The sequence below is a fragment of the Flagellimonas aequoris genome, assembly GCF_003584165.1.
Lineage (GTDB): Bacteria > Bacteroidota > Bacteroidia > Flavobacteriales > Flavobacteriaceae > Flagellimonas > Flagellimonas aequoris.
Genome location: NZ_QXFJ01000023.1, coordinates 115,343 through 346,028 on the forward strand (window position 1 = coordinate 115,343; position 230,686 = coordinate 346,028).

The 230,686-nt window shown below is 43.3% G+C and carries 199 protein-coding genes, 1 tRNA gene and 1 pseudogene (2 of these 201 cut by a window edge); 109 read left to right on the top strand and 92 right to left on the bottom strand.

Annotation, left to right across the window (positions count from 1 at the left end):
* The 7 genes from miaB to groL all read left to right on the top strand — a co-directional run.
* Positions 1-1,169 carry the 3' portion of a tRNA (N6-isopentenyl adenosine(37)-C2)-methylthiotransferase MiaB gene (gene miaB / locus D2U88_RS09215; RefSeq protein WP_119640076.1) on the top strand. It extends 295 nt beyond the left edge of the window, so only the last 1,169 of its 1,464 coding nucleotides appear in the window; its start codon lies off the left edge, out of view; its stop codon occupies positions 1,167-1,169.
* A 98-nt stretch (positions 1,170-1,267) separates the two neighbouring features.
* Positions 1,268-2,551, top strand: coding sequence for a sigma-54 interaction domain-containing protein (locus D2U88_RS09220; protein ID WP_119640078.1), 1,284 nt, complete (start codon positions 1,268-1,270; stop codon positions 2,549-2,551).
* A gap of 27 nt (positions 2,552-2,578) precedes the next feature.
* Complete coding sequence (locus tag D2U88_RS09225) at positions 2,579-3,100, top strand: LptE family protein (RefSeq protein WP_119640636.1); 522 nt, start codon at positions 2,579-2,581, stop codon at positions 3,098-3,100.
* A gap of 7 nt (positions 3,101-3,107) precedes the next feature.
* Positions 3,108-3,998 (top strand): hypothetical protein, encoded by an 891-nt coding sequence (locus D2U88_RS09230; RefSeq protein ID WP_119640080.1) that lies wholly within the window; start codon positions 3,108-3,110, stop codon positions 3,996-3,998.
* A gap of 9 nt (positions 3,999-4,007) precedes the next feature.
* Positions 4,008-4,376, top strand: a complete 369-nt coding sequence (gene secG / locus D2U88_RS09235) for a preprotein translocase subunit SecG (protein WP_119640082.1) — start codon at positions 4,008-4,010, stop codon at positions 4,374-4,376.
* 145 nt (positions 4,377-4,521) lie between these two features.
* Positions 4,522-4,800: a co-chaperone GroES gene (locus tag D2U88_RS09240; RefSeq protein ID WP_119640084.1), complete on the top strand. Its 279-nt coding sequence runs from the start codon at positions 4,522-4,524 to the stop codon at positions 4,798-4,800.
* A 24-nt stretch (positions 4,801-4,824) separates the two neighbouring features.
* The gene (gene groL, locus D2U88_RS09245) at positions 4,825-6,453 is read left to right on the top strand and encodes a chaperonin GroEL (protein ID WP_119640086.1); all 1,629 of its coding nucleotides are present in this window, start codon (positions 4,825-4,827) and stop codon (positions 6,451-6,453) included.
* 328 nt (positions 6,454-6,781) lie between these two features.
* On the opposite strand, the gene D2U88_RS09250 is transcribed toward groL, so the two are convergent.
* From D2U88_RS09250 to D2U88_RS09285, 8 genes are all read right to left on the bottom strand, one after another.
* Positions 6,782-8,512 carry an efflux RND transporter periplasmic adaptor subunit gene (locus D2U88_RS09250; RefSeq protein WP_119640637.1) on the bottom strand — a complete coding sequence of 577 codons (1,731 nt, stop codon included), beginning with the start codon at positions 8,510-8,512 and terminating at the stop codon, positions 6,782-6,784.
* Between the two features lie 5 nt (positions 8,513-8,517).
* The gene (locus D2U88_RS09255; RefSeq protein ID WP_119640089.1) at positions 8,518-9,225 is read right to left on the bottom strand and encodes a PepSY domain-containing protein; all 708 of its coding nucleotides are present in this window, start codon (positions 9,223-9,225) and stop codon (positions 8,518-8,520) included.
* Between the two features lie 6 nt (positions 9,226-9,231).
* A complete protein-coding gene (locus tag D2U88_RS09260; RefSeq protein ID WP_119640092.1) occupies positions 9,232-11,733 on the bottom strand; it encodes a heavy metal translocating P-type ATPase in 2,502 nt (833 codons plus the stop codon).
* 65 nt (positions 11,734-11,798) lie between these two features.
* Positions 11,799-12,380 carry a helix-turn-helix domain-containing protein gene (locus D2U88_RS09265; protein WP_235855765.1) on the bottom strand — a complete coding sequence of 194 codons (582 nt, stop codon included), beginning with the start codon at positions 12,378-12,380 and terminating at the stop codon, positions 11,799-11,801.
* On the bottom strand, positions 12,381-12,725 hold the full coding sequence (locus tag D2U88_RS09270) for a heavy metal-binding domain-containing protein (protein WP_119640094.1): 345 nt from the start codon (positions 12,723-12,725) through the stop codon (positions 12,381-12,383).
* Positions 12,726-12,738: 13 nt separating this feature from the next.
* Positions 12,739-13,959, bottom strand: a complete 1,221-nt coding sequence (locus D2U88_RS09275) for a TolC family protein (RefSeq protein ID WP_119640096.1) — start codon at positions 13,957-13,959, stop codon at positions 12,739-12,741.
* On the bottom strand, positions 13,956-17,693 hold the full coding sequence (locus tag D2U88_RS09280) for an efflux RND transporter permease subunit (RefSeq protein ID WP_119640099.1): 3,738 nt from the start codon (positions 17,691-17,693) through the stop codon (positions 13,956-13,958). Before D2U88_RS09280 ends, D2U88_RS09275 begins: the two co-directional genes overlap by 4 nt.
* A gap of 93 nt (positions 17,694-17,786) precedes the next feature.
* Positions 17,787-18,173 (bottom strand): HYC_CC_PP family protein, encoded by a 387-nt coding sequence (locus D2U88_RS09285; RefSeq protein WP_235855766.1) that lies wholly within the window; start codon positions 18,171-18,173, stop codon positions 17,787-17,789.
* A 129-nt stretch (positions 18,174-18,302) separates the two neighbouring features.
* Here D2U88_RS09285 and D2U88_RS09290 point away from each other — a divergent pair, with 129 nt between their 5' ends.
* The 7 genes from D2U88_RS09290 (at position 18,303) to rodA (ending at position 26,039) form a co-directional block, all read left to right on the top strand.
* Entirely contained in the window at positions 18,303-18,755 is a 453-nt protein-coding gene (locus tag D2U88_RS09290) for a GAF domain-containing protein (RefSeq protein ID WP_119640640.1), read from the top strand.
* A gap of 93 nt (positions 18,756-18,848) precedes the next feature.
* A complete protein-coding gene (purH, locus tag D2U88_RS09295; RefSeq protein WP_119640102.1) occupies positions 18,849-20,378 on the top strand; it encodes a bifunctional phosphoribosylaminoimidazolecarboxamide formyltransferase/IMP cyclohydrolase in 1,530 nt (509 codons plus the stop codon).
* Between the two features lie 55 nt (positions 20,379-20,433).
* A complete protein-coding gene (locus tag D2U88_RS09300; protein WP_090291622.1) occupies positions 20,434-21,462 on the top strand; it encodes a rod shape-determining protein in 1,029 nt (342 codons plus the stop codon).
* Between the two features lie 64 nt (positions 21,463-21,526).
* The gene (gene mreC, locus D2U88_RS09305) at positions 21,527-22,342 is read left to right on the top strand and encodes a rod shape-determining protein MreC (RefSeq protein ID WP_119640105.1); all 816 of its coding nucleotides are present in this window, start codon (positions 21,527-21,529) and stop codon (positions 22,340-22,342) included.
* Positions 22,335-22,841, top strand: coding sequence for a rod shape-determining protein MreD (locus D2U88_RS09310; protein WP_119640107.1), 507 nt, complete (start codon positions 22,335-22,337; stop codon positions 22,839-22,841). The genes mreC and D2U88_RS09310 overlap by 8 nt, the downstream gene beginning before the upstream one ends.
* A 56-nt stretch (positions 22,842-22,897) precedes the next feature.
* Positions 22,898-24,766 (top strand): peptidoglycan D,D-transpeptidase FtsI family protein, encoded by a 1,869-nt coding sequence (locus D2U88_RS09315; protein WP_119640109.1) that lies wholly within the window; start codon positions 22,898-22,900, stop codon positions 24,764-24,766.
* Positions 24,756-26,039, top strand: coding sequence for a rod shape-determining protein RodA (gene rodA / locus D2U88_RS09320; protein WP_119640112.1), 1,284 nt, complete (start codon positions 24,756-24,758; stop codon positions 26,037-26,039). The genes D2U88_RS09315 and rodA overlap by 11 nt, the downstream gene beginning before the upstream one ends.
* Here the strand turns inward: rodA and D2U88_RS09325 are convergent.
* A complete protein-coding gene (locus tag D2U88_RS09325) occupies positions 26,036-26,833 on the bottom strand; it encodes a DNA/RNA non-specific endonuclease (RefSeq protein WP_119640115.1) in 798 nt (265 codons plus the stop codon). The genes rodA and D2U88_RS09325 overlap by 4 nt on opposite strands.
* 106 nt (positions 26,834-26,939) lie before the next feature.
* Here D2U88_RS09325 and D2U88_RS09330 point away from each other — a divergent pair, with 106 nt between their 5' ends.
* Positions 26,940-27,833 (top strand): bestrophin family protein, encoded by an 894-nt coding sequence (locus D2U88_RS09330; RefSeq protein WP_119640117.1) that lies wholly within the window; start codon positions 26,940-26,942, stop codon positions 27,831-27,833.
* Positions 27,834-27,895: 62 nt separating this feature from the next.
* Here the strand turns inward: D2U88_RS09330 and D2U88_RS09335 are convergent, their stop codons facing one another.
* Entirely contained in the window at positions 27,896-30,067 is a 2,172-nt protein-coding gene (locus tag D2U88_RS09335; protein ID WP_119640120.1) for a carboxy terminal-processing peptidase, read from the bottom strand.
* A gap of 203 nt (positions 30,068-30,270) precedes the next feature.
* Here D2U88_RS09335 and surE point away from each other — a divergent pair, with 203 nt between their 5' ends.
* From surE to D2U88_RS09360, 5 genes are read left to right on the top strand one after another with little or no spacing between them, the layout of a single operon-like run.
* Complete coding sequence (gene surE / locus D2U88_RS09340; RefSeq protein ID WP_119640122.1) at positions 30,271-31,047, top strand: 5'/3'-nucleotidase SurE; 777 nt, start codon at positions 30,271-30,273, stop codon at positions 31,045-31,047.
* Entirely contained in the window at positions 31,037-31,324 is a 288-nt protein-coding gene (locus D2U88_RS09345; RefSeq protein WP_119640124.1) for a hypothetical protein, read from the top strand. Before surE ends, D2U88_RS09345 begins: the two co-directional genes overlap by 11 nt.
* Positions 31,325-31,351: 27 nt before the next feature.
* Positions 31,352-32,464, top strand: a complete 1,113-nt coding sequence (gene lpxB, locus D2U88_RS09350; RefSeq protein WP_119640127.1) for a lipid-A-disaccharide synthase — start codon at positions 31,352-31,354, stop codon at positions 32,462-32,464.
* Between the two features lie 33 nt (positions 32,465-32,497).
* Positions 32,498-33,040 carry a C40 family peptidase gene (locus tag D2U88_RS09355; RefSeq protein WP_119640130.1) on the top strand — a complete coding sequence of 181 codons (543 nt, stop codon included), beginning with the start codon at positions 32,498-32,500 and terminating at the stop codon, positions 33,038-33,040.
* Positions 33,041-33,058: 18 nt separating this feature from the next.
* Entirely contained in the window at positions 33,059-35,062 is a 2,004-nt protein-coding gene (locus D2U88_RS09360) for a ComEC/Rec2 family competence protein (RefSeq protein WP_119640641.1), read from the top strand.
* On the opposite strand, the gene D2U88_RS09365 is transcribed toward D2U88_RS09360, so the two are convergent.
* Together D2U88_RS09365 and D2U88_RS09370 are read right to left on the bottom strand one after the other, a co-directional pair.
* Positions 35,059-36,453 carry a peptide MFS transporter gene (locus D2U88_RS09365; protein WP_119640132.1) on the bottom strand — a complete coding sequence of 465 codons (1,395 nt, stop codon included), beginning with the start codon at positions 36,451-36,453 and terminating at the stop codon, positions 35,059-35,061. The two genes, D2U88_RS09360 and D2U88_RS09365, sit on opposite strands and share 4 nt — an antisense overlap.
* Positions 36,454-36,469: 16 nt before the next feature.
* A complete protein-coding gene (locus tag D2U88_RS09370; RefSeq protein WP_119640134.1) occupies positions 36,470-38,629 on the bottom strand; it encodes a S9 family peptidase in 2,160 nt (719 codons plus the stop codon).
* Between the two features lie 178 nt (positions 38,630-38,807).
* On the opposite strand from D2U88_RS09370, the gene D2U88_RS09375 reads away from it, so the two are divergent.
* The 8 genes from D2U88_RS09375 to D2U88_RS09410 all read left to right on the top strand — a co-directional run bounded on the left by D2U88_RS09375 (position 38,808) and on the right by D2U88_RS09410 (position 49,099).
* Positions 38,808-40,124, top strand: coding sequence for a hydroxymethylglutaryl-CoA reductase, degradative (locus D2U88_RS09375; RefSeq protein WP_119640136.1), 1,317 nt, complete (start codon positions 38,808-38,810; stop codon positions 40,122-40,124).
* The gene (locus tag D2U88_RS09380; protein WP_313781970.1) at positions 40,121-41,032 is read left to right on the top strand and encodes a GYDIA family GHMP kinase; all 912 of its coding nucleotides are present in this window, start codon (positions 40,121-40,123) and stop codon (positions 41,030-41,032) included. The genes D2U88_RS09375 and D2U88_RS09380 overlap by 4 nt, the downstream gene beginning before the upstream one ends.
* Positions 41,033-41,042: 10 nt before the next feature.
* Positions 41,043-41,771, top strand: a complete 729-nt coding sequence (gene bla, locus D2U88_RS09385) for a subclass B1 metallo-beta-lactamase (RefSeq protein WP_119640139.1) — start codon at positions 41,043-41,045, stop codon at positions 41,769-41,771.
* Positions 41,772-41,890: 119 nt separating this feature from the next.
* Positions 41,891-42,538 carry a helix-turn-helix domain-containing protein gene (locus D2U88_RS09390; protein WP_119640140.1) on the top strand — a complete coding sequence of 216 codons (648 nt, stop codon included), beginning with the start codon at positions 41,891-41,893 and terminating at the stop codon, positions 42,536-42,538.
* Between the two features lie 411 nt (positions 42,539-42,949).
* Positions 42,950-46,048: a SusC/RagA family TonB-linked outer membrane protein gene (locus tag D2U88_RS09395; RefSeq protein WP_119640142.1), complete on the top strand. Its 3,099-nt coding sequence runs from the start codon at positions 42,950-42,952 to the stop codon at positions 46,046-46,048.
* An 11-nt stretch (positions 46,049-46,059) separates the two neighbouring features.
* The gene (locus D2U88_RS09400; RefSeq protein WP_119640144.1) at positions 46,060-47,559 is read left to right on the top strand and encodes a SusD/RagB family nutrient-binding outer membrane lipoprotein; all 1,500 of its coding nucleotides are present in this window, start codon (positions 46,060-46,062) and stop codon (positions 47,557-47,559) included.
* Between the two features lie 9 nt (positions 47,560-47,568).
* A complete protein-coding gene (locus D2U88_RS09405; protein WP_119640146.1) occupies positions 47,569-48,345 on the top strand; it encodes a hypothetical protein in 777 nt (258 codons plus the stop codon).
* A gap of 172 nt (positions 48,346-48,517) precedes the next feature.
* Positions 48,518-49,099, top strand: a complete 582-nt coding sequence (locus D2U88_RS09410) for a hypothetical protein (protein WP_119640149.1) — start codon at positions 48,518-48,520, stop codon at positions 49,097-49,099.
* 93 nt (positions 49,100-49,192) lie between these two features.
* Here D2U88_RS09410 and D2U88_RS09415 read toward each other — a convergent pair whose 3' ends face one another.
* The 7 genes from D2U88_RS09415 to D2U88_RS09445 form a co-directional block, all read right to left on the bottom strand.
* Positions 49,193-51,313 (bottom strand): peptidylprolyl isomerase, encoded by a 2,121-nt coding sequence (locus D2U88_RS09415; protein ID WP_119640152.1) that lies wholly within the window; start codon positions 51,311-51,313, stop codon positions 49,193-49,195.
* 83 nt (positions 51,314-51,396) lie between these two features.
* The gene (locus D2U88_RS09420) at positions 51,397-52,686 is read right to left on the bottom strand and encodes a hemolysin family protein (protein ID WP_119640154.1); all 1,290 of its coding nucleotides are present in this window, start codon (positions 52,684-52,686) and stop codon (positions 51,397-51,399) included.
* A 5-nt stretch (positions 52,687-52,691) separates the two neighbouring features.
* Positions 52,692-52,892, bottom strand: coding sequence for a hypothetical protein (locus tag D2U88_RS09425; protein WP_119640156.1), 201 nt, complete (start codon positions 52,890-52,892; stop codon positions 52,692-52,694).
* Positions 52,889-53,503: an LPS export ABC transporter periplasmic protein LptC gene (lptC, locus tag D2U88_RS09430; protein WP_119640158.1), complete on the bottom strand. Its 615-nt coding sequence runs from the start codon at positions 53,501-53,503 to the stop codon at positions 52,889-52,891. The genes D2U88_RS09425 and lptC overlap by 4 nt, the downstream gene beginning before the upstream one ends.
* 2 nt (positions 53,504-53,505) lie before the next feature.
* Positions 53,506-54,876, bottom strand: coding sequence for a hypothetical protein (locus D2U88_RS09435; RefSeq protein WP_119640161.1), 1,371 nt, complete (start codon positions 54,874-54,876; stop codon positions 53,506-53,508).
* Between the two features lie 103 nt (positions 54,877-54,979).
* Positions 54,980-56,245 (bottom strand): BamG family beta-barrel-assembly machinery protein, encoded by a 1,266-nt coding sequence (locus D2U88_RS09440; RefSeq protein ID WP_119640164.1) that lies wholly within the window; start codon positions 56,243-56,245, stop codon positions 54,980-54,982.
* Positions 56,246-56,974, bottom strand: coding sequence for a type III pantothenate kinase (locus tag D2U88_RS09445; RefSeq protein WP_119640167.1), 729 nt, complete (start codon positions 56,972-56,974; stop codon positions 56,246-56,248). It lies immediately after the preceding gene.
* A 100-nt stretch (positions 56,975-57,074) separates the two neighbouring features.
* On the opposite strand from D2U88_RS09445, the gene D2U88_RS09450 reads away from it, so the two are divergent.
* Positions 57,075-57,150 (top strand) — tRNA-Phe (locus D2U88_RS09450).
* 115 nt (positions 57,151-57,265) lie between these two features.
* On the opposite strand, the gene D2U88_RS09455 is transcribed toward D2U88_RS09450, so the two are convergent.
* On the bottom strand, positions 57,266-57,577 hold the full coding sequence (locus D2U88_RS09455; protein WP_119640169.1) for a hypothetical protein: 312 nt from the start codon (positions 57,575-57,577) through the stop codon (positions 57,266-57,268).
* A 117-nt stretch (positions 57,578-57,694) separates the two neighbouring features.
* Positions 57,695-58,735 carry a helix-turn-helix domain-containing protein gene (locus D2U88_RS09460; RefSeq protein WP_119640171.1) on the bottom strand — a complete coding sequence of 347 codons (1,041 nt, stop codon included), beginning with the start codon at positions 58,733-58,735 and terminating at the stop codon, positions 57,695-57,697.
* 194 nt (positions 58,736-58,929) lie between these two features.
* Between D2U88_RS09460 and D2U88_RS09465 the strand changes: the two genes are divergently transcribed.
* The 6 genes from D2U88_RS09465 to D2U88_RS09490 all read left to right on the top strand — a co-directional run bounded on the left by D2U88_RS09465 (position 58,930) and on the right by D2U88_RS09490 (position 62,953).
* Positions 58,930-59,592, top strand: a complete 663-nt coding sequence (locus tag D2U88_RS09465; RefSeq protein ID WP_119640174.1) for an SOS response-associated peptidase family protein — start codon at positions 58,930-58,932, stop codon at positions 59,590-59,592.
* 138 nt (positions 59,593-59,730) lie between these two features.
* Positions 59,731-59,892, top strand: a complete 162-nt coding sequence (locus D2U88_RS09470; protein WP_119640177.1) for a DUF1328 family protein — start codon at positions 59,731-59,733, stop codon at positions 59,890-59,892.
* Positions 59,893-59,938: 46 nt separating this feature from the next.
* A complete protein-coding gene (locus tag D2U88_RS09475; RefSeq protein WP_119640179.1) occupies positions 59,939-60,148 on the top strand; it encodes a YtxH domain-containing protein in 210 nt (69 codons plus the stop codon).
* A 135-nt stretch (positions 60,149-60,283) separates the two neighbouring features.
* Positions 60,284-61,705, top strand: coding sequence for a cardiolipin synthase (gene cls / locus D2U88_RS09480; RefSeq protein ID WP_119640182.1), 1,422 nt, complete (start codon positions 60,284-60,286; stop codon positions 61,703-61,705).
* Positions 61,706-61,798: 93 nt separating this feature from the next.
* Entirely contained in the window at positions 61,799-62,263 is a 465-nt protein-coding gene (locus tag D2U88_RS09485) for a hypothetical protein (RefSeq protein WP_119640184.1), read from the top strand.
* Positions 62,264-62,371: 108 nt separating this feature from the next.
* On the top strand, positions 62,372-62,953 hold the full coding sequence (locus tag D2U88_RS09490) for a hypothetical protein (protein ID WP_417935282.1): 582 nt from the start codon (positions 62,372-62,374) through the stop codon (positions 62,951-62,953).
* A 2-nt stretch (positions 62,954-62,955) separates the two neighbouring features.
* On the opposite strand, the gene D2U88_RS09495 is transcribed toward D2U88_RS09490, so the two are convergent.
* Positions 62,956-64,479, bottom strand: a complete 1,524-nt coding sequence (locus tag D2U88_RS09495) for a GH3 family acyl-acid amido synthetase (RefSeq protein ID WP_119640643.1) — start codon at positions 64,477-64,479, stop codon at positions 62,956-62,958.
* Positions 64,480-64,722: 243 nt separating this feature from the next.
* On the opposite strand from D2U88_RS09495, the gene D2U88_RS09500 reads away from it, so the two are divergent.
* Positions 64,723-64,950, top strand: a complete 228-nt coding sequence (locus tag D2U88_RS09500; RefSeq protein WP_119640187.1) for a hypothetical protein — start codon at positions 64,723-64,725, stop codon at positions 64,948-64,950.
* A 458-nt stretch (positions 64,951-65,408) separates the two neighbouring features.
* On the opposite strand, the gene D2U88_RS09505 is transcribed toward D2U88_RS09500, so the two are convergent.
* Positions 65,409-67,226, bottom strand: a complete 1,818-nt coding sequence (locus D2U88_RS09505; RefSeq protein ID WP_119640189.1) for a pyruvate kinase — start codon at positions 67,224-67,226, stop codon at positions 65,409-65,411.
* 72 nt (positions 67,227-67,298) lie between these two features.
* Positions 67,299-68,843 carry a glycoside hydrolase family 32 protein gene (locus tag D2U88_RS09510; protein ID WP_119640192.1) on the bottom strand — a complete coding sequence of 515 codons (1,545 nt, stop codon included), beginning with the start codon at positions 68,841-68,843 and terminating at the stop codon, positions 67,299-67,301.
* 167 nt (positions 68,844-69,010) lie between these two features.
* Here D2U88_RS09510 and D2U88_RS09515 point away from each other — a divergent pair, with 167 nt between their 5' ends.
* From D2U88_RS09515 to arsM, 3 genes are read left to right on the top strand one after another with little or no spacing between them, the layout of a single operon-like run.
* Positions 69,011-69,625, top strand: coding sequence for a TIGR04282 family arsenosugar biosynthesis glycosyltransferase (locus D2U88_RS09515; protein WP_119640644.1), 615 nt, complete (start codon positions 69,011-69,013; stop codon positions 69,623-69,625).
* Positions 69,622-70,437: a purine-nucleoside phosphorylase gene (locus tag D2U88_RS09520; RefSeq protein WP_119640194.1), complete on the top strand. Its 816-nt coding sequence runs from the start codon at positions 69,622-69,624 to the stop codon at positions 70,435-70,437. Before D2U88_RS09515 ends, D2U88_RS09520 begins: the two co-directional genes overlap by 4 nt.
* Positions 70,434-71,399 (top strand): arsenosugar biosynthesis arsenite methyltransferase ArsM, encoded by a 966-nt coding sequence (arsM, locus tag D2U88_RS09525; protein WP_119640197.1) that lies wholly within the window; start codon positions 70,434-70,436, stop codon positions 71,397-71,399. The genes D2U88_RS09520 and arsM overlap by 4 nt, the downstream gene beginning before the upstream one ends.
* Here the strand turns inward: arsM and D2U88_RS09530 are convergent, their stop codons facing one another.
* From D2U88_RS09530 to D2U88_RS09540, 3 genes are all read right to left on the bottom strand, one after another.
* Positions 71,400-72,428: an N-acetylmuramoyl-L-alanine amidase family protein gene (locus tag D2U88_RS09530; RefSeq protein WP_119640199.1), complete on the bottom strand. Its 1,029-nt coding sequence runs from the start codon at positions 72,426-72,428 to the stop codon at positions 71,400-71,402.
* Positions 72,429-73,358: an N-acetylmuramoyl-L-alanine amidase gene (locus tag D2U88_RS09535; protein WP_119640202.1), complete on the bottom strand. Its 930-nt coding sequence runs from the start codon at positions 73,356-73,358 to the stop codon at positions 72,429-72,431.
* Between the two features lie 98 nt (positions 73,359-73,456).
* The gene (locus D2U88_RS09540; RefSeq protein ID WP_119640204.1) at positions 73,457-74,470 is read right to left on the bottom strand and encodes a glycoside hydrolase family 113; all 1,014 of its coding nucleotides are present in this window, start codon (positions 74,468-74,470) and stop codon (positions 73,457-73,459) included.
* A 130-nt stretch (positions 74,471-74,600) separates the two neighbouring features.
* On the opposite strand from D2U88_RS09540, the gene D2U88_RS09545 reads away from it, so the two are divergent.
* From D2U88_RS09545 to D2U88_RS09655, 24 genes are all read left to right on the top strand, one after another.
* Positions 74,601-75,950, top strand: coding sequence for an NAD(P)/FAD-dependent oxidoreductase (locus tag D2U88_RS09545; RefSeq protein WP_119640206.1), 1,350 nt, complete (start codon positions 74,601-74,603; stop codon positions 75,948-75,950).
* 12 nt (positions 75,951-75,962) lie between these two features.
* Complete coding sequence (locus tag D2U88_RS09550; protein WP_119640208.1) at positions 75,963-77,567, top strand: 4Fe-4S binding protein; 1,605 nt, start codon at positions 75,963-75,965, stop codon at positions 77,565-77,567.
* A gap of 112 nt (positions 77,568-77,679) precedes the next feature.
* Positions 77,680-78,369: a glycosyltransferase family 2 protein gene (locus D2U88_RS09555; RefSeq protein ID WP_119640210.1), complete on the top strand. Its 690-nt coding sequence runs from the start codon at positions 77,680-77,682 to the stop codon at positions 78,367-78,369.
* A complete protein-coding gene (locus D2U88_RS09560) occupies positions 78,369-79,853 on the top strand; it encodes a cellulose synthase family protein (protein WP_119640213.1) in 1,485 nt (494 codons plus the stop codon). The genes D2U88_RS09555 and D2U88_RS09560 overlap by 1 nt, the downstream gene beginning before the upstream one ends.
* 4 nt (positions 79,854-79,857) lie before the next feature.
* Positions 79,858-81,210, top strand: coding sequence for a polyprenol phosphomannose-dependent alpha 1,6 mannosyltransferase MptB (mptB, locus tag D2U88_RS09565; protein ID WP_119640215.1), 1,353 nt, complete (start codon positions 79,858-79,860; stop codon positions 81,208-81,210).
* A gap of 219 nt (positions 81,211-81,429) precedes the next feature.
* The gene (locus D2U88_RS09570; RefSeq protein ID WP_119640217.1) at positions 81,430-82,044 is read left to right on the top strand and encodes a GNAT family N-acetyltransferase; all 615 of its coding nucleotides are present in this window, start codon (positions 81,430-81,432) and stop codon (positions 82,042-82,044) included.
* Between the two features lie 52 nt (positions 82,045-82,096).
* On the top strand, positions 82,097-83,287 hold the full coding sequence (argG, locus tag D2U88_RS09575) for an argininosuccinate synthase (RefSeq protein ID WP_119640219.1): 1,191 nt from the start codon (positions 82,097-82,099) through the stop codon (positions 83,285-83,287).
* Positions 83,280-84,254, top strand: coding sequence for an N-acetyl-gamma-glutamyl-phosphate reductase (argC, locus tag D2U88_RS09580; protein WP_119640222.1), 975 nt, complete (start codon positions 83,280-83,282; stop codon positions 84,252-84,254). Before argG ends, argC begins: the two co-directional genes overlap by 8 nt.
* Before the next feature lie 106 nt (positions 84,255-84,360).
* On the top strand, positions 84,361-85,155 hold the full coding sequence (gene proC, locus D2U88_RS09585) for a pyrroline-5-carboxylate reductase (protein WP_119640645.1): 795 nt from the start codon (positions 84,361-84,363) through the stop codon (positions 85,153-85,155).
* A 2-nt stretch (positions 85,156-85,157) separates the two neighbouring features.
* Positions 85,158-86,306, top strand: a complete 1,149-nt coding sequence (locus D2U88_RS09590) for an aspartate aminotransferase family protein (RefSeq protein WP_119640224.1) — start codon at positions 85,158-85,160, stop codon at positions 86,304-86,306.
* On the top strand, positions 86,303-87,244 hold the full coding sequence (locus tag D2U88_RS09595; protein WP_119640225.1) for a Rossmann-fold NAD(P)-binding domain-containing protein: 942 nt from the start codon (positions 86,303-86,305) through the stop codon (positions 87,242-87,244). Before D2U88_RS09590 ends, D2U88_RS09595 begins: the two co-directional genes overlap by 4 nt.
* Positions 87,241-87,987 carry an SDR family NAD(P)-dependent oxidoreductase gene (locus tag D2U88_RS09600; protein ID WP_119640227.1) on the top strand — a complete coding sequence of 249 codons (747 nt, stop codon included), beginning with the start codon at positions 87,241-87,243 and terminating at the stop codon, positions 87,985-87,987. Before D2U88_RS09595 ends, D2U88_RS09600 begins: the two co-directional genes overlap by 4 nt.
* A 1-nt stretch (position 87,988) precedes the next feature.
* The gene (gene argB / locus D2U88_RS09605) at positions 87,989-88,768 is read left to right on the top strand and encodes an acetylglutamate kinase (RefSeq protein ID WP_119640229.1); all 780 of its coding nucleotides are present in this window, start codon (positions 87,989-87,991) and stop codon (positions 88,766-88,768) included.
* Positions 88,765-89,835: a M20 family metallo-hydrolase gene (locus tag D2U88_RS09610; protein WP_119640231.1), complete on the top strand. Its 1,071-nt coding sequence runs from the start codon at positions 88,765-88,767 to the stop codon at positions 89,833-89,835. The genes argB and D2U88_RS09610 overlap by 4 nt, the downstream gene beginning before the upstream one ends.
* Before the next feature lie 37 nt (positions 89,836-89,872).
* Positions 89,873-90,031 carry a hypothetical protein gene (locus D2U88_RS19525; protein WP_182859166.1) on the top strand — a complete coding sequence of 53 codons (159 nt, stop codon included), beginning with the start codon at positions 89,873-89,875 and terminating at the stop codon, positions 90,029-90,031.
* A 53-nt stretch (positions 90,032-90,084) separates the two neighbouring features.
* Positions 90,085-91,371 (top strand): argininosuccinate lyase, encoded by a 1,287-nt coding sequence (argH, locus tag D2U88_RS09615; RefSeq protein WP_119640234.1) that lies wholly within the window; start codon positions 90,085-90,087, stop codon positions 91,369-91,371.
* A 348-nt stretch (positions 91,372-91,719) separates the two neighbouring features.
* Positions 91,720-92,199 (top strand): hypothetical protein, encoded by a 480-nt coding sequence (locus tag D2U88_RS09620; RefSeq protein ID WP_119640236.1) that lies wholly within the window; start codon positions 91,720-91,722, stop codon positions 92,197-92,199.
* A gap of 231 nt (positions 92,200-92,430) precedes the next feature.
* Positions 92,431-94,026, top strand: a complete 1,596-nt coding sequence (locus tag D2U88_RS09625; RefSeq protein ID WP_119640238.1) for a M1 family metallopeptidase — start codon at positions 92,431-92,433, stop codon at positions 94,024-94,026.
* A 232-nt stretch (positions 94,027-94,258) separates the two neighbouring features.
* Positions 94,259-94,747 carry a hypothetical protein gene (locus D2U88_RS09630; protein WP_119640240.1) on the top strand — a complete coding sequence of 163 codons (489 nt, stop codon included), beginning with the start codon at positions 94,259-94,261 and terminating at the stop codon, positions 94,745-94,747.
* 167 nt (positions 94,748-94,914) lie between these two features.
* The gene (locus tag D2U88_RS09635; protein ID WP_119640242.1) at positions 94,915-95,535 is read left to right on the top strand and encodes a hypothetical protein; all 621 of its coding nucleotides are present in this window, start codon (positions 94,915-94,917) and stop codon (positions 95,533-95,535) included.
* 243 nt (positions 95,536-95,778) lie between these two features.
* Entirely contained in the window at positions 95,779-97,968 is a 2,190-nt protein-coding gene (locus tag D2U88_RS09640) for a DUF5916 domain-containing protein (protein ID WP_119640244.1), read from the top strand.
* A 158-nt stretch (positions 97,969-98,126) separates the two neighbouring features.
* Entirely contained in the window at positions 98,127-98,606 is a 480-nt protein-coding gene (locus D2U88_RS09645; RefSeq protein ID WP_119640246.1) for a DUF2975 domain-containing protein, read from the top strand.
* A gap of 3 nt (positions 98,607-98,609) precedes the next feature.
* Positions 98,610-98,819: a helix-turn-helix domain-containing protein gene (locus D2U88_RS09650; protein ID WP_119640248.1), complete on the top strand. Its 210-nt coding sequence runs from the start codon at positions 98,610-98,612 to the stop codon at positions 98,817-98,819.
* Positions 98,820-99,074: 255 nt separating this feature from the next.
* Complete coding sequence (locus D2U88_RS09655) at positions 99,075-99,551, top strand: hypothetical protein (protein ID WP_119640250.1); 477 nt, start codon at positions 99,075-99,077, stop codon at positions 99,549-99,551.
* A gap of 49 nt (positions 99,552-99,600) precedes the next feature.
* Here D2U88_RS09655 and D2U88_RS09660 read toward each other — a convergent pair whose 3' ends face one another.
* The 4 genes from D2U88_RS09660 to D2U88_RS09675 form a co-directional block, all read right to left on the bottom strand.
* The gene (locus D2U88_RS09660; RefSeq protein ID WP_119640252.1) at positions 99,601-100,446 is read right to left on the bottom strand and encodes a pseudouridine synthase; all 846 of its coding nucleotides are present in this window, start codon (positions 100,444-100,446) and stop codon (positions 99,601-99,603) included.
* 62 nt (positions 100,447-100,508) lie between these two features.
* Complete coding sequence (locus D2U88_RS09665) at positions 100,509-101,414, bottom strand: geranylgeranylglycerol-phosphate geranylgeranyltransferase (protein ID WP_119640254.1); 906 nt, start codon at positions 101,412-101,414, stop codon at positions 100,509-100,511.
* Positions 101,415-101,424: 10 nt separating this feature from the next.
* The gene (locus D2U88_RS09670) at positions 101,425-102,363 is read right to left on the bottom strand and encodes a mevalonate kinase family protein (RefSeq protein ID WP_119640256.1); all 939 of its coding nucleotides are present in this window, start codon (positions 102,361-102,363) and stop codon (positions 101,425-101,427) included.
* Between the two features lie 137 nt (positions 102,364-102,500).
* Entirely contained in the window at positions 102,501-103,586 is a 1,086-nt protein-coding gene (locus tag D2U88_RS09675; RefSeq protein WP_119640259.1) for a diphosphomevalonate decarboxylase, read from the bottom strand.
* A 90-nt stretch (positions 103,587-103,676) separates the two neighbouring features.
* Between D2U88_RS09675 and D2U88_RS09680 the strand changes: the two genes are divergently transcribed.
* Positions 103,677-104,153, top strand: coding sequence for a TspO/MBR family protein (locus D2U88_RS09680; RefSeq protein ID WP_119640261.1), 477 nt, complete (start codon positions 103,677-103,679; stop codon positions 104,151-104,153).
* On the opposite strand, the gene D2U88_RS09685 is transcribed toward D2U88_RS09680, so the two are convergent.
* Entirely contained in the window at positions 104,143-104,679 is a 537-nt protein-coding gene (locus D2U88_RS09685; protein WP_119640263.1) for a DUF1697 domain-containing protein, read from the bottom strand. The two genes, D2U88_RS09680 and D2U88_RS09685, sit on opposite strands and share 11 nt — an antisense overlap.
* A gap of 62 nt (positions 104,680-104,741) precedes the next feature.
* On the opposite strand from D2U88_RS09685, the gene glpK reads away from it, so the two are divergent.
* Entirely contained in the window at positions 104,742-106,238 is a 1,497-nt protein-coding gene (glpK, locus tag D2U88_RS09690; RefSeq protein WP_119640266.1) for a glycerol kinase GlpK, read from the top strand.
* Positions 106,239-106,268: 30 nt separating this feature from the next.
* Positions 106,269-106,997: an MIP/aquaporin family protein gene (locus D2U88_RS09695; protein ID WP_119640269.1), complete on the top strand. Its 729-nt coding sequence runs from the start codon at positions 106,269-106,271 to the stop codon at positions 106,995-106,997.
* A gap of 8 nt (positions 106,998-107,005) precedes the next feature.
* Here the strand turns inward: D2U88_RS09695 and D2U88_RS09700 are convergent, their stop codons facing one another.
* Genes D2U88_RS09700 through D2U88_RS09710 form a run of 3 tightly spaced genes read right to left on the bottom strand, consistent with a single transcriptional unit; the run spans position 107,006 to position 109,478 of the window.
* Entirely contained in the window at positions 107,006-107,461 is a 456-nt protein-coding gene (locus D2U88_RS09700; protein ID WP_119640272.1) for a hypothetical protein, read from the bottom strand.
* Positions 107,458-108,726, bottom strand: coding sequence for a BaiN/RdsA family NAD(P)/FAD-dependent oxidoreductase (locus tag D2U88_RS09705; protein WP_119640274.1), 1,269 nt, complete (start codon positions 108,724-108,726; stop codon positions 107,458-107,460). Before D2U88_RS09705 ends, D2U88_RS09700 begins: the two co-directional genes overlap by 4 nt.
* The gene (locus tag D2U88_RS09710) at positions 108,726-109,478 is read right to left on the bottom strand and encodes a glycerophosphodiester phosphodiesterase (RefSeq protein ID WP_235855767.1); all 753 of its coding nucleotides are present in this window, start codon (positions 109,476-109,478) and stop codon (positions 108,726-108,728) included. Before D2U88_RS09710 ends, D2U88_RS09705 begins: the two co-directional genes overlap by 1 nt.
* 186 nt (positions 109,479-109,664) lie before the next feature.
* On the opposite strand from D2U88_RS09710, the gene D2U88_RS09715 reads away from it, so the two are divergent.
* Complete coding sequence (locus D2U88_RS09715) at positions 109,665-110,084, top strand: hypothetical protein (RefSeq protein ID WP_119640277.1); 420 nt, start codon at positions 109,665-109,667, stop codon at positions 110,082-110,084.
* Between the two features lie 55 nt (positions 110,085-110,139).
* On the opposite strand, the gene D2U88_RS09720 is transcribed toward D2U88_RS09715, so the two are convergent.
* Genes D2U88_RS09720 through D2U88_RS09730 form a run of 3 tightly spaced genes read right to left on the bottom strand, consistent with a single transcriptional unit; the run spans position 110,140 to position 115,393 of the window.
* The gene (locus D2U88_RS09720) at positions 110,140-112,011 is read right to left on the bottom strand and encodes an alpha-amylase family glycosyl hydrolase (RefSeq protein WP_119640281.1); all 1,872 of its coding nucleotides are present in this window, start codon (positions 112,009-112,011) and stop codon (positions 110,140-110,142) included.
* On the bottom strand, positions 112,008-114,314 hold the full coding sequence (locus D2U88_RS09725; protein ID WP_119640283.1) for a glycoside hydrolase family 65 protein: 2,307 nt from the start codon (positions 114,312-114,314) through the stop codon (positions 112,008-112,010). The genes D2U88_RS09720 and D2U88_RS09725 overlap by 4 nt, the downstream gene beginning before the upstream one ends.
* A gap of 59 nt (positions 114,315-114,373) precedes the next feature.
* A complete protein-coding gene (locus tag D2U88_RS09730; RefSeq protein ID WP_119640285.1) occupies positions 114,374-115,393 on the bottom strand; it encodes a LacI family DNA-binding transcriptional regulator in 1,020 nt (339 codons plus the stop codon).
* Positions 115,394-115,765: 372 nt separating this feature from the next.
* On the opposite strand from D2U88_RS09730, the gene D2U88_RS09735 reads away from it, so the two are divergent.
* From D2U88_RS09735 to D2U88_RS09770, 8 genes are all read left to right on the top strand, one after another.
* On the top strand, positions 115,766-118,852 hold the full coding sequence (locus D2U88_RS09735) for a SusC/RagA family TonB-linked outer membrane protein (protein WP_119640287.1): 3,087 nt from the start codon (positions 115,766-115,768) through the stop codon (positions 118,850-118,852).
* Positions 118,853-118,865: 13 nt separating this feature from the next.
* On the top strand, positions 118,866-120,386 hold the full coding sequence (locus D2U88_RS09740; protein WP_119640290.1) for a RagB/SusD family nutrient uptake outer membrane protein: 1,521 nt from the start codon (positions 118,866-118,868) through the stop codon (positions 120,384-120,386).
* A 257-nt stretch (positions 120,387-120,643) separates the two neighbouring features.
* Positions 120,644-123,865 (top strand): VCBS repeat-containing protein, encoded by a 3,222-nt coding sequence (locus tag D2U88_RS09745; protein WP_235855768.1) that lies wholly within the window; start codon positions 120,644-120,646, stop codon positions 123,863-123,865.
* The gene (locus tag D2U88_RS09750) at positions 123,866-127,213 is read left to right on the top strand and encodes a VCBS repeat-containing protein (protein WP_119640294.1); all 3,348 of its coding nucleotides are present in this window, start codon (positions 123,866-123,868) and stop codon (positions 127,211-127,213) included. It abuts the gene before it with no gap.
* On the top strand, positions 127,206-130,442 hold the full coding sequence (locus tag D2U88_RS09755) for a VCBS repeat-containing protein (RefSeq protein WP_119640296.1): 3,237 nt from the start codon (positions 127,206-127,208) through the stop codon (positions 130,440-130,442). The genes D2U88_RS09750 and D2U88_RS09755 overlap by 8 nt, the downstream gene beginning before the upstream one ends.
* Positions 130,443-130,452: 10 nt before the next feature.
* A complete protein-coding gene (locus D2U88_RS09760; protein ID WP_119640298.1) occupies positions 130,453-131,784 on the top strand; it encodes a vanadium-dependent haloperoxidase in 1,332 nt (443 codons plus the stop codon).
* A gap of 21 nt (positions 131,785-131,805) precedes the next feature.
* On the top strand, positions 131,806-132,705 hold the full coding sequence (locus D2U88_RS09765; RefSeq protein WP_119640301.1) for a GyrI-like domain-containing protein: 900 nt from the start codon (positions 131,806-131,808) through the stop codon (positions 132,703-132,705).
* On the top strand, positions 132,698-133,555 hold the full coding sequence (locus D2U88_RS09770) for a hypothetical protein (protein ID WP_119640303.1): 858 nt from the start codon (positions 132,698-132,700) through the stop codon (positions 133,553-133,555). Before D2U88_RS09765 ends, D2U88_RS09770 begins: the two co-directional genes overlap by 8 nt.
* Here D2U88_RS09770 and D2U88_RS09775 read toward each other — a convergent pair.
* Positions 133,552-137,268 (bottom strand): metallophosphoesterase, encoded by a 3,717-nt coding sequence (locus D2U88_RS09775; protein WP_119640306.1) that lies wholly within the window; start codon positions 137,266-137,268, stop codon positions 133,552-133,554. The genes D2U88_RS09770 and D2U88_RS09775 overlap by 4 nt on opposite strands.
* A 53-nt stretch (positions 137,269-137,321) precedes the next feature.
* Here D2U88_RS09775 and D2U88_RS09780 point away from each other — a divergent pair, with 53 nt between their 5' ends.
* Positions 137,322-138,515, top strand: a complete 1,194-nt coding sequence (locus D2U88_RS09780; RefSeq protein WP_119640308.1) for a Pycsar system effector family protein — start codon at positions 137,322-137,324, stop codon at positions 138,513-138,515.
* Position 138,516: 1 nt separating this feature from the next.
* Here D2U88_RS09780 and D2U88_RS09785 read toward each other — a convergent pair whose 3' ends face one another.
* Positions 138,517-140,892: a GAF domain-containing protein gene (locus D2U88_RS09785; protein ID WP_119640310.1), complete on the bottom strand. Its 2,376-nt coding sequence runs from the start codon at positions 140,890-140,892 to the stop codon at positions 138,517-138,519.
* A gap of 117 nt (positions 140,893-141,009) precedes the next feature.
* Here D2U88_RS09785 and D2U88_RS09790 point away from each other — a divergent pair, with 117 nt between their 5' ends.
* Complete coding sequence (locus tag D2U88_RS09790; protein ID WP_119640647.1) at positions 141,010-141,906, top strand: metallophosphoesterase family protein; 897 nt, start codon at positions 141,010-141,012, stop codon at positions 141,904-141,906.
* Here D2U88_RS09790 and D2U88_RS09795 read toward each other — a convergent pair.
* Positions 141,903-143,168, bottom strand: a complete 1,266-nt coding sequence (locus D2U88_RS09795) for an aminotransferase class V-fold PLP-dependent enzyme (protein ID WP_119640313.1) — start codon at positions 143,166-143,168, stop codon at positions 141,903-141,905. The two genes, D2U88_RS09790 and D2U88_RS09795, sit on opposite strands and share 4 nt — an antisense overlap.
* A 78-nt stretch (positions 143,169-143,246) precedes the next feature.
* Here D2U88_RS09795 and D2U88_RS09800 point away from each other — a divergent pair, with 78 nt between their 5' ends.
* The 3 genes from D2U88_RS09800 to D2U88_RS09810 all read left to right on the top strand — a co-directional run bounded on the left by D2U88_RS09800 (position 143,247) and on the right by D2U88_RS09810 (position 146,372).
* A complete protein-coding gene (locus tag D2U88_RS09800; protein ID WP_119640315.1) occupies positions 143,247-144,422 on the top strand; it encodes a helix-turn-helix domain-containing protein in 1,176 nt (391 codons plus the stop codon).
* Between the two features lie 90 nt (positions 144,423-144,512).
* Entirely contained in the window at positions 144,513-145,655 is a 1,143-nt protein-coding gene (locus D2U88_RS09805; protein ID WP_235855769.1) for an acyltransferase family protein, read from the top strand.
* A 75-nt stretch (positions 145,656-145,730) separates the two neighbouring features.
* Positions 145,731-146,372 (top strand): hypothetical protein, encoded by a 642-nt coding sequence (locus D2U88_RS09810; protein ID WP_119640317.1) that lies wholly within the window; start codon positions 145,731-145,733, stop codon positions 146,370-146,372.
* 19 nt (positions 146,373-146,391) lie between these two features.
* On the opposite strand, the gene D2U88_RS09815 is transcribed toward D2U88_RS09810, so the two are convergent.
* The 8 genes from D2U88_RS09815 to D2U88_RS09850 all read right to left on the bottom strand — a co-directional run bounded on the left by D2U88_RS09815 (position 146,392) and on the right by D2U88_RS09850 (position 154,649).
* Positions 146,392-148,062 (bottom strand): gamma-glutamyltransferase family protein, encoded by a 1,671-nt coding sequence (locus D2U88_RS09815; RefSeq protein ID WP_119640319.1) that lies wholly within the window; start codon positions 148,060-148,062, stop codon positions 146,392-146,394.
* 17 nt (positions 148,063-148,079) lie between these two features.
* Positions 148,080-150,248, bottom strand: a complete 2,169-nt coding sequence (locus D2U88_RS09820; protein ID WP_119640322.1) for an acylase — start codon at positions 150,246-150,248, stop codon at positions 148,080-148,082.
* Between the two features lie 52 nt (positions 150,249-150,300).
* Positions 150,301-151,335, bottom strand: a complete 1,035-nt coding sequence (locus D2U88_RS09825) for a TPM domain-containing protein (protein ID WP_119640325.1) — start codon at positions 151,333-151,335, stop codon at positions 150,301-150,303.
* Positions 151,336-151,398: 63 nt separating this feature from the next.
* Positions 151,399-151,731 (bottom strand): 2Fe-2S iron-sulfur cluster-binding family protein, encoded by a 333-nt coding sequence (locus D2U88_RS09830; protein ID WP_119640327.1) that lies wholly within the window; start codon positions 151,729-151,731, stop codon positions 151,399-151,401.
* Positions 151,732-151,750: 19 nt separating this feature from the next.
* Positions 151,751-152,113 carry a four helix bundle protein gene (locus tag D2U88_RS09835; RefSeq protein ID WP_119640328.1) on the bottom strand — a complete coding sequence of 121 codons (363 nt, stop codon included), beginning with the start codon at positions 152,111-152,113 and terminating at the stop codon, positions 151,751-151,753.
* 30 nt (positions 152,114-152,143) lie between these two features.
* Positions 152,144-153,202, bottom strand: coding sequence for an NAD(P)/FAD-dependent oxidoreductase (locus D2U88_RS09840; protein ID WP_119640330.1), 1,059 nt, complete (start codon positions 153,200-153,202; stop codon positions 152,144-152,146).
* Positions 153,203-153,267: 65 nt separating this feature from the next.
* Positions 153,268-153,507 carry a NifU family protein gene (locus tag D2U88_RS09845; protein WP_119640332.1) on the bottom strand — a complete coding sequence of 80 codons (240 nt, stop codon included), beginning with the start codon at positions 153,505-153,507 and terminating at the stop codon, positions 153,268-153,270.
* A 2-nt stretch (positions 153,508-153,509) separates the two neighbouring features.
* Positions 153,510-154,649: an Mrp/NBP35 family ATP-binding protein gene (locus D2U88_RS09850; RefSeq protein ID WP_119640649.1), complete on the bottom strand. Its 1,140-nt coding sequence runs from the start codon at positions 154,647-154,649 to the stop codon at positions 153,510-153,512.
* Between the two features lie 211 nt (positions 154,650-154,860).
* On the opposite strand from D2U88_RS09850, the gene D2U88_RS09855 reads away from it, so the two are divergent.
* Positions 154,861-156,522: an amidase gene (locus D2U88_RS09855; protein WP_119640335.1), complete on the top strand. Its 1,662-nt coding sequence runs from the start codon at positions 154,861-154,863 to the stop codon at positions 156,520-156,522.
* Here D2U88_RS09855 and D2U88_RS09860 read toward each other — a convergent pair whose 3' ends face one another.
* From D2U88_RS09860 to trmB, 3 genes are read right to left on the bottom strand one after another with little or no spacing between them, the layout of a single operon-like run.
* Complete coding sequence (locus D2U88_RS09860) at positions 156,523-156,846, bottom strand: MGMT family protein (RefSeq protein ID WP_119640338.1); 324 nt, start codon at positions 156,844-156,846, stop codon at positions 156,523-156,525.
* A gap of 1 nt (position 156,847) precedes the next feature.
* Positions 156,848-157,477 (bottom strand): LysE family transporter, encoded by a 630-nt coding sequence (locus D2U88_RS09865; RefSeq protein WP_119640340.1) that lies wholly within the window; start codon positions 157,475-157,477, stop codon positions 156,848-156,850.
* A 10-nt stretch (positions 157,478-157,487) separates the two neighbouring features.
* Positions 157,488-158,156, bottom strand: coding sequence for a tRNA (guanosine(46)-N7)-methyltransferase TrmB (trmB, locus tag D2U88_RS09870; RefSeq protein WP_119640342.1), 669 nt, complete (start codon positions 158,154-158,156; stop codon positions 157,488-157,490).
* An 85-nt stretch (positions 158,157-158,241) separates the two neighbouring features.
* On the opposite strand from trmB, the gene D2U88_RS09875 reads away from it, so the two are divergent.
* On the top strand, positions 158,242-159,354 hold the full coding sequence (locus D2U88_RS09875; RefSeq protein WP_119640344.1) for a glycosyltransferase: 1,113 nt from the start codon (positions 158,242-158,244) through the stop codon (positions 159,352-159,354).
* Here the strand turns inward: D2U88_RS09875 and D2U88_RS09880 are convergent.
* Positions 159,279-160,334 carry a sensor histidine kinase gene (locus D2U88_RS09880; protein ID WP_119640346.1) on the bottom strand — a complete coding sequence of 352 codons (1,056 nt, stop codon included), beginning with the start codon at positions 160,332-160,334 and terminating at the stop codon, positions 159,279-159,281. The genes D2U88_RS09875 and D2U88_RS09880 overlap by 76 nt on opposite strands.
* Positions 160,334-161,020 carry a response regulator transcription factor gene (locus D2U88_RS09885; protein WP_119640348.1) on the bottom strand — a complete coding sequence of 229 codons (687 nt, stop codon included), beginning with the start codon at positions 161,018-161,020 and terminating at the stop codon, positions 160,334-160,336. Before D2U88_RS09885 ends, D2U88_RS09880 begins: the two co-directional genes overlap by 1 nt.
* 187 nt (positions 161,021-161,207) lie before the next feature.
* Between D2U88_RS09885 and D2U88_RS09890 the strand changes: the two genes are divergently transcribed.
* The 5 genes from D2U88_RS09890 to D2U88_RS09910 all read left to right on the top strand — a co-directional run bounded on the left by D2U88_RS09890 (position 161,208) and on the right by D2U88_RS09910 (position 167,204).
* On the top strand, positions 161,208-164,030 hold the full coding sequence (locus D2U88_RS09890; protein ID WP_119640350.1) for a TonB-dependent receptor: 2,823 nt from the start codon (positions 161,208-161,210) through the stop codon (positions 164,028-164,030).
* A 21-nt stretch (positions 164,031-164,051) separates the two neighbouring features.
* Positions 164,052-165,239, top strand: coding sequence for a multidrug transporter (locus tag D2U88_RS09895; RefSeq protein ID WP_119640352.1), 1,188 nt, complete (start codon positions 164,052-164,054; stop codon positions 165,237-165,239).
* A gap of 151 nt (positions 165,240-165,390) precedes the next feature.
* Positions 165,391-165,702 carry a T9SS type A sorting domain-containing protein gene (locus D2U88_RS09900; RefSeq protein ID WP_119640355.1) on the top strand — a complete coding sequence of 104 codons (312 nt, stop codon included), beginning with the start codon at positions 165,391-165,393 and terminating at the stop codon, positions 165,700-165,702.
* A gap of 132 nt (positions 165,703-165,834) precedes the next feature.
* Complete coding sequence (locus D2U88_RS09905) at positions 165,835-166,158, top strand: T9SS type A sorting domain-containing protein (protein WP_119640358.1); 324 nt, start codon at positions 165,835-165,837, stop codon at positions 166,156-166,158.
* 59 nt (positions 166,159-166,217) lie between these two features.
* Positions 166,218-167,204 carry a long-chain-fatty-acid--protein ligase gene (locus D2U88_RS09910; RefSeq protein WP_119640360.1) on the top strand — a complete coding sequence of 329 codons (987 nt, stop codon included), beginning with the start codon at positions 166,218-166,220 and terminating at the stop codon, positions 167,202-167,204.
* Positions 167,205-167,210: 6 nt separating this feature from the next.
* On the opposite strand, the gene tyrS is transcribed toward D2U88_RS09910, so the two are convergent.
* A complete protein-coding gene (gene tyrS / locus D2U88_RS09915; RefSeq protein ID WP_119640363.1) occupies positions 167,211-168,506 on the bottom strand; it encodes a tyrosine--tRNA ligase in 1,296 nt (431 codons plus the stop codon).
* A gap of 85 nt (positions 168,507-168,591) precedes the next feature.
* Between tyrS and D2U88_RS09920 the strand changes: the two genes are divergently transcribed.
* Positions 168,592-169,593 carry an NAD-dependent epimerase/dehydratase family protein gene (locus D2U88_RS09920; protein ID WP_119640366.1) on the top strand — a complete coding sequence of 334 codons (1,002 nt, stop codon included), beginning with the start codon at positions 168,592-168,594 and terminating at the stop codon, positions 169,591-169,593.
* Here D2U88_RS09920 and D2U88_RS09925 read toward each other — a convergent pair.
* The 3 genes from D2U88_RS09925 to D2U88_RS09935 are packed head-to-tail and all read right to left on the bottom strand — an operon-like array spanning position 169,580 to position 172,086.
* Positions 169,580-170,017 carry a DUF4296 domain-containing protein gene (locus tag D2U88_RS09925; protein WP_119640368.1) on the bottom strand — a complete coding sequence of 146 codons (438 nt, stop codon included), beginning with the start codon at positions 170,015-170,017 and terminating at the stop codon, positions 169,580-169,582. The two genes, D2U88_RS09920 and D2U88_RS09925, sit on opposite strands and share 14 nt — an antisense overlap.
* A 3-nt stretch (positions 170,018-170,020) precedes the next feature.
* Complete coding sequence (locus D2U88_RS09930; RefSeq protein ID WP_119640370.1) at positions 170,021-171,355, bottom strand: dihydroorotase; 1,335 nt, start codon at positions 171,353-171,355, stop codon at positions 170,021-170,023.
* 2 nt (positions 171,356-171,357) lie between these two features.
* On the bottom strand, positions 171,358-172,086 hold the full coding sequence (locus tag D2U88_RS09935; protein ID WP_119640372.1) for a polyprenol monophosphomannose synthase: 729 nt from the start codon (positions 172,084-172,086) through the stop codon (positions 171,358-171,360).
* 119 nt (positions 172,087-172,205) lie between these two features.
* Here D2U88_RS09935 and D2U88_RS09940 point away from each other — a divergent pair, with 119 nt between their 5' ends.
* From D2U88_RS09940 to D2U88_RS09950, 3 genes are read left to right on the top strand one after another with little or no spacing between them, the layout of a single operon-like run.
* Positions 172,206-173,864, top strand: coding sequence for a glycosyltransferase family 39 protein (locus D2U88_RS09940; RefSeq protein WP_119640374.1), 1,659 nt, complete (start codon positions 172,206-172,208; stop codon positions 173,862-173,864).
* Complete coding sequence (locus D2U88_RS09945) at positions 173,861-174,517, top strand: DUF4271 domain-containing protein (RefSeq protein WP_119640376.1); 657 nt, start codon at positions 173,861-173,863, stop codon at positions 174,515-174,517. The genes D2U88_RS09940 and D2U88_RS09945 overlap by 4 nt, the downstream gene beginning before the upstream one ends.
* 6 nt (positions 174,518-174,523) lie before the next feature.
* Positions 174,524-175,267, top strand: coding sequence for a uroporphyrinogen-III synthase (locus tag D2U88_RS09950; RefSeq protein WP_119640379.1), 744 nt, complete (start codon positions 174,524-174,526; stop codon positions 175,265-175,267).
* 53 nt (positions 175,268-175,320) lie between these two features.
* Here the strand turns inward: D2U88_RS09950 and pckA are convergent, their stop codons facing one another.
* A complete protein-coding gene (gene pckA / locus D2U88_RS09955; RefSeq protein ID WP_119640381.1) occupies positions 175,321-176,937 on the bottom strand; it encodes a phosphoenolpyruvate carboxykinase (ATP) in 1,617 nt (538 codons plus the stop codon).
* Between the two features lie 63 nt (positions 176,938-177,000).
* Positions 177,001-177,393: a DUF423 domain-containing protein gene (locus tag D2U88_RS09960; protein ID WP_119640383.1), complete on the bottom strand. Its 393-nt coding sequence runs from the start codon at positions 177,391-177,393 to the stop codon at positions 177,001-177,003.
* A gap of 79 nt (positions 177,394-177,472) precedes the next feature.
* Here D2U88_RS09960 and D2U88_RS09965 point away from each other — a divergent pair, with 79 nt between their 5' ends.
* From D2U88_RS09965 to D2U88_RS09980, 4 genes are all read left to right on the top strand, one after another.
* Positions 177,473-178,846 (top strand): saccharopine dehydrogenase family protein, encoded by a 1,374-nt coding sequence (locus D2U88_RS09965; protein ID WP_119640385.1) that lies wholly within the window; start codon positions 177,473-177,475, stop codon positions 178,844-178,846.
* A 48-nt stretch (positions 178,847-178,894) separates the two neighbouring features.
* Entirely contained in the window at positions 178,895-179,365 is a 471-nt protein-coding gene (locus tag D2U88_RS09970; RefSeq protein ID WP_119640387.1) for an Lrp/AsnC ligand binding domain-containing protein, read from the top strand.
* A 38-nt stretch (positions 179,366-179,403) separates the two neighbouring features.
* Positions 179,404-179,724 carry a hypothetical protein gene (locus D2U88_RS09975; RefSeq protein ID WP_119640389.1) on the top strand — a complete coding sequence of 107 codons (321 nt, stop codon included), beginning with the start codon at positions 179,404-179,406 and terminating at the stop codon, positions 179,722-179,724.
* 108 nt (positions 179,725-179,832) lie between these two features.
* Positions 179,833-180,351, top strand: coding sequence for a ferritin (locus tag D2U88_RS09980; protein WP_119640391.1), 519 nt, complete (start codon positions 179,833-179,835; stop codon positions 180,349-180,351).
* A 67-nt stretch (positions 180,352-180,418) separates the two neighbouring features.
* Here D2U88_RS09980 and D2U88_RS09985 read toward each other — a convergent pair whose 3' ends face one another.
* The 3 genes from D2U88_RS09985 to D2U88_RS10000 all read right to left on the bottom strand — a co-directional run bounded on the left by D2U88_RS09985 (position 180,419) and on the right by D2U88_RS10000 (position 185,660).
* Positions 180,419-181,120 (bottom strand): zinc metallopeptidase, encoded by a 702-nt coding sequence (locus tag D2U88_RS09985; RefSeq protein WP_119640393.1) that lies wholly within the window; start codon positions 181,118-181,120, stop codon positions 180,419-180,421.
* A 93-nt stretch (positions 181,121-181,213) separates the two neighbouring features.
* A complete protein-coding gene (gene ald / locus D2U88_RS09990; RefSeq protein WP_119640395.1) occupies positions 181,214-182,317 on the bottom strand; it encodes an alanine dehydrogenase in 1,104 nt (367 codons plus the stop codon).
* Positions 182,318-182,606: 289 nt separating this feature from the next.
* Positions 182,607-185,660: a leucine--tRNA ligase gene (locus D2U88_RS10000; RefSeq protein ID WP_119640399.1), complete on the bottom strand. Its 3,054-nt coding sequence runs from the start codon at positions 185,658-185,660 to the stop codon at positions 182,607-182,609.
* Positions 185,661-185,749: 89 nt separating this feature from the next.
* Here D2U88_RS10000 and D2U88_RS10005 point away from each other — a divergent pair, with 89 nt between their 5' ends.
* The 5 genes from D2U88_RS10005 to D2U88_RS10025 all read left to right on the top strand — a co-directional run bounded on the left by D2U88_RS10005 (position 185,750) and on the right by D2U88_RS10025 (position 189,211).
* Positions 185,750-186,628 carry a cell division protein FtsX gene (locus D2U88_RS10005; protein ID WP_119640401.1) on the top strand — a complete coding sequence of 293 codons (879 nt, stop codon included), beginning with the start codon at positions 185,750-185,752 and terminating at the stop codon, positions 186,626-186,628.
* A gap of 9 nt (positions 186,629-186,637) precedes the next feature.
* Positions 186,638-186,901 (top strand): DUF3098 domain-containing protein, encoded by a 264-nt coding sequence (locus tag D2U88_RS10010; RefSeq protein ID WP_119640403.1) that lies wholly within the window; start codon positions 186,638-186,640, stop codon positions 186,899-186,901.
* A 1-nt stretch (position 186,902) separates the two neighbouring features.
* Complete coding sequence (locus tag D2U88_RS10015; protein ID WP_119640405.1) at positions 186,903-187,697, top strand: undecaprenyl-diphosphate phosphatase; 795 nt, start codon at positions 186,903-186,905, stop codon at positions 187,695-187,697.
* 30 nt (positions 187,698-187,727) lie between these two features.
* On the top strand, positions 187,728-188,417 hold the full coding sequence (gene truB / locus D2U88_RS10020) for a tRNA pseudouridine(55) synthase TruB (RefSeq protein ID WP_119640407.1): 690 nt from the start codon (positions 187,728-187,730) through the stop codon (positions 188,415-188,417).
* 74 nt (positions 188,418-188,491) lie between these two features.
* Positions 188,492-189,211 (top strand): hypothetical protein, encoded by a 720-nt coding sequence (locus tag D2U88_RS10025; RefSeq protein ID WP_119640409.1) that lies wholly within the window; start codon positions 188,492-188,494, stop codon positions 189,209-189,211.
* Here the strand turns inward: D2U88_RS10025 and D2U88_RS10030 are convergent.
* The 5 genes from D2U88_RS10030 to D2U88_RS10050 are packed head-to-tail and all read right to left on the bottom strand — an operon-like array spanning position 189,194 to position 195,020.
* Positions 189,194-189,853 (bottom strand): thioredoxin family protein, encoded by a 660-nt coding sequence (locus D2U88_RS10030; protein WP_147378575.1) that lies wholly within the window; start codon positions 189,851-189,853, stop codon positions 189,194-189,196. The genes D2U88_RS10025 and D2U88_RS10030 overlap by 18 nt on opposite strands.
* Positions 189,854-189,913: 60 nt before the next feature.
* Positions 189,914-191,329 (bottom strand): TolC family protein, encoded by a 1,416-nt coding sequence (locus D2U88_RS10035; protein WP_119640414.1) that lies wholly within the window; start codon positions 191,327-191,329, stop codon positions 189,914-189,916.
* Entirely contained in the window at positions 191,313-192,668 is a 1,356-nt protein-coding gene (locus D2U88_RS10040) for an HlyD family secretion protein (RefSeq protein WP_119640416.1), read from the bottom strand. The genes D2U88_RS10035 and D2U88_RS10040 overlap by 17 nt, the downstream gene beginning before the upstream one ends.
* A 5-nt stretch (positions 192,669-192,673) precedes the next feature.
* Complete coding sequence (locus tag D2U88_RS10045) at positions 192,674-194,341, bottom strand: peptidase domain-containing ABC transporter (protein ID WP_119640650.1); 1,668 nt, start codon at positions 194,339-194,341, stop codon at positions 192,674-192,676.
* A complete protein-coding gene (locus tag D2U88_RS10050) occupies positions 194,334-195,020 on the bottom strand; it encodes a TetR/AcrR family transcriptional regulator (protein WP_119640418.1) in 687 nt (228 codons plus the stop codon). Before D2U88_RS10050 ends, D2U88_RS10045 begins: the two co-directional genes overlap by 8 nt.
* A gap of 119 nt (positions 195,021-195,139) precedes the next feature.
* Between D2U88_RS10050 and D2U88_RS10055 the strand changes: the two genes are divergently transcribed.
* Positions 195,140-195,703: a DNA-3-methyladenine glycosylase I gene (locus D2U88_RS10055; protein WP_119640420.1), complete on the top strand. Its 564-nt coding sequence runs from the start codon at positions 195,140-195,142 to the stop codon at positions 195,701-195,703.
* On the opposite strand, the gene aat is transcribed toward D2U88_RS10055, so the two are convergent.
* A complete protein-coding gene (gene aat, locus D2U88_RS10060; protein ID WP_119640651.1) occupies positions 195,700-196,320 on the bottom strand; it encodes a leucyl/phenylalanyl-tRNA--protein transferase in 621 nt (206 codons plus the stop codon). The two genes, D2U88_RS10055 and aat, sit on opposite strands and share 4 nt — an antisense overlap.
* 139 nt (positions 196,321-196,459) lie before the next feature.
* Positions 196,460-196,837, bottom strand: a complete 378-nt coding sequence (locus D2U88_RS10065) for a DUF3127 domain-containing protein (RefSeq protein ID WP_119640422.1) — start codon at positions 196,835-196,837, stop codon at positions 196,460-196,462.
* Between the two features lie 122 nt (positions 196,838-196,959).
* Here D2U88_RS10065 and D2U88_RS10070 point away from each other — a divergent pair, with 122 nt between their 5' ends.
* Together D2U88_RS10070 and D2U88_RS10075 are read left to right on the top strand one after the other, a co-directional pair.
* Complete coding sequence (locus D2U88_RS10070) at positions 196,960-198,111, top strand: sensor histidine kinase (protein WP_119640424.1); 1,152 nt, start codon at positions 196,960-196,962, stop codon at positions 198,109-198,111.
* A gap of 3 nt (positions 198,112-198,114) precedes the next feature.
* Complete coding sequence (locus D2U88_RS10075; RefSeq protein ID WP_119640427.1) at positions 198,115-198,465, top strand: hypothetical protein; 351 nt, start codon at positions 198,115-198,117, stop codon at positions 198,463-198,465.
* Here the strand turns inward: D2U88_RS10075 and D2U88_RS10080 are convergent.
* Both D2U88_RS10080 and greA read right to left on the bottom strand, forming a co-directional pair.
* Complete coding sequence (locus D2U88_RS10080; protein WP_119640430.1) at positions 198,458-198,850, bottom strand: HIT family protein; 393 nt, start codon at positions 198,848-198,850, stop codon at positions 198,458-198,460. The genes D2U88_RS10075 and D2U88_RS10080 overlap by 8 nt on opposite strands.
* A gap of 67 nt (positions 198,851-198,917) precedes the next feature.
* On the bottom strand, positions 198,918-199,394 hold the full coding sequence (gene greA, locus D2U88_RS10085) for a transcription elongation factor GreA (RefSeq protein WP_119640433.1): 477 nt from the start codon (positions 199,392-199,394) through the stop codon (positions 198,918-198,920).
* Positions 199,395-199,581: 187 nt separating this feature from the next.
* Between greA and D2U88_RS10090 the strand changes: the two genes are divergently transcribed.
* The gene (locus tag D2U88_RS10090) at positions 199,582-200,019 is read left to right on the top strand and encodes a Rieske (2Fe-2S) protein (protein WP_119640436.1); all 438 of its coding nucleotides are present in this window, start codon (positions 199,582-199,584) and stop codon (positions 200,017-200,019) included.
* Here the strand turns inward: D2U88_RS10090 and D2U88_RS10095 are convergent.
* Positions 200,016-201,017: a Gfo/Idh/MocA family protein gene (locus tag D2U88_RS10095; RefSeq protein WP_119640652.1), complete on the bottom strand. Its 1,002-nt coding sequence runs from the start codon at positions 201,015-201,017 to the stop codon at positions 200,016-200,018. The genes D2U88_RS10090 and D2U88_RS10095 overlap by 4 nt on opposite strands.
* Positions 201,018-201,053: 36 nt before the next feature.
* Entirely contained in the window at positions 201,054-203,228 is a 2,175-nt protein-coding gene (locus tag D2U88_RS10100; protein ID WP_119640438.1) for a TonB-dependent receptor, read from the bottom strand.
* Between the two features lie 275 nt (positions 203,229-203,503).
* Here D2U88_RS10100 and D2U88_RS10105 point away from each other — a divergent pair, with 275 nt between their 5' ends.
* Positions 203,504-205,948: an ATP-binding response regulator gene (locus tag D2U88_RS10105; protein ID WP_119640441.1), complete on the top strand. Its 2,445-nt coding sequence runs from the start codon at positions 203,504-203,506 to the stop codon at positions 205,946-205,948.
* Here D2U88_RS10105 and D2U88_RS10110 read toward each other — a convergent pair.
* The 7 genes from D2U88_RS10110 to D2U88_RS10135 all read right to left on the bottom strand — a co-directional run bounded on the left by D2U88_RS10110 (position 205,923) and on the right by D2U88_RS10135 (position 212,003).
* Positions 205,923-207,266: a sigma-54-dependent transcriptional regulator gene (locus D2U88_RS10110; RefSeq protein ID WP_119640443.1), complete on the bottom strand. Its 1,344-nt coding sequence runs from the start codon at positions 207,264-207,266 to the stop codon at positions 205,923-205,925. The genes D2U88_RS10105 and D2U88_RS10110 overlap by 26 nt on opposite strands.
* A 136-nt stretch (positions 207,267-207,402) precedes the next feature.
* Positions 207,403-207,705 (bottom strand): hypothetical protein, encoded by a 303-nt coding sequence (locus D2U88_RS10115; RefSeq protein ID WP_119640445.1) that lies wholly within the window; start codon positions 207,703-207,705, stop codon positions 207,403-207,405.
* A gap of 277 nt (positions 207,706-207,982) precedes the next feature.
* Positions 207,983-208,108 carry a hypothetical protein gene (locus D2U88_RS19770; protein WP_262696594.1) on the bottom strand — a complete coding sequence of 42 codons (126 nt, stop codon included), beginning with the start codon at positions 208,106-208,108 and terminating at the stop codon, positions 207,983-207,985.
* Between the two features lie 266 nt (positions 208,109-208,374).
* Complete coding sequence (locus D2U88_RS10120) at positions 208,375-210,474, bottom strand: DUF4301 family protein (protein ID WP_119640447.1); 2,100 nt, start codon at positions 210,472-210,474, stop codon at positions 208,375-208,377.
* Positions 210,444-211,070 (bottom strand): nicotinamide riboside transporter PnuC, encoded by a 627-nt coding sequence (pnuC, locus tag D2U88_RS10125; protein WP_119640450.1) that lies wholly within the window; start codon positions 211,068-211,070, stop codon positions 210,444-210,446. The genes D2U88_RS10120 and pnuC overlap by 31 nt, the downstream gene beginning before the upstream one ends.
* Positions 211,054-211,314: a YkoF family thiamine/hydroxymethylpyrimidine-binding protein gene (locus D2U88_RS10130; protein WP_119640653.1), complete on the bottom strand. Its 261-nt coding sequence runs from the start codon at positions 211,312-211,314 to the stop codon at positions 211,054-211,056. The genes pnuC and D2U88_RS10130 overlap by 17 nt, the downstream gene beginning before the upstream one ends.
* A gap of 47 nt (positions 211,315-211,361) precedes the next feature.
* Entirely contained in the window at positions 211,362-212,003 is a 642-nt protein-coding gene (locus tag D2U88_RS10135) for a 4'-phosphopantetheinyl transferase family protein (RefSeq protein WP_119640452.1), read from the bottom strand.
* A gap of 74 nt (positions 212,004-212,077) precedes the next feature.
* On the opposite strand from D2U88_RS10135, the gene ahcY reads away from it, so the two are divergent.
* Positions 212,078-213,394 carry an adenosylhomocysteinase gene (gene ahcY / locus D2U88_RS10140; RefSeq protein WP_119640454.1) on the top strand — a complete coding sequence of 439 codons (1,317 nt, stop codon included), beginning with the start codon at positions 212,078-212,080 and terminating at the stop codon, positions 213,392-213,394.
* A gap of 67 nt (positions 213,395-213,461) precedes the next feature.
* Here ahcY and D2U88_RS10145 read toward each other — a convergent pair whose 3' ends face one another.
* Entirely contained in the window at positions 213,462-214,040 is a 579-nt protein-coding gene (locus D2U88_RS10145; RefSeq protein WP_119640457.1) for a DUF3332 domain-containing protein, read from the bottom strand.
* Between the two features lie 162 nt (positions 214,041-214,202).
* Between D2U88_RS10145 and D2U88_RS10150 the strand changes: the two genes are divergently transcribed.
* Complete coding sequence (locus D2U88_RS10150) at positions 214,203-215,315, top strand: D-TA family PLP-dependent enzyme (RefSeq protein ID WP_119640459.1); 1,113 nt, start codon at positions 214,203-214,205, stop codon at positions 215,313-215,315.
* 3 nt (positions 215,316-215,318) lie between these two features.
* Here the strand turns inward: D2U88_RS10150 and eutC are convergent, their stop codons facing one another.
* The 8 genes and pseudogenes from eutC to D2U88_RS10190 form a co-directional block, all read right to left on the bottom strand.
* Positions 215,319-216,074: an ethanolamine ammonia-lyase subunit EutC gene (gene eutC, locus D2U88_RS10155; RefSeq protein WP_119640461.1), complete on the bottom strand. Its 756-nt coding sequence runs from the start codon at positions 216,072-216,074 to the stop codon at positions 215,319-215,321.
* Entirely contained in the window at positions 216,074-217,444 is a 1,371-nt protein-coding gene (locus D2U88_RS10160) for an ethanolamine ammonia-lyase subunit EutB (RefSeq protein ID WP_119640463.1), read from the bottom strand. The genes eutC and D2U88_RS10160 overlap by 1 nt, the downstream gene beginning before the upstream one ends.
* 52 nt (positions 217,445-217,496) lie before the next feature.
* The gene (locus tag D2U88_RS10165; protein WP_119640466.1) at positions 217,497-218,522 is read right to left on the bottom strand and encodes a phytase; all 1,026 of its coding nucleotides are present in this window, start codon (positions 218,520-218,522) and stop codon (positions 217,497-217,499) included.
* Positions 218,523-218,638: 116 nt separating this feature from the next.
* Positions 218,639-221,542 (bottom strand): annotated as a pseudogene (locus tag D2U88_RS19875) (TonB-dependent receptor).
* Between the two features lie 171 nt (positions 221,543-221,713).
* Entirely contained in the window at positions 221,714-223,312 is a 1,599-nt protein-coding gene (locus D2U88_RS10175) for a tetratricopeptide repeat protein (protein WP_182859167.1), read from the bottom strand.
* A gap of 144 nt (positions 223,313-223,456) precedes the next feature.
* A complete protein-coding gene (rpmA, locus tag D2U88_RS10180; protein ID WP_119640468.1) occupies positions 223,457-223,717 on the bottom strand; it encodes a 50S ribosomal protein L27 in 261 nt (86 codons plus the stop codon).
* 24 nt (positions 223,718-223,741) lie between these two features.
* Positions 223,742-224,281: a 50S ribosomal protein L21 gene (gene rplU / locus D2U88_RS10185; RefSeq protein WP_119640469.1), complete on the bottom strand. Its 540-nt coding sequence runs from the start codon at positions 224,279-224,281 to the stop codon at positions 223,742-223,744.
* Between the two features lie 102 nt (positions 224,282-224,383).
* Complete coding sequence (locus tag D2U88_RS10190; protein ID WP_119640654.1) at positions 224,384-224,830, bottom strand: DUF4199 domain-containing protein; 447 nt, start codon at positions 224,828-224,830, stop codon at positions 224,384-224,386.
* A gap of 186 nt (positions 224,831-225,016) precedes the next feature.
* On the opposite strand from D2U88_RS10190, the gene D2U88_RS10195 reads away from it, so the two are divergent.
* Entirely contained in the window at positions 225,017-226,339 is a 1,323-nt protein-coding gene (locus tag D2U88_RS10195) for a M16 family metallopeptidase (protein ID WP_119640470.1), read from the top strand.
* Between the two features lies 1 nt (position 226,340).
* A complete protein-coding gene (locus D2U88_RS10200) occupies positions 226,341-228,413 on the top strand; it encodes a M16 family metallopeptidase (protein ID WP_119640471.1) in 2,073 nt (690 codons plus the stop codon).
* Between the two features lie 66 nt (positions 228,414-228,479).
* Here D2U88_RS10200 and D2U88_RS10205 read toward each other — a convergent pair whose 3' ends face one another.
* Complete coding sequence (locus D2U88_RS10205) at positions 228,480-230,576, bottom strand: TonB-dependent receptor domain-containing protein (RefSeq protein ID WP_119640472.1); 2,097 nt, start codon at positions 230,574-230,576, stop codon at positions 228,480-228,482.
* A gap of 80 nt (positions 230,577-230,656) precedes the next feature.
* Positions 230,657-230,686, bottom strand: partial view of a hypothetical protein gene (locus D2U88_RS10210; protein ID WP_147378576.1) — the 3' end only. It continues 270 nt past the right edge of the window; the window shows 30 of its 300 coding nt (coding positions 271-300); the start codon falls outside the window, past its right edge; the stop codon is at positions 230,657-230,659.

Below are 230,686 nucleotides of genomic sequence, written 5' to 3' on the forward strand. Positions count from 1 at the left end.
ACCCAGGGATGAAAGTGGGCGTATTGGGCTGTATGGCCGAGCGCTTGAAAAACAAGTTCTTGGAAGAGGAAAAAATTGTGGACATGGTCGTTGGCCCCGATGCCTACAAAGACCTGCCTAACCTGATCCAAGAAATTGATGAAGGCCGAAACGCCGTGAACGTGATTCTCTCCAAGGACGAAACCTATGGCGATGTGGCCCCTGTTCGTTTGAATAGCAATGGCGTAACCGCATTTGTTTCCATCACCCGAGGTTGCGACAATATGTGTACCTTTTGCGTAGTCCCCTTCACCCGTGGCCGCGAACGTAGCCGTGACCCACAATCCATTTTGGAGGAAGTGAACGACCTTTGGGAAAGAGGTTTCAAGGAAGTGACCCTTTTGGGTCAGAATGTGGACAGTTACCTTTGGTATGGTGGCGGACTAAAAAAAGACTTTGAAAAAGCCTCCGAAATACAGAAGGCCACTTCCGTGAACTTTGCCAAACTATTGGAAATGGTGGCAGAGGCACAGCCCAAAATGCGAATCCGGTTCTCTACCTCTAACCCACAGGACATGACCTTGGATGTGATCGAGAGCATGGCCAAATACGACAACATCTGTAAATACATCCATTTGCCCGTTCAAAGCGGCAGCAATAGAATTTTGAAGGAGATGAACCGTCTTCACACCCGTGAGGAATATTTTGAACTGATCGACAACATCAGAAAAATGATTCCCGACTGTGCCATTAGCCAAGACATGATTACCGGTTTCCCAACGGAGACCGAGGAGGATCATCAAGATACCTTGAGTTTGATGGAATATGTGAAATACGATTTCGGTTTTATGTTTGCTTATTCTGAAAGACCTGGAACCTTGGCGGAACGAAAAATGGAAGACGATGTTCCCGAAGAAACCAAGAAAAGACGCCTTCGTGAAATCATCGACCTGCAACAAAAGCACGGTCTCTTCCGCACCCAGGAACATGTAGGGAGGGTTGAAGAAGTACTTATCGAAGGACCTTCCAAAAAATCCGATGCCCATTGGATGGGCCGGAATTCGCAGAACACCGTAGTGGTATTTCCCAAGGAACAATACCAAGTGGGCGATTTTGTCAACGTAAAGATCAATGAATGTACTTCGGCCACCTTGATCGGTGAGGCAGTGGGGTACTCAAAAAATAATTAACCACTTTTTGTTTCCCCGAATAGTTGCTTCGACTACGCTCAGCAACCAATTGGGACTCAAAAAAGAAAAGACTCCTGCAGATGCAGGCATCATAGAAAATGGAAAGTGTACAATCCATAAAACAACGGTTCGAGCTCATCGGTAACGATGTAAAACTCAACCGGGCCATAGAAAAAGCCATTCAAGTGGCACCAACGGACATCTCGGTTTTGGTGACCGGGGAAAGTGGTGTGGGAAAAGAATCCATTCCCAAGATCATCCATTCTCTTTCGCACCGAAAACATGCCAAATATATTGCCGTAAACTGCGGAGCCATTCCCGAAGGAACCATCGACAGTGAGCTTTTCGGACACGAAAAGGGGGCCTTTACCGGGGCCACCCAAACCAGAAGCGGTTATTTTGAAGTGGCCGACGGCGGTACCATCTTTTTGGACGAGGTAGGAGAACTACCCCTTACCACACAGGTACGTTTGCTCCGTGTGTTGGAAAACGGGGAATTCCTAAAAGTAGGTTCTTCGCAAGTGCAGAAGACCGATGTCCGCATTGTGGCCGCGACCAACATCAACATGTTCGAGGCTATAAAAAAGGAGAAATTCAGGGAAGATCTTTATTATAGGTTGAGTACTGTGGAAATCCATATTCCTCCTTTACGGGAAAGACGTGAGGACATCCATTTGTTGTTCCGTAAATTCGCTTCGGATTTTGGCCAGAAATACAAGATGCCCACCATCCGGTTAGAAGATGATGCCGTGCATTTGTTGTTGAAATATCATTGGCCCGGGAACATCAGACAGTTGCGGAACATTGCCGAACAAATCTCGGTATTGGAAGAGAACCGTACCATTTCCGCAGCCACTTTGAACAGTTACCTACCCGATGCCGCAGGCTCCAATTTACCTGCCGTGGTCGGTCAACCTAAAAAGGAAAGCGATTTCAGCAACGAACGGGAAATTTTATACAAGGTTCTTTTCGATATGAAAAGTGACTTGAACGACCTAAAAAAACTGACCTTGGAATTGTTGAAGGACAACGACACCTCTAAAGTGCAGAAGGAAAATGAAAACCTGATCCGCAAAATCTATGGAAGCCATGAAGAGGAAGAAGACATTGATCTTGAAGAAAATGTAGCAACAGAAGTTTTAGGGCTTCCCGAACCGGTAATGGAGGCCACGTCCGCAGCCCCTGCCATGCAGCCCCAAGAGGACCGCTACCATTTTGCCGAAGAAATCCAAGAAGAAGAAACCTTATCTTTACAGGAGAAGGAAATCGAATTGATCAAAAAATCCTTGGAACGCAATCGCGGTAAAAGAAAAGCGGCAGCGGCAGAACTGGGCATTTCGGAGAGAACCCTTTACCGAAAAATAAAACAATACGATCTTTGATCTTCGATTAAAATGATTGCAAAGCATATGAGCATACAAAATGGGTTTAGGGTAGCAGTATTGGGCTTGACATTATTTCTTTCCGGTTGCGGGGCCTACAATTTTTCGGGAGCGGATGTTGGCGAAGCCAAGACCTTTCAGGTTAACTTTTTCCAAAATTACGCGGACCAAACCCCCGGCTCCACTATTGTACCAGGTTTGGATAGGGATTTTACCTTATCCCTTCAAGATATGATCAATAACTTGACCAGCCTTTCCCTTACAGGTAGTAACGGTGATTTGGTCTATGAAGGCGAAATTGTAGAATACAAAGTAATTCCGATGACTGCAACATCGGACCAGAGAACCTCTCAGAACAGGCTTACCATGAGTGTGAACGTTCGATTTTTCAACACCAAAAAACCGGACAACGATTTTGAACGAAGGTTCTCCTTCTTTTACGATTTTGATGCCGCCGCATCGCTGACCTCCATTCAGTCCGCGGCACATGAAGAGATTTTTGAACGACTGACACAGGATATTTTCAACGCATCCCTGGGCAATTGGTAACCTTATTATGAACGTTTCGGATTTTATACATATTCTTCAGAACTCCAATACCATCCTTTCCCCAAAACAAACACGGGAACTGGAAGATATGATAGAGGAATATCCCTATTTTCAAGCCGCTAGGGCCTTGCACTTGAAAGGGTTGAAAAATCTGGACAGCTACAAATACAACAATGCACTAAAGGTTACCGCGGCATACACCACGGATCGCGATGTACTTTTTGATTATATCACTTCCACCGAATTTGTCCAAAACAATATAGCAGATGCCATTGTAGGCAGGGGCTCCAAATTGGAAGACCAAAAGGCCATATCGGAAGAGATTGAACCCAATCCGCTTGCGGAAAGCATGCTCGTGGAATCCGATGAACCTGCCTTACCGCAAAACCTTCAGGATGCCGAACAGATCTTGAATCCAGAACTATTCAGGACCAGGCCAAAGGAAGAGCCTGTTGTCCCAGTTGAAAAAGAGAAAACTTCCAAACCGGAAAAGGAACTGAACCTGGGCAAGCCCATTCCCTTCACCAAAAAAGAAAAACACTCGTTCACCGAATGGCTACAGCTTACTTCCAAAACCGAAGACCCAGAACCTGAGGAAGATGTGATGGAAGAACTGGAGCGGAAGAAGAAATTCGAGCTTTTGGACAGATTTATCGAAAACAACCCAAAGATCGTACCCGCCGAAAATATGAACCCGAAAGTCAACATAAAAGAGTCCACGAAGTTCGATAAAAATGAACTCATGACCGAGACATTGGCCAAGGTGTATTTGGAGCAGAAAAAATATAAAAAGGCAATACAAGCCTTTAAAATATTGAGTTTGAAATATCCAGAAAAAAGTGGTTTCTTTGCAGACCAAATTCAGGCGGTGAAGAAGCTGCAGAACGAAAAAGAGTAAAATAAAGAAATGAGCACGTTTACAATTTTTTTGATATTGATCATTATCGTGTGCCTTTTATTGGTGTTGGTCATCATGGTCCAAAACCCTAAAGGTGGTGGTTTATCCTCTTCATTTGGAGGAGGTGGAACCCAAGTTGTGGGCGGTGTAAAGAAGACAAGTGACTTTTTGGACAAAAGTACCTGGACCCTTGCCACCCTGTTGATTGTGTTGATCTTGCTTTCCAATGTTTCCTTAAAAGGAAATTACGGCAATGCAGATTCCAAGCTGTTGCAGGGCGATGACATTGAAACGGTCCCAGAGACAGTTCCTGAAGAAGTACCAGAACAACTTCCACCTGCCGGTAACACCAATCCAACGGATACCATCGGAGGATAATTTGAAGTGACAAAGTATAGCAAAATGCCAGCTTGAATGACAAGCTGGCATTTTTGTTCTACAGAATGTCAGTTTTTGCGCATTGGCACAATTTCTGTCCAATTGATTCGAGAATTTTTAAATCAAATACCTAAAAATTAATAATATGGCTAAAGTAAATATCAAACCATTGGCAGACAGGGTGCTAATCGAGCCGCTACAGGCCGAGACCAAGACTGCCTCAGGTATCATCATTCCTGACAACGCAAAGGAAAAACCGCAAAAAGGAACCGTAGTGGCCGTTGGCCCTGGCACCAAAGATGAAAAGGTGACCGTTAAGGTCGGTGATACCGTGCTTTATGGAAAATATGCGGGAACCGAACTTAAATTGGACGGTACCGACTATTTGATGATGCGAGAGAGTGATATTTTGGCAATTGTTTAATCAGAAAAAATCAACTAAAGAGACATGGCAAAAGATATTAAGTTTGACATAGATGCACGTGATGGCCTGAAAAGAGGCGTTGACAAATTGGCCGAGGCCGTTAAAGTAACCTTGGGCCCTAAAGGTAGAAACGTCATCATCAGCAAAGCTTTCGGCGCACCCCAAGTAACCAAGGATGGTGTTTCCGTGGCAAAAGAAATTGAATTGGAAGACGCCCTTGAGAACATGGGTGCACAAATGGTAAAGGAAGTAGCTTCCAAGACCAACGACCAAGCCGGTGACGGTACCACTACCGCAACCGTTTTGGCACAGGCCATTGTAAAAGAAGGTCTTAAAAACGTTGCCGCAGGGGCAAATCCAATGGATTTGAAACGCGGTATCGACAAGGCTGTTGAAGCTTTGGTAGTGGATTTGGAAAAACAGGCCAAAAAAGTAGGCAACGATTCCGATAAAATCAAGCAAGTGGCCTCTATCTCTTCCAACAACGATGAGACCATAGGTGATTTGATCGCGACCGCTTTTACCAAAGTTGGTAAAGAAGGTGTAATCACTGTGGAAGAAGCCAAAGGTACTGATACCTATGTGGATGTGGTTGAAGGAATGCAGTTCGATCGTGGATACCTTTCTCCATACTTCGTGACAGATACAGACAAAATGGTTGCCGATTTGGATAATCCATTTATCCTTCTTTTCGATAAAAAAATCTCCAACCTTCAGGAAATCCTTCCTATTCTTGAGCCTGTGGCCCAATCAGGAAGACCTTTGTTGATTGTTGCCGAAGATGTGGAAGGTCAAGCCTTGGCCACTTTGGTAGTGAACAAATTGAGAGGTGGACTTAAAATTGCTGCTGTAAAAGCTCCTGGTTTTGGAGACAGAAGAAAGGCCATGTTGGAAGACATCGCCATTTTGACCGGTGGTACCGTAATCTCTGAAGAAAGAGGATTCTCTTTGGAAAATGCTTCTTTGGATATGTTGGGTACTGCTGAAACCGTTACCATCGATAAGGACAATACCACAATCGTAAACGGTTCAGGTAAACCTTCTGACATTAAGGCAAGGGTAAACCAAATCAAGGCTCAAATCGAGACTACAACTTCAGATTACGACAAGGAGAAATTGCAAGAGCGTTTGGCCAAATTGGCCGGTGGTGTTGCCGTTCTTTATGTTGGTGCCGCTTCTGAAGTGGAAATGAAGGAGAAAAAAGACCGTGTGGACGATGCTTTGCACGCTACCCGTGCCGCCGTTGAGGAAGGTATCGTAGCTGGTGGTGGTGTTGCTTTGGTAAGGGCCAAAAAAGTCCTAGAAAAATTGACTACCGACTCTTTGGACGAGACCACAGGAGTGCAGATCGTGGCAAAAGCCATTGAGGCTCCTTTGCGTACCATCGTAGAAAACGCTGGTGGTGAAGGTTCTGTAGTAATTTCTAAAGTATTGGAAGGCAAAAAGGACTTCGGTTACGATGCCAAATCCGATAAGTATGTGGATATGCTTCAGGCCGGTATCATCGATCCCAAGAAAGTGACCCGTATCGCTTTGGAAAACGCCGCTTCTGTTGCAGGTATGATCTTGACCACGGAGTGTGCCTTGACCGACATCAAAGAAGATGCTCCTGCAGGACCTCCAATGGGTGGCGGTATGCCAGGAATGATGTAATGCCCAAAGGCATTTGTATAAAAATAGGACGCCCTGACTTTCATCAGGGCGTTTTTCTTTTGCTTTAGTAGGAGGTCCATTCCTTGGACCCAAATACCAAGTTACTTTTTCTTACCAGTAGCTTGGGTAGTCTTCTTAGCAGCTGGTTTAACAGCTTTTGCAGGAGATGACTTTCCAGTTGACTTCGCTTGTTTCATGAGTCAATAAATTAAAAACTATAGTAAATGTATTTCAGTTTTGAATCCGAAAATTTTTATTGGCTAAATATTAACTAAAATCCTTTCCGAAATCAAAAATAATTGAGCTCAACTATTTGTATTTCAATAAATTAATTTATCGTAGAAACAACACTCCCACACGTGAGCATGGCATCACCGTAGTAGGGGTTTCGAATCTCCTTTTCAAGGCTCAACCAATTGGCTCCCTTGTTGTTATCGGCCATAGGGCAATGCTGCACATATAGTTTTTTATCCATTCCCTTCATTTGACTGCCTACCAAGATCATGTTTTCGGATAGCGCAACAAATGCTTCACGCTGTGTCTCAATTGTTGCTCCATTGGCCATTGCACCAAACTGTTCTTCAATCTTCAATACATGTGATCGGCCCATGGCATCCATTTCTTTGGAAGTCAATTCCCTTGCTTGCTTAGTACCTGTTTCTGCCAATTGCCTCACCTTTTGCTGGTCAGATGCCACCAGGGCATCTTTCAATTGCAAATAATTGTCCAAAAGTCCGTCAAATGTTTGTTGTGCCGCCTTGGAAAAATCCATTTTCATCCCCATGGCTCCATGTCCTTCATGTCCTGTCATGCTCATTTCTCCTTTGGGGTTCATCATCGATTTTTTGCCCTGCAATTGAGCGGCGGCATCCACAGTGAATGTTCCCTTCGCCACCACTTCTTCACCTGAGTTCAACCCTGAATGGACTTGATAATTACCCTCCATCAAATTGCCGAGTTCTACCTCCCTGAGTTCAAAAACAGATTCGGTTGGATTTGGTTTAACATAGACTACCGAACGTTTGCCTGTCCAGAGCACTGCACTTTCCGGAACGGTCAGCATTTCCATGGCGCTCTTATTTGCAACATCAATCTTACCCTGCACAAACATGCCAGGTTTTAGAAGTCCCTTTTTATTATCGAGTTCGGCACGGACTTTCACCGTTCTTGTGGCATTGTTCAGAAGGGGGTCCACAAAAGATATGGTCGCACCAAAGGTTTCATTGGGATAGGCGTTGGTGGTTACCTCCATCGACTGTCCTTTCTTGAAGAGGGACAACTGGCTTTCATAGGCGTCAAAAATGGCCCAAACCGAATTAAGATTGGCCACTTTCACCAATGGCATACCGGTCTTTACATAGTCTCCTTCTTCCACCATAATGGAGGACACTACACCCGAAACATTGGCATACACCGGAAAATTCTCCACTACTTGGCCCGAAGATTCAATTTTATCTATCTGCGAATCGGACAACTTCCACAATTTAAGTTTGTTGCGAACAGCTAGGTACAGTTGTGGTTGAGATGATTTCAACCCAGAGGCGGTCAGCAGTTCCTGCTGCGCCGATACCAATTGAGGGGAATAGATGGTGGCCAATTTTTGACCTTTGCGCACTTCTTCTCCTTCAAAATTAATGTTCAGCTTCTCAATTCTTCCATCAAAATAAGCCGATTGGACCGCATCCGATTCTTGGTTCACCGCTACTTTTCCAGATAGTTTTACCTGGTCCGTATCTGTGGCACCAGAACCAATCACTACCGTTTCCACTCCCGCCAAGGCAATGGCATTGTCCGTCATTTTGATTTGATTTTGGGTCAAACCCTCCCCTGTGGAATCCGCCGGAATCAAATCCATACCACAAATAGGACAACTACCTGGTTCAGGTTGCATAATTTGGGGATGCATGGAACAGGTCCACATCTGCCCCGAAGCCATTTCGGCATCATGATCGTGGTCGGGCTCTGGTTTTGTTTCTGAGCTACTTCCAAAAATGAGGTATCCCAAGATCAGTCCTACGACCACTGCGATCCCTACGTTCAATAGATTTCTATTTTTCATGCCAATTATTTTTTGCGTTGTACCCATTTCCGCGCTGTTGGTGATGATGTGAACCATAACAAAAATCCACTCAACACGGTAATCAATCCCAAAAGGGAAAATGCGCGCAGAACGATATTATTGATATCGTCCCTTCCTTCGTAATCCATGGTATGGGTCATCCAAAGAAAATCGAACCATCGCCAGTTGCGGTGCCTGATGGTCTGGAATGCCCCATCGGCAACGGAAACGTAGGCCTTGATATTTTCGGGGGAATCATAAGTGATGACATAGGCCGGCAATTTTTTCTCGCGGTACTCATGTTGCTTGTCGGTTTCGGTCAATAGGTTGATATCCTTTACTTTCATGTGATGTGCCATCCGGTCTTTGGCCACAGCTAAGGCATCGTCTTGGGTAATGCCTTCCTTTAGTTCGCCACTTTTGGCATCCACCAAAAATTCATTGTTGATCCAATAATACGGTTGGCCTGCTATTTCCTTCAAACTCACCGAACTGATCTTGGATGGCAAATTGATTTGGGAAAGACCTATCAACCCATCAAAAGCCATAGGTTCATGATGCATATTTCGGAAATGGTCGCCATGGATCTCGTCGATATCGGTCCAACTGAAATAAAGTCCACTTGCTGTCCACAAGATAAATTGGATGCCTAAAAACAGTCCCAAATATCTGTGGGCCTTTCGAATCTTAATTGCCGTACTGCGTTTTACCATTATGTATTAGTCGATTGATCTTGTTCTTAACCTCAAAGCGTTCGTAATTACCGAAACCGAGCTGAAACTCATGGCCAGTGCCGCAATCATGGGTGAAAGCAAAATCCCAAAAATGGGATAGAGCACCCCTGCTGCCACAGGAACCCCGATGGTATTGTACACTAAGGCAAAGAAGAGGTTTTGTTTGATGTTTTTCATTACAGCTTCACTTAGGTTTCTGGCTTTCACAATACCGTGTAAATCTCCTTTTACCAAGGTAATCATGGCGCTTTCTATGGCCACATCGGTTCCAGTGCCCATGGCAATACCCAAGTCGCTTTTGGCCAATGCCGGTGCATCGTTGATACCATCCCCTGCCATGGCCACCACTTTTCCTTCGGATTGCAGACGTTCCACTTCCTTCATTTTATCCTCTGGAAGTGTTTCGGCCTTAAAATCATCCAAGTTTAGTTCCTTGGCCACCGCTTTGGCAGTATTTGCATTGTCACCCGTGAGCATGATTACAGAAATACCCTTGTCCTGTATTGCCTTGATGGCTTTGGCACTGGTTTTCTTTATCTTGTCACCAATGGAGACATAGCCTTGACAAACCCCGTCTATGGCAAGATAGGAAACCGTCAGTCCCTGTTCCTGGGATTTTTTCACCTCTTCCTTCATGGAATTGGAAATGTCCACTTTTGCCTTTTCCATCAACTTTAAATTGCCGAGATGGACTTCCGTATCCTTTATTTTACCTTCAACACCCATACCCGATACAACATTGAAGTGTTCGGTCTTCAGAATTTCAATATTGTTTTCCTTTCCGAATTGAACGGTTGCCTGGGCCAAGGGATGCTCGCTATTGGCATTCACCGAGACCACGTATTGCAACAGTTGTTCAGAAGAATAGGCATCGCCAAAAGTTCCCAAATGATCAAAAGTGGGTTTCCCTTCGGTTATGGTTCCTGTTTTGTCCACAATGAGGGTATCTACCTTTGCCATTTTCTCCAAAGCCTCGGCATTTTTGATCAATACGCCATTTTGGGCTCCCTTACCAACTCCGACCATAACAGACATTGGCGTTGCCAATCCCAAAGCACATGGACAGGCAATGATCAGCACCGCAATGGCGTTGATCAAGGCGAAAACATAGGGCGGTTGCGGCCCAAAAATGGCCCATACCGCAAAGGTGATGACGGAAATGATTACCACGGTAGGCACAAAATAGGCCGATACCCTATCCGCTAAATTTTGGATGGGTGCCCTACTGCGACTAGCATCGTTCACCATGTTTATGATTTGGGAAAGCAAGGTATCACTGCCCACTTTTTCGGCCTTCATCAAAAAGGATTGGTTCCCGTTGATGGTCCCGCTACTTACTTTGTCGTCCACTGCTTTTTCTACAGGGATGGGTTCACCGGTAATCATGGATTCGTCGACAGAGGTTTCCCCTTCGGTAATGACTCCGTCCACCGGAATTTTTTCACCTGGTTTCACTCTTAGGATATCCCCTAATTCAATTTCATCGATATGTACTTCTTTTTCCTCACCATTAACCACCTTGGTGGCCTTGTTGGGAGCCAGTTTCAACAATTCCTTGACCGCGTTGCTCGTTTTACTGTGCGCTCTCGCTTCCAATAATTGTCCTAGAAGCACCAAGGTAAGAATGACCGTGGTCGCCTCAAAATACACATGCACCGCACCGGACTCATCCTTGAATTGGTCAGGGAAAACATCGGGGAACAACAACCCTAGCACACTGAACACAAATGCCACCCCTGCTCCCAATCCGATCAGGGTGAACATGTTCAGATTCCAGGTCTTTATACTCCGGTAAGCACGTTCAAAAAACATCCAGGTAGCATAAAAAACCACGGGTAACGAAAGGACAAATTGTACCCAGTTCCAATAGGTTGGAGATAAAACCCGATACAAAGGATTATTGGGGATCATATCGCTCATCGCGATCAAAAAGATGGGCAAGGTGAAGCCAACGGCCAACCAAAACTTTTTCAGGAGCTTTTGATAGGTCTTTTCTTCAGCACTTGTTTCTGGCTTCATGGGTACTAGGTCCATTCCACAGATGGGGCAGGAACCGGGCCCATCCTTAACCACTTCGGGGTGCATGGGGCAGGTCCATTTTTCCCCGGACGACTTTGACAGATTTTGTTCCTCCACCAGATCCATTCCGCAGACCGGACAATCGCCCGGTTTGTCGTAGGTCTTGTCCCCCTCACAACGCATGGGACAGTAATAAGTGCCTGTACCTTCTTGTTTTGGTTGTTCTTTCTCCTTTTTTTGCTCATGATGATGGTGACCTGGCATGTGAATGCTATACCTGCCCCCATCTTGTTCCAATGCCTTTTCAAATGTTTCAATGGGAATATGCTCCTTCATCTCAATTACGGCTTCGGCCTTTTCCAAGTTCACCACAACCGTGTCCACCCCCTTCACTTTGGAAAGGGTTTCCTCAACATGGTTTCTACATCCATTGCAGCTCATTCCGTGTATGTGATAGGTATGCTTCATCTTCTTATTTTTTTTCAAAACTAAAGGATCGACATTCGGAGGTCTTTTACAATTTTGGGTTTCTTTTATACAATTTGATCCAACGATCTCCTATCCCAATCCTGTATATTTCTATATTCTGTCATGGACATTCCAGTGATTGCTTTGAACTGTTTTGCCAAATGACTGCTACTTTTATAGTTCAGGTCATAGGCAATTTCTGAAAATGTTTTGTTGTCCATCTGGATTTCCTCCTTCACTTTTTCCATCTTTAGAAGGATAAAATACTTTTCAATAGTCAATCCTTCTTTCGCACTGAACATTTTGCTGAGCACCGAGTACTCCTTGTTCATCTTTTCCGAAAGGTATGTCGAGAGATTCTGTGTAATCCCATTTTCAACGGCTCCAATCAAATGCTTTTTGATGTCTACCATGATGGTTTCATTCAAATCGTCAATCAATTCAAAGCCATTTTGATTCAGAATCTCCCGAATACGCTCCTTCTTGTCTTCGGTCCCATCTGCAAATAGGATTTCTCCCAGATCAATCTGCTCCACCACAATGCCTGCCTTCTGAAATTCATTTTTCAGAACGCTCTTACATCTGTCACATACCATATTTTTGACCTTGATGCGCATCACTTTGGGCTCATGGGACCAAAAGGTCATTTAATTTTCGGCCTGAACCTCCTTGTAATCCTCGTTCAAAACGTAGGTCATGCCACATACAGGGCATTTTCCTTCAGTGTCACCGCCACTTCCTTCGCAATGCATTGGGCACACATATTTGGAGGTATATTCCTTACCTTGTTTGTCTGCAGTTCCCATTTCTCCCATGTTATGGTCTTTATGATCCATACTATCCATGTCATGATCCTTGTGGTCCATATCATGGTCCATGGTCTCTTCCGTTGTAGCCTCATTGCTTTCTGCAGTTTTTCCTTTGCATGATACGGTAAGTACCAACACTGATGCAAATGCAATTCCGATAATTGTTCTGATGTTTGTTCTCATGTGATATATAAATTTACTTGTTAATTAGATAATTGATGATGGCAGACTGCATATAGTACAGCTGCGTAGATTGAATTTGATTGGTCTGGAACTTTAATTGTAGTTCTTGAATGTCCAGCACATCATTGAAATTAATGGTGCCCGTCTCATAATTTTTAATCAAGATTTCTTCTGCATCCTTGGCCTGTTCCAAATTTTTGGATTGGGTCTCAAATGCTATTCTAGCTTCATTGCGCTGCGAAATGGCTTTGGCATAGGTGTTCTCCAATACATTCAGCCGTTCCTCCTTCTGCAATTCGATTTCCTTTTGGCGCAATTGGTTCTGCTTGGTCACCGATTTGAATTTGTTGTTGAAAATGGGAATGGAAAAAGTGACCATGGGCATTAAAATGTCCTTTCCATTATCACTCATCATCATATCCGTGCGTTCTGAAACTGGGATATAGTCCAACCCGATTCCAAAACTCGGGGCATTTTCCTTTTGGTTGACCAATTCTGATTGGGCCACCGATTGGAACAATTGGTCGTACTTGAGCAGTTCGGGGTTCATGGACAACCCTTCCTTCCCCAAAATAGGGTCTTCGGACGGTATCTGCATGTCGCTCACCACTTCCACACCGATACTTTCGTCACGGTTGAGCAAATTGTTGAATACCGCTTGTTCCGCTAAATATTGTTGATCTAAAATTTGGCGTTGTTGCTGCAGTTCGTTTTGGCGTATCTGCAGTTTCAACACATCTACGGCTGAAGCTTTCCCAACCTCAACCGAAGTAAGTGCCAATTTTTCATAGGTTTTCAATAATGCTATGTTTTCCTCAAGCACTGTTTTTTTCGCCTGAATGCCGTACAACACATAATAGGATTGCGCCAATGACAGTGCCAGTTTGCGTTTGGCAATCACAATTTCGGTGTATTCTGCATCTGCCATGGAACCGGCATAATTTTCACGTGCCGTTATGGTCCCGAACCAAGGAAGCATTTGGGAAACCGAAAAACGGGCCCTTTGCGCTCCAACTCGGGTTTCGGGTTCGCTTACAAAATAACCTGCCCCAAAGGTGGTATTCGGCAAGGTGTTCACTTCGTTCACTTTTTCCTCTGCAATGTTATATCTGAGTTCCATTGCCTGGATCACAGGGTTGTTCTGTTCCGCTTGTTGCAAATACGATTCAAGCGTCTGGGCTTTGGCACTAAAGGCCAATACTGCTATCAAAAGGAATAGGAGTTTCTTTTTCATCGACTTTGCATTTTAAATTGCATTTCTCTTTTCCAACTATATAATACCGGCACTACAAAAAGGGTGATCAATGCGATCAACATACCCCCAAAACTTGGGATGGCCATGGGGATCATGATATCGCTTCCCCTACCGGTACTTGTCAAAACGGGTAGAAGTGCCAAAATGGTGGTTGCCGTCGTCATCAAACAAGGCCTGATCCGTTTTTTCCCAGCTTCAAGGACGGAGGCCCGAATGCCTTTTAACGTTTCAGGACTGTTCTTATCAAAGGTTTGGGTCAAGTATGTGGCCATGACCACTCCGTCATCGGTAGCAATTCCGAATAGAGCAATAAACCCGACCCAGACAGCCACACTTAAATTGATGGTATGCATTTGAAAAAGGTCCCTTAGATTTTCTCCCATAAAGCTGAAGTTCAGGAACCAATCCTGCCCATAAAGCCAAATCATCATGAAACCACCTGCAAAAGCCACGGCTATCCCTGAAAAAACCATCAGAGAGGTAGCCACCGATCTAAACTGAAAATACAGGATTAGGAAGATGATCAACAATGCTAACGGCACTACAACCGACAAGGTTTTCTTGGCCCTCAATTGGTTTTCGTAGGTACCGGTAAACTTATAACTGATGCCCTTGGGAACCACCAATTCTCCGCTTTCGATTTTCTCAAGAATCTTGGCTTGGGCATTTTCAACCACATCCACTTCGGCAAAACCATCTTGCTTATCAAATAGAACGTAGCCTACCAAAAAGGTATCCTCGCTTTTAATGACCTGAGGTCCCTGTTCATATTTAATCGTCACCAATTCACTCAATGGAACCGGATTTCCTTTGGTCACGGGCACATAGATGTTCCCAATATCGGTAGGATTCTCCCGCAATTCCCTTGGGTAACGGACACGGACTCCATAACGTTCCCTGCCTTCCACAGTTTGGGTGAGCGACATACCTCCGATGGCCACCTCAAGAACCTGTTGCACATCTTCGATCACCAATCCGTATCGTACCAATTTTTCACGATCGATATTGATCATCAAATAAGGTTTTCCTACAATCCTATCGGCAAAAACAGCTTCATCCTTTACCCCTAGTGCTTCCTTCAATATGGGTTCCAATTGAAGGCCAAAATTTTCGATTTCCTTCAAATCTTGCCCTTTAACCTTGATGCCCATTGGGGCCCTCATTCCAGTTTGAAGCATGACCAAGCGGGTTTCAATGGGTTGTAGCTTTGGCGCAGAGGTCACTCCCGGCAACTTGGTGACCCGAACAATTTCTTTCCAGATATCATCCGGACTCTTGATTTCAGGTCGCCAGTTCCTAAAGTATTCCCCATCGGCATCAGGGATCAAAAGTGCCCTATCGATTTTGAGTGGTTCCGCAACATGGGAATCCACGTAGTTTTCTTCTTGGGTTACTTCCAAATTTGGATTGGCGGCGAACTTGCCATTTTCTAGTTCGAAGTATCCATCCTTGTTCACCTTAAATCGTTGTGGACTACCCATTTCGTTCTTCTGGTATTCTGATCGGTATTGAATAATATTTTCATACATGGAAAGTGGGGCGGGATCCAATGCGGATTCGGTCCTTCCCGATTTACCCACAACCATTTCAATTTCGGGGATGGTAGCCACGGCCATATCCAATTGTTGCAATACCCTTTTGTTTTCCTCCACTCCTGCATGGGGCAATGATGTGGGCATCAACAAGAAGGAACCTTCATTGAGTGAAGGCATAAATTCCTGACCCGTGTTGCGCATGATCATAACACCGAAAACCACAATAACCGTGGGGATGGAGAGAAACACCAACTTGTTTTCCAAGGCCCAAGTCAAAATGCGACTGTAATAGCTTCTGAAAAGATAAAAACCACCCAAGAGCACACCACAAATCAGTGCCACAAAAATCAGGTTGATGGCAATGCTCCTGTCAAAGCCCAAAGGTCTCCAATAGGTAGCCAAAAGAGAGACAATGGTGGCAATACTGATGCCAACATTGAGCATGTTCCATTGTTTTCTGTTGATAACATCCTTCAACATCAAAATCCCAGAAACCCCAAATGCAATCAACACCAATCCCAACCAATACCCAAAAATGATGGCCATCAACCCCAAGGCAATCAGCAAACCGTTCCATATTTGTTTAAAAATGGATTTACGGTTGCTCTTCCTGAAAATCATGGCAGCAAATGGAGGTATGAGAAAGAGGGCCACAATGATGGAGGCCGTTAACGCCATAGTCTTGGTAAAGGCAAGTGGTCGGAACAGTTTCCCTTCAGCTCCCACCATGGTGAAAACAGGGATAAAACTGATGATGGTGGTGAGTACGGCGGTTACAATGGCTCCTGAAACCTCAGAAGTGGCATTGTAGACCACCTCGTTAATGGATAAATTATCTTCGTTCTCATCCATGTGCCGAATGATGTTTTCGGACAAGATCACACCCACATCTACCATGGTGCCAATGGCAATGGCAATCCCGGATAGCGCTACAATATTGGCATCTACTCCAAAATATTTCATCGCAATAAAGACCATGAGTACCGCAACAGGTAAGAGTCCGGAAATCAATACCGATGCCCTAAGGTTGAACACCATGACCACGATGACCAAAATGGTAATCAGAATTTCCAGGGTGAGGGCCTCGTTCAAAGTACCCAAGGTTTCTTGAATGAGTTCCGTACGATCATAAAAGGGTACAATGGTCAATTGGGAGGTGGTACCATCTTTCAATTGTTTTGATGGCAGCCCAGCACTCAATTCCTTGATCTTTTCCTTCACATTGTTGATGACCTCCAAAGGATTGGCTCCATATCTGGCAACCACTACCCCACCGGCCACTTCGGCTCCTTCTTTGTCCAAAATACCTCTTCTTACTGCTGGCCCCAAGGAAACATGGGCCACGTCCTTCACACGAATGGCCGTATAATCAGTGGCTGTAACCACAGCGTTCTTGATGTCATCCAAAGATTTGATGTATCCCAAACCGCGGACCAAATATTCTGCTTTGTTGATCTCCAAGGTTTGGGCGCCAATGTCGCGATTGCTTTGCTTTACGGCCTTTACCACTTGATCCAATCCCACCTTGTATTGTTTCATCAACTCAGGGTTCACATCAACCTGATATTCCTGAACAAATCCACCAATGGAAGCCACTTCAGACACCCCGGAAGCTGAGGAAAGTGCATATTTTACATAATAATCCTGAACACTGCGCAGTTCCTGCAAATCCCAACCCCCCGTTACATTGCCATCCTTATCACGACCTTCCAATGTATACCAAAAAATTTGTCCTAATGCTGTGGCATCGGGGCCCAAAGCAGGATTTACGCCATCCGGTAAAAGGTTGTTAGGGAGTGAATTCAGTTTCTCCAGGATGCGACTTCGGCTCCAATAGAATTCCACCTCTTCATCAAAAATGATATAGATGCTCGAAAACCCGAACATGGATGAACTTCTAATGGTTTTAACTCCGGGAATCCCCAATAAGGAGGTGGTCAAAGGATAGGTAATTTGGTCCTCAATGTCTTGGGGTGAACGGCCTGGCCATTTGGTGAAAACGATCTGCTGGTTTTCGCCAATATCCGGAATGGCATCAACCGCAACGGGATCACTCGGCAAAAAACCGGTTTCCCAATGGAAAGGGGTATTCACGGTTCCCCAGCCCAAAAAGAGCACAAGCAGCAAAATGGCCACCAGTTTGTTTTCGATTAGAAATTTGATGCTTTTGTTCAGCATAAAAATTTGATTTAGACAATAGATCGAGTGAAAAAAGCGCATAAACGCACTAGCCCGACCAAAAGGATCGGGATTGAATCAATCTATGTTAAATCAAATAAGGAAAGTCTGGTCCAGAACCTGTACATCCCGTATTAAGGGTGGCGGGTTGTACTCACTAAAATGATTGGGTTCCTTTTCATCTACTTCAACAAAATGGAAATAGGTATGCACAAAGCTTACAATGAAGAACTGTTGGTTCAGACTAAAATCGTCAAAGGTGATTTTCAGGTCATGTTGCCCCTGAACCGTAAAGGATTCATCATCACAACAGGATTTTTCCATATCCTTGCCCATCCCGCAGTCATCCGCATGGGAAAACAGGGCAACATCCATCACCCGGCCCATACAAATATGTTTGTCCACCGTCCACGAAACGGTAGAGGCCAACACCAAAATGGCCATTAGGGAGGATAGGAATTGATGGAAAATCTGCTTCATTTGACTACAAAACTACAAAATATCAGCATTTATTGCTTTGCTTAACAGAAGTTTATGCCGGAATCAGGTAATTTTCAAATCATTTGTCGAACAAAATCCCAATTCAATACATTTGCAAAAAAGAATGCCATGCTTACATCTTTGGAACCCGAAGTACTAAAAATTCTTGCCAATACATCCCAATCCATTGAAACCCGTTTGGGTGAAATCTGCGAATTGTTGCGCAGCAATGTTTCATATTATGATTGGGTAGGGTTTTATTTCAAAAATGGCAACAAAGAGGAATTGAAATTGGGACCCTATGCCGGTGCGCCCACTGATCATACCATTATTCCCTTTGGAAAAGGTATCTGCGGTCAAGTGGCCGTGAGCAACCAGAATTTTGTGGTACCCGATGTGGCAGCCCAGGATAACTACATTGCCTGCAGCATAACCGTTAAAGCAGAGATTGTGGTGCCTCTTTTTGTGAATGGTGAAAATGTGGGACAAATCGATATTGATTCCAACACCCCAGATCCATTCACGGAGGCCGATGAACGCTTTTTGGAATTCGTGAACCGCGAAGTGGCCAAAATTCTGTAAAACTTCTACTATTTTGTTGATAAACCGTTCTGCTTTTTCGTGACAAAAGGGGTAATTTTGTGCGCTTAATAAATTGATTCTAAGACACAGAAGATGACTGCCAAAAAAGCCTCCGCCGCATTGATTTCCGTATTCCATAAAGATGGTCTGGAACCCATCGTTAAAAAACTGGACCAACTTGGGGTTACCCTTTATTCTACAGGGGGAACCGAGACCTTTATCCGTGATTTGGGTATTGATGTGGTTCCGGTCGAGGACGTGACCAGCTACCCTTCCATTTTAGGCGGACGTGTAAAGACGCTTCACCCGAAAGTTTTTGGTGGGATTTTGAACAGGCAGGACAATGAGAGTGATGTGGCCCAAATGAAGGAATTCGATATTCCGCAATTGGACATTGTGATCGTGGATCTTTATCCCTTCGAAAAAACAGTGGCCAGTGGGGCATCCGAGCAGGACATCATCGAAAAAATAGATATCGGGGGTATTTCCCTGATCAGGGCTGCCGCCAAAAACTTCAAGGACGTACTTTGCGTTTCCTCCATGGAAGATTACGCAGAGTTTTTGGAAATCATTTCCAAAGGAAATGGCGCCACCACTTTGGAAGAACGCAAGCGATTTGCCGCCAAGGCATTCAATGTTTCTTCACATTATGACACTGCCATTTTCAACTATTTCAACAAGGACCAAGAAGAAGCCGTGTTGAAAATCAGTGAAACCAAAGGTCAAGTATTGCGATATGGTGAAAACCCACACCAGAAAGGGTATTTCTTCGGTGATTTTGAGGCCATGTTCACCAAATTGCATGGCAAGGAGCTTTCATACAACAACCTTTTGGATGTGGATGCCGCGGTAAACCTCATCGGCGAATTCAAAAATGACGATCCAACTTTTGCCATCCTAAAACACAACAATGCCTGTGGTTTGGCTACGCGAAGCACCATCAAACAAGCTTATGTGGATGCCTTGGCAGGAGATCCCGTTTCTGCGTTTGGAGGTATTTTGATTTCCAATGTTGAAATTGATAAGCCTACTGCGGAAGAAATCCACGACCTTTTTTGTGAAGTGGTCATTGCTCCCAGTTATTCCGACGAGGCATTGGAAATTTTGAAAGGCAAAAAGAACAGGATTATTTTGGTCCAGAATGAAATACAGCTTCCCGAAACTTTGGTTCGCACTTGTTTGAACGGTGTTTTGGTTCAAGACAAGGATTCCAAAACTGATGCCAAGGAAGACTTGACCCCAGTAACGGATAAAAAACCGACCGCTGAAGAAATCGAAGACCTATTGTTCGCTTCCAAATTGTGCAAACACACCAAGAGCAACACCATTGTATTGGCCAAAAACAAACAGTTGTGTGCCAGTGGAACCGGACAGACTTCAAGGGTGGATGCATTGAACCAAGCCATCCATAAGGCACAATCCTTCAATTTTGATCTTAATGGTGCCGTTATGGCCAGTGATGCCTTCTTCCCATTCCCTGATTGTGTGGAGATTGCGGACAATGCAGGTATTAAAAGTGTGATCCAACCGGGGGGGTCCATCAAGGACCAATTGAGCATTGATTATTGCAATGAAAATGGAATGGCCATGGTGATGACAGGTACTAGACATTTTAAACATTAATTTTAGTACTTTAGCCGATAATTTTTACCGTTAATCCGAAAATAGACGCTTTTGTATGGGATTTTTTGATTTCATGACCGAGGAGATTGCTATTGACCTTGGTACTGCAAACACCCTGATCATCCACTTGGACAAAGTGGTTGTGGACAGTCCTTCCATTGTGGCAAGGGACCGTGTGTCAGGAAAAATAATCGCGGTAGGCCGCGAAGCCAATATGATGCAGGGGAAGACCCATGAAAACATCAAGACCATACGACCGTTAAAGGACGGGGTTATCGCCGACTTTGATGCTTCGGAAAAGATGATCAATATGTTCATCAAGAATATTCCGGCCCTGAAGAAAAAATGGTTCCCACCTGCCCTTCGTATGGTCATCTGTATCCCGTCCGGCATTACCGAAGTGGAAATGCGCGCAGTTCGTGAATCCGCAGAAAGAGTAAACGGCAAGGAGGTCTATTTGATCCACGAGCCCATGGCCGCTGCCATTGGTATCGGGTTGGACATTATGCAGCCCAAAGGGAACATGATCGTGGATATCGGTGGAGGAACTACGGAGATTGCCGTAATTGCCCTAGGAGGTATCGTATGCGACAAATCGGTGAAAATTGCAGGTGACGTTTTCACGAACGACATCATCTATTATATGCGTACGCAACACAACCTATATGTAGGCGAAACAACTGCCGAGGCCATAAAAATAGAAATCGGTTCCGCTACGGAAGACCTGAAATCCCCACCTGATGACAAAAGTATCCAAGGACGTGACTTGCTCACCGGTAAGCCCAAACAGGTACAGGTTTCTTATAGGGAAATTGCCAAAGCACTCGATAAGAGCATTTTAAGGGTAGAGGATGCCGTGATGGAAACCTTATCACAAACCCCACCTGAATTGGCAGCGGACATTTATAACACCGGTATCTATTTGGCCGGAGGAGGTTCCATGCTAAGAGGGTTGGACAGAAGGCTCTCCCAAAAAACGGATCTTCCCGTTTACATTGCCGAAGACCCGTTGAGAGCTGTAGTGCGTGGTACAGGAATCGCCCTGAAAAATTTGGAGCGCTATAAAAGTATTTTAATAAAATAGACCTGTCTTTTGGACAGTTCTGTTACTTTGTAGGTATTCAAACCTTACTTAACGATACGATTGCATGCAACGCATCATCAACTTTATTTTACGCTATAGAAATGCTTTTCTTTACAGTTTTCTTGCGCTCATTTCGTTGGTGATGACCGTTCGGTCGCATTCCTATCATCAATCCAAATTCTTCAATTCCTCCAAGTGGTTGTCCGGTAGTATTTATGGAACGGGGGCGGATATCTCGTCCTACTTTGGACTACGTGAAGAAAACCAAAGGTTGGTACAAGAAAATGAGCGTTTACGAAGAATGCTTTTCAACACCCAATTTGATACCATCCCTAGCCTCGATTCCACTTATGTGGAATATGGGGTTTTGAGTGCCAAACTCATCAAGAACAGTTTTTCATCGCCCCGAAACTATCTGACCATTGACAAGGGCCGTAATGATGGAGTAAAGCAAGATATGGGTGTCATCACCACCAAAGGTATTCTGGGTATCATCGAAAATGTATCGAACAATTTTTCCACGGTACAGAGTGTGCTCAACACCAAATCGAACATCAATGCCAAGATAAAAGGCACCAACTACTTTGGTTCCTTGATATGGAATACAGAAGACTATACCACCGCCCAATTGGTGGACATCCCCAGACTGGTCCCGCTGGTTGTGGGCGATACTATTGTTACGGGAGGTATGTCCAGCATATTTCCTGAGAACATTCCTATCGGCGTCATCAAAAAATATGACCTCAACGCCTCGCGAAGCTTTTACAATATTGATGTGGAACTGTTCAACGACATGGCCAACATCAAGAACGTATATTTGATAGAGAACCGGAACAAGAAAGAAATCGAAGAATTAGAGAATAGGACCCTGAATGAATAACACGATCTTTATAAATATTTTCCGTTTTGTGTTATTGATCCTGACCCAGGTCCTGATTTTCAACAACCTGAATTTTATGGGTTTCATCAACCCGATGGTCTACGTCATATTTTTCTACTGGTACCCCATTAAAGGCAACCGCGCCCTCTTTATGGTCATTGCTTTTTTGTTGGGTTTCATCATCGATATTTTTTCCGATACCATGGCCCTGAATGCCTTGGCTTCTTTAACCATTGCGTACGCCCGTCCGGTGTTGATGCGATTCTGTTTTGGGGTCAATTATGAGTTTCAGAATTTCAGTTTTAAGAATACCACCAATATCCAAAGAGTGACCCTTTTGGCCTTGATGGTACTCATTCATCATTTGATATTCTTTTCGCTGGAAATTTTAAGTATTGCCCATATCCTTTTAATTTTGAAAAAGGTTTTTGCCACAGGTATCGTAACTTTAATACTTTGTACACTGTTTAGCTCACTTTTTAGTCCTAAAAGTGAATAATTTTGAAACTGCGTCGTTGGATATAAAGGGCTAGGGGTCTACAAATCTGGTCGAGTATGAAAAAATTGTTATTGTCATCGGTTGTCGTCATTATTGGGTTCACCTTTATTGGGAGATTATCCTATTTGCAATTGTTCCGTTTTTCGCCCGACCAAATATTGGACGATCCTGCCATCAAAAAAATATATGATTACCCGGAACGGGGATATATCTATGACCGGGATGGAAAATTAATGGTGGGGAACCAACCTGCCTATGATGTCATGGTCATCCCACGAGAAGTAAAGCCTCTGGATACCGTGGAGTTTTGTCAACTTTTGGGAATCAACAAGTTGGAATTCCTGAGCAAAATGGAAAAGGCAAGAATATATTCCCCTAGGCTACCTTCGGTTTTGGTTCCTCAGCTATCCAAAGAAGATTATGCCAAACTTCAGGAGAAAATGCGCCACTATGTTGGATTCTATATCCAAAAAAGGTCGTTACGGTATTACAATACCCATAGTGCGGCAAATGTTTTGGGCTATATCAGTGAAGTAAACGAAGGAGACCTGCAAAACAATCCCTATTACGTTGCCGGTGAACTAAAGGGACGAACTGGCATTGAAATGGAGTATGAGGAAATCCTCCGTGGGCGAAAGGGAGTGAAACACATCCAAAAAGATCGTTTTAACAGGGATATTGGTCCGTACAAAAATGGAAAACTGGATACCCTGCCCAAACAAGGCAAGGAAATCCACATTACCTTGGACAAAGAACTCCAGGAATACGGGGAAAAACTGATGCACGGCAAGAGAGGAGGCATTGTGGCCATAGAACCCAAAACAGGGGAAATTTTGGCCATGATTTCGGGTCCCACCTACGACCCGGCCCTTTTGGTGGGAAGGGAGCGTTCCAAAAATTATAGCAAACTCCATTACGATACCATATCCAAACCCACCTGGGATCGTTCCATCTTGGCCCAACCCTCACCAGGATCCCCTTTTAAAACACTGAATGCCCTGATAGCCCTCCAGGAAGGTGTTATAGACCCTAGCACGAAGTTTAGGTGTTACCATGGCTTTTACGTGGGCAATACATTACGGGGCTGCCATTGCGGAGGTGGTGTCCGTGATTTGAACTCGGGAATTTACCAATCCTGCAATGCCTATTTTGCTGGGGTTTTCAGAAAAATATACGACAAATATAGCACTACGGACGAAGGCATGGATGTATGGGACAAGCACATCAAAAGTTTTGGTCTTGGCGATTATTTGGGCACTGACCTTCCCACGGGTGCACCGGGAAGAATTCCGGATAAGGAATATTATGACAAATGGTACGGGGATGGTAGATGGGCCGCCTCCACGATCATTTCCAATTCCATTGGGCAAGGTGAAGTTGCCGCCACTCCCCTTCAATTAGCCAATATGACAGCGGCAATTGCAAATCGCGGTTACTTCTATACCCCACATGTGATAAAAAGTTTTGGGAATTCTGGCGCCATCGATCCCAAGTTTACAACACCCCATTATACAACCATAGACCGGAAATATTTTGAGCCGGTCATTCACGGCATGGCAGACGTATACAATTATGGAACGGCCAGATGGCTTAAGATTCCGGGAATTGATATAGCTGGTAAAACAGGCACGGTAGAAAACTATATCCGGGTGGATGGTGAACGTATGCAACTCACGGATCATTCCGTTTTTGTTGCCTTTGCCCCTGTTGAAAATCCACAGATTGCACTGGCCGTATATATTGAAAACGGATATTTCGGTGCCCGTTATGCAGGTCATATTGCGTCCCTTCTGATTGAAAAATACATCAAGGGAGAAATAACCCGGAAAGATTTGGAGACACGGATGTTGGAAAAAACCTTGGAACATGAATACGCCAAACCCTATACTGGCGAACCTTTCAAGATAAACGAATATGTCTGGTAAAGGCCCTTTTGGTAGGATAGATTGGATTACGGTAATCCTTTATGTTTTGTTGGTCTTCATTGGATGGATCAATATTTATTCCACTTCGCTGAGCGATACGGCCACTTCCATCTTTGACTTTTCCACCCTATATGGGAAACAGCTCTTTTTTATTGGATTGGCCTTTCTAGGAATCATTTTTGTTCTTTTTGTTGAATCCAGTTTTTTTGAACGGTTTGCCTCTATTTTCTACGTGGTTTCCATTGTTTTGCTCTTGGGGCTTTTTGTTTTTGGGAAAAAAATTGCAGGGGCCACCTCTTGGTACGATCTGGGCTTTTTTAATTTTCAGCCTTCGGAGCTTGCCAAGGTAACCACCGCCTTGGCCTTGGCCAAATTTTTAAGTGATATCCAAACCGATATCCGTAGCGGCAAACATCAACTATATGCCCTTACCATCATACTATTGCCCGCCCTGTTGATCTTACCTCAACCCGATCCAGGAAGTGCCCTCATCTATTTCTCATTGTTTTTTGTGCTTTTTAGGGAAGGTTTTCCACTATATTATCTCGGAATTCTATTGGTCATTGTGTTATTATTTGCCACTACCTTGATGTTCGGAACCGTGTGGGTGGTCATTGGATTAATAACCCTCGCCCTTTTGGTATATACGTTCAAAAAAGCAACGCTAAAAATTCCCGTGCTCCCCGTAATCGGTGTCATTGTGGTTTCTACCTTGTTCTCACTATCGGTAAACTTTGTGTTCGAAAAAGTATTTGAACAACGGCATAGGGACCGTTTTGCGCTCTGGTTGGGCTTGGAAAAGGATGAGAAGAAACTGGAGGAAATAAGAAAGACCATCGGGTACAACACCTATCAGTCCGAAAAGGCCATTGAGTCCGGTGGTTTTTTTGGCAAGGGATTTTTGGAGGGCACACGTACCAAAGGGGATTTCGTACCTGAGCAGCATAGCGATTACATATTCAGTTCTGTGGGCGAAGAATGGGGCTTTTTGGGTACCACCACAGTAATCCTCCTATTTTCGTTCTTCTTTTTACGGTTGATTCACATCGCCGAAAGGCAAAAAAGTGATTTCAGCCGCATGTACGGTTACGGGGTAATATCCCTATTGGTCTTTCATTATTTCATCAATATTGGAATGGTAATCGGTCTTTTGCCTACTATTGGGGTTCCCTTACCTTTCTTTAGTTATGGCGGCTCTGGACTTATCTTTTTCAGTATGCTGCTGTTTATCTTCCTAAAACTGGACTCGAATCGTTTAAAGGACGGCATCTAAAATTTCCATCCGGAAGCATCCACGTTTTGTTCCCTTTCTTCTTGCCAAGCCTTGGGTTGTTTTTGAAAGAAATCGATTCCTGTTCTTTCTTCCAACGTATCGATGGGGACCAAAAAACTCTGCAATGGAGCATTACTTTCAGTGGCCGGCATCAAAAATGCCAACGTCTGCGCAGCATTTCCATCACCCTTAAGAACAATCTTATAAAAGTATCTGGGCACATCTACATCCTCCTCCCCGATTTCCTCTAGACCCTCTTCGAGCACACCTCCTGTGATAATGATCAAATCACCGTATTTTTTGCACCACCTACGCACTTGTTGCTCCAGGCGGTTCCATACCCCTGCATTGAAATCCTTGTCCTGTGGGCTTATATTGCTGGTATAAAAGGTCTCATTATAGGCAAACTCTGAAAAGCGGCGGTCCCCTGCCGGACATAAATGTCCACGGTCGTAACCGGAACCCCGATAGTTTCTCCAATCGGCTGATTTGGTGGGCACCAAGGGATCTTCGATAAAATAGGGACGCTTGCGGTCATCGTAAGTAAGCTGGCTCTTTTTGAGTTCATAGGCCACCCATTCTGCCTGCTCATAAGGTTCATTGTACGAAAGGGAAAAGAATTCGTGATGTACTACCTCACCCGTGGTGGAACTAGGCAAAAAATCCATTTCAATCACATCCTCTCCCGAACTATTGGGATTTGAATATGTGGCCGGAGTATAAAAATTTTCGAACAGCCAAAAGCCGATCAAACATAATGCAAAAAGAATGGCATAGAGTGTCTTTCTCTTCATCGATAATCTTTAAGCACACAAAACTAAATAAAATTGAAGGAGCTGTTTTGGCCAACATCAATTGAATTGTCATTACTTTTATACAACATCATAAGTTGCTTTCCCGATGATCACCAAACAGATATTCCCTCTAAAATACATTTTTAATGAAATCAAGATTTCCCTACTTATTGTCACGCTCATTGGATTAGTGGTAGATATCCTTCCTATTTTTTTTTCTGATTTTTTGCCTGACATTCCAATTTCAATAGCAACTACACTGGGTATTGCGATATCGATTTTGATTTCTTTTAAAGTAAACCAATCCTATGACAGATGGTGGGAAGCCCGCAAAGTATGGGGAGAGATCGTAAACGACTCCCGTACGTTGGTTTTACAATTAAAAATGTATACGGAACCCGACGATCCCGTGATCAAGAGCATGGCTTATAGACAAATTGCATGGTGTTACTCCTTGGGACAATCTCTAAGAAAGATGGATCCATTTAAAAATTTGGGCGGGTTGATCTCGGATTCAGAACTGGAACATTTACAATCGCAAAAAAATGTCCCCTTGGGCATTCTCAATTTTCAGACCGATTCCATTAAAAAACAATATGACGAAGGAAAATTGGATGGCTTTTCCAGATTACAAATGGAAGGAACTCTGGCACGACTAACTGCATCAATGGGGAAGTGTGAGCGCATCAAAAATACGGTGTTCCCGACCACATACCGGAAAGGCCTGCATTTGGCCATTTACCTATTCGTTATTTTTCTGGCCATGTCGGAACCGCTTCGTTTAGTGGTAGTATTGGAGGTTTTTATTTTGGTCATTATCTCTATGGTTTTCTTTTTTCTTGAAAAAGCCGCCTTTAGATTACAAGACCCTTTTGAAAATCAACCAACCGATACTCCAGTAACCTCCATAGCAAGGACCATCGACATCAACCTTCGACAACTTTTGGACGAAACCGACTTGCCCAAACCTATTGAATCCAACGATTTTTACATTATGTAATCTCTGGCCATAAAAAAACCGACTCTTTTTGGAGTCGGCTTTTCTTTATTTCGAGAAATTGGTTACCCTTTTACGCTGGCCAATTTTCTTTCTTGTTGCTTGATGTTGTTCAAGTGAAGGTCTTTTAGCACGTTCACGGCCTCTTCGACGTAAATGTCACGGGCCAAATCCTTGTGCCATCTGTCCCTCTTTTCCCTGAGTACGGAATCTTGTGTAAAGAGTTCCGTTTCATATTTCAAAGAGCCAAAAGACAGTTTGGAATCATAATCCCTTAAGGTCTTGAACTTGTCGGATTGCTTTTTGGCCTCATCCGCTTTTTGCACATAGGCATCAAAATTTAGGGAGATTACATTCTCATCTTGCTGCTCCTTGATCCATTTGGCATTCTCCTCGATCAACTTGATCTGAGGATTGTTTTCCATACGCTTTTTGCTGTTCGCCACGGCAGTTTCAAAATCGATATAGCCATCCCAAATTTTATAATCGGCTGGAGTAATCTTGTCCCACCCCAAAGGGTTTTGCTGATCACGCTCCCCAAGGTCAATATAACTGTATTTGTCCGGAATCACGATATCACTTTTCACGCCTTCCAACTGTGTGGAACCTCCATTGATCCTGTAGAATTTTTGGGTCGTCAATTTAATGGCCCCTAAATCTCCTTGATCGTTGCCTCGCACAATATTGTCCAAAGGAATCACATTTTGAACGGTTCCTTTACCAAAAGTCTGTTTGCTACCAATGATAACGGCCCTCTTGTAATCCTGCATGGCAGCTGCCATAATTTCGGAAGCGGAAGCGGACAATTCGTTGACCAATATGACCAAAGGACCGTCCCATTGGATACGCTCGTCCTTATCCTCATGTACTTCTTTGCGTTGTCCAGAGGAACGCACCTGTACAATTGGCCCGTCCTTGATGAACAATCCGGCCATTTCCACAACGGTTTTCAAAGATCCTCCACCATTGTCCCTTAGATCCAAGATGATGCCCTCGGCACCTGCCTCTTTCAATCTTTCCACCTCTTTGGCCACATCGGTAGCCGCATTGCGTTCGGCGTAATCTTCAAAATCTACATAGAACTTAGGAAGGTTGATCAATCCATATTTGTGGTCATCACTATCAATAGTGGCGGATTTTGCATAAGACTCCTCCAATTCCACCACATCTCTTGTAATGGACACTTTTTGGATGGTTCCGTCCACTTTTCTAACGGTAAGGTCCACTCTGGTTCCTTTTGGGCCCTTGATCAATTTAATGGCATCATCAAGGCGCATCCCTACAATATCGATGGGCTCTTCTCCTTGCTGGCCTACTTTCAAAATTTCATCCCCCACTTCAAGGGACTGATCCCTCCAAACGGGTCCACCTGAAATGATCTCGACAATTTTAGCTCCTTCAGGTTTTTTCTGAAGTCGGGCGCCGATACCTTCAAACTTACCGGACATGCCAATGTCAAATCGTTCTTTTTCCTCTGGGGCAAAATAGAACGTATGGGGATCAAACTCCTCCACAATAGTATTCAAATACTGAACAAACCAATCCTTACGCTCCAAATCGTCCACAAAGTCGAAGAATTCGTCCAAAGTGTTCTTGGTCACTTCCCTTGCTTCCTCCTCGGTGGTCACCTTGTCCACATTAGCAGGAATATCGTTGAAGGCCAATATCGTCTCTGAGTCCACGTTGGCTTCTTGGTTCGCATCGGAGATTCTATTGTCGATTTTGTTTTCAAAAACGTTCAAGGTGTTGTACTTGAGTTGCTTTCTCCAACGCTCTTTAAGCTGTTTTTTGTTGGCGGCGAACTCTTGGTTCTCGTAATCGATGTTGATGGTTTCATCAACAGTGTAATCGAAGGGTTCTGCCAAAACTTCCTTGTAAATTTCCTTTGCTTCTTCCATACGCAACATCAAGCGTTGGTATACGGCATTGAAAAAAGTAATATCGGTGTTCCTGATCTCGTCATCGATCATGAACCGATACTTTTCAAAATCCCTGATATCACTTTCAAGGAAATATCTTTTGGTAGGATCCACAATATCGATGAAATCATCGAACACGTTGGAGCTAAAATTGTCGTTAAGGTCTTTGGGCTCATAGTGGCCCCTTTCCAAAACGTAAGTAATCAAATCCAGCAAAAGCTTATCCTTGTCGTCGTTGTCGAAAGACTTATTGGTAAAGCTACATGAGGCTACTGCAACAAGAATAACCAAAAGTGCCAAGATAAAGTTCTTCTTCATAATGTGATTTTTTTCTGGAGCGAAACAATCTGACCTCATACCGTCAAATCTTCATTACGTCATCCGTCGTTCTTAATTGTATGAATTCCCTAAGATACAGAAAAAACCGTGCCAGTTCTGTGTGCCGCTTTTAATTTTTTGTTAAACGGTCAAGGCTTCATATCCTTATGAAAAACGTATTTTTATGCCTTTAATTATACCTCATGGAAAAACCGCTCATTTTGGTCACCAATGATGATGGAATCACAGCCCCTGGACTTAGGGCCCTGATACGCACCATGAAAGAGATCGGTGAGGTGGTGGTCGTGGCCCCGGACAGCCCCCAATCGGGTATGGGGCATGCCATTACGGTAGACAGCACGCTATTTTCCAAAAAAGTGGTGGTGGACCATAAAGAAGGCGCTCCGAGCGAGTATAGCTGTAGTGGAACCCCGGCCGACTGTGTAAAATTGGCCCTTCGTGTGCTACTGGACCGGACACCGGATATTTGTGTAAGCGGCATCAACCATGGTTCCAATTCTTCGATCAATGTCATTTATTCGGGTACCATGAGCGCTGCCATTGAGGCCGGTATCGAAGGTATTCCCGCCATAGGGTTTTCCCTTTGCGACTATTCCTGGAACGCCGATTTTGAACCTTGTTTGGATGCCGTGAAGAAAATCGTCTCCGAGGCTTTGACCAATGGAATGCCCAAAGGAACCGTGCTCAACGTAAATATTCCCAAAACCGAAAAGCTCAAAGGGATCAAAATATGTAGACAGGCAAGGGGCAATTGGAAAGAGGAATTTGACAAGCGTAGGAGCCCCTCTGGCAAAGATTATTATTGGCTTACCGGGGAGTTCGAGCTTTTGGACAAAGGAGAGGACACTGATGAATGGGCCTTGGCACAAGGTTACATTTCGGTGGTACCCACCCAGTTCGACCTTACAGCGCATCATGCCATACCATTAATCAACAATTGGAACTTAAATGAACACTAGAAAAGAAATCATCATCGGTTTTGTGGTAGGAATCATTGCGAACACGTTCGGCACCTTGCTCTACATTCTCCTCTTTTCGGATTTAGGGATTGTGGACACCTTTAATGCCGCAGTGGAGCAAGGCCATATTGGCAGTTTGCTCGCATTGGGTGCCATTTTGAACTTGATTGCCTTTTTTGGTTTTCTACGGATCAAAAGGGATCAAAGGGCCAAAGGTGTGATGTTGGCCACTTTGGTGACGGCGTTGGTTATTTTGTTGTATAAAGTGCTGTCCTAGGCTTAATTTTGAACTTGATTTTTAGCAATGAAATACTATATCATAGCCGGTGAAGCCTCAGGGGACCTCCACGGTTCCAACTTGATCAAGGCCCTTAAAAAAGAGGATGCCTCGGCCGATATCCGTTGCTGGGGCGGTGATTTGATGGAACAAGCCGGAGGAACACTGGCCAAGCATTACAAAGACATGGCTTTTATGGGTTTCTTGGAAGTGCTCAAGAACATCCCCACTATTTTCAAAAATATTTCCTATTGTAAAGAGGACATTGAAAAGTTCCAACCAGATGTCATCATTTTTATCGATTTTTCTGGATTTAACCTTCGGATTGCGAAATGGGCCAAGGAACAAGGTTTTAAGACCAATTATTATATTTCGCCCCAAATTTGGGCCTCCCGCGAGGGACGAATCAAAAAAATTAAAAGGGATATTGATGCCATGTATGTCATCCTTCCCTTCGAGAAAGATTTCTATGAAAAGAAACATGGTTTCCCCGTACAGTTTGTAGGACATCCGCTTATTGATGCCATTGAAAATACCCCTTTGGAAGAAAACGATTCCTTCCGAAAAGCAAACGGATTAGACCCTGAAAAACCCATTATTGCATTGCTTCCCGGTAGCCGAAAACAGGAGGTGCAGAAAATGTTGGATGTGATGCTGTCCGTGAAAGGGGATTTCCCCGATTATCAATTCGTAATTGCAGGTGCTCCGAGCCTTCCCGATGAATTTTACGAACCCTTTTTAAAAGGAAACAAAGTGGGTTATGTCTCCAACAAAACCTATACCCTCCTCAAGCATTCCCACGCCGCATTGGTCACCAGTGGAACGGCCACTTTGGAAACAGCCCTTTTTGGCATCCCTCAAGTGGTGTGCTATAAGGGAAATTGGATTTCCTACCAGATTGCCAAGCGCATCATTACCTTGGATTTCATCTCCCTGGTCAACCTCATCATGAACCGAGAAGTTGTTAAGGAACTGATTCAAAATGAATTGACATCAAAAAATCTCAAAAAAGAGTTGTCAAAAATTATCGGGGGACCCGAACGCGAACGCATTTTATCCGACTATAAAGTGTTACGCGAAAAATTGGGGGGAAGAGGTGCCAGTCAATTGGCGGCCCGATTAATCGTCGAAAATGCGTAGTTTTATCTTCCAAGAAAGAAAATCTATTCTTGGATGTTTCGAAAAACCATAATCTTACTGTTATTTTTTGCCGTTGTTGCCTGTGGCCCCGGTAAAAGAAAACGAACCTACAGCAAGACCCGAACCGTTACGGTTGAGGGGTCGACCGAAGACACATCTCCCAGAAAATCCAAAAAAGAAGAACGCATCAACGAAAAGGCAGAGGCCATTATTTCCACGGCGATGACCTTTTCCGGAACGCGTTACAAGTATGGGGGCACCACAAAAAAGGGCATGGACTGCTCTGGACTGGTGTTTGTTTCCTTAAAGGAAAATGATATTCTATTCCCTAGGGTTTCCTATCAAATGGCCATGGAAGGCCAAAAAATTGATGTTGATGACGTTCAGAAAGGGGACCTGCTTTACTTCAAGACCTCCAAAAGCGGAAAACGCATCAACCATGTGGGGTTGGTCGTTGAAGTGGATGGGGACGACATCAGATTTATTCACGCCACAACCTCAAGGGGCGTTTTGGTATCCTCATTACGGGAAGGGTACTGGAAATACGCCTTTGTAAAAGCCATGCGTATCCTCTAGGTGCGCCAGCTTAATTTTGTGTCCGTAAAGCTCACCTTGTGTGTGATGGCGGGCATTGTACTGGGTTTTTATGGTGGATTGCCACCATTGTCCTTCCTGATCGTTTTGCTGGTCCTGCTTCCCGTTTTGTATGGGATCGGCAAAAAACAGACAAGGGACGGATTCCCTTTTTTTGAACTGTTCACCGCCTTTTTTGGTATTGGCCTGGGCGTTTTTGTGGTGGGCATGGCTACATTCCCGGTCAATTCTTATAGAATTGATCACGATTTGAATTTGGAAAGCACATGGCATCTCAAAATTACGGAGAGGTTGAAGCCCAACCCGTTTTCCCAAAAATATGTGGCAGAGGTCATTGCCTTGGACACCGAAAGTGCTTCAGGAAAAATACTGTTGATCCTACCTTCGGACAGCACTGACAAATCTTTTAAGGTTGATGATGAGTTGCTCATCTTGGCAAAACCTGAGACCGTTCCACCTCCGCTTAATCCTCATCAATTTGATTACAAAAGATATTTGGAGAAACAAGGCATCCATCACCAGATATTGGCCAATAAAAAAGTATTGGTGCCCATTGAACATCCTTCCCAAACCTTGTTGGGGGTAGCCTCCAGCTTTCGAGAGCATATCATTGCCCAATTGAAGAAACATGATTTTGGTGTTCAGGAAGTGGGAGTTATCCAAGCTCTATTGTTGGGACAACGCGACGATATTTCCGAAGACACGTACAACAATTATATCAATGCCGGGGCCGTGCATATTTTGGCCGTTTCCGGACTTCATGTGGGCATCTTGCTGCTACTGTTGCAATTCCTGCTATCCCCTTTGGAACGATTACGAAGTGGGAAAACCTTAAAGTTGGTCATTATTGTAACCTTACTTTGGGCGTATGCCTTTATCGCTGGGCTTTCCCCTTCCATCATACGCGCGGTGACCATGTTTTCCTTTTTGGCCTATGCCATGCACCTTAACCGACCTACCAATTCGTTCAACATTATTGCCTTGTCCATGTTGTTCATTTTGTTGGTTAAACCTTTGTTCTTGTTCCAGGTAGGTTTTCAAATGAGTTATGCCGCTGTGTTCGCCATTGTTTGGATCTATCCCAAAATGCAGCGGTTTTGGTATCCTGATAATTATTTCCTTCAGAAAATATGGCAATTATTGTCTGTTAGTGTAGCCGCACAGTTGGGCGTATTACCCATTAGTCTATTTTACTTCCATCAATTTCCTGCCTTATTTTTTGTGGCCAATCTGTTGATCATTCCATTTTTAGGTTTGATTTTGGGTTTTGGTATTCTGGTTATTTTTTTGGCATTGATGGATGCGCTGCCTGCAACTTTGGTGCTCGTTTATGATCAAATCATCAAATTGATGAATGCCACGGTGGGTTGGGTGGCCCATCAGGAAGAATTCATTTTTAAAGACATTCCGTTCGATGCGGTGCAATTGGTATTGGGGTATGTGGTGGTCTTCGCATTGGTGGTCTTTCTATCTCGACCCAAATGGAAATTGGCAATGATCCTACTATTGGGATTCATTGGCTTTCAAGGTTGGAACTTATGGAACCAAGTGCAAATCCAAAAGAAGGAAACCCTCATCCTGACCCATCGTTCCAGAAATACTGTTTTATTGCATCAAATGGGAAGTTCCTTGCAAATTTACGCTGCTGATTCCCTTAATTTGGGAAGCTTGACCAAGGATTATTCAATTGCCGAACGGGTTAAAAATAGTAGAGTTGAACCATTAAAGAACTATTATTCCATCAACCAGCAAACCTTGTATGTAATGGGTAGCTTGGCCCTGTATCCCCCAACTTCAAAAATTGATTATTTGCTGTTGACACAATCCCCAAAAGTGAATTTGGAACGTGTCCTGGATTCCCTTCGACCTAAAATGGTGTTAGCAGATGGCAGCAATTATAAAAGTGTGGTGAAACGTTGGGAGAAGACCTGCAAACAAAAAGAAATCCCTTTCCACTACACTGGTGAAAAGGGATTTTATGTTTTTATTGTGGAAGAAGACTAGGCTTTCTCAACCTCAAATCCTTCCACTTCATCTTCATCCGATACTTTCCCCTCGCCATCCTCGGCTCCATGGGTCAATCGTTTCAGTGGTTTCAACAAGGCTATGACCACCAAACCAATCAAGGACCAAATGATGGTAATGCCTAAGAAAATTTCAAATTCGCCCAATTCTTGGGAAATCTCACCGATCAGCCCAGCTGCTTTATTACCCAAACCGGTGGCTGCCCAGTAGAGTCCCATGATGATGGAAGCATACTTTAACGGTGCCAGTTTGGTAATGAACGACAATGAAACCGGTGATGCACAAAGTTCCCCGATCGTATGGAACAAATACGCCAAGATCAACCAATACATGCCGGAAGAACCAGTACTTTCATATTGCACGGAAGCTGCGGTCATGAATCCAAACCCAAGGGCCATGATAATCAGTCCCACGGCCATTTTGAACAAGGAAGAGGCTTCCTTTCCTTTCTTTCTCCAGCGCAGCCAAAAAGCTCCTACAGCTGTGGCCAATGTAATGATGAAAAAGGAGTTCACGGATTGGAACACCGATGCGGGAATCTCGAACAATCCAAAGAAATTACGATCTGTTTTTTGACTGGCATACAGGTTCATCAAACCACCTGCCTGCTCAAAAGCGGCCCAGAACAAAATAATCAACAAAAACGAAAGCAAGAGCACCTTCACCCTATCCTTTTCAATTTTGGTCAGTGGTGTATCCAAAATGGCCTTATCGGTCTCATTATCCCTAGAAATTAGATTTCCCACATGGGGCAGAAAACGCTGGCCCCAGATGTAAACGGCCTGACCTAGAAACATTCCAATGGCAGCCAATCCAAACCCGTAGTGCCAGTTGTAGGTCTCACCAACCCAGCCACAAAGGATCGGAGCCAAAAAACCACCAATATTGATCCCCATGTAAAAGACGTAAAATCCAAGATCTCTGCGCTCGTCCTTCGGTTTGTACAATCCACCTACCATGGAAGAAATATTGGGTTTTAAACAACCCACCCCCATGATCACGAACAAACATCCAATGTAAAAGGTTGTCTCTGAGTTAAGGGCCAACACGGCATGCCCAATACACAGTAAAGCGCCCCCAAGCATTACGGTTTTCTTTTGTCCCAAAAGCCTATCGGCAACCCAGCCACCAGGCACAGAAGATATGTAAACCAACATGGTGTACCAGCCATAAAGGGCCAAGGCCTCCTCATTGGTCCAACCAAAACCAGGGTTTTGGGCCGTGGTCTCCGCTACCAAGAACAAGGTAAAAAGGGCCCGCATACCATAGTACGAAAATCGCTCCCACATTTCGGTGAAGAACAACACGTACAGGCCTACCGGGTGCCCAAATAATTCTCTTTTGTGTACTGGTTTCGCTACTGCTGACATATATCTTAAAGTTTGATTATAGATTTTCCTTGACGAAGTTGGTCAGTTTGGTAAAGAGGTGCAACCGGGTGTTACCTCCATAAATACCATGGTTCTTATCGGGATAAATGGCCCAATCGAACTGTTTATTGGCCTGCACCAAAGCCTCGATCATACGCATGGAGTTCTGCACATGCACATTGTCATCCCCCGAGCCATGGACCAATAAATATTTGCCCTTTAACATTTCAGGATAATTGAACGGGGAATTATCATCATAACCGCTGGCATTTTCCTGTGGGGTCTGCATATAACGTTCCGTGTAAATCGTGTCGTAAAACCGCCATGAAGTAACAGGGGCAACCGCAATGGCCATTTCAAAAACATCGTTGCCTTTCAAAATACAATTGGTGGACATGAATCCGCCATAACTCCACCCCCAAATTCCTGTTCGGTTCTCATCGATATAAGGGAGTTCACTCAATTTTTTGGCAGCGGCAATCTGGTCTTCCACTTCATATTTACCCAATTCCTTTTGGGTCAATTTTTTGAAGTCCCTACCTTTTAACCCGGTTCCCCTACCATCTACACAGGCCACAATATAGCCTTCAGAAGCCAACATTTCATGCCAGTAATCATTACTGCCAATCCAACTGTTGGATACCGACTGTGACCCAGGCCCACTATATTGGAACATGAAAAGGGGATATTTTTTATTAGGGTCAAAATCAGCAGGTTTGATCATCCACATGTTCAGATCGTACCCGTTAATGTTGATGGTGGAAAATTCCTTGGGTGTCATTTCGTACCCATCCAATTTTTCCAATAAGGCCGAATTGTCCTTGATCGCTTTCACCAACTTGCCATCCGAAGCTTTGTGCAAGGTAAACTCATAGGGCGTGGTGGCGTTTGAAAAGGTATTGATGTAATAGGTATAGTTGGTACTGAACGCCGCGGAATTGGTGCCTACTTTGGTGGAAAGTCGCTTCTTTTTCTTCCCATTAGTGGAAATGCTATACACATCGCGGTTGATAGAACCGTTCTCCACAGACTGATAAAAAATCCTATTGTTCTTTTTGTCGTACCCATAGTAACGGGTCACTTCCCACGGACCCTGGGTAATCTGGTTCTTCAATTTGCCATCCTTCCCATATAAATACAAATGGTTGTAGCCATCCCCTTCGCTGGTCCAGATAAAACTATCATCGGCCAAAAAAGTAAGGTCGTCATCAATATCGACATAGGCATTGTCCTTTTCTTCCAACAGAAGGGAAACGGAATTATCGGTAGCCTTAACATCGAACAATTTCAAATCATCCTGATGTCTGTTCAACGTTTGTACACTCAAATGATCGGGACTGTTCATCCATTTGATCCTCGGAATGTAATAAGGATCGTTCAAATCCACATGGGAAATGGTTCCTGATGTCACATCGAACATATGCAAGGTGACCACGGAATTGTTTTCGCCGGCCTTGGGATATTTGAACTCATATTGATAGGGATACAGATTGGTGCCATAGATATCCATGGAGAAATTGGGCACCTCGCTTTCATCAAAACGAAGGAAAGCGATCTTGGTTCCATTACTGTTCCATTCAAAGGCACGGACAAAGCTAAATTCTTCCTCATACACCCAATCGGTCACCCCATTGATGATGGTTCCTTTATGTCCATCTGTGGTTACTTGTTGGACTGATTTGGAAGAAAGATCCAAAATATAGAGGTTGTTGTCCGACACATAGGCGACTTTAGAACCATCAGGAGAAAGGGTTGGTTCTTGGATTTTTGCATCGGAGATCTTCACTAAGCCCTTGGAGGCAATATCGTACACATAATAGATTCCTAATCTAGATCTCCTGAAAATGGGTTCCACCTCGGTAGCCAACAACACTTTCGATTCGTCATCACTAAAGGAATAGGATGAAAAGTAAGGAACATTGTTTCCAGAGGCAACAATGGTCTCTACCTTTTCCAAGGTTTCATAATCATACTTGTCCAGACTACTGGATCGTGGGGAACGGTTAAAGTTGAGAATGGTGTACTGCTTACCGTTGTTCATGGAGCGCAAAACATCCATGTATTCGGTACTGAACGCTCCTCCCCAAATTTCTTCGAGGGTTATTTTTTTCTTTTGTGCCGTGGAAAAAGTCAAAAAGCCAAAGAGGGAGAGCAATAGGAGAAACTGCTTGTTCATGCGGTAGAAAATTGATTAAAAGCTTCCAAGTTTACTAATATTTATCCGAAAAATAAACTTTAATGTTGCATTTGCAACATGGATCTTGGCCCAGCATTTGGTCAAATCGCTTCAAAATTTTGGCAACTATCGCCCAAAGTGGCAATATCCTTATATTTGAGTCCTTTTACCAAACACTATGAACACGCCAGTTGAAGGATTTTCCAAACTTTCCAAAGCTGAAAAGATAGATTGGATCGCCAATCAATGCACCAAGGACCCTGTAGCCACCAAAAAACTGTTGGAACGCTATTGGAACCCCGATCCCCAAGTGCAAAAATTGCATGATGAGTTTATTGAGAATACCCTCTCTAATTACTATTTGCCTTTTGCGGTGGCACCCAATTTTTTGATCAATGGGGAGTTTTATGCCATCCCCATGGCCATTGAAGAAAGTTCGGTTGTGGCCGCAGCCAGCAAAGCTGCCAAATTTTGGTTGGATAAAGGTGGCTTTAAAACCACCATTTTGGGTACCGAAAAAGTGGGGCAAGTCCATTTTATTTACAAAGGCGACGCTAAAAAACTCCGTGTTTTTTTCAATGAAATCAAACCAGGTTTGTTGGAGAGTGTAGCTTCCATCACCCAGAATATGGAAAAACGGGGAGGTGGCATCAATGCCATTGAATTAAGGGATCGCTCCGACAAGATTTCCGGGTATTACCAATTGCATTGCACTTTTGAGACCTTGGATGCCATGGGTGCCAACTTTATCAATTCGTGTTTGGAGCAATTTGCCAAAACCTTGAAAGATCAGGCTAAGGGCCATCTAGATTTTTCCGAAGAGGAGAAAAACATAGAGGTGGTCATGAGCATTTTGTCCAATTATGTTCCCAATTGCTTGGTAAGGGCCGAAGTGGAATGCCCGGTTGACAAATTGGTCATAAAGGACATATCTGCAGAAGAATTTGCCCAAAAATTTGTGCAAGCGGTCAACATTGCAAATGTGGAACCCTATCGCGCGGTGACGCATAACAAAGGCATCATGAACGGAATCGATGCCGTGGTGCTCGCAACTGGAAATGATTTTAGGGCCGTAGAGGCAGGGGTACACGCTTACGCCTCCAAAAATGGGAACTATTCCAGTTTGACCCATGCCACCATTGAAGATGGTATATTCAAATTTTGGATAGAGATTCCACTGGCCTTGGGTACGGTAGGAGGACTTACCTCATTGCACCCGTTAGTGAAATTGGCACTTGAAATCCTTCAAAACCCATCAGCCAAGGAATTGATGCAAATTGTAGCTGTTGCGGGATTGGCACAAAATTTTGCTGCTGTAAAAAGTTTGGTGACCACTGGGATCCAAAAAGGTCACATGAAAATGCACCTGCTCAACATGCTCAACCAAATGGGGGCCACCGAAAGCGAAAAAGCACAGCTTGTCCATTATTTCAAGCATGAAACCGTGACCAACGCCTCGGTAAAAGAAGCCTTGGAAAAACTGCAAAAATCATGATGCAAAAGGAGTTTTATAGTAATGGAAAATTATTGCTCTCGGGAGAATACGCCGTGTTGGATGGGGCACTGGCACTTGCCATTCCTACTAGTTATGGTCAATCGCTTAAGGCAACCCCTACATCCGCTGCCCAACTAAAATGGGTAAGTTATGATGAATCGGACCAAGAGTGGTTCCATGCGGAATTCGACATCGAAAACTTAGGCATCATTTCATCATCTGACCCTAAAATTGCCCAAACGCTTAAGGTTTTGCTCCAACAGGCTAGATTGGACAATCCCTTATTTCTATCTGACCATGATGGGTTTTTGGTGGAAACACACCTCAGTTTTCCAAGGTCATGGGGCTTGGGAACCTCATCTACGCTGATCAACAATTTGGCCCAATGGGCCCGAGTAGATGCCTATGAGCTTTTATGGAAAGCCTTTGGCGGAAGTGGTTACGACATTGCCTGCGCACAGCACAATTCGCCCCTGACCTATCAATTGAAAAAAGGAGTGCCCCATGTGGAGGAAATCCAATTCAATCCATATTTTAAGGATTCTTTGTTCTTTGTCCACCTGAACCAAAAGCAAAGCAGTAAGGACGCCATAGAGGCCTATAGAAACCGCTCTTTTGACAAGGAAGCATTGGTCAAACGCATTTCTACCTTGACCCAAAAAATGATTGCTAGCCCCAACTTGTCGGAATTTGAAATTTTGATGGAGGAACATGAAACTATTTTATCCGAAGCCCTTGGTATACCACCCGTAAAGCGCTCACTGTTTTTGGATTATCCCGGAATGATAAAAAGTTTGGGGGCATGGGGCGGTGATTTTTTAATGGTTACCGGCGATGACAATACCATGGCATACTTTCATGACAAAGGATTCCCTACGATACTGCCCTATTCGAAAATGATACTGTAACGCTCATTTAATGAAACAGGTCAACCTTCTTCTTTTGGTATTGGTTTGGGTAATTGGCTGCAAAACTCGTAACCCCATTGATGGCTATGAATCTGCCACTTTAAAAATTGAACCTCTCACGGAACATGCCTTCTTGCATGTTTCTTATTTGGAAACCGAAAGCTTTGGCAAAGTGGCCTGTAATGGGATGATTGTGGTACAAGATGGCGAAGCCATTGTGTTCGACACCCCAGTTAATAATGAAGTTTCCGAAGAACTTTTAAAATGGTTAAAATCGAAAGACTTGCATGTAAAAGCTGTGGTAGCCACCCATTTCCATGATGATTGTTTGGGAGGTCTTCAATCCTTTCACGATAGAAATATTCCTTCTTATGCCAACCAAAAGACCATAGAATTAGTTCATGATAAGGAGTTGGCAATTCCCACCAATAAATTTTCAAAAACTTTGGAGTTGCAAGTTGGCCATGAAACCGTCATCCTCGATTTTATGGGGGAGGGACATACCGTGGATAACATTATAGGTTATTTCCCAAAAGATCAGACCATGTTCGGTGGATGCTTGATAAAATCCGTCGGGGCCGGTAAAGGTAACCTGGAAGATGCCAATACCTCAGAGTGGTCGCAGACCGTGGCCCGAATCCAAGCAAAATATCCAAATGTCTCCCTAATTGTGCCCGGCCATGGACAATATGGGGATAAGGGATTGCTTGATTATACCCTTGAATTGTTTCGGGAATAGGAAAATAAAACCAATTGACATCCATCATCCGTAAACCCAAAGGAGATGTTCATCAATTAAGGTCCAGATGTAAGGCTTCTTTTTTACACTTTTCTACTTGAAGATGTAAATTATAAAGTATGACAATTTGGAACAATCTACCGTTTATCAACAAAAAAGTGAGGCCCCTGTCCAACAAATTGGCATTATTACTGGCAATGGCCTTTATCTCCAATACCATTATCCTTTTGTTCATTTGGTTCATTAGGGATGATGAATTTTTAAAGGTTTTTGAAATTGTTCAACTAGGCTCCTTTTTATTGTATGCCATTCTAATCTACACCTTTGTGGCACGTATACACATGCTATCAATAAAAGCTTATGGTATTTTCCCGTTATCCAAAACTCATCAAAAGTATGAGAAGACTGGCCTCTCCGAGTCATTTTCTTTAGAGCTGAAAAATAAATTGGCGCATTTGATGGACTCAGAAAAGCTCTACCTGAGACATGAACTTAGATTGGATGATATTGCCGAGTTGCTTGACATTTCCAGACATCATGCATCACAGGTTATCAATGAGAACTTTAATCTGAATTTCTATGATTTTGTAAATGCCTACAGGATTGAAGAAGCCAAAGCCAAATTGTGTGCGGGTTTTGAAAATTCGTCGGAATCCATTTCGGACATCGCATACCAGTGCGGTTTCAACAACCGAGTTTCATTTTACAAGGCATTTAAAAAGATTACCCACACCACCCCTACCGAATTTATGATGAGAGCTGCGTAGTAATTCCTTGAATTAGATTTCCGGCATCTCGAGAACACGATGGGATGAACACTTTCCTATTTAATCTAATCAACAGGACATCTCCATTACTTCCAGTAACATATAAGCCACTGAGGTTTCCCATAAATCCAATGCCTGGAATTATCCCCGATCGGTCACAAATCCATATTGAACCCACAATCTATATGTTAGTGTTAATCTCGTTCGGGAATCTTGTAAAGGTTTTTAAGCCTTAACAAGGTCGGTCCATTCTTTTAGTTTTTTTGCTCGGCAATCCACAAGGTGGGGGCTCTAAAACTTACTTCTTTCCCAAAATTTCATTGTTTAGGAAGATTATTTGATTTAGCCTACAAATTAAGATTTTACCTCCTGCCTTGCGCGATTGCGCTAACTAACTTTAATCAAATTTTTATGAAAACCAAAAAGTATTGGATGGTGCTTGGGCTGTTTCTATTTGTTTTTGGATCAGTTCTAGCTCAAGAAAAGAATGTTTCAGGTACGGTGACCGATCAGGATGGCCTACCGCTTCCCGGGGTTTCGATCTTGGTTGTCGGAACCTCTGTCGGAACCCAAACCGACTTTGATGGTAATTACTCCATCATGGCAAGTACAGGTAGTACTTTGCGTTTTAGTTATATAGGACAAAAGACAGTGGAAAGAAAGGTCGGCATTCCCTCTGTCATCAATGTGTCCATGGAAGAGGATGCGCAGGCTTTGGAGGAAGTGGTGGTAACGGCCCTTGGTATTAAACGTAAGCCACGGGAATTATCCTATTCGGTTGCATCTGTTGACAATTCAGCCTTAACGAAAACTAGGGCTGTAAACACTGTGACCGCTTTGGCAGGAAAGGTTTCGGGCATGCAGATAAATACCATCAGCAACGGTGTAAATCCATCTACCAGAATTGTACTTAGGGGTAATAGATCCCTTTTGGGGAACAACCAAGCATTGATTGTAATTGATGGCTTCCCTGCTGATAGAAATGCACTAGATCGATTGAATTCTGATGACATTAAGGAAATTTCCATACTTAAAGGTGGTAATGCCTCCGCACTATATGGATCGGATGCCGCCAATGGCGTTGTGATCATTACCACTAAATCCGGAACTGGAAAAGCATCCATAACTTTCACATCAACCGCTCAATTGGATAACATTTCATTTTTACCTGAACTGCAGGATGAGTTTGGTGTTGGTGGATTCCCTGATGGCACCATAAGGCCATTGGAGAATGTTGCTTGGGGACCCCGTTTTGATGGAAGTCTTGTAGATGCAAGCGAACAGTATGAAGATGGTAGGGTTTGGAAGGTTCCTTATAGTCCAATTCCGGGCAACCATAAATCCTTTTTTCAAACAGGGAGTCTCATCAGGAATGGTTTTGAATTTTCAGGAGGTAATGAAAATTCAAATTTTCTATTTTCTATTGATCACTCCAATATAGAAGGTACAATTCCACAAGATAAGTTCAACCGAACCAATGCAAGGGCAAAAGGGATGTATGATTTTGGTAATCTACAGGTCAGTTCCAATATATCCTTTTATCGGTCACATTCAAATACTGTCGGAGTTGGTGGCCATCAGGCTAGACCTCTATACTGGTATCTTCTAAACAGTCCTCTCCATATACCTATCAACCAAATGAAAAACTGGAGGACGGGTGAGTTTACCAGAAATGAAGTATCGTATTATGCTTTTTATGAAAACCCTTGGTTTATTATTGACACACAAAGGAATAAATCCAACAATTCCGAAATGATTTTTATCAGTGATGTTAATTATAAATTCACCGATTGGCTTTCAGCTTTGGCAAGAGTAGGTTATACTAAATATACTAATGATCTTAAAGAATATCATGGAGGGTTATCATACTCATTCGAATTACCTGTAACCTACTCACGGATTGATGAGTTTTCTCCCTCCACCAGAGATTACATTTATAATAGTTCTCGCTTCAACAGTGATTTTATTATAACGGCGAACAAAGATATTTCGGATTTATTGAATGTAAAGGCAAACCTTGGTCATAATATCAGAATGACAGACTACAAAGTCATTGATATAACGGGAAATAATCTGATTATCCCCGGCTTTTACAATGTCTCCACACGTACAGGTGAACTACAAGGAAGCGAAACATCCCAGAACTACAGAAAAGTTGGTGTTTATGGCGATATTACCTTAAGCATAGGTGATTATTTATTTCTGAACGGTCAAGGAAGAAACGACTGGTCCTCTTCCCTTTCCAAAGAAAATAGATCATTCTTTTATCCTGGAGGTGGTGTCTCCTTTGTACCAACAGATGCTTTCAAAGGCCTAAAAGGTACTTTACAATACCTTAAGGCAAGTTTCAGTATATCAAAGACCGGAAATGACCCAGGGCCATATTCCAACAGTACCACTTTTAGTGCACCAGCAGGATTTCCTTTTGAATCTACTGCCGGTCTTACCCTTTCCGGCACCGACAGGGATCCTAACTTAAAACCAGAGTTTACAAAATCAATGGAAGCAGGGATTGAGTTTGGCATTTTTAAAGATGATAGACTATCAGGTAGTTTTTCTGTATATCAGACCAATACTACAGATCAAATTGTCCCTATTGACGTTTCAACCACTTCTGGGGCCTCCAGATTGTATACCAACCTTGGTGAATTGCAAAACCAGGGAGTTGAGGTTGATTTAAAGGGAACTATCCTGAAGAGCGAAGATTTCAGTTGGAACTTAGGTGTAAATTATTCCTTGATGAAATCGGAAGTAGTTTCACTCACAGAAGGTGTTGATGAGGTAGTTGTTGGTGGCCCTTATTCCGACAATATCGCCTACGGCGCTGTTATCGTCGCACAAAAGGGACAACCATATCCTCTAATTAAAACAACGGATTACGAAAGGGATGACCTTGGAAGAGTCATTGTAGATGAGGATGGAGATCCCACGCCCAGTAGTAATCTGGTAGTACAGGGCAAAACTACTCCAGACTACATCGTTGGTCTAAATAACACCATAAATTATAAAGGGTTTACATTATATGCCGTTGCCGATTATCGCACTGGACATGTTTTCTATAACAACTTGGTCGATGCCTTGGAATTCACAGGTTTGACCAAGCATAGTGTAACGTCTGGAAGACAACCATTTGTTTTCCCTAATTCCGTTTATTCTGATGGAAATGATGGATACATAGAAAATACCAATCGGTTAACATCGGGAGGAGGAAACGCGTTCTGGAGCACCTATAACAACATTAAATCCAATTATGTAACTGATGCCACTGTATTAAAACTTCGAGAAGTATCCCTCTCCTATGCTTTTGATGACAAATTGGCCAACAAGTTGGGCATTCAGGATTTAAATGTTGGGGTATATGGAAGGAACCTTTATATGTGGAGACCTGCTGACAATGTTTACACAGATCCTGAATTTAATTACAACAGTGGCAATGCTGTTGGTTTTGGAACTCAAAATCAAATGGCACCTGTTAGACAATTTGGTATGACCCTTACCGCTAAATTTTAAAAAAATTCATTATGAAAAATGTATATAAATCAATAAAAAATGGCTTCATCCTGATAGCATTGATACTATCTACGAGTTGTAGCGATAGTTTTTTTGATGTAAACGAAAATCCAAATGATCCGCCAGTGTCAACACCTGGTCTTACACTACCCGTTGCACAGAATACATTTGCTTCCCTAAATGGCACAACCATGACCTACTTAGGCAATATGGTAATGTATAACTGGGCAACACCTTCCAACTGGTCTGCCAATGGGCAGTTGTTTAGATATCAGTTCACGAACTCCTTCAACAATTCTGTATTTACCACACCTTATGGTTCAATTTTCAAAGACCTTACCTATATCCAAGGGTATGAAGATCCTACAGGTGCAGTCGATTATACAGCTTATAAGGTAATTGCACAGGTCATCAAAGGATTTCAATACCAGTATTTGGTTGATCTATATGGAGATGTTCCTTTTACCGAAGCAAACAAAAGGGCTGAGAATACAACACCAAAATATGATGACTCCGAAACCATATATAAAAGTGTAATAGACTCATTGACCATTTATTCGGAAAAAGCTTTGAACCTCCCAGAAATTGCAGAAAATCCTGAAAGCAGTGATATTATTTTTGGCGGTAATATGGAGCAATGGATACAATTTGCCAATACCATAAAACTTAGAATGCTGATAAGGTTGAGCAATACAGGTCAAGATGCTTACATTAAGCAACAAATCGACCTTATCAATGCAAATGGCATGGGTTATATAACAGAGGATGTTGTCGCCAACCCAAACTATTCCAAAGACACCAACAAACAAAGTCCATTTTGGAACTATGCTGGTTACAATACTTCGGATGCTGAGCAGGATAGACATGACTATACAGTCGCATCAGATTACACAATTGACTATTTGACCACGACCAACGATCCAAGAATAGGATATCTATATTCAGCATCTGAGGATGGAGGAGAATTTAAAGGTGTATGGCAATCTACTGAATTGCCTGGAGAAGGATTTACTTCAGGAGACCTTTCCAAAATTGGTGTAGGTCTATTGAAAAGCTTCGATCAAGACCAGCCCATCATGTTGCTGAGCGAAGCTCTATTCTTGCAGGCTGAAGCCGTTGTAAGAGGTTACCTCCCCGGTGGAGCAGGTGAAGCACAAGATCTTTACGAAAAGGCAATTACGGCTTCATTCGATTATTTGGGCGTAGCGGAAAGTCCTAGTGACTACTATAACCAAAATATACCTAATGTAAGCTGGAATGCTTCCACCGATAAAATACAAGCAATAATTGTTCAAAAATGGATTGCTTTAAATGGAACGTCCTCCATTGAATCTTGGATGGAATGGGTTCGTACCGGGTTTCCCAATAATCTCCCAACACCTGATGATTCCGACGGGGTTCGCCCAGTAAGGTTGCTTTATCCCACATCAGAGTATTCCACTAACGGAGATAATGTCCCTCCAAGTTCAATTAACGATGCTTTTACTAAATATCCTTTTTGGAAACAATAAAACTGAGCCATGAAAAAAAGTATTAATACCTTAATTTATTCTGCTGCATCCCTATTGATGTTAAGCTTAGTTGCGTGTGACGCCCTATTAGATCAGGAAGAAACCGATTTTGGAAAAGGTCCCATTGTTGTTCAATTTCAACAAAAATCAATAACAAATAACTTTTTACAAGATGGTAGTGGAACAGTTTATGATTTTGAAATTCCTATTGAATATCAAGGCGCAGATGGTAATCCTTTAGGAGAAGATGTTACGGTAACCATTGGCATAAACAGTGAGTCCACGGCAAATGAGGATGTTGAATTTAGTTTGAGCCAAACTGAGTTTGTAATTCCAGCTGGGCAAAAATCCGCCAATGTGGTAATCCAAGTGAATTCTGAAAGCTTGAACGCATTAAATCCAAAAACCGTTGTTCTGGAAATTTTAGACTCATCACAAACAGTATCTGACAAGAATACAACTGCCATAACCTTACAGGCCATTTGCCCATCCAATTTGGAAGGTAATTATATATATATCAATGGGAACGAAAGTGCGGTGACAATCACAAGTACTGGTACGGGAACTTATGAAGTTAGTAGGGACAATGCTTTTACAAATCCATACCCCCTGTATATTTCCGATGTCTGCAATACCTTAACCATACCCGGAAGTTACATTATGGACAATTTTGGAATTGCTACCTCAGGTGCAGGAAGTGTTGATCCAGATACAGGGACTATTACCCTATACTATACGGTAGATGGTTATTTTGCCGATCGGGAAATGATATTGATAAAACAATAAACTTATTCACTATTTAACAATTAAAAGGGAGGTCTCAAATTGAATTTGGCCTCCCTTATTATTGAACTCAAATCCATCTTGCATACATCCAAACGAGGTGTTCATCAATTGCTATCCAAAGTTCCGAGGTATTGCCCCTAAGTTTGGTGTTAGTCACCAATTTAAGTGTCATATGTTTCAAGTTCTTCCAAAATTTTCCCGTGTTCTGGTCATAGGATGCTCCTTCATCAGTTCCTTCAACTGCCTTTCGCAAGTCAAGGGGCAAGCTTGCAAGAGGTTGAACAGATTCATCAGTGAAAGTTGCAAAACCACCTATGAAGAAATTGATTCCGTACGCATTTCCGAAGTACTCAAATACAAAGTGTACTACATCTCCCAGGAAACCACAAACCTATATGGTCAAAAGAAAAAAAGCTCCAATATGTTCATTGTGATCGATGATGGGGAACAAGTGCAAAACTTTGAACAAATCGGCACAAATACAGCTTTACCAAAACTACAAAGCTACATTCGAGGCGACTTTATACTCAACTCCCAGACCGCTCCCCTTTTTCAAACCATATTGGACTTTATTTATCCCATTGCTGCATGGAAGCCCGACAAGAGAGAGTACTTTTTTAAAAATGGCAAGTGGTACTTTCTCCGTGATGCCTATTTTAGGAGTAAGCAAGGTTTTGAAATTTCCGTGGATACGGATGGAAAAATAACCTCCATCTCCTATAAAATGAAGTGGGACGAATATGAACAGTCTTAACTTGAAGTCCTCTTCCCAATCTATTTAGGGGATTTCCGAAAACAAAAAACCTCCCATTTTGGGAGGTTTTTATATGTTATTCCAATCTTGATCCTAATAAAAGGTAGCCCGATTGTCTTCAATCTCGGCTTTATCCTTCAAGGCATTGTATACGGCACCATTTACCCTAGCGGCTGCACTACTTCTCAAACTATTGGCATAAGTACTGAAGTTGTCCACATCGGGGGCAGCTTCTTTTTTGGTTACTTTGACCATAAAGACCCCTGTTTCCCCTTTGATCAAATTAGAGGTCTGGTCCTTCTCCAATGCAAAGGCAGTTCCTACCACTAAAGGCTCACGACCCGAACCAGGCAACGTTGGGGATTTCACGGTTACCGCAGATGCAGTGCTCAAACTCACATTGTTGTCGGAGGCAATGGCATCCATAGCCTTTCCTTTGTTGGCCGCTATAATCTGTTCTGCCTTAAGTTCTTTTCTAATTTCTGGCAATGCAATGGCGGAAGCATCTTCCGGGGACATCAGCCCTTTTTTGTACTTTTTCGTCAACTGTACCACAGCATATCCATTGGTCACATTAAAGCGTCTGATATCGCCTACGCTAGTCTCTTCGTTGAAAGCCCATTGTACAACACTTCTTTGTGCGCCAAGACCCGGAAGGTTTTCATCCATTTCGCCAATTTTGTTCACTGGCCTAACTGCATAAGAGCTCTCCCTGGCAATGTCCCCAAAATTTTCAGGCTCGGAATCCAAACTGGCCATTTCAAACTTGGTAGCATTGGTGAAGATGGTATTGATGGTCGCTTCGGAAGGTTGTATCTCCCTCGCCAAAGTGGCAACCTGTATTACATCTTGCTTATCGTCAATCTTAATGATATGGTATCCGAACTGGGTCTCTACCAAACCAATGGTCCCCACAGGATTGTTAAAACAGAAATCATTGAAGGCATCCGCCATCACACCTTCTTGGAAGTATCCCAAATCCCCTCCGCGCGGAGCAGAAGGTCCGTCTGAGTTATCCCTTGCCAAAGCAGTGAACACAGCATCTTCCTTCTTGGCATCTGCCAAAAGCTCCTTGGCCTTAGCTTCAGCTTCTTCCTTGGTCCTCGTTACAGTGGGGCTAACACGTTCAGCACCTGCCCAAGAAATAAGGATATGGCTTGCCTTGACCGAACCGTTGGTTTTCTTGTCCATAACCTTGGAAATCTTGTATAGATCCCCATCTTTATAAGGCCCATAAATTTGTCCAACTGCCATGGCCATCAAAGTATCGGCAGCTACGGAAGGCAAATCTTTTTTGGCCTTATAGATGGTATCGAACTTGGTATCGGAATGCCTATCCAAGAAGACCACCATATCTTTGGTGTTCCTGAATCCTGGAATGGTATCATAAGTGTCGGTACTTTCGGAGTATTCCACAGTATCATCCATCAAAGCTGAAATTTCAGCTTTTACATTGTTCTCATCCTCTGTGGAAGGTTTCTCCTCAAAATATACAAAACGGATGTCACGCGCCTTGTTCTGCTCAAATAAATCTTTATGATCATTGATGTAGGCCTGGATCTGCGTTTTGGAAACTTCGATGGTACTATCAGGGATAGAAGTATAGGGAATACGAACATATTGCATATCCACTTTATCATTGGCCAATTTGTAATCGAATTTTCCTTCGGCCAAGGTAGCTCCAACGCCTCCTTTGATCAAATTAAAATACAAACGTTCCTTGGCAGCTTCTATAATGGCTTTTTCGTCTTGAAGCCAGGCATCATATCTTAATGGATCATTGGCTCTCCAATCGGCAATGGCACTTTTGAATACCTCTTCGTTGAAGACCCCATTCTCATCTTGAAAATCTGGAATCTGGGCATAACCGGAAGTTTTTACAAACTCTATGATCTGGTCACTTTCCACATCAATGCCCAAATCCTCGAACTGTTGGTTCAAAATGGTCTTTCTCACTTCTTGGTCGTACACCATGTTCACCAACTGCATGGAAGTGAAACTTGGAGGATAGCTCCTGGAAGCTGTTTCTACCTTGGCCCTGAAGTCTTCAATGGAAACATCCTCCCCATTGATCTCTGCCACAGAAGAGCCTACTTTTCCACCCCCAAAGCCATTACTTTTGAACACCCCGGATATTACAAATGCGAACAAGGCCAAACCTATGATCAGGATCAAAACCGTTGTCCGTTTTCTAATACTCTCTAATATTGCCATTTTACTGCTTGTTTCTTTAAATTCAGTGGGCGAAAATACCACTTTCTTTTCAAATAGGAAAGCTTAAAAAGCTGCGGAAATTGTTAATCCTCAGTATTGATACGCACGCTCACCAAATCGATTTTGGTATTGGACACCTCAAGGATTTTAAAGGTAAAGCGATCTACGACCACCTCGGAGTCCTGCTCGGGTATTTCGCCCGTTCTATTTACGATCAAACCACCCAAAGTTTCGTATTCCTCGCCTTCCGGAAGTTCCAGTTTATAGTTCTCGTTGATGTAGTCCACCTCCAAACGCGCAGAGAACCTAAATTCATTCTCACTTATCTGCTCTTCCAGCAAATCCGTGGTATCGTGTTCGTCCTCTATTTCACCAAAAAGTTCCTCAATGATATCCTCTACGGTCAAAATACCTGCCGTACCCCCATATTCGTCCAATACCACGGCCATACTTTTGCGTTTCTTGGTGAGCACGTTCAGGATGTCCTGTATCAACATGGTCTCCGGCACAAATTCCACTGGCAACAAAATACTTTTGATGGTCTTTGGCTTTTTAAAAAGTTCGTAGGAATGTACATAGCCAATGATCTCATCAATATTTTCCTTGAATACCAAAATCTTGGAGTAACCCGTTTCAGTAAACAACTTGGTAAGGTTTTTTGGGGTCTCATTGAGTTCCACGGCGGTAATTTCTGTCCGGGGCACCATCACTTCCCTGGCCTTGACCGTGGAAAACTGAAGGGCGTTCTGAAAAATCTGTATTTCGGAGTCTACTTCATCTTCCTCCTCTACGGTTTCCATTTGCTCGTTGATGTAATCCCCAAGCTCCAATTTGGTGAAGGAAAGCTGCACCTCATCGCCTTTGGTCTTGAAGAATACCCTAAGGATAAAATCGGAAACCTTGATTACGAACCATGAGATGAACGAGAACAATACATAAAAGATATAGGCCGGTATGGCAAACAATTTCAGCAGTGTATTGGCATAGATCTGGAAAAGCACCTTGGGCAAAAATTCTGCTGTCAACAGAATGATAAGGGTTGATATGATCGTTTGGGTCAACAGACTGAAATCGGTCAACAATGAATTTAAAAAGTCATAGTTGGTGGGCAACATGCCTTGAAACCAATCCATCAGCACCTCTCCCATGAACAAGCCATAGATGACCAAGGCAATGTTATTGCCTATGAGCATGGTAGCGATGAACTTGGAAGGTTTTTCGGTAAGCAAGCCTAACACCTTGGCCAAAAACCCCTCTTGTTTTTTTTCAATCTCGATATGGATCCTGTTGGCAGAAATAAAAGCAATTTCCATTCCCGAGAAAAAGGCCGAGAACAACAGGCAAAGAAGTATGATGATAATCGAGGAGTCCAAAATGGTTATTGATTTTCCTTCTGTCGCTGTTCAAAACGCTTCCGATACCTTCTTCTAAACACGAACATGGCTATGGACACCGCCGCAAAAAAAATAAAAATGTAGGTGTCCTTGGGGTTAATGCTCCAAAGAGTGGCAATCTTATAAATGGAAATGGCAGCTACGGCCAAGTAAAGGTATTCTGTGTATCTTAAAATCTTGATCATTGTTGTTCTCCCTCTTCTTCTTTTATGGTCATAAGACCAAAGGTCTTGTTTGCTTTAAAAAAGCTGAAATCTTTGTTGAAATCCATACCTTCACCATCCATGACGGTCCCATCATCTGGATTGGTATAGGTAAAGGCTGCTTCTGTAAAGATCCAGTTGTTCTTCCTATCAAAATACAATTGGTCTGTCTCCAATTTTTTACCATCATAGCTTTCGATGACCACGTTTCCACGTAAATCTATCAAATTGGTCTGCGAATATACAATCCCATAATCTGCCGAAATAACACTTTTTTGGTTCTTTTCATCAAAGAAATCAACCTTAAGTCCTTTAGGAAAGGTACGGAATTTAAAGCTTTGATTGTCGAAATCCTCGGAGATGGGACTTGTAAGCACGGCGATGACCCTAGAGTTTGCAGAATCCTGGGAACTCATGGCCTCAACAGTTTCCGTATAGGTAAGCGTAAAGTTTTGTGCCACACCCTGTGGGAAAATGGGTTTAACGGCTTCTTCACCTACCCGTTTATACTGATCCTCACAGGACATAAAAAGGATTGCCACGGTAAAGACCGTGGCAAAACACTTTAAAATATTTTGTGATGTTCGTTTCACTCTTATAGACTAGGTACCTTAACGCTACCGCCTACCCAACAGCTAAAGGTAATCGTCTTTCCTGCCATACCAGAATTGAAAATCATTTCCTTAGTAGGGGCCTTGGCATCGTAGCTGGCCGCAGTCTGGCTTGCATGGCTGCTCAAAGCTGGGTCAACTCTACCTGCCTTTCTTGCCATTTCAGCGGCCTTCCAGTAGATGGCCCTTTTCTCGAAGGGAGTACTACCACAATCGTTGGCACTACCGGCATACAGGTTGGCAATCAACAAATAGGCCTTACCGTTCGCAGGGTTGGCGTCAATCGCTTTAAGGGCATAGTTCCTTGCTTGGGACGCGCTGCTCCTTCGCACGGTAGTTGCAATTTTGTACAGAATGTTGGATTTTTTATAAGAATCCGTTTCCAGTTCCACTGCTTTGTTGAAGTCTGCGATCGCTCCTTTGTGATCCCCGGATTTTTGTTTCAACACCCCTCCATACATATAGGCATCAGCAGAAGGATCAAGCGCCAACTGGGCTTCGAACAATTTCCTGAACATGGGATCGTCAGTACAATCCTTGGAGAACATTCTTCCAACGGCACTTTTCACCCATTTAACATCTCCCTTTTTTGCCTCATAATTCTTTTCATAAAGAGGAATCAAGTTGTCACAATCAGCAAGGGCCCCCAATTTGGAATCGACACTACTGGCTACCTTACCAAAAGATTCGGAGTTAACCGTGGCCGCTCTAAGAACACTGCTTTCTTTCTTGGTCAATGTGCCCAAGGAATCCTTGGGAAGCAATTTGGTCACCACATCGGTCAACTTTTGGTTTTCCTCATCCAATTTTGCTGTTACATCATCATAGGTATCAAATACATCCTGAAGGTCCTTTTTACCAGCACCGTGTAAATCCACCAAACTGGAGAAATATAAGTACAATGCCTTTGGATTCGTGAAGTTTTCCCTATCCTCTTTGAAAGCTTTATCCAACATGCTGAACAATTGCTCATCGGAAGCCATTTTATTGTCATACAACAACAGGGCCTTGTCAATAGCTACATCGGCTGCAGAATAGTTTTTAGGGAAATACTTTATACTATTGTCGTAGAGGGAAAGCAATTCTTGGATATACCCATCCTTTTCCGCTCCTGAGGACTTTTCAATTTTATGCTCCAAAATCCTTTCCCCATAGGAAAAGTTGGCTTTGTTAATATCGGGGCAGCTTTCGTAAACCATTTTCCATGGCTCATAGGCTGCATCGTAGTTTTTTACCTTGGCATGTTCCGCGTAAATGGAAAGATTGGTCATGCACTCGGGGTTTTGTGCCTGGGCCATACTTAATCCCGTCAACATAACGACCGTTATCATTGTTAAGTAGTGTCTCTTTTTCATCTTACTAATTTTAAAGTGGTTAAAGTACAAATTTTCATTAAAAAATCCTCCTAAAGGATCCCTAATGGGTGGTTATTTATCAATTTTTAAAAAAATGGCCCCGTCAATTTATTTTTCTTTTCTGAAACCATATGTCATTTAAGGATAACCCTATGTTGATCTTCAAATAACTTTCCTCTATGAGGTTGGCATCTGTGGTTCCCCTTCTTCCCAACTCAAAACCTAGATTCAGGTTGGAGAAAGAACCTCCCAACGGCATACCAAGACCAAAAGTTATGCCAAAATTGTTTATCTCTTTTCCATTGACCTCCAAACCGCTTACATCATAACGCAATCCGGCACGGTAGGTGACCCTTTTAAAATAGCCGGACAGGGCACGATAATCCGGAACCCAATATCCCCCAAAGGCATACGTACTGGCATCATTATAGGTTACATTTTGCAGTCCCAAAAAGCTATTGTCGAAGTCGCTGTATTGTTGAAAACTGTACTCGGCCCCCATGAACCACTTTTTATCCTCCCCAAAACCAAGTCCTAAAGTTGTACGGGTAGGAATCTTCAGTTCGGTGTTCCTTAAATTGGTAGCATCGAGATCTACGTCGACCACCTCTACATTATTCCCATTGGTCAGGGAGAAGGACCCCAAGGTCTGGGTGTTCTTTGATATCAAATTCCCCTGTGTGTTGACCAAAACGGATGCGAACAGGGTGTATTTATCCTTAATCTTGGGCGTATAGTTCAGGGCATAGTTGAAATCATACCCATTGATTTTTGACTCGCGGTTGTCCAAGGTTCCAAATTGGACCCCTTCCACACTCTGGACCCTTTGGTACTGAAGAGAACCAAAATTAAAATTTGCCGTTACCCCCAAGCTCAAGTTCTTGATAGGTTCAAAACCAATGGAAGCAAATATGCGGTTCAAGCCACCATCTCCTGTATAGATGTTGGTAACCTCGGCGCCCTCCCCGTTGGTCCTTATATCGTTAAGACTATACCCTACGGATGTAAACGGCATCACACCAAAACCCATACCCATTTTGTTCGATAGCGGAAACCCTATCGCCAAATAATCCAAGGTAGTCACCGAGGTGTTCTGCTGTTCGTTCCAATCCTTCAATCTATATTCCCTGCGGGAAATTCCGGCAGTATAGGCCGTTAACCTTAATTTTGAATAGGCTGCTGGGTTGGTCAAGTTGATATGGATACTATCGCCATATACGGAAATCCCCCCCATCATTTGATTGTCCACAGTCCCTTGGTCCCTATGATCCCCAATACCAAAATAGGAGTATGGTGAAATGGTCCCGTTTTGCGCGAACAGGCCATGGGCCATCACACAAAAAAAAGCAATCAGAATTTTTTTAACCATTTAGTCTTTGTTGTATTCCAGCAGGCCATTAAGCCCCTCCAAGAGAAATTTGGAGTTCGCAAATATGGTGTTTTTTAGCCTTTTGGCAAAAAAATGGGAGTCGCCGCCTGTTAAAATAACTGTTAAATGTTGAAAGCGTGAACGATACTGGTCAATGACCCCATCCACTTCGCAGGTTACCCCATTGATTACGCCACTATGCATACAGGCATGGGTAGAGTTTCCGATAAAGTCCAAGATCGCCTCGGGTTCCAGCATCGGAAGTCCCGCGGTTTGATTGTGCATGGCCTTATAACGCATACGAACCCCTGGGGATATGGCCCCACCCACATACTCGCCAATATTGTTCACCAAATCGTACGTAATACAGGTACCGGCATCGATGACCAAGGTATTGCCCTTTGGATTTTGGTAAAACGCCGCAGTGGCCAATGCCAAGCGATCCACACCTAAAGTCTGTGGTGTGGCATAACTATTCTTATACGGCACTTTAGAGGCACTGGAAAGTACATGAACCTTGCAGAACAGGGCCACAATATCACGTTCCTTATGGTCCAATTTCCCCACGGAAGAAATAATAGCATGGCCGATCTTGGGGTATCGTTCAAAGAGTTCCTTGACCTTGGACAGGAACAGTCCCGACTCGGAAGCTTGGTCGTAAATGATCTTGCCGTTTTCAAAAACCGCATATTTTACCAAGGTATTGCCGATGTCGATGACAAGGTTCATGATACAAAGATCGAGAATTGGAAAAAATTCGATGCCTTTTTTCTTGTTTTTGTTTGTATATCCTAATTTTGAAATTATATTTGCACCCGCTTTAGGGCATGGTACCTTAGCTCAGTTGGTAGAGCAACGGACTGAAAATCCGTGTGTCCCTGGTTCGATTCCTGGAGGTACCACCACAAACCCTCGCATCCATAAGGATTGCGGGGGTTTTGTTTTTTTTAGTTTAGCCTACAAGATATGTAGCCAAACAAAGCAAGCTTTATTAATTGAAAGAAAAAAAGATAAGATGCGCTACGATATCGCCATCAAAGAAGTCTGCAAGTCCGAATACACTTCTGAGGCTGTCTCCTCTTGAATCGTGTTGACCTGAACAAAATTACGTTCCACCATGGAGTACAGTGGCTCTGGGGTATCGTCATGCACGGAGACCATCCCATTGCGGGAATCAATTTCTAGAACAATCAGGGAAAGATAATCCATCAGGTGTTCGGCTTCGTTGATCAAGATTCGTACTACCTGCAATTGTACGGCATACTCCAAATTGATGCGCTGCACATGACCAAGTCCATTGGGTTCCGATAGATGTTTCCAGAGGATTTCCAAGTCTAAATTTTTTACAAAAATAAGACAAACTGTAAATAAATTTACAATTACAAAACATTAAATTAACATTGTAAATCCCCCCTTCGTCTAAAACCTGCCCCTACAGGATTTTGGGAGCTATTTTTCGGAGGTTCCCAGCTTTCGTTTGCTGTTCATAAAGTCGCTTGGGCTCACCCCGAATTTTTCCTTGAAAATCTTGGAAAAATAGCTTCTGCTAGTAAAACCAATGGAGTAGACCACTTCAGAAATGTTCATCTCGGAATTGGCAATCAGGTCCCTAGCTACCTCAAGTCTGGCATTTCGGATGTATTCCGTTACCGTTTTATTGTACAACAACTTAAATCCTTCCTGTAATTTGGCCTGGGTAAGTCCGGTTTCGGCAGAAATCTCTTCCAAGGAAAAATCCTTTGATATGTTCTTTTCTATTTTCTTGGCATAATCCCTGATCTGCTTCAATTCCCGTTTCAACAGGGATGTGGATAAGTGCTTGTTCTTCACTTCCTTATTGTGTTGCATCATGTGCATGGACAAGATCTGATAGACCAAACCTTCCATCTGCATAATGCGGATCATGCCCTTGCCCTTTACATTCTTTAGAGCGGTCATCACATCGGCCATTTTTAGGTTGTAGGATCCAAAATAGGCGAACACCTTTTCGTGGTCCGTGTCCAAAAACACCTCGTACAATTGCTTGTTGAGCGAATCACCTTGATTTAACCTCCGCTTTAAAAAGGGCTTTCTGCGGACTTGGATCACACTCAGGGAAATTTTGATGTCTTTCGGAAAATAACGGTCGCTCACACCTCCACTCCTATTGGTCAGGATAACGGACTGAAATTGTTCAATGAACTTGATCTCATCCGTAGACTCGTGGCCAAATTTATGTCCACTATAACCTTCCAAACAATAGTAAAAATTGATGGGATTGAATTTTGAGGTATCCACCATGATCATCACCTCATCAAAAAAGGTCAAGTCATACTCCACCAAGCTCACGCCCCATTCAAATTCAATGTAGCTCATATGGCCGCGGGCCTTGTCACTGTCAACGTTAAGGGTATACTGCCCCCAACGTTCCGTAATGGTACCACCTATAACTTTTCGCACCTGCTCCACCGAATCGGCAGTTTTCTGGGCCTCTATATAAATTTTTATCATAGGTGTTCCGGCTGATCAAGGTTAATACATATTCCGCCAACTTATAAAGATAGACTTTGTTTCAACCTGCACAATCGCTACGTCCATTTATTTTGATTTTTCAAATTTTTGGGCAAAAGCATCATCATTAAATCCTTTTGAGTCAACCCTTTTTCAGCAAATCAATTTAATTGTACCAAAAATTGAGAAGAGCTATGATCTACAAACTTTCCAATGCAGCTGAAAAGAATGAAATTGAAAAAGCGTTTGGCATTCCTTTCAAATATCCAAACCTGTACACCCAAAACCCCTTGATCCATGGTTTTCACGAAACCAACCTCTCCGTAGTCACCATGGACAATCAAAGTGAGATTACGTTTGCCATTTGGGGGCTCATGCCACAAAATTTTAAGGAAGATTGGTACATTTTTCAAAATAACGCCAATACCCTTAATGTGCAATTGCACGAACTGGAACAAGTGGAATGGATGAAGGAATCGTTCAGCCAAAGAAGATGCTTGATCGTGGTCACCGGTTTTTACACCCACATGATCAAGAACGGTAATACCTGTAGTTATTATTTGTGTAAACCTTTAGAAGAGCCCTTTTTTTTGGCCGGTGTATACAATAAGTTGGAAGATGGGTTCCTATGTTCCGCGTTGATTACGAGCAAGACCAATTCCTTTGTATCCAGCTATCATAACATCAGCAATCTTGCACCTATCATCGTTCCAGAAGATTCGACATCATTCTGGCTATCCAATGCTTCTAAAATGGAAGACCTGAAGGATTTCATACAAAATCCTCCCGAGGTAAAGCTCAAGGCCAACCTCATGTCCAACGAATTCTTTCTGAACAATATTACCTATAACCTATAAAAGCAATAGACTGGTCAAATGATATAGCTAATGAGTCAAGATAAAAACCGATAGCGACAAGACCTCTCCTTCATGATTCCGAAATTTGTAATGTACTGATTAAGAGTTAGTCGGACAACAATCCTAAAACCTGAAAATATGTTACGTTGGACAGTCACCTTTATAATCTTGGCCATAGTGGCCGGAATTTTCGGTTTTGGTGGAATTGCCGCCGGTGCGGCCAGTATTGCCAAAATCCTATTCTTCATCTTTATTGTATTGTTTATCATTTCGCTGATAACCGGTAGAAAAAAGATTTAGAATCAAGCATAAACACTAAGAATCATTAACTTAAAAACAGAGAACCATGAGAAAATCGATAAGTCTGCTAGTATTGTTCATGGCCATGGCATTTACCATGAGTATGAACAGTTGCAGGGAAACAAAAGAAGACAAGGCTGAAGAAGCCATAGAAGATGTTAAAGACGGTGTAGAGGAAGCTGGTGATGAAATTGAGGATGCCGCCGACGATGTCGGGGACAAAATCGAGGAAGTTGTTGAAAAAGATTCCATCTAAGCAACTGTTCTTTAGAAAACCCAACTCTGGCAAAACATTGCCAGAGTTTTTTGTTTAAGACGAAAATATTTGACTCCATGGAGATTGCCTTTTAAATTTTCCGTATTAGCTTAGTTAAACACCTATTCCCGTACCGTGAAGACCGTATTCACCATAGTATATCTTGTACTTTCCATTTGGGCCATCGGTGCCATCATCTATCATGGTAGGCGCCCTTCCCGATCTATCAGTTGGGTATTGTCCATAATTGCACTCCCCATCATCGGGGTGGTCCTGTACTATCTTTTTGGGATGAACCGGAGAAAGTTCAAATTCTTCAACAGCAAAGATTTTGAGAGAAGGAGACATTATAGGTTTCCAGGAGACTCCTCCTTGGAAAAGCACCAAGTCAATTTTGATGCCGATATCCGCAAAAAAAGATTGAGTACCCTAATCCAATCCAGTGCCAATACCAAGGCCACATGTGGCAACCAGATCAAGGTGCTACAGGACGGGGGCGAAACTTTCAATGCGCTTTTCAAAGCCATGGAAGAAGCCGAGCATTTCATTCATCTACAATATTATATTTTGGAGCAAGGGGGGCTTTTGGACAAGATGCTGGAACTCTTCCAAAGAAAAATCAAGGAAGGGGTCCAAGTTAGGATCTTGTATGATTCGTTGGGAAGCTATCACCTTCGGGGAAGACCTAAAAAGCACTTTCAGGATATCGGGGTGGAGATCCACCCTATAATGCCCATTAGGCTGAACAACCTATTGTTCTCCCTCAACTTTCGGAACCACAGAAAAATTGTGGTCATAGACAACAAAGTGGCATTCACGGGAGGTGTAAACGTTTCTGACAAATACATTAGACATGGGGGTGAACTCGGCAAGTGGAAAGACACACATTTAAAATTGGAAGGGCCCATTGTAAACGACATCCATCTCGTTTTTTTGAAGGATTATTACTTTGCCAGCAAGAATGGGGATTTTCGGATCCAGGACTATCTTTTTGAGCAGGATGAAGTCGGAACTGCCTGTGCACAAGTAGTGGTCGGTGGCCCTGATTCCGACCATCCAGCCATCATGCAACAATACATCAGCATGATGAACCAAGCCCAACGATCCATTTTGATCGCCAACCCTTATTTTTTACCGGGAGAAGCCTTTTTACAGACCTTAAAGATCGTAGCCATGGAAGGGGTGGACATTACCTTGCTCATTCCTAAAAAATCCGATTCCATAGCGGCCATGTTCGCCATGTTCTCGCAGTTTGAGGAATTGCTCAACGTTGGGGTCAACATTTATTTGAGGGAGGATTTTTCACACAGTAAGATCTTGGTCGTGGATGATGACCTGGTCTCCATTGGCTCGGGAAATTTTGACATCAGAAGCTTTGAGCTGAACTACGAGGCAAATATCTTAATCTATGATCAGGAAATAACCGCCGAACTCAAGGAAGAGTTTTTTGCCGTATGCAAAAAGGCCGACATCATGACCTTGGAACGCTTTCGCAACAGACCCTTCTGGCGAAAGTTTCTTGAGGGGCTCTTCAAATTCCTAAAACCCCTGCTTTAACAATTCTTTAATCGGTATTGCATCAATCTTTGATTGAAATGAGACAAGTACGGCAGGTGTCCCATCCTAGTTTTGTGTCAAAATAAACACATCATGAAAAATATCTTAATTATTCTTTTTTTAATGGGAGCCACTACTTTGAGTGCCCAAAGCATTTCCAAGAACGCCTTGGGTATCCGGGTTGGCGATAACGATGGATTTGGTGGGGAAATCTCCTATCAACGTTACCTGAAAGAGAACAACAGATTGGAATTTGACCTCGGTTGGAGGGATTCCCATAACGTAGATGCCTTTAAATTGGTCGGTCTGTACCAATGGGTCATGCCCATTGATGGCGGGTTCCACTGGTATGTGGGTGCCGGTGGGGGTGTTGGTTCCTTTGATGCCGGCGACAATGATGGTGCCTTTGCCCTTGTGGCAGGTGACCTAGGTATCGAATACGATTTTGACATACCACTACTTATCTCTTTGGATATGAGACCGGAGCTCGGTTTTAACGATAATTACTCCGATGACCTGGATCTTGATATTGCCTTGGGACTGAGATATCAGTTTTAAGATAAACACTATAACCATTAAGGGGGCAGCCGTTGGTTTCCCCCTTTTTTTACCCCATTGGTTTTGAGAAAAAGATTAAAACAATTATTTCTATTCATTCTATGCCTAGTGTTGATTTTGCAGATGTTTCCCCATACCAATAAAAAAATCCCGAAGAGCATCCAAAAAGAGGTGAAAATTGCCTTGATGCACTACCCCGAACTGCGGGACATTCCCATAACTTTCAAGTTCAAAAGGAACATTAAAAAATCGGTGATGCAGGCACAGCCCGCCTTTGGTGCCCTATTCAAATCTAAAGACGAAAGGAACTATACCATCTTGATCAGTGAAAGGTTCAAGATTACCGGGGAGGAATTCAAAACTGTGGATGTCCCTTCGGATGTTCTGGTCGGATGGTTGGGCCACGAACTGGGTCACATTATGGATTACCAAAATAGGAGCGGGTTCAACCTTATCGGATTTGGGTTCCGATACGTTTTTTTGAAGGAATATGTAAAAAAGGCAGAACGTGCCGCAGATTCTTTTGCGGTTTCCCATGGCATGTCTCAATACATTTTGAAGACGAAACGGTTCATCTTGGACAATTCCGCCATTCATCCCACCTATAAAGACAGGATCAAGCAATATTACCTATCCCCTGATGAAATCATGGAAATGGTGAAGCAACAGGATTCGGCCGATAACGGCTAAGATTATAATTCTTGGGAAACAAACGCTTCCCACTCCCGGAATTTTTCCTCACCCATAACACGTTCCATCTTTACCTGCCCACCTTTTTTCTTATTGGCGCCACTCCATTCAGCAAATACGTTTTGGGGAACAAAAGCCACTTTTACACCTTCCAGTGCCTTGGAGCGGGCCACTTTGTAATTTTTGTTGGCCTGTTTTAAATACGTGTCGAGAATCTCTGCGGTTTTGGAGCTGTTCAAGGATTGGTCCGACCCCAAATACCAGGAGTGGTAAAATCCATCATCAAACCGTTTGGCACAAAGCGTATATTCCGGAATCTTGATGTTGAGTTCCTCTTCCAGATGCTTAACAGCATCGTTCAACTTGTTCACTGACAATTGCGAACCCACAGTGTTCAGGAAAAATTTGGTCCTTCCCGTAATCTTGATTTCGGCCCTATCCACATCCGTAAAGGCAATCGTATCGCCAATGACATACCTCCATGCGCCCGAAACAGTGGAAATGATCAATACATAGTCTTCATCTTCCTCTACTTCTTCCAAAGTCAAGGAAGGAGCATGTGCGACCAACGAACCATCCGGATTGATGTATTCCGGTTTAAAAGGCACAAACTCGAAATAGATACCATTGTCCGTGATCAATTTCATGGCGTTGGTATCCGGCCTACTCTGAAAAGCCATAAAACCTTCCGAGGCCAAATAGGTATCAATGATCTGGATAGGTTTTCCCAACAGGGCATTGAAGCTTTTCTCATAAGGATCAAAGGCCACCCCTCCGGAGGTATACACCTGCAGATTGGGCCAAATTTCATGGATATGGTCCACGTTATGGTATTCGATCACTTTTTTCAGCATAAGCTCCATCCACGAAGGGATACCGCTCAGGGCGCCAATGTCCCAATTTTTGGCCTCCTTGGCAATGGTGAGCACCCGCTCGTCCCAATCGTCGATGCGGGCTATCTCTTCCCCGGGTTTGTAATATTTTTTGAACCAGAAGGGTATGTTGCTGGCACTGATACCGCTTATTTCCCCTTCTTTGCGACCGTTGCGTTCCTTGAGATCCGTTGAACTGCCCAGCATCATGATTTCTTTTTCAAAAAAATCACTTGGCATATCAAAATTGCTCAGGGCATACACTTGCTTAATACCAGCCCTTTTAATAGAAGAAATCATATCCTCGGTGACCGGAATCCTTTTCGATTTTTTCCCAGTGGTCCCGGAGCTGAGTGCGAAAAAATCAGGGTTTCCGGGCCAAGTCACATCGCCCCCCCCCTTCATGATATGGTTCCACCATTCGTTGGATATTTTGTTGTAATCAAAATAGGGAACATTTTCGGCAAATGTTTTTTGGATATTCTCCGATGCCAAGATGGAATCAAAATTATAATGTTCCCCAAATCGTGTATCCTTGGCCTTTTCCAAAAGTTCCTGCAAAACTTTTTGTTGCTCTTCTACTGGGTTGCCCTCACTACTAAGGGTGTCCCTCGCCTCAATGAAGCCTTTTATGATGTTTCCAATAATTGCCATATCGAAAGTTTTTGAAATGTTTACAACAAAACTATCGATTGGTCCTTTGATGGGTTTCCTCAATTCATTTTAAGATTGACTTGAATCGTCAATACAGATAACACCGAGGATTTTAACATTTTATAAAGTATTGAATTTTAAACTCTTAATGTTTTCATAAATATAAAAATCAAATGGTTCCATAACTAGAAAATATGACAACAACACTTATATTTAACGGACGCAGCATAACTTTAAACAAAAATGACCCAAGAGTTACTAACACAGGCAGAGGAGTTTGAAAACAGACCCATGAGCCATATGTCCACCAGCGATAGGGTTGAAGCCTCCAGAGAGGCCAAAAAACTCATACTTTCCATTAACGAAATCTATAAAAAGACCAAGGACTCCAAATTAATGGATGTCATGAAAAGTCTTACCGAAAAGAAGCGCAAAATAGAAAAGCGACTCAAGGGTACCCCATTGGTTTAGATACCCGTTTCAATACCGCTTCAAAAACCGAAATTGACCGCCATGGTTCAATTCAACACTAAATGTTTTTATATTAACATATTGTATAACAGATAGATGCAATATTTTTTAAAATCAAAACCGCCTATTCGGCGGTTTTTCCATTTACAAAGCATTTTTGACCAGTTATGTCCTAATTCCAGCAACGAATAAAAATGTGGATTGTAGGCAGAGTGTTTTGACTAATTTCGGAGAGCAGATAACCTCAATCTTATAAGCAAACACTCAGAAAAATGAACACTATTGAAGTAAAATTAGGATACCTGTTTTGGTATTTTGTAATTGCACTATCCGTTTATTCCCTTATTAGCAGTCTCTACAATTATATTTTTTGAGCTATACTAAACACTACCCATCAAAAAATTCCTGTAGTTTAATAATGTCTCTTTCAAAGGCACCGTTTTGGTGCCTTTTCTTTTTCATCCCCATTCCATTTTGGGTAGCATCACTTCCTTTTTATCATGGGAAGCTTCTATATTGACCAAGACCTCGTCCAAAAAAGCAATGGCCTCCTGAATATGCGGCCCCTTGTTCAACATAACACATTCTGCCTGTACCGATGATGTGATATCGGTAATTTCAGATCGCGACGGCATACCCTTTTTGGCCAAACTTTCCAGAACCTGGGTGGCCCAAACCACAGGGATATGCGCTGCACTACAGAACGACAGGATACCTTCCTGCACCATAGCCATGTTCTTCCAACCTACTTCCAAGGCAAGATCCCCCCTTGCGATCATGACACCCAATTTTTTGGCCTGCATGGCCGCAATAAGGATTCCTATCAAATTTTTGTAGGCCATCTGGGTCTCAATTTTTAAAATGACCCCCATGGTATCCTTTGCCCCAAGCTGCTCCAATTCATTTAAAAGTTCCTGTACATCTTCTTCGTTGTTCACATAGGAAAAGTTAACAATGTCGGCATGCTTTGCCACAAACTTTAAGTCCTCCCTGTCCTTTTCGGTCAAGCCGGAAATTCCTAAATCAAGGTTCGGTACGTTTATCCCTTTTTCGGATTTCAGTTTTGCTCCTTTTTCCCCAGCCCTTACAATCTTTACCTTAAACCACTCCGATGCGGTTTCCACGACAATCCCTTCAATCTTTCCATCATCAAAAAGTATGGGTGCACCTACTTTCATTTTATGGACAATTTCCGGAGGACTGCAACTCACCTTACCAGCTTGGACCAAATTTCCTTCCGTATCAAAAATGGGTAAAGTGGCCTTCTCCTCTTCTGAACCAATGATCAAATGATCTCCTTCCCTCAACAGCAAAAATTGCTCCTTTCCCGGAAGCTCTCCAACCATTCCATTCCTCAATTTCTTCCTTAATGGTTTTAAAATGGCACCAGATTCCAGGGTAAGTGACTTTGGACTTAGGAGCAAAACGAAATCTTTATCCTTTTGAACCACCTTGATCTTTCTCGACCTTCCCCTAACATCCTTTATCTTGATGTCATCACCAACGCGAAGCTTTTCCATCCACCGCTTATCCACAGGAATTTCATTGGATTTCAGTTCATGCCCACCTTCGGCCACCAATTTAATGAATACCATATCCTTCTCACCATGGGCATTTTTCGGAGGCTTGAACTTTTTGATCTTTGGTCCTTCCCCAATGTCCCCCGTACGAATTTTGGGCCCTGCCAAATCCATGGCTATTTTTACGGTTGTGGAACACTCTTTCTCCGCTTTTCTAATATTGTCAATTATGGATTCCCAGACTTTTGGACCGTCATGCGCGCAGTTGATCCGAGCGCAATCCATTCCATTTTTCACCATGCCCAAAACCAAATCATAGTCCGTTGCCGCTTCGGAAGGTTGGGTAACCATGATCCGTACCCTTCTGTCCTTGGTATGTTCCCCAAAAATCTGATCGGTATGCTTGTACAATAGTTTTTTGCCTTCACCAATGGATAAAAAGGGAAGGTTTTCATGATTCATGTTTTTGGCCCTTAGACTATCCACCATCATCTTTAAATTGACCAAGCTCCCCAAAATATTGCCCTCGGCATTGGCCAAGCGTGTCAAGCCTAATTGTTTCAACGATTTCTGCAAGCCTCGCACATCAAGACTTCTAAAAGTGGCATAGTGCATCAGGTTCTTGGCGCTCTCCAAATAAATGGGGCATACCGTATCAATCATGGAAGCCTTTTCATTGTCCTGTTCCAGAATCAAATGAATGACCTCGTCCAATTGGACGGCTAAATGTTCAAGCTGTTCCCCAGTTGCAGGCATGGACCAAATTTTGCCCTAAAGTTCGACAGGAAGTATCTGAAAAAAACTGACAATGGTCAGACCGTGTCCTAATCACCAAACGGATTCCATTTTTTTAACACTATCGATGGTGAGACTTGATTGGGAATCCCGGTTTTCCACAGTCAAAGTATTGAACGGTTCGTTCGGAAAAATTTGCTCCGTCATGGTCAACAAACCGCCGTTGATAAAAATCTCCACAGAAGATCGATCCAAAAGAATTTTCATGTCGAAGGTCTCTCCCTCTAACATTTCAGTGGGAGCAATATGTATTTTGTTCCCAAATTCTTTTTGGAAATTGACCTTCCCGGATTTTCTACGATCCACCGAAAACTGATTGTTTTTGGCATCCATGGTAAGAACCAAGGTTTCTCCTTGTGCATTCTGAAAAGTGATACTAAAATCCTTGGATGTTGTTTTGAGTTGGATCATGGATTGGTCCAGACCCGCAATGGTCCGTGATGTAGTTTCTTTTGGATTGATTTTCCAGGCTTTGGAAAGATCCGATGATGCCAGATCATCAATGCCATCAATCGGGAAGCTGGTCAAAAAATAGTCCGAACCGATTTTTTTAAGAGCCAATTTTCTGGGGACGGTCATGGAGCTTCTCCATTTTTCCGTTGGAGTGTCCCTTGCATAATCCCAATTGCTCATCCAACCAATAAAAATTCGATCATCATTGGGTACATTGTTATAAGTGACCCCAGCATAATCATCGGTACCGTAATCGACCCATTTAGGTTCCTTTTGGTCGGTGGTAAAGGTTTTGCCATCAAAATTGCCAAGAAAATACTGGGTTCCACTACCCCCGTTGGGTGCTCCCGGGTTTATACTGATGATCAACACCCATTCGGATTCGTTTTCGCCATCAACCTGTAACGGAAACAGGTCCGGACATTCCCAAACCCCGCCATGGGCTCCATACTCCTTGCCAAATTCTCCGGTTAAGGTCCAATGCTTCAAGTTAGGAGACGTATAAAATTGTGCATGGTCTCCCGCCACCAAGGTCAAGATCCATTTTTGCGACGCTTCATGCCAGAACACCTTGGGGTCCCTAAAATCCTTGATCCCCTCATTGCCAATAACCGAGTTGCCCTCATATTTGGTCCACGCTTCACCATTGTCCAAGCTATAGGCAATCCCTTGTGTTTGAAAATCCGTTCTGCCATCCTTTTCGCCATCCATATTATGATAGGTAAAAATCGCTACCAAAGGTGTTTCCCCGTTTGTAGCAAATCCTGAAGTGTTATGTTTATCGACCACGGCGCTGCCGGAAAAAATCAATCCATGTTCATCAGGAAACAATGCAATGGGTTTGTGCTCCCAGTGGATTAAATCTGTACTCACTGCATGACCCCAATGCATGGGTCCCCATACGGTATCCTCGGGATAATACTGATAAAACAAGTGATATACCCCATCATGGTACACCAATCCGTTAGGGTCGTTCATCCAATTGGCCTCGGGCGAAAAATGAAACTGTGGTCGGTAAGGTTCCGAATAATAGGTGGGTACCAGGACTGTTTCACTCTCGGATTTCTTTTCCTTACAACCTAAAAACATCAAAGCCAATGCCCCAAAAAGGTAAAACTTGTTCATCTATGTGCATTTGGTGGAAGATAATCATTTTAAATACATGATGATGTCGATACCATTTTTGGAAGAAGGTTATTAAATAATAAAGCACACATCAATTAGGGATCGAAACAGAAAAATCTACCTATCTTTAAACAGCATTTTGCAATCTCTTTCTAAATTCAAATGTGTTGAGCAAAAGCCTTCTTTTGATCCTTACGCGAAACCCCGAACTTGGTAAATGCAAGACCCGATTGGCCGCTACGGTCGGGGATAATGCTGCGTTGGAAATCTATAAGTTTCTCTTGAACCATACCGTTTCACTGACCAAAGATTTGAGTGTGAACAAATGGGTCTTTTATTCGGAAGAGATTTGGGAAGATGATATTTGGGACAACCACATCTATCAAAAAAAATTGCAGGTGGGCAAGGATCTTGGGGAACGGATGTTGAACGCTTTCAAGGAAGGTTTTCAGGCCGGGTTCGACCAAGTCATCATTATTGGAAGTGATATGTACCATTTGGCCCAGAAAGATCTCGAAGAAGCCTTTCGCCAATTGAAAAACCACGATTATGTGGTGGGTCCCGCAGAAGATGGCGGGTATTATCTATTGGGTATGAAGCAATTGAATGAAAAATTGTTCCAGAACAAGGCATGGGGCACCAACACGGTACTTGCCTCAACATTGAAGGATATTGAAGGGACGAAAATTGCTCTTTTGGACGAACGGAACGATGTGGATTATTACGAAGACATCAAAGATATTGGGGCGTTTCAGCCCTTTTTAAAACATATAAAAACATGACGCAGGAACAATTAGAAGAATCTGTTGAATATTTGAAAAAAAGGGGATTCGAAACCCCTGAAATAGGCATAGTATTGGGCACAGGGCTCGGCCAGTTGATCGATCATATCGAAAATCCAATTGAGGCCCACTACAACCATATCCCACATTTTCCGTTGGCCACGGTGGAGTTCCATACCGGCAAATTAATCTTTGGCACCATCGAGGGCAAAAAAACCGTGGTAATGCAAGGCCGTTTCCATTTGTACGAAGGTTACGATTTTGTGGACATTACCTATCCTATCCGGGTCATGCATTTGTTGGGCATCAAAAAATTGTTCATTTCCAATGCGGCAGGCGCCATCAACCTCAACTTTAAAAAAGGGGACATTATGCTGATCGAGGACCATATCAATCTTCAAGGCGGGTCGCCATTGGCGTTCCGCAACGTGTCCGAATTTGGCAATCGGTTTGTGGACATGAGCGAACCTTATGATGTGGATATGTGCAAAAAAATTCACGCCATTGCCACAAAAGAGGGCGTTTCGATCCAAAGAGGGGTGTATGCCTCTGTGGTCGGACCTCAACTGGAAACCAAAGCGGAATATAGGATGCTGAAAATTTTGGGGGCAGACGCAGTAGGAATGAGTACAGTACCCGAAGTAATTGTTGCCAATCATTTACGACTACCTGTTGTAGCGGTATCTGTTATGACGGATGAATGCGATCCGGACAACCTGGAACCTGTTAATATTCAGGAGATTCTGGACATCGCTGCCAAGGCAGAACCCAAAATGATCAAATTATTCAGAGAACTAATCAAGGAAATATGAGCTATTTAGATGCTACCCAAGATCTTTACAAAGAAGCGGCCCTGACCCCCGATGTTGGGCTTTGTTGTACCACCACCCCTGTTTGGCAATTCCCGGGATTGTCCATTCCCAAGATCATGCAGGAAATGAACTATGGTTGCGGCAGTACCGTTTCGGCCCAGGATCTGGTCAATAACCCCAAAATCCTTTATGTAGGTGTTGGTGGAGGGATGGAATTGCTCCAATTTGCCTATTTCTCCAGACAAAAAGGTGGTGTGACGGGCGTCGACACTGTGGATGAAATGTTGGAAGCTTCAAAAAAGAACTTCAAAATAGCAGAACAGGAAAACGATTGGTTCCAAAGTGATTTTGTGAACTTGGTGAAGGGTGATGCACTACATCTTCCCGTCGCAGATGAAAGTATTGATGTGGCCGCGCAGAACTGTCTTTTCAATATCTTTAAAATGGAAGATCTTAAAAAAGCCGTTGGTGAAATGTACCGTGTGTTGAAACCCCATGGCCGATTGGTGATGAGCGATCCTATCTGCGAACAGCCGATGAACGATACCCTGCGTAATGATGACAGGTTACGTGCTCAGTGCCTGAGCGGCAGTATTCCATTGAAAGATTATGTAAAGGTACTTACCGATGCTGGATTTGGCACTATCGAAATACGAGGCAGAAGATCTTACCGTGTTTTGTCTCCCAACCATTACCCTACCGATGAACTCATCCATATCGAATCCATAGAGATTGCTGCCATCAAGGATCCCATGCCTGCTGATGGTCCTTGCATGTTCACGGGCAAAACAGCCATTTATTATGGAAACGATGAATATTTTGACGATAAAAAAGGGCACGTACTGTTACAGAACCAACCGCTGGCGGTTTGTGACAAAACGGCTGCCGCTTTGGCCAAAGCATCTGACGAAATCCATGTGAGCGAAAGCACCTGGCACTATAACGGCGGAGGTTGTTGCTAATTATTTGGCAGTGAAATCTTTGGAGGATTCATAATCCAATAGGATTCCTTCGGAAATCCATTTGGCCAAGGCCTGTCTGTTATCCGGATCCAAGATCCGGCGTTGATCGAGCTTGCTTCGGATGTTGCCTATTTCAATATAGGCCATGGCCGGCAGCGTATTTTTGACCAGATAAAGACTACTGCGTTCCATAAAGGTGCCACTATAGACTCGGTTGGGTTGAAATTTCTTGTATTTCGCCAAAAACGTTTGGTGAATGCTTTCTGCCAATCGTTGACCATTTTTACTGTTCTCGTGATGGTAAAAGAACACATCGATATTGGTCCCCTTACTGCGACTATCTACATGGGTGACCAAAAGGCGTTGGTATTTGCCTTTGTTCTTCATGTACAAGTCGTTGACCGCTTCGGTGCGCTGTTTCAGCCGTGCCAACTGCCCTAGCGGAATGGCATTGGAAAGAACGGTCTCATCCGTATCCAGTTCCAATACCCTTTCATCACGGATGCCATCGTTTTCATCCTGAACGATGATGTGTACTTCGGCTCCATGGGACAAGAGTTCACGCGCCAAACGAAGGGTTACATCGTAGGCATATTCATCCTCGGCAATCAATTTACCATCATACTTTTCAACAGCACCGGGATCGGGACCGCCATGACCGGAAATGAGATAATAAACAGTATCCTCCAAACGGTTGCTCACAGAGTCAATTTTTGCGAAGTTCTTTCCAAATATGGGATATGAAGTCCTTGTGTCCGTTTCTTCAATCTTCTTTAAGGCCAAGGTATCCGGCAGCACATAGGAATGCCCCACGTACAGGGACTCACTTTCACCCAATCGTTCAGCGTTCAGCTCCACAAACCTGTTGTAATATTTGGTGGGGCTTACATTATATCGGCGCAGCAAAGAATAGATACCATCACCTTTTTCGGCCACAACGCTCGATAAGGATTTTTGAGCCCCGACTACCAAAGGGACCAATAACAAGGGCATCAGTAAAAAAGAAATGAGGTTTTTCTGATCTTTCATTCAATTTTCAATTTCCAGGTCCACATAGTCGTTCATGATTCCGTTGCTGATCCACCCTGCAAATTTCCTCTTATCGGGACGGACAGCAATTTTATCATTTGATTCCTTGGACGCGTTCTCCAGTGTCAGCAAACTAATGGCTGGCAGAATATTTTTTGCCAAATATAAGCTGTTCTGGTCTTCAAAGATCATATTGACGTCTTTATAGGTCTCATTGGAAATACTGTTCTTTTTAAAAACATTTTTGATGTTCTCCGCAAATCGCTGGCCTTGTTCACTTTTATCATAATGGTACACCGCCACATCCAAATCTTCATTTTCTGCTGCGCCATTGTCCCGTATAAACAACACTCGTTGATACTTACCGTTGTTTTGAAGGTATCTTTCATTGATGACCTCAACGTACCTGCCCATTCTTTGTCTTTCTGTCCATATACTCAAGGAATCTTTGGAAACTTCATCACCCATCACATATACTTTGGCACCGTTGACCATCAATTTTGTAGTCAAGTTCTGGACAACGTCTCTTACAAAATCGTTATGACCCATGGTCTCATTTTCTACAATCAGATAATAAACTGCATTTTTTAAGCGCTCACTTTCAAGCGACATTAGTTCCAGTTCTTTGTCAAAGATAGGCTTGTCAATATCGTTATTAGCCTGCACCAGAACCCCAGTTTTCTTGAAAGAATCTTCAGTTATCGGGACTTTATATTCAACTCCAATCTGTAAAAAACTACCGTCTTTGATATTCTCAGAGTTCAAATCGATAAATTCACCATAATGTTTTATGGGATTCAGACCTTGCTTGCGCAACAAAGAAAAAATGCCATCTCCCTGTTCGGCAACCACCTTGTAATATTGTTTTTCTTGGGCAATTACGATTGTACAAGCCCAAACCCAAAGAATTAGGGAAATTACTGTTCTCATTGTAATAATGTGTTGGGAGGGGTGCTCTACAAAGATGGCAAAAAAAACATCAACCTATTAATCTGATTGGTAAAAAAATCCCACAATCTTATTCTACTTTAAGGACCGTACTTCTTTATTTTGGCATACTGCTTCCGTATCACGGATTCCGCAGGTTTGTTCTGGGGCGTAAAGCGATTGTCGGCCAACCCACCGACCTTATCATGGTGCATGAACCATTTCCATACAAATCCACCCGCGAACCAATCCTCGTCCCAAAACTCTTCAAAGATTACTTGAGTGGCATCGGCTTGGGCCTGCAGGTTTACTTTCTCTTCATTTCGGTCTACCAACCAAGGTTTCTTGCCCGTATAGTCCATGCTTCTGTAACCGAACTCTGTGAACAACATCGGTTTTTTGACTTCCAGGGCAAGTTCTTTAAGTTTTGTCTTCCATGGTTGCCATCCTTCCCGCATGGTCTGCATGGTAGGGTTTTGACGATCACAAATAGGAAAATAAGCGTTCACCCCAATATAATCCAGTTCGTTCCAGAAAGGTGTTTTTGCATATTCGTCCCAATTGGCGGCGTAGGTAATTTTACCCTTGTATACCTTTCTGACCTCTTCTATAAGATGGCTCCAATATTCAGGTCGGTTTTTAACGAAGGAAGCAAGTTCGGTACCGATACAAAAAATATCCGTTTGGGTCTCTTGGGCCAAATCGGCATATAGCAAAATGAACTTGGAATAGGAATCCTCGAGTTTTTTCCATTCAGCCTCGGTTTGCATGGTCAGGTTACCGGTGAATTCCCCTCTACGTATCCAAATTTGGGGTTTCAACATTACTCGCACCCCGTTTTTGTGCAACATCCCAATGTATTGTTTTGCACCTTCCTTGGTTTCGCCAAACCATTGGCGGTCAGAGTTAAAAATCAATTCGGAAGAGTCCGTCTGTGGAATAAATCCGAAGGGCATTATGGCCGCATAATTGGCATGGATATCCAGAATAGGGTTTACATGAATCTGTGCCACTTCCTCCCCTGAGCTTACAAAGCTTACCCCATTCACCTTGTCCTCCACTTTCTTTTTACAGGAGATGGAAATCAGCAAAACAAGCACTATCAATTTCTTCATAGCCAATAAAATACCCCTCTAAAATACATTTTTATGGAAAGTGTTGCCTCTTAAAATCTTACTAATTTATCTAGATTGTGTTAAGTTCCATAATTTTAGTACGACTCAAGTTTTTAAACAGACCAAACCCATGGAACACATCGTCATTATTGGAAATGGGATTGCCGGCGTAACCGCCGCCAGGCATATCCGTAAACTTTCCGATAAAAAGATTACCATCATCTCTTCGGAAACCCAGTACTTTTTTTCTAGGACCGCTTTGATGTACGTGTACATGGGCCACATGAAGTTCGAGCATACCCAACCCTACGAAAACCATTTTTGGGAAAAGAACCGCATTGATTTAATCCAAGGTTTTGTAACCCAAGTGAGCACCGGCGATAAAAAGGTCTTACTCAATGACGGCCAAGCCATCCCTTATGATAAACTCATCATTGCCACGGGATCCAAACCCAACAAATTTGGATGGCCAGGCCAGGATTTGGATGGTGTTCAAGGACTGTATTCCAAGCAAGACCTTGACCTTTTGGAAAAAAATGCCCCGAACAACAAAGTTTGCCAACGGGCCGTAATCGTTGGAGGTGGATTGATCGGCATTGAACTGGCTGAAATGCTTCGGACGCGTAACATTCCTGTAACCTTTTTGGTCCGTGAGAGTAGTTTTTGGAACAGTGTCCTGCCCAGTGGGGAATCACAAATGATCAATGAACATATTAGGGAGCACCATATCGACCTTCGGTTAAATGCCTCTTTAAAGGAAATTATAGGCGACAAAAACGGAAGGGTAAAATCGGTGATTGTGGCCGAAACCGGTGAAGAAATTCCATGTAATTTGGTGGTATTGACAGCTGGTGTGACGCCAAATATCGATTTTTTGAAAGACTCTGGAATTGAATTGGGCCGTGGGGTTAAAGTGAACCGATTCCTTGAAACCAACATTACAGATGTGTATGCCATTGGCGATTGCGCAGAGCAACACGAAGCCATTGGCAACCGTAGACCCGTGGAAGCCGTTTGGTACACGGGCCGTATGATGGGCGAGACTCTGGCCCAGACCATTTGTGGCAACAAAATGGAGTATAATCCAGGACATTGGTTCAACTCGGCCAAGTTCCTGGACATTGAATACCAAACTTACGGATGGGTTTTTCCAGAAAAGAAGAAAAAAGAAAACGAAACCCATTTTCACTGGAGGCATAATCAGGAAAAAAAATGCATCACCATAGCTTTTGATCAAAATTCCAAACAGCTGTTGGGCATCAATACCTTTGGTATCCGTTTGCGCCATCAGGTGATTGACCAATGGCTCAACGAGAAAAGGGACATCAATTTTGTGGTGGCCCATCTAGCCGATGCGAATTTCGACCCAGAATTTTACAGGACCTACGAGAGCCATATTATTTCCAAATTCAATACCGATTTTGGAAAATCCATCAAACTGAAAAAGAAAAGTTTAAAAAGAATCTTCCAATTGGGATGATAATAATTGACCATGAGCAACTACGATAAAAGTATGGCCCTCACTGGGCAACCACCCAAAAATTTAAGCCTTAACCAAAAGCTTGCTACCGTATTGGGAATGATAGGCATGGGTATTCTGTTATTGGCCTCCCTGAATGTTTCTTTTCCGAACAAAACATTATGGTTAACGGTTTCCTTATTAGCCATATCCTTCGGTACTATTTGGTTTTCGTGGGATGCCTATTCCAAAAAACTCCCAGGCATCAAAAATGACGGGGTATGGTTCAAATCTATTTCCAGCAGGGGTTTATGGGGATGGATGGCCGGACTGGCCTTGACCGGGTTCTATATCATCCTCTATTTCTATCCCGAGTATTTGGGCCAAGTGAATGGTGGGGAAAATAAAGGTGTCATTGCACTTTTTGACCCTTTGAGCAAATTATTGAGCGGTAATCCCGCTAGCCAATGGTTTGTTTATGGCACTTTGTACACGGTGGCCATTTTAATTTTTGGGGTAAAATTCCTTTGGAAATACCGCCATAACCGCTACGAAAGATTACGGACGTTCAGTGTGATGCTCTTTCAACTGGCCTTTGCCTTCATTATTCCCGAAGTAATGGCCCGTTTGAACGGACATAAAATCCTCAATGGAGGGAGCCTTCCTTATTACGACCTAAAAAGTGTCTGGCCGCTGAACTATTACAATTTTGAAGGGTATCGCATCAAAGGATTTTTGAGTTCGGGCGATATTGGTTTTGCATTGTTGATCTTTGGCATCTTGTCCATTTTCGTGATTACTCCCATCCTTACCTATCGCTATGGAAAAAGATGGTACTGCTCCTGGGTCTGTGGTTGCGGAGGATTGGCCGAAACTGCCGGGGATGCTTTTAGGCAATTGAGTGATAAATCGGTGAATGCCTGGAAAATAGAACGTTGGGTAGTTCACAGCGTGGTTGTTTTTGTTACGTTGATGACCACTGCGGTAGTCTATTCCTATTTGGGAACCGACACCAGCAAATATTGGCTTACCAAAAGCACTTTTTTAATCGGGGTAACCGTATTGCTAACGCTCGTTTTCGGTTGGGTGATGCTTTTTAAAAGAAATCAACTGCAAAAAGATGCCCAATATGGGGCCATTGGATATTTTGTAATCATCATCGCTTTGATCGGGTTTCATTTTTTTAGTGATGGGGGTCATGTGTTCCTTTTCAAATCGGAAACCCTTCGGAAGACCTATTCCTTTTTGATCGGAAGCATTTTTTCCGGAGTGATCGGTACCGGTTTCTATCCTATATTTGGAAGCAGGGTATGGTGCCGTTTCGGTTGCCCCATGGCTGCTATTTTAGGTTTCCAACAACGATTGTTTTCAAGGTTCAGGATCACCACCAATGGCGGTCAGTGCATTTCTTGCGGTAACTGTTCCACCTATTGCGAAATGGGCATCGATGTGCGCGCCTATGCCCAAAAAGGCGAAAACATTGTTCGAGCCAGCTGCGTGGGCTGTGGCATTTGCTCCGCGGTTTGCCCCAGAGGCGTGCTCAAACTGGAAAATGGCCCATTGGAGGGCAGAATCGATAGTAACCAAGTTCTTTTGGGGAACGATGTGGATTTGATGAGTTTGGTGAATCAAAAATAAACATCCCGTAAATCTGTAGTTGCCAACTTTCATTTCCTGCTTAATTCAACCCAAAATCCAAAGAAAAGGTTAGTTTTGGTCCTCAAACACAAACCAAAATTGCCCCCCTCGCATGGCGGATATCAGAGTCATTATTCCCGCAATCAACGAAGGAGATTCCATAGGAAAGGTCGTTTCCGAATTGCCCGAACATGTTACCGAAATTATTGTAGCAGACAATGGTTCCCAGGACGATACGGCCGAAAATGCCCGTAAAGCCGGGGCAACCGTAGTCACCGAAACCCGCAAGGGATATGGCTACGCTTGCCTAAAAGGGTTGGAATACATATCCAAACAATCCAAAGTACCCGATATCATCGTATTTATCGACGGAGATTATTCAGATTATCCCGAAGAGTTGGATAAGGTGGTCGCCCCAATATTGGAAAATGATGTGGATTTTGTGGTAGGAGCGCGAAAAAAGTCGCTCAGGGAACCTGGTTCCATGACTCCACAACAAGTTTTTGGGAACCAATTGGCCACTTTTTTAATGCGGGTGCTCTTTAGGTCAAGATTTACGGATTTAGGACCTTTTAGGGCCATAAAATATGAAAAACTCAAAGAATTGGGGATGCAGGACACAACTTATGGGTGGACTGTGGAAATGCAGTTAAAAATATTAAGAAAAAAAATGTCATATGCCGAAATACCAGTACGTTACAAACGAAGAATTGGCGTATCAAAAGTATCAGGTACGGTAAAAGGTACTATATTTGCGGGCATAAAAATCTTGGGTTGGATCTTTAAATACAGTTTAAAATAATGGGACTTACTATCGCTTACATCATCATCGGCATTTACAGTACAGCCTTAATCTTGATTTTTATGTACAGCCTTTCTCAGTTGAATCTTTTGATCAACTACTTGGGCTATAAAAAGCGAAACGAGGAGGCTCCCAAGTTCAACCTATTAGATCCCAAGGAAATCCCCTTTGTCACTATCCAATTGCCCATCTATAACGAAGAATATGTAGTGGAGCGTTTGTTGGACAACATCGCCAAGATCGAATACCCAAAAAGCAAATTGGAAATCCAGGTTTTGGACGATTCCACGGACGAGTCCGTTTTGGAGACCGCCAGAAGGATCGAAGAACTTCAGAAAACTGGATTGGACATCCAACATATCCGCAGGGAAAACAGAAAAGGATACAAGGCCGGCGCCCTTAAAGAAGGGTTGGCCATTGCAAAAGGAGAATTCATCGCCATTTTTGACGCCGACTTTCTTCCCGAAGGTGATTGGTTGAAAAAAACCGTTCCCTATTTCAAGGATGAGGAAATCGGTGTGGTTCAGACCCGTTGGGGACACATCAACCGTGATTACTCCACTTTGACCCGTATCCAAGCCTTTGCTTTGGATGCCCACTTTACCTTAGAGCAAGTAGGAAGAAATTCCAAAGGACATTTTATCAACTTCAACGGTACCGCCGGTATTTGGAGAAAGGAATGTATCTTGGATGCAGGCAACTGGGAAGGCGATACCTTGACCGAGGATTTGGATTTGAGCTACCGCGCCCAATTGAAAAACTGGAAATTCAAATATTTGGAAGACGTGGAAACCCCAGCAGAGCTTCCTGTAGTGATCAGTGCCGCTCGTTCACAGCAATTCCGTTGGAACAAAGGTGGAGCTGAAAACTTTAGAAAATCCTTCTGGAGCGTGATTACTTCCAAGAACATTTCGTTCAAGACCAAGTTCCATGGCGTAATGCACTTGTTGAACAGTTCTATGTTCCTTTGTGTATTCATCGTGGCCTTGTTGAGCATCCCAATGCTTTATATCAAAAACACTTATGGACATTTGGGATGGATTTTTGAAGTGACCAGTTTCTTCATCATCAGTACCATAATCCTGTTTATCTGTTACTGGTTCACCTACAAGAGTATTCAGGGGAGCAGTTTCGATAATTTTGTGGACTATATTAAACTCTTCTTTACCTTCTTCTCCGTAGCATTGGGCTTCTCTTTGCACAATACCGTTGCCGTTTTGGAAGGACATTTGGGCAAAAGAAGTGAATTTGTACGTACTCCAAAATTCAACATCAACAGCATTAAAGATACTTGGAAGGGCAACAAATATTTGGCGAAAAAGCTTTCCCCGAACATGATCTTGGAATTCGCCCTGATGATCTATTTCCTATTTGGAATGTACAGTGCCGTGCCTTTGAACGACTATGGATTGTTCCCTTTCCATTTGATGTTGTTCCTAGGTTTCGGATTCGTTTTCTTTAAATCATTGACCTCCAAGGCATAAAATCATGCAATCTTATTGGCGACTGCACAGATACCCGATACTTTTTGCTATCGCCAGTATCCTGTTCTACGCCTCTTTTGCCTATGACCTTGTCCGCACGGACACGGTAAAACTGTTTATGCTCTTTGGTGCAACTTTTTTCCTGTACTACAAGATCATGCAGTTTGAAAAGTGGAACTTTAAGTTCCTTTTGGTGATAGGCATCCTTTTCAGATTGGTTTTTTTGGTTGCGGAACCGAATCTTTCCCAAGACTTTTACCGCTTTATCTGGGATGGGGAATTGATCAAGAACGGTATCAACCCCTACTTGTACACTCCGGACCAATTGATGGAACAAGGAAAGGTTGTCATCGCCAACATGCAGGAGTTGCATGCGGGCATGAGCGAACTCAACGCCCGGCATTTTAGCAACTATCCCCCAGTGAACCAAATCCTTTTTGCCCTTTCTGCCCTTTTGGGCGGGGAGAGTGTTTTGGGATCCATGATCGCCATGCGATTGATCATCATTTTGGCAGACCTTGGGATACTTTACTTCGGAAGGAAGTTGCTCCAACAACTTAACCAAGCCAACCACATGGTTTTTTGGTACTTTTTAAATCCCTTGGTCATCATAGAACTTACGGGCAACCTTCATTTTGAAGGGGTCATGTTGTTTTTCTTTGTTTGGTCGCTTTATCTGCTCGCCAAACAGCAATGGGTTTGGGCCGCACCGATTTATGCTGTTTCCATCATGGTAAAACTGGTGCCCTTGTTATTATTGCCCATTCTACTAAAATACCTTGGCTTAAAAAAAAGTATCGGATTTTATGCGCTCACCATAGTGGGCTGCTTGGCATTGCTCCTTCCATTTTATTCCCCAGTATTCATCGATAATTATGCAGAGACCCTAAAACTCTGGTTTTCCAACTTTGAATTCAATGCCGGAATCTATAATGTGGTCAAGAAAATTGCAGTGACCTATTATGAGGCCAAACCTTGGGAGCTCATCGATACCTATGGAGCCCTCATCACAAAAATTGTAATCGTAATCACCCTATTGATTACCTTCTTCCGAAAGAATCAAAAACTGCCCACTGTCATAACCTCCATGGTTTTGGTGCTCTCCTGTTATTACTTTTTGACCAGTACCGTGCACCCGTGGTACGTGGTGTTCCTCATGGGGATTTCCATCTTTTCATCCCTCCGGTTTCCACTGGTCTGGTCGCTGATGGTCATTTTGAGCTATCAAGCCTATGCCAATGCGGATTACAAGGAGCATCTTTGGTTATTGGCCATTGAATACATTTTGGTGATCGGCTATTTTATTTATGAAATGATAGGTAGAGGGTCAAAAAAGTTATATTTCTTCAAAAAATAGCACCCATTCCTAGGCTTATTGGAATTAATTTGTACTTTTATCACCCTAATGAAAGGACAAGAATACATAGCATTTACGTTGAGCGTACCCGCTCCCATCAGTCCATTTAGCCCCCGTCGCCGCCCGTAAGGGTGCAATTCTTCTATTGGAAATAGGTGAGTCCATTTCCGCAAAATACAATCAACAATTTATTATTTTATTACAGTTTAAACGCTTGCAATGGATATTGTAGTTGCTAACGAATCACATTTTAAATACGCACAGATCATCTGTGACACCATAGCCGAATCTGCCAAGGTCCGCGGAACCGGTATTGCCAAACGTACCCCCGAGTATATCATGAAAAGGTTGCAGAATGGCAACGCCATTATTGCTTTGGATGGAGATAAGTTCGCCGGGTTTTGTTATATCGAAGTTTGGGGCAACAAGGATTTTGTTGCCAACTCCGGATTAATCGTACACCCCGATTACCGAAACCAAGGATTGGCCAAACAGATCAAGAAGGCCGTGTTCGACCTATCCAGAAAAAAATTCCCCGATGCCAAGATCTTTGGGATTACCACAGGTCTTGCCGTGATGAAGATGAACTACGAACTGGGCTATAAACCTGTTACGTTTTCTGAATTAACGGACGATCCTGAATTTTGGAAAGGTTGCCAAACCTGTAAAAACTTCGATATCCTGACCCGTACAGACAGAAAAATGTGCCTTTGTACAGGTATGCTGTACGACCCCAATGCAAAAAAATCGGACCCCAGAAAAATAGATTCAAAGGTTTTTCAAAGATTAAAACGGATAAAAGAGAACCTTTTCCTTAAAAAGAAACAAAAATAAGTATCAGTCCAAACCCATTCGAGAACTGACACTGAATTTAAAGAATTATAAAATGAAAAAATTAGTTTTAGCCTATAGCGGCGGATTGGATACCTCATACTGTGCCAAATCCCTTTCACAGGACGAAGGGTTTGAAGTGCATGCAGTAAGTGTGAATACGGGAGGCTTCAGCAAAGAAGAAATCAAAGAAATAGAGAAAAAGGCCCTTGCCTTGGGAGCTACCACCTATACCTCCATCGATGCGATTTCCACTTTTTACGATACCGTGGTAAAATACCTCATCTTCGGAAACGTACTTCGCAACAATACCTATCCCCTTTCTGTAAGCGCAGAACGGATTGTACAGGCGTTGGAAATTGTAAAACACGCCAAAAAAATCGGCGCCAAATATATTGCACATGGCAGTACCGGTGCGGGTAACGACCAAGTAAGGTTCGATATGATCTTTCAGATATTGGCCCCAGAAATTGAAATCATCACCCCTATCCGAGACAAAAAATTGGCCAGGGAAGTAGAAATTGAATACCTACAGAAAAACGGTATCGATTATCCTTGGGAAAAAGCCAAATATTCCGTCAATAGGGGACTTTGGGGAACATCTGTGGGTGGTTCGGAAACCTTAACTTCCCACTTATCATTACCGGACAGCGCCTATCCGAGCCAGTTGGAAAAAGAGCTTCCAAAAGAGGTGAAACTCACCTTCAAAAAAGGGGAGTTGGTGGCTATTGATGGCGAAGAGAACCATCCAGTGGCCAATATTGAAAAGCTATCGGAAATCGCTTCCAAATACGCCATCGGTAGGGATATCCATGTGGGTGACACCATTATTGGAATCAAAGGAAGGGTAGGTTTTGAAGCTGCAGCTCCCTTGATCATCATCAAGGCACACCACCTATTGGAAAAACACACTTTGAGCAAATGGCAACAGTTCCAAAAGGAACAATTGTCCAGTTTTTATGGCATGTTGTTACACGAGGGCCATTATTTGGATGAAGTAATGCGCAACATCGAGGCCTTTTTGGCCGATTCCCAAAAACACGTTTCGGGAGATGTTTTCGTGACCCTTTACCCATACCGTTTTGAATTGAACGGTATCTCATCCGAACACGATTTGATGAATGCTTCCTTCGGAAGTTATGGGGAAATGAACAAAGGTTGGACAGCCGATGACGCCAAGGGCTTTATCAAGATTTTGTCCAACTCCGGGAAAATTGCAAACCACGTAAACCAAGATTATGATTAAAACGGGAATCATTGGTGGTTCTGGATATACGGGCGGAGAGCTGATACGAATTCTGCTCAACCATCCCCATGCCGAAATCGACTTTGTATATAGTACCACAAGGGCCGGAAAACCGATTTCCTCGGCGCATCCTGATCTTTTGGGGATGACAGACCTCCAGTTTTCTGGAGAAATCAATCCCGATGTAGATGTTGTATTCCTTTGTTTAGGTCACGGGAATTCCACAACATTCTTAAATGAAAATCCTTTCTCGGTAAGCACGAAGATCATCGACTTGAGCAACGATTTCAGGTTGCAGGCCGATTCCATGCTTAATGGCAAGCGTTTTATCTATGGGCTTCCAGAACTGAACAAGTCAGCCATTGAATCTGCTGAAGCGATAGCCAATCCCGGTTGTTTTGCCACAGCTGTTCAGTTGGCTTTGTTGCCTTTGGCCAAAGCAGATGTGTTGAACCATGAGATCCATGTGAACGCCGTAACGGGGAGTACAGGAGCAGGTGTCGGATTGTCCGCTACCTCGCATTTCAGTTGGAGGAACAACAACGTTTCGTGGTACAAGCCTTTTACCCATCAACATTTGGGTGAAATTGGGGAAAGCTTAAGATCTTTTGGCAATGCGGTAGGTAAATTGATTTTTTTACCGAATCGCGGCAATTTCACAAGGGGTATCCTGGCCACGGCCTACACTCAGTTCGAAGGTTCGTTGGAAGATGCCAAAAAACTATATGCAACTTTTTATAAAGATGCTGTTTTTACCCACATGTCCGAAGAGGAAATCAACTTAAAGCAAGTGGTGAACACCAATCAGTGTCATATCCATTTGCATAAACATGATGATCTTTTGCTGGTAACCTCGGCCATCGATAATTTGTTGAAAGGAGCCTCCGGACAAGCGGTACAGAACATGAACCTGATGTACGGTTTTCCAGAAACCGAAGGCCTGTTGTTAAAAGCGGGAGTTTTTTAATAAACCTCAGAAAAAGCTGTCACATCGAGCGCAGTCGAGATGTGAAACTTGAATTGATGAAAATATACATCTCTCGACTGCGCTCGAGATGACAAATAAGAAAAATATGAAAATAGCCATCATAGGAGCAGGGAACTTGGGCTTGGCCATTGCCAAAGGAATTTTACACACCAACGGCGCCACCACCATGTACCTCACCAAAAGGAACACCAAATCCATCAAGGATTGGGAAAAATACGGGAATGTGACCGTGACCTCAGATAATTTGGAGGCCATAAAAAATTCCGATATCCTGATTTTCGCCGTCCAGCCCGGTCATTTTACAACCTTGCTGGAACAGAGCAAGGACCTGTTGACCGAAAAACATGTGATCATCAGCACCATTACCGGGTACAGCATCCCAAAGATTGAAAATAGCATCGGTACGGATAAATTCATTATCCGCAGTATGCCCAACACAGCCATTTCCGTGGGCAAGTCCATGACCTGTATTTGCAGCAACGAATTGGGCAAAAAACGTATTGATTTGGCCAAGGCTATCTTTAACCGTATGGGGCATACTTTGGAAATTCCCGAGGATCAAATGCAGGCCGCCACGGTAATCTGCGCCAGTGGTATTGCCTTTTGGATGCGCTTGATCCGTGCCACTACCCAAGGCGCCATTCAATTAGGGTTCGATGCCAAGGAAGCCCAAGAACTGGCCATGCATACCTGCAATGGGGCCGCTAGTCTCTTGATCGAATCAGGTAGCCACCCCGAAGAGGAAATCGATAGAGTGACCACACCCAAAGGATGTACCATTGAAGGCTTAAACGAAATGGAACACCAAGGTTTGAGCTCTTCCTTGATCAAGGGAATCGTGAGTTCCTATGAAAAAATTAGCCATATCAAAAAGGGATAGCCATGAAATTATTCGACGTATACCCACTTTATGATGTAACCCCTGTTTCCGCCAAGGGCATTGAAGTTTGGGATGACAAAGGACAAAAATACCTAGATTTTTACGGTGGACATGCTGTGATTTCCATCGGACATACGCACCCACATTACGTAAAGCGTATAGAAAATCAATTGGAGAAAATTGCATTTTACAGCAATTCCGTACAAAATCCTGTGCAAGAAGCATTGGCAGTAAAATTGGGCAAACTGTCCGGCTGTGAGAATTATGACCTTTTCATGTGTAATTCAGGGGCCGAAGCGAATGAAAATGCCTTGAAAATGGCGTCCTTCCACACCGGAAAGGCCAAGGTGATCGCATTCAAGAATAGTTTTCACGGACGTACTTCCGCTGCGGTCGCGGCTACGGACAACCCAAAAATCAACGCGCCCATCAATTTACAGCAAGAGGTTACTTTCTTGCCTTTGAACGATTTTGAGGCCTTTGAAAAAGCCATTACTTCTGATTCCTATTGTGCTGTGATTTTGGAGGCCATTCAAGGAGTGGGTGGCTTGGATGAACCGACCACTGCATTTTACCAATTCATTGCCGAAAAATGCAAGGAAAACAATGTAGTCTTGATTGCCGATGAAGTACAAAGCGGTTATGGCCGAAGCGGAAAATTCTTCGGGTTTCAACATCATTTGGACACTGAGCGGAGTCGAAGTGTACAGCCCGATATTATTTCCATAGCCAAAGGTATGGGCAACGGTTTCCCTGTGGGCGGGGTGTTGATCCACGAATCCTTTAAACCTTCTTATGGACTTTTAGGCACCACCTTTGGTGGCAACCATTTGGCCTGTGCCGCAAGTTTGGCCGTTTTGGAAGTATTGGAATCCGAAAACCTAATAGAAAATGCTTCGGAATTGGGAGTCTATTTCAGGGAAAAGGCCGCCGAGGTCCCCGAAATCATCAAAGTGAAAGGCAGGGGGTTGATGATTGGGCTCGAATTTGATTTTGAGGTAGCCGAACTGCGCAAAAAACTGATCTATGACTACCATATGTTCACGGGTAGCGCCAACAACAAAAAGTTGCTGCGATTTTTACCGGCATTGAACATCACCAAGGCACACATCGATCTATTCTTTGACGCGCTCAAAAAAGCATTGAAATGAAGCACTATTTATCCGTAAACGATATCGACTCCCTCCCCGATTGGGTGGAGGAAGCAATCAACCTAAAAAAAGACCCCTATCAATTTGAAGGTATGGGCAAACGCAAAACCTTGTGCCTATTATTTTTCAATAACAGCCTACGCACTCGCTTGAGCAGTCAAAAAGCGGCCATGAACCTCGGTATGGAGGTGATGGTCATGAATTTTGGCAACGAGGGCTGGGCCTTGGAATATGGAGATGGTACCATTATGGACCAAGGCACATCGGAACATATCAAAGAAGCGGCTCAAGTGGTTTCACAATATTGTGACATCGTGGCCATCAGGGCATTTGCAGGTTTGGTGGACAAAACAAAGGACGAAGCGGAGGAAGTAATCAATGGGTTTGCCAAATATGCTTCCATTCCAGTGGTGAATATGGAAAGTTCCGTTGGGCATCCTCTTCAGGCTTTGGCAGATGCCATTACCCTAGCGGAAAACAAAACCAAGGAAAGGCCAAAAGTGGTTTTGTCCTGGGCTCCACATCCAAAGGCATTGCCCCATGCAGTGGCAAATTCCTTTGTGCAGATGATGAAACTGCAAGATGCCGATTTTGTCATCACCCATCCAAAGGGATATGAATTGAATCCGGAAATCACGGAAGGCTGCCATATTGAACATGACCAACAAAAGGCCCTTGAAAATGCGGATTTTGTCTATGTGAAAAACTGGAGCAACTATGCCGATTATGGCAAAGTGGTGAACAAGGATTTGAACTGGACCATGACGGAGGAAAAATTGGGAAAGGCCAAATTCATGCATTGTTTACCCGTGCGTAGAAACGTAGTGGTGGAAGATGCCGTGTTGGACGGAACACAATCCTTGGTGGCCGAGCAGGCCAAAAACCGGATTTTTTCTGCCCAGATTGTATTGAAAAAGATTTTGGAGCAAAACAAATGAAGTTAAAGGATAAGGTCTGTATTGTAACGGGTGCCACAAGCGGAATGGGTAAAGCCATTGCCGAAACATTTTCTTCGGAAGGTGCCAAACTTGTGTTATCCGGTCAAAACATGGAGCGGGGCCAAAATCTGGAAAAGCAATTGGGCAATTCCGTTTTTTTGGCTGGCGATGTTACAGATCCTTCCTATAACAAACAATTAGTGCAATTGGCCATGGATACCTTTGGTCAGTTGGACGTCCTTTCTTTGAATGCGGGGATTCTTGGTTTGGGTAATGTTGAAGCGTTGGAAATAGACACATGGCATAAGACCCTCGACACGAATTTGAGTTCCATATTTTATCTTTGTAAGTATGGATTGCCCTTCTTGAAAGAAGGGTCTGGGGGACACATTTTGATTAACGCTTCCATAGCGGCATTCAAGAGTTTTCCAAATCATCCCGCATATTGTGCATCAAAAGCCGGTGCCGTTGCATTGATGAAACAATTGGCCGTGGAATACGCCCCAAAGATTAGGGTGAATGCCATTTGTCCGGGACCGGTTGATACTCCACTGCTGTGGGAATCGGCAAAGGCCTTTGAGAATTCGGAAACGGCGGTGGTCAGGGCAGAAAAAGCAACTTTATTGAAAAGATTGGGTACTCCAGAAGATATAGCCAAGCTGGCCCTTTTTATGGTATCAGAGGAAAGTTCCTGGATTACCGGGACCACGATAACCATCGATGGGGGCATAATAAACACATAAAATGAAACAAAAACTATCCGTAATAAAAATAGGGGGCAACCTCATAGAAGACCAAAAAGGGTTTGAACATGTCCTGGGCCTGTTTTCCAAAATGGATGGAAACAAAATCTTGGTGCACGGCGGTGGTAAAAAAGCAACCGAACTGGGCAACAAATTGGGCATTGAGAGCCAAATGGTCAATGGAAGAAGGATTACAGATCCTGAAACCCTTGATATTGCCGTAATGGTTTATGGTGGATTGGTGAGTAAAAACATCGTAGCCAAACTACAAGCCTTGGGAACCGATGCCATAGGCATGAGCGGTGCCGATGCCAATGCTATCAGGGCACATAAAAGACCCATCAAAAAAGTGGATTTTGGACTCGTAGGTGATGTGGATACCGTGAACACCTATGCGATTTTTAAACTGCTACAAGCTGGATTTACGCCCATTTTCTGCGCCTTGACCCATGATGGAAGAGGCCAGTTGCTCAACACGAATGCTGATACCATTGCCGCCGAATTAGCCATTGCCATGTCCGACCAATTTGAGACCACACTGTATTACTGTTTTGAGAAAAAAGGGGTTTTGCAGGACGTGGACGATGAAGATTCGGTAATCAGACACATTGACTCCAAAGCGTATGATGAACTTTTGGCCTATGGCATCATTGCCGATGGTATGCTCCCTAAATTGCACAATTGCTTCTATGCCTTGCGCAACCATGTGGCCAAAGTTTGTGTGGGAAATAGTGAAATGCTCGATCAGAGCAATGTGGAATATACGACCCTGACTTTATGACGATATCCCAAGACATATTGACCCAAAAAGCCATTGCGCTGCTGAAAGAGCTCATTTCCATTCCCTCCTTTTCAGGTGAAGAGGATAAAACCGGGGATGCCATTGAAGCGTTCTTGCAGGGATTTGGCGTAAAAACGCAACGCCAATATCACAACATCTACGCTTTCAACAAATATTTTGATGAAAACAAACCTACCCTATTGCTCAATTCGCATCACGATACCGTAAAACCGAACAGTGCCTACACCAAGGATCCTTTTAATCCGCATATTGAAGATGGTAAGCTATACGGTTTGGGAAGTAATGATGCGGGCGGATGTTTGGTTTCGTTGTTGGCCACCTTTGTCCATTTTTACGACAAGGAAGGGTTGAGCCACAACATCATCATGGCGGCTACTGCGGAAGAAGAGGATGCTGGCGATAAAAGCTTACGCGGCCTGTTGCCCATCCTTCCAAAAATTGATGTGGCCGTGGTGGGCGAACCCACTTTGATGGATCTCGCCATTGCCGAAAAAGGGCTGGTGGTTTTTGATGCCGTTGTGGAAGGTACCCCTTCACATGCTGCACATCCGAACGACAACAATTCCATTTACAATACCATACCTGTATTGCAATGGTTCAAGGAATACAAGTTTGAAAAGATTTCCGAGGCTTTGGGTGAAGTAAAAATGACCGTTACCCAGATCAATGCCGGAAAACAACATAATGTGGTGCCAGCACAAGTGGATTTGGTAGTGGATGTTCGGGTGAACGACTGTTATACCAATCAGGAAATTTCGGATAGGCTGCAAAGAGAGGCACCCTGCAAAATGACTCCTCGCTCGTTACGCTTGAATTCATCCTGTATTGATCCGAACCATGCTTTGGTAAAAAGTGGTCTAGCTTTGGGAAGAAAAACCTATGGCTCCCCTACCTTGTCCGATCAGGCGGCATTGAGTTGTCAATCGGTAAAACTGGGACCAGGTGACAGTACGCGTTCCCATTCCGCTAACGAATTCATTTTTGTGCATGAAATTGAGGAAGGCATCGACCTGTATATTAAAATCCTTTCAGGATTTTTACAATAAAAAATACAATAAATAATTAGCAATTAACATTGGTTCAATGGCATTTTTAAAAGAGATAAAAGATGATCAGCTCTATGTTTATTTGAATGGAAATCTCATATACAAAAGATGGTTGAAAACTGGGAAATCTAAGGTCTTTGATAAAATAGCTTATGATAAATTCACTCTGAACTCCATAAAGGAAGAAGAAAAATAAATTTGGACAAACCACAGATTGTTTATTGTTAATTGAAAACTGATAATTGAACTATGAAACTCTGGGACAAAGGTTTTAGCACCGATAAAAAAATAGACCATTTTACCGTGGGCAACGACCGCGAACTAGATCTGGTACTCGCTAAATATGACGTAATCGCATCCACCGCTCACGCCAAAATGTTGGGCAAGGTTGGGTTGATCTCCCAAGAAGAAGCCAAGGATTTGGTGAAAGCATTGGGTGACATCGGCAAGGATATCGAAAAGGGTAATTTCACCATTGAAAACGATTTTGAGGACATGCATTCCAAAATCGAATTCATCCTGACCGAAAAATTGGGCGATACAGGTAAAAAAATCCATTCGGCACGATCTCGAAACGACCAAGTTTTGGTGGCCATGCAATTGTATCTGAAGGAAGAACTTACCGAAATCAGGGAGCAGGTAAAAACCCTGTTCGACCTTTTTATGAAGCTTGCTGAAAAACACCAGAACGTGCTTTTACCAGGCTACACCCACCTTCAGATTGCCATGCCCTCCTCTTTTGGACTTTGGTTTTCTGCCTATGCCGAGAGCTTGATCGATGATCTGTACTTTGTACAGGCCGCCCATAAAATCGCGGATCAAAACCCCTTGGGAAGTGCTGCCGGGTATGGAAGTTCCTTTCCTATAGACAGAACGTTCACTACTACGGAAATGGGTTTTGAGACCTTAAAGTACAACGTAGTGGCCGCCCAAATGGGTCGCGGAAAAGTGGAAAAAGCTGCTGCTTTTGGAATTTCCAGTGTAGCTGCCACCCTATCCAAAATGGCGATGGACATTTGCCTTTACATGAGCCAGAACTTTGATTTTATTTCGTTCCCGAACGAACTCACCACGGGCAGCAGCATTATGCCGCACAAGAAAAACCCAGATGTGTTTGAATTGATCCGTGCCAAGTGTAACCGAATTCAAGCGGTACCCAACCAGCTCACCTTGATCACCAACAATTTGCCTAGTGGCTATCACCGTGACCTTCAATTGGTGAAGGAAGTGATCGTTCCTGCTTTGCAGGACATGCAGGCCTGTTTGGAACTAATGACCTTCAGTTTAAAGGAAATCAAGGTGAACCCCAAAATTTTGGACGACCCCAAATACGATTACCTCTTCAGTGTGGACACCTTGAACGAACTCGTAAAAAGTGGCATGCCGTTCCGGGATGCATACAAGACCATGGGCAAGGCCATTGAAAATGGCAACTTTAAACCCAAAAAGGACATTGAGCATACCCATGAAGGCAGTTTAGGAAATCTGTGTTTGGAGCAGATAAAGGAAAAAATGGAACAGGCGCTGAGTTTGTAAAGGCTCTATTTTCTTTTTAATCTACATCAATTCAAAGGGTGCATCCATCCATTTGTGCTGGATTTTAACCACATAAATACTAACTTCACTTTCCTGTGCTGAGCTTGATTCAGTATCTATGAAAATCAATTATGAAATTGTCTCCATAGATTTTCCTTTTCTCTGTGAAGTGTGGTTGATGAGTCTGTGATTATTTTACCAACTAATAAAGAACAAAAGAAAGCCCAATACAGCAGAAAATATTTAATAAATCTATCAGATAATACTAGAAACAAACACTTGGATTATTTAAAAAGAGTTATTAACACAGATAAGTTCATGATATATAACGCAGATTAAGATTTATAAATGTCATCTAAAGAAGAGTATAATCATATTGGCTGGAGAATCATTAAAACAAAAAATGATAAATATGCTCTTGAATATGAAAGAGATGTGCTAGGTGAAGAGGGAGCATTGATTTCAATTTCTGAAGAAGTATTTCATGCAGCGAAAGAGCCAAATTGCGATTTAACTGATTTATTTCGAAAATATAATTTAGATAATTGCAAAGTTCTTATAAGAATAGGAAAACCTGTAAACCTTGCTAATCCAAAAGCCAGAAAAAATACCCATAATAAGTTCTACGGACGAGGATATATTGTTGAAAAAACAGATAAAGGATTCTTTTTAAATTACCAATTAGATAGACATGGTGGAGGAATGAGAGAGTTTGAAATAAACGAAAGAATTTACTTGTTCGCAAGAAATTCAAATTTATCAACATCTGATATATTAAAAAAATTTGATTTGTATAAATATGACATTCCTGAAAATGACATTAAATAACCACTGCCAACATTTTGTATGAGTAATGGTATTGAACGTGCAAAATAAATGGTTTGTGTCCCACTCAAACTGCGTAGCGGTTTGACAAGAAACTACCATGCAATCTGCCACTATTCAAACAATTTACGAATAAGCAATATTACAAAAATCCCTCCTTTAGTTCCCTTTAAAAAATTACCAAAGCTCTTGCCCAAAATTGTATCTTGAACCATCAATTCTAGTGGTTTCGTTATGCAACAAAGAATTCTAACCTCCCTGCTGGCTTTTGCCTTGGTTTCTCTCTTAGGAAATGCCCAAGATCTATATCCCAAAAATGAAGCTGTTGATGTCCAAAACTATGTTTTCGGACTGAACCTGAACGATGAAAACAACGAAATAAAGGGTGAGGCCGAGATTACGGTTTCCTTTAAATCCGAAGTTGTTCCATTTGCTTTGGACCTTATTCAAAAATCGGGGGAATTTGGCATGGAAGTCACCGAAGTTTTGGAAGGCGCTACACCTGCCAATTATTCCTATGCGGATAACAAAATCAACATTGTTCCCACTACTTCCGAAAGCAACACCCAGACCTATACCATAAAATACCACGGCATTCCTGAGCGGGGTCTCGTCATTTCCACAACCAAATTTGGAAAACGTTCCTTTTTTGGGGACAACTGGCCCAATTTAGCGCGGCACTGGCTTCCCTCCGTGGACCATCCGTACGATAAAGCAAGTGTGGAATTCCGTATTACGGCCCCTGACCATTACGATGTGGTGGCAACCGGCAAAAAACAGGAAGAGAGCAATCTGGAGAACGGGTACAAACTCACCATTTACCAAGAACTGGCCCCCGTGGCCACCAAGGTGATGACCATCGGGGTGACCGAATTTGCATCAAGGGTGGTTGGTGAAGTGGACAACATTGAGGTTTCCGCATGGGTATATCCGCAAAACCGTTTGGAAGGCTTTGGTGATTATACCGTGGCGAAGGACGTTCTGGAGTATTTCATCAATCACATCGGCCCCTATTCGTATGCCAAATTGGCCAATATGCAGGCCAAGACCCAATGGGGCGGACTCGAAAATGCAGGTACCATCGCCTATTTTGAAAATTCCGTGACCGGGAACAAGACTGTGGAACCCTTGATCGCCCATGAGATTGCCCACCAATGGTTCGGCAATTCGGCCACCGAAAAAAGCTGGAACCACGTATGGCTCAGTGAAGGGTTTGCCACCTATTTCTGCATTCTTTATCTGGAAAGTGTGTATGGCGACGAGCGAAGAAAAGAGGAATTGGCCATTGACAAAAAAGAAATCTTTGACTACTACCTTAAAAATCCATCCCCGATCGTAGACCTAACCATCAAAGACCCCATGAAGGTTCTGAGCACCAACACCTACCAAAAAGGAGGTTGGGTATTGAACATGCTGCGTCATAAGTTGGGCAACCACACCTTTTGGGAAGGCATTCAAAAGTATTATGCCACCTACCAAAACAGCAATGCCCTTACCGACGATTTGCGCCATGTGATGGAAGAGGTATCAGGCCAAGATCTAGAGGCTTTTTTCCAACAATGGTTGTTCACCAAAGGACACCCTCAATTAAAATGGAACTGGGACTATAAAAAAGGAAAGGTTATCGTCCATTTGGAGCAAATGCAGGAGCACCATGTGTTTCAATTTCCTTTGGAAATCGGATTGGTCAAAAATGGGCAGACCACTCTGGAAACCATCGAGATGAAGGAACGGTCACAAAGCTTTGAAATCAATACCAAAGAAAAACCTGATTCCGTGGTGTTGGATCCCAACCAATGGACCTTGTTCCAGGATATGGGGAAACGCTAAACACGTTGTCACCATATGATGACATCCTGACATCCAGTATCTTAACGATTATTTTACACTAGACCTGCCTAGGTCTTAAAAATATATTAAGGTTCGCTATTTAGTGTACAAAACCCTCGCTTTGGTATTTATTTTGCAGTGTCATGTTTGACATTTAAAGTGGTTTTCTTGGCGCCACTTGACACAGGAAAGCCACCAAAATAACTGGTGTATAACCTAAAATTTGAGCAACATGAAAAGTACATTGATGTTGGTACCCGCCATGCTCTTGATGGTAAGCTGCCATGGCCAAGAACACAAAACAGATTCAGCAACGGAAAACAAGGACAAAGTTACCGTGGAACAGCCCAAGGGCGACTGGAAGGTAAACCGGGAATTTGACAAGGACGGCAACTTGATCCGGTACGATTCCATTTACACTTGGTCCTCTTCAGATTATGCCGATAAATTGGACCGCATGGACAAGGACAGTTTGTTGCAGTCCTTCACCTCAAGGTTTTCGGGCAGCTTTTCCCCGTTCAATGAGGAAGATTTTCACAGCTTTTTTGCCGATGATTCCCTGTTCACCCAGCGTTTCTTTAAGGAGGATTTCTTTGAAAGCCCCATTGGCAAGGACTTTATGGATCTGGATGAAATCCAGAAACGCATGATGGACATGCAAAAGAAATTCTTGGAACAATACGGCCAAAAACCGAAAACCCAAGAGCCTAAGCAAAGTTGAGTACCTGAGTTTTGTTTGAAAAAAAGGATTCCCCACACAGCAGGTGTTGGGGATTTTTGTTTTTGTTTACGATATAAATTTCTCGAAATTTATTGGTTGATCGATTTAATTAATTTGACAAAGAATCATATTTTCAATGCGGAAGATGATTTAGAAATATTTAAAAAATGGGGATATTTAGCTTTTTGAAAAGAAAACAGCATAACAATTTAATTGGGAAATATGAGAACTATGTTTTAGAAAGAAAATTACTGTCAGTTCATTGCTTTGCTCCCTTTTCTAACATGTTTAGTGATTATCATATATTCCAGACTGAAAAAATGATGAAGGTTTGGGATACTTTCTTTCCCATCGCTATGTGCGGTTACTGTTCGACTCTTGACAACATAATTAATGAGTCAAATGAATATGACTCATTAAAACAAACCGTTAGAAGTCAATTTATAAAAGGAGACGAGATTTTCGATGATTATCGGTCTTTCATCGATACGAAAAATAAAAAAATCGGAGACACGTCTCAGTTAACCTCACTGTGGTTTTCAAAAAACTTTCAAGTATATGGGACTGAAGAACAACGAAGAGTAGCCAATGATTTGAAATTTTTGAATATTATCAACTTGTTTCTGAAATCAGCCTACAATGATAAGGATGCTAATTTTCCAAATTACATATCAACCACTTTTAATGGTGATTTGAAAACTGAATCAGGAATTACACAATATATTCGACTTATGGAATTGTACTGTAAAAAAACATTTGGTCTCATAAAAGAGATGTTGGAGCATTAATTTTGGAAAAATCACTCGCAAAACTCAATATAATTAATTGCGAATAACGTCCTACCTTCAATTGCTGAAAATCTGCTGCGATATTATAACCAAACCGAGAAATACTACCGAACATAAATTAGCTCATTTTCTTTGCATATCGATTTTTACCAATCCCTCAATCCAACCCTAAAAAAATTATACTCTTCTTGATTTATCATCATAAAACCGAGTAATTTCTTATTTTTAGCGCACAAACTAAAAATGACCGACCCATACTTGAAATCCCCTGTACTCCTATTGGCCCTGCTGCTTTTTGGTGTCTACTCCTTTGCCCAAAAGAAAAACGCAGCCTATAACATTCATATCCAAAAAACCGAGGAAACCTTTACCATAGACGGTAAGGGAGATGAGGCCACCTGGCAAAAGGCAGAGCCCGCCAACGACTTTTTTATGGTGCTCCCCATGGATGATCGTAAGGCCACCCAACCTTCGGAAGTGAAAATGGCCTATGACGATAAGCACCTATACCTCCTGGCCACTTTTTTCAAAACCCCTGGGAACACCTATGTGGTGGAGTCGCTACGAAGGGATTTCAATTTTGGGGGCAACGATAATTTTCTGTTGTTCATGGACCCTTTCAACAACCAGACCACGGGATTCAGTTTTGGGGCCAACGCCTATGGCGCACAATGGGACGGCACCATGTCTAACGGGGGCAGTGTGGACCTGAACTGGGACAGCAAATGGGTTTCGGAAGTGGAGCATTACGAAGACAAATGGGTGGTGGAAATGGCCATTCCCTTTAAATCCATCCGTTATGAAAAAGGAGTGAAGGAATGGGGCATCAACTTTTCCCGATTGGATATCAGTACCAACGAAAAGTCGAGCTGGACACCCATTCCTAGGCAATTTCCAACGGCGTCTTTGGCGTTTACAGGCAATCTGGTTTGGGACAATCCTCCCCCAGACCAGGGGCTCAACTATTCCCTCATTCCCTATGTTTTGGGAACGGTTGGTGATTCGAGTATTGATGGTATTACGTATGACAACGACTTTAAGGTGGGCGGTGATGTGAAGCTGGGACTTTCCTCCTCCTTGAACCTGGACCTGACCATCAACCCCGATTTTTCGCAGGTGGATGTGGACCGCCAAGTGGCCAATTTGACCCGCTTTGAACTCTTTTTCCCGGAAAGACGGCAGTTTTTCCTTGAAAATGCGGATCTGTTCTCCAGTTTTGGGTACGAGACCATACGTCCGTTCTTTTCACGCCGTATTGGTTTGGGGGTCCCCATTATTGCGGGGGCACGGGTCAGTGGTAACCTCAACCGGAACCTTCGGTTAGGTCTTATGGACATGCAGACGGAAAAAGTGGACGAAACCGGATTGCCCAGCCAAAACTTTGCGGTATTGTCTTTACAGCAAAAGGTGTTTTCACGTTCCAACATCGGCCTGATGTTTGTCAATAAAGAATCCATGGATTATGAGGCCTTGGCCGATAGTTTAAAGACCACCTACACCAAGTTCAACAGAAACCTCGGGTTGGAATACAATCTGGCATCCAGTGACAATAAGTACACCGGTAAACTGTTCATGCTCAAATCGTTAGGGCCAGAATCTACCGAAAACGGTTTTGCACAAGGGGCCCATTTGGCCTACAGCAGCCGACAATGGAACTGGCGTGTACAACAGGAATACATCTCAAAGAATTTTGTTTCGGAAGTGGGATATGTACCACGGACCAATTATATCAATTTCAATGGCTCGGCCGGATATCTTTTCTTGCCAGCCAGCGAAACAGTGGTCAGCCATGGTCCTACTTTTTCCGGGCAGTATTATTTCGACCCCAGCATGCACACCACAGATTATTTGTCCATTTTGGGGTACCAGGTCAATTTTTTGAACCGAAGTTCCTTTAACCTCAACCTATTTAACGAATATGTGGAACTTTTGGCTCCCTTCGACCCCACCAACACGGATCAAGAAGAATTGGCCACCGGAACACGTCACCATTGGAACGGTGTATACATGGAATACAGTTCAAAACCCAAAAGTCTTTTTACCTATTCTTTTGCAAGTCGTTTGGGACGTTATTTTTCGAGTGGGTACCGAACCAACTTGAATGCACAGTTCGGGTACCGTTTTCAACCCTATGTGAGTTTGGGGGCCACGTTGAGCTATAACAACCTGGATCTGCCCAGTCCTTGGTACACCACCGATTTTTGGCTCGTGGGCACGGAGGCCTATATCACCTTTACGAACAAATTATTTTGGTCCAACCTGTTCCAGTACAACGAGCAGAGCCGAAACTTTAGCCTCAATTCACGGTTTCAGTGGCGATATACCCCGGCATCCGACCTGTTTCTGGTATTCAACAGCAATGAACAATTGTCGCCTCTGGAAGGAAAGGTTTGGTCGTTGACCTTAAAGATGACGTATTGGTTCAATCGGTGATTTTATAGGACATTTTACACAAAACAACCTTGCACAATCAATAAGGAATATTGGTAGCGTGAATCGATATTCACCCTACAATTATTGTTTTTCAATTTTTATTTATTGTTTTTCAATAAATTTTTTATTTTTGAAGTATCTCATTCAAAGTAATTATCATGAAAAAAACACCTATTCTATTTCTTCAAGGCGTGGTTGTGCTCATCGGAATTTTGGCCCTTTTCCTTTTGATCAGATTTCCCTTAATGGAAGGAAGGGCACAAAACTTGGATCTGTTCAGCATTTATACAGATCCCTTTATTTTGTATGGATACGCCGCTTCCATCGCCTTTTTTATAGCCCTATACAAAGCATTCAGATTGCTCGGATATATTGCAAAGGAAAAACTGTTCTCCACCAACTCCATAAAAACCTTGAGAAGCATACGCTATTGTGCCATTGCATCGGGCATTTTAATTGTGTTGGCAGGAGTTTACATCATGATTTTTCATCACAAAGATGACGACCCTGCCGGTTTTTTAGGTATGTGTATCCTGACCACTTTCATCTGCATCGCAGTGGCAACGGCCATTGCCGTATTGGAAAGAATATTACAAAATGCCGTGGATATGAAATCTGAAAACGACCTAACCATTTAAGCTATGCCGATTGTTGTAAACGTGGATGTGATGATGGCAAAGCGAAAAATGTCATTGAACGAGCTCTCAGAAATTGTGGGGCTCACCTTGTCCAACCTTTCCATTTTAAAAACAGGAAAGGCCAAAGCCATACGCTTTAATACGTTGGAAGCCATTTGTAAGGCCCTGGACTGCCAACCTGGGGATATTTTGGAATATGTAAGTGATGAATAAGAGTAAGTGTAACCCTTCATTACTTATCATCTTCAATTGGATGATTTCCTCTACCGTCAAATGACTCCAATGCTCTTTGGGGAAATCCTTTATCCTCAACCCAAATGGTTATCTGGGAATTGTCAGTGGAATTGTAACCGGAAATAGACTAACTTCATTCTTGCCTGCCGACGGGCAGGTATCCGTCTATATTATTTATTCAAACGAATTATATTTAACATTATCTAAAATTTTAACGAAACCTCAAAAGAGCATATGTTTTGGAATAGTACAAAAGGAGAAAAGTTAATGGAGTTTTTTTTAAGAAACATAAATTCGTATCAAAATGGTTATTCACTACGTAATGAGAATAAATCTACTATTAAAAAAATTAAAAATATCGAAAAGGAATGCGAATCAATTATAAACTCAGTTTTAAACTATTTTTCATATCATAAGGATATTGAATTGACTGATATGTACCTTGATTTAAAAAAAAGCAAATATGATTTCTGGGAAAAACTCTTTTTTCACTGTACGGTTTTGTCGACAACAGAGATACTATTGGAAAGTTCTGATTTTGAAAAAAACAAAGCGGTAACTCGTAGTATTTCAGCCTATTCTAATGAACTAAATGAGATTAGAAAATATAGTGATGGGGGTGTTGAATATGTTACTTTGAGATTGGATTTAATAAAATCAAAAATTGAAATGAATTTAATAACCATTCCGAAATTGTTCCATAAAGGCTAAAATACTAGGTAACAATGGCCACATATACAACCTAAAACTTCCTTTAATTTTACTTAATATTCTTCAAATTGATCACCTCTTGCTCGGTCAAATGGCGCCAGTGCCCTCTTGGTAGATCTTTTTTGGTAAGACCGGCAAAGATCACACGGTCCAATTTGGTCACTTCATAGCCTAAATGTTCAAAGATGCGGCGCACAATCCGGTTGCGACCACTGTGGATCTCGATGCCGAGTTCCCTTTTGGGTGCTCCTTGGATAAAACTGATGCTGTCCACCTCGATCGGGCCATCTTCCAACTCCAAACCGGCTTCAATTTTATGAAGATCGGCAACACTCAAACTTTTGTCCAAATGCACATGATAGATCTTCCGCACGCCGTGTTTCGGGTGGGTAAGCTTTTTGGTCAAGTCGCCGTCATTGGTAAAGAGCAACAATCCCATGGTGTTCCTGTCCAACCGTCCCACAGGCAATAAACGGGCGTTACTGGCACTGGAAATCAATTCCATTACGGTTCGTCTCCCCTTTTCGTCACTAGTGGTGGTGATAAAGTTTTTAGGTTTGTTCAGTAAGATGTATTCCTTCTTCTCCATACTGAGCCTTTTGCCATCAAAACGCACATCATCGGAACGTTTTACCTTGTAACCCATTTCGGTGACAGGTTTGCCGTTCACCGTTACGTTGCCAGCAGCGATATAGGTGTCCGCTTCCCTTCGGGAACAAATACCGGCATTGGCAATGTATCGGTTCAAGCGGATCTCATCGGGATTGGATTTTTTTTGTGGAGCAGCCTTTTTTGGTTTTGGGGCAAATTTTTTGCCGTATGGTTTTGGGGAATTGCCCCCTTCACGGCTATTTCTTGAAGGTTTACCTTTTCGGTTATTGTCTGATCTCGTCATCAGTCATCAATTTTTTGCAAATGTAATCTTTTTCGGGTCCAAAAAACCTCGGGGGCAAATAATTACAAAATACGGTTCAGCACCACATCCACATTGATCAAGAGAATACTGATCACCCCTGCCACGATGATAAATTTCAAAATATTGTGCAGCCAAACGTAGTGCTTTTTGCCTTGGGCCTTCCACAGCAACACCAGAAAAACGATCAGCAAGATAATGCTCGCCGCAAAGTAGAGATACATGTACCCCACATCAAAAGTCTTAATCAATAGAAAGGCAGGAACCAGAGTCAGAAGAACCAGAAACGTAATCAACATTTTTGATGTTCTGGGACCATAAATGATGGGAATGGTCCTATAATTTTGGGCCATATCCCCGGCCATGCTTTCCATATCCTTGATCATTTCGCGGGCCAAAATCAACAGGAAAAGAAAAAGGGCATGTACAAAAATGACTGTTTTAAAATTGTGGTAATACACGAACACCACAAAAAAGGGAGCAATGGCCAAAGTGGCCGAAACCAGGTTGCCCAAAAAGGGTATTCGTTTCAGTCGATGTGAATAATACCAAATACCAAAAATATAGGCCGAAAAGAACAGAACGGCCCTAAATGAGATATAACTGGCCGCGAATACCGCTAAAAAGTTCAGGATAAAATAAGTAGTAAGCTTAAAGTTCTGGCTCACCAAACGGTCCAACATACTTTTGGTGGGTTTGTTGATCAGATCTTTCTCGGCATCGTAAAAATTATTGATGATATACCCACTTGCTATGACGAGGGCCGAAGCGGTAACAATCAAAAAAAGGTTGAGGTCGAAAATTACCTTTCGCAAGGGTATTTCTGGTGCCAGTATGTAGATGGATGCCAAATATTGGGCTAGGGTAATCACCAAAATATTATACCCGCGCACCACAGAAAACAGACTCAATAGCTTAAAAAGCAGGAGTTTGTTTTTTCTACTAAGCATGGGATTGCTTTTAGAAGTTGTACACTACCTCTAAGTTATAATCTTTCAGTGCCTTTTTGGCCTTTTCTAAATCCTCGGTAAAGCCCAAAATGTAACCTCCACCTCCAGATCCACAGAGTTTTAGGTAGTAATCATTGGTTTCAATGCCCTGTTGCCAAAGTTGGTGAAACTTGGCGGGAATCATCGGTTTGAAGTGATCTAAGACCACGTGGGAAAGTTGTTTCAGGTTCCCAAAAAGGGATTTTACGTTTCCGTTCAAGAAATCTTCCACACAGGCATCAGTATGTTTGATGAACTGGTTCTTGACCATGTTGCGGAAACCTTCCTGTTTCATTTTCTCCATGAAAATCTGTACCATGGGAGCCGTTTCCCCAGTCATTCCACTGTCCAACAAAAACACGGCACCCTTACCATTGGTATTTTGGGAAGGAATACTGGTGGATTCAATATTATCTTGGGAATTGATCAAAATGGGCAAGCTCAGGTAGCTGTTCAAAGGATCTAACCCTGAAGATTTTCCGTGGAAAAAAGATTCCATTTTACCGAAAATCTTTTTCAACTGCAGCAATTTGTCCCGGGTCAAATTTTCAAGAACGGTAATCTTGTCCTTGGCGTAACGGTCGTAAATGGCTGCGACCAAGGCCCCGCTGCTTCCGATACCATACCCTTGGGGGATGGAACTGTCGAAATACATACCGTTGGCAATATCAGCTTCCATAGCCTCCATATCAAAAGAAACCAAATCCTTGTCCTGGTTTTCCAAATTCCTCAGATATGCCGCGAAAGCTTTCAAGCTTGCATTGGATTTTTGGGCCATCTCAGAGGGATTGTTGTCCCATTTCAATGCCCCTTTGAAAAAATTATAGGGAATGGAAAGTCCTTTGGAATCTTTGATGATACCGTACTCCCCGAAAAGTAAAATCTTTGAATAGAATAGTGGACCTTTCATATGCTTACACTAAGATACAAACTATTTTGTTTAATTTTTCAAAAAATACGATAAACAAAACTATTCGATCTTTCAAATTGTACTTTTTGATAAAAAGCAACGCAAAGAACGTAAAAAAAGTGCTTATCGTCTCATTTTTAGCTATTTATTTTTTTGGCCCCGAGGCCTACCCTGTCATGGATGTAATGGCCATTTTCACAGTGCATCGCCAATTCTTCATCAATAAATTGATGTACTGTTTGCTTTACATGATCGGGATAGAGCAAATGTACATTGGCTCCCGCATCCAGGGTAAAACATACCGGTACTTGGGTAGCTTCCCTAAAACTCCAGATTTTATGAATAATGGCCAACGTATCGGGTTTCATCAACATAAAATAGGGCATACTCGTCATCATCATGGCATGAAGTGTCAGTGCCTCGCTCTCGACCAATTTGATGAATCCATCCAAATCCCCATTGGCAAAAATGGGTTTTAAGGCATCCATATTTTGTAGAGCCTGTTGAAACCGGTTTCCGGCATACGGATGTCCGTGCATCAATTGGTGGCCCACCGTGCTGCTCACTTGCTTTTCGCCCTTGTGCACCAACAAAATGGTGTCTTGGAAGGTTTTGAAAATCCCATCCACCTTAAAAGGATATTGTATCCCGTACAAATTGGAACTTCCAGGAATATGGTCATGCACTCCAAACTCGATCAAAGGACCTTCTATACTCCTACAAGCACTTCCCGATCCCAATCGGGCCAAAAAGGAGGCCTTGGTATTGAAGTATTCTTGGTTCACATCTGGCACCATGCCTCTTTCCATATCCAACAAACAAAGGGAAAGGGCCGCCATGCCACTGGCCGAACTGGCAATACCGCTGCTGTGAGGAAAGGAATTGGACGTTTCTATTATAAAATGATACCCCTTCAAAAAGGGCAAATACGCTTGTACCCGCTCAAAAAAAGTATGGATCTTCGGCTTAAAATCTTCCTTGGGCTTCCCATCAAACAAAAGATCAAAAGAAAAATCCCCTGCTTTTCCCTTCTTTTCAAAAGTCACCGAAGTGGTGGTCGCGCAAGCATCCAACGTAAAGCTTATGGAAGGATTGGCAGGAATCTGAACCGGCTTTTTGCCCCAATATTTCACCAATGCGATATTGCTAGGTGCTTTCCAGGTAAACTTGCCTTTGGTAGGCAGATTTTCATAAGATTCGGGCAGAAAATCTTTTTCCGTCATTGAACGATGTTTGGACAAATATAAGGTGCCGTGCCCTTACAGGAAATCGGATTCAAATAAATTCTTATTTTAGATGCACTCGTACCAACCATGAAAAAAAGAATCGTTTACATAGCCATCAGCGTCGCCGTTTGCCTTTTGATCGGTTTTCTATCGAGCATTGCCACGCAGAGTTCGGTAAATGATTGGTACGTTACCCTGAACAAGCCCAGTTTTACCCCGCCCAATGCTTTATTTGCACCAGTGTGGACCGCACTCTATATTTTGATGGGGGTTTCCGCTGGAATTGTCTGGTCCAAAGGATACCACCATATTTGGGTAAAAACGGCACTCTATCATTTTGTGTTCCAGTTATTGTTCAATGCCCTGTGGAGCATTGTATTTTTTGGCCTTAAGAACCCTTTGTTGGGATTGGTGGTCATTTTGATCTTATTGACCTTGATCATGCTCACCATCAGATGGTTTCGGGTCATCAGTAAGTCGGCCGCTTTGTTATTGGTGCCCTACCTACTTTGGGTTGCCTTTGCCTCGGCACTCAACTACAAAATTTGGGAGCTCAATCCTTAATGGTCATTTCTAAAAGCTTTTGCATTGTTTTTAAATTCCGGGTGGTTGCCTCCACTTTCAGTTTTCGTTCAATCAAGTTATTGTTAAGTTTGGCATTTCCATATCCTTTTTTGCAGACCAGATAAACACATTGATCTGTGATGTGAAAATCCTCGTTCTCAAACTGCTGTTCGTTGAATTGGTCCACTAAACTTTTTTCAGGAGGATTTTTCAAGAGCACAAAATACAGTCTGTTCTCTTCCTCATCCGCAAATGGATTGGTTTTTAAAATGGATTCAACCGCTTCCTGAGTAACCGCCAAAGTTGGAACATCAAATCCAAAATCCTTTAGAATAACTGCATGTACCACATCCTGAATTTTTTCCTTCCCTTCAATATCGGTATCGAAAATAACATTGCCACTTTGGATATAGGTCTGCACATTTTGGAGCCCGATGTGCTCCAAAGAATCCCGGAGTTCGGTCATTTTAATCTTATGGTGACTTCCCAAATTAATGCCCCTGAGCAATGCGATATAGGTTTTCATGTTCCTTTGGATTCGTTTCTAGAAGTAATTTTAGTAAATTCAAGCGCACTTAAATTAATAAAATGAGCAAATATATCCTTGCTTTGGACCAAGGTACCACTAGTTCCCGGGCCGTGGTCTTCGACCAAAAGGGGACCATCATATCCGTAGCACAAAAAGAATTCACCCAAATATTCCCAAAACCCGGATGGGTTGAACATGATCCCGATGAAATTTGGGCCACACAAGCCGGAATGGCCGCTGAAGCGGTCAGCAAAAAAGGACTCAAAGCCGAGCAAATGGCCGCCATCGGTATCACCAACCAACGCGAAACCGTTGTGGTCTGGGACAGAAAAACCAGTGAACCCATCTATAATGCCATCGTTTGGCAAGACAAACGCACTGCTGCCTATTGTGATGATTTGAAACGACAGGGAAAATCGGACATGATCCGAGAAAAAACTGGTCTGGTCATCGATTCCTATTTTTCAGGAACCAAGGTCAAATGGATATTGGATAATGTGGAGGGCGCCAGGGAAAAAGCCGAAGCTGGAGAACTCGCCATGGGAACAATCGACACCTGGCTCATTTGGAAAATGACCGAAGGCAAGCTTCATATTACCGATGTCACCAATGCTTCGCGTACGTTATTGTTCAACATCAATACCATGGATTGGGACGATGAGCTTTTGGAACTGTTGACCGTTCCGAGAAAAATGCTCCCAGAAGTAAAGCAATCCAGTGAGGTCTATGGGCATACCTGCCCCAATTTCTTCGCATCCAAAATTCCCATTGCTGGGATTGCTGGGGACCAACAAGCAGCCCTCTTCGGCCAAATGTGTACCAAAAAAGGCATGGTAAAGAATACCTACGGCACCGGTTGTTTTATGTTGATGAACATTGGCGAACAACCCATCGTATCAAAAAACAATCTCTTGACCACCGTGGCCTGGAAAATTAACGGGAAGACCCACTATGCACTTGAGGGAAGCATTTTTATTGCCGGGGCCGTGGTGCAATGGCTGCGCGATAGTTTAAAGATTATCAAAAACTCTTCGGACGTTGAAAAATTGGCCAGTTCTGTGGACAGTTCCGAAGGAGTGTATTTTGTTCCTGCCTTTGCAGGGCTTGGCGCACCCCACTGGAACCAACATGCCCAGGGAACCCTTTTTGGCCTTACCCGTGGCAGCACCGATGCCCACATTGCCCGTGCCGCCTTGGAATCCATCGCCTACCAAACCATGGATATTTTGAAGGCTATGGAGGCCGATTCTGGGATTTCCATAAAAGAATTACGTGTGGATGGTGGCGCTACAGTCAATGATATGCTCATGCAATTTCAGGCCGATGTATTGAATACGGTTACGGTACGACCAAGGATTGTGGAGACCACGGTCATGGGTGCCGCGTATTTGGCTGGGTTGGCTGTCGGCTACTGGGAAAGTCCCGAAGAAATTCAGGATATCTGGCAGACCGATGCGCGTTTCAACCCGTCAACAAACCGGGAATCCATTGACGAAGGAATCCGAGGTTGGTACCGTGCCATTAAAGCATTGGAATATTGGACCGAAAATCCTTGAATCATCAACCCTTAAAAAACAAACAAACATATGACTCCATTTGTTGCAGAGATTGTGGGCACCTTTTTGCTCATGCTTATGGGATGCGGCGTAAACGCCAATGTTTCTTTACAAAAAACTTACGGCAATGGTTCCGGATGGATCGTGATCACCACGGGATGGGCCTTTGCGGTCTATACAGGGGTGGTGGTCGCAGGACCACATAGCGGGGCACACCTGAACCCTGCGGTCACTATCGGGTTGGCCGTGGCAGGGGAATTTCCATGGGATACCGTACCTGGCTACATTTTGGCACAGTTTATTGGGGCCATGCTTGGTGCCTTTTCAGTTTGGCTTATCAATAAAGATCATTTTGACGCTACCGAAGATGGGGATACCAAAAGGGGGGTGTTCTGTAATGCCCCTGCCATTCCCAATACGTTCCTGAATCTCTTGACGGAAATACTGGGCACCTTCGTTTTGGTATTTGCCGTACTTTATTTTACCGATGCGGTTATTTCTTCGGACAATACCATTATTGGACTAGGTTCGCTAGGTGCCCTACCAGTCGCCTTGATCGTTTGGGGCATTGGCCTTTCGTTGGGAGGTACCACGGGCTATGCCATTAATCCGGCCAGGGATATGGGACCACGGATTGTCCATGCCCTAGTGCCTATAAAAAACAAAGGAAGTAATGGTTGGGAATATTCCTGGATACCTGTTGTGGGACCCATTTTAGGGGCTGCATTGGCAGCTGTAATGGCCATGGTATTGCAATAGACTACTTGTCATGAAAAATTCTTACTGAATTTTTCCCAAAATTCTATTTGATACTCGTCTAATGAAAGTATGGTTTGAAAGTCATTTTTTTCAATCGAATCAGAATCTAAATACTGATGTCCTTTATCTGAATTTCTATAAAGCATTATAGCTTTTTGGTGAAACTCATCCCACTTTTTAGATGTCAACCTCCATTCATAATGGTTATTTACTTTTATGAACCCTTCATCTATCTCTGTCAAACACAACAAAAGAGGTATTTGATATCTCATATCAATCAATTTTAAATCTTTCATATCGATTTTCTCTTCTCCTTTGGATAATCTGTCAAAAACTGTTTCCAATTCCAACAACCCATAAATATCTACTGAGATTAGTATACTGTCTTCTCCTTTAAAATCTTCATAAAAACCTATTCTTATATATTTCATTTTGGGCAAATTCTTCAATTGTTGAATCTTCATTCAGATGTGATTGCTTGGGCCGCCAAATAGGCCCCTGTCCAAGCATTTTGAAAGTTGAAACCACCCGTAATGGCATCCACATTGATGATTTCCCCCGCAAAATAAAGTGTGGGATGTATCTTACTCTCAAAGGTCTTAAAGTTGATTTCCTTAAGGTCCACACCCCCGGCGGTCACAAATTCTTCTTTAAAGGTGCTCTTGCCATCTACCTTAAAGATGCTTGCAGTAAGTTGTTCTGCCAAATCTTGAAGTTTTTCCTTGGTCAAATCTGCCCATCTTTCATCCTGCCCAATGCTGGCCGCTTGTACCAATTTGGCCCACAACCGTTTTGGGATTTCGACCGCATGGGTACGCAAGACTGTTTTCTTGGCCTCCAATTCCTTCACTTTCCTTAAATAGGCCTCCATGGATTCCGTGGTGTACTCTGGGGTCCAATTGACTTTTATTCTAAAGGAATAATGGTAATCGTGGAGGATATTGGCCCCCCAAGCGCTCAACTTTAGTATTGCCGGGCCGCTCAGTCCCCAATGGGTGACCAGCACAGGGCCTTCGGACAATAGAACCGGTTCTTCCTTGGATAGGCTTTTTAGGTCAAGTTCTTCCTTAGCTGTGGCAAACATTTTTTTGGGCATTACTTCCAGAGCTGCGTGGGTACTCACTCCTTGTATACCATTCAATCTTTCATCGTTGATATTGAAAGTGAACAAGGAAGGGGTTGGGGGTACAATATGGTGGCCAATAGCCTCCAATTGTTCCCAGATTTTCGGATTGCTGCCCGTGGTCAACAACAATTTTTTGGCAAAGTAATGTTTGTTCATAGTGGTCACTTGCCATCCCTTTTCCACCTTCTTGAAAGCTTTTACCGAGCTATTCTTCAGCACCTGTACCCCCAATTTATTGGATTCTCCAAGAAAGCAGTCAATAATGGTCTGGGACGAATCACTGATTGGGAACACCCTACCATCCTCCTCAATCTTGAGAGGTACACCACGTTCTTCAAAAAAGGCCATCACGTCCATAGGGGCATATTTGTGGAAAGGTCCCAAAAGCTCCTTTTCGCCACGTGGGTAATTTGTAGTCAGTTCTTTGGGGGAAAATTCACCGTGGGTGACATTACAACGCCCACCACCTGATACTTTTACCTTGGATAGTACGCTTTTCCCCCGTTCAAAAATGGCAACTTTTAGGTGAGGTGCCTTTTCAGCAATATGAATGGCCGCATAGAATCCGGCCGCACCACCGCCTACGATAATGACATCGAACATTACTTCACTCGTTCCGGATAGTTGGTAATGATACCGTCCACCCCGAAATCCTCCATCTTTTGGATGTCTTCGGGTTCATTTACCGTCCAAGTGTACACTTTAAATCCTTCATCATGAATCTTGGCAGTGTTCTCCCTGGTCAAGGTCTTATAATTGGGGTTTATGGCAACAGCGTTTAATTCCTTGGCTATATCCATAGCCTTTATTGGGTCTTCGTCCGTAAGAATGGCTATTTGGATGTCCTTGTTATAACCTCGCATCGCTTTAAGTTCATCCCACTTAAAACTGGAAATCAGAATATTCTCGGGTAACCATCCCTTGTCCTCAATATAATGGGTGACAATTTTGTTAACCCTATCTGCCGTTCCTGCACCTTTCAATTCAATGTTCAAGGCCACTTTATTGTCTATAGTTTTCAGAACATCCTTCAGCTCGGGAATCTTATGATTACCCTCCAAGGTAAGCTGTCTCACTTCCACAATATTATAGTCCTCAATTTTTCCGCCCCCATTGCTTAGTCTTGACACGTCCTCGTCATGGAACACCACAATTTCTCCGCTTTTTATTTTGAAGACATCGATTTCTATCATATCTACCCCAAGCTCCATTGCCTTTTGAATGGATGCCAGCGTATTTTCCGTTTCATGGCCCATGGCTCCCCGGTGTCCTATGACCAATGGTTTTGAATCAATCATTTTACAACTATTGAAAATGAAAATGGCCGCCAGTGCCACCATCAAGTTTTTATTCATCTTTGGTTTGTTTTGGATTTTAAAAATACAACTTGAAAGTGAAACGAAAGGTATTTTAGAATTTAGAAAACCGTAAAAAATTCACATCAAAATATCAATTATTTAATTTTTTGTATATTATTTTGATTATATGTGAATTATAATTTGATACATTTATCATATCAATAACCAATTAAAGCAATTCCTATGTTTTCAAAATCCAATTTACTGGCCACTTTGGTGGGAACCATTGTTATGTTTTTCTTGGGATACCTAATTTGGGGTATTGCCACTGCAGATTTTTTTGAGGAGCATTCCATCATCAACGTCATGAAAGAAGTCCCTGATTTGGGGATGATTGCCTTGGCGAACCTTATCGCCGTTTTTGCTTTGAGTACCCTTTACGGTAAATGGGCCCGCGGTCATCACTCACTGAGCCAAGGGTTCCAATTTGGCGCATGGATCGGTGTCTTTGTAGGGATAGGCATGGGACTACTAAACTATGGAACTACGGAATTCATGGATCTGATCGGCTACATGGCCGAGGCTGTTCTTGATATCATATTCTACGGAATCCTAGGTGCGGTAATTGCATTTATGTATCAAAAAACCGCTGCCAAGGAATAAAAACAAATGACCGATCACAAATTATGCGGATTGCCGAAGAAGCAATCCGCTTTTTTTATTTCCCTACGCTAAAGATATAAGACTGAAGGGGCTCCAATTCAATGGCCATGGTCCCTTGACCATTCACAATAGAGAGTTTTGTGTTGAACGCACCATACAGTTTTTCCTGTAACGGATAGTCACCATCCTTCAACTGCCATTTTGATAGTACATCTTCAGGTATCCTCAGGTCAAGCGCATAACTTTTCTCCGTATCAAAATTGGAAACAATGATGAGTTTTTCATTATCGGACCACCGCACATAGGAAAGTATCCGATGATCATAATGTTCCGTGTTTTCTTTATTATAAAAATGGATGTCTTGGTATTCCCCCATCAAAGCATCACTTTGAATCGTGAAATTCAACAGACGTTTGTAAAAATCCCGTAGGTCTTTCTCTTCATCTGAAAGTTGGCCTCCATCAAACTTTTTATTGTTCATCCATCGCTGATGATGCGGCACCCCGATATAATCGAAAATTGACGTCCGGGAAGGTTTACCAAAACCTGCATCTTCGGCACCGGGTTCCCCAACTTCCTGTCCAAAATAAATCATGGTAGGCGATGTACTGATCGTGGCCGAAACCACCATTGCCGGTTTGGCAATCTCCGCACGGCCCACAAATTCAGGGCTTGCAATACGCTGCTCATCATGGTTCTCCAAAAAGTGGAGCATGTGGTGCTCAATATCGGCCATTCCCTTTTGTACCACAGGAATATGGTCCGTCCATCCGTAGCCTTTCATGATGTGCTTGATGCTGTCATAAAGCTCCACCTTATCGTAGAGGTAATCCATTTTGCCCTTAAAAATATAATCCCGGTACAAACTGGGATTGTAAACCTCGGCCAGCAAAAAAGCATCGGGGTTCTTCATTTTGATACTGGAATTGAGATAGCTCCAAAATTCCACGGGGACCATTTCGGCCATATCGAAACGAAAACCATCCACACCAAAATCCAGCCAGTACAAAGCTATGTCCTTGAACTTGTGCCATGAATCGGGCAGGGTCTTGTCTTTCCAAAAGTCATAATGGACCTGATAATCCTTGCCCCCGAAATCGTCGGGCAATTCCACAAAATCCTCGGTCCCATCCGGTTTTATCCCATAATTGATCTTTACGGTTTCATACCAATCGTAAAAATCAGGTTGGGCCAATCGGGAACCGTTTCCTGTCCATTTGGCCGGATTTTCCTCAAATTTGGAATCGGCCAATGCATTTTTCTCCCCTCCCAAAGGCAAGTATCCTTCTTTCCATTCAGGCACCTTGAAGGCTTGACCGGGGATATAGTAAAAGTTATTGTTGACATCATACTCTTTAGAGGTGTCATCTGTTGCCCCAAAATCTTCCACTCCTTCAGGGTTAGTCTTCCCTTCATAATTGCGAGCCACATGGTTGGGAACAATATCGATAATCACTTTCATCCCCACCTTGTGTGTCCGTTCAATCAGTTGTTTGAATTCTTCCAAACGCTTTGCGGGATCTGTGGCCAAATCTGGGTTGACATTGTAGTAGTCCTTTACCGCATAGGGAGATCCAGCTCGACCTTTCACCACATCCGGGTCATCATTGGAGATTCCGTAAGCCGTATAATCATGGATCAAGGCATGGTGCGGCACGCCGGTATACCAAATATGGGTGATGCCGAGGTCTTTGATTTCGTTCAGGGCTTTCTCGTCAAAATCGGCAAACTTGCCCACTCCATTTTCTTCAATAGTGCCCCAAGGTTTATTGGTGGTATTGGTATTTCCGAACAAACGGGTGAACACTTGGTAGACTACGGTTTTCTTTTTCATTGGCAGCTCAACTTGTTTCTGGTCGGTTTCATATTTGCATGAAGATAACACCCCTAGCACTACCAGAAAAGTGATGAAGCGATTGGTTTTCATGCCCTCGTCTTTTTGCCCGGGAGCAATTCAACGGATTTGCCATGGACCTTAATGGTCAGGGCATCATTTCCCGTAAGCTCGAAAAAGGTCCCTTCCTTGGAGGCAGTCATGGTGACGATCTGCTCCCTAAAATTGACCTTGAAGGAGAAAGAGTTCCATTGTTCCGGTATCTGTGGTTCAAAGCTTAAGGCATCGTCCAATACCCGCATGCCACCAAAACCTTCCACGATGCTCATCCAAGTTCCTGCCATGGAGGTAATGTGCAATCCTTCCTCCACTTCCTTGTTATAATCGTCAAGATCCAACCGTGAAGTCCTCAAATAGAAAGTGTACGCTTGTTCCATCCTACCCAATTTAGCCGCCTGAATGCTATGCACACAGGGTGACAAAGAGGATTCGTGTACCGTAAAGGGTTCGTAGAAATCAAAATGGCGTTCCAGGTCCTCCTTGCTGAAGTGGTCCTCAAAAAAATAATATCCTTGGAGTACATCGGCCTGTTTTATATATGGTGAACGTAAGATGCGATCCCAACTCCATTTTTGGTTGATGGGCCGTTGCGAGCTATCCAAATCTTGTACCTTGATCATATCCTTGTCCAAAAAGCCATCCTGCTGCAAGAACACTTGATGTTTTTCGGAATACGGGAAGTATATGTTGTCCGCAACCTTGGTCCAATCCTTAATCTCGGCTTCGGTCAACTTGGTCTTGGCCATGATCCTTCCGTAATCATCAGCATACTCTCCGGCCACTTTGCCGATCTGCTCGATGGCGTACTCAATACACCATTTGGCAAGGTAATTGGTATACCAGTTGTTGTTGACATTGTTCTCGTACTCGTTTGGTCCGGTAACCCCCAACATTACATATTGCTGCTTATCCTGAGAAAAATTGACTCGTTGGTACCAGAACCTTGCGATTCCGATCAGTACTTCCAATCCCATTTTAGGGATATAACTATAATCCCCTGTAAATCGATAGTAGTTATAGACGGCAAAGGCAATGGCCCCATTCCTGTGAATCTCTTCAAAAGTAATCTCCCATTCATTGTGGCACTCCTCCCCGTTCATGGTCACCATCGGGTATAAAGCAGCTCCATTGGTAAAGCCCAATTTTTCCGCATTCTCTATGGCCTTGGGCAAATGGTTGTACCGGTATTGAAGCAAGTTCCACGCCACCTGTTGGTTTTTGGTCGCCATATAGAACGGAAGGCAATAGGCCTCGGTATCCCAATAAGTACTTCCTCCGTACTTTTCCCCGGTAAATCCTTTGGGTCCAATATTCAATCGGGAATCCTTGCCCAAGTAGGTTTGATTGAGTTGGAATATATTGAAACGGATACCCTGCTGCGCCTTTACATCCCCCTCGATGGTGATGTCACTCATCTCCCAGATATGGCCCCATGCCTCTTTCTGCTTTTGCAGTAAGGCCTCGAACCCCAAATCAGAAGCTTTATCCAAAACTCCATTGGCTGTGGTACAGAGTCCTTCTTTGGGATGGTTGCGGTCTACGGTATATCCTCCAAACTTTATTAGTGTAATGGTTTCATTTTTCGCTGCTTTGACAGAATAGGCATGTGCTACCAGGGTTTCGGTCTGTTCAACTTTTGGTGCGGCTTCCATTTTCTCTCCATCCACAAAAATTTCGGCCTGCATGAAGGTGCAAACGGCAAAATTGGTCTTCATGGTGTGGGATTCCACAAAGGCCCTATTTCCTTCTGAAGCAATCTTGGTTATGCTCCAAAATTTATCGTCCCAGTTGCTGTCCATATTTTTGATACCTCCATCCAAGTAGGGCTCCATGGCCACTTCAGCATCTCCATTCAGCACTTGAAGGTTGTATTGAATGGCACCGGTTTCATCCAAATCAAGACTCAAAAAGCGAACCACATCCACCGCAACTTCCAATCCACTGGGCAAAGTGGCCACAAAGCTTCTTTTGTACCATCCTTCCTTCATATTGAGTTCACGACGGAAGTTTTCGACTTTTTTGCAAGTGTTCAAATCCAAGGGCTCTTGGTTGATGACCACGTTGATCCCTATCCAATTGGGTGCATTGAGCACTTTGGCAAAATATTCGGGATACCCATTTTTCCACCATCCCACACGGGTCTTATCTGGATAATAAACCCCTGCTATATAACTGCCCTGGAAAGTTTCCCCGGAATACTGTTCTTCAAAATTGGCACGTTGTCCCATGGCCCCATTTCCTATGCTGAATAGGCTTTCGGAGGATTTGACCCTTTCACGATCAAAACCTTCTTCAATAATGGACCAAGAATCGGCTTTTATATAATCCTGATTCATTGATAATTATAATCTTGATGAGCTAATGTACACATCCTACGGTTTAGGATGTCGCAAACTTAATGAAATATGGAATCCCTAATAACAAGTGTAGGTTCTAAAATTTTGGTTTGGTAGGTTTCTTCCTCTTCCTCGCTTTCCACTTGATCGATGAGCATCTTGGCAGAGACCTCCCCCATTCTTTCCCCATGCTGGGAAACCACGGTAAGGCTCGGGTTGGCATATTTGGAGAGTAGACCATCGGTGAATCCAATGAACGAAATATCCTCTGGGATCTTGAGTCCCTTTTGCTGGGCCAGTCTCATACTGTAAACGGCAAATATCTCGTTTACACATAGGACCGCATCCAATTCTTGGCTGTCCATGAACTTCTTGATGCTCTTTTCGTCCATTTCCATGGATGGTAGTTTAAGCACTTTACTTTCATCCACCCCAAGGTCACTTTCTTCAAGAGCCCTAATATAGCCCATGGTCCTTGCCTTGCTGACGCTTAAATAGTCATCGGTAGTAATCAGGGCAATGTTCTTTTTCCCCTGTTCGATGAATTTCTTCGTGGCCATATAAGCGCCCAGTTCATCATCAATGATGACCTTGTCGCAATCTATTTCATTGGTGATCCTATCGAAAAGCACCACGGGAATTCCCTGTTCGGTAACTTCCTTCAAGTGGTTAAAGTCCCCCTTTTGTTGCGTTTCAGAGGAAAGTGACATGATGAAACCGTCTATACTTCCGTTGGCGAGCATTTCCATATTGATGACTTCCTTGTCAAAAGACTCTTCCGAAAGGCACACTATAACATTGTAGCCTCTGGCATTGGCATACTTTTCTATCCCGCGGATTACCGTGGTAAAAAAATGGTGTACAATGTCCGGGATGACCACCCCAATATTCTTGGTCCTTTTATTTTTAAGGCTAATGGCAATATTATTGGGCTTGTAGTTATAAAGCTTGGCAAAAGCCTGTACTTTTTCCTTGGTATCCCTACTGATTTCCTCACTATTCTTGAGTGCCTTGGAAACGGTGGAAATGGACACCTCAAGTTCTCTGGCAATATCTTTTAAGGTAATCTTTGCTTTCAAAGTGGTAAAAATTTAGTCCGTTTGGCATCAGCGCGGGAAATTACTCAATATTGAAAAAAAGAAACGGGCAAAATCCTTTTTTAACAAAAACGGATAATAAACGCAAGGAAACATTCCCTGAAACGTTAACACAATCAAAAAATAAAAACACTATATTAGTGGTCGTGTTATGGATTTCACCAAATATCTTAAGTTATTTTGTGATTTAAACAAATGTACTCAATAAGTTTTGCCAACCCCTCATGTATCTAAAGTTATTAACACGAAACCGTTTTCGTGATGCATTGCGATATGCTTAAATTTTGATTAACATTATTTTTATATATGTTTAACACTTGAATTAAAATTAACTAAACTTAAAATTAATTATTTATGAAGATTACGCTACTAAAAAGCTTTTTGTTGCTTGGGGCATTCTTATGCTTTGGCATGATAAAGGCTCAGACAGTATCAGGTACCGTTTCTGACGCAAATGGGCCTTTGCCAGGGGCGAGCGTATTGGTAAAAGGTACTACCAATGGTACGCAGACCGATTTTGACGGTAATTACACCCTAAATGGCATCGATGGTACGGCTACTTTAGTGTTTAGTTACATTGGCTTCAAGACCGTGGAAATTGCGGTCAATGGCCAATCTACTATTAATGTAACCTTGGAAGAGGATGCACAGGCCCTTGATGAAGTGGTGATCATTGGTTATGGTCAGACCACCGTAAAAGATGCGACCGGAGCCGTTGCGGTTGTTACGTCCGAGGACTTCAACCAAGGTGTGATTGCTTCGCCTGAGCAATTGATCCAAGGTAAGACTGCCGGTGTTCAGATTACCCAAAGTAGTGGTGAACCGGGAGCAGGCATCAATGTAAGGATTAGGGGTACGAGTTCCGTTCGTTCCAACAACAACCCACTTTTTGTAGTGGATGGTATGCCGCTTTCAGGTGAAAGTACTTCTGCGGATGGTGCCGATGTTGGTACAGGTTCAAGTTCAGCAAAAAACCCATTGAACTTCCTTAACCCAAACGATATTGAGAGCATCAGCATCCTTAAAGATGCCTCCGCAACCGCCATTTATGGTTCTAGAGGTGCGAATGGGGTTGTGATCATTACTACCAAGAGCGGTAAAACTGGTAAAGGGCAGTTTGAGTTCACTTCAAACTTGAGCTACTCAACCCCTGCCAAAAGGTTTAATCTATTGAACAGGAACGAATTCCTGACCGCATTGCCAAATTATGGCGGTGACCCTAACGCACTGGATTATGGGTATGATACAGACTGGCAAGAGCTTATTCTCAGAAGTACTGCCTCCCAAAACCAAAACCTTTCCTACTCCAAAAACTATGGAAGTGGAAATGTTCGTGCCTCTTTTGGGTACGGAAAACAATTTGGTGTTGTTGAAGGGTATGCCCAAGAGCGACTTACTGGTAGGATCAACGCTTCACAGCGTTTCTTAGAAGATAAATTGAAACTGGACGCAACATTGACCGTGTCAAGAATTAATGATGACGGGGGTGCCATCAGCAACAACTCTGGTTCCACCGGAGATTTAATCGGTGCCGCTTACTTTGCCAATCCAACTTGGCCTGCCAGGACTACGTTTACCACAGGAGGAAGTGAAATCAATCCCTTGCAATTGTTGAATTACTACGACGATGTTACCCATACCGACAGGTTCTTGGGGAACGTTTCTGCAGAATACAGCATAACTCCAGAACTAAAAGGAAAGGTAGCCGTAGGATATGACAAGTCCACTTCGGAGAAATATCAGGTACAATCCGGATTATCCACAGGTATTGGAGATGCTCCAGGTCAAGGACAAGGAGCTTTTGGTCAAGTTGACGTAACGGGCAAACTATTGGATGTTACCCTTACCTATAATAAGGAATTTGAAAATTCCAAACTTACAGCACTAGTAGGCTATTCCTTCCAAAGTTATCAAAGGGCAGGTAAAAACATTACCGCCCTTGGTTTTGGCTCTAATGACCTGAATCAAATGATTTCTGATTTGGGCACTGCAACATCAACCATAGAGAGTCAACTATCCGGTTCTTATCAGCAATTTGGATACAACAGCTCCGGAACTTTCGTTAACCGTTTGTTCCCAACCGTTTCCCAAAACGAATCGGTAACGTCCCCAGGTGGTGTTCCAATCAGTGCAGTGGCGGGTAATTATTTTGATTATACCGATGAACTGCAATCGTTCTTCGGTAGAGCCGAATATACCATCGCCGACAAGTATATCCTTACAGGTACCCTTCGGGTAGATGGTTCTTCCCGTTTTGGACCAAACAATCAGTATGGGTACTTTCCTTCTGGTGCTTTTGCCTGGAAATTGAACGAAGAGGATTTTATTGGTGATGCCTTCTCAACCTTGAAACTTCGATTGGGATATGGTATCACGGGTAACCAAGAAGGTTTAGGGTATGGTAACTTTACCGTAAGACAACGTTTTGCGGGAATAAGTATAGATCAAAACCAAAACATTAATGCTCCAGGTCTGGAAATTCTTTCTTTCACAAATGACGATTTGAAATGGGAAGAGACCAACCAAGCCAACATTGGTATTGACTTTGGTTTTGCCAATGACAGGTTTACTGGTAGCGTAGACGTTTATCACAAAGTAACCAACGACCTGTTACTTCAACAAGAGGCAGCACAACCATCGCCACAAGCTTTCTATTTTGGAAACTTGGATGCAAAGGTTATCAATAAAGGTGTGGAAGTTTCTATGAACTACGATATCATCCAAACCGAAGACGCCACTTGGAACTTAGGTGTCAATGGAGCTTATAATGATAACATGGTGAAGGATTTTGATGGTTTGATCCAAACAGGTGAAATCAACGGTAACGGCCTTACTGGAGCCTACGCGCAATTATTGGCCGGAGGTCAACCACTTTTCTCTTATTACCTGAGGGAATTCGGCGGGTTTGATGAAAATGGTATTTCACTCTATCCTAATGGTGACGTTCAGGAATTTGTAGGAAAAAGTGCCCTACCAAAAGTAACTCTGGGTATCAATACCAGCGTGTCCTATAAAAACTGGGATTTCAACGCATTCCTTACAGGACAATACGGTTTCTATGTGTATAACAACACCCAAAATGCTTATTTTACAGCTGGTATCATCGGTGTGGGTAAAAACATTACAAAGGATGTACTTACCAACGGTGAATCCAATGCCAATGCCGCTGACGTTTCTACCCGGTTCTTGGAAAAAGGTGACTTCTTAAGGTTGCAAAATGCTTCCTTGAGCTACAATGTGCCTTTGAGCGGTCAAGGAGCTTTGAAGAGTCTTCGTTTGTCAATGATCGGCCAAAACTTGTTCATTATCACGGATTATTCAGGTCTTGATCCAGAGGTCAACGTACCTAAGTCTTTGAACAACATCCCATCTCTTGGAATCGACTACACGGCTTTCCCAAGGGCAAGAACCGTTACATTGGGTATTAGCGCAACTTTTTAAAAAAATAATTTCTATGAAAGCTTTGAAACTAAACAAAATATACATTTGGGCAATCGCGCTGGCAATGGTGGGTTGTACCAATTTGGAGATAGAACAGACCGACTCCATATTCGCAGATTTGAGTGGTGAATTCAATGGAGTGGACGCTGCTGGTAGCTTAACTGGGCTTTATAATTCTGTTAGGGATCAAATAGAGACACAAGAAAATCTATATGCCTTAACCGAAGTAAGTACCGATGAATTTGTGGTACCTACCCGTGGAACCGATTGGGGGGACAACGGGGTATGGAGAACGTTACATTCCCACACTTGGAGCCCAACCCACCAAAGGGTGAAAAACGTTTGGAATGACCAAAACAAGAATGTATACAATGCTACTACCGTTATCGATAGCAGAAGTAACCCAACCGCTCAACAAGCCGCCGAAGCCAAATTCATAAGAGCTTATAGCATGTTCTGGTTGATCGATATGTTCGGACAAGTTCCCTTCAGGACACCGGATGAGGGACCAGACGTGAACCCAACCGTAATGACCCGTGCCGAAGCGTTTGACTTTGCGGTTAAGGATTTGACCGAAGCCATTCCAGATCTTCCATCGATCGGCCCAAGTACCGATTTGGTCGGTGCCTCAAAGGCAGCAGGTATGCTCCTTTTGGCCAAGTTCTACTTGAACAAACATATTTTCACCGGAACCGGAACAGCTGATGCATCTGACATGGCCCAAGTAATCAGCCTTGTCGATGATATTAAAGCTGAAGGTTTCGACTTGCAAGAGGGATATTTTGAATTGTTTGAGGACTCTGTCAATGATGAGACTATTTGGTTTACCACTTCAGGTGTTGGTCCGAACATTTGGAACACCCTTCACTACAATCAAATTGTTCCCGACCAAGCGGGTGGATGGAACGGGTTTACTACTATCGCCGAGTTCTATGATTTGTTCGAAGGTGATCCCAATATCAATACCCCTGGTTCAGGACAAGAGGAAAGAAGAGGATTTGTACCCACTGATGGGACCAACTATGGTATCGGTAATGGTTTCTTGATTGGCCAGCAATACGATGCAAACGGAAACCCTTATAAGGACAGAACTGGTTCCCCTTTGGTTTTCACCAAAGAATTACCAGGTCTATTGGGTAACAATGAAAGAACCGGTATCAGGGTAATCAAATATAACCCTGCCAACGGCGCCTTCGCTAACCACAAAATCGTATTCCGTTATGCCGATGCCCATTTGATGAAGGCGGAGGCAACCTTTAGAAGTGGTGGAGATGCCACTGCCCTGATCAACGAGCTTAGGACCCTTAGAGGGGCCAGCCCAATCGGTAGCGTTACAGAGCAGGATATTATTGATGAAAGAGGTAGGGAGTTGTATGGTGAGCAATGGAGAAGAAACGATTTGATCCGTTTTGGACAATTTACCGCTCCTTGGTCATACAAAGAGGTTTCCGGTGATGAAACCAAAAACTTGTTCCCAATTCCTGCAACAGCCATTATTTCTAACCCTAACTTGGTTCAGAACCCAGGATACTAACATTATCAAAGTTTAAGCTGTTTTTATACACATGGAAAGGCCACCTATAGGTGGCCTTTCCTTTTTGCCATTTTTCACTCTATTAGTCGTTTATTAATTCTTTTTTTGACAAACATTAATATCTCCAATACTTCTATTCCCTATGGAAATAAGTATCTTGACCCGTGCTATTGAAAGATAAAATGAGAGAACCGTACTGGCTTGTTCTCGGGGTGATACTAACCTTGGTTTGCTGTGAAAAATCAGGACCTAAAACATTGTTTGAACTAAAAGATTCCAGTTATACAGGGATTACGTTCAAAAATGAACTCACACAAACCCCGGAACTAAATATTCTTAACTATCTCTACTTCTATAACGGGGCAGGAGTTGCCGCGGGCGACTTTAATGGGGACAGCTTGGTCGACCTTTATTTCACATCCAACCAAGGACCGGATAAACTATACCTAAATAAGGGCAACTTTCAATTTGTGGATATCACCACCGCGGCACATATCAATAACGATACCGGGTGGACCACTGGGGTTACCCATACGGATATCAACAATGATGGCCTTTTGGACCTTTACATCTGTAAAGTGGGTGATCACGGCAGTATCCAAGGACAAAACCTACTTTATATCAATCAAGGTAACAACGAAAACGGCATTCCTGTCTTCAAGGAAGAGGCATCCAATTACGGCCTCGACTTTATTGGCTATGCCACCCAAGCCGCTTTTTTTGATTACGACCTTGATGGGGATCTGGACATGTACCTGATGAACCACTCCGTTAACCCCAACCGATCTTATGGAAAAGGGGGCAAGAGAAAAATAGTGGATTCCATGTCCGGCGATATCCTGTATAGAAACGACAACGGCCACTATACAAATGTTTCAAAAGAAGCCGGCATCTTTCAAGGAGCCATTGGCTACGGATTGGGTTTGGCAATAAGTGATATCAACAATGATGGATATCCTGACATCTATATTGGGAATGATTTTTTCGAAAATGATTATCTCTACATCAACCAAAAAAATGGGACATTTAAGGAAACCATTTCCGAGGACGATAAAAAAATGGGGCATACCACCCATTTTTCCATGGGGAATGACATTGCGGACATCAACAATGATGGCCTTTCCGATATTTTATCCCTTGACATGCTGCCCGAAGATCTTGAAACCTATAAAACCTCCGGTCTGGAGTATCCCTATCCCGTTTATCAACAATATTTGAGAAATGGTTTTGCACCACAGTATATGCAAAATGCCTTGCTGCTTAATCTGGATGGGGAAAATTTTGGGGAAATCGCGAACCTTAGCGGCATTGATGCTACTGAATGGTCCTGGGGTGCTCTATTTGCAGATTTTGACAACGATGGCTTTAAAGATTTATTCATTTCCAATGGGATACAGGGTGTGACCAATGATATGGATTATATCAATTACATTTCTAATGAAGAGATCCAGAAAACCATAGAAAAAGGGCTTACCGACAAGGATATGGAACTTATCGATCGTTTACCGACCAAAAAAGTCCAGAATTACTTTTACAAGAACAATGGAAGTGCAGCCTTCACGAATGTTACCGACATTTGGGCACCCCAAGTAACATCGTTTAGCAACGGTTGTGTTTATACCGATCTGGACAATGATGGAGATTTGGATGTGGTCGTGAACAATGTTAACCAAGAGGCCTTTGTGATGGAAAATACCTCAACAGAAGGTAATTATATCAAAATTAAATTTGAGGGAAGCCTCAAGAACCGTTTGGGCCTTGGTGTCAAAGCCATTGTTTATCAAAAGAATGGACAGGCTGTTCAGGAGAATATAGTAACAAGAGGGTTTCTTTCCGCCAAGGACTATTCTTTAAATTTTGGTGTTGGGCGGGATTCAATCCTCGATTCCATCCAGATTGTATGGCCTGGGGGCGCTTATGAAACCTTGCGTAATATTGAGGCCAACAGAACTTTGGAAGTATCCATATCCAATGCATCGGGAAATTTTTACGAAAATCGAACCGAATCCACTCTATCAGAGTATGCAAAAATGAAAAGCCCAATCGACTTTGTACATAAAGAATATCCGTCATTGGACTTCGACCGGAACCCCCTGGTTCCCTTTTCCTACTCCAACGAAGGGCCTTCGATTTCCGTGGCGGACATCAACAATGATGGACAGGATGATCTGTTCATCTGTGGAGGTAAAAATCAGGCCTCGGCACTTTTCCTTCAGGATGAAAAAGGTGTTTTTAAAGAACATCAGCCTGAACTGTTTGGACCTGACGCTATCAATGAAGATATTGACCAGGCCTTCTTCGATGCGGATAATGATGGGGACCTCGATCTAGTGGTGGTAAGCGGTGGAAACGAATTTACCCGTGGAAAACCCCTTCAGCCTAGATTTTACAGGAATGAAAACGGCAAATTTTCCAAAGAGATAAACAAGTTTGGAGACATAGAGGTCAATGCTTCCAAAATCGTGGCCATTGATGTGGATAAAGATGGGGATTTGGACCTTTGCATTGTTTCCAATAATGCTCCCACAAAATTCGGGATAAAATCCAAACAATTCATTTTGGAAAATGATGGCCATGGAAATTTCAAGGACATGACCTCCGCTTTTGCCCCAGATTTTGAAGATATTGGCAACATAAAGGATGTTGTTTGGGCTGATTTGGATAAAAATGGCTTTCCCGATCTTATAGTGGCGGGGCATTGGAGTCCCATAACCATTTTTATGAACAATGGGCAAAACCTTATAAAACAGCAAGACAATGGACTCGAAAACACCAATGGTTGGTGGAACTGTCTTGAACTTGCGGATTTGGACAACGATGGGGATATGGACATACTGGCAGGTAATTGGGGATTGAACACCAAATTCCATGCCTCTGTGGAGAAACCTATCACCCTTTACATCAATGACTTTGATGGGAACGGCTCCATTGAAACCGTAGTGACCCATTTTCATGGCGATAAGGAAACCGCATTTTCATCCAAGGACGAGCTTGCAAAGCAAATGCCCTTTTTAAACAAGAAATTTCTATTCTACAAAGATTTTGCAAAGGCCTCGCTCGAGGAACTTTTTGGTAAGGACAAATTGGATCAGTCCATCAAAAGGAAGGTATATGTCCTGGGCACATCCTATTTCGAAAATGACGGAAATGGCAACTTTATAACCAAAGAACTACCATGGTTGGTACAGTCGTCCACTGTAAATGATATTTATCTGGACAGGAACGATAAACAAACGATTAATGAAATATTAATGGTAGGCAATAATTTTGAGATAAGCACCCAACTTGGTAGATTAGACGCTTCACACGGGTTTTTATTGCAAAATGATGAAAGTGGCAACATAAGTTGGAAGCATAACTTAGGAATTTCCGGCGCTGCCAGAACAATTGAAAAAATAAATGTGAATGGGAAAGAGATGTTCATCATTTCATTGAACAACGAGGCTCCCATTTTTTTAGTGAAAAAAACAGCACAATAGATGAAACTGAGATATGCCGTTCCATGCCTTTTGACGATACTTTCCCTGGCATGCAAAAAAAAGGAGGCTGACCAAGAGACTCAAGAAGAGCAAACCGAAACACTCTTCACCCTGTTGACCCCGGAAGAAACTGGTGTAACCTTCGTAAACAAGGTAGAAAACCAAAAGAATTTCAATATTTTCAAATACAGAAACTTTTACAATGGTGGCGGTGTGGCCATTGGTGATATCAACAATGATGGTCTTCAGGACATCTATCTGACCGGGAACATGGTGGCCAACCGGCTCTACTTGAACAAGGGCAACTTCCAGTTTGAGGACATTTCAGAAAGTGCAGGGGTAATGGGCAACAAACCATGGTCAACCGGAGTGGTCATGGTAGACATAAACCAGGATGGCCTTTTGGATATTTATGTCTGTAATGCAGGCAATATGGAAGGCAACAACCATGACAATGACCTTTACATCAACAATGGGGACCTCACCTTTACCGAAAAAGCGGAGGAATACAATCTCGCCAAGACCGGGTTCACCACCCATGCCTCCTTTTTTGATTATGACAAGGATGGGGATTTGGACGCTTACATCCTAAACAATAGCAATATCCCTGTAAGCAGTCTTGGGTACGCCGAACAGCGCGACGTCAGGGCCCAGGATTGGGAAGGGGTTCCGGATATCTTCAAAGGAGTGGGAGACATGCTTTTAAGAAACGATAATGGTAAATTTGTGGATGTGAGTGAAGAAGCCGGAATCTACGGTAGTCTTATTGGTTTTGGTCTTGGGGTTCTGGTGACAGATTTCAATGGTGACCTCTATCCTGACATTTACGTTTCGAACGACTTTTATGAGCGGGATTATCTTTACATCAATCAAAAAGATGGAACATTCAAGGAAGAAATCAAGGATTGGACCTCCCACCTGAGCCTTTCCGCAATGGGAATCGATGTAGCCGACATCAACAACGATGGGCACAATGACATTTTTATCACCGATATGCTTCCCGAAAAGGAGAACAGGGTAAAATCAGTCATGGAATTTGAAGGATACAATGTTTTTAATCTGAAACAAAGTAAAGATTTCGGGCAGCAATATATTCAGAACACCCTTCAGCTCAACAATGGCAACGGCACCTTCTCAGAGATTGCCTACTACAGTGGTATCGACGCCACGGACTGGAGTTGGGCAGGACTGATCTTTGATATGGACAATGATGGACTGAAAGACATATTCATCACCAACGGGATTAACCACGATCTTACGGATTTGGACTTTGTTGACTTTTTTGCAAACGAAATCGTGCAAAAAATGGCTTTGACAGGCAAAAAGGAATCCATTGATTCCATTATCAGTAAAATGCCTGTTAAACCCCAACCCAATTATGCCTATAAAAACAATGGGGACATCTCGTTCAAAAATGCCAACAAGGAATGGGGCTTTGACCTCCCCTCCCGATCCAATGGAGCAGCTTATGCCGATTTGGACAACGATGGCGACCTGGATCTCGTCATCAACAATGTGAACACGCCCGCTTTTGTCTATAAGAACAATGCCGATACCCAGTTGCACAACAACTTCATTCAGTTAAAGTTCAAGGGGCCAAAAAACAACTCTTTTGCCGTCGGTGCATTGGCCAAATTTTATTTTGATGGTAATATCGTAAACCAAGAGTTGATCCCATCCAGAGGGTTCCAGTCTTCAATGGGGTATGAAATGACCATTGGTCTGGGAAAAACCGAAAAATTGGATTCCATCAGGGTGGTATGGCCAGACGACCTTACCGAAAAAATGGAAAACATTCCTGCCAACCAAGTCATCACTTTTGATCATGCCAATGCTAAGGAAACCTACAAGCTTCCAAAGGAAGAGTCCAAAAAATCTTACTTGAACGAGTTGGACACCAATAGTTTTGTGGCACACAAAGAAGACAGCTATAATGATTTTGATTACGAAGGCCTTATTTATGAAAAATTGTCACAAGAAGGGCCTTCACTTGCTGTGGCTGATGTTAATGGAGACGGTAACGAAGATTTTTACATTGGTGGGGCCAGTGGCCAAGCGGGTGCCCTGTACATCCATTCCGGCAATGGAAAAGTGGCCCAAAAGAAATTGGATGTGTTTGAAAATGACAAAGAGTTTGAGGACGTAGCCGCTGCATTTTTCGATGCCGATGGTGACGGGGACCAAGATCTAATGGTTGGCTCCGGAGGCAACAACGTTGGGCAACAACGAACTTATAGGGCTCGTCTATACTTGAACGATGGCAAAGGAAATTTCACCAAATCCCCAAATGAGTTACCTTCCACTTTCAAGAACATCTCTACTATTGCCCCTTACGATTTTGATGGTGATGGTGACGTGGATGTGTTCATCGGATCACGCAGTGTGGTAGGTGTATATGGTCTGTCTCCCGACCATCTGTTTCTGGAGAACATGGGAGATGGCACTTTTACAAATGTTACCGAACGTTTGGGCTACGACTTAAAAGATGCAGGCATGGTAACCGATTCCAAATGGGTAGATGTTGATGGCGACAATAAAAAGGATCTTATTGTAACGGCAGAATGGGACACCCCAAAACTATATAAGAACACAGGCAGAAGATTGACAAAAATGTCCAGTTCACTTGATAGTTTATACGGATGGTGGAATACTGTGGAAGCCGCTGATTTGGATGGTGATGGAGACCAAGATCTGATTTTAGGCAATCAAGGATTGAACCTACATTACAAACCCACCCAATACGCCCCCATGAAAATGTGGATCAATGACTACGACAACAACGGTACCATAGAACAGATCGTTACCCTACAAGAAAATGGTGGCGATTATCCCATCCATCAAAAAAGAGAGCTTACGGAGCAATTACCGGCACTCAAAAAACAGAACTTGAAAGCCTCTGACTATGCAAGCCGAACCATTCACCAACTCTTTCCCGAAGATGTGCTGGCAAAGTCCATCGTGAAAAAAGTGGAGACTTCTGCCTCGGTAATCGCCATCAATGAAGGAGGGGGCAAGTTCCGAATCCAAAACCTACCTCCAAGGGTGCAACTTTCGTGCATTTGCGACATTACTTGTACAGATGTTAATAATGACGGGAATCTTGACCTGATCATGGCTGGAAACAATTTTGAGTTCAAACCACAATTTTCCAGATTGGATGCCAGCCAAGGCAACCTATTGTTAGGGGATGGTAAATTGGGCTTTACATGGCAGGAATATGATGCCAGTGGGTTCAAGGTAAGGGATGAAGTAAAATATATTGAGCAATTCAAGGATAAAAATGGCAAGACCTTTGTCATTACCGCAATCAATAACAATAAACCCAAGATATTTGCCGTCAATGAATAGGCTTTTCTCCATATCTCTTGCCTTGACCCTTTTTGTTTCATGCAAAAAGGAAGGCAGCCTTTTTGAAAACCCCAAACCAAAAGATACGGGAATCGAATTCACAAATACGTTGACCTCAACGGACAATCTCAGTATCTTGGACTATCTCTACTTCTACAATGGCGGAGGTATTTCCATTGGGGACATCAACAACGATGGTCTTCCAGATATTTTCTTTACCGGCAATCAGGCAAAGAACAAATTGTACTTGAACAAGGGTAATCTTACGTTTGAGGATATTTCCAGTACAGCAGGAATTGAAGGCAACAGTACCTGGAACACGGGCACTACCATGGCGGATGTGAACGGGGATGGTCTTTTGGACATTTATGTGTGTGCCGTAGTGGGCATTAACGGGTTCAATGGGTTCAACGAACTGTACATCAACAATGGGGATAATACCTTTACCGAAAGTGCTGCCGAATATGGTCTCGATTTTGACTCCTATAGTTCCAACGCCACTTTTTTTGATTATGATCTAGATGGTGATTTGGACCTATATCTGCTCAACCATGCCGTGCATACCCAAAATTCATTTGGTCGCTTTGACCTAAGGTACGAACGTCGTTATGAGACCGGGGACAAACTCATGAGAAACGATGACGGCAAGTTTGTAGATGTAAGTGAAGAAGCCGGTATTTATGGTGGGATCAACGGTTATGGTTTGGGATTGGCCATCGCCGATTTCAACCAAGATGGATATCCCGATATTTATGTGGGCAACGACTTCCACGAGGATGACTATTACTATTTAAACAATGGTAATGGAACCTTTACAGAAAGCCTCAGAAAATATTTTGGACACACCAGTAGGTTCTCCATGGGGAACGATGTAGCCGACATCAACAATGACGGCAGGCCAGATTTTATGTCCTTGGACATGCTCCCAGAAGATGAAGTGGCACTAAAATCCTCTGAAGGAGATGACAACATCCAAACACAAAAAATGCGGATAGATCGGTTTGGGTACCATTATCAATTCACCAGAAACATGCTCTTTGTGAACCAACCGGATGGCAATTTCATGGAAACGGCCCTGATGAGCGGAATTGCTGCCACAGATTGGAGTTGGAGCGCCCTTTTTGCAGATTACGATCTTGATGGCCATCAAGATGTATTCATTTCCAATGGCATCCCCAAAAGACCCAACGACTTGGATTTTATCAACTTTGTATCCAGCGAACAAATCCAGAAAAAATTGGATAATACCAAATTGGTGGATGAAAGGGCCCTGGATCTTATGCCCTCAGGCAATGTGCACAATTACGTTTTTCAAGGAAACGAGGACTTGAACTTTAAGGACATGTCCGGAAATTGGATTACCAAGGACACCCTCATTTCTGGCGCCACTGCTATGGGTGATTTAGATGGCGATGGCGATATAGACCTGGTGACCAACAATATCAACCAACCGGCATCCCTGTACATCAACAAGGCGAACAAAAAAGGAAACTACCTTGAATTAAAGTTCAAGTTTGGCGGCAAGAACACTTTTGGCATCGGAACCAAGGTTTATTCCTATCAAAATGGGGGGCTGCAGTTCAAGGAACTGTTCCCTACCCGTGGGTTTCAGGCCTCTTCAGAACCGATGATCCATTTCGGATATGGAAACATCCAAAAAATAGATTCCATCAAGATCATATGGCCTGATAGGACATATCAGGTATTGAAAAATGTTGCTGTAAATCAAGTACTTACCGTGGAACCAGAAAACACCAAGCCTTTTGATTACAGTTCACTGCATAAAACACAGAAAAGACTCTTCAACCCAGTTGCTAATAATTTGGGGTTGGATTTTACACATGTGGAGGACAACTATACCGACTTTAACCGTGAAAAATTGATTCCTTACCAAGTCTCCGATAGGGGTCCTGCACTGGCTATTGGCGATTTGAACCAAGACGGGAAAGAGGATGTCTATTTTGGTGGGTCCAAATTTGAACCTTCGCGCATTTACGTGCAGCAGGACTCCATTTTTGTAAAGCAAAACTACCCGTCAATCCAAAAAGATTCGGTTAAGGAAAATATATCTGCTACTATTGCCGATTTCAACAAAGATGGCAAAAATGATGTGTTTGTAACTTCTGGAGGCGGTGACTTTTTCGGAAAATCGGAAGTGTTATTGGATAACTGCTATATGCAACAAGATTCCTCTTTCGTTTCTGAAGAGCTTCCCAAATTCTTTCAAAATTCCTCTATTATGCGTCCTTTTGATTTTGACCAAGATGGCGATTTGGATGTATTTGTGGGGGGGCATACCATTACGGCAAGGTTCGGGGCACCGGCAACTTCCTATCTCTTGGAAAATGTGGATGGTACCTTCCAGATATTCAAAAAATTTGAAGAGCATTCCCAAGGAATGGTGACCGATGCCCTTTGGAGCGATTTTGACAACGATGGCCTAACCGACCTTATATTGGTGGGGGAATGGATGTCGCCCAAGTTCCTCAAAAACGAAAAGGACCACTTTACTTTGGTCAATGACATGGACCTAAAAGGTTTATGGGAGGCTGTTGAAGCTTTTGATATTGATCAAGATGGGGATATGGACTACCTACTTGGAAACTGGGGAACCAATTCCAAGTTCAAGGCATCACGGGAATACCCCATGAAGTTGTATTTCAACGATTTTGATGAGAACGGGCAGACCGAAACGGTCACGGCCATGGAAAAAAATGGAAAGTACTATCCGTTGGAGACCTTGGACGGTCTTGCTTCCCAACTGGTGTTCCTTAAAAAGAAATACACCAGTTACAAGTCTTTTGCAGGCAAGACCATGGGTGAACTCTTTGGAGATGATGTCCTGAAAAAGTCCACGCTATTGGAGGTCAATACCCTTCAATCCGGATTTTTGAGGAACGACAACGGAAAATTTGTATTTGTCCCCTTTAAAAATGAACTTCAGGTGTCTCCGATCATGACTTTCCTTGTGGATGATTTTGACGGGGATGGTACCTCAGAAGCCTTGGTAGGAGGAAATTATTTTGGTGTAAAACCCTATCATGGGCGTTTGGATTCCTTCCCAGGGGCATTGCTCAAAAATGAAAATGAAGTTGTTCTGGGTAATGTTCTGGGACTGGACTTTACCAAAAAATCATTACGCCATCTTAGGACCATCAACCTAGGTGGACAAAAATATTTATTAGCCGTATTCAACAACGACAAAGCACAAGTCTATAAAATCAATTAATCAAGAGGCCATGAAAGTAAAAGCAAGTTTAATCGCATTCGCACTATTGGTTTTGACATCCTGTCAAAAGAAAGAAGAGCCCATTGTAGTCACCGCCGAGGAATTTCACCAATCCGTGGACCAAGTCGTGGAGATAATGATCCATGACATCTTTTCGCCACCAGTGGCCAGTAGGATCTTTGCCTACCCCAACATTGCGGCTTATGAAATTATTGCCAAGAAAAACGACAACTACAAATCCTTGGCGGGCCAAGTAACCGAATTGACAAGTATTCCAGATCCAAAGAGCACGGAAAATGTCAACTATGACCTTGCTGCCCTCATTGCCCATATCGATTTGAGCAAGCGGCTTATTTTTTCCGAAGAAAGATTGGAGAATTATCGCGATAGCCTGTATACTGTTTGGGCAAACCAAAACGAGTCGGAGTTCAATGCCTCCAAGGAGTATGGTCTGCAAGTGGCCGACTATATTGCCGCTTGGATGAACAAGGACAACTATAAGGAAACCCGCACGATGCCCAAGTTTACTGTGGATTCAGAAGACCCCACTCGTTGGCAGCCAACGCCACCCGCCTATATGAACGGCATAGAACCACACTGGAGCAAAATCCGTCCTTTTGCCTTGGATTCTGCAGCACAATTCAAACCAATTCCCCCACCCTCTTTTTCATTGGATAAGGATTCCCAATTTTTTAAGGAGGTAATGGAAGTTTACGAGGTGAAAAAATCCATGATAGGCAAAGGCGATAAATCCGATGAGATTGCCATTGCCCAATTTTGGGATTGCAATCCTTATGTTTCGGTCACGAGGGGCCACCTGATGTTCGCCACTAAAAAAATAACCCCAGGGGCACACTGGATCGGAATTACCAAGATTGCTTGCAGGAACGTCGATGCCGATTTTGACAAAACAGTGTATGCGTACACCAAAACTTCCATTGCCATTGCCGATGCCTTCATTAGCTGCTGGGACGAAAAATATCGTAGCAACCTGATACGTCCGGAAACGGTTATCAATGAGTATATCGATGACAGTTGGGAACCGGTACTTCAGACACCTCCATTCCCTGAATATACCAGCGGACACAGTGTGGTCTCTGGAGCGGCCTCAACGGCCCTTACCGATGTTTTCGGAGATGATTTTGCCTTTGAGGACGACACCGAGTTACCTTATGGACTTCCTATCCGAACCTTTAAATCTTTCAGACAAGCAGCCGATGAGGCCGCCATCAGCAGAATGTACGGAGGTATCCACTACCGCGCCGCCATTGAGGTGGGTATAAAACAAGGACGGGATCTGGGAAAATTTATTGTAGACAAATTGGATATGACTAAGGGCTAATCTTTATTTTTGCCCCTTGGTATGAGGAAGATTTTATCAATTATCGTTGCGCTTTTTTTGGTTTCCATGATATGGTACCTTTTTTTAAAGCCGCAGGATTATCAAGTTAGCTTTAATGCAAGGACTATCCCAGGAACAATTTATGAAAGTGTAAAGGCCTGGAACCGAACGTTGGACAGTTTTGCTCCCGTTACATTTGAAAGTCCAATGCATTTTACACAAAAGATTTTTGCCAATGATTCGGTACATCTTTACGACTGGGAAATAACCAAGGTTCATGATTCGTTGAGCAAGGTTACCGTGAACATCAAGGATGAGGAAAACTCCCTGCAAAACAAATTGGATGTCATCTTTTCCGACAATGATTTTGAAAAAGGATCCAGAAAAAGACTCATTTCGTTCAATGAATTTTTAAACGATCATCTTAAAAAATTCAAGGTTTCCGAAATAGAACAAGCAGAAACATTCACAACATTCTGTGCCTGTGTCTTTCTTAAAACCGCCCCAGAACAAAAAGCGGCCGGTATCATGGCCAATTACCCTTTCTTGAATTCCATTTTGTTCGAGAATGACGTAAAATTGAACGGACCTCCGTTTGTTGAGGTTTTGGATTGGGATTTAAAAAAAGATAGTCTCTCCTATAATTTTTGTTACCCCATTATCCGCTCAGAAAAATTACCGGAACACCCCAGCATCACCTATAAGCGTATTTTTCAAAAAAAAGCCTTGAAGACCATTTATAATGGTAACTACATCACTTCGGATAGGGCGTGGTACTATTTGTTGGATTATGCCAAGGAGCACAATATCCCCGTTGAGGAAAAGCCCATTGAGGTCTTTTACAACAATCCTAATATGGGAGGTAATGAATTGGAATGGAAGACCGAAGTGTATATGCCCCTAAAGGAGACAGATGAATAAGATTGCCTTGATATTCCTTTTGGTAGTGGCTCAAGGGTGTGCCCAACAAATGCCTTATGGCAGTTTGCAGCCATTGGGAAAGTTTTCTCCCAAACTCAAGGAGGTATCCGGAATGGAAACGGCACCAAGTGAACATCTCTGGGTCATAGAGGACAGTGGTAACCAAGATAAGATATACGAGGTAGACCAAAAGGCCCAAACCATCAAATCAAAAAAAATAGCCCATGCCAAAAATGTGGACTGGGAAGATTTGACCACAGATACCGAAGGCAATCTATACATTGGTGATTTTGGGAATAACAATAACTCAAGGAAGGACCTCTCCATTTATAAAATAACCAAGGGGCAATTGGATAAAAAAGAGCCCAAAGCTCAAAAAATAGAATTCCGATATCCTCAGCAAAACAGCTTTCCTCCAGAGAAAGACAGTTTATATTTTGATACCGAAGGATTTTTCCATTCACAAGGTTATCTGTACATCTTCACCAAAAACAGAACACGACCCTACAGTGGTAAAACATTGGTATACCGAGTTCCAGATCAAGAAGGTTCTTACAAAGCTGAATTGTTGGATTCCCTATTTCTATGTGGAGACCAAGATCGTTGTTCCGTGACCAGCGCGGATATTTCTCCTGATGGAAATACGATAGCCCTTTTAAGCTATGGCCAAGTTTTTTTGATTACCGGTTTTCACCTCCCTGCTTTTTCGAAAGCCCATATTGAAACCATTGACCTATACTGTTCCACCCAAATTGAATCCATTAGCTTTTTGGACAACAAAACGCTTCTCGTTGCCGACGAAGAAAATAGGTTTGGCGGTCGACAACTCTACCGATACGTGATCCATTAGAACCCAAAACCGAGCTGAAAAGCAAATCGCATACCATCCGAGCTGTTGAAAAGTCCGAAATTGGCTGTCAGTATATCAGCCCCATTCAAGAAAAATCCGCCTCCATATGAATTATGCCATTTGTCCGATGAATCCCCTGGAAACCATACACGTCCATAATCGAAACCTCCATAGATACCCGGGGTTACCGGTAACACTCCAGTACGTCTTCCCCTGAAACTATATCGCAGGTCCGTATTTTGGTAAAAGGCCCTTTTTCCAGTAAAGCGTTGGTACCTATACCCTCTTAATCCGTTATTGCCTCCAATGGAAGCCGCTTGGTAAAATTCATAATCATCCCCTATGGTAAAGTGTCCCTTTGCCTTGGTGGCAAGCACCAGCCTGCCGTTCGCAAGTAATTTATGATCCATCGAAAAACTGGGGATGATATACCCAAAAGATCTTCCCGATTGTTCCACATTGGTCTTAAACCCTCCGTGCAGGGCAAAGCCCATTCCCAAGGTTGGAAATGCCTCGTTATCCGTATTGGTGTAGCTGTATTCCCCATCCACACCCAAAAAACTCTGGTGGCTCTCTTCGCCATTTTCCAGATAAAACAGATTGATGAACCTATCCTGTGTTTCCTCCACCTCAATACTTTCATATGACGCACCTATCCTGACCTTAGAACCCAAATAGCCTCTCCAAATAAAGGATGGGGCAAGACTAATAGTCCTCATCCGTACCCTATTGTAGTCGAGTCCCAAAGGCTCCTCATCATCATTATTGACCGTTTCATTGCCAAAACCGAAGAAATTGAGGGTAAAATTGGGACTGGTGAACCTCGCTTTTAACTCAAGGTTCACATCATTGAAAACATGGGCAAATTCTCCCTTGTACCCAAAATCAAAACCATTGGTGGCAAAGTAATATGCAGCATTGAACACATGTTGCTGCGTAAATGGGTTTTGTCTAAATCCGTTGAAGGTATACGTATCGGTTAGGCCAATCCTAAAACCATCATCAGGGTTGAACCCCAATGTTGGTAAAATTTGATTGTTACTGGACTTGATCTTTAAAAATTGATAGGTATTGGTATCGTAGTCATTGATCAGATTCGTTTTTCCCCCATAGGCTTCATCAAAAGTGTTCTTTTTGGATTTGAAGTCGTATGCGTACACATTTCTTGACTTTTCAGAAATCTTGTAAACATCATTGTTCTGTCCACCCACAACACGCACTTTAATCCTTGAGGATTCAGTATTTACATCGAACACATCATCATCATCCAATCCATAGATCCATATTTCTTCGGTATATGTTGGATCAAATGTCTTTTTAAAGAAAAGGTCCGTCATATCGCCGTCCTTTATGCGGTAGGCACGTACCTCAACTCCCCCATTGGGCAGGGAAACTACATTGAAGTAATCGTCCTTGTCCGTACCCGTCACCACGCTGAATTTATTGAGTACGGCATAATACGATTTGGCCGTTTCTACCAAGTTGTCCTTTCTGGACAAAAGCGCATGCTTGATGGTGGTCAACGTTTCGTCCCTAACTTCTTCGGGAAATGCCATAAAAGCCTCATCGATCACCTGTTCGTTGATATGCTGTTGGATGAATTTTGCCTCTTCAATCCACATGTCCAGATTTGATTCGGACAGCAAGGCCATATCCAAGGCAAAAGTTCTGGGTGATGACGTAAAACCTTTTACGTTTCTAATCTTTTCATGGAACCCCTCAAAAATGCGAAGTGCCGGAACGGCCCTTGAACCAAAACCCATAATAACTCCGTCACCCCAACGGGAAAACACTTGATCCCTATCCCTTGGGATGGGTTTGTATACCTTGTTCCCCTTTTTTGTCTTGAACTCTGCCCATCTCCATTGATCCACATGGCGGTCCCAGTCACCAATCAAAATATCAAAAAGGCGAGCTTTGACATACTCTTTCTGATCGATACTGTACTCCTCGTCCTTCCTTAGTTTATTGATCAGGTCGTATGTGCTTTCAATTTTCTTGGTACGTCCAAAACTTTCCAGATTGTCATGGTCATCCGAAACATGCTCCTCGATCATGTATAGGCCATCGCCAAAATCAGTATTGTAATCTCCCAAGACCGACTGCTTGGGCACATAGTATAGCTTCGGATTAGTGTGATAGATGCCCACGGCATCGGAAAGTTTTCCCACCGTAAAAGGTGCATAGGGATGAGCTCCGGTATAAAGGTCCAACAATAATTTTTCGGTATAGGTTCCTTCAAACTGCCCAATGATGTACTGGTCCTGGAATGCGATGGCTTGAAGATATCTTTCCGCACTTTTTCTCAGGTCCCGCATCACATATTCCCTGCCCTCGCTATCTGCCAGCCGTAAAGAATTAGATTGGTTGCCCCCTCCCTTCCGTACCACTTTCAAACCTCCATAAAGGGTATCCAAAAGCACCGTGGGTGCCTTTACCTGGGTGCCATAATATTTTCGGTACCGCTCTCCCCAAAGCCATTTATGAAAACCACTTTTTGTCACCTCCTCTTGTGTGTAAATAGAAGCTGTTTTATAGGGTGGGAAGTCATTGGACATGGTAACCTCCGTAGTAGACCTATCGGGAGGCAATACTTGGGTATTGAACAATAAATCTTCCGAATCTGCATCGGCACCATAAAACGTAACGGTGGAAGAACCATCTTTGAACACTTTTAAAATGGTGTACCCCCCCCTCCCCGTAGAAAACTTGCTGCCGTTCAAAAGTCGGGTAGACCCCGTTTTGGAGCCTGCCCCGCTTACAATCTGCGGTTTACCGTATTCTTCGATATATTGAAGGGTATGCTCGTGTCCCGAAACAAAAACCACCTTATCCGAATATTGCGAAAGGGTGATGATCCGCTTTTTCAGTTCATTGTATTTTTTGTTTGACAGGTCCTCAATAGAAGCCCCTGAGGTTTTTCTCAACAGGTTTGCCGCCGATCCCAAGATGGGAAGGGGTACTTTGCCCCCCGTTGGATATAGTCCCTGCCCAAAAGAAAACTGCCCTCCATGTTCCCCGTAGGTGAACAAAGGATGGTGCATCGCAATCACGATGGTTTTGTCCAGATTTTTCTTGATCAAGCTCTCCAGTTCCTCAAAAAACCTGCCTCGATCCTTGATCTCACATTTATCGTTCATGGTCGGATGCTTGTCCCAATCGGTCAGGTACCATTCTGTGTCTATGGCAATAACCATGATATCATCACTGATCTCAATGTCCTCAATGGGACAACCATTTTCAGGTTTAAAGACATTTTTGTCGTCCAATGCCTTTTGAACATACTTTTCCTCCCTTTCCAAACCTTTTAGACCGTTGCTATACCAATCGTGGTTTCCAGGAATGAACATAACGTTGCCCTTGAAGGATTCCAAGGTTGCCAACTGGGCATCCAAATAGTGCTTGGAGCGTTCATGCCCTTCAGGATCTACGTCCTTATCCACAAATCCGGCAGGATAAATATTATCTCCCAAAAAAAGAACGGTACTCTTCTTATCCGCTTTGTCCAAAACGGATTTGAACCTTTTCAGGGTTGGATTAAGATCCCCTTCTGGTGATAGACCGGCATCGCCGATCAAGTAAAAAGTATGCTCGAGTTCCCTGTTTTTATCTGAAGGCAAGTTGCCCGAGTAGGGTTCGGCATATTTCGCCTCATAAGTGGCACAACCGTATCCCAAAACCAGTAAAAGGACCAAAAAGTAATGTTTCTTCATATCCCGTGAGGTTGACTCCAAAATTTTGTACTTTGGATATTCAAATATGAGATATGTCGGAAATCGTTGAAAAAACTGAACGTTTTGTAACTGAACTACTATCCGAAAAACTTGATCCAAGGTTTTTGTACCACAACCTACGACATACCCAACGAGTTGTTAAAAGTACTAAAGAATTGCTCAACTTCTATGATTTGAGCGATGAGGAAAACGAATGGCTACTACTGGCATCATGGCTACATGATATAGGCTATGTTGAGGGGACTGAAAACCATGAAGAAAGTAGTGCAAAAATGGCGGCATCTTTCCTAAAGGAAAATGGTTATAGTGCCTCTGGCACAAAACAGGTCAGCAACTTGATCTTGGCCACCAAAATGAGTCATGAACCCGAAAATTTACTGGAAGAAATCATTAGGGATGCCGATATTTCGCATTTTGCGCAGAAAAGCTATTGGGAGACCGCCGACTACCTAAGGGATGAACTCAAGGAATTGGGCATAGCCGATTATTCCTCCAAAGAATGGCGGGAAAAGAACATTCAAATGTTCCGGACCAAACATAAATTCTATACCGATTATGCCAAGGACAATTGGGAAAAGGGCAAAGAAAAAAACCTAAATCAATTGCTCAAGGAAAAGAAGACCGAAAAAACCATTGCCAAAAAAGAAGCCCTGAAGGCCAAATACAAGAGCGACAGCCCAGACCGTAGCATTCAAACGCTGTATCGGGTTACACAGAGCAACCATTTAAAGCTCAGCGATATAGCGGACACCAAAGCAAACATTCTGTTGTCCGTGAATGCCATCATCATATCATTGGTATTGGCGAATTTGCTCACCAAGTTGGACAACCCTTCCAACACCTATTTGATTTACCCTACGTTGATCTTGATCCTTTTCAGCATTACCTCCATGATCCTATCGGTATTGGCCACTAGGCCCAACATCACTAGTGGGAAATTCACCAAAGAGGATGTGGAACAAAAAAGGGTGAACCTGTTGTTCTTTGGCAACTTTCATAAAATGAAGCTCGAGGAATATGAGTGGGCCATGTCCGAACTGACCAAGGACAAGGATTATGTGTATTCATCACTGACCAAAGACTTATATTTCCTTGGATTGGTATTGAACAAAAAATATAAAATACTGAGAATCACCTACAACATTTTCATGTTGGGCATGATTGTTTCGGTACTTGCGTTTGGTATTGCCTTTCGGTTTTTTGGACCGGATAGGATTCCTTTTTAGATCAAGACCTTAGTTCCTCCATCAAATCGTCATAGGTATAGGTCTGCTCTGATTTTTTGTCCTTTTTGTACAAAATTTCTGCCCGTATGGCCTTTAGCCCGGTTACCCCTTGAAGACCTTCCAGCTCCACGATTTCAATGTTGTCGGTAAAATATCCTTTCGCCTTTAGGAATCTGATATATCGAAGGTATTCCCGTTCGTCCTTACGCTGGCTATAGACAATGGAAAGCTTGCCTTTTTGGGTCAAACGCTCATTGGTCCCTTTGATATAGGCTTTATCAATTCGCTTTTTGATCACTTCATACCTAGCATTATAGGTGCCATCAACATCGAATCTTTTTTCGTCCATCCTAAATCGGATGGCCAGGGAAGTACTGTGCACCAAAACAAGGGAAGCCACGTCCAATTTAACAGGCAATTTGGGTTTAAGTGCGTAGTATTTATTCTCCATTTCGCACATAACCTGCAGTTGCCATAACCTTAAGTTTCTTAGGTAAAGATCATCAAAAGCCCTATCGTTTACAATGGAGCTGCCTATGTACATGTTGTGCTCCACACCATCGGTCTTGTATCTTTCAAAATAGTGAGGGAACATTTCTTGGGCCTTTTCCTGCTTTTTATCCAAAAGGGCCGCCAACTGCATGTTGGCTTCCATGACGCTTTCATCGTAATTCTTGCGATGGTCGTAATAGGACTCCGTGGAAGGATCTATCTTCTCCTCGTATTTCTTGAGCAGTTCCGCAATTTCCCCATCCTCTTTTTTCAAGTGCTGGAACACAGGATTTACTTGTTCTTTCACAAAATCAAAAACCGCCTGTTCGGTATGGGTGAACAAAGCCTCTTTCACCTCATCCAAATAAGTGCCTACCCGAAACATCAACTCCTCATAAATAAGCAGACCATATTTTTTGATGGCCACCTCCAGTATTTCATTGATTTCGGAGAGTTGGATCATCAAATCCTTTTGAATGGAAAGATTACGTTCCTTGGACGAATCCTTGATATCTATCTGTCCATACAGCGGATACACATCTTTGAAAACGATTTCATGGAAGACCGGTTGATGGCCTGCCAACTCATCGGCCATAAATCGCTTGGCCTCTTCTTGGAACTTCCAATACACAGAAGGATGCACAGAGGTACATTCGTGCTGGATTACCGCATCTATAAGATTTTCCTCTTCCTCAATGGTCCGAAGCACCGCAGAAATGAGGTAGGGCATTACGTCGTCCAGCTTATTGGCATTCACGCTGTTGAGCTCGTTTATTTTGCCAGATACCAGTTCCAAAACCCCCAATAGATTTCCATTTATTGCAATTGGGGCCAAAATGGCGCTTTTGATACCTTGATCTAACAGATTTTTGTAGGGTTGCACATTATCTTTTGCCCGTTGATAGTACTTTTCCACATTTGCGATGGCAAAATATTTGCCTTCCCGGAACAATTTGCCATAGGAATGTTCGCAGAGCATGGAATCACAGGATTCCAAATCCTTTCCATTGAGAATATAGCTTTCCATCCCCTTGCCATAAATCCTGAAAAAGTTATTGGCTCCGGCATCATATCCTGAAAAACCTACCCTAATATCACTCAACTTGAACAAGGACCTGAAAGTATCCTCAAAACTTTCCATGAAGTTTTCCTTACCCCTTTGGGCCCTTCCGATCAAGGTGGATTTGATTTCCGAAATGGAATGTTCCGCGGTTACATCGAACATATTTGAAATGACAAAACCCTTTACCAAAAAACTGTTGGGTGGTATTTTTTCCTTCCAGAGGTCTAGGTTCTCAAAATTTTCCAAGAGCTCATCCACATCTTCTTGCGTAAGTTCCTTGGCCTTTTCGGTTGGAATGACCTCCATAAAATCCGCATTGTACAAAATGCGATAGCGGTGCATCACCCCATTGGCATCCGGAATATCATAAAAGAAAGGTCGTTTAAAGTCCAGATTGTATCCATAGTGAAACTTCAGGACAACCGTGCACCGCATGATATAGCTGAATTCGGAAGGTATGTTGCTGATTTCCAGTTCAAAATCCTCCCCAGCCTCCTTTAAGATATTTTGAAAACGCTCCGAGGAATTAAAAACCAGGCTTTCAAACGGAGTGGAAGCCGTTTTGATCTCATTTTTGGTCAACACGGGGGCAAAGGTATCCTCCAAAATAATTTTGATCACTTCCTTGTGCTTTTCAAGAAGCGACAGATCGGAGAAGCCCTCCCTCAATTCAGGGTATGGTGCCTGTGCCTCCAAAACATACTTTGCACGCTCAGCCAAGTAAGTATTTGGGCTGTTGACAAGGTCATCATAATATTTCAACAGACTGTTGAAACTGACCAATTGCACTATCGGACTTTCTGTATCGTAATTGTGCTTCATACACGAATTAGTCGGGGTTGAACCTGTAAAGTTACAAAAAGTAGAATTGCACTCTTTGTTATGGGTATCTTTATGGATAAATTGCCTTTTTTAAGGATATTTAGCAAAAATAATCCCATGTCCTCAGCCACCAGACTAGACCGAGCTTACGACAACGCCGAGACCATCCTTTTTGATGACAGTTCCAAGTTCATCTTTTTCAGTGATTGCCACAGGGGCGACAACAGTTTCGCGGATGATTTTGCCAACAATCGGAACATTTATTTCCATGCACTGAACCATTACTATCGGGAAGGTTTCCATTATTTTGAACTGGGTGACGGAGACGAGCTTTGGGAAAACATCAGTTTTGACTCCATTTTTGAGGCTCATAAAAATGTGTACCAATTGTTGCGGCAGTTTCATTTGGAAAAGAGGCTCAAAATGTTGTGGGGAAACCATGACATGGTGTACAAAGACCCCGACTACGTAAAAAAGAACCTCTCCCATTATTTTGAACCCATAGACGGATCGGACAAAGCACTCTTCCAAGGGATTACCTTTCACGAGGCTCTTATTCTCCAACACAAGGATACTAAACAACAGATCTTTCTTACCCACGGTCACCAAGCGGATTGGTGGAACTACGTCTGTTGGCGCATAGGACGGTTTTTGGTACGCATCCTGTGGAAACCCCTTCAAGTGGTGGGCATTGCCGACCCGACCAGTCCCGCCAAAAACTACAAAGAACTTATACGGATAGAAAAACGGACCAAGCGTTGGATCTTAAGCAAAAATCTACTCCTGACCATCGTTGGCCATACCCATAGGCCACGATTTCCAGAACCGGGCGAGATACCTCTTTTTAACGATGGTAGCTGCGTTCACCCCAGAAGCATTACCGGGATTGAAATCGAGAACGGGCAAATCTGCCTTATCAAATGGCATATTGCGACCAAGCCTGATGGTACCCTACAAATTGTTCGGGTATTGTTGGAGGGCCCGGAAAAACTGGTAGACTATATCAATCCCTAGGTCCGCTTCGCCATGGTCTTGATCGCTGCCACAAATTGATCCAGTTCAGCTGTAGTGGTAAACACATTGGGGGTAATCCTACACCCATGTACATTTTCAAAATCTATGGCCACGGTCCACACCTTGAATTCATCCAAAAGGGTTTTCGCCATTTCCCCTGGCTTCATATTTAACAGACCGACGTTGGCGATTCCACAACTCCTGTGGGGCTCGATGGGCGTATTGATGACCACATTTTCCACATCGCGCAATGGATCGCTCCAATAGCGTTGCAGATAGCGCATCCGTTCCTCCTTGCGTTCCAACCCTATCATTTCCAAATAATCCGCCGAGTCGTTGATGGTCAAATCGGTATGTACAGGGATGGTACCTGTATGGTTCAGCCTTCTGATTTTGGTAGGATCGTTCTCGTGCTCTGCCAAAAGCGGCCAAATCTTCGGGATGTTCTTTTCCGCTACATAGAGCATGCCTGCACCCAGGGGGACACAAAGCCATTTGTGGAGGCTGGAACCGTAATAGTCGCAATCCAACTCGGCCAAATCCACTTTAATATGTCCCACACAATGCGCACCATCCACCATGACCTCTACCCCATGGGAATGGGCCATGTCGCAAATTTTTCTGATGGGTAAGATCTGTCCGGTCACATTTACCATATGGCAAATCATCAACAATTTGGTCTTTGGGGTTATTTGCGATTCGTATAAGGAAACGATTTCCTCATCAGATTTGGGATGGTTGGGCAGAGATACTTTTTTGCAAACGATGCCGTATCGCTTTTCCATCTGTTCAAAATGTACTTGCATGGCCCCATAATCCTGAACGGCATACACGGCCTCATCCCCCTTTTCCCAAGGGTAGCCCCCAATGATCAGATCCAGGGACTCCGTAGTGTTGCGAGTAATGACCAATTCCTTTTCTGAACAGTTCACCAATTTGGCTACCCGTGCCGCAGCCTTCATTTTATTCTCCCCTTGAACGGTTCTCATGTAATAGGAACCTTGATAGTTCACCTCTTTCATGTGCTCTACATATTTTTCAAGAATAGGGGTGGGCATTATGTTGTAGTATCCGCTTTCCAGATTGATGTAGTCAGGTTTCAACCTAAAATCCGCGCGGATCCGTTCCCAAAATTCATCGCTATCCTTATCCGATGGATACGGAATATCAGCCTCTGGTTGACCAGGTTCCAATGGCAAGGTAAAAAAGGGAGCAGCCATGGCAGCACTTCCCATATATTGCAAGAATTGTCGCTTTTTCATTTCGGTCTACGGTTGATTAAAAAAAGAATGGTAATTTCATTTTCAGTATGTCTCCAAGATACAATTTAAGCCCTTAACATGGATGATGTAAAAGTTATATTTGATCAAATTCCCATTCGGTATGATCTCGCCTCGCATATCATGCTGCTTGGGATCGTACAGGGGCTGTTTTTGACCTTGGTGATATTTTTGAGGGCTAAACGCACATCGGCCATACACCTCTTCGGATGGGTCATTCTAATACAGTGTATCGTTTTTTTGGATGTGTATCTCTGTTATACCGGGTCGATGAAATATGTGATCCACCTGAATGATTCCACCGAGTTTTTGGTCCTGTTCATTGCCCCAAGTCTCTACTTTTTTCTATATACCTTGCTGGAAAGAGAGCCCTTTACCCTTAAAAAGCATTGGCCCCACTTTTTATTGCCCCTGCTGTATGGAATTTCACAGACCGGCTATCTGCTGAGTCCTATTCAAGTGAAGTACAATGCTTATCTAGGGGCCTACCACCGTGATCTGGGATATTTGGATGTCCCTGATAATGTGAGCTATTCCTATCATTTTATCAAAAATAAATTCCGCTGGCTGGTCCTCGTCAGCTTTACCTTTTATTTTGTTCTTACCACAAGGTTGGTTTTAAAGGCGCGGAAAAAAGGACTGGTCTCGCCCAAAAACATCAAGGTGGACAGGTACAAGTTTTCGCGTCACACCGTTCTCGTTTTTTTAATTCTTGGGCTTTCCCTTTTTATCGTATTTTCAAATTTTGATGATGATGGGGGGGATCATTACTTGGGAATGTTGGAAACGTTGGCAACATTCATCACCTCTTTTTTTATCCTTTCGGAATCGCGCTTTTTTGAAAAATCTTGGATTTCTGACAAGTACGAGACCTTGGCAACCGACTCCTTACAGTTTGAAACCATCGAGGATTTTATGGATGCATCCGGATACTTTGCAGAGCAGGAAGCTTCCCTAAAAAACCTTGCGGAAAAACTGGATACCAATGCCAATACGGTTTCCAAATTGATCAATTCCAGTACTGGAATGAACTTTAACGATTATATCAACCAAAAAAGGATCTTGCTCTCCAAAGACCGGTTGGTGGATGGTGACTATGCACATCTCACCGTGGAAGCCATAGGACAAACCGTTGGATTTAATTCAAAATCAGCGTTTTACAATGCATTCAAAAAGCATGTGGGTCAATCCCCATCCGCATTTGTGAAAGAGAGAAAAGCCCAAAAAAGGGCCTAATTTCTCCCAAATTGTAATTCAGGACGTTTCCTCGCCCAAAAAAGAAGGGTTTTTGAACCACTCTTTTCAACTTTGGCAAAAACTTTTTAAATGATGGAAAAATCAATTCGACGTTACGATCTGGACTGGCTTCGTGTAATCGTCTTTGCCTTGCTCATTTTTTATCATGTGGGCATGTTCTTTGTCCCTTGGGGGTGGCACATTAAAAACAATGTAATCTATGATTGGCTCCGTTGGCCCATGTTGTTCCTCAACCAATGGCGACTTCCCATCTTGTTCGTGATATCAGGTATGGGGACATACTATGCTTTGGGAAAAAGGTCTTGGGGTAAATTTGCATTGGAACGATTTCTGCGTTTGGGCATTCCGTTGGTGGTTGGGATGATCTTGATTGTTCCTCCACAGATTTATTTTGAACGATTGGCTGATGGGGAGTTCAGCGGATCTTACTTGCAATATTTCACCACCATAGCCTTCAAAGGAGTCTATCCGAAAGGGAACATTAGTTGGCACCACCTGTGGTTTTTGCCCTATCTACTGGTTTTTTCATGGATCCTTTCACCCCTATTCGTATACCTTAGAAAACACAATACCCGTTTTATCGATTGGGTGAAAAGGATGATACAAAAAACATGGGGCATCTATATTTTCGTGATTCCCCTATATCTTGTTGAATCCTTAGTGGAACCTTTTTTTCCCATCACCCATGCCTTGATAGATGATTGGTTCAATTTCATTTTCAATATCATCCTGTTTTTTTACGGCTTTGTATTGATTGCCACTGGGGAAGTTTTTTGGAAAACGGTGGCCCGAATGAAGTACAAAGCACTTGTTTTGGGCATCATTGGCTTTACGGGACAGTCGATTATCTGGTTGTTTTTTGAAGATGGTTATGTAATCCATTTTACCGAAGCCATGCTCAAAGTAGTGAACATATGGTCTTGGATATTGGTGCTTTTCGCCTATGCCGCCCAATACCTAAACAGGCCCAGCAAGGGCATCGCCTATGCCAACCGCGCGGTGTACCCGTTCTACATTTTGCACCAAACCATAACCGTTGGTATCGGCTATTACCTGATGAACTTGAATTGGGGATTTTTGCCCAAAGCCTTCATTTTGGTAGTGGGCACCTTCGGGATCAGTTGGCTGATCTACGACCTCATTATTTTAAGAATCCCTTTGCTTCATCCTTTGTTTGGGTTGAAAGGAAAGAAGAAAACACCTGCAGGTTAACGATTTAACGACAATTTATCATCTTCATGGCAAGGTATTTGCTACTTTTATATTTCAAAATTGCTCAATCTTGCCATGAAAAAGTTTGTTTTTTCTTTACTAGGTTTCTCACTGGGGCTGATGACTTTACAGGCTCAATCCGACCTTCCTACCACCAAACCCTTAAAAATTGGCGAGAACAACAATTTGGATGTAAAGGCAAGCAATCAAGGGACCGCTCTCAGGATGCCTTCCGTGATAGACGAAAATTTTGCCTCCAAGAACAACAAGCCTGGGGTTAAGATGTTGCCGGACCGTGAACTTTTACAAGCGGGTTACGACATGGACATTGACCCAAAAGTGGGTGAAAAGGAGAAAAAAGGTTCCAAGGAGCATTTTGGTGACCAATATCTTGGTGATTTCAAGACCAATGCCAAATTTGTAGGCATTGTGTGCCGCGACCATGAATATGTGGATGGTGATCGTATCAAAATCTATTTGAATGGAGAAGTGGTTGAATACAATCTATTGTTGACGGGATCTTTCAAAGGCATCAATATAGATTTGACACAAGGTTTTAACCGAATTGAGTTTGAGGCATTGAACCAAGGTTCTTCTGGCCCCAATACGGCCCAAGTTGTGGTTACCGACGACAAGGGGGAAGTAATCCACAACAACCGTTGGAACCTTTCCACAGGATCCAAGGCCAGTCTTATCATCATCAAGGAAGAAGAATAACCCCTTCCTTCATCACTTCTTATTCCACTTTTCCCAAAGTAACAGGACTCTCGGCCGTTCCTTCCCAATCCGGGTCAGCGGCACCGATCCATTTACCGGTAAGCGTATCCATCATTACGGCGTGAACCCTACCAAAACGACCAGGTTGGTCCACTTCCTCAACCATGAAACCATCTTCCTTAAATTGTTTGATGTCTTCCAAAGTCCAAGTCCCTGGATGGGTTTCGGCCAATATCAGAGTATCCCCGGTATGAACGCGGGCTGCGGCCAAGGCTTTGTTCAAGGGCATCTTTTGATCCAAAACCCTACTGGTCACCTGCGCAACGGCGGTAACGATCCTGCTTCCTCCAGCAGCACCCAATACCAGAAACGGTTTTCCTTTTTTGGTAATGATGAATGGACTAATGTGCGAACTTGCCCGTTCGCCAGGTTTCATATCACCCAAATAACCACCCAAGGTGGCAGCATATACAAATCCAAGTCCATCGGTAGCCACTTTTGATCCCATGATAGGACCAAGGGACTGCGTCAAAGCAATCACATTTCCTCGGGCATCCGCTACGGATAAATGGGTGGTATGTCCATTTTCGGTCCATGATGCAGGTCGATTCCAATTCATGGCAGCTTGCTGTGTGGGAAAAGGCACCATGGCATCCGCCAAGGTTTTGGCATATTCCTTGGAGGTCAATTTCTTGCCCACTTCCAAATCCTCTTGACCATAACGATCTTCATAGGCCTTGACATTCGCTTGGTAAACCAATTCGGCCCAAGTGGTTTCCGGTACATCGGCCAAGTCAAAATTTTCAAGGATCTGGAGCATTTCAATGGTAATGGCCCCATAAGATGGAATAAATAACCCGTGGAGTCCAAATCCCCTGTAGGATCCTTCTACCATGTCGGCATCCCTAGCCTGATATTCTGCCATGGCAGCCATACTCAAGGTGCCCCCATTTTTTTGGACATCATCCACAATTTTCTGGGCAATTTCACCTTCATAAAACACCTTTTCTCCTTCCTTGGCAATCAATTTCAGGGTATGGGCCAAGTCCTTTTGCACCAAACGGCTTCCTTCCACATAAGTGGTGCCCCCGTTCATAAAGTATTTGGAAGTACCCGTAAACTCTTTGATCTTATCCATGGCCGTGGATTGACGCAAGGCTTCCCCGGGCAACACTATAAAACCTTCTTCAGCATATTTGATGGCAGGCTGCATGACCGTTTCCAAATCCAAGGTCCCATAGTCGGACAATAACTTGGTCAAGCCCTTCACCACACCGGGGACGCCAATGGTAGCGTATCCATACTGCCCTTTGGGTGCTGTTTCGGGATCGTAATCAATACCAGCTTGGGTAGTAGCGTCCACTCCTGAAATTTTTCCTTCGGAGGTCATCACAATGGCCTGCAACCTTCCTCCCAATCCAGACATGCTCGGCTCCACCACTGCAAGTACAAAGGCCGCGGCCACCGCCGCATCAATGGCATTGCCTCCATTTTCCAGCATTTCTACCCCCGCCTCTGTCGCCAACGGATGGGCCGCGGCCACTGCACCATTTTCGGAAATGGAAATTTGGGGGTCCCCATCATCTACAATGGTCAAGTTGGGATTGATTATTTGCTCTTCAGCTTTCTTCTTACAGGAAATGGAGATTGCAAAAAGTACGGCCAGTAGGAATATCGATTTTTTATACATGGTAGGTAGTTTGGTTTTTATTGTTTTTCTCCAGGGTGATAAGTTGCTTCGGCCCGTTTGAGCACATCTTCTTTATAATAGGCGGCATCCTTCCATTCAATATCCGCGTAGCGTTGGGCCTGATCATTAAAATGGGGGGAATTGGGGTCCCCACTTTGTCCACCTGCCAACATGGTCTTGGCCTTCACCTTATCTCCAAACTCCACCACGGCCACAAAACTGTTGCCACGGGTTCCATAAATTTTCTTGGTATTGTTGTCGTATCGGGCACCATAAGCGGCCAATGCACCCCAAGTTCCACTGGCAAAACCAATGGGGATGCTGGGTTTGGCATCATCAAAAGCTTGGCGTATGTCCCCGTTCAAACGTTGATAGCGATTCACCTCGCCCCAAGGCATTTGCCAAGTACCAAAATCGGAATTCAATTTTTCAACCGCTTCCTTAAACAGATTCAACTTTTGTTCATCGGGCCAATCGCTTCCCCAATACTCCACCCATTGCATGGAATACATGCCTTCGGGTCTTTCGGCTTTTGCATAACAAAGCGTACCGTAATAATGGGCCAATGTCATAGCCACGGATTCCTTGGATGTTGTAAAATCCCACTGCCTCAGGGTTTCAATGGGCTCCTTCAATTCAGGTGTCGAATGGGCATCGTAGGCTTTCACCAGACCTGGAATCAAAACATTGAAGGCGGGCAGGTAAGGGTCGTGCGCCAATTGTATCAGACTGTCCAAGGTATAGCCGCTTCTTCCGGTCAACAATTCAATGGCGTGAATGCCCCTGAAATTTTCTTGGTCACGTGACATGTAATTGGGGTAATCTTCCTTTTTCGGACTGTACTCCAATGCCGAAGTATAAGGTGTTGAATTGCAGTTCTGGATCCAGCCATTTTTGGGATTCAACACTAATATATTCTCATCCACGGTATGTAGTCCTTGCCAATCGGTCTTGGGATTACTGCCATCCACGGGTTGGGTATAATCAAAAGTAACATCACGTTTGGGAACAAAGTTCCCGTGAAAATAGGCAATGTTCCCTTCAGCATCGGCATACACGGTGTTGTTGGAAGAATTGGTCCGGATGTCCATCATTTTGCGGAAACCGGCATATCCGTCCTGTTTGGTACGAATATAGGATTGTTCCAAGGCTTTTACGGGTTCCCACATCATAGCAGAAGCGGTCCATTGGCCATCCGCTATATGCGTGATAGGCCCGTGATGGGTCCTGTACATCGGAAAGGTTTTCTCTTTGAGTTCCTCGCCTTCCTTGTATTTCAAAGTCACACCAGCGGAATCTACGGGGCGCAATTCTTCACCATACTGATAGAACAGTTTCCCATCATTTTTGACCAAGGTTTCCTTGAATTCATCCATGACATCGGTATAGGTCGACGTATGCATCCATCCCGTTTTTTCGTTGAATCCCTGATACACAAAAAACTGTCCCCAGGTGACAGCGCCGTAGGCGTTCAACCCTTCCTCGCTAACTACGTGCACTTCACCCCGAAAGTAAAATGATGTATGGGGGTTGATGAGCAACATGGCATTACCTGATTGGGTCAAATCCCCAGAAATGGCAATTCCGTTGGATCCTTTAGGTTCTGCCATTTCCTCCTTTTTCTTCTGTTGGAGCAATTCCATTTCAGGAATTTCCATACCACTTTCGTAAAATGTTTGGATTTTTCGGGTGGATATGCGCTCAATATCACCACCAATAGATCCTTCGCTGAAATACATGGGCATCCATGGCTCAAATCGGGTGAGCAATTTGGGTTTTACCTCGGGATGCGTATACAGATAATAATTGATTCCGTCGGCAAAGGCATCACAAAGTTGTTTCAACCATTCGGGACTTTTTTCATAGTTGGCCTTGGCTTCTTCCTCCGTCATGAACAACTTGGCCCGAAGATCACTGTATAGGGCTTCTTCACCCTCTACTTCGGCCAAACGGCCCGTGGCCCAGATATAATTTTGTTCAACCCGGTTAAAATCGTCCTCACACTGGGCGTACAAGAGTCCAAATACGGCGTCTGCATCCGTTTTTCCATAGATGTGGGGCACGCCAAAATCATCCCTGATGATGGTGATGTCCTTGGCTTGCGCCTCCCATTCCTCCACTTCGGTCTGGGGCTTTTGGGTACAGGAAAAACATAAAAGAAGGGCTGCAAGGGTAACTGTTCTCATTACGGGGGTTGGTTTTATTTTATCTTGTGAAAATAAGGGATTTCCGTATCATTTACCAACTACCGCTGGCACCTCCTCCTCCAGAACTCCCACCTCCCCCAGAAAAACTACTGGAACTTCCACCGGAACTTGAACCAAAGGAATGGCTCCCCGAGGATGAGAAGGTCTTGCTCATATAGGTTTTATCGGACTTGAACCAAGAAAGTTTGAAATCTTCCTTCCCTTTGATCCGTATCTTTAAAATGGCCAATAGTATGGTGAGAAGAAAAAACCCAATTATCCCATAAATGACCCATCCGACGCTCCCAAATAGCACTTCTTCATCAAAAGTAATACCCATGATCGTCGCTAAAAAGAACAAGGGTACCCCAATAAAAATCAAGCCAAAAAACACCTGCAATAACCCAGCAAAAATCATGAAAACTCCTGGGAAAAGTCCCAGTTTCCCTATCATGATGCCCCGGAACATTTCAATCAGACTGGAATATCCCTTGTAAAAAACAAATCCGCCTGGGACCATAAAAAAGGAAAGGAAAACCATCAGTAACACATAACCCCACCACGGGAGTTCGTTCTCGGCTTCCATTTCCTTATTGAATTCGGCCAAAGCATCGGGGTTCTTCAACAATTCGATAAGCTGATCGGATGCCCCATCAAGGCCGCCTAAATAATCCTCCTCCTTGAATTTAGGAATCATGGTATTACGGATGATTCGGGAAGCCACCGCATCCGTAATGTAAGGTTCCAAACCGTAGCCTACTTCTATTCGGACTTCCCTATCATTTTTGGAAAATAGGATGAGAATGCCATTGTCCTTGCCTGCCTGCCCCAATTTGTTCTGATTGAATACCCCATTGGCGTATTCTTCAATAGTTACACCTTCCAAATCATTGATGGTCAAAATCACCAACTGATTGGTGGTCTCGGTCTCAAATTGGGTTAGTTTGCTTCGAAGGCCCTCTAATTGTCCTGAGGTGAAAATACCTGCGTTATCGGTAACGATTTGTGTAAGCTGGGGATACTTCTCTTGGGAAAACCCAAAAATGGACAGCAGTACCAAATAACAGAAAACCAACGTCTTTCCCATGACCCTAAGATACGGGAAAGTCCAATCGTCTGCTATTGAAAATGTATGAAAGAGTACTCTGATCTAATCTTCTGCAGGGGCCAATTCCACTTCCAGCCCATCCAAATCGTCGGTCATGTGGATCTGGCAACCCAAACGACTGTTGTCCTTTACAAAAAAGGCTTCTGACAACATGGCTTCCTCATCATCAGATTTTTCGGGAAGTTGATGATCGGAAAGCACGTAACATTGGCAGGAAGCACACATAGCCATCCCACCACAAATACCGATGGTACCTTCTGGGGCCAACTCGTAGGAACGCACGACCTCCATTAGGTTCATGTTCATATCTGTCGGTGCATCCACTTCGTGAAGCACACCTTCCCTGTCAATAATCTTTAGTTTTATATCGCTCATACCTAATTGTAAAGAGTAGTTAGGAGTTTGGAATTGGTTTTATCGATTTGATGAGTCCATAAAGCAATTTGGAGACTTCATTGGTCAATTCAATAATTTGCTCAGCATTGACCTTGGACAGCAAATCTAATTTTATGGAAAGATAAACCATTGATCTGACTTCGCTATTCGAACCCAAGAAATAAAACAAAAATTTGGAAAATTCTGCATTAGAGCTTCTTTCGAACCCTTCTGCAATATTGTTGGACACTGAAACAGCTGTCCGTCTTATCTGGTCCCTAAACCCAAAATCATTACAATTACCGAACGATTGATAAACCGTAAGGGCCAATTCTTGGGCTTTTTGCCATACAATCAAATCCTCAAATCTTTGAACCGCCATACCTCGCTACCAAGTACTAATCCCTAATTACTAGTCGATAGATTTAACAACAGCCTTAGGCGCTTCTTTCTTGCTGCCATCAAAACCGGTAACACCCCCAACAGTGGTATACTTCATCACATATTTTTTATCGGGGAAGATACGTTGATAAGCGCTTTGGCACATCAAAGTAGCTTCGTGGAACCCACACAAGATCAATTTCAATTTTCCTGGATAGGTATTCACATCACCAATGGCATAAATACCGGGAATATTGGTCTGATAATCATAGGAATTGTCCACTTTGATGGCATTCTTCTCAATTTCCAAGCCCCAATCGGCAATGGGTCCCAATTTTGGTGAAAGTCCAAACAGGGGAATAAAATGGTCGACTTCCACCTCTGTCTCTTCGGATGTATCCACATTCTGGACGGTGACTTTTTCCAAAACATTCTCACCATGAAGGGCCACCACTTCGGACGGGGTCATGAGATTGATCTTTCCTTCATTTTTCAAGTGTTGCACCTTTTCAACGGAATCCAAGGCTCCCCGAAATTCATTTCTTCGGTGTACCAACGTAACCTCATCCGCTATATCGGCCAAGAAAATGGACCAGTCGAGGGCAGAATCACCACCACCCGCAATCAAGACCTTTTTACCACGATACATTTCCGGTTCCTTGATCATATAGGCGACTCCATTGTCCTCATACTTGGCCAAATTGTCCAAAAGAGGTTTTCTAGGCTCAAAACTCCCAAGTCCACCAGCAATGGCCACCACTGGGGCATGGTGTTTGGTACCTTTGTTCGTCGTGACTACAAAAGTGCCATCCTCCAATTTGTCAATGGTTTCCGCACGCTCTCCCAAGGTAAAACCAGGCTGAAAGGGTTTGATCTGTTCCATCAAATTATCTACCAACTCCCCCGCCAATACTTCGGGATAACCAGGGATATCGTAAATGGGTTTTTTGGGATAGATTTCCGAGCATTGCCCTCCTGCTTGTGGCAAGGCATCTATCAAATGGCATTTCAATTGCAAAAGGCCTGCTTCAAAAACAGCAAAGAGACCCGTAGGTCCCGCTCCAATAATCAGTATGTCGGTTTTGATCATGTACAAAAAAATTTTTGGCGTGCAACTTACTGCTTACCTAAAAAAGGAATTATGATTTTTGTCAGTTAGCTAACGTTGATAACTTCTTCAATTTGAGGAGCATACTTTTTTATGGTCATCTCTACACCGCTCTTCAACGTCATTTGGTTGACACTGCACGCGATGCAATTTCCTTCCAGCTTAACCTTCACGGAATTGTCGTTGTCTATGGATATCAAGGTAATGTCACCCCCATCGCTTTGGAGAAAGGGTCTTATTTCCTCCAATGCTTTTTCCACGTTGCTCTTAATTTCTTCTGAAGTCATAACTATTTCTTTTTAACGGCCGAACAACCAGCCATTGTTGTAATCTTGATCGCCTCGGTTGGGGGCAGGTCGGTATTACGCCTTACCAACTCCTGGACCACGTTTTTGGTCAATTCTTCGAAAGCTTCCTCAATGGGAGATGCTGTTTGAAGAGCTGCCGGCCTTCCCACATCCCCAGCTTCCCTTATGCTCTGCACCAATGGCATTTCTCCCAAAAATGGCACATCGAGGTCTTCCGCTAAGTTTTTGGCCCCATTTTGTCCAAAGATATAATATTTGTTATCAGGCAGTTCTTCTGGAGTGAAGTACGCCATATTCTCCACAATGCCCAAAACGGGAACATTGATGGCTTCCTGTTGGAACATGGCAACACCTTTTCTGGCATCGGCCAAGGCTATTTCCTGTGGCGTACTCACCACCACTGCTCCGGTTACCGGTAAGGATTGCATAATGCTCAAGTGGATGTCCCCAGTGCCCGGAGGCAAATCCAATAATAGGAAATCCAATTCGTCCCAATGGGCATCAAAGATCATTTGGTTCAAGGCCTTGGCAGCCATGGGTCCTCTCCAGATTACCGCTTGGTTGGGCTGGGTGAAAAATCCAATGGACAAAAGTTTTACCCCGTAATTTTCAATGGGTTTCATCTTTGCCTTGCCATTCACATTGATGGACAAAGGTTTCTCATTGGCCACATCGAACATGATGGGCATGGATGGTCCGTAAATATCCGTATCCAATAATCCTACCTTAAAACCCATTTTGGCCAAGGTCACCGCCAAATTCGCCGTGATGGTAGACTTGCCCACACCTCCTTTTCCAGAAGCCACCGCGATGATGTTCTGTATTCCGGGAATAGGGTTCCCCTTAATTTGGTTCACCTTTGGCTTTGCTGGGGCATCAACCTTTAGGTTGACCTTTATTTTGGCCTTTTCATATACCTCGCTGTGGATGATCTTCAATATCTCCACCTCCGTTTTCTTTTTGGCCTGAAGACTTGGGTTTTTGATGGTCACATCTACCTCAACCTCATCACCAAATACCTGCACATTGGTCACGGCACCACTTTCTACAAGATTCTGACCCTCACCCGGGGCCGATATTTTCTCCAACGCTTTAAGAATGTCTACTTTCTTCAACTTCATGTATCCTGTTTTAACCATCAGTCGTTTGAACTGATTCTAAACTACAAAGATACGGCGTTGGTCTTAGATTTTGAAGTCGGCGGATTGAATTTCAAAAAAGCCTGTATTTTGATTTATGAAAGGTATGCCCGGCATCAACAAATGAAGGTTATGAACCTAGGTTTTATGTGAAAAAACCGTAGCTTAGGTGCTTATTTAACCACCAACCAACATGCTGCGCAATACCAAACTCCCCCATCTCGCCTTATTGGCCCTTTCCCTGTTTTGGCTTTCCTGCTCTACGGGCAAACACAGCTTTACCAAAAAAGATGTAAAAGGTTCTGAAAAATTGATCGGTCTCGATTTCTCCAAAAAGAATATCGACACTCTGTATCCATATTTGGAAAGAAACCTTTCGGGTTTTGATTCCCTCAGAAAATACCCTTTGGAGAATGATGTGTTCCCTGCTGTTCGGTTTGATCCCGTGCCCTTTGGTTTTACCATGCCCGAGCAATTGAATGGAAATGAGTGGAACATTCCCGACTATGTTGAAATCCCCGAACGTTTTGATGATTTGGCCTTTTATACCATTCCACAATTGGCCTCTTTGATCAAGCATCAAAAAATCACGTCAACCGAGTTGACCCAATTTTTCTTGGCCCGCTTGAAAAAATACCAGCCTACCTTACAATGTAGTATCAGCATTACAGATAGTTTGGCTTTGGCACAGGCCAAACGCGCCGATGAAGAAATCAAACAAGGGAAATACAGAGGTATTTTGCACGGCATCCCCTATGGCACGAAGGATTTGATGGCCGTACCCGGCTATACCACCACTTGGGGTGCCGAACCCTATAAAAATCAAGTCATTAATCAAACAGCTACAGTAATCCAAAAGTTGGAAGATGCCGGTGCGGTTTTGGTTGCCAAATTGGTCTCCGGTTCATTGGCCCGAGGTGATGTTTGGTTCGGCGGCAAGACCAAAAACCCTTGGGACATTACGCAAGGAGCCACAGGTTCCTCTGCTGGTTCAGGATCAGCAACCTCTGCCGGACTTGTCCCCTTTGCATTGGGTACGGAGACCTTGGGGTCCATCACCTCACCCAGTACCCGAAACGGTGTTACGGGATTGCGTCCCACCTACGGAAGGGTAAGTCGATATGGGGTAATGAGCCTGAGCTGGTCCATGGATAAAGTTGGGCCCTTGGCCAGAAATGCCGAGGACTGTGCCATCGTGTTCTCCGTTATTCAAGGGGAGGATAAAAATGATCTAACCACCAAAAATATGCCCTTTGGTGTGGATTGGGCCAAAGATGTGAAATCTCTTAAAGTGGCCTATTTGAAAAAGGACATTGAAAAAGATACTACCGACACTGGTGACAATTTGAGAAATGCCCTGAAAGTCTTGAAAGAAATGGGCATTGAACCTACTGAAGTGGAACTTCCTGAAGATGTTCCATACCGAGGTTTCGATATTATCCTAAGGGCTGAGGCAGGTGCCTTTTTTGATGAATTGGTGCGCTCTGGAGAAGTGGACCTCATGGTGGAACAGGACCAACGCTCAAGGGCCAACTCCTTACGCCAAAGCCGATTTATTCCTGCGGTGGAATACCTGCAAGCCAACCGACAACGCCAAGTGCTCATGCAGAAAATGGAAAATCTGATGAAGGATTATGACGTATTGATCTCGCCTTCCTTTGGAAACGATCAATTGCTCGCCACGAATTTAACGGGGCATCCCGTTATTGCCATCCCCACGGGCTTGGACAAAAAAAACCACCCGACCAGCATGACATTTGTAGGCAAATTATATGACGAAGCCAGTATTTTACTGCTCGCCAAGGCATTTCAAGATCATTCGGAGTTTGATGAACTACATCCCCCCGGATATTGATCATAGCTCCTTGGCAGGATCCCAGAAGTGTTTTTGAAAATCGACAATTTGATTGTCCTGGACTTGGATACCTTCATTCTCCAAGAGTTGTTGCATGAGGTTGGTACCCCCAAAATGATGCTTGCCCGTCAGCACCCCAGCACGATTGACCACCCGGTGCGCCGGCACATCCTTGGCGGATGAACTGTTCATGGCCCACCCTACCATACGGGCACTGCGTGCCGCTCCCAAATACTTGGCAATGGCCCCATAGGAAGTAACCCGACCAAAGGGGATTTCCTTGGCCACTTCATAAACCTTGTCAAAAAAATTGGGTTCTTCCATGTTATCGGTACAGAATACGCATCAAGGTAATGATTAAGAGCAAAAGCATCAATGCACTTAAAATATAGTTTGAGTTCTTTGAAAAGCGATTGGTCTTGGTTTCCAGCTTATCAAAATAAAAAGTATAGAGATAAAGTACCGCAAAGGTCCCAGTTCCTGCCGCAACTACAAAAGTGGTGATATCCTGCGCCTCGAACTTGATCCACCCAGCTTCGTTCCACATGGCATTTAGACCACTATAATAGGGAATGGTCAACAGGTTAAGAGCTGCCAACAATACTCCTTTAAAAAAACTGTTCTTCTTGCTCAAATTGACCTTTTTGAGCTTTTTCTCCTTCTTTCTTTTGGCCACAATAAAAAAATAGATGGCAAAAAAGGCAAAGATGGCAATGGCAATCTTTAACAGGATGTCGATGACCTCTGGATTCCGATATAGAAATTTGGAAATAAATACAGCGATGTATGCCTGCACCATGATCATGGAAGACACCCCGAGGCTAAAGATGACCCCGTTCAACTTTCCTTTCTCCACGCTGATCTTGGCCGCATTCATATTGAGCAGCCCTGGTGGTACCGTAGCCATAAAAGCAGCCGAAAAGGTGGCAAAAAAAAGAATGAGGATATGGGTCATTAGTCAGTGGTCAGCGAATCCTAAATTGGATATATGTAATTGGTTTTCCTTTTTCAAGATACTGATTTTCATAGAAAGTCTGAATCTCCAAAACCTCCGAAGGAGCACCTTCGTTTTTGTACACATCATGGTTGGAGTAGATAATCTCATACCCCAAACCTTGCAAGAGGCCAAGCGTGTAGCCATGCATGAACTCACTGTCCGTTTTTAGATTGACCACCCCATCGGGTTTAAGAATATGTTTGTATTTTTTTAGAAAATCAGGATTGGTCATCCGGTGTTTGGTTCGTTTGTATTTGATCTGGGGATCGGGGAAGGTAATCCAAATTTCAGACACTTCCTTCTCCCCAAAAAGCAAATCGACCAATTCAATCTGGGAACGTAAAAAGGCCACATTCTTTAAACCTTCTTCCATGGCAATCTTGGCCCCTCTCCAAAAACGGGCACCTTTTATATCCACCCCAATATAATTCTTGCTTGGATTTCTTTTGGCAAGCCCAACAGTATATTCACCCTTGCCGCAGCCCAACTCCAATACAATAGGGTTGTTGTTGCCAAAAAACGAAGCCCAGTCGCCCTTATGTTGGAACCCTTCCATCACTTCATCCCTTTTGGGCTGCACCACGTTGGAAAAGGTTTCGTTTTCCTTGAACCGTTTTAGTTTGTTCTTACTTCCCACTCTCGAATTGAATTGCGCAAAAATTTAATGATTTGGCAAAACTAAGGAAATCTATAAGCAATTGGCATTTTGTTTTTTTGCAGTTATGCAAAATTCAAAGCGAATTCTGGTAGCCCCATTAAACTGGGGGCTGGGACATGCCACAAGGTGCATCCCCATCATAAGGGCATTGTTGGATCATGGGCATCAACCTTTCATAGCTTCAGATGGGGTGGCCCTTTCACTTTTGCAAAAGGAATTCCCTGATGTACCTTCTTTTGAGCTCTCTTCCTATAAAATCACTTATGCCGAAAAGGCCCGGAATTTTAAGATCAAAATGATCTGGGATTCCCCGAAAGTATTGAAGGCCATCGCTAAGGAAAAAAAAGAAATAAAACGATTGGTAAAGGAACACCAATTGGACGGTATCATATCCGACAATAGGTTAGGGGTATTCTATAAAAAAGTTCCTTGTGTCTTTATCACGCACCAACTGAATGTGTTGTCCGGCAATACCACGTGGATGAGCTCCAAGGCACATCAAAAAATAATTAAAAAATTTGATGCTTGCTGGGTTCCCGATGTTGAGGGCAAGCCTAACCTCACCGGAAAATTGGGACACCTGAAAAAATCCAAGTTGAAGATCGTGTATTTGGGACCGTTGAGCCGCTTTGAAAAAAAAGACCTTCCGATTGTCCATGATCTGATGGTACTTCTTTCAGGTCCTGAGCCCCAGCGCTCCTTTTTGGAAGAAAAGCTCCTGAAGGAACTCCAGGGATTTGAGGGAAACATCCTTTTTGTAAAAGGAAAAATTGAGGAGGAACAATCCAAAGAAGACATTCAAACTGAAAAGGGATCTATCATCCTTTACAATTTTATGAAGTCGGGCGAGCTGGAAACAGCGATCAACCAAAGTAGCAAAGTGCTTTGCCGATCTGGATATACCACGGTAATGGATTTGGCCAAATTGGAGAAAAGAGCATTTTTTATTCCTACTCCTGGACAGTACGAGCAGGAATATTTGGCCAAACGATTGGAAAAACAAGAATTGGTACCCTATTGCGAGCAAGATGATTTTACCCTGGAACAACTTTCAAGAATGGGAGATTTTAAAGGTCTGGCCCATTTTGATTCTGAAATCGACTATTCCTCTTTGTTTGCACTCTTCTCCAAGGTGAATGAGAATTCGGATCCTACCTCCACCTCGCTTTCCACATAGATTTTTTCGCCATGGGCCTCTATGATGTGCTTTACAATGGAAAGGCCCAATCCTGAGCCGCCCTCCGTTCTGCTCCCACTTTGGTCTACACGGTAAAAGCGTTCAAAAAGTCTTGGGATGTGTTGTTTGGGGATGCCCACACCATTGTCCGTCACCCTTACGATCACCTTGTTCTTAATCAAGTTTTCCACACTTACTTCCGTGGTTCCATTGGAATGGCCGTATTTAATCGAGTTCACCAAAAGGTTACTGATTACCTGTTGGATTTTTTCCCTGTCTGCATTTACGTAAATGGGATTGGGATATTCCATATCAAAAGTCAGTGCAATCTGCTTTTTGGCCGCTTTCATCTCCAAGAGATCGAACGTGTTCTGAATGAGTTCTATGATATCAAAATCTTCCCGTTCCACCTTGAGTTCCCCGGCCTCGAATTTGGTGATCAAATCCAAATCCTTTACGATGTAGATCAAGCGTTCCACTCCCTTATTGGCTCTTTCCAAATATTTTTCGCGGAGCTTTTTGTCCTTCATGGCGCCATCCAGAAGGGTAAGGATGTACCCTTGTACGGTAAATAGCGGAGTTTTCAGTTCATGGGAAACGTTGCCCAAAAAATCTTTTCGGTATTCTTCGCGAATCTTTAAGGTGTCTATTTCGATTTTTTTGCCTTCAGCAAATTTCTCGATTTCCTCTGTAAGGGTCTTCATATCGGTGGTAACCGGTTTTGAAGAAAAAGTAGAGGACTCCAAGAGGGAGACATCGTCATAAATCTTTTTGATCCTCCGATAGATAAACCGTTCTACCCTTACTTGGATTACGGTAAAGCAAATGGAAAAGCTGATTAGGGCAAATAGCAAGGTATAGGTCCAATCCATATGGCCAAGATCCATATGGAACACCACAAACAGAATGGTTGTCAGAAGGGTAATGACCAAGGACGATCTAAGGGCGAATTTGTATGACTTCCTTAGTTTTATGGCCATTAGAGAACAAACTTATACCCCACGCCCTTCACGGTCTTAAAATGGTCGTCCCCAATTTTCTCCCTGAGCTTTCTTATGTGCACATCAATGGTACGGCCACCCACCACTACTTCGTTGCCCCATACCTTGTCCAAAATCACTTCGCGCTTGAATACTTTATTGGGTTTGGAGGTAAGTAGCGACAAAAGTTCGAACTCTTTTCGGGGAAGCACGATCTCTTCACCGTCATTTACAATCTTGTACTCTTCGCGGTTGATTACAATGTTGCCGACCTTCACAATCTCGTCAACCTCTTTTTTCTCTTCCTTCAATCTTCTCAACAAGGCTTTTACCTTACTTACCAAAACCTTTGGTTTTATGGGTTTGGTGATATAGTCATCGGCACCGGCGTCAAAACCGGCCACTTGGGAGTAATCCTCCCCTCGGGCAGTCAAAAATGCAATGATCGTATTTTCCAGTCCTGGTGTATTGCGTATCATTTCGCAAGCTTCAATACCATCCATTTCGGGCATCATCACATCCATAATGATCAAATGGGGCTGTTTCTTTTTTGCCTTGGCAACGCCTTCCACACCATTTTTGGCAGTGAAGACCTCATAACCCTCGGCAGAAAGATTATAACTCACAATTTCCAGAATATCAGGTTCATCATCAACAAGTAGAATCTTAATGTCCTTAGTTTTCATGGGATGGTATTTCTGTGTTAATCCGTCAAATGTAAAGATAATACACTAATGGCATAAATGCTTAACGTTCATTTAATCTGATAACCTTATTGTAACGATTATGGCATGAAGTCTTAACATGCAGCTAACACCGCTTTTACAGCCTCCCCGTTTCTTTGCCCCGAATTCTAATCCTATAGAGCAAAGTATGAAAACTTACCTTATAGTGGCCTTTTCCTTATTTACCTTGATTGCTTCCGCTCAGCAGAATGGAAGCATTGTGGGTAAGTTGACGGACAAGGAACTAAACAATGACCCTCTTCCCTTTGCCAATGTGCTCATAAAGGGATCAACAAAGGGGACCACTTCCGATTTTGATGGTCTTTTTGAGATTGCCGATGTTGAGCCCGGAACCTACACCTTGGTTATCAGCTTTTTGGGATACGAAACCTTGGAGGTGCCCAATGTAACCGTTGAAGCAGGAAAAGTTACTGAGATAAACGCCGGACTTGGCGCCAGCAGTGTTGGTTTGGACGAGGTTGTGGTAACCACCACCGCCAGAAAGGACTCCGAAGTTGCCCTGTTACTTCAACAAAAAAATGCCTTGGTCATGCAAGAAGCCATCAGTGCCGAAGCATTAACCTTAAAAGGTATAGACGATGCCGCCGCTGCTGTGGCCCAAATTTCCGGTATTTCCAAACAACAGGGATCGAGCAACGTCTATGTGAGAGGTTTGGGAGACCGTTACCAAAATACTACTATGAACGGGCTTTCACTGCCATCCAACGATGTGAACAAAAAGAACATCAATCTTGATCTTTTTGGTTCATCCATTATTGAAAACGTATCGGTGAGCAAAGCCTATAGCCCTACTTTCTACGGTGATTTTGCCGCTGGTAACGTGAACATCGATTCCAAGGAATATACCGGCGATGGTTACCTGAATGTGTCCGTTGGCGGGGGAATAAACACCAATGCCGCCGGGGAGGATTTTGTAAAAAGCGAAGGCACTGGGGATTTCGGCTTCTACAACAGATATAGCCATGATCCTTTCGCTGTTATCCTATCACATGGTGTAGATCCTGAAGAAGCCATGGACCCCATTAATTTTTCTGGTGCCATTGAAGGAGGATATTCGTTCAATTTTAATAACGACAAATCCAGATTGAGCTTTTTTGGAGCTGCAAGTTTTGGGAACTCATATGAATTAAGGGAAGGTCCTGCCAGGGATTTTACCAACGTATTGAAATTTGATTTCCCAACGGTTCGCGAATACGCATATAAGACCACTACTACCATGCTTGGCAATATAGCCTACAAGATAAACAGTGATCACAAAGTGAAATTCAGTTCCCTGTTCGTGAACAATTCCACTGACGCCGTTGGTTATTATGGCATTGATGGTGATGGTTATAACAGAGATGGTATTACTTCGGACAATGGTTTCTTTATACAGAACACACAGTTCAACCAAGACATGATCTTTGTGAACCAATTGACCGGGCAACATATTTTTGATGAGAAACTTTCCTTTGACTGGGGTGTGGGCTTCAACAAAGTGTTCTCCGATGAGCCGGATAGAAAAAGGTTTACCATGGAGAACTACCAATTCAGTTTGGATGATGACCCTACAACCAACCCTGTATTTTTCACCAATACCGCTTTCGAAAATCAACGTTTCTTCCAGAGTATCGAGGATGATGAGTTGAACAGCTATATGGATTTGTCCTATAAACTATCTGATAACATTACCATGAGTTTCGGATACAATGGGAGAAGAAAGGAACGTAGGTTCAACAGTATCCGCTATGGCTATCGTGTTTTCGACAGAACTACGGAAATTCCAGATGTGAACGATTTGAACTCATTTTTTACCATTGAGAACAGTAGTTTGGTGGGAAGTGAAAATGCATTGTATGAAATCAGGAACCTCAACCCTATAAACAATGATATTGGTTCCATCAACAGACCTGGGCTACCTGATAATACCTATAAAGGAAACCTAGGTATCCATGCCGGTTACGTTTCGGTCGATTTTAAAGTTGGGGAAAAGTTGAACATCGTTCCCGGATTAAGGGCTGAGTCCGTTAGCCAAAAAATTGTTTACGATGTAATCAACCTTCCACCGAACGATCCTGGTTTTAGAAATGTGTATGAAAATCTATTTCTCCCAAGCCTTAACGTGAAATATGCCCTTACCGAGAATTCGAACCTTAGGGCAAGTTTCAGCAATACGGCCTCATTCCCAGAATTTAAGGAAGTTGCCCCCTTTGTTTATGAAGGCGTAACGCAACGTGTGGGTGGTAACCCCGACCTTTTTGGAGGAAGAAATGGTAAAGGGGTGAACTATTCCAACATCTACAACTTTGACCTCAAATACGAATGGTTCTTGGAAAGGGGAGAAATCATTTCTCTTGCCGCTTTCGGAAAATTGATCCAAGACCCTGTAAACAAGGTGATCGCCGCAGATGCAACAGGAACCCAGCGCTTTTTTAGAACTGGAGACCAAGCAGAGGCCTACGGAGTGGAACTTGAGCTTAGAAAAAATCTTATTACCGATGCTGATGATAATGCCACTGTTTCGGTGGGTATGAACGCAGCTTACACATACACCAACCAAGACCTTAAGGCTATTGAGGCTGGAGACGAAAATACTTTTGGAACTTCATTTGATCGGGACTCGGACGAATTGGAAGGTGCGTCTCCTTTCATCATCAATGCCGATTTGAACTATAGTCCCGTTTTTGGATCCTATAAACCAAAAGCAACCGTGGTGTTCTCCTATTTCTCCGATCGTATTTATGCACTTGGTGCTGGATCGTTGGGCAACATTGTTGAAAATGGGGTGCCTACCTTAAACTTTGTGTGGCAGAACGCTTTCGGGGAACATATCGAAGCCAACTTGAGTGCCAGGAACCTATTGAATCCTGATGTGACCCTAACAAGGGAAAACACAGGAAATGGGGATATTATTATAAGACAGTATAACCTTGGGGTTAACATTGGGCTAACCCTTAAATATAAATTTTAATTCCTTTTTAAACTTAAACAGATGAAAAACAAGTTTTTATTTTTAGGTATAGCCGCTGCTTTGTTTATTGCTTGTGAAGCCGACGATACCGCAGATATTGTTATCAACGATAACAGTGTTACGAACAACACCACCACAACAGGTGGCTCTTCGGAAGAAACCGAAGTAAGACTTAGTGGGGTTTACACCGAGGACTTGACCTTGGAGACCGGAAAGAATTATATCCTAACCGGTTCCACAATTATGGCAAGCGGAACTACACTTACCATTCCCGCCGGTACAACTATTAAGGCTCAAGCCGCTGGTACCAGTGTTTATCTAGCCATTTCCCAAGGTGCCCAGATTATTGCCGATGGTAATGCTGCCAATCCAATCGTATTTACTTCCGCAGCTAGCAACCCATCTGCTGGTGACTGGGGAGGTTTGATCCTTTTGGGAAGGGCTCCTATAAACTCTGTTACGGGTACCGCTACTTCTACATCAGAAATCGGAAACCTTCCCTACGGAGGAAACCAGTCTGATGACAACTCAGGTATTTTAAGGTATGTAAGGGTAGAATACTCCGGTGGTGCAGCTGATGGACAATCTGAAAACAACGGATTTTCATTCTATGGTGTTGGAAATGGAACCATCGTGGAGTACATCGAGGCATTGGAAGGAGATGATGATGGTTTGGAATTCTTCGGTGGTACCGTGGATGTTAGGTATGTATTGGTTGTCAATGCTGCCGATGACTCCATCGATTGGACCGAGGGCTTCTCTGGATCTGTTACTGACGCTTATGTAATCCAAGGTGATGGAATTGGTGACGAAGCTTTCGAGTGTGATGGATTCAATACCGATTATACCAATGCAACCGGTACTTTCTCCAACCCAACGGTTTCCAATGTTACCATTGTGAGTGAGAGCACTTCCGACAGTACAAGAGGATTTTTGCTTCGTGCCGGTACACAAGGTACTTTTAGCAATATAGAAATTATTGGTAAGGCCACTGGTATTTCTGTAGACGATGACGATGCTGGTACTCCAACATCCCAAAACATTACTGATGACACCCTTACCTTTACTGATGTAACCTTTACTAATGTTGGTGCAAACACTGAGATTGATGGAGGTGTTGCCGAAGCTGATTTGGTAACAGGTATTGGAAACGGTACTGGAACTGATTTCGCTTCTTGGGGAACTGGCTGGACAGTTGGTGTCAACTAAGAATTAAGCCCTTTAAAATATAGAGCCCCCGATAGTTCGGGGGCTTCTTTTTTGCATTTCGTCGAAAAGTAACCCCCTATTCGTCAAATGGTTCCACATTCGCGTTGCATTTTTTTTATATTTGTGGCACAGCGTTTGCAACCATTAACGTATGAAGCACTTTTACCTAGTCATGTTCTTTTTTGTATGTGCCTTCGGATTTTCTCAGGAAAATGCCAGGGGCAGTGCGGATATTGACGGGTTTAAGCTTTATCCCAACCCTGTTACCCAAGGCAAGGTCTATATCGAAACTTCACTGAATTCCCCAAAAAAAATCTTGGTTTTTGATGTGCTTGGTACCCAGGTTTTGGAGACCACCATTTTGGGCAAGGAACTCAACCTTTCCAGCTTGGACAAAGGGGTCTATATCTTACGCGTTTTTGAGAACAACAAGGTGGCTACCAGAAAGTTAATCATCAAATAGCCTTTTTTTCCCTTCCCTAGACCACAAAATTCAAACGTTTCCCAACACAATCATCCGTTTCACAACAAATAATGGGTCTTAAGTAGCTGTTTGCCTACTTTTACATTGCGCATTTACCCCAAATCAGCTTACATGAAGAAACTCTACTTTATTTTACTTATGGCTTTACCCATACTTACTTACGGTCAGGAGTTGGTCAGCATAAACACTGAGCCCATACAGGAACTCAAGGGTTTTAAAATGTACCCTAATCCGGCCTATGGGGATGAAGTCTACATTACGACAGAATCCAATGGCTCCAAGGATATCAAAATCTATGATGTTTTCGGAGAGGTTGTTTTAACGGATAGGATTACCACCAATACATTGGATATTTCCCGACTTGTCCCCGGAGTGTATGTACTCCAGGTAACAGAGGACAAGAAGACCATGACCCGAAAGCTGGTCGTGAAATAACAAGATCTTTTAAGCTCCTTTATCCAAGGGGCTTTTTTTTTGGGTAATTTTGCCCATCAATGCACCCAATAGCCACAGATCGGATTTTCTCCATTGCCAATTCAGATGAATTTGAGGCCATGGCATGGGAACTATTCAGGTTTCAATACCACCATAATACCATTTATAAAACGTTTTGCGACCTTTTGGATAAACCTCCTTCCCAAGTTGGTCCCTTTTTGGACATCCCTTTTTTACCTATAGAATTTTTCAAGACCCACAAGGTCATTTCCTCTTCGGAAGCACCCCAGGCTATTTTTGAAAGTAGTGGTACCACCCAAAGTTCAACCAGCAAACACTTGGTTCCCGATCTATCACTATATGAAGAAAGTTTTCTAAAAGGTTTTTCGCTTTTTTATGGCCCAGTGGAAGAATATTGTATCCTTGCCCTGTTACCCGCCTACTTGGAGCGGAAGGGATCCTCTTTGGTCTATATGGTCAACGAGATGGTGGCCCGTAGCCACCATCCTGATAGTGGGTTCTACCTCTATGACCTGGAAGCCCTTCATCAAAAACTATTGGAATTGGAAAAAAGGGGAACCAAAACGCTATTGATCGGGGTGTCCTTTGCCTTATTAGATTTGGCGGAACAATTCCCGATGAAACTGGATAACACTATCATCATGGAGACAGGGGGCATGAAAGGTCGCCGAAAAGAATTGATCAGGGAAGAGCTTCATGGAATTCTCACAAATGCCTTTGGTGTCCCTTCCATCCATTCCGAATATGGGATGACCGAACTGTTGTCCCAAGCCTATTCCAAGGGAAATGGAATTTTTGAAACGCCTCCCTGGATGAAAATCGTGACACGCGATACCGAAGATCCCTTGAGCCTTCAAGCTATGGGGAAAACAGGGGGAATCAATATTATAGACCTCGCCAATGTATATTCCTGTTCCTTCATAGCCACCCAAGATCTGGGCAAAACCTATTCGGATGGTTCCTTTGAAGTTTTGGGAAGGTTCGACAGTTCCGATATTAGAGGTTGCAATTTGATGGTACTCTGAACCTCTCTAGTCTACTACCAGAACAAAGTAATTCTTCTTGCCCCGCTGAAGGAGTACAAATTTGTTGTTGATCAAATCCGCTTCGGTAATCAAGTAATCCTCAGTGACCTTCTCCTTGTTTACTGAAATGGAATTTTGTTTCAACTCCCTTCTGGCCTCACCATTGGAGCTTAAAAAGCTGGTCTTGGCGGCCAATGCCCCGATCATATCCAAACCAGGCTGAAGTTCTTCCCTTGAAACTTGAGCTTGGGGAACTCCTTCAAAAACATCCAGAAAGGTTTTCTCGTTCAATCCTTTCAGGTCTTCTGAAGTTGATTTTCCAAAAAGGATATCGCTGGCCTTAATGGCATTGTCCAAATCTTCTTTGGAATGGACCATGGTGGTCACTTCTTCCGCTAATTTCCTTTGCAATGCCCTCTCGTGGGGGGCTTCTTTATGGACTGCCACCAACTCCTCAATCTCCTGTTGGGTCAAAAAGGTGAAGATCTTGATATATTTTTCGGCATCCTCATCGGAAGTGTTCAACCAATACTGATAGAATTTATAGGGCGAGGTACGTTCCGCATCCAACCATACATTGCCCCCTTCGGTTTTACCAAATTTGGTCCCATCCGCTTTGGTAATCAAAGGACAGGTAAGGGCAAATCCCTTGCCTCCACCGATTCTTCTTATAAGTTCCGTTCCCGTGGTAATGTTCCCCCATTGGTCGCTACCTCCCATTTGAAGCGTACAGTCATGGTGCTGGTACAAGTATAGAAAGTCGTACCCCTGAACCAACTGATAGGTAAACTCAGTAAAGGACATACCTTCCTTCGCATCCGCGGAAAGTCTCTTTTTCACGGAATCCTTAGCCATCATGTAGTTCACTGTAATATGTTTTCCCACATCGCGGATAAACTCAAGGAAAGTGAAATCCTTCATCCAATCGTAGTTGTTCACCAAGACAGCGGCATTGGGTTCATCACTTTCAAAATCTAAAAAACGGCTCAACTGTGACTTGATCGCTTCTTGGTTGTGCCTCAAGGTTTTTTCATCCAAAAGATTTCGTTCAGCCGATTTACCCGAGGGGTCACCGATCATTCCCGTGGCACCTCCTACCAAAGCATATGGTTTATGACCCGCCAATTGAAAATGCCTTAACATCATTACACTTACCAAATGGCCAATGTGCAAGGAGTCCGCAGTGGGATCAATGCCCACGTAAGCGGCACGCATTTCTTCCATAAGGTGTTCCTCGGCTCCGGGCATTACATCATGCACCATTCCCCTCCATTGTAGTTCTTGGACAAAATTCTTAGACATGGATTGTTTTTTTGAATGGTTGCAAATATAAAATGAACTTGGCACTTGACTCAAAAATTACGGCACAAATAGGTATTTTTACAGCATGATTTTGGTTACAGGAGGCACTGGATTGATAGGTTCGCACCTACTTTACCACTTGGTGAACAATGGACAGAAGGTCCGGTCGCTGTACCGAACCAAAGACTCATTGCAAAAAGTTTCCAAGGTTTTTGGGTATTATTCGGGGCAACCCAACCAATTGATGGGTCAAATCGATTGGGTTGTGGGCGATATCACCAATATTGGAGAACTTGAAAATGCATTCGATGGCATTGAGCAAGTCTATCATTGTGCCGCTCTGATTTCTTTCGACCCGAAGGATTTTAAGGTATTGGAAAAGACCAATGTGGAAGGAACGGCCAATATTGTGAACCTTAGCCTTAAATATGGCGTTCGAAAACTCTGTTATGTGAGTTCCATTGCCGCCATTGGCCCTAGTGTCAAGGGCAACGAGGCCACGGAAGAGAATGAATGGAACGAGGCCAGTGCATCCGTGTATGGCCTTACAAAATATAATGCGGAACTAGAAGTTTGGCGTGGCTCCCAAGAAGGATTGTCCGTGGTCATCGTGAACCCTGGAGTGGTCATTGGACCAGGGTTTTGGAAGTCAGGGAGTGGCACTTTTTTCACGTACGCTGCCAAAGGCAAAAAGCATTTTATTCCCGGGGGTACCGGTTTTGTATCGGTAGGGGATGTGGTAAATGCCATGGTTTCCCTTATGGATTCCGATATACAATCGGAACGATTTATCCTGGTGAGCCAAAATTTGACCTATGGGCAATTGTTCCAAAAAATAGCCCCAAAATTGGGAGTAGAACCTCCATTAAAAAAGGTTTCCTATTCCTCCTTGGAGATGTTTTGGAGATTGGATTGGCTCCGAAGTAATTTGCTGGGTAAAAGACGAAGGCTTTCCAAAAATATGGCGAAGGGACTTTACCATCAAGAGATTTACGACAATTCCAAATTAAAAGAAACCCTTGGATTTCAATACGAAGATTTGGATAGGGCCATCGATTTTTGTTGCACCAAGTTTAAGGCTTGGTAGGAACCACCTTTTTTTTATCCTTATTGGCATTCAAGGAATCCTTTCTTGCTTCATTGACTTTCCGAATGCTATCGTTCTTTTTCATGGAACGTTCTTCCATGATTTTGGTCCGTTCTTCCAACTTGGCATCTATATTCTCGTAAATGGATTGGTATTCCAAAGGAACAGAAGCATAATACAAATCACTTTGTGAAAATTGAACACTATCTATACCATACTTCTTGTACAGAAACTCCATGATATTGATTCCAGAATCTTCAAACTTGTTTGAGGCCGCTGACGTGGATGCATTCAATATGGCCAAATCATTTAGGATATCGGCCATCTTTTCTTTGGGAATAAGGTTTTCGGGCTTTTTAACCACCTCTTCCGCACAACCCACCATCAAAAACAGACCCAAAAAACCCGCGGCAATCCTTTTCATCCTTTATCTGTTAAAAGTCAATCTTTTTGCATTTTTCTGTGTGGCAAAAATGCCGTTATCATAGGCTAAAAGTCCATTCACAAAAGTACGGACAACCTTGGACCCAAAAGTAACACCTTCAAATGGGGACCATCCACATTTATATAAAATATTGGCTTTTTTAACCTCGTTTTGGGAATTTCTGTCCACTTGGACCAAATCCGCATAATATCCCTCCTTGATAAATCCACGTCGGTCAATATCAAAGAGTTTGGCCGGATTGTGGCACATTTTTTCCACCATTTTTTCCAAAGTGATCATTCCTTCGGATTCCTTTTGGAGCATGGCCAAAAGAGCATGTTGTACCAACGGCCCTCCAGATGGGGCTTTGGTATAAGGATTGTCCTTTTCTTCCAATGTATGCGGTGCGTGATCGGTGGCCACCACATCAATGCGGTCATCCAAAAGTGCTTCCCACAATTTTTCCCTATCCGCTTTGGTCTTTACGGCGGGGTTCCATTTGATCAAGGTGCCTTTTTGGGCATAATCCTCATCGGAAAACCAGAGATGATGGATGCACACCTCAGCCGTAATTTTCTTTTCTTCCAAGGGAATGACATTGGTGAAAAGTTCCGTTTCAATTCCTGTGGAAACATGAAATACATGTAATCTGGCCCCCGTTCTTTTAGCCAAGGCTATCGCTTTGGATGATGAGAGGTAACAGGCTTCAGCGCTACGGATGATGGGATGCAGTTCTATGGGAATATTATCTCCGTACATTTCCTGGTACTTGGCCAAGTTGGCACGTATGGTACCTTCATCCTCACAATGTGCGGAAATCACCATTTCGGTATTACTGAAGATTTTTTCAAGGACTGCTTCATTGTCTACCAGCATATTTCCTGTGGAAGATCCCAAAAACAATTTCACCCCTGAACACGCATTCTTGTCCAGTCGCTTCAACTCTTCCAGATTGTCGTTGGTTCCCCCAAATAGAAAGGAATAGTTGGCAAAGGAATCCTTGGCGGCAATGGCCATTTTTTCCTCCAACTTTTCTATGGTGGTAGTCTGTGGGTTGGTGTTGGGCTGCTCCATAAAAGTGGTGATACCGCCCGCAATGGCGGCCCTACTTTCAGTTGCAATGGTGCCTTTATGTGTAAGCCCTGGCTCCCTGAAATGTACCTGATCGTCTATAATGCCTGGCAACAAAAGGTCTCCATTCAGGTCAATCACCTTTGCTTGGGAATCAGTGATATCCCGATCTATTCGGGAAATGAAATCTCCCTCCAACAACACATCGGTTTCAAAAATGCTGTTTTCGTTGACGACCTTGGCATTTTTCAACAGTATTTTTGACATGGCTAAAAGTTCTTTTTAAAGAATATGCTCCTAAATTTCATGGCTATTACACCAAATATGGCTTCCCTGATGATTGCCGAGTTCATTTTTGATTTTCCGTTGATCCTATCGGTAAAGATAATGGATACCTCTTCTATCTTGAATTTTTTCAGGTAGGCCCTATATTTCATCTCTATTTGAAAAGCATAGCCAATGAAACGGACATTGTCCAGATTGATGGTCTCCAATACCTTTCTCCTGTAACACACAAAACCCGCAGTGGGATCGTGCACCTTCATCCCCGTAATGAACTTCACATAAAATGAAGCCCCGTAAGAAAGCAATATCCTGGCCAAAGGCCAGTTCACCACATTTACCCCTTTTTTGTATCGTGAACCAACGGCCATATCGGCACCATTGACACAGGCCCGATGCAAACGGGACAGGTCCGCAGGGCGATGGGAAAAATCGGCATCCATCTCAAAAATGTACTCGTAACCATGTGCCAAGGCCCATTTAAAACCATGGATATAGGCCGTGCCCAATCCTGACTTTTCTTTGCGCACCTCCAAAAACAATTTTTCAGGGAATTGCTCCTGAAGGCTCCTGACACATGCCGCTGTACCATCTGGAGAGTTATCATCCACAACAAGAACATGAAAATCCTTCTTGAGGTCGAAAACCGTTTTCACAATGGCCTCAATGTTCTCAATCTCATTGAAAGTGGGTATGATCACCAAGCCGTCTGCCATGCACATTCGATTAGATCGTCAAAAATACGCTTTTCTATCTTGCCCTCGCAAGCCTCTACTCCTAAGGGCATTTACAACTTGGTCAATATTTGTAACTTTGGTCCTTAAAAATCCGTTTAATGTCTCAAAAGTTTCCCAAACTTTTTCTTGTTCTGTTAGCCATCCTTTTTGTGTTGAACCTTATCCAGGCTTCGGTTACGGAACTCATCTATGATGAGGCCTATTACTGGTACTATGCACAAAATATGGCTTGGGGTTATTTCGATCATCCCCCGATGGTGGCTTTTTTGATCAAGCTCAGCAGTTTTCTTTTTGATGGGGAACTTGGTGTCCGTTTTATGAGCTGTGTACTTTCCGTGGGCACTTATGTCATTTTATGGGATCTTATCGACAATCCAAAGAAAAAGGATTATGTGGTGCATTTCTTTCTGTTGGTATTCTCCTTTACCTTGATGAACGCCTACGGGTTCCTCACCTTGCCGGATACCCCTCTTTTATTCTTTACAGCGTTGTTCCTCTGGTTGTACAAACGCTTTTTGAAGGATCCATCACTACCGACCACTTTGCTTTTAGGCCTTGTAATGGCCGCCTTGATGTACAGCAAGTACCACGCCGTTCTGGTTATTTTGTTCGTTTTTCTTTCCAATATAAAATTGATTGCCAACAAAAAAGCGTGGTTGGCAGTGGTGTTGGCGTTGGTTTGCTACATTCCACATTTTGTTTGGCTTTATCAGAACGACTTTGTTTCCATTACCTTCCATTTATATGAACGTCCCAACCAAGCCTATTCCTTTGATGGTTTTACGTTGGGGTATTTCCTGAATTTGATTGTCATCATAGGCCTATTGTTCTATTGGGTCTATGGCGCCTTGTTCAAGTTTAGGGCCACTGATAAATTTTCAAAGGCATTGGTCTATCTGGTTTATGGAATTATAATTTTCTTTTTCATTTCAAGTTTCAATAGAAGGGTACAAGCCCAGTGGGCCATTGCGATAACCATCCCGTTGGTTGTGATTGCTTTCAATTATATGTTGGACAACGCCAAGAGCAGAAAATGGATGTACCGAATAGGTCTCTTTAGCTTGATTTTGTTGCTCTATGCGCGAGTCTGGTTGGTCTATCACCCCTTATTCCCCGTACTCTATGAAACCCATGGCAACAAGGAATGGGTAAATGAACTGCACGAAAAGGCCGGTGACGTTCCTGTGGTTTTTGAAAATTCGTATCGACGCGCTCCCATGTACCAATTTTACTCGGGGATACCTGCCATTTCGTTGAACAACTATATGTACAGGAAAAACCAATATTCCATAGATGGGTCCGAAGAAAAGGTGAGGGGCAAAAAAGTTTTGTACGTGACCAAATACCGAAATAGTGGAGACCTCTCTTACATGCACTTGGATAGCACGGTATTTCATGGTATCTACATTGACAATTTTCAGTCGTACCGAAGTCTAAAATGTATAGTGAACAAAAGGGAAACAGGTATTGGTTATGACCTTAAAGTATATAACCCCTACCCTTTCGATATTCCCTTGGAAGAGTTGAAATACACTATTTCTTATTCCAATGCCTATAAGCAGGTAGAGCAAATGCTTCCCTTAAAGGTAAAGGGTAAAGAATTTCATCGGGCACTACTAAAATCTAAGGATACCCTTTACTATTCTTTTGAACTCCCGTTGACGAAAATGGAAAATCCGGTGTATTTTAGAATTGGGATTTCCGAAAATGGACTTCCTCCAGGCCTTAACGGACAACCCTTCAAGATTCGCGAATGAACCCAATTGAAAAAAGCATCGTTTCCTTGGATTGGATGACCTTGGTCTTGTTCTCAAGTTTGGTGCTTCTGGCCATTGGAAAATACTGGTACAGTTCCAAATTCCTGAATTTCATCATCCTTCCGTTCAATGATAAATATGTGCTGCTCAATAGCAAAAAAGGTCCTCTTTTGAACTGGTTCCACATCTTGATGTCCATTTTCCAATTGCTCAATCTTTCACTTTTCATTTTTTTAGCGCTACGAGCATTTGATGTAATGCCCCAAGGAGATCCTGTATTTACTTTTTTAATCGTTTTAGGAGCGTTGGCACTTTTTGAGTTTGCAAAATTGTTGCTCCAATCATTCACCGGGTATGTGTTCAACAACCAAGAATTTATATTAGGTATCATTTTTAGCAAAACTTCCTATCTCAACTACAGCAGCATTGTCATTGCCTTGGCCAATATTTTATTGATTTATGTCCTAATCAACTCAAAAGCAATGATATATGTGGCCATTTCCTTTATAATCCTAATAAATGGCATTGGTACGATCAAGCTTTTGAAGAACCATCAAAAAGCCATGTTTCCGTATTTTGTGTATTTTATTTTGTACCTTTGCGCACTCGAAATTGCGCCCTTGGTGTTAATTGGAAGCTATCTAAAAGTTTAAAAACTTATGAAAGTAAAAACAATTTTGGTTTCCCAACCAGAACCCAAAGTCGAAAATTCCCCGTACTCCAGATTAATCGAAAAGGAAAAAATTAAAGTAGATTTTAGGCCGTTCATTCATGTGGAGGGGGTTGAAGCTAAAAATGTTAGGCAGCAAAAAATTGATTTGAACAATTTTACGGCAATCATCCTGACCAGCAGAAACTCTGTTGATCACTTTTTCAGGATTGCCGAGGAGATGCGCTTTAAGGTTCCGGACACCATGAAATATTTTTGCCAATCGGAGGCCGTGGCCTACTACCTGCAAAAGTATGTAGTGTACAGAAAACGAAAAATCTATGTGGGCAAAAGGACTTTCAATGAATTGATCCCGTTGATGAAAAAGTACAAGGACGAAAAATTTCTTCTACCATCATCCGATCAATTGAAACCTGCCGTGCCAGAAGCTTTGAACGAGCTTGGCGTAGATTGGAAACGAGGTATTTTCTACAAGACAGTGATCAGTGACCTGTCCGATCTTAGAGATGTTTACTATGACATTCTGGTGTTCTTCAGTCCTTCCGGAATCGAATCCCTTTTGAAGAACTTCCCGAATTTTGAACAGAACAATACACGTATTGCCGTTTTTGGCAACAGTACTGTAAAAGCAGCAACAGAAGCGGGACTTAGGATCGACATTCAGGCGCCGACACCGGAGACACCCTCCATGACGATGGCCCTGCAGAAGTACATCACCAGTGTGAACAAGTAAAAAAACTTACTGTAAAAAAAAATGAACGCCCCCGCAGTGCGGGGGCGTCTTGTTTAAAAAGCATATCGTTGTGGGCCGCCCCGCCGGATTTCCTCACTGGCATAAGCCTCGAATTTTTTAAAGTTCTCCCGAAACGCGTTCGTCAGTTTAAAGGCTGTTGTATAGTAAGCCTCATCGTTGTTCCATGTAGTCCTGGGACTCAACACTTCTTTGGGAACACCTGGACATTCCCTGGGCTGTGCCACTCCAAATACGGAATGGATATGGTATTTGTCATAACTGTAAAGCCCTAGTTCCCCACTTAACGCGGCACTAATCATGGCACGGGTATATTTCAGTTTCATACGGGTACCCACACCATATGGGCCGCCTGTCCATCCCGTGTTCACCAACCATACGTCCACACCGGACTCAATCATCTTTTTACTCAGCATTTCAGCATATTTGGTGGGATGCAAAGGCATGAACGGCGCACCAAAACAGGCCGAAAAAGAAGGTTGTGGTTCCACTACCCCCGCTTCGGTACCAGCCACCTTTGCCGTATAGCCAGATATAAAATGGTAGGCCGCCTGTGCCGGGGTCAGTTTGGAAATCGGAGGTAATACCCCAAAGGCATCCGCCGTAAGGAAAAAGATGTTCTTCACATTTTTACCTATGGAAGGTACCTGGATATTTTCAATATGGTCAATAGGATAGCTCACCCTTGTATTCTGGGTAATGGAAGTATTTGAAAAATCGACCACCCCATTTCCGTCCATAATCACATTTTCAAGGATAGCCCCATTTTTAATGGCCCCATAAATTTCCGGTTCGTTCTCTTGGCAAAGATCGATGACCTTAGCATAGCACCCCCCCTCAAAGTTGAATACGGTATTATCAGGTGTCCAGCCATGCTCATCATCCCCGATCAACTTTCGGTTGGGGTCTGTGGACAAGGTGGTCTTACCTGTTCCTGAAAGCCCGAAGAAAATGGCCGTGTCCCCATCGTGCCCCACATTTGCTGAACAATGCATGGGTAACGTGTTTTTATATACCGGTAGGATAAAATTAAGGGCAGAAAAAATACCTTTCTTGATTTCGCCAGTATAGCCCGTTCCGCCTATCAAAGCAATCTTTCTTGAAAAATTCAAGATGGCAAAGTTATGTTGACGGGTACCATCCACCGCCGCATCTGCTTTAAAACCAGGAGCGTTCACTACCGTCCACTCCGGTTTAAAATGCCCAAGTTCGTCTTCGGTGGGTCGAAGGAACATATTGTATGCAAACATATTGGACCACGGATACTCGTTGATGACCCGAATGTTCAGCTTGTAATCGGGGTCGGCACAGGCATACGAGTCCCTTACATAAAGTTCCTTTTTGTTTAAGTAATCAATGACCTTGTTGTAAAGCCGATCAAATTTCTCGCTATCAAAAGGGATGTTGATGTTTCCCCACCAGACCTTGTCCTCGGTAATGGCATCCTTCACAATAAAACGGTCCATGGGCGATCTTCCCGTAAACTCGCCAGTATTCACCGCCAATGCACCGGAAGATGCCTCCTTCCCCATTCCTTTTTCTAGGGTGATATCATGCAACTCTTCTGGCGAAAGTTGGTAATTGATGTTGTCATGCTGTATCCCATAGGACTTTAACGAAATCGTTTTCGAAACTTGGGCAGAATCCTTCATGTTTTTGTTTTAATATTGGTACAAAACTAGAAAATTATAACGTTTTCGTACAGCATTTAAGGGTCAATTGAGTGGTTTTTTGGTCAAAATGTAATATCCTAAAAAAAACCAACCCAAGATCATGAAAACACCTCCCAACGGTGTTAAAAATCCGATTCTTTTAAAGTCAAAAGCGGTTAAACTGTTCAATGCCAGCAGGTAGATTGAAAAGGAAAACAAGATTACCCCGATGAGCACCAAAACAAAAACGCGTTTTTTATAACTATTGGCGAGTCCGGTCCAAAGCCCCAAAAAAAGTAGGAACAAAGCATTGTACATTTGGTATCGCACCCCCGTCTCGAAGGTTTCTACCGCACTGGCATCAACCAATTTTTGCAATCCATGGGCTCCAAAAGCACCAAGAATGATGGCCAAAAGCCCCATAAAAACAGCAGTTGACAAAATTGTTCTGTTCATAACTTTATTTGGTAATTTTTTTATAAATATAACAATTTGATACCTTAGTATCTTACAACTTCAAAATTACGCAAAACCTATGGTCCGAACTATTTTGGTCATTGGAGCAGGCAAATCGACCTCCTATCTTTTGGATTATCTTTTAAAAAAATCCACCGAAGAAAACCTTCGCATACACATTGGCGATCTTAAGCCCGAAAATATACCCTCAACATTTGCAGAACACCCCAACTGTACTGTATTTACATTGGATATTTTCAATGACGAAGAGCGAAAAAAGGCAGTAGAAGGAGCATCGATTGTAGTGTCCATGCTGCCGGCCAGCCTACACATCAAAGTTGCTGAAGATTGTCTTCACTATAAAAAACACTTGATTACCGCTTCATACATCAGCAAGGAAATAAAGGCACTGGATGCACAAGTGAAAAAGAACGGGCTTGTTTTTATGAACGAAATAGGGCTTGATCCTGGCATCGACCATATGAGTGCCATGGAGGTCATTGATCGGATCACGGATGCCGGTGGAAAAATGTTGTTATTCGAATCCTTCACTGGGGGGCTCGTGGCACCCGCAAGCGATACCAACCTTTGGCACTATAAGTTCACCTGGAACCCACGCAACGTGGTATTGGCCGGACAGGGAGGGGCCGCAAAGTTTATACAAGAAGGCACCTACAAATACATCCCTTACCAAAAGCTTTTTAGAAGAACGGAATTTCTGGACATCGAAGGCTATGGCACTTTTGAAGCCTATGCCAATAGGGATTCCTTGAATTATCGTGAAGCCTATGGGCTCCAAGATGCCCTGACCCTATACCGGGGAACCATACGCAGGGTAGGATATTCCAAGGCTTGGCAAATGTTCGTCATTTTGGGAATGACTGACGACAGTTACTCTATTGAGAATTCAGAAGGCATGTCCTATCGTGAATTTGTAAATCTTTTTCTCCCTTATTCCCCAACGGATTCAGTAGAATTGAAGTTGAGACATTACCTTAAAATTGACCAGGATGATATCATGTGGGGCAAATTGCTGGAGTTGAACCTATTTGACCATTCCAGAAAAATTCCACTGAAAAATGCCAGCCCGGCCCAGATGCTTCAGTACATTTTGGAAGAGAGCTGGACCCTTCAGGAAGATGAAAAGGATATGATCGTGATGTACCATAAGTTTGGCTACGAACTGAACGGTGAAAAGAAACAAATCGATGCCAACATGGTGGTAATCGGCGAAAACAGAACCTACACGGCCATGTCGAAGACCGTTGGGCTTCCCGTTGCCATGGCAACGCTGCAAATCCTGAACGGAAAGATTACGACACCTGGGGTACAAATTCCCATTCGTAAGGAGGTATATGCACCGATTTTATCCGAACTAAAAACATACGGCATCCACTTCAAGGAATATCAGGTGCCTTATCTGGGCTATAACCCTGACTCTGTAGCTGGTTAGGTTTTAATTGAATTTACATACCTTTGACTTCAAATTAAAATCAGACTGGTGAAAAACAATAACAATTCCTTAAAGATTGATGGTATCGACAAGAAAATCCTAAGATACCTCATGGAAGATGCTCGTAAACCTATTTTGGAAATTGCGAGGAACATTGGGATATCCGGGGCCGCTATTCACCAAAGACTCCGCAAACTGGAAAGTTCTGGGCTTTTGGCAGGCTCCAAGTTCATTATCAATCCAAGGGTTTTGGGCTATACCACCATGGCATACATCGGTATCTTTTTGGACAAGGCCATGTCCAACCCCAGAGCGGTAAAGGAATTGGAAAAAATACCGGAAGTTTTGGAATGCCATTACACCACTGGAAACTGGTCCATCCTCATCAAGGTATTGTGCCGCGATAATGAACACCTTATGCAGGTCCTCAACAAAAAGATCCAACAGATCGAAGGGGTATCCCGAACCGAGACCTTTATTTCCTTGAACCAACAAATTGATCGACAAATTCAGATTTGATATTTTGATTCAATCTAAATAAAGATTAAATTTGGCCCATGGTTGAAATCTATCGGTCCAAATATTATTCCCTTCATCAGGCTGCCAATGAGCGTGCCTTTTACCTTGATCTTGGGCAAAAGACCGTTCGCATGTCCCTTTGCCAGCTCTTATCGCTTCGGCACAAGGTCCTTTCCATTTCCATAGAAGCTCATTTTGACGGCGACCTAAACAAACATGGTTTCGAAGTTTTATTGCTGTGCAACAAAGAGCATCTTTTTATTTTGAACACTATGGAGGTCATCGACCTTAAAAACCTAGTGGAACACGGATTTGTGGCCCTAGGGCTCTCGGTTGCTACCGAAGCCGTTGAAGTCTAAACCCTTCCTTTTTTCCATCATAAATTACCCTTAAATCAAGGGGTTTCGGCAGTAATGCAGTTAAAAATTCGTAATTTTAACATTGCAACTCACTAAAAACCTATTCATATGAAAGACATAGCAAGACAAAGCATGAGCATTAAAGTGGAGTCCATGGACCTACTCAATGGCCAGATCAAAATGGAAGCCCATGCCTCTGCCACCTATTTGGCCATGGCATCTTGGTGCGAGCAAAATGGGTTTTTTACCAGTGCCAAGTTTTTCTTCAAACAAGCTGAGGAAGAAAGGGAGCACATGATGAAGATCTTTAATTTTTTGGTGGATACCGGTGGAAGTCCCATTTCACCCGAGGTGACCAATATCAACCACGACTATTCCTCCATTGTGGATGTGTTCGAAAATACTTTGGAACACGAAGTGAAGGTGACCAAATCCATCCATAATATTGTGAAAAAAGCCCGCGAACTGGGTGATATTGCCACGGAACGTTTCTTGGATTGGTTCGTAATGGAGCAAGTGGAGGAAGAAAACACCATCCGTGATATTTTGGATATGATCGCCGTAACCGGAACCGAAGGTGTGGGTCTTCAAATGATCGATAACCAAGTAGCCAATTGGATTGAATAGATTATCCAAAAAGCATAAAAAAACAAAAGGGGCCAAATGGCCCCTTTTTTATTGACATCTTCTTTCTTTAGTCCCTTCCACCAAAAACCTGTAGTCCCCAGTAAAGCAGGGAAGCCAAAGCACCTACAGCAGCGACCAAATACGTCCTTGCCGCCCATTTGAGGGCATCCTCTGCACCGGCATATTCTTCTTGACTCACCATATGCTTTTGTTTCAACCACACCAATGCCCTTTTACTGGCATCGTACTCCACTGGTAGGGTTATAAAACTGAACAGGGTCGCAAATCCCATCATAATCAAACCAATCACGGCTATCGTAAAACCGATTCCTCCGGTAACCCCGGTAGCTGCCATAAGCGCAATACCTCCGAACACAATCCACGTGGACATTCCCGAGGTGACACTCACCACAGGCACCAATTTGGATCTCATGGACAACCACTCATAGGCTTGGGCATGTTGCACGGCGTGACCACACTCGTGGGCCGCTACCGCAGCGGCGGCGGCATTACGTTGGCTGTACACGCCTTCGCTCAAGTTTACCGTTTTGTTTTTGGGATTATAGTGGTCCGTCAACATTCCAGGGGTGGAAATCACCTTTACATCACGAATACCATGATCGTCCAACATTTTCTGGGCAATCTCCGCACCGCTCATCCCATTGCGCAAATGCACCTGGGAATATTTTTTGAACTTACTCTTCAATTGGTTGCTTACCAACCAGCTGACCAGGGCTATCGCACCGATCAATATATAATATGTCATCATAGCTTATTCTGTTTTTGCTTTTAGTAAATATACTACTATAAAGCAAAAACCCCGCCAAATAATGGCAGGGTCGATATACTGACAAAATGTAAGTTATACCAATACGGGCTCTTGCAAATGGAAGGTTTCGGCTATTTCTTTATAGACCACCTCACCTTCAACAATATTGAGTCCCATGGAAAGGGATTTGTCCAACTTGCAGGCACTACGCCATCCCATATTCGCCAATTTTAGCACATAGGGCAGTGTTACATTCGTCAAGGCAACAGTAGAAGTATAAGGCACTGCCCCTGGCATATTGGCTACACAGTAATGGACCACATCATCAATAATATAGGTCGGGTCCTCATGGGTTGTTGGTTTGGTGGTTTCCACGCATCCTCCCTGATCCACGGCAACGTCTACGATTACCGTTCCGGGACGCATGTCCTTGAGCATGTCCCTAGTGATCAAGTTGGGGGCCTTTGCCCCTTTCAATAGAACGCCACCAATAATAAGGTCGTGGGTCTGTATATGTTTTCTGATATTGAACTCATTGGAAAATTCGGTCACCACATGGCTGGGCATGATATCGTTCACTTGACGAAGCCTTTTCATGTTCACGTCCATGATGGTTACATGGGCGCCCAGTCCCGCTGCCATTTTAGCAGCTTGGATGCCTACGGTACCGGCTCCCAAAACGAGAACACGGCCTGGCGCCACTCCGGGAACACCTCCCAAAAGCACGCCCCTACCTTTTACGGGTTTCTCCAAAAATTTAGCACCTTGTTGAATGGCCATTCTTCCAGCCACTTCCGACATGGGAGTCAAGAGCGGTAAGGTCCCGTCTTCATCCTCTACCGTTTCATAAGCGATGCATACCGCCTTGCTTTTGATCATGGCCTTGGTCAACGCTTCGCTGGATGCAAAATGAAAGTAGGTGAACAGAATCTGCCCTTTCTGGATCAAATCATATTCCTGGGCAATGGGTTCCTTAACCTTCACGATCATATCGCTCATGGCGTATACCTGCCCAATAGTATCCAAAATAGTGGCGCCAGCACGCTGATAGTCCTGATTGAAAAAGCCACTGCCTTCACCAGCTCCGGACTGCACATACACGGTGTGGTTGTTCTTTACCAATTCAAAAACCCCAGCTGGAGTCATCCCAACCCGGTTTTCATTGTTCTTGATTTCTTTTGGTACCCCAACAATCATTTTTTTGAAGTTTTAATGTTTCTGCCCCAAAGGTGAGCAAAAAAAACAGACTGGAACAGAAAAAATCGACAAAAAGCAGGGGGTAGTGGTCAAAAAACATGTTTTTTAACATATATACCCCTTTTTTTAATGGGGTAATCTCTTTTAATAAATTTTTATTTGACTTGACCCCTATTTTTTTAGGGGTATGTGTCATTAAAAATAAAAAAGCATGCCGATTGGCATGCTTTTTTATACGTTTAGTGAAAAATTTTTAATAAAAATGGACTTCAATTCATAGATCCAAAAACTATCCCACGATATTTACAATCTTTCCGGGGACCACAATGACTTTTTTAGGAGCACGACCCTGCAACTGTTCTTGGGTCTTTTCATGGGCCAATACCGCTGCTTCAATAGCCTTACTGTCCATATCCGTTGGGAATTCCAACTTGAACCGCATCTTGCCATTAAAGGAAATGGGGTATTCCTTGGTGCTCTCCACCAAATATTTTCCTTCAAACTTGGGAAATGGAGCTTCCGCAATGGATTCCGTATGACCCAATCGCTCCCAGAGCTCTTCGGCAATGTGGGGTGCATAGGGCGATACCAAAATGGCCAACGGTTCCAAAATGGATTTGCTGGTACATTTTTGGGCCGTGAGTTCGTTCACACAGATCATAAAGCTGGACACCGAAGTATTGAAGGAGAAGTGTTCGATGTCTTCTTGTACCTTCTTGATGGTCTTGTGCAGTGACTTTAAATGTTCCGCGGTGGGTTCTTTGTCCTCGATGGTTTCAAATAGACGCCATAGTTTCTTCAAGAAGGAAGATACGCCAGTGATACCTGCCGTGTTCCAAGGTTTGGATTGCTCCAATGGGCCCAAGAACATTTCATACAACCGAAGGGAATCCGCCCCGTACTCCTCACAAATAGCATCAGGGTTGACGACATTGTATTTGGATTTGGACATTTTTTCGACTTCTGGATATGTTTTAAATTCTTTTGATTTCCCGGAAAACAATTCTGTGAATTTGCCTTCCAACCAAAATCCCCCAGGCACAACAAAGATGGAATCCTTATATGACTCATTGGTTTTTCTATAACCCTCGATATCCAAAATATTGTTATCTACATAATTGACATCAAAACGATGAGGTATTACCTGATTATAGGGGACAGCATATTCTCCTTCTTTGTATTCGTCAAGATATTCATAATCAGAACTGAAGAAAACATATTTCACATCTTCACCATAATACTGAAACTTATCTAATTCTCCGTTTTCGTTTTCTTTAACCAAGAAAATAATATTTGACGCTCTCTTTCCTTCAGATCCACTTTCAGTCTTATATCCAGAAACATACGCTTGATTAACCGAGGCTTGATTAGCAAATTCTGAAGTCCCCGTAATCATCCCTTGGTTGATCAACTTTTGGGCATATTCGTCCTTGGGCACATAGCCCATATCGAACATGAACTTCTGCCAAAAACGGGAATACAACAAGTGGCCCGTAGCGTGCTCGCTACCTCCTATGTAGAGATCCACATCTTGCCAATAGTCAATGGCTTCCTTGGAGAAAATGGTCTCGTTGTTTCGGGGATCCATATACCTATTAAAGTATTGGGAGCTTCCTGCCCAACCCGGCATGGTGTTCAATTCCAAAGGAAAAACATTAACATGGTCAATAAGATCATTGCTAACCACTTCCGCCTTGAGGCGGTCCCAAGCCCAATGGGTAGCATTGCCCAAGGGCGGTTCGCCTGTTTCGGTGGGAAGGTATTTTTCCACTTCGGGCAATTCCAACGGCAAATGTTCCAAGTCGATCATCTGCGGCATCCCATCCACATAATACACGGGGAAAGGTTCCCCCCAATACCGTTGACGGCTGAACACCGCATCCCGAAGGCGGTAATTCACTTTCCCCTTGCCTTGACCTATTTTTTCCAGTTCTGCAATGGCTTTTTTGGTGGCTTCTTTATAGGAAAGTCCATTCAAAAAGTCGGAATTGGCGATAATGGTCGTGGCCTTGTCGGCAAAAGCCTCTTCGGAAATATCCACCCCCTCAAAAATGTTGGGGATGTCCAAATTGTAATGTTTGGCAAAATCATAGTCGCGTTGGTCCCCACAAGGAACGGCCATCACGGCTCCTGTTCCATAGCTGGCCAAAACGTAGTCGCCAATCCAGATCGGAATGGGCTCCTTGGTAAATGGATGCTCAGCATACGCTCCTGTAAAGGCGCCGGAAACCGTTTTTACATCGGCCATACGATCCCGTTCGGAACGTTTGGCGGTAGCCTCCACATAGGCTTCCACCTCAGCTTTTTGTTCTGGCGTGGTAATTTTGGCCACCAAATCATGTTCTGGGGCCAAGGTCATAAAGCTCACCCCAAAAATGGTATCAGGGCGGGTGGTGAAGACTTCTATTTCAAATGGTAAATTTTGAGTTTTGAGTTTTGAGTTTTCATCTTCTAACTCAACATTTAACACTTTAAACTTTACAGAAGCCCCTTCTGAACGACCGATCCAGTTGGTTTGGGAATCCTTCAAGGGTTGTGGCCAGTCGATGTTGTCCAGACCGTCCAACAAACGCTGGGCATAAGCTGTAATGCGCATGCTCCACTGCGTCATTTTTTTACGGATCACTGGGTGTCCCCCTCGTTCCGAAACGCCGTTTACAATCTCATCGTTGGCCAAAACGGTCCCCAAAGCCGGACACCAGTTTACTTCGGTATCCGCCAAATAGGTCAACCTATATTTTAGAAGGATTTCTTGCTTCTCCTTTGCTGAAAAATGGTTCCACTCCGAAGCAGAAAAAATGGGGGTGTCATCATCACAAGCAGCTTGCACATTGGCATTCCCTTCTTTTTCAAACACGGAAACCAAGGTTTCGATATTTTCCGCTTTATCGGATGTTTTATTGTACCACGAATGGAACAATTGGATAAAAATCCATTGTGTCCATTTATAATATTGTGGGTTGGAGGTACGCACTTCTCGGCTCCAATCGAAAGAGAAACCTAATTGATCTAACTGCTCCCTATATCTTTTGATGTTGTTTTCGGTAGTAATAGCCGGATGCTGGCCGGTTTGGATGGCATACTGTTCCGCCGGCAAACCGAAGGAATCATACCCCATGGGATGCAACACATTGAAACCCTTATGTCTTTTGTAACGCGAATAGATATCCGTGGCAATATAGCCCAGCGGGTGACCCACGTGCAATCCTGCCCCCGAAGGATAGGGGAACATAGACAATGCATAAAATTTGGGTTTATCGGAATGGTTAGAAGCCTTAAAGGTTTCATGCTCTGCCCAATACTTCTGCCACTTGGCTTCAATTTCACGGAAATTGTAGTTCATGCTGATCACTTTTATTTTCGAGTTGCAAAAATAGGTTTAATCCCCTAAATACAATTTACTTTTCTATTTTTACGTACTGATTCCACTATATGAGCCAATATATTGAAAGATATCAGCGAAGAAAACTGATCTCCTCCTATTTTTCCGTGGTTTTGAGTATTGCCTTGGTCCTTTTCCTGTTGGGCGTACTGGGACTTTTGGTGTTGAACACCAAAAAGTTGGCAGACCATTTTAAGGAGCAGATTACTATTTCGGTCTTTTTGAAGGACAATGCAAAACCTGTGGAAATAGATCAACTACAGAAAAGCTTGGCCTTGGCCGAATACACCAAGTCAGCAGAATATATTTCCAAGGAAGATGCCGCAGAGCAATATAGCGAGGATATTGGGGAAAATTTTGTGGAGTTTTTGGGGTACAACCCACTTCAAAATTCCATTGATGTGCATTTAAAGGCCGATTTTGTTTCTCCTGAACAGATTGAACAGATTTCTGGTGACCTGGCTTCCAAAACCTATGTGGAAGAAGTAAGCTACGACAAGCCCTTGATTGAACTGCTGAACGACAACGCCCGAAAAATTAGTCTTTGGATATTGGTAGCCAGTGCCCTTTTTACAGTGATAGCGGTATTGCTCATCAATAGTTCCATTCGACTTTCCATTTATTCCAAACGATTTATCATCAAGACCATGCAAATGGTAGGGGCTACCAAAACCTTTATCAGAAGACCTTTTATCTGGACGAACATCAAACTGGGAATGGTAGGAGCTGTGGTGGCCTTGATCGCTTTGGGCATTTTGATCTATTACATCAACAAGAATTTTCCCGAGTTGGACCTGTTCAATGAATATGTGACCCTTATCTTTTTGTTTGTCGGGGTCTTTGGTTTGGGAGTGGTCATTTCGTGGGCAAGTACCCATTTTGCCACCCAACGTTTCCTTAACTTGAGGACCGATGATCTTTATTATTAACTTTGCGGCATGAGCAAGAAAAACAAGAACGATCAAAAACCCAACAAGGAGTTCATTTTTCAAAAGAAAAATTACCTTTTCCTCTTTATCGGCATTGCCTTTATTGCCTTGGGCTTTATTTTGATGAGTGGCGGCGGGAGCGATGATCCCAACGTATTCAATCCGGATATCTACAGTTTTAGAAGGATTCGATTGGCACCGACCTTGGTGCTCATCGGTCTGGGCATTCAGGTATACGCCATTTTGTTGAACCCTAACAAAAACAAGGAATAATTTGGAATTGATCGATGCTATCATCCTTGGAATCATTCAAGGGTTGACCGAATTTTTGCCCGTTTCCTCCAGTGGGCATTTGGAATTGGGAAAAGCGATTTTGGGAGCCCATGCCATGCCCGAAGAAAGTTTGTTGTTTACCGTAATTCTTCACTTTGCCACCGCTTTGAGTACCATTGTGGTGTTCAGAAAAGATATTCTCGGAATTTTTAAGGGACTTTTTCAATTCAAATGGAACGAAGAGACCCAGTTTTCCCTGAAAATCATCATTTCCATGATTCCAGCCGCTTTGGTCGGACTCTTTTTGAATGATTTTATTGAAGTATTTTTTGATGGTGCCATCGTCATCGTGGGCATCATGCTGATCATCACCGCCTTTTTGTTGTACTTGGCGGATTTGGCCAAAACAACGGATAAAGGAGTTTCATTCCGAAGTTCCTTTGTAATTGGAATGGCACAAGCCGTTGCCATATTGCCGGGAATTTCCCGAAGTGGGGCCACCATTTCCGCAGCGGTATTGTTGGGAGTGGACAAGGGCAAATCGGCTCGCTTTTCTTTCTTGATGGTCGTGCCCCTTATCCTAGGAAAAGTAGCCAAGGATGTGATGGGAGGCGAAATCAATTTCCATGGAGATCAAGCCGTGGCTATGGGTGCAGGATTCATCGCAGCTTTTATTGCCGGTTTGGCCGCTTGTACCTGGATGATTAAACTGGTTCGCCAAAGCAAACTCACCTATTTTGCCATCTATTGTTTGATCGTTGGGTTGATCGCCCTTGCGTGGAGTATCTGGGGATAGATTTTTATCTTTGCCCAAACCCCAAAGCCTTTGAAAACCGAAGAAGACTTTTTGAACGGTCAAATCATTTTGATCGACAAACCTTTGGAATGGACTTCATTCCAAGCCGTGAATGCCCTAAAATGGGCCATTCGGAAAAAATTCAACCTAAAGAAGTTGAAGATTGGGCATGCAGGCACCTTGGATCCATTGGCCACAGGTCTGTTGGTCATTTGCACGGGTAAATTCACCAAAAAAATTCCTGAACTGCAGGGACAAATCAAGGAATATACGGGCACTTTTACTCTGGGAGCCACCACTCCTTCCTATGATCTGGAAACCGATGTGGACCAAATTTTTCCAACGGAACATCTTACGGAAACATCCATCCGAAATGTCCCCAACCAATTTTTGGGGCAAATAGAACAGGTACCTCCTGTGTTCTCCGCCTTGAAAAAGGATGGCAAACGTTTGTATGAACTGGCCAGAAAGGGAGAACAAGTGGAAGTGCAGGCCCGAAAAATAGAAATATTGGAATTTGAAATCACTAGAATCGACCTACCAGAAGTGGATTTTAGAGTGGTGTGCAGCAAGGGCACCTATATCAGGTCCTTAGCACATGATTTTGGAAAAGCATTGGGTTCAGGGGCCTATTTATCGGCCCTCCGAAGAACCAAAATAGGGGATTACAACGTAAATAATGCTACCACCCCCTTGGTTTTCAAGGAAGAGCTGGGGTAAAAGGCATCTTGCACTATTTTTGCTCGGATGCTGAGGATAAAATATTTTTGGAAAAATGCGGTTATAGTTAGACCATGAACCTGAACAGAAGCCAATTATCGCTTATTATCACCTTCTTCTCCATGTCCATCGTGGTTTTGTTGCTATTCAGCATCCACTTGGGGGGAATGAAGGAGGATGAATATGTTATTGAGATGAGCTTGGCCGACGAGGACATTGAAAAACTGATTCAGGAAGAGGAACAAAAATTGGAGGAACTGGCGGCCAACAACGACCCCATCAAAAGTCATATGGCCTTCAACGAAACCGCTAAACCTACCATAGGCAATCCCGAGCCTCTTAAAACCCTGGAAGAACTTATGGAAGAAAGAGCCATGAACAGTGAGACCGGGGAACCTGGAGAGGATGCTGCTTTTTCAGACCAATTGAAAAAATTAAAGGCAGAGCGGGACGAGAAAAAACAAAAATTGGGCGAACGGGATGCCCAAAAAGAGGAATTCACCAACTACCTCAAGGAAAGGCGTACTTCCATATCCTTTTCTTTGGTAGACCGAAATTCTTATTACCTGCCTCCTCCCATCTACACCTGTATTGAAGGTGGCAAAGTGGTCATCAACATCAAAGTGGATGCCAACGGATATGTGACCGAAGCTGATTTTAATGATAAAAGTTCCGGAACGAGCAATGGCTGTTTGGTGGACAACGCTATCAAGTATGCCCTTCAGGCCCGTTTCAGTGCCAGTTCCAAAAGCGAACAGATAGGCACGATCACTTACCTATTCCAAAGCAAGTAATTCAAAAATTTCTTTTAGGGTGCTTTCTCCGCGGTCCTTATTGTACCACACTTGGAGTTCCTGCTTGCAGGCATCGGTCAGTTTTCCATGTTCTATTTTACAGGTTTCGACCATTTCGGCGGCACCTTGCGGTCTTGGGCCCCATTCTCCCACAATTTCTTGGTTCTTACCATCCAACACAATCACTTTGGGAATGGATTGGGTTCCGTTGGTCAAAAATGCTTCCATGAGTTCTGGGTTCTCATCACGCAAAACCACCTTTAGGGATATTTTTGAACTGGATTCAGCAATTTTGTTCACAACGGGCAAACTAGCGGCTGCATCACCACACCAGCTTTCGGTGATGGCCAAAAATATCAACTCCCTATCCAACTTGGATAATTTTTGAAGGGCTTCTTCCGGTAGCTTGAAGGTCTTGTCCCAGCGGCTCATGCGGCGGTCGTTCAGCTGTGTGAAATTTATCCGGGGTTCGGATTGCTCCTCTCCAGTTGTTTTTCCAGTTAGCGCATAATCATGGACCATATCCCGATATTGGGGGCAATCCATTCCATTCAAAATACTTTCCTGAACAAGTTCCAATCTGTTTTTCTCCAAAACCTCCATAAAAATTTTTTTCAAAAGTAATTTGGGCAGGTTGCCCATTTGCTGACTTTTGTCATTGGTTGCCAATCAATCCCAATCCTTACAAGGCAGAATGGGTTTTTACAATGATTTTGGGTTAATGGCCAAACTCTTGAACAAGGTGGCCTTGGTCTTAAAAAATTTGTTCTCCATTTCGTTTTGCTTCAGATAGGCATCGATGAGCTTGCTCTCCCTAGAGTTGATGAGGAAAAGGGAACTTTCCCCAAAACTGAACTTTCTTTCCTCTGCGGCCAATAGCGTGGAATAATCCGTGACGATATCATCAATCAACTGGTTTTGTGCCACATAGGAATCCAGTTCCTTGTAAATGGCCGTAACCTTGTTCTGAATTTCTACCTGGGCATTGTCCCGTTCAAATTGGGCATCCTTCAACTTGAACTTGGCCAACTTTAGATCGCCCCGTTCCTTTCTCAAAAACAAAGGCAATTGAAAGGATAGACCTCCCTTATAGTTTTCCGTGATAAAGGAATTGAGATATTCTGGAGTATCGGTGATAAAATTGTATTCCACGTCTAACTTCGGGAGTAATTTGTTCGTCTTCAATCGCTTGTCCACTTGCAATCCTTCGATCTTATACTCCAAGGAAACCAATTTGGGATGGCTGTCCAAGTCGAAACTGTCCAAGGGCACGCCCTGTATTTCCAAGGTGGAGTCCACGTCCAATGCCATATTTTCATCTGGCCTTACCCCTTCCTGTAGTTCCACGGGAACATCCTCTATCCACAAGAAATTGGACAGTTCCAGGGATTTCTTCATCAGGTTTACTCTGGCCTGCTCAAATCCCAATGCACGATTACGAACAGCAATTTTGGCCTCCACGGTATCGATCATGGCCTTATCACCTGCCAAGGCACTCTCACGAACCCCATTGAACCGGATTTCGGCATTCTCCAAAAAATCCCGGTATACCTTGGCATCCTTATGGGCCTGGAGCCAATCGAAATAGGCCACAGATGCCCTGTAGAGTACTTCGTTTACTTGAAGGTCTTGCTCCGCTTTGGACTGCTCCCTAAAATACTTGGCTTTTCGCAAAGTGGCCATCCGTTCGTTGATCCAAAAGCCTTGGGCCAACGACATGGAAACTCCGGCACTGTACAAACCATCCTCGGGCAGTGTTTCATCTGGATTCAGGTAGTACCCCTCATTTTGTTGAAAATTTCCCTTCAACTCAATGCCAAACCAAGTAGGAATCTTGAACGTGGTGTTCAAACGGTCCCAATATTCGGTACCCTTAAACTCCTTTCGCTCATAATCCACTTCTATTTTTGGGTCGAAGCCTCCCCTGGCTTTCATCAGATTGGCCTGTCCCATGGCAATGTTCAGTTGCGCTTGTTTGGCCACGGGATGGTATTTTTTCACATAGCCCAAATATTCCTTGAAGCCCAACACCAACGAGTCTTGTTGGGCTTGGCCTTTAAAGGCAACCCACAAGAAAGCAACAAGGAATAAGCTGATTACCCTATTTCTTGGTAGCATCTGCACTGGTGTTTTGGGGTTGATAATAATTGGGCGGGAAACCATTGAGTTGACGCCAGAGTTCATACCAAATCGGGACATCTTCTAAAAGTGCCATGGTATTGGCACCTGAACCTACTCGAATATCCTTTGGCCATGGGGCTTCTTCCTCATCAGGGGCCAATAGCATTCGGTATTTTCCGTTCGGGCTGATGAAGGTTTCAATCGCCACTATTTTTCCTCCGAAGGTCCCGTAGGAAACATTCGGCCACCCACTGAACACAATGGACGGCCAGCCATCGAACTGAATACGAACCTTTTCCCCAACATGGACCAAGGGAAGGTCTATGGGATCTACATAGGTTTCCACAGCGATATCATAATCCGCCGGCATAATACCCACCAATTGGGCTCCCTCTTTAAAGGTTTCCCCAATCCCGGATTGTATGGCCTTGTTGATATAGCCACTTTGTGGTGCCCGAATATAGAGTAGACTGTTCCGCATTTCGTAATTGGTGTACTCATTTTCCAACTTGGTCACCTGTGCCTCAGAATCAAATTGGTTGGACTGTGCCGTATACAGGTCGCTCTGTGCCTTGGAAATCTTATCAGTATATTCCGCTTGTACCCGATTGATTTCTACTTGGGCATTAATGACGTCATTTTTACTGGTCAACAATTTGTTTTCCTGACTGATGAGCTTGGCTTGGGTCTCCTGAAGTTTTAGGCGTTTTTCTTCCACATCGGTAACCGCTTTAAGGCCTTCACCCTGTAATTGGACCACCCGATCATACTGTCGCTGCGCAATGGCGATATTGGTTTTGGCCGCTTCCAAATCTATGCTGTCACTCTGCACCTTCAATTTGGATTGGATCAGCTTGTTCTTGGCCTGTTCCAGTTTTAATCCCCTTTCCTGAGTCAATGCGGTAATCTGGGTTCCCAAGGCCTTCACCTTTTCTTGATAGGATGTAACCGCCATGGACTTGGACTTGATCTGCTGACCGGTACGTTCCACCAGATTGGGATCGAAATATTCACTCTTCACCTCGGAAATATGGAGGATCGTATCCCCTTTTTCCACATAATCACCTTCCCTTACGTACCACTTTTCAATACGGCCGGGAATAGGCGATTGAATGGTCTGGGGTCTCTGATCTGGGGTCAGGGTGGTCAAATATCCCTTACCGGAGATGTTCTGGGTCCAAGGCAAAAACAAAACAAAGAACATAATGATGGAAAACGCCGCCAAAAAACGGTTGAATTGTTTGTAATGCCTTTTGTGGAATACCTTTTTACCAGCTTTGTAGCCTGTAATGTCCACTTTTTCGTTCAACTTGCTATGTGAGGAAATGTTCAGCATAAATCTTAGTTTATATGGGTCAACCGACCGTTCTCCATTTTCACGACCTTCTTACATCGGCCGAGCCATTTTGGATTTTCGCTGACCACAACCAGGGCCCAACCATTGGATGGGTCGGCAAGGAAATCCATTATCCGCTCGGTTTCTATTTCATCGAATTGGTCCAGTGGATCCTTAAGGATCATCAACTTTGGCCGAATGACAATGCTTCTGGCCAACACAATCTTTTTGGAAATAAAATCTGGAATCTTTTTGCCTTCGGGATACAGAATGGTCTTCAACCCAAGGGGTTGCTCCTTGACGAATTGGGTAAGTCCTACCTTTTCCAACGCCCAGTACACATCTTCCATGGGGATTTCCCTGTTTCCGAAGGTAACGTTGTCCAAAATGGTCCCTTCGAACGGATATTCCTCGGTAAGGGCATGGCCCAGCAAAGACCTGTATTCCCTGAGGTTAATACCTGAAATGGATACGTTGTTCACAAAAATGTTCCCTTGATTCGGTTCTATGATTCCCGCAATCAGACGTAGCAAGGTTGACCTTCCGGAGCCTTTGGGGCCTTTGATCAATATGCGTGCTCCTGGATCAATGGTCAACGAAACATCATCAATGATTTTTTTGTCACGACCAGGCACCTTGTACACAATATTTTGAAGTTCCACGGAAAGGCCCTCTTTTCCTGCAAAGGGTGTTTCTCCGTCTAGAGGCTCCAATTCCTTGTCCACCACCTGACCCAATTTTTCCAATGAGGTGAGAAGGTCATAAAAGGTTTCCAATCCCATAATCATTTTCTCCACAGAGTTGATGACCAAAAGAATGATGATTTCTGCGGCCACAAACTGCCCTATGTTCATTTCTTGATCCAAAACCAATAGACCTCCGATCAATAACAGTCCTGCCGTTACCAACACCTTAAATCCTATCATTTGGATGAACTGCAGCACCAACACCCTAAAATGGCTTTCCCTAGCATCGAGATAATCGGCGACCAAGGCATCATTTTTATTAATGGCCTGTGACGTTTTCCCCGACAGCTTAAAGCTGATGATGGATCGTGCTATCTCCTGCAGCCAATGGGCCACTTTGTATTTCATCTTGGATTCCTCCAAACTGGTGTCCAAACCACGTTGTGCCGTAAACTTGAACACAATGTAGATGAGCAGGACCAACAACAACCCATAAATGATGAAGAAGGGATGGTAAAAGGACAGCAACAAAAGGCCAAAAACAATCTGCAACAAAGCGGCCGGAAAATCGATAAGGACCTTGGACAACGATTTTTGGATGGTCAATGTATCAAAGAAACGATTGGCCAGCTCAGGAGGGTAATAGTTTTTAAGCTCGCTCATCTTGATCTTGGGAAACCTGTAGGCAAATTCAAAAGAAGCACGGGTGAAAATCTTTTGTTGAAGGTTTTCAATGATCCGTATCTGCATCAACTGAAGGGTTCCTACAAATGCCACACCCAAGGTCACCAATACCACCAATACCACCCATGAGGTACTGACCCTTGCACCCTGTATCAAATTAATGATGGCCTGGATTCCCAAAGGCAGGGAAAGGTTTACCAATCCGGCAAATATGGCATAGTAAAAAATTTGAAAGATGTCTTTTTTGTCCAGGGCAAGCAAGCCCATCAACCGCTGCCACGCGGTGAGAATGTTTTTAGCCATTAACATTTAGGTTTAGTGTGCGGAATATCAGATCCGTAAAAAAATGGGTCGGTGTAACGGTCTCGTTACAATTGGTAAGCATGGGAAAATGTTCTTTTAAAAAATATTGATGAAGGGTGCCTTCTAAAATAGTACTGGCCAAACTCAGAGGGTAGGCATAGGTTTTATCCACAGCCACGATCATCTCGCTCAAACGGCTCACCAATCGCTTGCATACGATAAAATAACCGTTCTTATCCTCATCATTCAATTCCTTGACCAAATACGAATTGGAATACTCGTTGATGATGATCTTGTTCAGCACCACCTCGTTGATGTGTGAAAAAGCATTGTCCTCCTCCACATTTTGGGTCAGGACCTCAATGGCTTTGCTGAGTTTTTCCACAGGGTCCGAAATGCCATTGGTATCAAAGACCATCCGGTATTCCATCCATCCCCAATACCATGAGGCTAGATAGAGCAATAATTTGTGTTTGTTCTCAAAATACCGGTATATGGAACTTTCATTGGAATTAATCCTTGCCCCGAGCTTTTTGAAAGTGAAATGCTCAAACCCAATCTCATCGATCAACAATATACTTTCCTCCACAATTTTTTTCCCAAGGCTCGAAGATTCAGGGTCCTTGATGTACAACTTCTCGTTTATCCCAATCTTTAGGGTCTGCATCAACACATCCATTGGATTACTTTTAAAATAAATTCTCGCAAAAATAATAGTATTACTATCAATATTCAACACTTTAACTTTCGATTAACGATTTTCAATTTTCCCTTACTTTTGAACAAAACTGAAACCAAATGGACAAACATAGATGCGGATGGTGTTTGGGAGACCCCCTTTATGAAGCATATCACGACACAGAATGGGGAGTACCTGTAAAGGACGACGAAACCCTTTTTGAATTTTTGATCTTGGAGACTTTTCAGGCAGGCTTAAGCTGGATCACCGTGTTGAGAAAACGCGAAAATTTCCGAGAGGCTTTTGATTATTTCGACTATAAAAAAATAGCTGGGTACGATCAGGATAAAGTGGATGAACTTCTACAAAATCCTGGCATCATCAGAAACAAACTGAAAGTCCACGCCACCATTTCCAATGCACAGGCATTTATGGAAGTGCAAAGGGAATTTGGAAGCTTTAGTCAATATATCTGGGGGTTTGTAGATCACGAACCCATTCGAAACACTTTGGCCAACTATAAACATGCCCCGGCCACCACGCCCCTTTCCGATGCCATTAGCAAAGACCTGAAAAAGCGAGGATTCAAATTTGTTGGCAGTACGGTCATCTATGCCCATATGCAGGCCACAGGAATGGTGAACGACCACGAAGTAAACTGTTTCAGGTATCTTGAAGTCTAGTCTTTGGATCGCAGGATACCCATAAACTTTTTTCTAGGAATCAGTTCGGCCCCCAAGCTTTCCAAATGATCGGTATGCACTTGGCAATCGATAAGACCATAGCCTTTCCGCTCTAGTTCTTGGGCCATTTTGATGAAGGCAAACTTTGATGCATTCGGCCGTAGACTGAACATGCTTTCCCCACAGAACATATGTCCTAAGTCTACTCCATACAAACCCCCGACCAATTCGCCATTTTCCCAAACTTCATAGGATTTGGCCCAACCTTCTTTGTGTAGGTTCGCGTAGGCTGATTTCATCTCCGGAGTGATCCAAGTACCATCCTGTCCGCTACGCTCCACCTTGCCACAGTGCTCCATCACTTTTTCAAAACAGGTGTTTTGGGTAAGCTCAAACGGATTGTCCCGCAACACCTTACGCATACTTTTGGAAATCTTGACCTTATTCGGAAACAAGACCATACGGGGATCGGGGCTCCACCAAAGAATGAGGGAATCATCATTGAACCAAGGAAATATGCCATTTTTATAGGCAAGCAGAAGCCGCTCCATGGATAAATCCCCCCCAACAGCAAGCAGGCCATCTTCGTTGGCGGCCTCCACGGGTGGAAATTCCATCCTATTGTTCAAAAAATATAAGGGTAGTCCCTCTTCGAAGTCATCCACGGCGCAATTTTTCTTAAAAATACACAATAGGGCCAAAAACAGGAAGATCTGGGCTTACACCCAGATCTTCTATACCATTTAAAAAGATATCTTAGAAGGGAAGGTCGTCGTGATCTTCTTCATTATAGTCATCCACAGGTTCAAAGGCCTCCATGGGAGGAACCGGTGGCATATTATCGGCGTTGGATTCAGGTTGCAGGCTTTCCACCCTCCAACCTTGGATAGAATTAAAATACTTGGTCTCCCCTTGTGGGTTTACCCATTCCCTACCTCTTAGATTGATACTGACCTTCACCATTTGGCCCACACTGAAATTGTTCAACAGATCACATTTATCCTGGACAAACTCGACCAAAATATGTTGTGGATACTGCTCTTCCGTGGTTACTACCAACTCTCTTTTCCTGAAACCATTGTTTCCATACGTCTTGGTTTCGTCAATCATTTTGATTCTTCCCTGAACTTCCATGTATGTTAATTTTAATTGAATTTCAAAAGTACATAAAATGATTTCCTTTGGAACCCGTTATTTCAACGAACTATTAACATGTTTTCCATTTTCCGCTATCTTTAATAACAATTCAGCCAAAAATGAACTTCAGTCCTAAAAGGAAAGCTTCCAACATCATTCTGCTGATTTCCGCATTTGTGATCGTGAGTTTGATTTTGTGGAACACCAACAGTTTTTTCAAAAAGTTCAAAGAGGAAGAGCGATTGAAAATGGAGATCTGGGCCACAGCCCAGTTGGAACTCGTCCAATCTTCTGTGGATCAGGAATTAGGGAACCTCACATTGAAAGTGTTGGGGAACAATACTTCTACCCCCATGATCCTGTTAAATGAGGAAGGGTCATACAAAACGCACAATATTCCCGAGGAAAAAGTGGCCGATAGTCTCTACATCCAAAAAAAGATAGCCCAGTTCAAAAACGAGAACGAACCCATTTTAATCATTCAGGATGGGGAATTGTTGGAAACACTCTACTATGGCAACTCCGAAGTACTGAACAAATTGAAATATTATCCCTTGGCGCTCCTATTGATCATTTTTCTGTTCGGGGCGGTCATCTTTTTCTTCTTCAGGACCAACAAGGCTTCGGAGCAGAACAAGCTTTGGGCCGGTATGGCCAAGGAAACGGCGCATCAAATCGGCACGCCATTGACATCCCTTTTGGGTTGGAACGAGCTGTTGAAGACGGAAAACATCAACCCGGATGTGACCAAAGAAATTGGCAAGGACATTGACCGATTACAGACCATAACCGAACGTTTTTCCAAAATCGGGTCCATTCCCGAATTGCGAGAGCACAACATTGTTGCCGAAACCGAAAAGGCCTACGAATATTTGAAAAAGCGAAGCTCCAAGCTGGTCCATTTTTCCTTTAGTAGCAATGTGGATGAAGTTCCCGTACTACTGAACCCCCCCTTGTACAACTGGAGCATTGAAAACTTGGTCAAAAACGGTATCGATGCGATGCGGGGCAAGGGCAACATTGCCATACAGATTGAAAAGAAGGGACACAACGTCAATATTTTAATCTCGGACACCGGACATGGCATTGCAAAAAGCGACTGGCAAAACATCTTCAGTCCAGGGTTCACCTCAAAGCAAAGAGGCTGGGGATTAGGACTTTCCCTTGTTAAAAGAATCGTGGAAGAGTACCATAAAGGAAAAATTAAAGTATTTTCGTCAAGTAAGGAAGGAACAATCATGCAGATTTCCCTGAGAGCAATTGAAAAATGACCTATGGCAAAGGAAAAAAGACTCGTAATAAAGGAAGCTGATATTACCAATAACTGCCCCGAATGTTATAATCAGGAACTGAAGCTTACCTTTTTTCAAAAACACACCTTTAACCCGTTCTTTCATCGTACAACGAACGAGGTAACACATGAAATAGAGTGCAAGAAGTGTCATTCCAAAATTTACCCGGTCAATTGGACCCCAGATATTGAAAGGGTTTTTGACTACTATAACAAGTTGGTTCAGCCCGATAGGCCTTCGGTAAGGTTCACCACCTTGTTCTTTATTATTATGGTGCTTATGCTCTGCTTGGTGGCAGGTGGGGTATACTTTTATTTGGAAGGTTTCAACTAAGTTGGGCTTTTATAGCTTCGGCCACAGCTTCAAATTCTTCCGGTTTAAGACTTTCCTTATGTTGAAAGGTGGCATTCGCCATGCTCTGTAGTGGGATAAGATGAACATGTACGTGGGGTACTTCGAGTCCAATGACCGTCATCCCAACACGTTTACAGGGAACAGCTGCCTCGATAGCTTTGCCCACCTTTCTTGAGAAGGCCATGAGTTTCATATAGGCCTCCTCTTCCATATCCAAAATCTTGTCCACTTCTTTTTTGGGAACGCACAAGGTGTGCCCTTTGGAGTTTGGGTTGATATCCAAAAAAGCGAAATTGTCCTGGTCCTCGGCTATTTTGTAGCAAGGAATGTCCCCGTTGATGATCTTGGTGAAAATGCTGGCCATTGTGATTGGTTTTAAATAAAAAATCCCGTCCTAAGACGGGATTAAATATACAGAATTTTAATTGCTGTCAGTCTCTGGTGATTTCCAAAATTTCCAATTTCAAAGTTCCGTTCGGCACCTTGATCTCGGCCACGTCACCTACAGATTTGCCCAATAGGCCTTTTCCTATGGGAGAGGTCACTGAAATTTTTCCCGTTTTTAGATCGGCCTCACTTTCCGCTACCAGGGTATACTTCATTTGCATGCCATTGGCCAGGTTCTTCAACTTTACCGTGGAAAGCACCAATATCTTGGAATTGTCCAATTGCGATTCATCGATCAAACGGGCATTGGCCAAGGTTTCCTCCATTTTAGAAATTTTCATCTCCAAAAGCCCCTGTGCCTCCTTGGCTGCATCGTACTCAGCATTTTCGGACAAATCTCCCTTGTCCCTAGCTTCTGCAATGGCCTGTGATGCCTTTGGACGTTCCACATCCTTGAGTTGGTTCAACTCATCCCTCAATTTCTTTAATCCTTCCGCTGTGTAGTATGATACTTTGCTCATGACTTCAAATTTTAATGCAAAAGAACATTGAAGAAAATCAAAAAAATAATTTCCCCAATGAACTCTTCTTTACAAATACAAAAAATCCTCAACGAGTCCCATGACCTGCATGGATTTTGCGAGGATTTAACGCAAATATAGGTAAATTTTGTTCAACTTTGCTGAGCAATGTCAAGAAACACCTACTATGAAGCACTTTTGGAGCTTTGCCCTGCTTATATTGTTAATTTCCTGTAGTTCAGATAGTACCAATAGAAATCCTTACCTCCAAGAAGTGAGCTTTCGCTTTGAACTAAACCTAAATTTACCCTTGTACAGCGATTTGAACACCATAGGGAATCCGGTGTATGTGGGCAACAGCGGTGTCGGTACCCGAGGCGCCTTCGTGATCAAATCCAGCTTGGATACCTACTATGCCTTTGAGGCCAGTTGTCCCAACCATGCTCCCAACAATTGCTCCACCATGACCATTGATGGGCAAAATGTAGTCTGTAGTTGCGAGGGATATACCTACAGCCTCTTTACAGGCCAACAATTGGACCGCCCCGATGATGGAAAACGATACTACGACCTTCTTTTTTATAAGGCCACACAAAGTGGAAACGTGGTGATCATCTCCAATTAAAGAGTTCCTAAAATCCTATCCATGACCCAGCTGGTATGCAATCCCGATTTTCCGGTGGAAGGATGGATCAATTTACCCAATAAGTGATTTTTGATATTGGCCACATGGTATTCCTGAATATGTTCAGGATGCGGAATTTCCAATATTTGATGCCCTGATACATTTTCCAGTTGGATGGGAGCCTCATCCAAAACGGAAAAACTAATCTTGCCCGCAGAACCATAAATATCAACTTTATCAACCCGCTGATGGGTGCCAAAATTCCAAAAGCCTTCTCCGGTTACACCACCTTTATGTTGCCAAATGCCAGAGACGGCATCGAAGGCTGAATACAATCCTTGTTGGTTTTTGGCTATGCCGCTTACCCCGGTGATATCACCCAAAAGAAACGTGAACAGGTCCAATCCATGGCTGGCCAAATCATCAAAATAGCCCCCAGGGGCAATGTGTTTGTCCGTCCGCCAATTGTAGCCGCCGTTCAGATCCAAATCATTGGGCGGTTTGGATTTTTCCCAATGGATGTGGCGTACCTCACCGATCAAACCATCATCCAACCATTCCTTTACCTTTAAAAATCTAGGCAGCGAGCGACGATAATACGCCACAAACAAAGGCAATCCTTTTGCTTCGAACGCTTGATGGATTGCTAAACTGTCCTGATAATTCGGAGCCATGGGCTTTTCCACACAGCAGGGTTTGCCCGTTTCGGCCACTAGTAAGGCATATTTTTTATGGGAATCGGGAGGAGTGGCAATGTAAATGGCATCAACTTCAGGGTTGAAGATGACTTCTTCAGCATTGGTGGTCCATTGCGGAACGTTATGCCTTTTAGCATAATCTTCAGCCTTTTCGGCATTACGCCGCATGACCATATCTACCTTAAAACCTGGTGTAATCTGGTATGCAGGAACACTCTTTTTTTCGGCCACGCCACCGCAACCGATCACACCCCATCGCAAGGGCTTCTCTTCTGAAAAATGAAAATGGGATTCTGCCATCTTGTTAAAATTACAGAATCCCATTCATTTCATATCCTAAAAATTGAAAGTGGCCCCTAACAAAAAGTTGATTCCCGCTTGGGGGTAGTAACCGGCACCTTCAATGGTGGTTACGGTTCCAGGGTTGGAAAAATCATCATCATAGGTATAGAAATACCCATTGGAAACAATGTCCGCATCAAAAATATTGTTCACCAGACCCGAAAGCACAATGCTTTTTACAAAGGCATTGGTTTGGATCACATACTGAACATTGAAATCGGTTTGGGTATAACTATCCAAGGTGGAACCCTCGGAATCGATATTGCCCATGTACTGTTTCCCTACAAATTTGGACAACAACGACACTTGAAAATTTTCATGGGGTTGGTAGGTCAAAATGTTCCCCGCTATCAATTGAGGGGAGTAGGCTATATGGGTATTGCCCAAGTCCTGGAGCACACCGTCCCGTTGAAAATAAAAGTCGAGGTTTCGGTTATCGCTCAGGGCCAGATTGGGCCTCCACAAAAATTTCTGTGCAAACCTCAAATTGGCGTCCAATTCCAACCCTAATCGATAGCTGTCCCCAACATTCGCCCTTAAGGGCGCCCCAACATCGTTCAATTCCCCGGTAAGCACCAATTGATCTTTATAGCGCATGTAGTACACATTGGCGTTCAATTGAAAATCTGGGGAAACATAGCGCCAGCCCAACTCAAAATCGTTCAGTTTTTCAGGTCGTGGACTACCACTTTCGTAATCGTTGCGGTTAGGCTCCCTATTGGCCCTAGCATATGATAAATAGAAATTGTTGTTTCGGTTTAAATCGAAAGTGACACCTGTCTTTGGATTGAAAAAATTGAAGGTGTCATCCACCAGACCGGTATCCTCGCCATTGGCTTCATAACCCACCCTGCGGTATTGCACATCACCAAAGATGGACCACTTGCTGTCCAACTGATAATTGGCTTTTACATAGCTGTTAAAATCAGTTTTTATGGAATTGTCATCGTAATAATGATCTCTGATCTCACTATTGCTGGTGTATCGTGCCCAGATGATTTCCCCAAAGTGATCGCCTTTGTATTCATTATAACCACCACCCAAAATCAGTTTAAGATTGTTCTTGTTATAGGTTGCCGAAAAAACGGTCCCGTAAAAATCATTGACTAGCCATTTTCTTTGTATCAAATCAGTAGTATTTATGGTTTCCCCACCTATGTTAATAGGCTCCAAACCATAGTCAGCATAATCTTCATCTTCCTTATACTGTTCAAAAAAACCTCTGCCTCGGGTATAGTGCAAGGCTAAATGCGTGGTCCAATCCGGGCTCCAGGTTTCGTTCCAGTGCAGTTGAAAGTGGTCTTGCTTGTAATTGTCAACTTCATTATCGTGGAATTGGACGATTCCATTTTCATCGGTATACATCCCTGCTGAATTAAAAGTACGATCTGTGGCAAGTTCGTCGGCAGTAATCCCGTTCCATGCTTGATAAGTGACCTCATGCCCTCCAAAAAGCAGAGCTTTTACCAGGGTATTGTCGTCTTTGTACACCCCCTGCAGAAAATAGGCATCCAGTTTGGAACTCGCCCGATCCACATAACCATCAGAAGTTACGCGGGAAAGCCTACCTGAAAATTCCACATGGTCATTGAGCAATCCGGTACTGAACTTTACATTGTTCCGAAGTGTGTTGAAACTTCCGATAGAAGAAGAAACCTTGGCATAGGCCTCTTCCGAAAAGGCATCGGTGAGCATGTTAAGACTAGCACCGAAAGCCCCTGCTCCATTGGTAGAGGTTCCTACCCCTCGCTGCAATTGCAAACTTTGGGTAGATGAGGAAAAATCGGGCATGTTCACCCAAAAGGTTCCTTGGGACTCGGCATCGTTGTAAGGCACTCCATTGATGGTGACGTTCACCCTTGTGGCATCGCTACCCCGCACCCGAATGCTGGTGTAGCCAATTCCGGCCCCGGCATCCGATGTGGTCACCACGGCAGGCATGAAATTCATCAAAATGGGCACATCTTGTCCCAAGTTTCGAGGAGTAATATCCTCTTTTTCCAAGTTGGAAAAGGTAATGGGAAATTCCTTCGTTACCCGGACGGCTTGGACCAGGACTTCGTCCAGGACCACTTTTTTGCCTTCCAAAGTGTCGGCAGGTTCTTCCTGTTGGGCACTCATGGTGAGCCCCAGGCCACAAAGGGCCAATGTTGTGAATAAGGGTTTCATTCGTAAAAATGTTACGAATAAAAGGGGTCATTATTCTTGTTAATAAATTGATTTTTGTTTCTAAAGAAACATAGAAATTCCAAGATGCGCCTAGCGCAATCCCTTGGCAGCATTACCCGCCCAGGTTCATTGGGTATAATCTCAGCCTTTTTACAAAAGCACCCCTTTGAGATGGGGCAAATGTAATGTTCGGTCTTCATATTTCATAAAAAACCATCCGGAATTTTAACTTTTGATTAGAACTATGGCTCCAAAGTCTGGGCGTATATAAGAATATGTACCCTAGATCTAAAAAAAGGTTTACACTAAAAATTATCTTCAGTTATGCAGTGCTGGGCGTTTTGGCGCTGCTGGCCGCTTATTTCATCTATGATGAATTCAAAAGCTATGCATCAACCCAAAGCAAAGGGGATGACAACCTAAAATTATTACGTACCAATGAACTGCTCACCAATCTATACGAGGCGGAAAACCTTTCCAAATTGGCCCTGCAGTCCAAACAACCTAAAGATCTAAAGGCCTATGCCCAGAAAGTGGACTCGATCACTATTTTGATCGACTCCCTAAAACCTTTGGCACAGGCTAACCTCGGGAACCAAGTCTCCAAACTGGACAGCGTGCAACATCTCCTGCAACAAAAGGTCTTCAATAGTGCAGAGTTACGCAGGCTCAAGGTGAAAAATGAAAACAACGCATCCTTTGATTCCGTTTTGCAGGCCTTCCATAAAATGGAAGTGGAGATGGGAAGAATCACCCCGGAAACCTTTGCCCCCAACTTTGAACAATTATCCCCCGATACCCAGGAATCCATCCGGGAATATGTGGCCATCCTGAACAAGAACATCCCAAACTCGGATGGGGCTTCCAACGCCAATAACATTGATTCGATATTGGAGGTTTCCAAGTCCATATTGAACAAGGCAAAGACCCAAACCGCCGCCATGGAACGGTCCATGCTGCAAAAGGAACTTCAGATTTACCGCACCGATCTGGAACTTTCCCAAAAGATGCGGAGCGTCCTTTCCGATTTTGAAAGGGAAATGGTACAGAACGCCTTTTTGGACAACATCACCCAAAAACAAGCCCTGCAAAGAAGTACCCGTTTGGCTGGTGGGGCCGTGATATTGGGGTTGATTATCGTTATTGTGTTCACCTTTTTGATCTCGAAAGACTATTGGAAAGGACAACGATATCAGGAGCAACTAGAGAAAGAGAAAAAATATTCAGAATCCTTGCTGAAAAGTAGGGAACAACTCATTTCCACGGTAAGCCACGACTTAAGAACCCCATTGAACACAATCAATGGATATTCCGAATTGATGGAACACAGCGGCCTCAACAACAAGCAACTGAACTATTTGAAAAATGTGAAGTCCGCTTCGGGGTATGTGAACAACTTGGTCAATGACCTTTTGGATTTTTCCAAACTGGAGGCTGGAAAGGTACAGCTGGAAAAAGTACCCTTTGTACTTGCTTCCTTGATCCATGAAACAGCAAGCCATTTTGATGAAATCAATGATAAAAAAGGACTGGAACTAAAATTGGAGATTCCCGAAGAACTCAACAAACCCATCATTAGCGATCCTTTCCGTATTCGCCAGATTTTGACCAACCTCATCGGAAATGCATATAAGTTTACTGAGGAAGGATTCATTAAGGTTGTTGCAGCGGTACAAGAAAAAAAGGATGGTCCATGGGTTCACATCAAAGTCATCGACACCGGTATCGGTATTGAACCGGAAAAACAGGAACTGATCTTTCAAGAATTCACCCAAGCTGGCGATTACCCTGAACACAAACAGGGCGGATATGGGCTTGGACTCACCATCTCTAAAAAATTGACAGAACTATTGGGAGGGACACTATCCCTATCAAGTGAGGTACATAAAGGCAGTACCTTCACTTTGGAACTTCCCATCCAATTTTCGAGGCATTCTTTCTTTGATAAGGGTCCCAACAAGGAACATACCCGAGATCTTCCCACTTCGGTCTTGGTCATCGATGATGATGAAAACATGCTAGAACTCATTGCCGAAATTGGTAGGATCAACCATATCAGGGTAAAAACCGTTTCAAATTTCAAGCAATTGGAACACTCCGAGATTTTTGGTTTTGACAAAGTACTCACGGACATACAAATGCCCAAAATGGATGGCTTTGACGTTCTGGGAACGTTGAAAGCAATGGGTTTTGAAAATCCAGTGATTGCCATGACCGGACAATCCATCAGCAAGAAATCCACCTTTATCAGTGCTGGTTTTACCGATGTAATCCAGAAGCCCTTTTCCGCCCACATACTCCTTTCCACATTGGGAAAAGCAAACAATCATTTTGAAGAGGCTTTTCCCCAGGTTCCGAAAACTGATACTGCATTGTTCAGCATTTCACAGATTGCCGAATTTTTAGATGGCCCTAAGGCGATACAAGAAGTGCTACAGGTTTTTTTGGAGAATAACCGTTTGAATTTAGACCTGCTCTTAACCTCTATCGGAAATAGTGATTATAAGGAATTGAGATCTGTTGCGCACAAAATGCTGCCCATGTTCAGGCAGTTGGAAGTAAAAGATTCCATATCCATTTTAGAACAGTTGGAAAACCTTGACGAACATGAAAAAGGAGAACAGGTTTATCAACTGCTTACCAAACTGAAACAGTTGTTGTTTGATTTGGAAACAGAAATTCAAGATTATTTGATCAAACTTCCAGTTGGTACTGGTTGATTTTGTTGTACAAGGTCTTTCGGGTAATCTGTAAAAGTTTTGCCGCCTTGCTCTTGTTGAAGTTGGTCTGTTTCAGGGCTTCCATGATCCGTTCCTTTTCAAATTCGGATTTGGAAAATGAAGGCTCTTGGCGACCATTGACACCCTGAACCACTTCGCTGGACAACGAATCAGACAATACTGTTTCCCCTTGGGTAAAAAGGACGGCGCGTTTGATCACGTTTTTCATTTCGCGAAGGTTTCCTGGCCAAGGGTAATCCAATAGCATCTGTTTGGTGTCCTCGGAAAAATCAAAAACATCCTTTCCCAATTCCATGTTGGCCCTGTCCAAGAAATAGTTGGCGAACAACAGAATGTCCTCTTTACGTTCCCTCAAGGAAGGTACCTCAATGGAAAACTCGTTCAACCTATGGTAAAGATCTTCCCGAAAGGCCCCGTCATCAATAGCTTCCAACAAATTTTCATTGGTAGCAGCAATAATCCGAAGATCCAAATGAATTTCCTTGGTACTGCCCACTCGTTTAATCTTTCGTTCTTGGATGGCCCTGAGCAGTTGCACCTGATGTTCGTAGGATAGATTGCCCACTTCATCCAAAAAGAGCGTGCCCCCGTTGGCTGCTTCAAAATGTCCGACCTTATCCTCAATGGCCCCGGTAAAACTTCCCTTTACGTGTCCAAAAAATTCACTGGTGGCAATTTCTTTGGGTATGGCACCACAATCCACCGCTACAAAAGGCTGGTCCTTTCTGTTACTGGCCTTGTGGATGGCATTGGCAGTCACTTCCTTACCTGTACCACTTTCCCCGGTCAATAGAACCGACATGTTGGTGGGAGCCACCAATTGCACATATTGTTGCAACTTCTTGGATCTTTCACTCTCCCCAACCAAAAAACTCTTTTGGGTATTTTGTGCTGCCTTGGTCGCTGGTTTCTCAACTTTACTTTGTTGATTTGTTGTCTTGGTGTTCAAGGCATTGTTGATTACCGTAACAATTTCGTCAGGGGTAAAGGGCTTTGAAATGTAATCAAAAGCCCCATTCTTAATGGCATTCACCGCAGTGCGAACCTCAGCATAGCCGGTCATCAAAATCACTTGGGTATTGGGGGATTCTTTTTTTACCTGGGGAAGGAGGGTAACCCCATTGCCTTTGGGCAATCTTACATCGGACAAGATTACATCAAAATGTGAATTTCTTAATTGTTCTTCGGCCTCCTTGATGGTATAACTTGTGGAAACGACAAAGCCATTCTTGGTCAAAAACTTTTGAAGCATTTGACAAAAAGCAGTATCGTCCTCGATGATCAAGATTTTGGGCATAGCTCAGATATCTAATATACGATGCCACGTAATGCATGGACGGCCGTACATTTATAAAGTTATCACAAAAAAAGGGCTGCAAATGCAGCCCTTTCTAACCAAACTAACTAACCTAACACGGTCTCGAAAACTTTAATTACATGTCGATCCAGTTACCTTCAGCATCGGCATATACGGTTCCTGTAGTACCATCTTCTAGAGATAGATCCAATTTATATTGGTCCTTCTCATTTTTGTAGGCTTTGTCAATTTTGGCCGTGGGGTAGTTCTTTTCCACTGCTTTGGATACAGCCTCAGGTAGCGAAGAAACTTCTATTTCCTCAAAGTCCTGGGCAACAATAACAGTGGCGTTATCCATATCAAGTTCTGGAGATTCTACATTGGCGAAAGCTGTGATTCCTACAAAGGACAATACGGTTGCAATAGCTAAATTTTTCATGGTATTATGATTTTAATTGTTAAACTCGATTAGTTATATGAAAAACCAATGCCAAAATTTTAGCTATTGTTCAATTTGATATTATCCATTGACTATCAAATGATTATAAATTCATGGGGTTTTTGGAACTGTGTAAAAGTGTGTAAAGACTTAGCCAAAGTGTGTAAAAAATAAACAAGAAAGGCCGCTTTCGCGGCCTTTCATCCTTACCAACTATAGTCACAAGGAAAAAAGACTACATAAAGGTTGGCAAAAATGGACAATACATGGATAGTGTTTATATAGCATCATCCGGATTTTTTCTCTCATCCTTGTCCCTTTTGCTTTTTAAATAAGAAAGCAACATATATATGGCCATGGCCAAAGAGACCAAGTTGAAAAATAGAATTATCTTAAAGAGCATACTTTCATTGTTGTGGACCGTTTTCGAAACTCAAAAGAGAGCCGTACAAAATGCACAGCTCCCTTAACCAAATCAACCAACCTAAATCCAGACAACCCGCAAGGACTATCTATTTTTTCATTACATCGAAAATGCCGACCCAAATACATTCAATCCATTTCGAGTACACTTAATAGGACACCCTTTTCGGGAAGTGGTCACCTTATGAACAAAAAAAATCCGTTGCCTAGAAAGACAACGGATGTTCTATTTTGATTATCTGATATTTACGCTTGGTGAGAGGGCTTTAAAAGATCGTTCACCGTTTTCACCGGATTGAAGGTCACCAACGGAACTTCTACGAAAAGGGTATTCCAATAGGCCATACCACCATTCCAAAGCCCTGGGAGTTCCAAAGCCTTTAGCTCCTTACCCTCTTGGGTCTTACTGGTGATAAAACCCTGTTTTTCATCCACATAATCCAAAAGATTGTACTTTTCACCTCTGTAGTTCCTTACTCCACAGACCAAATCAACGGGGTTAAAATGTGTTGAATTCTTGAGAATGGCTTCCTGTTCGGGATCGGTCATATCAATCTGGGCAGATTCTATGATCTGCAACGAAACATTACCATCGGCATCCTCTATCCAGAAAGGCCCGCCACCAGGTTCGCCTTCGTTTTTCACCATACCACAAATCCGGATAGGGCGATTGAGCCTATCCTTTAAAATGGAAAGTTGTTCGTCCACGTCCAGATCATCATAGTTTTTAGGCATCCTAACATTAAGGTCCTTTTCCAAAAAAACCTTGATTTCGTCTGCTTTTGCGACCGAGACCTCATCTGTATCCAAAAGTTTGGCATAACCAAAGGCCTTATCCTGCACTTTGGTCAAAACCCCGGCCAACATTTTTTTGCTGTTGGCCACTTGTTCCAAGTTTTTATCAATCACCACATTGTCTATATTCTTGATGAAGATGATATCGGCGTCTTGATCGTTGAGGTTTTCAATCAGGGCCCCATGACCTCCCGGTCTGAAGAGAATGGAACCATCGCCATTTTTGAAAGGTTGATTGTCCAAACCAACTGCAATGGTATCGGTGGAAGGTTTTTGGTTGGAATAAGTGATATCGAATTCCGTATCCGTAAGTTTTGAGATTTTGGGAGCCACTTTGGATTCTTCTTCAGCAAACATATCATCGTGCTGTTCGGAAACCGTAAAGTGCAAATTTGCCTTCCCCGATGTTTTGGCATACAATGCGGCCTCTTTTAAGTGCTCTTCGAAAGGCGTGGCACTACCCGAATCATACTTGTGGAACGGCAACAATCCCTTGGGATAAAAACCATAGTTGAGGCCATCCTCCACCAACATTTCCTTTACAAAAAGATAGGCTTCCTCATCCTTGTTCCCCACCTTGCCCTTTATCCTTTCCATGATAAGTTCGTAGAAAGGGAAGTTATCCATTTGATTTACAAATTTTTGGGCATCCTTGTCCCCTGTTCTCCCAATATATTCCGACAAGCTTTCTTTTGATGGGTCAAAGGAGTCCAAAAAGTTGAACATGGCCTTGAACATACGTGATGCTGCGCCGGAAGCGGGTACAAATTTCAAAAGATCCAAGGTACCCCGATGGTCCTCGAAATATTGGATAAGGTCGTTTTGTTCCTTGTCTGAAAATCGGAGGATACCGTTACCGACAACGGCCGCTTTTTTCAATTTTACAAATGGGATGCCTTCCTTGAAAGTTTCAATTTGGCGTGCTACCTTTTCCTTGGAAATTCCTTTGGAATCCAATTGTTCCAAGTCTTTCGGACTCAATGCTATCATGTTCTGGAGAAGTTTATCAATGTGTTCTGTTGCCTTTTTTAGCCTTGCGGCTTTATCTCCCTTTAAAATAATAAAATTTCGATGATATTTCTCCAATGATTCCTTGAAATACGCATACATTCGTTCACGTTCGTCCGGTTTGTCCCTAAGATCGTCGGCCACCCAAGGCGTATCAATATAGGTCAATAGATACAGATCATAACTGTTCTTCAAGGCATACTTTTCCAAAATAGGGTCGCAGGTACCAGTATAATAAGCTTCCGAATAGACTTTGGTCTCCAAAAGATCGGTATCGCAAATCAGGACCTTATTGGCTGTTTTTGCCAAATGGTTCTCCAGTTCCATTTGTCCGTAAGCTATAGGCACTAAATCCTTGGGCTCACAGGTCTTTTGTTCCCGATCCCATTTATCCTGAAGGTACTCCCGTGCATATTCAGGTACCCATTCAGTGTGGTAGTGTTCGGCCAATTCGGCAGCCAGTGTGGTCTTTCCTGTGGATTCAGGTCCAAAAAGGACAATTTTTATGAGGTTTAAAGGCTCTTGCCCAAGTTTTTCTTCCATGCTAGATATCCCTGTATGGCCAATACGGTAAAGATGAGGTACTGTAATGAGAACATGCCCCATCCTCTATAAGCGTACAAAGGTACGGTTATTAGGTCACCTATGATCCATAGTGTCCAGTTTTCAAGTTTCTTGTTGGCCATATACCACATTCCGGTAAAAAATATGCCGGAGGTTACGATATCCACATAATTGGTTGGTCCAATTTCCGCCCCAAATGCCCTATATACCGCATAGGTGACCAACATGGTGAGCAGAAAGAATCCAAATCCCACCCATTTTTCCTTTGTATTTGTTCGGGTGATGTGCACAACAGGCTCGCGGTCATCTTTCCTTCGGGCCCAGTTCCACCATCCATAAATGCTCATGATGGAGTAATAGAAATTCATCATCATATCCCCAAAAAGACTATCGGTAAAAAAGATATAGGTGGTGATCACCGTGGCCACCAAACCCGTGGGATAGACTAAAATATCTTCCTTTTTGGCATAGACCACACTGGCAATCCCAAAGAAAAATGCGGTGGCCTCCAATATGATCAAGGATAGTTCCCTATCCTCATAGGGTCCTAGAAAAAAATCAAAAATGGGGTTCATAGTCGCTTCTGTCGGATTTCACGAGCTTCATGGTCAGCACTACGTGATCTAAATTTTCAAAAGCTTCCTTGATTTCGGATTGAAGCAGCTCCATGACCTTTTCGTAATCCCCATATACTTGGGTACTCAACGGATTTTCCAAAACCGTGAGCCCAGAGGCCCTCAACTTTTTGATAAAGGCAATAATCGGGGTTTCAAAATCGTCTTGGAGTGGGGTTAGGGTAAGTTCTGCGGATATTTTCATGGGCATAGGAACATTTCTTCACCAACAAAACTACTAAAAAGAAATCGTCATCCACCCATCATTTTAAGGGCATACACACAGGTAAAACCTTCAAATTCCAAAAACTCCACTTCATAATGTGTCTTCTTGCCTTTATATAGTATTTCTGCCACGGTCCTCCCATCAGCAAAAGCAAAATCCATGACATCAATGTGCCTCAAGAAACTAAGCCCCTGTTGGGCGTAAATTTTATAAAGTGATTCCTTGGCGCCCCACACAATGGTCAGTTTCCTCATAATGGCCTCGGCATTGGCCAAGGTCTTGTATTCCTCTATTGGGGTAAACTTATGGGCAATGCGCAATATTTTATCACGCTGCATTTCTATATCAATGCCCACCTCATCGGTTTCGCTCACAATGATTCCCGTAAAATTGTGCGAATGGGTGATGGAAATGTAGTTCCCATCTTTTAGATGGGGCTTTCCAAAATCATCATAAACAAGGTCCTTGTCCTCATAACCGGCCAAGGCCAATAAGTGTCTGATACTCAAGAATGCCCTTCGATGCGCTTCCGATTTCATGCCATCCATCCTATTTTGGCAATGTGATGTAAGCTCCATATTCTTGGCCAATTCATCCTCGGGTTCGGTGACCTTCCATATATATACTTTGGTGGTTGGGGAAACTGTTATGGTTTTATAAATGGGCATGACCAAAAATTAAGCGAATTTGTATCTTTGTCGCACTATAAAAGCGAAGCTACAAAAGTAAATTTATATAAAGTATGAGCACAAAGACAATTCCGTATGTACCTTATAAAGTGAAGGATATGTCCCTGGCGGATTGGGGAAGAAAAGAGATTGAGCTTGCCGAGGCCGAAATGCCCGGTCTTATGGCAATACGTGAGGAGTACGGCAAGGAACAACCTTTAAAAGGTGCCCGAATTGCCGGATGTCTCCACATGACCATCCAAACGGCTGTGTTGATTGAGACCTTGGTGGCCCTTGGTGCCGAAGTAACCTGGAGTTCCTGTAATATTTTCTCTACCCAAGACCATGCCGCTGCTGCCATTGCCGCTGCCGGTATTCCTGTTTATGCTTGGAAAGGCATGAACGAAAAGGAATTTGATTGGTGTATTGAACAGACCCTTTTCTTTGGAGAGGACAGAAAGCCCTTGAACATGATATTGGACGATGGAGGTGACCTTACCAATATGGTGTTGGATCTATATCCTGAAATGGCCGCTGGTGTAAAGGGACTATCCGAAGAAACCACTACCGGAGTGCACCGTTTGTACGAAAGGGTGAAAAAAGGAACCTTGCCGATGCCCGCCATTAATGTGAACGATTCCGTGACCAAATCCAAGTTCGATAACAAATACGGATGCCGCGAAAGTGCCGTGGATGCCATTAGAAGAGCTACGGATACCATGTTGGCCGGAAAGCGTGTGGTTGTAGCCGGATATGGCGATGTTGGTAAAGGAACCGCTGCTTCTTTCCGTGGGGCGGGTGCCATTGTTACCGTTACCGAAATCGACCCTATTTGCGCCCTACAAGCGTGTATGGATGGTTATGAAGTGAAGAAATTGGAATCCGTTGTGGAAAATGCCGACGTGGTCATCACCGCAACCGGAAACAAAGACATCATCCGTGAAGAGCACTTTAGGGCTTTGAAGGATAAAGCCATTGTTTGCAACATTGGTCACTTCGATAATGAAATTGATATGGCTTGGTTGAACCGCACCTATGGAAATACCAAGAACGAAATCAAACCCCAAGTGGACAAATATACCATTGATGGCAAGGATGTGATCATCTTGGCCGAGGGCCGTTTGGTGAACTTAGGTTGTGCCACGGGCCACCCAAGCTTTGTGATGAGCAACTCCTTCACCAACCAGACCTTGGCTCAAATTGAATTGTGGAAACACCACGACAACTATGAGAACAAGGTGTACACGTTGCCCAAACATTTGGATGAAAAAGTGGCCCAACTGCATCTGGCCCGATTAGGTGCTGAACTTACCGAATTGAAGGAAGATCAGGCAGAATATATCGGTGTAACGGTTGAAGGACCATTCAAACCGGATTATTACAGATATTAAGATTCAATAATACCCAAAAGAAAAACCCATGGTCAAAACCATGGGTTTTTTTGAATCTGATCTTTTTTTAATCTGCCAATAAAGCTTCCTGATAGTAACAAGCTTTGCTTTGTTTTAAAACAGCCAGTCCTTCTTCCCTTGTATTCATCGGGTCTATTTTAATCTGCTCACCATTGGGCATGTACACAATGTAGAAACCTTCTTCAAAAGAGGAAAGTTTGATGATTTCACCATTTGGACGGATGGCATTCCAAGATTTTTCATCGGGTTTATAGAACATTTCCAATTTTTTACCCTCTTTGGGGCCCTTGACCACAGTGATCTGAATTCGGTTCTTGGTGGCTACCATTTCAAAGGTATTGCCGTCATGTTCCACTATTTGGGTCTCGGATTCACCATCTTTCATTGCAATGGGATTCGATCCAGACCAAAATTCTATCACGTTGAAAATCAACATATCCCCAATAAAGAACAGTCCGTAAACGGGAACAATATTCAATCCCCAAAAAATAAGGTTATCCAAAAATCTACTGTCGGTGAGTCCTTGGTTCCAGTCCTTTAAATTGTTAAAAGCACTGAACGACCCCAAACAGCTTGTAAACAAAATAGAGCAAGACAACAAAGTAGGAATAATGACTTTTTTCATAATAAAAAGATTTATAGTTAATGTCTCTAAAGCTACGAAAAGATTTTCTCCGAATCATTCTTTCCACAAATCCGAGCACATCAATTAATGCGCGCCCTTCAAAAAAGATGATCCCCATATCTACTTTGATCCTTACCTTTATTCACTCAAAACCAAGAAAACATGCGCAACGATTGGTATAGGATTCAAAATGTGGAAACAGTGGACTCCCCATCCATTGCCCTGTATTTGGAAAACCTAAAATTCAATGTACAAGAGATGATCTCATTGGTCCATGGAGATACACAACGATTGATGCCCCACATCAAAACCAACAAAATGCCCAAGGTGATGGATTTTTTGTTGGTATCCGGAATCTCCAATTTTAAGGCATCCACCATTTCCGAAGCTGAAATCGCTGCAGAAGCAGGGGCCAACTCGGTATTGATCGCCCATCAATTGGTGGGACCCAAAGTGGACCGGTTTCTGGAACTGTGCCAACATTATCCCAATACCCAGTTTTCTACTTTAATTGACAATTTGGGCAGTGCTGAACTTTTAAATGGAAAAGCATTGGAAAGTGGAACGATGGCCCATATTTACATTGACATCAACAACGGAATGGACCGATCAGGAATCAAAATTGGCACCAGGTTAGATCAATTATTGGAATATTTGGAATCGTGCAAAGGACTCCATTTTCAAGGACTCCATGTGTACGATGGCCATTTACGGGATCCGGAATTTTCACAACGCAACGAAAAAATTGAGCATGATCTTGAGAAGGTCACTAGTTATTTCAGAAAACTCAAAACCCAATATCCCGAGGCAAAAATGATCTGTGGAGGCACGCCTTCCTTTACCTCCCATTTGTTGGAAGAAAACAGGGTAACCAGTCCCGGAACCTGTGTGCTATGGGATTGGGGCTATGGTGAAAAACTGACCGAACAATCTTTTAGATATGCAGCTTTGGTGGTAACTCGGGTCATTTCCAAACCTACAGAGGGCATCATTACCGTGGATATGGGGCACAAATCAGTGTCTTCAGAAAATCCTATTGACAAGCGCATCAAGTTTCTCAATCTTGACAATTATGAATTGCTTTCGCAAAGCGAAGAACATGGGGTAATCCGTGTAAGCGATTGGGACCATTGGAAGGTTGGCGATGTGCTGTACGGGGTTCCTTATCACATCTGCCCTACCATCAACCTGCATGACGAAGTCTCCGTCATTGAAGATGGCAAAAAAGTCGACACTTGGGACATTACGGCCAGAAGGCGAAAACTTCAATTCTAAAAATTAGTCTTCCAAAAGATCTTTCAAGTTGATTTTGATATCGACCCCGCTGATTTTTTTGGCAAACGATTGACGGATCAAATAGCCCACCAAAGAGGAGGCTTGTTGATGGTCAAGTCCATTTTTATGGATATTGGAAATACAGTTCCGACGTTCATCGGTCAGACCCATTCTTGGGGCAAAAGTGGTGTAAATGCCCATACTTTCCGGGGAGGATAACCCAGGGCGTTCCCCAATGAACAGCACCACAAATTTAGCATTGAGAGCACTCCCAATAGCATCCCCTAACGCCACGCGGGCCATGGTGGCCGTTACAAACCCAATGGAATACCCTTGCAATTGGGGCAATAATAGCTGAAGCAAGGGAAGTGCATGTTGGTTCACGGCTCCAGCGGAAAGGCCATCTGCCAAAACAAAAACGATATCCAAAGTACCATCATTTTTTTTCAGAAATTCTTCCGATTCCGAATCCAATCTTCTTCCCAGATCGGGGCGTTTTAGATATTCCGACCTATCCGATGCTTGACTTTTTACGTTCCAAATCGGATAGCCCCAAGATTGCATTTCCTTCTTCAGAGCAACAACATCTAATTCCGTGGTTATGGCATCTTTGGAATGGGCATGGGCGAACTTGAATTGCAATACTTCTTTCAACGGAATGGCATTGCCAGCACTCCCCAAGGCAATTCGGGCATTGGTGAACTCCTTTAAATTTTCCCAAGGATCCTTAATGATCGGTTTGGACGGTTTCTCTTTCATCACAGGTTCTTTAACAATCGATGGGAAGGTTCAATGGTCAAACGGTTCCCTGTATCGTCCAAAATGCCCATGTTGTGGAGCCAGGTTTCAAATTCTGGAGCCGGTTTTTTGTTCAAAACCTTTCGCACGTAAAGGGCATCATGAAAGGAAGTGGATTGGTAATTCAACATTACATCATCCGAACCCGGAACCCCCATGATAAAATTGCAACCGGCCACGCCCAATAAGGTCAATAAATTGTCCATATCGTCCTGGTCGGCCTCGGCATGGTTGGTGTAGCACACATCCATCCCCATGGGCAGTCCCATCAATTTCCCACAAAAATGGTCTTCCAATCCAGCTCGGGTGATCTGTTTGCCATCATACAAATATTCAGGCCCTATGAACCCCACCACGGAATTCACCAACAGCGGATTAAAATGTCGAGCCACTGCATAGGCCCTGGTCTCACAAGTTTGCTGATCCACTCCCCAATGTGCATTGGCTGAAAGGGATGATCCTTGACCCGTTTCAAAATACATGAGATTGTTCCCCAATGTTCCACGATTCAATTGGAGGGTACCTTCATAAGCTTCCTGCAACATGGAAAGATTTATTCCGAAGGATGCATTGGTTTTTTCCGTTCCGCCAATAGATTGAAAAACGAGATCAACGGGTGACTTGTCCAACAATTCTAAGGAGGTGGTCAAATGACAGAGCACGCAGATCTGCGTGGGAATATCGAACCGTTGACGAATCTCGTCCATCATTTTGAGTTGATCACCCACAATGTCCACACTGTCCGTCACAGGGTTGATACCGATGACAGCATCCCCGCTACCATACAAAAGGCCATCCACGATACTGGCGGCAACTCCCCTCAAGTCATCCGTAGGATGATTGGGTTGCAATCTTACCGACAGATGCCCTTTTTTACCAATCGTATTTCGGAATTGTGTGATTACTTCGCACTTTTGGGCCACGGAAATCAAGTCTTGGTTGCGCATCAATTTGGAAACGGCTGCGACCATTTCCGGGGTAAGGGCTTTGGCAATCTTTGCCAATTTTTGGGAATCCACTTCATGGGATAGCAACCAATTGCGTAAACCGCCAACCGTAAAGCCAGATATTTCCTGAAAAGCGACATTGTCATGTGTGTCCATGATCAAACGAGTCACCTCATCTTCCTCGTAAGGGATAAAGGCCTCGTTCAAAAAATCTTTCAGGGCGATTTCACTCAACACAAATTGGGCCGCCACCCGTTCCATATTGCTTTCGGCCGCCAAGCCCGAAAGGGCATCTCCCGTTCTAAATGGGCTGGCCTTGGCCAACACCGATTTTAGATCGGGAAATGAATATACGTGTTGTTGAATGGTATAGGAGTAGGACATCTATAAAGATCTTCCCTTAAATATACCCTGTAAGTTCATGCGGAGGAAGGAATCATTCAACTTTTAATCCCAATTTACCCAAATCGTAAAAATAGAAGTCTTTTTGATCGTTCATGGCAGCAAAAAGCCCATTTTTAAAAGTGTCGTTCAAAGGTACGGTGACCACATCACAACCATCGGTTTCAGTTGTTGACAAGTTTACCGCCTTGATGAAACTATTGTCCTTTCTGGAAAAAATATTAAACTGTCCACGTTGTTGATCAGAGACAATAATAAAACCTTCCCCGTTAGGATATGTGGCGATGGCAATTCCCTCAATATCGCGTAAAAAATGCTCCCCACCAAAACAAGCGAGCTCCTCATTCCCCATGGAAGGTTCGGCATAGTATTTTTTGACGCAGACTCCTTCATCGGAATAGTAAACAAAGCCTTGTTCGTCATCCACAGCAATGGCCTCGATTTCTTCCTTACCACTAAAACTGCCAAATTTCCTGACCAAATTGGCCTTTACCCCTGTACTGTCCATCTCCAATTTGTACTGATAGAGATACGAACCGCTGGGACCGGTCTTTCTTCCCACAATGGCATAAACAGCTGAATCCTTTGGGGATTTGTACAGGCTTATTCCCATGGGCAGACGCTGTTCCAGGTTGGTCTCATCTTCAAAAACAGGAAAACCACCACCGTCCAAAGGTTGCATATCGGGTACGGAGAACAATCGAAATTGTTGCTTTTCCCTTTCCGTAAAGGCCAAAATGTCCACCGCAATGGAGTCGTTCAATTGAAGGCCGTATTCCAGATCCACGTTGTTGGGTCGTTCAATATTTTTGATGGATTTCTCAGGAATGATCTTCCCATCCAAACCAAAGGCATAAATACCCCCATTGGTTTCCTTATCGGTTCCGAAAACGATACTTTTTGAAGGGTCATTTGGATGGATCCAAATAGCGGGGTCATCGGTATCGTTGGGTGTTTTTTCGGTAATGATATCCGGTGCTATGGCAGGTAATTTGGGAGCTTGTTGTTTGCAGGAAAGCATTCCCACTGTCATTACAAAAGCAACATATTTATATTTCATATCAATACAATTATATTGTCAGTTCGAGCGCAGTCGAGAACATCCTTATCCTATCATTTTAAGACATCTCGACTACACTCGATGTGACATTTTACATTCACAAATAGTTTGCGAAATTATTTTTTGAACAAGTCATATTTCAACCCGAAGGTCCATCGGGTACTGTAGAACTCCGCTTGTTGGGTCCTTTCCTTTACCGCTTGGAAATATCTTAAAGGTTGGTTGGTGATATTGTTCACATCGGTATAGATCCTTAAGTTTTTGTTGATGGCAAAACTAGCATTGAAATCCAAGAAGAACTGGGTATCATAATATCTGTCCTCAAAGGCGTTGCCTCCAATCTCATCGATATAGGAATCGGAAAAGTTGGCCGATAACCTGGCACTGAACCTCCTGTCCGCATAACCCAACGAACCGTTGAACATATTCGGAGCCGTGTTGGGAAGATCAAGATCGGTACGCTCATCACCATCTTCATTACGGATGCCATCCGCACTAGAGGTCAAATAGGTATAGTTCAAATAGATACTAAAATTTCTGGCGAAACCCGGCAAGAAATCTAATTGTCTTTGGAAGGACAGTTCAGCCCCAAAGATGGAAGCAGAATCCCCGTTCAAAGGTTGGAAGACATCATACCCGGTAGTGCCCGATCCAAAAGTATCATCCTGTGCTTCGGTGATGAAGGTATAAATGAAGTCGTTGATTTTTTTATAGAATACCCCACCGGAAATAATCCCTACGCTTTCAAAATAGTGTTCTGCATTTAAATCGAAATTCATGGATGTGGTAGGATCCAACTCAGGATTGCCCACAACCACCTCGGCATCCTCGTTGATGATTTCTGCTCTTGGAATCAGATCGGAATAATTGGGTCGAGCCAAGGTATTGGTCCAAGCAAATCTCAAAATGGTGCTGTTGTCCACATCGTACTTGAAGTGTACCCCTGGCAAAACATTGGTGTATGAGTTTTCATCGGATACGGGTTGCACCTCAATGCCTTCCTCAATACCGTTGTCTTCATCTTCTTCAATGTAGATGACCCTATTGCCATCGGATTCCAATTTGGTATTCTCGACCCGTAAACCTGCCAAAACACTCAATTTGTCCGTAAGTTTCTGGTTGAACATGGCATAGGCAGCCCAAACATTTTCCTTTACCTTAAAGTTTCCAGGAAGATATTCGTCAGGGACATCCTCACCATTGGTGCTATTCAAATCCAAAGAACCCAACCACTCTTCGCTGGCAAAAGTTCCCGCTTGGTATTTGCTGCCTGCCAGATAATCTGGGTCTGTGTATATTTTGGTCGGCACATCTGCCAATGATGGGTACAAGTCCTCCAAATCGTACTCGAAGAAATCATTGTCGCGCTCCTTGGTCTTGAACCGACCTCTGGCACCAAATTTCACGGTTCCATTTCCTTGTCCAAAAAAGTCTGCAGGTAATTCAAAATTCACGAAGAAGTTCATATCCTCTTCATCGGTATATTGGTTTTCATTGGTCACTTCCCCAAACTCAAAGCTACCTAGATCATTAAAATCGTTTGGATCCGCCGCGGTCATGATCGGATACTTGGGGTTGCTGTTATCATTGTTAACGATGTATTCCGATTCGTATTCAGCATAGCGCTCGTTCAAACGCTCTTCGGATGCCTTGGCATAGGAAGCCATCCAATCCAGTTTCAAAGATCCCCACAAGTGATTACCGCCAAGGGTATAGTTCTGCATGCGCTGATCTTCCAAACGGGCATTCTAGTTGCGTCCGCCCGCAATACCCCCTTTGGTCTGTCTTTTGATTTCCGCGGGGAAACGGGTCAACGCACCATTGGTGATGGTAAAATCGCCCACTTCAATATCTTCACCATCCAAAATTTCTTGTTCCAATCGGAAACGGTTTTCACGATCATCTCTCCAATTGTACATGGTCTTCAAGAAAATATTGTTGCTTGGGTCAATCTGAAAATCTAAGTTGGCGGCAAAACTCCTTCGTACCCGTTGCACTAAATAGGTACGCTGTTCCGTGACATTGGTATAGGGATCTACATCTACTTCTTCCAAAATGGGGTCGCCCTCATCATCTTCTGCTCCTGTGTTGTACTCAAATTCGTTTTCCCATTCCGCTTCGATGTCATCCGATCCAAAATCATTGTCGTTGATGGTGGCAGAGAGCATATAACCAAATTTTCCATTTTTGGTGCGATCTCCCACCAATATAGATCCGTTCCAAATTCTTTTATCAGTGATAAAATTGATCCCTGATCCAGCCGTAGCAGAAACCCTGAATCCTTGGGGAGCTGTACGGGTAACCAAGTTTACCGATCCACCCAAGGCATCGGCATCCATGTCAGGCGTTACCGCTTTGTTCACTTCAATAGTCTGGATCATATCCGAAGGAATCAAATCCATTTGAACGTTCCTGTTATCTGCTTCTGCGGAAGGAATTCGGCTTCCGTTCAAGGTTACGGAGTTCAACTGTGGCGACAAACCACGAACGATGATGTTCCTTGCCTCACCTTGGTCCACCTGCATGGTAATACCCGGAATACGCTTTACGGCATCACCGATATTCGCATCGGGAAACTTTCCTATTTGATCAGTGGAAACCACGTTGGTAATATTCATGTTGGTTTTTTGGGTGTTCAGGGCCTTGGCCTGCCCACTAAGTCCATATGCGCTTACCTGTACCTCATCAAGTTCAACACTGGTAGGATTCAACGACATGTTCACAGAAGTAGTTTTTCCGGCGGTAACGGTAACTTCTTGCTCCACATCGGCATAACCCATGTAGGATACTTTTAAAGTGTAGTTTCCCTCGGGGATTCCCACCAAGGTGAATCGACCGTCAAAATCGGTGATTCCCCCTTTGGAGATGGATTCGATATAAACATTTGCACCAGGGACATATATTCCATTTTCATCGGTAATGGTTCCCTGTATATTTCCCGTTTGGGCCTGCGCCATGGCAGTGCCAAACACAAGAAAGAGCGTTACAAAAAGTAGTTTTTTTAGGTTCATTGGTTTCATTTTGGTTCTTGTTAGAATGCATTCCAAAACTATGTATATCAACCTATTAAGCTTTAAATTAAAGGGAAACAAAAAGGAAACAAATGGAAAAATGGACAGAAACAAGAGGGCAACAATTACAGTTTTTTTACATTGGGCTAACCTTTTCTAAAAAGAGGGTGCTAAACCCGGTCAGAGATCGATCATGAAGTTGACCAATTCCTCTTTTTGGTCTATGGAAAGTTTTTTTCGGAGTCTGTGACGGGCCACGCGAACACTATCGGGTGTCACCCTTAAAATGGAAGCGATCTCTTTGGAGGATAGGTTCAACCGCAATAACATCCCCAAACGGAGCTCAGCCGGGGATAGGTTGTTCTCGGACAAGGTTGAAAGTTTTTTGATGAACTCCGGATGTATCTCCTTAAAAAAAGTCATGAATTCATCCCATTCCTGTTCCTGTTGTAAGTTGAAATCGATTTCTTTCACCAACGCCTTGATTTTTTCGGAAGTGTCCATATGCTTCCTAGCGGCAATGTTCCTCAACGTATTGGCGAGATCAAGCAAAATCTTGTTTTTCTGGGACAGGTGCAGACTATATCGGGACAAGGATGATGTTTTAAGTTGCACCTCTTGCTGTAGGTTCTTTTCCTCGATGACCTTCTTTTCCAGCTCTGCTTTGAGCATGCGCTGTTTATATTCCTGGATCTTGAGCTTTGCCTTTCTTTTCCTTCCTAGATAGTTATACAAAATGGTAAGAATGGCAGCAATGGCAAAAAGGGCAACCCACAATAGGTTTTGATTGGCGCGGCTCACCTTGTTCTGTTCTTTCAACAATTGGATCTCGGCCTCTTTTTTGTTCGTCTCATAAATGGTCTGGAGTACATTGAGTTGGTCCGTGTTCTGCGCCCTGAGCATGGCACTGTTGAACTCCTCGGCCTGTAGGAGATGGGCATGGGCCTTTTCAAAATCACCCAAAAAAGCATACGTCTTCGATAGATCTTTATGTGCGCTTTCCAATTGGTGGAAATCTTTCAGTCTTTGGGCAACTTCCAAGGCCATTGCGGTTTTTTCAAGGGCTGCGGGATAGTTTCCCGTTTTCCTAAAGGAATCCCCCAAATTATTGAGCACGTTGACCTCTTCCACTGTTCCCTTCCCCTTCAAATATTGATAGGCTTTGTTGAAATATTGGTAGGCCATGTCAAACTGTTCCAAATCCTCATAAATGCTCCCAATATTTTCGTTGGTCATGGCCACTCCAGGCTGGTCTTCCATTTTTTGGAACAACAAGAGACTTTCTTTCTGATCTTTCAACGCTTCCTCGTATTCCCCTTGCTTTTCATGGCTTGCCCCCAGTAGTCCCAATGAAATGGCCAAACCCCTATCGTTCTTTATCCCCTTGGAAGCATTTAGGGTTTCGGTGAAATGCTGTTCTGCAAGCTCAAAGTTGTTCAACGATAGATACACCTTACCAATGTTGTTGTTCAGGGTGATGAAAAGGGTGTCGTTGAAATCGGTGCCTAATTGGTCCAACGCCTTGTTGTATTGCTCCATGGCTTCGGAGTAGAGACCCAAAGAATGGTAATATTCTCCTAGTTTTAAATGGCTTTGTACAATTTTTTTGGGTTGGTCAGGATTCTTTTTTGAGGCTTCCAACTGCTTTTGAAGAGCATGGAATATGGAGCTGGACTTGCTTGACGGTTTCCCTATTGAGGATTGTTGTGCAAGACCATCGCTATGGACAAGGATGACCAGAAACACCATTGCATAAGCACATCCCACTATTTTCTTCATGGATAGACCTTGGAATATGGGAATCAAGAAAACCATTCGACCTCATCCCAACATCACCATTAGGTTATTAAACCTTTAAAAAATAAACGGAAAACAAAAAGGCCCCACAATTGTAGGGCCTTTGAAGTATATATAAACTTGTTCTTAAGCTTGGAAAGGCTCGATGGAAACAAAAGATTTTCCACCCGCTTTTTTCTCAAACTTAACGATACCGTCTACCTTGGCATGCAAGGTATGGTCTTTACCTGCGTATACGTTGTCTCCAGGATTGTGCTTGGTACCACGTTGTCTAACGATGATGTTACCAGCAACAGCGGCCTGACCACCAAAAATCTTAACGCCCAAGCGTTTCGATTCCGATTCCCTACCGTTTTTTGAACTACCTACACCTTTCTTGTGAGCCATGATATCTAAATTTTGGTTCTATTCTTATTTGCTTAATGCTTCGATCAACTCGGCTTTCTTCATAGAAGAGTAACCGCTAATGTCCTTGGCCTTGGCCAAATCTCTCAATTCAGCTACGGTTTTTGAACTTAGGTCCTCAGTTGCCTTTGGAGCTTCTGCTTTAGGGGCCTCAACTTTTTTAGCGGCTTCCTTTTTAGGCTCGGCAGCTGGTTTTTCAGCTTTGGCCTTTGCTGGAGCAGCTTTCTTGGCACCTGAAGCAACAATACTTTCAACCACAATCTCGGTCAAATATTGTCTGTGTCCGTTTTTCTTTTGGTAACCTTTACGTCTTTTCTTTTTGAAAACGATTACCTTATCTCCTTTAAGGTGCTTTACAACTTTGGCTTCTACAGCCGCACCTTCTATGACTGGGGCGCCAATGGTAACGTTTCCTCCATCTTCCAAAAGAAGGACTTTGTCAAAGGTAACTTTGCTACCTTCATCCTCCTGCAAACGGTGAACGTACACTTTCTGGTCTTTTGCAACTTTGAATTGCTGCCCTGCCATCTCTACAATTGCGTACATAATGCGTTGATTAGATTAAAATTATAGCGCTTTATCAAATTTAGCGGGTGCAAATATACTGCTAAATCCTTAATCTACAAGTATTATTACCGCATTTAGCCATTATTTTTTGCCGTTGTTGGAGGTTTTAAACAACTGCATGAAGGAAAGGGTCAACACCAAGGTAGTGGCGAACCCCATGATGGCCACCGTAAAGAAAACGATTCCCTGAAAGTTTTTATAGTCCTTGGACCATGCGGTGGACAGTTCGTCCAAAAAACCACTGTCCAATTCCGTGGCATAAAATGCAAAAAAAATGGTGAACAGCAGTGTCGCCACAAAGCCCGTGGTGACCCCGGCCGTAAACCCGTTTCCATAACTAAAGCCCTTGCCTTGCCGTAGCTTTGTGTATTTGATGGTCTCATAGATTCCAAAACCCGTAATCACCCCATTGAACAGACTAAGGAAAACATTGGTGTGCTTGCCCAATAGCGCCAAAATCAAAAAATAGGCAATCAATACGGCACTGGTCACAATGCCAAAGCGGATCGGAAGGGTTAAATTTTTCATTATCATGCTTTTTGAATCCATTGTTTAAATTACTGAATGTTTGCCAATTATGCTATAATTTGTGGTAAAAGACTGACCTTGTATTCTACTTTCTTTTGATTTTATCCTATATTTAGCGTAACATCGAGCAAGAAATCGCTACCAACCTCTAAACAACACCATTAATTTCTAATACTGACATTTACAATGAAAAAACACTTGCTTTCTGCATTTTCGTTGCTCCTTGTGGGAACCTTGGTTTCTGCACAAGAAGTGGCATTTGAAGAGTATGATCTGGACAACGGGTTGCATGTGATCTTGCATCAGGACAACTCCGCTCCGGTGGTGACTGTCTCCGTTATGTACCACGTTGGATCGAAAGATGAAGATCCCCAAAAAACGGGGTTTGCCCATTTCTTTGAACACCTGCTGTTCGAAGGCACTGAAAATATTGCCCGTGGAGAATGGGATCAAATAACAGCGGCCAACGGAGGAAGAAACAACGCCAACACTTTTTTGGATCGCACCTATTATTATGAGGTTTTCCCATCCAACAGTTTGGAAGTAGGCCTTTGGTTGGAATCTGAACGGATGATGCACCCGATCATCGGGCAGGTTGGGGTCGACACCCAAAAAGAAGTGGTCCAGGAAGAAAGAAGGCTGCGTGTGGACAATTCCCCTTACGGTGCCTTTTTTGAGCAACTTTTAAAAAACCTGTATACCAAACACCCATACCGTTGGGCGGTAATCGGTTCTTTGGACCATTTGGCCAGCGCCACTTTGGATGATTTCAAAAAATTCAACAAAACCTATTATGTGCCCAACAATGCCGTATTGATCGTGGCGGGGGACATTGACTCTGAAAAGACCAAAAAAATGGTCACCGATTATTTTGGGCCCATTCCAAAAGGTGCCGATATCAAAAGACCCGATATCAAGGAAGATCCCATTACCCAAACCATTTATGCAAAATATCATGACCCCAATATCCAGATTCCAGCCATTTTGTTGGCTTACAGGACTCCGGGGCAAGGTCAACGTGATGCTTATGTCATCAACATGATATCCACCTATTTGAGTGATGGCGAAAGCTCCAAACTCTACAAAAAATTGGTGGACGAAAAGAAAATGGCTCTTCAGGTCATTTCTGTGCCCATCGATGCCGAAGATTATAGCTCTTATGTAGTGGGAGCACTTCCCGTAGGAGAAAATTCCATCCAAGACCTTAAAAAGGAAATCGACGAAGAAATCCTAAAACTTCAAATGGAACTGATTTCTGAAAAGGATTATCAAAAACTCCAGAACAAGTTCGAAAACATGTACGTGAATGCCAATAGCAGTGTTGAGGGCATCGCGAACAATCTTGCCGAAGACTATTTGTTAAAGGACAACACCAACCTCATCAATACCGAAATCGACATTTATCGCTCCATAACCCGTGAAGAGATCATGGAAGTGGCCAAAAAATATTTGAAGGTGAACCAGCGAGTGGAATTGGAATATTTACCAGAACAAAAAGACGCTAACTAAGATGAAAAAGTATTTTGTATTGACCGTGCTGTCTTTATTGATGACAGCATCATACGCACAAATTGATAGAAGCAAACAACCCAAACCGGGACCCGCTCCTGAGATTAACCTTAAAGAACCTGCCCGTTTTGAACTCAGCAACGGATTGAAAGTATTGGTGGTAGAAAACCACAAGCTTCCAAGGGTTCGGATTCAATTGACCATTGACAATCCCCCTATTTTACAAGGGGACAAGGCCGGGGTTTCCGATCTAACATCCAGCATGCTGGGCAAGGGTTCCAAAAACATCCCTAAAGATGATTTTTATGAGGAGGTGGACTTTTTGGGGGCCAATATCTATGTGGGCGACCAAAGTGCTTTTGCAAGCTGCCTTTCCAAATATTTCCCAAGAATTTTGGAACTGTTGGCAGATGCTGCCCTCAATCCAAACTTTACCCAAGAGGAGTTTGAAAAGGAAAAGGATAAGATCCTAACGGGCATCAAATCCGAGGAAAAAGACGTTTCCGCCATTGCAACTCGGGTCCAGACAGCCTTGGCCTATGGCAAAAACCACCCTTATGGTGAAATCACCACGGAGGAAACCGTGAACAACGTAACGCTTGCCGATGTGGAACAATTCTATCGTTCTTATTTTGTGCCTGCCAATGCATATTTGGTGGTCATCGGGGATGTAGAGTTTGAGAATGTAAAGGAGTTGGTGACCAAATATTTTACCCCTTGGTCCAAGGCGGTGCCCCCTTCCTTTACTTATTCAGACCCAACAGATGTGCAATACAACCAAATCAATTTTGTTGATGTGCCGAACGCCGTACAATCCGAAGTGGCTGTGGAGAACATCACCAACTTGAAGATGAAGGATCCCGATTATTTGGATGCCCTTTTGGCCAACCGCATTTTAGGAGGGGGATCTCAGGCCCGCTTGTTCAAAAACCTGCGGGAGGATAAAGGCTACACGTACGGATCTTATTCCGGACTCCGCGACAATAAGTACAGCCCCATGCGCTTTAGTGCGTATGCCCAAGTGCGAAACGCAGTGACCGATAGTTCCGTGGTACAGATCTTGGAAGAAATCAACAAAATGACAACCGAGCCTGTAAGTGCAGAGGAATTGACGAATGCCAAGGCCAAATACGCGGGTAGCTTTGTAATGGCATTGGAAAGCCCTGAAACCGTCGCCAATTATGCCTTGAATATTGAAACAGAAGATTTACCAAAAGATTTTTACAAGACATATTTGGAACGCCTTCAATCGGTTACTGCCGAAGACGTGCAAAAAGCGGCCAAAAAATATTTCTCTACCACCAATGCCAGGGTAGTGGTCACAGGTAAGGGAAGTGATGTATTGGAAAACTTGGAAAAAGTTTCCTTTAATGGAAAAGCCGTTCCTGTACTTTTCTACGACAAATACGCCAACAAAACCGAAAAACCCAATTACAACGCAGAAGTTCCCGAAGGAATAGATGCCAATACCGTTTTGGAAAAATATATTGAAGCCATCGGCGGAAAATCCAAACTGGATGGTGTAGAGTCGTATTCCATGGTTGCCGAAGCTGAAATGCAGGGCATGAAACTGGAACTTGAGATGAAGAAAACCACCAAGGACCAGTTTATGCAAGATGTTAAAGTGATGGGGAATTCCATGTCCAAGCAAGTGTTGGACGGAGACTCCGGCTATATGGTGGTCCAAGGGCAACGAAAGGACCTTTCTACTGAAGAAATTGAGAAAATCAAGGAAGAATCGTCCGCTTTCCCCGAGCTTAATTACTTGGCCGCCGGAAATGTTTCTTTGGAAGGCATTGAGCCTGTAGGAGATTCCAAAGCCTATAAACTCAAAATCAGTGATGGCAAAACCGCCTATTACGATGTGGAAACCGGTCTAAAAGTACAAGAGATCAATACCCAGGAAGTACAAGGTCAACAAATGACCAGTACTTTAGGGTATGGTGACTACCAAGAAGTTTCGGGTATCAAATTCCCGTTCAAGATTACCCAAAACATGGGTCCCCAAACCTTTGAGTTCATGGTAAAGGAAATCAAGGTAAACGAAGGGGTAGACGCCTCGGATTTTAAATAATCACATCATACTTTATTGAAAAGGCGCCCAAATGGGCGCCTTTTTTGTTTTCACTTTACATCAACCTTAAAAACTGTATTGCACAAAAGCCGTAAGGTTTCTTCCCGGATCGTTGATCGGAACCCTGCCATAATCGGCCTGGTTCACAAACGAAAAATTCAGGTGGTTGTGGTAGGCCACATCAAAAAGATTCGTAGCAGCAACCCCAACGGTAAAATGTTGAAAAGGTTTTGCCCCAAAACTAAGGTCTACAATTCCATAACCATCCGTTTCCGTTTCACCAAAAGAAGGGGCAATCTCGGATTGCTTGGAGGTAAGCGTATAGGTAGCCCTGGCCCACATTTTTTCCTTTTCAAAACGCAGGTTAAAACGAGACACCAAGGGTGGCGTCAAAGGCAGGGATTCATCCAGATCCTTGTTCTTGGCAAATACATAGGACAATTCCGTTTTGAACGAGAAATCTTGAAGAAAATCCAATTGCGCGAAAACCTCAAAACCTGTTTTATAGGCTTGGTCCAAATTGGCAAACCTTTTCACCTCCGTAGGCTGAACCATGGGCATATATTTCTTGTCCAGACTAGGATCAATGACTGCCACAATGTAATTCTCATAAATGGAGTAATATACAGAGGCTCCATAATCCAATCCATTGAAAACATAACCCTCAAAATGGCTGTTCGCCTTCATACCCAACTCAAACTGATTGTTCACTTCTGCATCCAAATACGGATTACCTACATATTCGTACGCATCTTGGCCTACAGTAAAATGGTTGATGTACCGTTCGATCATATTGGCCGAACGCACACCCCTACCAAAGGCCAATTCAAACAAAAGATTGGAACTCACCATATATTTGAAGGACACCGTTGTACTGATATTATTTTCGGTCCTTGCCTCCAAATCAGGGTATAATGCCACAAAATCTTCCGCTGGGGCATCAGCTTTGGAACGAACCAGATCATATCGAACGCCAATGTTCATCAAGAATTTTTCTGAAAAGGGATATTTACCTTCCACGAAAGCACCATAGTCATCGATCTGGGCGTCTTGCCAAACCTCATCCACAAACTCCATGGGCATGGGCAATAGGTCCCCATTCATGTTGCGTTTTACCAAACGCGTCCTGTTTCCTGTCCTCCCAACTGAAAGTGCATCAATCCCTGTGTACAATTTAAGATCTTGGACAGGCCTCCATTCCAATTCGACCCTCCCACCCATTGTGGTGGCATCGACCTCGGAAACTGCTTCAGTGCTGTTGTAACTTGGCCGAAGCTCATTCGACATGATATGATCCACTTTGGACCGATACAATTTGGCACTCAGGGCCTTTAAATCGCCTGACAGACCATCCAATTTGTAATCCAACGAAAGGACATTACTATTGTCCTCTTTGGTATCCATGGGCAAACCGGCATGTAGCACATCACGTCCAAAAGACTGTCGAAAACCAACCTGGACCCGTTGGTTTTCATCAGGATTGTACCCCAATTGCACCCCATAATCGGTACTTTTGAAAGATGAAGGTACTTCATTGCCATCCCCATCTTCATAGTTTCCAAAATCACGATAGCCTGCATTGAAATCCACATCGAAGTCTTCCTGTACGTATTTTACATTGGCAAAGGTGGTTATGGCATTCCCATTGTTCTCCCCACCAAAATTCACCTTACCATGATAACCCTTTTCCTGTTTTTCCACTTCTTGGGTCACCAAATTCACGATGCCACCAAAGGTAGGTCCATATCTAAAGGTATATGGCCCTTTGACCACCTCCACACGCTCTATCTCTTCCGGAATCACATGGGTGGTGATGGGATCCATTCGGTTGGGGCATGCATGCATGACCTTGGTACCCCCATTAAACTGCACATTGAGTTGTTCATATTGTGATGCCCTAAAAGAAGGGTCTATGGCATAATTGCCCCTTTTGATCAAGGCAAATCCATTGATGTCCTTAAAAAGGTCGGCCACGTTTTTGGATTGCACCACCTTTTTTTCCGGCTCGCTCTTGAACATGGAAAATACGGGATCGGTCTTACTTTTTCCTTCCACCAAGACCTCATCCAATTGAACGGGTGGCCTTACAATGGAATCCTGCGCTGTAGACACTTGCGCATAGGACACAGTGGTCCCAAAAGACAAAACACAAAGTTTTGTCATTGAACTGATATTCATTTTGAAATAAAATTTAAGATTATACAATGCAGCAAACCAGGTTTGCCGACTTACGCTGCAAAATCTTAAGTGATGGGCGGTTTGTTCAGGACATA

Bases quoted from the DNA above. Each gene is read 5' to 3' on its own strand.
- D2U88_RS09835 (WP_119640328.1), bottom strand. From the start codon at position 152,113: ATGGCGGTTCAAAGATTTGAGGATTTGATTGTATGGCAAAAAGCCCAA.
- D2U88_RS09365 (WP_119640132.1), bottom strand. From the start codon at position 36,453: ATGTCAGCAGTAGCGAAACCAGTACACAAAAGAGAATTATTTGGGCAC.
- D2U88_RS09790 (WP_119640647.1), top strand. From the start codon at position 141,010: ATGTCCTCAGCCACCAGACTAGACCGAGCTTACGACAACGCCGAGACC.
- D2U88_RS09860 (WP_119640338.1), bottom strand. From the start codon at position 156,846: ATGGAAGAACCCAATTTTTTTGACAAGGTTTATGAAGTGGCCAAGGAA.
- D2U88_RS10130 (WP_119640653.1), bottom strand. From the start codon at position 211,314: ATGAAAATATCCGCAGAACTTACCCTAACCCCACTCCAAGACGATTTT.
- D2U88_RS10065 (WP_119640422.1), bottom strand. From the start codon at position 196,837: ATGGAAGTTCAGGGAAGAATCAAAATGATTGACGAAACCAAGACGTAT.
- D2U88_RS09510 (WP_119640192.1), bottom strand. From the start codon at position 68,843: ATGAACAAGTTTTACCTTTTTGGGGCATTGGCTTTGATGTTTTTAGGT.
- D2U88_RS19770 (WP_262696594.1), bottom strand. From the start codon at position 208,108: ATGCTCTTTAAGATAATTCTATTTTTCAACTTGGTCTCTTTGGCCATG.
- D2U88_RS09270 (WP_119640094.1), bottom strand. From the start codon at position 12,725: ATGAGAACAAACATCAGAACAATTATCGGAATTGCATTTGCATCAGTG.
- rodA (WP_119640112.1), top strand. From the start codon at position 24,756: ATGTCTGGTAAAGGCCCTTTTGGTAGGATAGATTGGATTACGGTAATC.
- D2U88_RS10105 (WP_119640441.1), top strand. From the start codon at position 203,504: ATGTACCCTAGATCTAAAAAAAGGTTTACACTAAAAATTATCTTCAGT.
- D2U88_RS09715 (WP_119640277.1), top strand. From the start codon at position 109,665: ATGTTTTCAAAATCCAATTTACTGGCCACTTTGGTGGGAACCATTGTT.
- D2U88_RS09250 (WP_119640637.1), bottom strand. From the start codon at position 8,512: ATGAAAAATAGAAATCTATTGAACGTAGGGATCGCAGTGGTCGTAGGA.
- D2U88_RS09595 (WP_119640225.1), top strand. From the start codon at position 86,303: ATGAAGCACTATTTATCCGTAAACGATATCGACTCCCTCCCCGATTGG.
- D2U88_RS09540 (WP_119640204.1), bottom strand. From the start codon at position 74,470: ATGAAGAAATTGATAGTGCTTGTTTTGCTGATTTCCATCTCCTGTAAA.
- D2U88_RS09980 (WP_119640391.1), top strand. From the start codon at position 179,833: ATGAAAGACATAGCAAGACAAAGCATGAGCATTAAAGTGGAGTCCATG.
- D2U88_RS09655 (WP_119640250.1), top strand. From the start codon at position 99,075: ATGTTTTGGAATAGTACAAAAGGAGAAAAGTTAATGGAGTTTTTTTTA.
- D2U88_RS09260 (WP_119640092.1), bottom strand. From the start codon at position 11,733: ATGAAGCATACCTATCACATACACGGAATGAGCTGCAATGGATGTAGA.
- D2U88_RS09640 (WP_119640244.1), top strand. From the start codon at position 95,779: ATGACCGACCCATACTTGAAATCCCCTGTACTCCTATTGGCCCTGCTG.
- D2U88_RS09330 (WP_119640117.1), top strand. From the start codon at position 26,940: ATGATCACCAAACAGATATTCCCTCTAAAATACATTTTTAATGAAATC.
- D2U88_RS09830 (WP_119640327.1), bottom strand. From the start codon at position 151,731: ATGAGCGATATAAAACTAAAGATTATTGACAGGGAAGGTGTGCTTCAC.
- D2U88_RS09255 (WP_119640089.1), bottom strand. From the start codon at position 9,225: ATGGTAAAACGCAGTACGGCAATTAAGATTCGAAAGGCCCACAGATAT.
- D2U88_RS09975 (WP_119640389.1), top strand. From the start codon at position 179,404: ATGGTTGAAATCTATCGGTCCAAATATTATTCCCTTCATCAGGCTGCC.
- D2U88_RS09695 (WP_119640269.1), top strand. From the start codon at position 106,269: ATGACTCCATTTGTTGCAGAGATTGTGGGCACCTTTTTGCTCATGCTT.
- D2U88_RS09710 (WP_235855767.1), bottom strand. From the start codon at position 109,478: ATGAATAAAAACTTGATGGTGGCACTGGCGGCCATTTTCATTTTCAAT.
- D2U88_RS09395 (WP_119640142.1), top strand. From the start codon at position 42,950: ATGAAAACCAAAAAGTATTGGATGGTGCTTGGGCTGTTTCTATTTGTT.
- D2U88_RS09935 (WP_119640372.1), bottom strand. From the start codon at position 172,086: ATGGCAGACGGCTTGGTGATCATACCCACTTTCAATGAGATTGAGAAC.
- D2U88_RS09810 (WP_119640317.1), top strand. From the start codon at position 145,731: ATGAAAAAGTTTGTTTTTTCTTTACTAGGTTTCTCACTGGGGCTGATG.
- D2U88_RS10035 (WP_119640414.1), bottom strand. From the start codon at position 191,329: ATGCTACCAAGAAATAGGGTAATCAGCTTATTCCTTGTTGCTTTCTTG.
- D2U88_RS09470 (WP_119640177.1), top strand. From the start codon at position 59,731: ATGTTACGTTGGACAGTCACCTTTATAATCTTGGCCATAGTGGCCGGA.
- rplU (WP_119640469.1), bottom strand. From the start codon at position 224,281: ATGTACGCAATTGTAGAGATGGCAGGGCAGCAATTCAAAGTTGCAAAA.
- D2U88_RS09755 (WP_119640296.1), top strand. From the start codon at position 127,206: ATGAATAGGCTTTTCTCCATATCTCTTGCCTTGACCCTTTTTGTTTCA.
- D2U88_RS09400 (WP_119640144.1), top strand. From the start codon at position 46,060: ATGAAAAATGTATATAAATCAATAAAAAATGGCTTCATCCTGATAGCA.
- D2U88_RS09315 (WP_119640109.1), top strand. From the start codon at position 22,898: ATGAAAAAATTGTTATTGTCATCGGTTGTCGTCATTATTGGGTTCACC.
- D2U88_RS09865 (WP_119640340.1), bottom strand. From the start codon at position 157,477: ATGACCCATATCCTCATTCTTTTTTTTGCCACCTTTTCGGCTGCTTTT.
- bla (WP_119640139.1), top strand. From the start codon at position 41,043: ATGAAACAGGTCAACCTTCTTCTTTTGGTATTGGTTTGGGTAATTGGC.
- D2U88_RS10070 (WP_119640424.1), top strand. From the start codon at position 196,960: ATGAACTTCAGTCCTAAAAGGAAAGCTTCCAACATCATTCTGCTGATT.
- arsM (WP_119640197.1), top strand. From the start codon at position 70,434: ATGAGCTATTTAGATGCTACCCAAGATCTTTACAAAGAAGCGGCCCTG.
- greA (WP_119640433.1), bottom strand. From the start codon at position 199,394: ATGAGCAAAGTATCATACTACACAGCGGAAGGATTAAAGAAATTGAGG.
- D2U88_RS09845 (WP_119640332.1), bottom strand. From the start codon at position 153,507: ATGACTTCAGAAGAAATTAAGAGCAACGTGGAAAAAGCATTGGAGGAA.
- D2U88_RS10195 (WP_119640470.1), top strand. From the start codon at position 225,017: ATGAAAAAACACTTGCTTTCTGCATTTTCGTTGCTCCTTGTGGGAACC.
- eutC (WP_119640461.1), bottom strand. From the start codon at position 216,074: ATGAAAGAGAAACCGTCCAAACCGATCATTAAGGATCCTTGGGAAAAT.
- D2U88_RS09505 (WP_119640189.1), bottom strand. From the start codon at position 67,226: ATGCCTGCAACTGGGGAACAGCTTGAACATTTAGCCGTCCAATTGGAC.
- D2U88_RS10115 (WP_119640445.1), bottom strand. From the start codon at position 207,705: ATGAAAAATTTAGCTATTGCAACCGTATTGTCCTTTGTAGGAATCACA.
- D2U88_RS09590 (WP_119640224.1), top strand. From the start codon at position 85,158: ATGAAATTATTCGACGTATACCCACTTTATGATGTAACCCCTGTTTCC.
- D2U88_RS09230 (WP_119640080.1), top strand. From the start codon at position 3,108: ATGAACGTTTCGGATTTTATACATATTCTTCAGAACTCCAATACCATC.
- argB (WP_119640229.1), top strand. From the start codon at position 87,989: ATGAAACAAAAACTATCCGTAATAAAAATAGGGGGCAACCTCATAGAA.
- ald (WP_119640395.1), bottom strand. From the start codon at position 182,317: ATGATTGTTGGGGTACCAAAAGAAATCAAGAACAATGAAAACCGGGTT.
- D2U88_RS10100 (WP_119640438.1), bottom strand. From the start codon at position 203,228: ATGAAACCCTTATTCACAACATTGGCCCTTTGTGGCCTGGGGCTCACC.
- D2U88_RS10165 (WP_119640466.1), bottom strand. From the start codon at position 218,522: ATGAAATATAAATATGTTGCTTTTGTAATGACAGTGGGAATGCTTTCC.
- D2U88_RS09495 (WP_119640643.1), bottom strand. From the start codon at position 64,479: ATGGCAATTATTGGAAACATCATAAAAGGCTTCATTGAGGCGAGGGAC.
- mreC (WP_119640105.1), top strand. From the start codon at position 21,527: ATGCAACGCATCATCAACTTTATTTTACGCTATAGAAATGCTTTTCTT.
- D2U88_RS10045 (WP_119640650.1), bottom strand. From the start codon at position 194,341: ATGGCTAAAAACATTCTCACCGCGTGGCAGCGGTTGATGGGCTTGCTT.
- D2U88_RS09530 (WP_119640199.1), bottom strand. From the start codon at position 72,428: ATGAAAGATCAGAAAAACCTCATTTCTTTTTTACTGATGCCCTTGTTA.
- D2U88_RS09415 (WP_119640152.1), bottom strand. From the start codon at position 51,313: ATGGCAATATTAGAGAGTATTAGAAAACGGACAACGGTTTTGATCCTG.
- D2U88_RS09800 (WP_119640315.1), top strand. From the start codon at position 143,247: ATGGATGATGTAAAAGTTATATTTGATCAAATTCCCATTCGGTATGAT.
- D2U88_RS10000 (WP_119640399.1), bottom strand. From the start codon at position 185,660: ATGAACTACAATTTCCGTGAAATTGAAGCCAAGTGGCAGAAGTATTGG.
- D2U88_RS09945 (WP_119640376.1), top strand. From the start codon at position 173,861: ATGAACCCAATTGAAAAAAGCATCGTTTCCTTGGATTGGATGACCTTG.
- D2U88_RS10025 (WP_119640409.1), top strand. From the start codon at position 188,492: ATGAACCTGAACAGAAGCCAATTATCGCTTATTATCACCTTCTTCTCC.
- D2U88_RS09300 (WP_090291622.1), top strand. From the start codon at position 20,434: ATGGGATTTTTTGATTTCATGACCGAGGAGATTGCTATTGACCTTGGT.
- D2U88_RS10090 (WP_119640436.1), top strand. From the start codon at position 199,582: ATGAAGCACTTTTGGAGCTTTGCCCTGCTTATATTGTTAATTTCCTGT.
- purH (WP_119640102.1), top strand. From the start codon at position 18,849: ATGACTGCCAAAAAAGCCTCCGCCGCATTGATTTCCGTATTCCATAAA.
- D2U88_RS09825 (WP_119640325.1), bottom strand. From the start codon at position 151,335: ATGGGAAAGACGTTGGTTTTCTGTTATTTGGTACTGCTGTCCATTTTT.
- secG (WP_119640082.1), top strand. From the start codon at position 4,008: ATGAGCACGTTTACAATTTTTTTGATATTGATCATTATCGTGTGCCTT.
- D2U88_RS09785 (WP_119640310.1), bottom strand. From the start codon at position 140,892: ATGAAGCACAATTACGATACAGAAAGTCCGATAGTGCAATTGGTCAGT.
- D2U88_RS09985 (WP_119640393.1), bottom strand. From the start codon at position 181,120: ATGATGACATATTATATATTGATCGGTGCGATAGCCCTGGTCAGCTGG.
- D2U88_RS09775 (WP_119640306.1), bottom strand. From the start codon at position 137,268: ATGAAGAAACATTACTTTTTGGTCCTTTTACTGGTTTTGGGATACGGT.
- D2U88_RS09475 (WP_119640179.1), top strand. From the start codon at position 59,939: ATGAGAAAATCGATAAGTCTGCTAGTATTGTTCATGGCCATGGCATTT.
- D2U88_RS10135 (WP_119640452.1), bottom strand. From the start codon at position 212,003: ATGCCCATTTATAAAACCATAACAGTTTCCCCAACCACCAAAGTATAT.
- D2U88_RS19525 (WP_182859166.1), top strand. From the start codon at position 89,873: ATGGCATTTTTAAAAGAGATAAAAGATGATCAGCTCTATGTTTATTTG.
- D2U88_RS09930 (WP_119640370.1), bottom strand. From the start codon at position 171,355: ATGTCAAAAATACTGTTGAAAAATGCCAAGGTCGTCAACGAAAACAGC.
- surE (WP_119640122.1), top strand. From the start codon at position 30,271: ATGGAAAAACCGCTCATTTTGGTCACCAATGATGATGGAATCACAGCC.
- D2U88_RS09920 (WP_119640366.1), top strand. From the start codon at position 168,592: ATGATTTTGGTTACAGGAGGCACTGGATTGATAGGTTCGCACCTACTT.
- D2U88_RS09735 (WP_119640287.1), top strand. From the start codon at position 115,766: ATGAAGATTACGCTACTAAAAAGCTTTTTGTTGCTTGGGGCATTCTTA.
- D2U88_RS09950 (WP_119640379.1), top strand. From the start codon at position 174,524: ATGAAAGTAAAAACAATTTTGGTTTCCCAACCAGAACCCAAAGTCGAA.
- D2U88_RS09725 (WP_119640283.1), bottom strand. From the start codon at position 114,314: ATGAATCAGGATTATATAAAAGCCGATTCTTGGTCCATTATTGAAGAA.
- D2U88_RS09545 (WP_119640206.1), top strand. From the start codon at position 74,601: ATGGAACACATCGTCATTATTGGAAATGGGATTGCCGGCGTAACCGCC.
- D2U88_RS09635 (WP_119640242.1), top strand. From the start codon at position 94,915: ATGGGGATATTTAGCTTTTTGAAAAGAAAACAGCATAACAATTTAATT.
- pckA (WP_119640381.1), bottom strand. From the start codon at position 176,937: ATGAAGGATTCTGCCCAAGTTTCGAAAACGATTTCGTTAAAGTCCTAT.
- D2U88_RS09665 (WP_119640254.1), bottom strand. From the start codon at position 101,414: ATGCTTAGTAGAAAAAACAAACTCCTGCTTTTTAAGCTATTGAGTCTG.
- aat (WP_119640651.1), bottom strand. From the start codon at position 196,320: ATGGAATTTCCACCCGTGGAGGCCGCCAACGAAGATGGCCTGCTTGCT.
- D2U88_RS09925 (WP_119640368.1), bottom strand. From the start codon at position 170,017: ATGAAAAGGATTGCCGCGGGTTTTTTGGGTCTGTTTTTGATGGTGGGT.
- D2U88_RS09425 (WP_119640156.1), bottom strand. From the start codon at position 52,892: ATGATCAAGATTTTAAGATACACAGAATACCTTTACTTGGCCGTAGCT.
- D2U88_RS09630 (WP_119640240.1), top strand. From the start codon at position 94,259: ATGAAAAGTACATTGATGTTGGTACCCGCCATGCTCTTGATGGTAAGC.
- D2U88_RS09285 (WP_235855766.1), bottom strand. From the start codon at position 18,173: ATGAAGCAGATTTTCCATCAATTCCTATCCTCCCTAATGGCCATTTTG.
- D2U88_RS09820 (WP_119640322.1), bottom strand. From the start codon at position 150,248: ATGAGAACAGTTACCCTTGCAGCCCTTCTTTTATGTTTTTCCTGTACC.
- D2U88_RS09570 (WP_119640217.1), top strand. From the start codon at position 81,430: ATGGATATTGTAGTTGCTAACGAATCACATTTTAAATACGCACAGATC.
- argG (WP_119640219.1), top strand. From the start codon at position 82,097: ATGAAAAAATTAGTTTTAGCCTATAGCGGCGGATTGGATACCTCATAC.
- D2U88_RS10040 (WP_119640416.1), bottom strand. From the start codon at position 192,668: ATGCTGAACATTTCCTCACATAGCAAGTTGAACGAAAAAGTGGACATT.
- D2U88_RS09795 (WP_119640313.1), bottom strand. From the start codon at position 143,168: ATGAAAAAGCGACAATTCTTGCAATATATGGGAAGTGCTGCCATGGCT.
- D2U88_RS09280 (WP_119640099.1), bottom strand. From the start codon at position 17,693: ATGCTGAACAAAAGCATCAAATTTCTAATCGAAAACAAACTGGTGGCC.
- D2U88_RS09700 (WP_119640272.1), bottom strand. From the start codon at position 107,461: ATGAAGATTCAACAATTGAAGAATTTGCCCAAAATGAAATATATAAGA.
- D2U88_RS10150 (WP_119640459.1), top strand. From the start codon at position 214,203: ATGCGCAACGATTGGTATAGGATTCAAAATGTGGAAACAGTGGACTCC.
- D2U88_RS10075 (WP_119640427.1), top strand. From the start codon at position 198,115: ATGGCAAAGGAAAAAAGACTCGTAATAAAGGAAGCTGATATTACCAAT.
- D2U88_RS09405 (WP_119640146.1), top strand. From the start codon at position 47,569: ATGAAAAAAAGTATTAATACCTTAATTTATTCTGCTGCATCCCTATTG.
- D2U88_RS09370 (WP_119640134.1), bottom strand. From the start codon at position 38,629: ATGAACAAGCAGTTTCTCCTATTGCTCTCCCTCTTTGGCTTTTTGACT.
- D2U88_RS10200 (WP_119640471.1), top strand. From the start codon at position 226,341: ATGAAAAAGTATTTTGTATTGACCGTGCTGTCTTTATTGATGACAGCA.
- D2U88_RS09650 (WP_119640248.1), top strand. From the start codon at position 98,610: ATGCCGATTGTTGTAAACGTGGATGTGATGATGGCAAAGCGAAAAATG.
- D2U88_RS09380 (WP_313781970.1), top strand. From the start codon at position 40,121: ATGATGCAAAAGGAGTTTTATAGTAATGGAAAATTATTGCTCTCGGGA.
- D2U88_RS09390 (WP_119640140.1), top strand. From the start codon at position 41,891: ATGACAATTTGGAACAATCTACCGTTTATCAACAAAAAAGTGAGGCCC.
- D2U88_RS09705 (WP_119640274.1), bottom strand. From the start codon at position 108,726: ATGTTCGATGTCATTATCGTAGGCGGTGGTGCGGCCGGATTCTATGCG.
- D2U88_RS09880 (WP_119640346.1), bottom strand. From the start codon at position 160,334: ATGGCCATAAAACTAAGGAAGTCATACAAATTCGCCCTTAGATCGTCC.
- D2U88_RS09290 (WP_119640640.1), top strand. From the start codon at position 18,303: ATGCTTACATCTTTGGAACCCGAAGTACTAAAAATTCTTGCCAATACA.
- D2U88_RS09220 (WP_119640078.1), top strand. From the start codon at position 1,268: ATGGAAAGTGTACAATCCATAAAACAACGGTTCGAGCTCATCGGTAAC.
- D2U88_RS09335 (WP_119640120.1), bottom strand. From the start codon at position 30,067: ATGAAGAAGAACTTTATCTTGGCACTTTTGGTTATTCTTGTTGCAGTA.
- D2U88_RS09900 (WP_119640355.1), top strand. From the start codon at position 165,391: ATGAAGCACTTTTACCTAGTCATGTTCTTTTTTGTATGTGCCTTCGGA.
- D2U88_RS09310 (WP_119640107.1), top strand. From the start codon at position 22,335: ATGAATAACACGATCTTTATAAATATTTTCCGTTTTGTGTTATTGATC.
- ahcY (WP_119640454.1), top strand. From the start codon at position 212,078: ATGAGCACAAAGACAATTCCGTATGTACCTTATAAAGTGAAGGATATG.
- D2U88_RS10120 (WP_119640447.1), bottom strand. From the start codon at position 210,474: ATGGAAGAAAAACTTGGGCAAGAGCCTTTAAACCTCATAAAAATTGTC.
- D2U88_RS10055 (WP_119640420.1), top strand. From the start codon at position 195,140: ATGGACAAACATAGATGCGGATGGTGTTTGGGAGACCCCCTTTATGAA.
- D2U88_RS09555 (WP_119640210.1), top strand. From the start codon at position 77,680: ATGGCGGATATCAGAGTCATTATTCCCGCAATCAACGAAGGAGATTCC.
- D2U88_RS09485 (WP_119640184.1), top strand. From the start codon at position 61,799: ATGAAAAATATCTTAATTATTCTTTTTTTAATGGGAGCCACTACTTTG.
- rpmA (WP_119640468.1), bottom strand. From the start codon at position 223,717: ATGGCTCACAAGAAAGGTGTAGGTAGTTCAAAAAACGGTAGGGAATCG.
- D2U88_RS09895 (WP_119640352.1), top strand. From the start codon at position 164,052: ATGAAAAACAAGTTTTTATTTTTAGGTATAGCCGCTGCTTTGTTTATT.
- D2U88_RS09750 (WP_119640294.1), top strand. From the start codon at position 123,866: ATGAAACTGAGATATGCCGTTCCATGCCTTTTGACGATACTTTCCCTG.
- D2U88_RS09600 (WP_119640227.1), top strand. From the start codon at position 87,241: ATGAAGTTAAAGGATAAGGTCTGTATTGTAACGGGTGCCACAAGCGGA.
- D2U88_RS09840 (WP_119640330.1), bottom strand. From the start codon at position 153,202: ATGATCAAAACCGACATACTGATTATTGGAGCGGGACCTACGGGTCTC.
- mptB (WP_119640215.1), top strand. From the start codon at position 79,858: ATGCAATCTTATTGGCGACTGCACAGATACCCGATACTTTTTGCTATC.
- D2U88_RS10010 (WP_119640403.1), top strand. From the start codon at position 186,638: ATGAGCAAGAAAAACAAGAACGATCAAAAACCCAACAAGGAGTTCATT.
- D2U88_RS09560 (WP_119640213.1), top strand. From the start codon at position 78,369: ATGGGACTTACTATCGCTTACATCATCATCGGCATTTACAGTACAGCC.
- D2U88_RS09960 (WP_119640383.1), bottom strand. From the start codon at position 177,393: ATGAACAGAACAATTTTGTCAACTGCTGTTTTTATGGGGCTTTTGGCC.
- D2U88_RS09675 (WP_119640259.1), bottom strand. From the start codon at position 103,586: ATGACGGAAAAAGATTTTCTGCCCGAATCTTATGAAAATCTGCCTACC.
- argH (WP_119640234.1), top strand. From the start codon at position 90,085: ATGAAACTCTGGGACAAAGGTTTTAGCACCGATAAAAAAATAGACCAT.
- D2U88_RS09680 (WP_119640261.1), top strand. From the start codon at position 103,677: ATGAAAAAAAGAATCGTTTACATAGCCATCAGCGTCGCCGTTTGCCTT.
- argC (WP_119640222.1), top strand. From the start codon at position 83,280: ATGATTAAAACGGGAATCATTGGTGGTTCTGGATATACGGGCGGAGAG.
- D2U88_RS09850 (WP_119640649.1), bottom strand. From the start codon at position 154,649: ATGAAGTTGAAGAAAGTAGACATTCTTAAAGCGTTGGAGAAAATATCG.
- D2U88_RS09610 (WP_119640231.1), top strand. From the start codon at position 88,765: ATGACGATATCCCAAGACATATTGACCCAAAAAGCCATTGCGCTGCTG.
- D2U88_RS10050 (WP_119640418.1), bottom strand. From the start codon at position 195,020: ATGGATGTGTTGATGCAGACCCTAAAGATTGGGATAAACGAGAAGTTG.
- D2U88_RS09875 (WP_119640344.1), top strand. From the start codon at position 158,242: ATGCAAAATTCAAAGCGAATTCTGGTAGCCCCATTAAACTGGGGGCTG.
- D2U88_RS09890 (WP_119640350.1), top strand. From the start codon at position 161,208: ATGAAAACTTACCTTATAGTGGCCTTTTCCTTATTTACCTTGATTGCT.
- D2U88_RS09855 (WP_119640335.1), top strand. From the start codon at position 154,861: ATGCTGCGCAATACCAAACTCCCCCATCTCGCCTTATTGGCCCTTTCC.
- D2U88_RS09375 (WP_119640136.1), top strand. From the start codon at position 38,808: ATGAACACGCCAGTTGAAGGATTTTCCAAACTTTCCAAAGCTGAAAAG.
- D2U88_RS09440 (WP_119640164.1), bottom strand. From the start codon at position 56,245: ATGGTTAAAAAAATTCTGATTGCTTTTTTTTGTGTGATGGCCCATGGC.
- D2U88_RS10160 (WP_119640463.1), bottom strand. From the start codon at position 217,444: ATGTCCTACTCCTATACCATTCAACAACACGTATATTCATTTCCCGAT.
- D2U88_RS10005 (WP_119640401.1), top strand. From the start codon at position 185,750: ATGAGCCAATATATTGAAAGATATCAGCGAAGAAAACTGATCTCCTCC.
- proC (WP_119640645.1), top strand. From the start codon at position 84,361: ATGAAAATAGCCATCATAGGAGCAGGGAACTTGGGCTTGGCCATTGCC.
- D2U88_RS09355 (WP_119640130.1), top strand. From the start codon at position 32,498: ATGTTTCGAAAAACCATAATCTTACTGTTATTTTTTGCCGTTGTTGCC.
- D2U88_RS10205 (WP_119640472.1), bottom strand. From the start codon at position 230,576: ATGACAAAACTTTGTGTTTTGTCTTTTGGGACCACTGTGTCCTATGCG.
- D2U88_RS09465 (WP_119640174.1), top strand. From the start codon at position 58,930: ATGATCTACAAACTTTCCAATGCAGCTGAAAAGAATGAAATTGAAAAA.
- D2U88_RS09720 (WP_119640281.1), bottom strand. From the start codon at position 112,011: ATGAAAACCAATCGCTTCATCACTTTTCTGGTAGTGCTAGGGGTGTTA.
- D2U88_RS09460 (WP_119640171.1), bottom strand. From the start codon at position 58,735: ATGATAAAAATTTATATAGAGGCCCAGAAAACTGCCGATTCGGTGGAG.
- D2U88_RS09965 (WP_119640385.1), top strand. From the start codon at position 177,473: ATGGTCCGAACTATTTTGGTCATTGGAGCAGGCAAATCGACCTCCTAT.
- D2U88_RS09225 (WP_119640636.1), top strand. From the start codon at position 2,579: ATGAGCATACAAAATGGGTTTAGGGTAGCAGTATTGGGCTTGACATTA.
- D2U88_RS09240 (WP_119640084.1), top strand. From the start codon at position 4,522: ATGGCTAAAGTAAATATCAAACCATTGGCAGACAGGGTGCTAATCGAG.
- D2U88_RS09940 (WP_119640374.1), top strand. From the start codon at position 172,206: ATGTCTCAAAAGTTTCCCAAACTTTTTCTTGTTCTGTTAGCCATCCTT.
- D2U88_RS09885 (WP_119640348.1), bottom strand. From the start codon at position 161,020: ATGAAAACTAAGGACATTAAGATTCTACTTGTTGATGATGAACCTGAT.
- D2U88_RS09265 (WP_235855765.1), bottom strand. From the start codon at position 12,380: ATGACCTTTTGGTCCCATGAGCCCAAAGTGATGCGCATCAAGGTCAAA.
- D2U88_RS09550 (WP_119640208.1), top strand. From the start codon at position 75,963: ATGAGCAACTACGATAAAAGTATGGCCCTCACTGGGCAACCACCCAAA.
- D2U88_RS09535 (WP_119640202.1), bottom strand. From the start codon at position 73,358: ATGAGAACAGTAATTTCCCTAATTCTTTGGGTTTGGGCTTGTACAATC.
- D2U88_RS09805 (WP_235855769.1), top strand. From the start codon at position 144,513: ATGATGGAAAAATCAATTCGACGTTACGATCTGGACTGGCTTCGTGTA.
- D2U88_RS09780 (WP_119640308.1), top strand. From the start codon at position 137,322: ATGTCGGAAATCGTTGAAAAAACTGAACGTTTTGTAACTGAACTACTA.
- D2U88_RS09660 (WP_119640252.1), bottom strand. From the start codon at position 100,446: ATGACGAGATCAGACAATAACCGAAAAGGTAAACCTTCAAGAAATAGC.
- D2U88_RS09765 (WP_119640301.1), top strand. From the start codon at position 131,806: ATGAGGAAGATTTTATCAATTATCGTTGCGCTTTTTTTGGTTTCCATG.
- D2U88_RS09325 (WP_119640115.1), bottom strand. From the start codon at position 26,833: ATGAAGAGAAAGACACTCTATGCCATTCTTTTTGCATTATGTTTGATC.
- D2U88_RS10030 (WP_147378575.1), bottom strand. From the start codon at position 189,853: ATGGGCAACCTGCCCAAATTACTTTTGAAAAAAATTTTTATGGAGGTT.
- D2U88_RS09435 (WP_119640161.1), bottom strand. From the start codon at position 54,876: ATGAAAAAGAGACACTACTTAACAATGATAACGGTCGTTATGTTGACG.
- D2U88_RS09520 (WP_119640194.1), top strand. From the start codon at position 69,622: ATGACGCAGGAACAATTAGAAGAATCTGTTGAATATTTGAAAAAAAGG.
- pnuC (WP_119640450.1), bottom strand. From the start codon at position 211,070: ATGAACCCCATTTTTGATTTTTTTCTAGGACCCTATGAGGATAGGGAA.
- D2U88_RS09410 (WP_119640149.1), top strand. From the start codon at position 48,518: ATGTTTCAAGTTCTTCCAAAATTTTCCCGTGTTCTGGTCATAGGATGC.
- lpxB (WP_119640127.1), top strand. From the start codon at position 31,352: ATGAAATACTATATCATAGCCGGTGAAGCCTCAGGGGACCTCCACGGT.
- D2U88_RS10110 (WP_119640443.1), bottom strand. From the start codon at position 207,266: ATGCCCAAAATCTTGATCATCGAGGACGATACTGCTTTTTGTCAAATG.
- D2U88_RS09345 (WP_119640124.1), top strand. From the start codon at position 31,037: ATGAACACTAGAAAAGAAATCATCATCGGTTTTGTGGTAGGAATCATT.
- D2U88_RS09625 (WP_119640238.1), top strand. From the start codon at position 92,431: ATGCAACAAAGAATTCTAACCTCCCTGCTGGCTTTTGCCTTGGTTTCT.
- D2U88_RS09620 (WP_119640236.1), top strand. From the start codon at position 91,720: ATGTCATCTAAAGAAGAGTATAATCATATTGGCTGGAGAATCATTAAA.
- tyrS (WP_119640363.1), bottom strand. From the start codon at position 168,506: ATGTCTAAGAATTTTGTCCAAGAACTACAATGGAGGGGAATGGTGCAT.
- glpK (WP_119640266.1), top strand. From the start codon at position 104,742: ATGAGCAAATATATCCTTGCTTTGGACCAAGGTACCACTAGTTCCCGG.
- D2U88_RS09910 (WP_119640360.1), top strand. From the start codon at position 166,218: ATGCACCCAATAGCCACAGATCGGATTTTCTCCATTGCCAATTCAGAT.
- D2U88_RS09685 (WP_119640263.1), bottom strand. From the start codon at position 104,679: ATGAAAACCTATATCGCATTGCTCAGGGGCATTAATTTGGGAAGTCAC.
- D2U88_RS09500 (WP_119640187.1), top strand. From the start codon at position 64,723: ATGACCCAAGAGTTACTAACACAGGCAGAGGAGTTTGAAAACAGACCC.
- D2U88_RS09275 (WP_119640096.1), bottom strand. From the start codon at position 13,959: ATGAAAAAGAAACTCCTATTCCTTTTGATAGCAGTATTGGCCTTTAGT.
- D2U88_RS09815 (WP_119640319.1), bottom strand. From the start codon at position 148,062: ATGTATAAAAAATCGATATTCCTACTGGCCGTACTTTTTGCAATCTCC.
- D2U88_RS09740 (WP_119640290.1), top strand. From the start codon at position 118,866: ATGAAAGCTTTGAAACTAAACAAAATATACATTTGGGCAATCGCGCTG.
- D2U88_RS10175 (WP_182859167.1), bottom strand. From the start codon at position 223,312: ATGAAGAAAATAGTGGGATGTGCTTATGCAATGGTGTTTCTGGTCATC.
- D2U88_RS09645 (WP_119640246.1), top strand. From the start codon at position 98,127: ATGAAAAAAACACCTATTCTATTTCTTCAAGGCGTGGTTGTGCTCATC.
- D2U88_RS10080 (WP_119640430.1), bottom strand. From the start codon at position 198,850: ATGGCCAGCATTTTCACCAAGATCATCAACGGGGACATTCCTTGCTAC.
- D2U88_RS10145 (WP_119640457.1), bottom strand. From the start codon at position 214,040: ATGAAAAAAGTCATTATTCCTACTTTGTTGTCTTGCTCTATTTTGTTT.
- D2U88_RS09760 (WP_119640298.1), top strand. From the start codon at position 130,453: ATGAAAGTAAAAGCAAGTTTAATCGCATTCGCACTATTGGTTTTGACA.
- D2U88_RS10190 (WP_119640654.1), bottom strand. From the start codon at position 224,830: ATGAAAAATTTAACCCTTCCGATCCGCTTTGGCATTGTGACCAGTGCC.
- groL (WP_119640086.1), top strand. From the start codon at position 4,825: ATGGCAAAAGATATTAAGTTTGACATAGATGCACGTGATGGCCTGAAA.
- D2U88_RS09445 (WP_119640167.1), bottom strand. From the start codon at position 56,974: ATGAACCTTGTCATCGACATCGGCAATACCTTGGTAAAATATGCGGTT.
- D2U88_RS09905 (WP_119640358.1), top strand. From the start codon at position 165,835: ATGAAGAAACTCTACTTTATTTTACTTATGGCTTTACCCATACTTACT.
- D2U88_RS09770 (WP_119640303.1), top strand. From the start codon at position 132,698: ATGAATAAGATTGCCTTGATATTCCTTTTGGTAGTGGCTCAAGGGTGT.
- D2U88_RS09670 (WP_119640256.1), bottom strand. From the start codon at position 102,363: ATGAAAGGTCCACTATTCTATTCAAAGATTTTACTTTTCGGGGAGTAC.
- D2U88_RS10095 (WP_119640652.1), bottom strand. From the start codon at position 201,017: ATGGCAGAATCCCATTTTCATTTTTCAGAAGAGAAGCCCTTGCGATGG.